We start from the raw sequence: 226011 nt of genomic DNA, 5'->3' as shown, positions 1-226011 counted from the left end.
GGACCCCTCGGGCGCGCTCCAGCTGGTCGGCACGCTGAACAACCCCATCGCGGGCCTGTAGAACGGACAAGACCTTCACCCTGGTCTGCCAGGACAAGCCCGCCATCGCCGTGGGGATCACGAACGGCGAGATCCGCATGCTGCCGGCCGGGACCTCCGGCGCGGCGACCCGCTTCGCCCTCGACGACGTCCTGGACAAGGCGCTGGGCAACTGAGCCCCGAATGCCAGAATTTCCCCATGGCGGAAATCCTCCAGAAGGACGGCACATGGGTCTTCGACGGCGACGCTCTGCGGCTGACTCCGGGACGAGACAAGAACGTCGGGCTGCTGCGCAGAGAACTGGGTGAACTCGTCGTCCCGCTCGGCGCGTTGGCGGGCGTCTCCTTCGAACAGGGCAAGAAGACTGGCCGGTTGAGGCTGCGGATGCGCGACGGCGCCGATCCCCTGCTGCACGCGACCGGCGGCCGGCTGACCGAGCCGCACGACCCCTACCAGCTGACCGTGGAGTCGGACCGCTACGGCGTGGCCGAGTACTTCGTGGACGAGGTCCGAAGCGCACTGCTCCTGGACCAGGTCCCCGCCGACCCCGTGGACGGGTATCTGCTCCCGGGCCCGGCCGTCCCCCTCGCCGTGTCCGCGGGTGACGGCACCGCCGCCTTCGACGGCGAGCACATCCGGCTGGAGTGGAACTGGAAGACGGAGGACGCCAAGGCCTCCGCGGGGCCCCGCACCCTCGCCCTGACCGACGTCGTCGCCGTGGAGTGGCAGCCCGCGGCCGGCCTGGAGAACGGCCACCTGCGCTTCACCGTGCGGCACGCCCCGACGAAGGCCCCGCCGAAGTACGACCCCAACGCGGTGGAGCTGTGGGGCTTCAAGAAGGACCCGCTGATGGCGTTGGTCGCGGCGGCGGTCCAGGCCAGGCTTCCGCACCCGGCCCGGGCCGCCGCCATCGACGTACGAAAATCACGGGACGTACGACCGGAAACGCCTTCTTCTCCGGTCGGCTCCGCCGAGGACGGTCACGATGCCCTCCTGCGCCGGCTGCGCGAGCTCGGTGAGCTGCACCGCACGGGTGTCCTGACGGACGAGGAGTTCACGATGGCCAAGCAGGCGATCCTCAAGCGGATTTGAATCCTCCCCCAGCTGAAGCAGGGGGATTCCTGGCTCACGCTGCCTGCGGGTCAGCGACCCGACAGGTCTTCCGCGATCAACACCAGCCGGGTTGAAACCAGCCCGGTTTGATACGGCAAAGCTTGCTTGCGCATGTGCTGTCTTGGCTCTCGATCAGCACGGTGTACGCGCTTGGTTCTCGCAACGCACGGCGTGCATTTTACCCGATCAGGTGGACGGTGTTTCGCGCAGGCGGGTTACTTCGCCTTGCGCGCCACCGTGAAGTGGTCGATGCGGTCACCGGTCTCGGCGATGCCCGACACCTTCAGCTTGGCGTAGTGGCCCCGCGCGGCTGGTTCCACGTCCACGCGCAGGAAGGAGTAGTTGAGGTAGCGCACCCGGGACCAGGCGACGGTCTCATTGACCTTGCCGTCCTTGGTGTTGATGAAGGAGGCGACCGAGTCCTGCTCGTTGAGGTGGCCCTCGTACGAGTCCGGCGCGCTGAACGCGTACAGGCTGCGGCCCGCCGCGCCCGCCGTCACGTAGACGACCCCCTCGGTCTCGGAGTACGCCGTCTCACCGATCGGGAGCTTCTTGGCGACCTTGTCGCCCTTGATGACGTCGGTGCGCTCGTACTGGTGGTTGTGGCCGTTGATGACCAGGTCCACCGTGTACTTCTCGAACAGCGGCACCCACTCCTGGCGCACGCCTCCCTCCGAGGCGTGCGCGGTGGAGGTGCAGTAGGCGCAGTGGTGGAAGAACACGATGACGAAGTCGATGTCCTTCGCGGCCCGGTACTTCTTCAGCTGCCCCTCGAACCAGGTGGTCTGGGTGCCGCCGGAGATGCCGAGGTTGGCCGGGATCTCGAAGGAGACGTCGTTCGGGTCCAGCGAGATGATCGCCGTGTTGCCGTAGACGAAGGAGTACACGCCCGGCAGGTGCGCCTTGTCCGGCCCGTTGTCGGGGAGCGTGAAGCGGGCCTCCTCGCCGCCGTAGCCGTTGGGCGAGTACCAGGCCTCCATGTCGTGGTTGCCGAAACTCACCATCCACGGCACGGACTTGGCGACCGACTCGGTCTGGGCGAGGAACTGGTCCCAGGTGCGCGAGTCGAAGACCGTGTCGGAGGTCTTGCCCTGCCCGGCCGGGTCGGCGTAGGCGATGTCGCCGGCGTGCAGATGGAAGGCCGGGTTCTGGCCGAGGAGCAGGCTGTCGTTGGCCAGCGCGTGGTAGCTGACGCCCTGGTCGCCGAAGGCCGTGAAGGTGAACGGCTTCTTCTGGGCGGGCGCGGTGGTGAAGGTGCCCAGGGTGCCGGCCAGGTGCGGCTCGGCGGGGTCGAAGCCCTGGTGGCCGACACCGTAGTAGTAGGTCTGGCCGGGGCGCAGCCGGCTCAGCTCGGCGTGCACGTAGTACTGCGTGTGATCGCCGCTGGCGCCGACGCCGGCCGGGGTGTACAGGGTGCGCACCTCGGCCTCGATCTTGCGGGAGAGGTCCCAGGGGCGGGCGCCGATCCGGATGAACGGCTTCTTGACCGCGACCGGCACCTGCCAGGAGACGGTCATCTCGGTGCGCGGGTCGCTGCCGTAGGCGAGGTGACGGCCGAAGGGAGCGACGAAGGCGCCGTCGACGCTCTCGGCACTGGCGAAGGTCTGGGTCGGCGCGGCGGCCTGCGCGACGGCGCCCGGCACAAACGCGCCACCCGCGACGGCGCCCAGCGTGACGGCGCCGCCCCTGATCATGGTGCGCCGGGAGAATCTGGCGCGCAGGTACTCGTGCTGCTCGGCCATGCTCATGCGCTCGGCGAGCTGGTCGGGTACGCCCATACGAGGAATGTCCATGACGTCTGAAACTCGTCGCCATGAGCAACGAGGTGTAAGACGCAGCATGGACAGCTTGCGAACAGACGTCCATAAGAACATCAACAGCACCTTGCCCGATACCGGGCAGGATTCTTGCGAAACGGCTCCCGGTACCCCAGGATCTACCGGGTGCACGACGACCTGGTTGATCATCTGATGCGGTCCACGCCCCTGAGCCGGGGCGAGGCGCTGCGGGTGATCCAGGACGTGCTCGCCTACTTCGACGAGACGACCGTGGAGTTCGTCCGTCGCCGCCACCGCGAGCTCCAGGCACAGGGCCTGGTGAACACGGAGATCTTCGGACGGATCGAGGCGGATCTGAAATACCGAGCGGTGGCACCGCCCGAGCTCACGCTCAGGCAGCTACGGCGCATCGTCTACGGCTAGGAATACATACATATGTGCGGAATCGTCGGTTACATCGGGAAGCGTGATGTCGCCCCCCTGCTCCTGGAGGGCCTGCAGCGCCTGGAGTACCGCGGCTACGACTCGGCCGGCATAGTCGTCACCTCGCCGAAGACGGCCGGCCTGAAGATGGTCAAGGCCAAGGGCCGGGTGCGTGACCTGGAGGCCAGGGTCCCGGCCCGCTTCAAGGGCACGACCGGCATCGCCCACACCCGCTGGGCCACCCACGGCGCCCCCTCCGACGTGAACGCCCACCCGCACCTGGACGCCGAGGGCAAGGTCGCCGTCGTCCACAACGGCATCATCGACAACGCCTCCGACCTGCGCCGCAAGCTGGAGGCGGACGGTGTCGAGTTCCTCTCCGAGACCGACACCGAGGTCCTCGTCCACCTCATCGCGCGCTCCCAGGCGGAGAAGCTGGAGGACAAGGTCCGCGACACCCTGCGGGTGATCGAGGGCACCTACGGCATCGCCGTGATGCACGCCGACTTCAGCGACCGCATCGTGGTGGCCCGCAACGGCTCCCCGGTCGTCCTCGGCATCGGCGAGAAGGAGATGTTCGTCGCCTCGGACATCGCCGCACTGGTCGCCCACACGCGGCAGATAGTGACACTGGACGACGGCGAGATGGCCACCCTCAAGGCCGACGACTTCCGCACCTACACGACGGAGGGCACCCGCACCACGGCCGAGCCCACCACCGTCGAGTGGGAGGCCGCCTCCTACGACATGGGCGGCCACGACACCTACATGCACAAGGAGATCCACGAGCAGGCCGACGCCGTGGACCGCGTCCTGCGCGGCCGCATCGACGACCGCTTCTCCACCGTGCACCTGGGCGGCCTCAACCTGGACGCCCGCGAGGCCCGTCAGATCCGCCGCGTGAAGATCCTCGGCTGCGGCACCTCGTACCACGCGGGCATGATCGGTGCCCAGATGATCGAGGAGCTGGCCCGCATCCCCGCGGACGCGGAGCCCGCCTCGGAGTTCCGTTACCGCAACGCGGTCGTGGACCCGGACACCCTCTACATCGCGGTCTCGCAGTCCGGTGAGACCTACGACGTCCTCGCGGCCGTCCAGGAGCTCAAGCGCAAGGGCGCGCGCGTCCTGGGCGTGGTGAACGTGGTCGGTTCGGCGATCGCCCGGGAGGCGGACGGCGGCATCTACGTGCACGCGGGCCCGGAGGTCTGCGTCGTCTCCACGAAGTGCTTCACCAACACCACGGTGGCCTTCGCCCTCCTCGCCCTCCACCTGGGCCGCACCCGTGACCTCTCGGTCCGCGACGGCAAGCGGATCATCGAGGGCCTGCGCAAGCTCCCGGCGCAGATCACCGAGATGCTGGAGCAGGAGGAGCACATCAGGAAGCTGGCCGAGCAGTACGCCGAGGCCCGCTCGATGCTCTTCATCGGCCGTGTGCGGGGCTATCCGGTGGCCCGCGAGGCCTCCCTGAAGCTCAAGGAGGTCTCCTACATCCACGCCGAGGCCTACCCCGCCTCGGAGTTGAAGCACGGCCCCCTGGCCCTGATCGAGCCGGCCCTGCCGACGGTGGCGATCGTCCCCGACGACGACCTCCTGGAGAAGAACCGCGCCGCCCTGGAGGAGATCAAGGCCCGCAGCGGCAGGATCCTGGCGGTCGCCCACCAGCACCAGGAGAAGGCCGACGAGACGATCGTGGTCCCGAAGAACGAGGACGAACTGGACCCCATCCTGATGGGCATCCCCCTCCAACTCCTCGCGTACCACACGGCCTTGGCGCTGGGCCGGGACATCGACAAGCCCAGGAACCTCGCCAAGTCGGTAACGGTCGAGTAGGACCCCGAAGAGGGACGGACCCCACGTGATGCCACCTTCACGGGGGTCCGTCTCATCGCCGGGAAGCCGCCCGACTCCCGGCCCGCGCAGCTGACCGGTGGCCGTCACGCCCCGGCCCGCAGCACGCTTCGGTGTGCAGCGGTGCAGTGACCGCTATATGCCCTTCACAAGGGCACAAACACCTCTACGCGCGAGTAGATTTCCCCATCTCACCTGGGAGAAGGGCGAGTTACGGAATGACGATGACGGGCCGCTTCGCCCGCTTGGCGAGCCGCCCAGCGACGGAGCCGAAGATCCGCCCCACGATGCCGTGGGTGGAGCCGACGACGATCGCGTCCGCCTCGTACTCCCGCCCTACCTCCTCGAGCTCGTGGCAGATGTCTCCGCCGCGCTCGACGAGGATCCAGGGCACCTCGGCCAGGTAGTCGGCACAGGCGAGCTCGAGGCCGAGCACCTCGGTGCGGTGATCCGGCACGTCGACGAAGACCGGTGGCTCACAGCCGGCCCACACGGTGGTGGGCAGCCGGTTGGCGACATGCACGATGATCAGGCCCGAGCCGGAGCGATGGGCCATGCCGATCGCGTACGCGAGGGCGCGCTCGCTGGATGTGGAGCCGTCGAAGCCGACCACGACGCCGTGCTTGAAGGCGGGGTCGCAGGAGTGGCGTGGCTCTTCCGCCGCCAGGGGCTCGGCCGCCGTGGGATCGGCGACGGGCCGCTTGCGGTCCGCTGGTTCGAAGAATTCGTGACCGGCCATGGCTGTCTCGGCGTTGTGATCCTTGTGTGGGAGGGACGACAGTGTGCGGCGGAGCTGTGTCCGGGAAACATCTTCCCAACCCCATACCCCCAAGGGTACGGCGGCAAGCCTCCTTATCCCAGAGCCCGCCCACCGTCCGTGGGGGTTCCAGGGAGCATGCACGAGGGGCGCCCGTAACGCAATGGTTGCTGCGCTGTACAGGCGGTTTGCACAGGATGCGTGTGGCCGTCCCCGGCCTGGACCCACCGGACGGCCCCTCGATACAGTGACCGACCGGTCGAACGCGCGTTGACCTCCGTGAGCCACCCCCGCAGGGAGACGCCACAGGGAGCACGCGATGACCGGACACCGACCGCCCTCCGAGGACTCCACCACCGACGTGGTCCGCTGGGCGGCCTTCAGCTGCGTCCTCGTCCCCGTGGTTCTCGTCTGCTACGGCACCTCGCTGGCCGGCGCGGCGGGCACGGCCCTCGGTCTCGCCGCCGTCACGGCCGTCTGCCGTATCCTCCTGCGCCAGTCGGAGCGCGGCGCGGCCCGCCTGCGGGCGGAGGAGCGGGCACCCCGTCGTGGCCGTCATCACAGGAGCGGCGCCGGGGCCCATCGAGGCGGTCGTCACACCGGGGGAAATACACCGGTCGGCTGACCGGTTTCCATGCACGGGGACGATTCTTTTCAGCCAACTTCCGCACTGGGCGTGTCCCTTGGCCCGACCACCCCTCAACCCCCGTTCCACCTGCACGGATAGGGTCTCCGGGGCCCTGCGCACCCTACGTGGATTAGCCACTGCCACAAGGCGCACTTCCCTGCACGGCCCACGAGTGCAACGCTTCGTGATCGAATGCTTTACGCCAAGTTGCCATGTCGACAATGTGCCGGATGACGAACTGGTCACGCCGACACCACGGGACACAGTAGATTCGATCTTGACGTCTTACGGCGGGGGACTCGTGCAGGACCGAGGGGAAACGTGCAGGAGCGACACAACCGAGGAGCCGCGACCACCGAGGGGGGCTTAGCAGTATGAGCCACGACTCCACTGCCGCGCCGGAAGCCGCGGCCCGGAAGCTTTCCGGGCGACGCCGCAAGGAGATCGTCGCGGTGCTGCTGTTCAGCGGCGGCCCCATCTTCGAGAGTTCCATACCGTTGTCGGTGTTCGGGATTGACCGCCAGGACGCCGGCGTACCGCGCTACCGCCTTTTGGTGTGCGGTGGCGAAGAGGGCCCACTGCGGACCACAGGGGGCCTGGAACTCACCGCACCGCATGGCCTGGAAGCGATCTCACGCGCGGGCACGGTCGTCGTACCGGCCTGGCGCTCGATCACTTCACCGCCGCCGGAGGAGGCGCTCGACGCTCTGCGCCGGGCGCACGAGGAGGGCGCCCGCATCGTCGGGCTGTGCACGGGCGCCTTCGTTCTGGCCGCGGCGGGCCTGCTGGACGGCCGCCCCGCGACAACACACTGGATGTACGCACCGACGCTGGCCAAGCGCTACCCGTCGGTGCACGTCGATCCACGAGAACTCTTCGTGGACGACGGCGACGTACTGACCTCGGCCGGTACCGCGGCCGGAATCGACCTCTGTCTCCACATCGTGCGGACGGACCACGGCAACGAGGCGGCCGGCGCGCTGGCCCGCCGACTGGTGGTCCCGCCGCGCCGCTCGGGCGGTCAGGAGCGCTACCTCGACAGGTCTTTACCAGAGGAGATCGGCGCCGACCCGCTCGCCGAGGTCGTCGCCTGGGCGCTGGAGCACCTCCACGAGCAGTTCGACGTGGAGACGCTGGCGGCGCGGGCGTACATGAGCCGTCGTACGTTCGACCGCCGGTTCCGCTCGCTGACGGGTTCGGCACCGCTGCAGTGGCTCATCACGCAGCGGGTGCTGCAGGCGCAGCGGTTGCTGGAGACGTCCGACTACTCGGTGGACGAGGTCGCGGGCCGCTGCGGCTTCCGCTCGCCGGTGGCGCTGCGCGGGCACTTCCGGCGGCAGCTGGGCTCGTCCCCGGCCGCCTACCGGGCCGCGTACCGGGCCCGCCGTCCGCAGGGCGACAAGCCGGTGGACAGCGACGGCTCGGTGGGCCCGACCGGTCCCGCGCCCAGCCCGCCGGTGCAGCTGCACCCGGACAGCGGTCCGGTTCCGATCCAGAGCCGCCGCACCCCGGCCCCCGTGGGCCCGCCCTCCGAGAACGGCCGCGAGCTGTACGTCGGAGGCCGGGCGAGCCTGCCGGGGCAGCGCAGCGGCACGTGACGTCCCGACACCGGGCGGGCCACCGGGCCCGCCCGGTGTCACAGGTGGTCGCGCCGACGCGGGGCACCACAAAAGCGGACGTCAGCCGTAGGGTGTTCGCATGAACGATCGCATGGTGTGGATCGACTGCGAGATGACCGGCCTCTCGCTGTCCGACGACGCGCTCATCGAGGTTGCCGCCCTCGTCACCGACTCCGAGCTCAACGTGCTCGGCGACGGTGTGGACATCGTCATCCGCCCGCCGGACCAGGCGCTGGAGACGATGCCGGAGGTGGTGCGTCAGATGCACACCGCGTCCGGACTGCTCACCGAGCTGTCCGGCGGCACGACGCTCGCCGACGCCGAGGACCAGGTCCTCTCCTACGTCCGCGAGCACGTCAAGGAACCCGGCAAGGCCCCGCTGTGCGGCAACTCCGTCGGCACCGACCGCGGTTTCCTGCTCCGGGACATGCCCACCCTGGAGGACTACCTCCACTACCGGATCGTGGACGTCAGCTCCGTCAAGGAGCTCGCCCGGCGCTGGTACCCGCGGGCCTACTTCAACAGCCCGGAGAAGAACGGCAACCACCGCGCCCTCGCCGACATCCGCGAATCCATCGCGGAGCTGCGCTACTACCGCGAGGCGATCTTCGTCCCGCAGCCCGGACCCGACTCCGACACCGCGAAGACGATCGCCGCGAAGCACGTCCTGCCCGGGCGGTAAAAGCCGGGCGCGAGCACCCCTTCAGACCCTGTACACTTTTTCTCGGCCGGTCGGGGAAACCCAAGACAGCCGAACATGGTGGGTGTAGCTCAGTTGGTAGAGCACCTGGTTGTGGTCCAGGTGGCCGCGGGTTCAAGTCCCGTCACTCACCCCACTCACCTCAGCCGGTGATCCTGGAGACAGGGTCACCGGCTGAGGTCGTTTCAGGAGTCGGACGCCCTGAGAAAGACGCGCGCGGCCTTGCGGAAGGCCGCGACCAGCCGGCTCCGCTCCTCGGCGCGGGTCGCGAGGACCACATGGGCCGGCTCGACACCGTGCAGCGGGACCGCGGTGACATCGGGGCGGAGCGCACCGGCCCGGGGCAAGGCCGTGATGGCCAGGGCCTGTCCTGAGGCGACGAGTTCGAACTTGTCCTCCAGGGCGTCGGCCAGAGGACCGTCGGGTGCCCGTCGGCCGTCCGGTCGGGGGTCGATGCGCCAGTACGCGTTCCAGACCGGGTCGGCCACCCGGACCAGCGGCTCGTGGGCGATGTCGTCGAGGGTGACGGACTCCTTGCCGGCGAGGCGGTGACCGACCGGGAGCACCAGGACCCGGGGCTCGTCGTAGAGGACCGTCACCTGCGCCCCGTCGGTCGGGAAGGGCAGCCGGGTCACCAGTACGTCGACCTTCAGCTCGGGCAGGGCCGTGGCCCGCTCGCCCCAGTCGACGTGCGCGGTCCTGACGTCGGCGTCCGGAAAGCGCTCGCGCAGTGCGCGCACCGCCGGGGTGACGATGATCCCCGCCGTGTACCCCACGGTGATCCGGCTCGGCTCGGCGGCCGCCCGGGCAAGGCTCGCCGCCTGGGCCGCCGAGCGCAGCAGCGCCTTGGCCCGGGGCAGGAAGACCTCCCCCGCCTCGGTGAGGCTGCTCCCCTGCGGGGTCCGCTCCAGCAGTCGCGCGCCCAGCTGCTGCTCCAGCCGCATGATCTGCCGGCTCAGCGACGGCTGGGTGATGTGCAGCGCTTCGGCGGCCCGGCCGAAGTGCCGGTGCTCGGCGACGGCCGTGAAGTACCGGACCAGCCGGAGGTCGAGGTCGGTCATGCCCGAAGCGTACGCCGGGGTTCGCGGCCGCCTCCCGTGGAGAACGGCCGTCACCTGCCGTCATGCCTGATGCGTATTGCGCAATACGGAACAAGCTTTGGACTCGCCCGGTCTCTCCTTCGCACGCTGGGACCCTCACTCGTCACAGCGAAGGATCACCATGCGTGTATTCGTCACCGGTGCGACCGGCTTCGTCGGTTCCGCCGTCACCCGTGAACTCCTCGACGCCGGGCACGAGGTCCTGGGCCTGGCCCGTTCGGACCGGTCCGCGGAAGCACTGAAGTCGGCGGGAGCGGAGGTGCACCGCGGGGACCTGAACGACCTCGACAGTCTGCGCCGGGGTGCCGAGGCGGCCTTCGGGGTCGCCCACCTGGCGTTCATCCACGACTTCAGCAATCTGACCACCTCCGGCGAGGCCGACCTGCGGGCGATCGAGGCCATCGGGTCCGTCCTCGAAGGCACCGGCAAGCCCTTCGTGGTCACCTCGGGGCTGCTGACCGCACCGGGACGCCTCGGCACCGAGGAGGACCCGGCCGATCCGGACTCCCCCGCCAAGCACCGGCACGCCTCGGAGTTCGCGACGCTCGCGCTCGCCGAGCGCGGGGTGCGCTCGTCGGTGCTGCGACTTCCCCCGAGCGTGCACGGCGAGGGCGACATCGGCTTCGTGCCCATGTTCATCGACTTCGCGCGCCAGAAGGGCGTCTCGGTCATGGTGGGCGACGGCTCCAACCACTGGGCGGCCGTGCACCGGCTCGACGTGGCCCGGCTGTTCCGGCTGGCCCTGGAGGCGGCACCGGCGGGCGTACGGCTGCACGCGATCGGGGACGAGGGGGTGCCGTTCCGCGAGATCGCCGAGACCGTCGGGCGGGGTCTGGGGGTCCCGGTCGCGAGCGTGGCCCCCGAGGAGGCCACGGACCACTTCGGCTGGCTCGGCCGCTTCGCCGCCATCGACATGCGGGCGTCCGGCACGCTCACCCGGAAGCTGCTGGACTGGCAGCCGGAACACCCCGCGCTGATCCCGGACCTGGAGGCGGGCCACTACTTCACGACCGCCTGAGCCGCCCGGCTACGACACCGCCCGCCACGCCTCGACCAACTCCCGTACGCCGTCGAACCGTTCGCCCGGCTCCGGACGCGTGGCCCGTTCGACGACCGCCAACTGCTCGGCCGTACCGCGAAAGGCGTCCTCGCCGGGGCCGGCGTCCAGGAGGAGGCGGGCGGTGCGCCCGAGGAGGTGCACGGTGGTGCGGAGGCCGATGGTGGCGCCGCGTCGCCACTCTTCGGGGGCCATGAAGCGGGTGGAGCCCGGGAGGCGGTCCTCGGTCAGGACGAACGGGCCCGGGCGGTACTCGTCCAGGTCGATCAGGTGGAGCTCGTGGGCGCCGAAGTCGTAGAGGAAGGCGCCGTCGTAGAGATCCACGGCGACCTGACCCGCGGCCTCGACGGCGAGGTGGGCGTCCAGGACGCGGTCCAGGGCGTCGTGGACGCGGGCGAGGGGCAGGGCGCGGAAGCGGGCGCGGGCGGTGCGGTCGTAGAGGATCTCGCCGTCGTGCCACGGCATGACGACGGCCGTACGGCGGCCTCCCACGGTGATCCGGCGCAGTTGCGGGACGATCGCCGGATGCCGGACCGTGCGGTGGAAGGACCAGGCGCGGTCGAGCGAGCGTTGTGCGCGGTCGGTCGTGGCCTCCTTCACGAACCAGCGGGTGCCGTCGGGGAGACGGACTCCGTGGGAGAGGCAGCCGGAGTCCTGTTCGCGGAAGGAACGGAACACCTGACCCACGGTCCGCAGGTACGGCTCGGTCCCGGGGATCTCGTCGACCTCCAGCAGGGGATGGGCAGTCATGACCTCACCGGGGTGATCCTTGCGTTCAACCTCTTGATGCTGCTGTGGCTCGTGGTCGCCCTCGCCGAGGTCAGGACGACGCCCGCGCCACCAGCTCCGTGGCCAGTACCACCTGTCTGCGCTCCAGGCCCCGGGAGACCGCCGGGCGGCGGTCGGCGATCTCCGAGAGGAGGAGGTCGATCATGTGGCGGCCCATCTCCTCGATGGGCTGGCGGACGCTGGTGAGGGGCGGGTCCATGTGGCGCGCTATGGCCGAGTCGTCATAGCCGATCAGGGCCACGTCGGAGGGGATGCTCCGGCCCTCCTCGCGCAGGACCTGGCGGGCGCCGGCCGCCATGACGTCCGAGCCGGCGAAGACCGCGTCCAGGTCGGGGCGGCGGGCCAGCAGATTCGTCATCGCCCGGCGGCCGCCCTCCTCCGTGAAGTCGCCGGGTTCGATCAGTCGCTCGTCCACGTCGTGGCCCGCGTCGCGCAGCGCGTCCCGGTAGCCGTCGACGCGGCGCTGGGCGCCGTACACGTCGAGGCGGCCGGTGATGTGCGCGATCGCACTGCGGCCGCCGGCCAGGAGGTGCTCCACGGCCGAGCGGCCACCGCCGTAGTTGTCGGAGTCCACGGAGGGCAGGGTTTCCGCCGCCGAGCGCGGGCCGCTGATCACCGCCGGGATCTCCAGCTGGGACAGCAGGTCGGGAAGCGGGTCGTCGGCGTGGACCGACACCAGCAGGACGCCGTCGACCCGGTGCGCCGCCAGGTACTGGGCCAGGCGCCGGCGTTCGCGGTCGCTGCCCGCGAAGATCAGCAGGAGCTGCATCTCGGTGTCCGAGATCTCCGCGCCCACGCCCTTCAACATGTCCGAGAAGTACGGCTCCGCGAAGAACCGCGTCTCCGGTTCGGGCACGACCAGCGCGATCGCGTCCGTGCGGTTGGCCGCCAGGGCCCGCGCCGCCGTGTTCGGGACGTACCCGAGCTCCGCCACCGCCGCCTCGACCGCCGCGCGGGTGGCGTCGCTGACCCGGGGGGAGCCGTTGATCACCCGGGAAACGGTCCCCCGGCCGACGCCGGCGCGCGCGGCGACCTCTTCGAGGGTGGGCCGGCCACCGCTTCGGCTCCGCGCTCCGTGGCTTGCCATGGGCTCCGCCTTCCCACCGTGTCTCTAAGCTGGCCTGGAATTTAACAGTCCCGCGTGTGGACGTGACGGTCACGGGGACCGGCACCCCCGCACCCCACAGCTTCGTGCGCGAGCGCCGGGGCGGTCCGAGTGGGTCCAGTTAACAGGCTGATAACTGAAGGCATCTCCCCCCGCGCACTCCCTTGACACCCTCGCTCCAACCCGCGAACCTTCAACACATCACTTGTGGGAGCGCTCCCACGGTACCTGACACATAAATTTCCCGCACGTTCCCCGCCCGAGCCGCAGCAAGAACTAACGGGTCCAACAACGCAGTTGGCCGGGGGGTCGGCACGTCAGGCAACAGGAGGACGCAATGCGCACGACTACCCGCCGGTCCCACCGGCTGTTGGCCCTGGCGGCCGTCGCCGCACTGACTACGGGAGTGCTGGCCGGCTGCGCCGGCGACTCGGACGACGGCGACTCGTCGGGCTCGGGCAACAACTCCGGCGGCGGCAAGACCACGCTGACCGTCGGCACCTTCGGAGTCTTCGGCTACAAGCAGGCCGGTCTCTACGACGAGTACACGAAGCTGCACCCGGACATCACCATCAAGGAGAACGTCACCACCCGGACCGACGTCTACTGGCCGAAGGTCCTCACCCGGCTGCAGGCCGGCTCCGGCACCGACGACATCCAGGCCATCGAGGTCGGCAACATCACCGAGGCCGTGCAGACGCAGGGCTCCAAGTTCGTCGACCTCGGCAAGGACGTCGACAAGTCGCAGTGGCTGGACTGGAAGAACGCCCAGGCCACGACCACGGACGGCAAGCTCATCGGGCTCGGCACCGACATCGGCCCGATGGCGATCTGCTATCGCAAGGACCTGTTCGAGAAGGCCGGTCTGGAGACCGACCGCACCAAGCTCGCCGCGCAGTGGAAGGGCGACTGGAACAAGTACGTCGACCTCGGCAAGCAGTACATGAAGAAGGCGCCGAGCGGCACCAAGTTCGTGGACTCGGCCTCCTCCGTCTACAACGCGGTGCTCAACGGTGAGAGCGAGCGCTACTACGACAAGAGCGGCAAGGTCGTCTGGGACAAGTCCAGCGGCGTGAAGAACGCCTGGGACGTCGCGATGTCCGTGGCGACCAGCAACATGTCGGCGAAGCTCAAGCAGTTCGACAAGCCGTGGGACCAGGGCTACGCGAACGCCTCCTTCGCCACCGTGGCCTGCCCCGCCTGGATGATCGGCTACATCCAGGAGAAGTCCGGTGAGGCGGGCAAGGGCAAGTGGGACGTGGCGGCCGCGCCGACCGCGGGCAACTGGGGCGGCGCGTTCATCGGCGTGCCGACGGCGGGCAAGCACCAGAAGGAGGCCATCGCGCTGGCGAAGTGGCTGACCGCGCCCGAGCAGCAGGCGAAGGTCTTCGCCAAGCAGGCCAGCTTCCCCTCGGCCCCGTCGGCGTACTCGACCCTGAAGCCGGCTCCCGCCACCACGGAGTTCTTCAGCAACGCGCCGATCACACAGATCTTCTCCGACTCGGCGAAGACGATCCCGGCGCAGATCTTCGGCATCAAGGACCAGCCGATCAACACCGCGCTGACCGACATCGGCATCCTCCAGGTCGAGCAGAAGGGCAAGTCGCCCGAGCAGGGCTGGGACGCGGCCACGAACGAGATCAAGGACGTGCTCGGCCAGTGACAAGCCCCAAGCAGGCACTCGCGCATCCCGCGTCGAGCGCCGAGGCCGCGCCCGGCTCCCAGCCGGGCGCGGCCCGGGGCGCTCACGGTCGCGGTACGCCGCCCGAGGGCAAGAGCCCCTGGCGCAGCCGGCTGTACCGCTGGGACATGAAGGCGTCTCCGTACGTGTTCATCGCCCCCTTCTTCGTCATCTTCGGGGCGTTCTCGCTGATCCCGCTGATGTACACGGCCTGGTACTCGCTGCACGACGTGCAGTTGTCCTCGCTGGACACCCAGACCTGGGCGGGCCTGGACAACTACCAGAACCTGCTGTCCTCCGACTTCTTCTGGAACGCCCTCAAGAACACCTTCACCATCGGTGTGATCTCGACCGTGCCGCAGCTGATGGCGGCGATCGGACTCGCGCACCTGCTCAACTACCGGCTGCGCGGCTCGACCATCTGGCGGGTCGTGATGCTGACCCCGTACGCCACCTCGGTGGCGGCGGCGACCCTCGTCTTCACGCTGCTGTACTCGTGGGACGGCGGCATGGTCAACTGGCTCCTCGACTTCGTGGGCATCGACCCCATCAACTGGCGTGAGTCCGACTGGGGTTCGCAGTTCGCGGTGTCGTCGATCGTGATCTGGCGGTGGACCGGCTACAACGCGCTGATCTACCTCGCGGCGATGCAGGCCATCCCGGCCGACCTGTACGAGTCGGCGGCGATCGACGGGGCCAACCGCTGGCAGCAGTTCATCCACGTGACGGTCCCGCAGCTTCGGCCGACCATCCTGTTCACGGTGGTGGTCTCCACCATCGGCGCGACCCAGCTCTTCGGTGAGCCCCTGCTGTTCGGCGGGGTCAGCGGCTCCAAGGGCGGCTCCGAGCACCAGTACCAGACGCTCGGCCTGTACATGTACGACCAGGGCTGGATCATCGGCAACCTCGGCAAGGCGTCCGCGATCGCCTGGTCCATGTTCCTGATCCTGTTGATCGTCGCCGCGATCAACCTGCTGGTCACCCGACGTCTGAGGAAGTCCCAATGACCACCAGTGAACTGACGCTGCCTCAGGCAGATCCTCAGGCGGGGAAGAAGCGGGGCGCCTCCCGTCGGGTGATGGGCGCGGGCAAGCAGCTGCACGCGGGCCCGGTGACCTACCTGGTCCTGGCGGTCTTCGCGCTCGTCTCGCTGGCGCCCCTGGTGTGGACGGCGATCGCGGCCTCGCGTACCGACCACCGGCTCGCCGAGACGCCGCCGCCGCTGTGGTTCGGCGGGAACCTGTTCAAGAACATGCAGACCGCGTGGGACGAGGCCGGCCTCGGCACCGCCATGCTCAACAGCGTGATCGTCGCGGGCGCCATCACGATCAGCACGGTGCTGTTCTCCACGCTCGCCGGATTCGCCTTCGCCAAGCTGCGGTTCAGGTTCTCGGGCTTTCTGCTGCTGCTGACGATCGGCACGATGATGATCCCGCCGCAGCTGGCGGTCGTACCGCTGTATCTGTGGATGGCCGACCTCGGGTGGTCGAACCAGCTCCAGACGGTCATCCTGCCCACTCTGGTGACGGCCTTCGGCACCTTCTTCATGCGGCAGTACCTCGTGCAGGCGCTGCCGAGCGAGCTGATCGAGGCGGCCCGGGTGGACGGGGCGAGCAGCATCCGGGTGGTGTGGCACGTGGTCTTCCCGGCCGCGCGGCCTGCGATGGCCGTGCTCGGGCTGCTGACCTTCGTGTTCGCCTGGAACGACTTCCTGTGGCCGATCATCGCCCTGAACCAGCAGAACCCGACCGTGCAGGTCGCCCTGAACTCGCTCGGCACCGGCTATGTCCCCGACCAGGCCGTGATCATGGCGGGCGCGTTCCTCGGCACGCTGCCGCTGCTGATCGCCTTCATCCTGTTCGGCAAGCAGATCGTGGGCGGCATCATGCAGGGTGCGATCAAGGGCTGACACCCGTCACACGGTTTTCCACCCTCTCCCCTGGGGCCGGGCCGGCGCCGCCTCGGCCCCTTCCTCTCCCCTCCCCCCTCCATCAGTCGCTCTGACGACCTCCAATGGGAGCGCTTCCATGCCTGAGTCCGAAACGCCGGCGAGCCCGGTGACCTTTCCCCCCGCCTTCCTGTGGGGCGCCGCGACCTCCGCCTACCAGATCGAGGGGGCGGTGCGGGAGGACGGCCGTACGCCCTCCATCTGGGACACCTTCAGTCATACCCCGGGCAAGACGGCCGGCGGCGAGCACGGTGACATCGCTGTCGACCACTACCACCGCTACCGCGACGACGTGGCGCTCATGGCCGACCTGGGCCTGACGGCGTACCGTTTCTCGATCTCCTGGTCCCGGGTGCAGCCGACCGGCCGCGGCCCCGCGGTCCAGCGGGGTCTGGACTTCTACCGCCGGCTGGTGGACGAGCTCCTCGCGCACGGCATCAAGCCCGCCGTGACGCTCTACCACTGGGACCTGCCCCAGGAGCTGGAGGACGCGGGCGGCTGGCCGGAGCGCGACACGGCCTACCGCTTCGCGGAGTACGCGCAGATCGTCGGTGAGGCGCTCGGCGACCGGGTGGAGCAGTGGATCACCCTCAACGAGCCGTGGTGCGCGGCCTTCCTGGGCTACGCGTCCGGGGTGCACGCGCCGGGCCGTACGGACCCCGCGGCCTCGCTGAAGGCGGCGCACACGCTGAACCTGGCGCACGGACTGGGCACTTCGGCGCTGCGCGCGTCGATGCCGGCCCGCAACTCGGTGGCGCTCAGCCTCAACTCCTCGGTGGTCAGGCCCTTCTCGCAGGACGCGGCGGACCTGGCGGCGGCGCAGAAGATCGACGACCTGGCCAACGGTGTCTTCCACGGGCCGATCCTGCACGGGGCGTATCCGCAGACGCTGTTCACGGCGACGGAGCTGATCACGGACTGGTCGTTCGTCGAGGACGGCGATCTCGCCCTGATCAACCAGCCACTGGACGCGCTGGGCCTCAACTACTACACGCCGGCACTGGTGTCGTCCGCCGACGCGGACACCAGCGGGCCGCGCGCCGACGGTCACGGCAGCAGCACGCACTCCCCGTGGCCCGGGGCGGACGACGTCACGTTCCACCAGACGCCCGGTGAGCGCACCGAGATGGGCTGGACGATCGACCCGACGGGCCTGCACGACCTGATCATGCGCTACACGCGCGAAGCTCCGGGGCTGCCGCTGTACATCACCGAGAACGGCGCGGCCTACGACGACAAGCCCGACCCCGACGGCCGCGTCCACGACCCCGAGCGGATCGCCTACCTGCAGGGCCACCTCGCCGCGGTCCGCCGCGCGATCGCCGACGGCGCGGACGTCCGGGGCTACTACCTGTGGTCCCTGCTGGACAACTTCGAGTGGGCGTACGGCTACGAGAAGCGTTTCGGCGCGGTCTACGTGGACTACGCGACGCTGGAACGGACACCCAAGTCCAGCGCCCTCTGGTACGGCCAGGCAGCCCGCACGGGCACGCTCCCGGAGGTCCAGAGCATCCAGTAACCACCGCGAAGACGGGGGTCGGGGGAACGGGGCGCGGCAGCCGAGGGGGGTGCCGCGCCCCGCCGGTCTCACCGCAGCAGCGCCACCGCGAGCGCCGCGACGAGGGCCACCAGGGTCAGCGAGGCGCCCGCGATCGCGGCGAAGTAGCGGACGCGTTCCGTCGTGGGGCGGGAGGTGACCTCGATGCCGGTGTGGGAGGGGAAGGCGAAGTAGTCGCGGTGCGGGTCGGCGGGGACGCGGACGTGGGCCATGGGGAGGCGGCGGAGGGTGGCGCGGCGGGCCACCTCGTCCTTGCGCGGGGCCAGATGCGGGGCGATCAGGGCTTCGTCGGAGTCGTCCAGGTCGTCCGGGAGTTTGTCGGTGGTCTTGCGCAGGACGGTCTCGTGCCAGTGGCCGGTGTTGCCCGTCGCGCGTCTGAGGTCCACTCGGCCGAGCCTGCGTTCCTTGGCCCGGTGGGGGTTCTGGTGGATCCAGCCCTCGGTCCACACCGAGAAGCGGCCGGTGCCCTGGCACTCCTGGTGGGTGACGCGTTTCGTGCCCGCGCAGGCGGTGCACTGCACCTTGCCGCTCTTCTTGCAGTCGGGGCAGTCGAGTTGGCGGCGGCCCCGGCACTTCGGGCAGGCCACGTCGTCGATACGGCAGCGCTCGCAGCGGACCCGGGCCGCCCGGTCCGCCGGGCTCGTCCCGGCCCGCCGGTGCGGGGGCCTTCGGGAGCGCGAGCGGCCGGTGCCCTCACACTCCCAGCAGGCGTCCGGGCCGCCCTCGCAGACGGGGCAGTCGAGGAAGCGGGGGCAGTCACGGACACCGCGCCCACCGCAGGCTCCGCACTTGTTGGTACCGCCGTCGCAGTCCGCGCACCGCTCCTCGCCGAGCGACCCGCCGCGCACCAGCAGCCAGGTGCGGGACAGCTCCGGATCGTCGGGCGGCGGAACCCGGTGCGAGCCGATAGCGGTGTACGTCGGGCGGCTCGCGAGGTCGTCCCGGCTGCCCGGCTCCCGCATCGGACGCTCACCCCGCGTCTCGACGGACCGGACGATACGGAAGTCCAGCAGGACCTGCCAGGTCAGGGCCTCGGCGCCGGGACCGGTCGGGCGGTCGGCTACTCCGCGCCGACGGGCGTACGCCTCGACCGCATCGAGGATCTCCGCGTCGGACGGTCTTCGGTCCATGGCCGCTCCCCCTGTCGACGACCGGACGGTCGGACGATCAGGGTAGGAGCGGCCTGCCCGGCCAGCAAGGTCGTGTCAGCGTGATTCCCGTACCACCACCACGTCGCCCGGCGTCACCGTCACCCGGCCGCCGTCGACGCGCTTCCCGCTCAGCAACTCGGTTGCCTGCGCGGCCACTTGTACCTCGGCGTTCCGCTCACCATGGTTGGTCAGGAAGAGATAGTCCGCGTCCTCTCCCCTGCGGAGCACCGTCTCCACGCCCGCCGGTGTCTCCCGTACCGGCGCCACGCCCGCCTCGGCGCGGATGCGGTTCAGCAGACCTGTGAGCGTCGAGGGGTCCGGGTGGGTTGCCAGATACCAGGCGACGCCCTCGCCGTAGGTGTGCCGGGTCACCGCGGGGACGCCGGCCAGGGGGCCTTCGGCGTACGACGTGACGGCGTCCGCGCCGGCCAGGCGTACCCGCTCCGACCACAGGGACGCCGTACCGCCGCCCTCCAGGGCCACCGTCTGGTCGGGCAGCAGCGGGAACAGTTCGTCCGTGCTGACGCCGAGTACCTCGCGGAAGGCGCCCGGGTAACCGCCCAGGCGGACATGGCAGTTGGTGTCGACGGCCCCGCTGTGGAAGCCGACGACCAGGGTGCCGCCGCCCGACGCGAAGCCGGTCAGGTTCTCCGCGCCCTCGTCGTCGACCAGGTAGAGGGCGGGGGCGAGGACGAGGCGGTACCGCGACAGGTCCGCCGACGGGTGGACGAAGTCCACGGCCACGCCGGAGCGCCACAGCGGCTCGTACCAGGCGCGGACCAGGTCGAGGTAGCGCACCGACTCGCTGGGCTGGGAGGGGAGTTCCAGGGCCCAGCGGGCGTTCCAGTCCCAGACGACGGCGACCGAGGCGGGGCTGGTGCTGCCCCGCACCTCCGCCAGCGCCTTCAGATCCGCGCCCAGCGCCACCACGTCACGCCAGATCTGGCTGTCGGTGCCGGCGTGCGGGAGCATCGCCGAGTGCCACTGTTCGGCGCCCGCCTTCGCGGCCCGCCACTGGAAGTAGGCGATGCCGTCGGCACCTCGGGCGACGTGCCCCAGCGCGTTTCGGCGCAACTCACCTGGATTCTTGGCCCGGTTGACGGGCTGCCAGTTCACCGCGCCCGTCGAGTGCTCCATCAGCAGCCACGGGCCGCCCGCCAGCGAGCGGACCAGGTCGCCGCTGAGAGCGATGTCGATCTCCGACTCGGGGTCGGTGGACCGCAGGTAGTGGTCGTTGGAGACGACGTCCAGCTCCGGTGCCCAGCGCCAGTAGTCCAGCGCGTCGAAGTTGTACATCACCATGAAGTTGGTGGTGGCCGGCACCGCGGGGGCGGCCACCCGCAGCACCTCCCGCTCCGCCTTGTACAGCGACAGCAGTGCGTCGCTGCAGAAGCGGCGCCAGTCCAGCTGGTGGGTCGGGTTGGGCACGGCACCGGTGGCGCGGGGCGGGATGATCTCGTCCCAGTCGTAGTACCACTGGCTCCAGAAGGCCGTACCCCAGGCGTTGTTCAGGGCTTCCAGATCGCCGTACCGCGACCGCAGCCACACCCGGAACGCCTCCGCGCTCGTGTCGCAGTAGCACTCCGCGTTGTGACAGCCGTACTCGTTGTGGACGTGCCACATCACGACGGCCGGGTGGTCGGCGTACCGCTCCGCGAGCACCCGGGTGATCCGCAGGGCCGCCTCCCGGTAGGCGGGGCTCGACGGGCAGAACGTCTGGCGGCTGCCGTACGACAGTCTCCTGCCGTCCCGGTCGACCGGGAGCGCCTGCGGGTGCTGGCGGAAGAACCAGGCCGGCGGGGCCGCCGTCGGTGTCGCCAGGTCGGCGGCGATGCCGTTCTCGTGGAGCAGGGCGAGGATCGTGTCGAGCCGCGCGAAGTCGTACTCGCCCTCGCGGGGTTCGAGGAGCGCCCACGCGAAGATGTTGACGCTGACCATGTTGACGCCCGCCTCGCGCATGAGGCGTACGTCCTCGGCCCAGACCTCCTCGGGCCACTGCTCGGGGTTGTAGTCGCCGCCGTAGGCGATGCCCTCCGGGATCATCGGGCGTCTCCCGAGAGCAGTCGCCGGGTCGTCTCCACGCCCCACTGGTCCAGCGACAGCAGACGGTCGCTGGACGCCATCAGGCCGCCCGTGGCCTCCACATGGGCCGCCCAGCGCTCGCGGGTCTCCACGGCGGGGCGGGCCATCAGGCAGTCGGGGTCGTTGACCCAGAGCCGGCCGTGCTGCCACTGGCGGCCGACGCCGGTGAACTCGGCCGGGTCCTGGCCGGGCTGGCTGTAGTCGTCGGCCTCGGGGCCCCGGTGCGGGGCCGTGTCGGGGCTGACCCGCATCGCGTCGAACAGGCCGATGGAGGGCAGGACGGGCGCGCCGCAGCCGAGCAGATAGGCGTCCTCCCCGATGGCCCCGCGGATCAGCTCGATCCCTGAGCGGTACGCCGTGAGCGCGTCCGCGGAGGAATGCCGTACGCCTTCCAGCGCCCCCGCGTACAGGAAGTCGACCTTGAAGTAGTCGTAGCCCTCGGACACCAGGGTCCTGAAGACCGACGCCAGATACTCGGCCGCTTCGGGGTGGGTCGTGTCCAGGACGCACAGGTCGTGGCCCCAGTTGCGGCCGGCGTGCAGAAAGCCTCCGTCGAGGTCCTCGACCAGCCAGTCGGGGTGCTCGGCGGCCAGGTCACTGGCCGGGTCGACCAGGAAGGGGGCCGTCCAGATGCCGGCGCGACGGCCCCGGGCCCGGATCGCGTCGGCGATGCCCGCGCGGGAGCGGAAGCGGCCGGAGAGGGTGAGCCAGTCGCCGAGGGCCTTCTGGTAGCCGTCGTCGATCTGGACGACGTCGATGGGCAGGTCGAGGGTGTCCATCGCACGGAGGTTCTCGTGGATGTCGTCCTCGGTGACGCGGGTGAAGTACTCGTACCAGGAGCACCAGACGGTGGGCGCCGGACGGGGGGCCTCGACCCCGAGTCCGGCGGCCCACTCGGCCAGCGCCGACTGGATGTCCGTACCCGTGAACTCCTTCACCGGGCCGTCGGCGCAGACCTCCGCCACGGAGCCTTCGGCGACCATGCGGATCGACGGGACCTCGTGCAGCGGGTCCGTCGCCGCCCACAGCCGTACCGGCGATCCGTCGCCCGGGTCGAGCGCCAGCAGCCCCTCGCCCTGGAAGGTGCCTTCGGGGACGGTGACACCCGGGCGGTAGCAGACCGTCGCCCAGTTGTCGTTCGTCGGGCGGTACGGCTCGTCGCCGAGGGCGTAGGCGCCGCTGGGGCTCCAGGACTGCCAGCCCTCCTCGTGGACGCGGGCCTTTCGGGGATCCACGGGCACGGAGGCGAGCGGGGTGAAGGGGTGGGGCACGGTGGTTCTCTCTCAGGTGAGGGCGGTCAGCCCTTGTTGGCGCCGAGGGTCAGTCCGCTGACGAACTGGCGCTGGAGCACGAAGTACACGATGAGGGTGGGGATCGCGGTCAGCAGGGCGCCGGCGGCGACCAGGTTGGGGTCGGTGAAGTACTGGCCGGAGAGGTTGTTGAGAGCCGAGGTGATCGGCATGTTCTCGCCGGTGGAGATCAGCACGATGGCCCAGAAGAAGTCGTTGTAGATCCAGATGGACAGCAGGGTGCCCAGGGCGGCCATCGCGGGCTTGCACAGCGGCAGCACGATCTGCCAGTACATCCGCCACACGGAGGCGCCGTCGACCAGGGCGGCCTCGGTCAGCTCGTGGGGCAGCATGCGCATGTAGTTGGACAGTACGAAGGCGCAGAACCCGGACTGGAACGCCACGTGGATCAGGACCAGGCCGAGGGCGGAGTCGTACAGCTTGCCGCTCATGGTGATGCCGGGCAGGTCGATGAGCAGGTACATGCGGTACAGCGGGGTGATGATGACCTGTTGCGGCAGCAGGTTGCCGGCGGTGAACACCAGCAGCAGGAAGATGTTCAGGCGGAAGTCGAAGCGGCTGACGTAGAAGGCGACCATCGACGACAGCAGCAGGGTGACCAGTACGGCCGGGACCGCGATGAGCAGCGTGTTCCCGAAGTAGTGGAGCATGTCGGACTGGGTGAAGGCGTTCTTGAAGTTGTCGAAGTTGAGGGTGTCCGGCCAGGAGACATAGCCCTTCTCGCTGGTCTCGCCGTAGGGGCGCAGGGCCGCGAAGACGGCCCACAGCAGCGGGGCGAGCCAGGCCAGTGCGGTGCCGGCGAGGAAGACGTGGAGCAGGATCCGGGCCGGGCGCAGGGGGGTGCGCTGTTTGGCGCCGAGCGCGACGGTGGGGGTGCTCATGCGCTGCGCTCCTTCCGGAAGGTCGAGATCAGGTACGGGATGATCACGACGAGGGAGATGACCAGCAGGACCACCGCGATCGCCGAGCCGTAGCCGATGCGGCTGGACTCGCCGATGATGTTGTTGGTGATCAGGATCGACAGCAGCTCGGTGCCCTGGGCGCCCTTGTTGAAGACGAAGACCAGGTCGAAGGCGCGCAGTGCCTCGATGATCGTGACGACCAGGACGACGGTGTTGGTCGGGCGCAGGGTGGGGAAGATGACGTTCTTGAACGTCTGCCACTCGTTGGCGCCGTCCAGCGAGGACGCTTCCCGCAGCGAGGGGTCCACGCCCTTGAGGCCGGCCAGATAGAGGATCATCATGTAGCCGGTGTGCCGCCAGGACGCGGCGATCAGCACCGCCCACAGGTTGAGGTCCGGGTCGCCGATCCAGTCGATGTAGTGGCCTGGCTTGTTGGCCCCGATCAGGCTGTTGATCAGGCCCGTGTCGGGGTTGTAGACCAGCTGCCACACGAAGCCCGTCACGGCCAGCGAGACGACGACGGGCAGGAAGAACGCGGTCTGGTAGACCCGGGAGAAACGGATCTTCTTGTCCAGCTGGACGGCCAGGAACAGGCCGAACGGCGTCGGGACCAGGATGAGCACGACGAACCAGATGACGTTGTGCTGGACGGCGGGCCAGAACTGCGGGTTGTCGCTGAACAGCTGCTGGAAGTTGTCCAGCCCGACCCACTTGATGGAGTCGAAGCCGATGCCGTCCCAGCTGGTGAAGGCCAGGGCGATCGACGCGAGGGCGGTGACCCAGACCAGGGCCACGTGCAGGACGGTGGGCACGCCGGCCATGAAGCCGAGCGTGATGCGGTCGCGGCGGGTCAGCAGGCGCCGGTGGCCCCGCCGGACCCGCTTGACAGGGGCAGATGCGGGCCCCGGAGGCGGCACGGCGGCCGCCCCCGGGGTCTTCGTGGGGGTCTGGGAGCTCATGAGGACGCGAAGATCGTCTTCTTCTGGCGCTCGATCGAGGACAGCAGACTGTCGACGCCCTTGGGGTTCTGGAGGAACTTCTGCAGCGAGGGCTGCATCACCGTCGAGGTGAAGTCAGGACGGGAGTCACGGTCCATGAACTGGGTCAGGCTCTTGGCGCCGGTGATCATCTCGTACGCCTTCTTCTGCAGCGGCGTGTACGAGGAGGTGTCGGCCTTGTTGGAGGCGGCCACCACACTGGTGTCGGACTTGAGGTAGATCTGCTCCGCCGCCGGGGTGCCGAGGTACTCCAGGAGCTTGGTGACGCCCGCCTTGTTCTTCGGCGACTTGCTCACCATGAAGCCGTCGGCCGGCGCCTCGACGGTGTCCTGCCCGTACGCGGAGTTGATCTCCGGGAAGGCGAAGAAGTCGAGGTCGTCCAGGTCGGCCTTGTTGCTGAACTGCTGCGCCACGAAGGTGCCCAGCACGTACATGCCGGCCTTCTTGGCCACCAGGGTCTGCGCCGCGTCCTGCCAGGTGCGGCCCATGAAGCCGTCCTGGTGGTAGGGCAGTATCTCGGCCCAGTGGTCGAAGACGGTCTTGACCTTGGCGTCGGTCCAGGAGGCCTTGCCCGCCATCAGGTCGACGTGGAAGTCGTAGCCGTTGGTGCGGAAGTTGAGCTGGTCGAAGGTGCCCATCGCCGGCCAGGCGTCCTTGTCGCCGAACGCGATCGGCACCAGGCCGTCCTTCTTCATCTGCTTGCACAGGGCGACGAAGGCGTCCCACGTGGTGGGCACCTCGTAGCCGTGCTGCGCGAAGACGCTCTTGCGGTAGAAGATCGCCCACGGGTACGTGACCAGCGGCACGAAGTAGTACTTGCCGTCCGCGCCCTTGCTGAGCTTCTTCATCGCGTCGGGGAAGTTGTCGCCGATCTTCTCCCACACGTCGTCGATCGGGGAGGCGAGGCCCTTGGCCGCGAAGAACTGCATGCGGTACCCGGCGAACCAGTTGAACACGTCGTCCGGGGTGCCCTGGAGGTAGGAGTTGATCTGCTCCTGGAACGTGTTGTGGTCCTTGGTGTTGACCTTGACCGAGATCCCGGACTGCTTCGTGAACGCCGTGTAGATCTCCCCGTACGCCTTCTTCGGCACCGCGTCCGACTGGTTCGAACCCAGCGAGACGGTCTTGGGGTCCGACGAGCCGCCACTGCTGCCGCAGGCGCTCAGAAGGGGGATGCCCGCCCCGAGCAGGGCGGCGCCGCCCACGCCTTTGAGCAGACCGCGGCGGCTGGGCGAGGGGAGGGAAGACGAGAGGTCACGCATGTACGGCTCCTGAAGGCAGGGGTTCGATCATGGAGGGTTTGGAGACCGGTCGTAATCAACCAGAAATCAACTTGACCGAACACGGTGGCGCAATGACAGCGTTATGTCAGGTCATGCGTCAATAGCTATCGACCCGATTTGTCGAAACGTGACCGACATCCCTGCCTACCGGTGACACGAGAGCCCCGTCGGCGACGGGTTCAGTTGTAGGCGGCGAAGGCCTTCGAGAAGGCGAACGCGTCCTGGACGATCGAGCTGCAGGTCGCGTCGGCCGAGGGCTTCGCACCGCCGGAGCACTGCTTGTCCCGGGTGGCGGACCACATCGACAGCCCGCCCAGGCCCTTCGCCTTGGCGAAGGTGACGAGCTGGGAGGCGTCGTCGACCTTGAAGATCTCCGAGGCCACGTCGTTGACCCCGATCATGGGCGTCACGGCGACCGCGTTCCAGGCCGCGCTGTCGGACAGCCCGAGAACGCCCTTGACCTGTGCCTGGGTGGCGGCGGCGGCCTGCTCGGCGTAGGTGCCCATGTCTCCGCTGTACGCGGGCCCGTAGTCCATCGCCATGATGTTGACGGTGTCGATCTCGACGCCGTTCGACTTGGCGTTCGCGAGCAGGTCCACGCCGTCCTGGGTGAGGCCCTCGGGCATGACGGGGAGGGTGTAGGAGACATCCAGTCCGGGGTGCCCCGACTGGAGCTTCGCGATCGCCTGCGCCCGCCGGGTGTTCGCGGCCGTGTTCGGCAGCGCCCCGCCCTCCACGTCGAAGTCGACCTTGGTGAGGCCGTACGCGTCCACGACCTTCCCGTACGCCGCCGCCAGCGCGTCCGCCGAGGAGCAGGTCGTGGCCAGCTCGGAACCGGAGGCACCGCCGAACGAGACCCGGACGTCCCCGCCCTTCGCCCGCAGCGCGCCGATCTGCTGGGCCACGGCGTCGCTCGCCAGGTCGGTGACCCCGCCCCACTTGGGGGTGCAGCCGCCACCGTCGGTGACGAAGGCGAGGTTGTAGTTCTTGACGCCGGTGGACTCGGCGCTCGCGAGGAGGTCGAAGGCGGGGTGGAGGGAGGTGTCGACGTAGGGGGCGAAGCCGGTGCTCACCGAGGGGGATGCGGTGGAGGTGGGCGTGGGCGTGGAGGTGGGCTCGGGTGTGGGTGCGGGTGTGTCGTTGCCGTCGGTGGCGCAGTCGGCGTCGTCCATGCGACAACCTGTGGGATCGCCCGTGCCGTTGACCACGAACCCGACCGTGACCGACTCACCGGCGGCCAGACCGTCGGTGTCCCACCGGGGCGGCTTCACCGTGACGTGCCGCCCGCTCACACCGGACTCCCCGTTCCACAGGGAACCGAGCGTGGATCCGCTCGGCAGGTCGAACTCCAGCGTCCAGTCCTTGTCCGCCGCACCGCTGTTGTTGGTGACGACGTACTGCGCGCCGTAACCCGTCGACCAGTCACTGGTCCTGGTGTACGCGACGCCGACCCCGGCCGCCTGGGCGGTACCCGTGACGAGGACCGCGCCACCCCCGACCACGGCGGCGGCCACCGCCCCGCCGATCAGCTTGTTCCTGCCACTCACCTTGCGCCGATGCATGCTCATGACGCGGCACGCTAGCGAGCCGTAATCGGGCAAATGGCCTGATCAGGACGGGGGTTGAGGATCTTAGGGCGCCCTTAAGGAAGGGATCGGGGTCGGTTAAAGGTCGAGACCAATCTGCCCGTTCGGCGCCGGCGCACCCGGTGTCCCCGGCGCACCGGTTCCCGTCCGTCCAGCTGGATCCAGATCCGCACCTCGGTGCCGCCAAGGACCGACGACCCGATCCGTACGTCCCCGCCCGTCGACTCGGCGAGCCGGCGCACGATGTCGAGCCCGAGCCCGGTCGACCCGGCGCTGCCCGAACCCCGCCCGCGCGCCATCGCGGCCTCGGGGTCGCGGATGCCGGGCCCGGCGTCGGAGACGAGCACGATCACCGCGTCCTCGCCGTTGTGCACGTCGACCGCGAAGGCGGTGCCCTCCGGGGTGTGCCGGAAGACGTTGCCGAGCAGGGCGTCCAGCGCGGCGGCGAGATCCGCCCGGGCCACGGGTATCCGCACCGGCCGCTCGGTGCCGGCCACCCGCCACTTGCGGCCCTCGTCCTCCGCGAGCGCGGACCAGAATCCCATCCGCTCCCGGACCACCGCGGCCGCGTCGCACCCGGCGCCGGGCCCGGCGGCCGCCGTCTGCGGCTTGGCCTCCCGGGCGGTACGGATGATGGTGTCGACCTCACGCTCCAGCTGTGCGACCGCGGCCCGGGTCTGCTCCGCGGCGGGCCCGTCCCCGAGCGAGGCGGCGTTGAGCCGCAGCACGGTCAGCGGGGTGCGCAGCCGGTGGGACAGGTCGGCGGCCAACTCCCGCTCGTTCGCCAGCAGTTGTACGACCTGGTCGGCCATGGAGTTGAACGCGACCGCCGCCAGCCGCAGTTCGGTCGGCCCCTCCTCCGGCACCCTCGACCCCAGCTTCCCCTCCCCCAGTTCATGGGCGCCCTCGACGAGTTTCTGAGCGGGCTGCACCATCCGGACGCCGAGCCGGTCGGCGACCGCGACCGAGCCGACGACGAGCGCGATACCGACGCCCGCGAGCACCGCCCAGGCGGTCGCGACGCCGTTGCTCACCTCGGACTCGGGGACGTACACCTCGACGACGGCTATCTCGCCGGAGCTGAGCGCGACCGGCTGGAGCAGGGTGGAGCCGCCGGGGACCTCGGTGGTGGAGGCGCGGCCCAGTTTCCGCACGGTCGCGATGTCGTCGTCGGCGGCCCGCTGCCGTCCGATGTCGACGGACTTCTGATCGCTTTTCCGGTCACCGTCGGCCCGGTATGTGGACGGCCATCCCGGAGTCCGAGCCCGCGGAGGCGACGACCCGCTCCAGCTGGTCGCGGTCGGTGGTGATGGACAGCGCCGGGGCGACGGCGGCGGCCTGCCGCTCGGCGTTGGAGAACGCGCGGTCCCGGGCCATCTCCTTGATGACCAGGCCGAGCGGGATGGCGAAGGCGACCACGACCATGGTGGTGACCGCCAGGCAGACCTTGACCAGGGCCCATCTCACAGCGGCAGCCCCCCGCCCGGTGGTTCCAGCTTCACTCCGACGCCCCGCAAGGTGTGCAGATAGCGGGGCTGCGCGGCCGTCTCCCCCAACTTGCGCCTGAGCCACGACAGATGGACGTCGATGGTCTGGTCGTCGCCGTAGGACTGCTGCCAGACCTCCGCGAGGAGTTCCTTGCGGGGCACGACCACCCCGGGGCGGGCGGCCAGGAAGGCGAGCAGGTCGAACTCGCGGCGGGTGAGGTCGAGTCGGGCGCCGTCCAGCTCGGCCTGGCGGCGCAGCGGGTCGACGCTCAGGCCGCCGACGCGCAGCACGGTCTCCGGCGGTCCGTCACCGCCGGCGGCACGGGACCGCCGTAGGACGGCGGCCATGCGGGCGGAGAGGTGCTCGACCGAGAAGGGCTTGGTGAGGTAGTCGTCCGCCCCGGCGTTCAGCAGTCGGACGATCTCCGTCTCGTCGTCCCGCGCGGTGGCGATGATGACCGGGACGTCGGTGATCCCGCGCAGCATCTTCAGGGCCTCGGACCCGTCCAGATCGGGCAGTCCGAGGTCCAGGATCACCACGTCGAAACGGAAATGGGCGACCTCGCGCAGCGCCTCCAGTGCCGTGCCGACACTGCGCACGGTGTGTGCCGCGTCGGTCAGGTGCCGGATGAGCGCCGAACGAACGAACTGGTCGTCCTCGACCACGAGCACACTTGCCATGCGCCGCACCGTACGCCATGCGGGGGACCTGTTTCCGGCGCCTGTGGACAACTCAGTCCGGGTGCGCTCTGTGAGGTGCCTGAGGCAGTATGGCCCGCGATGCGCAGAGGACTCGTACACGTACTGGCTTGGACGCTCGCCACGGGCGCGGCGGTCACGCTGTCGTGGTGGGGCGTCCACACGGTCATGGCGGGCACGGCCTACGATCCGCCGCGCGCCCTGCCCATCACGGCGGCCGAGGCGACGACACAGGAGTCGAAGCCGCTGGCCTCACCGAGCCCGGCGAGGCGGCCGGCCCCGTCGAAGAGCCCGACACCGGCGCCGAGTGTCCCGTCCGCGACGCCGGCTCCCGCGAAGAGCCCGTCTCCCACGGCTTCCGGTCGGGTCAGGAGCTACGACACCGACGGCGGCCGCGCGGTCTTCGACCTCGGCGAGAAGTCGGCGGCCCTGGTGTCCGCGACGCCGGGCACGGGCTGGTCGATGCAGGTGTGGAAGACGGAGTCGTGGATCCGGGTGGAGTTCGCCTCGGGCGCGGACCGGGTGTCGGTGTTCTGCACCTGGCACGACGGTCCGCCGCGGGTGGAGATCGGCACGTACTGAGTCACCGGGTCATCTGAAGACGGAGGCCGGCGGTGCGGGTGAGGCCACCGCTCCGGCGTCCGTCACGGCCGCGGCCCCTCCGGTGAAGTCGAGGAGCGCCTTGCCGTGTTCGACGCGGCCTGGGTGCGGGTCGGAGGCGGCGCGGCGGGTCAGTTCCGCGAGCGGCAGGGCGGTGTCGGAGGCGACCAGGACGGCGTTGCCGAAGCGTTTGCCGCGCAGGACCGTCGGGTCGGCCACGAGGGCGAGTTCGGGGAAGCGGGCGGCTGCGGTGGCGATCTGGCCGCGGAGATGGGCGAGCGGCGGTCCGTCGGCGAGGTTGGCGGCGTAGTACCCGCCCGGCTTGAGGGTCCGGCGGACCTCGTCGAGGAACTCGGTGGAGGTGAGATGGGCCGGGGTCCTGGCTCCGCTGAACACATCGGCGATCACGAGGTCGGCCCACCCGTCGGCCACCTTGGCGAGGCCCTCGCGCGCGTCGACGGACCGCACCCGTATTCGCGCGTTCTGCTCCAACGGGAGCTTTTGCCGGACCAGTTGGACCAGAGCGGCGTCCCGCTCGACGACCTGCTGGGTGGAGCGGGGGCGGGTGGCGGCGAGATACCGGGCGAGGGTGAAGGCGCCTCCGCCGAGGTGCACGGCGTGCACGGGCTTGCCGGGGGGCGCGACGAGGTCGATGACGTGGCCGAGGCGGCGCTGGTACTCGAAGGAGAGGTGGGTCGGGTCGTCCAGGTCGACGTGGGACTGCGGGGCGCCGTCGATGAGCAGCGTCCATGCGTGTGTGCGCTCGCGGTCGGGGATGAGCTCGGCGAGGCCGCCGTCCACGGGTTCTACAACGGCTTCGACGGACCTTCTGGACTTTCCCACTCCACCATTATCCGCAGCAGCGGGCAGTCATGCGTCTGCGGGCCGGTGGGGCCCCTCGGACCGGCGAACTCACTGGCAGTTGTCCGCGGCCTCGATCAGTCGCGCCGCCTCGCCCAGTGCTGCCCGCAGCACCGCCGGGTCCGTCGCCAGGTCGGCGTCTCCCGGTGGCAGCAGCCAGTCCGATCCCGCCACCGGAGGCTCCGGGGTCAGCCGCAGACCCCGTCCGTCCGTCTCCGTGCACGTACTCCCCGGCATGTCCCAGCCTGCCGCGGTCCCAGGCGGCACCAGGAACCCCAACGTCTGGCCGCCGTCGTCGTGCAGTACCGGCCCGACCCCGTCCCCCACCCCCCGCCGCAGGATGTCGACGGCCTCCAAGCCGTGTCGCGTCGGCACCGTGACCACGTCACAGGACACCGGCGTACAAGGATCGACGCTCTGGCTGATCTCCATCGCGGCCTCCATCAAGGAACCCTCGTCCGACTCCGAGGATTTCAACGCGCTCCCGCGTCAACGGCTACGGCAGAAGTCCGCCGCAAAGGATGGCAGTTCATGGCAGATCTCGGATGAGATATCCGGTTTGTAGCCAAACCCCGCATGGCGACCCGGACACAGCAGGTACGTTCTTGCCCGCCGGAAACAGGGCGTCACACTGACAAACCAGTCAACTCGTCCCACCCCCGGCATGGTTCGACGGTTCGCACGAGAGGACCCGGCCATGGCGTCGTCAATGGTGACCTCGTCCCAGTCCCCCACCCCACCGCAGCCGAACCTCGCGTTCCGGCGCCTGCGCGGACAGCGCTCGCCGGCCGAGTTCGCCGCGGCGGTTCGACGGGCCGCGCGCGAGATCGGCGAGCGGGTCAGCTGCGACGCACGCTATGTGGGCCGCGTCGAGGCGGGCGAGATCCGCTGCCCCAACTACGCGTACGAACGGGTGTTCCTGCACATGTTCCCCGGCCGCACGCTCACCGACCTGGGCTTCGCGCCCCGCGCTTCCGTACGCGGACGCCGGGCGCGTCCGGCGAGTGAGACAGAGGGGACGTACGAGCCGTATGACACGCAAGACACGCAAGACCCTGACGAGACGTACGACAACTACGAGGAGAGCGACGTGCTGCGTCGCGCATTCATGACCGGCGGGGGCGCCACCGTGGCCGCCGCCTCACTGGGCCCGCTCGGGCTCGCCGCCGACGCCACGGCCGCCGGACGGCCGGTCCGCCGCGCCGGGACGGGCGAGGCGGGGGCTCTGGAAGAGGCCGTGCGCAGGATCCGGTTGCTCGACGACCGGCACGGCGCGGACGGCCTGTACCGGCGCGCGGCGGCTCCACTGCGCGCCGCCTACGCGCTGCTGGACGCCGGCGCGACCCGGCAGACGACCGCGGACCGGCTGCACTCGGGCGCGGGCGAACTCGCCATCTCGGTGGGCTGGCTGGCGCACGACTCGGGACGCTTCGACGACGCCCGCTCGCACTACGCGGAGGCGCTCGCGACGGCCCGGGTGACCGGTGACGACGCCCTGGAGGCGCACGCCTTCTGCAACACGGCCTTCCTCGCGCGCGACGCGGGTCGGCCGCGTGAGGCGGTGCGGGCCGCGCAGGCCGCGCAGCGGGTGGCCCGGTCCCTGGGCTCGCCCCGCCTGATGTCGCTGCTCGCGCTGCGCGAGGCGGGCGGCTGGGCGGGGCTCGCCGACCGCACCGGGTGCGAGCAGGCGCTCGCCCGCGCGCAGGCCTTCTTCGAACGAGGTCTCTCGGACGCCGACCCCGAGTGGATGAGTTTCTACGGCGAGGCCGAGCTGGAGGGTCTGGAGGCGCAGTGCTGGTCGACGCTGGGCGACTGGCGCCGGGCCGCCCGGCACGCGGGCCGGGCGGCGGACCTGCAGGATCCGCACTTCACCCGCAACATCGCGCTGTACACGGCCGAACTGGCCGACGACCTGGCCCGCGGCGGCCACCCCGACGAGAGTGCGGCGGCGGGGCTGCGGGTCCTGGAGCTGCTGGGCGAGGTCCAGTCGTCGCGGATCCAGACGATGCTGGCGGGAACGGCGAGGGTGCTGCTGCCGCACCGGCGCGCTTCGGGGGTGTCGGCCTTTCTGGAACGCCATGCGTCGACGCCGAGGACTGCGTGAGCGGGTCGTTGTTCGGCTGCGACCGGCCACGACGGACCCGCACCCGACTACGAACCCAGATGCCCCAGGTCGTTCCAGCTCTCGATCGCCGGCTCGTCATAGGCCCAGCCCAGCACCGAAAGGGACGTCGGATTCAGCCGCACCCGCGCCGCGAAGTCGATCGGCAACCCCAGCCACCGCGCCCCGATGGACCGCAGGATGTGTCCATGGGCGAACACCAGCACATCCCGGTCGGCGGAACGCGCCCAGGCGACGACCTCGTCCGCGCGCGCGGTGACCTCCGCCAGGGACTCCCCCTGCGGCACGCCGTCCCGCCAGATCAGCCACCCCGGCCGGACGGCCTGGATCTCCTCCGGGGTCATGCCCTCGTACGCGCCGTAGTCCCACTCCATGAGCGTGTCCCAGGTGGCCGCCCGCTCCGCGAACCCGGCGAGTTCGCAGGTCTCCCGCGCGCGTGCCAGCGGGCTCGTGCGTATCTCCACCCCGGGGAGACCGTCGTGGGGAGCCCGGTGCAGCCGCTCGCCGAGCAGCTTGGCGCCCCGCCGTCCCTCCTCCAGGAGCGGCACGTCGGTCCTGCCGGTGTGCTTGCCGGACAGCGACCACTCGGTCTGTCCGTGCCGGGCCAGCAGGATGCGCGGAGCCATGAAGAGACCTTTCCGGTGGAAAGCGGAGGCGGAACCCCTCCATCATCGCGCACGCTGTGCAGGGGCAACCCGACGGGCGATCTCAGCGTCTTTGAGGGCCGAAGGCGCTGCGTGGGGGCACTCCACACGGGCCCGCACATACGCCGTAAAGTGGCACGACCGGCCAAGGACCGCCGGACGCCGCGCGAAACGAAGGGGGACAGGATCGGATGCCGCTGACCGAGACACCAGGCACCGAGGCAGTCCCGGAGACGCGGCTGCGCTGGTGGACCGAGCTGCCCCTGATCCTGTTGGTGTACGCCTGCTACAGCGCCGGCCGGCTCCTCGCCAGGGGCGATGTCACGGGCGCCGTCGACCACGGCCTGGCGATCCTCAAGGTGGAGAAGTTCCTCTACCTCAACGCCGAGCACCCGCTCAACAGGCTCTTCACCAGCCAGACGTGGATCGGCGTACCGGCCGACTTCTGGTACGCCTCGCTGCACTACCTGGTCACGCCCGCCATCCTGGTCTGGCTCTTCCGCTCCCGCGCCCTGCACTACCGCGCGGCCCGCACCTGGCTGATGACGTCCACGTTCATGGGTCTGATCGGCTTCACCCTGCTGCCGACCTGCCCGCCCCGCCTCCTCTCCGCGAGCCATGGCTTCGTCGACACGATGGCCCAGTACAGCTCGTACGGCTGGTGGGGCGGCGAGGCGAGCGCCCCGCGGGGTATGGGCGGCATGACGAACCAGTACGCGGCCATGCCGAGCCTGCATGTCGGCTGGGCCCTGTGGTGCGGAGTGATGCTGTGGCGGTACGGCAGGACGCGTACGACGAAGGTCGCGGCCGTCGCCTACCCGCTGATCACCACGATCGTGGTCATGGGCACCGCGAACCACTACTTCCTCGACGCGGTCGCGGGCGCGGCCGTGATGGGCGCCGGGTTCCTGCTCGCCCCGTACGTCACGCGGGCCGCGGAGCGGGCCACGGCGGGTATCCGGGCCCGGATAGCTCCTGTCACCGCCGTCTCGCTCGACGCAGAGCCCTCAATTGTCAGTGACGGATGCCAGACTTCCACGGGTGAGCACATTCCACGGCAGCGCGAGTCACGCTTCGGAAGCGGAGCCGAGCCGAGTACCTCTCCCGCGGAAGCGGGGGACGGCGCTCCGGCAGCGGCTCGCTGAGCTGCGCGGGCCCGAGGTACCGGCCAAGGCACTGGACGCGCGCGCTCTCGCGGCCCTCGCCGCGAATCCCGGGTGCAAGCGGCGCGCGATCCTCGACGGCGCCGGGGTGAACAAGACGGCGGTGGCGAGCGCGCTGGGTGCGCCATCCGCCTTCGGGCAGTCGCAGTTCGCCCTGACGCGGGGCAACGCCTTCGAGGCGAAGGTCAAGGCGGACGGCGGCGCGGAGTTGCTGCGGCTGGTGCACGAGCGACTGGACCGCACCGCGCAGCCCCCCGCCGACGCCCAGGTCCCCGACCTCACCGCGATCGGCCCCGAGGGCCGTACCGCGCGTACGGCACTGGCCCTGCGCGAGGCCACGGAGGCAGCAGGCACCTGGACGCTGCTCGACCACCCGATGCTCGCGCTCGACGTCGCCGGCTCCCCCGCCTTCCTGGAGCCGGACGCGGTGGTCGTGCACCCGGACGGCAGCTGGACGGTCGTGGAGATCAAGTCCTTCCCGATGCTGGACGGTTCGGCGGACCCCTCGAAGGTGGGCGCGGCCGCCCGCCAGGCCGCGGTGTACGTCCTGGCGCTGGAGGAGGTCGCCGCCCGCCTTGAACCGGCTCCGAAGGTCCGCCACCGGGTCCTGCTGGTCTGCCCCAAGGACTTCTCCAACCTGCCCACCGCCTCGGCCGTCGACATCCGCAAGCAGCGCGCGGTCACCGCCCGCCAGCTGGCCCGTCTCACCCGCATCCAGGACATCGCCGACGCCCTCCCCGACGGCACCTGCTTCGCCCCCGACCAGCCCGCCGACGAACTCACCGCCGCGGTCGAGTCGGTCCCGGCGACCTACGCCCCCGAGTGCCTGTCCGCGTGCGAACTGGCCTTCCACTGCCGGGACCGCTCCCGCGCGGCCGGCGCGGTGACCTCCCTGGGCCGCTCGGTACGCGCGGAACTGGGCGGCCTGACGACGGTCGAGGAGGTCCTGTCCGCGGCCCGCGGCGAGGCCGGCGATCCGGACGATCCGGCGGTGGCGGCCCTGCGCAGGGCGGCCGAACTGCGCGCGGAGGCGCTGGGGGTGACCGCATGTCGCTGATCGCCACCCTCGCCCGCCTCGAAGCCGTCAGCACCGGTCGCGCCCAGCCCGCCGCGACCGTCCTGCACCGGCACCTCTCCGACCGCCCCCTCGTCCTCGTCCCGCTCACCACCGCGGGCGAGGCCGGTGCCCCGCTGGGCGCGCTCGTGGGCACCGACCGGGATGCGCCGCACCTTCTGGTCGTACCGCAGCCGCGGGACCGGGACCTCAGGTTCGCGTTCCTGGCCGAGCTGGCGGACGTCGTGCTGCCGTACGTCGACGGATACGCCGAATCGGTGGAGGCCGCCGAGCGCAATGAGACCGATCCGGAGACCGGCAAGCGGGTCAAGGTCGAGGTCGAGCTGTGCGCGGACGCCCCGCAGCTGATCCTGCCGAGCCGGGCGGGTGTCGATTTCGTACGGCTGCTGGGGCGCTCCATGCGTTTCCGGCGTACGGCGGAGCAGGACCCGGAGACCCCGTATCCGGCCCCGCCCCGGGTGCCGTTGCTGGGCCGGTGGCTGACCCACTTCGGGGAGCGGGCCCGGGTGCCCGGCTCCTCGCTGCTGCTGGCTATGACGGACGTCCTGGGCCGGCACTGGTCCACCGGCCAGTCCACGCTGGAGGACCAGCACCTGGGCGCGCTGCTCGCGTGGATCGATCCGCCGCCGGGCCGCTCGGGCGCCGAGGCCGCGCTGGAGGCCGAACTCGCCCGCGACGACCACGGCCAGCTGCTGCACCCGCCCGCGGGGCCCGCCACCGACCCGGCGTTCGACAACAAGCTGCTCGCCCCGGCCCTCCTGCGCTACGACCGCGCGCGTACCGCCCTCGCCGCCGCCGAGGACGGCCTTGAGGCCGACGACCGGCTGGGCGCGCTCACCGCCGCCGAGCAGGAGATCCGCGCCTTGGTCGCGACTCGTACCCGTCCGACCTGGGACGCGGTGTGGCGGGGCATCGACCTGCTGCGGACGCTGCCCGAGGGGGCGCACGCCGAGGAGCGGTGGACGCGCGACCGCTGGTCCTTCACGAGCCACCGCGACCGGGTCGTGGCCGGCGAGCCCCCGCAGCCGCGCCGCGACGACGCGGTCACCGCCGCCAACAAGCTCGCCGCGCGCGAGCGCGAACAGGCCCGTCTGGAGGCGCAGGAGGCGCTCGACGACCCGCTGGTGATGGCGGGGCGGCGGCTGGCCGGGGAGGCGTTCGCCGGGGAGGTCACGGACGTCGTGATGACGTACAGCGAGGGCAAGCGGCCGAGCCCGCGCCCGCTGGTGACCGTACGGACCGACGACCGGCCGCATCTGGGCGAGCGGGCCAAGGTGTACCGCGCGCTGGGCGGGAAGCCGCAGTCGGCCGAGTTCGTGGGGTACGAGGAGGAGGGCGCCCTCGTCGTCCTCAAGATCCTCGACAAGATGGGCCGCGGCAAGGAGCCCGAGACCGGGTCCGTGCCCGAGAAGGGCGACCGGGTGTGCTTCACGCTCTTCGAGCACGAGCAGCGCGGCGGCGCGAAGCTGCCCGACCCGGAGGACACGCCGTGGACGCACGGCGGGCCGCCCGGTGAGGCGGCCGCCGTGCCCGAAAACGCCGACTCCATGACCCCGGAGGACGTCCTTTGAACCCTCCCCTTCGCGAACGAGAGGGATTCCTGGCTCACGCCGCTCGACCGCTCAGCGAGCGCCCAAGTCTTCCGCGATCAACACCAGCCGGGTTGGAACCAGCCCGGTTTCCCCAAAGAATGGAGGTTGCTGTGCTGGCTTGGTTCTCGCTCAGCACGCGACGGCGTTACCATCTGTCACCCGAATGGCACAAATAGTGACGCCTCAAGGAGTGCCGCTTGCTCCCGGCACAGCCGCGGCCCGCGCCACCGACGCGATCCTCCACGACACCCTGCACGGCACCCATCGCGGTGTCGTCGTCGACTCCCCGCCCGGCGCCGGCAAGTCCACCCTCGTCGTCCGTGCCGCGCTGGAACTGGCCGACGCGGGGCGCTCGCTGATGGTCGTGGCGCAGACGAACGCCCAGGTGGACGACCTGGTCCTGCGGCTCGCCGAGAAGAACCCCGACCTGCCGGTCGGGCGGCTGCACAGCAGTGACGCCGACCCGTACGACAAAGCGCTGGACGCGCTGGCGAACGTACGGAAGTCGGCGAAGGCGGGTGATCTGACCGGGCTGCCCGTGGTGATTTCGACGGCCGCCAAGTGGGGGCATGTGAAGGTCGACGAGCCGTGGGCGCACGCGATCGTGGACGAGGCGTACCAGATGCGCTCGGACGCGCTGCTCGCGGTGGCGGGTCTGTTCGAGCGGGCGCTGTTCGTGGGCGACCCCGGACAGCTGGACCCGTTCGCGATCGTGGGCAGCGAGCAGTGGGCGGGGCTGTCGTACGACCCCTCGGCCTCGGCGGTGACGACCCTGCTGGCCCACAACCCGGAACTGCCCCAGCACCGCCTGCCGGTGTCCTGGCGGCTGCCCGCCTCGGCCGCGCCCCTGGTCTCGGACGCCTTCTACCCGTACACGCCCTTCCGCAGCGGCACGGACCACGGCGATCGCCGGCTCACCTTCGGCGTCCCCTCTGACGGCTCGGGCCCCGACCGGGTGATCGACGCGGCGGCGGAGTCCGGCTGGGGCCTGCTGGAGCTGCCCGCGAGGCACACTCCGCGCACGGACCCCGAGGCGGTACGGGCCGTCGCGACCGTCGTACGGCGGCTGCTGGACCGGGGCGGGGCGGCCATGTCGGAACGCTCACCGGACCCCGCGCCGCTCACCGCCGACCGCATCGCCGTGGGCACGGCCCACCGCGACCAGGCGGCGGCCGTCCGCGCGGCGCTCGCCGACCTCGGCGTCCTGGACGTCACCGTCGACACCGCGAACCGTCTTCAGGGCCGCGAGTACGACGTCACGGTCGTCCTCCACCCGCTCTCCGGCCGCCCCGACGCCACCGCCTTCCACCTGGAGACGGGCCGCCTGTGCGTCCTGGCCTCCCGGCACCGCCAAGCGTGCGTCGTGGTGTGCCGCGCGGGCGTGAGCGAGCTCCTGGACGACTACCCGTCGACCGAACCGGTCCAGCTGGGGACGCTGGTGAAGTTTCCGGACGGCTGGGAGGCGAACCACGCGGTACTGGCACGGCTGGCGGAACACCGGGTGGCCTGGCGACCGTGATCGACACACCGGGCACCTGGTCGGCGGGCATCCGGCTTCAGCGCCGCCCCTGGCCGGACGGAGTCCGGACGCCGCCGGAGGCGGCCGATGCAAACAGCCCGGACGGCTGGGAGGCGAACCACGCGGTACTGGCACGGCTGGCGGAACACCGGGTGGCCTGGCGACCGTGAGCGGGAACATCGCGCGGGCCGTAGACCTCGGTACCGCAGGCGCCCCGCCCTCTTGCACGGGCGCGGGACAATGGACGGTGGCCCATGCACAGACGGGCCATCGCCACGGACGACGTACGAGGAGGATGAAGACATGGCGGAGCCCACGCCGCGTCGGAACGAACCGCGGCTGCGCCCCGCGCCTTTGCTGTTCGAGCCCGCACAGGTGGCCGACGACCCGGAGCACTTCTTCGACCTCGAGTCGATGGACGACCCGCGCGCGCTGCTGAGCCGGTCCACCGAGCTGGCGCACGCCTTCCGTGCGGCGGCGGACCGTGCCGTGGAGTTCCAGGCGATGGCGGCGGCCCAGCTGGCCGACCCCAGGCGCTTCGACCGGCTCACGACGGCCGACATCGCCGAGCGCGCCGAGTGGACCGAGGACTACGCCAAGAAGATGGTCGAGTTCGGCCGGGATCTGCTGCGTGGCGCGGAGGACGGAGCGGGGCACGCCGACCCCGTGTGAGCCCGTAAACGATCCCTGGCATATGCCAAGCGGGCAAGATACCCCTCCTCGCCCCCTCCTGTCCCGGTTTCCCGCAACTCTGCGGAACGGCCTGCTCACGCCCGGTAGATGTAGTCGGCATGAGCACTCGCGACGAACCGTTCTCCGACACACGCTTCGACGTCTCGGGCGTCACCGCGGACGGAGCCGCCTGGCTCGCCTCGGCGGGGACGTACCCGCGCAGCACCCTGGCGCTCTGGGAGGAGCGCCCCGCGGCCCCGGTCGTACTGCCCTGCGGCACCGCCTTCGACGTGGTCAGCGCCCCAGCGATCTTCGGGCGCCGGATGCTCGACCGGCTGTGGGAGGAGGGGCCGGGCTCGGGACCCGTGGCGATGCTCCGGGCCCGGATGCTGCTGTTCGCGGCGCCGGGCACGGCGCAGCGGCTGCCGTCGCTGCTGCGGTGGGAGGAGATCGGCCGTACGGCCGCGATCCCGCCGCTGCTGTGCCACGGCATCGGCGACGCGGTCACCGTCCCGGCCCCGCTGAGCACCCCGAAATCCGCGTCGGCCTCCCGCTGGCTGGTCGCCCCCGACACCCGCCACCCCTGGCTGCCGGGCCCGGAAATCCTGCTCTGGGCGGCGGTACGGGCGGCTCGCGCCGCGGTGCGGATATCGATTTTTCCCCCCGCCGATCAGGATGCTAAGGTCTACGACGTCAGCAGGCGCCGCTAGCTCAGTTGGTTAGAGCAGCTGACTCTTAATCAGCGGGTCCGGGGTTCGAGTCCCTGGCGGCGCACGTTGTCGATGGCGAGGCGTGTTCGCGGAAAGCGCGAACCGGCCTCGCCATCGTCGTTTCTGCGCGGCTGCGCCGCGCGTTGTGGGGGCTCCGCCACCCACACCCCCTCGCCCACCGAGCCGTCGGTCCGTGAGTCACCCGAGCGCGAACCGGCCTCGCCATCGTCGTTTCTGCGCGGCTGCGCCGCGCGTTGTGGGGGCTCCGCCACCCACACCCCCTCGCCCACCGAGCCGTCGGCCGGGACGTCACCCGAGCGCGATCTCCACGTTCCACGCCCCCGAGGCCGTTCGTCCGGTCACCTTCACGCTGACCTGCTCGCCCGGGACCGTGAAGCTCTCGCCGGTGTCGACGGGGGCGTCCGCGAGGGGTGGGTAGACGGAGTTCTCCCAGCAGGCCTCGGTGCGGGGATGGGCGTCGATCACCTGGATCGGGCCGCCGCCGGACGCGGCGCCGCTGTGGACGCGGTAGATCAGCACGCCCTGTCGGCAGACCGCCTCGTCGTCGCCCATCGCCGCGCGGGCCTCGAAGGCCAGCGCGCTGTCGACCCCGGTGCGCACGACCGCGAGCTTGGTGCCGCGACCGGGTCCGAAGATCCCGGCGTTGCCGGGACCGGCCTCCAGCGGCTCCAGCGTCAGCCGCGTCGGTTTCGGCCCCCGTACGCACGTCACCTGCCGGCGCTCCAGCCAGCCCAGCTTCCACTTGTGCCAGGCGAACAGATCGGGGGCGAGTCCGAACTGGCTGCCCATCAGGTCCCAGTCGCCGACATAGGTGTCCCAGTCCCCCTTGCCGTCCATCGGCCGGTGGTAGAGGTCCGGCAGGTCGAACACGTGCCCCGTCTCATGGGCCAGGACCAGCCGGTCCGGCGGGTGCTTCTCGAAGACGGTGACCACCCGGCGGATGTCGGTGCCGTCGGCGCGCAGCGGTACGTCCAGGTTGACGACCTTCGTGGCGTCCGAGTCGACGCCGGGCGCGTCGGGGTCGGCGACGAAGTAGACGACGTCGTAGCGCGAGAAGTCGACCTGCCCGTCGGCCGCGGCGAGCGCGTCGCGCAGATAGGCTTCCCGGTCCGCGGCGCTCCAGTCGCGCTGTATGGCGTAGGCCGTCGACGGGCGCGGCATCCGGATCCAGTGCCGCAACGGGTGCGGGCGCAGGGTGAAGCGGCCGTAGGAGGCGTGCTGGAAGAAGCGGGTGGTGGCCGGGAAGTGATCGGCGGCCAGTTGGGCGGGGGCGGTCAGCGGCCGGGCGTCCGGGAAGGACAGGAAGACCATGACGGCGTCGAGGGCTCGGGCCGGGCGCGGATAGGCGGTGTTCCAGGTGTCGAGGCCCTCCGAGTGGTGGGCCTCGGTGCGTTCCAGGGTGCAGGGCGCCGACGAGAAGGGTTCGGCGACCGAGGGGCCGGTGACGAGGGAGGTGGAGGCCAGGGCCGCCATGGTGGTGAACACGGCGGCGGAGCTGCGCAGTCGGGGGCGCGGCAAGGTGCGCGGAAACGGGCGCGGCAACGGGACCTCCGGGAGCGGTTTCACGGGATACCGCACCCAGCCTGTGTGCTTTTGTAGTACTACGCCCTGTTTATCTGCACCGGACGAGTGAGATGGCGTGACCTGACGGACCGGCCGACACCCCCGAATCACTCACGGAACGTCACAACCGGTCCCAGGCCCCAAGAACCCGTCCAGCTGCGGGCAGAAACGATCTGCCAGAAGGGGTTGCCGGTCCTCCAGACTGGGCAATGGCTGGAAGGGCCCGGGGGCAGCCTCTATGATCGGCACACTTTCCTGCGCGGACAGCGATCGAGTGCACTGCGGGAGCTAGCGGTGAACGGAACGTCCGAAGGGCCGGCGCCCGCGGCAGACCCCGACGGGTCGGTCGTAACAGAGAGTGATATCACGACACCTGCTCGTACGGAGCCCCCGACGCACCGTGCCGCCTTCGCGGCAGCGCCGCTGGCCATGGCCGTGGTGGACCGCGAGGGCACGGTCGTCGACGCCAACCCCGCCTTCGGCGAGCTGCTCGGCGCCGTACCGGAGGAGTTGGCCGGGGCCCAGGCCGCCGACCTGGTGGATCTGGCCTCGGACGCCCGCACCTGGCACTCCTACCGCGAGGTGCTGCGCGGCCGGCAGGCGAAGCTGCGCTGCAAGCGGCGGCTCAAGCATCCCGACGGACACTCGATGTGGGCGCAGATCACGATCACGCCGCTGGCCGAGGGCTCCCAGGGGTCCCCCGGCGTCCTGCTGTCCGTCGCCGACATCACGGCCCGTCGTGAACTCCAGGCCCGGCTGCGGCACTTGCAGATGCACGACCCGGTGACGCGGCTGCCCAACCGCACGCTGTTCTTCGAGCGGCTGACGGCCGCGCTGGAGCCGGAGTCGTACGAGCAGGGCGGCACGGGCCGGATCGGGTTGTGCTATCTGGACCTCGACGGGTTCCAGGCCGTCAACGACACTCTCGGCCACCGGGTCGGCGACCGGTTGCTGGCCGCCGTCGCCGAGCGGCTCACGCGCTGCGCGGACGAGGCCGGCCACGGGCGGGCGACCGCTCCCCTGGTGGCGAGGCTGGGCGGCGACGAGTTCGCGCTACTCGTCGAGGACTCCACCGGCACCGAACAGCTCGCCGACCTCGCCGAGTCCCTGCTGAAGGCCGTCCAGGCGCCCTTCGACGTCTCCGGAAACCGGATGTCGGTGTCGGCGTCGATCGGGGTCGTCGAGCGGCAGGCGGAGGGCACCTCGGCGACGGGTCTGATGCAGGCCGCCGACACCACGCTGTACTGGGCCAAGGCGGACGGCCGGGACCGCTGGACGCTCTTCGACCCCGAGCGCAACGCCCACCGCATGACCCGGCAGGCCCTCGCCTCCACGCTCCGCCCGGCCATCGAGCGCGGCGAGTTCCAGCTGGAGTACCAGCCGCTGGTGGGCATGGAGGACGGCCGGCTGCGCGGGGTAGAGGCGCTGGTGCGCTGGAACCACCCGCAGTTCGGGATGCTGACGCCGAATCGGTTCATCGCACTGGCCGAGGAGGACGGCTCGATCGTCCCGCTCGGCCGCTGGATCCTCGTCACCGCCTGCCGCCAGGCCCGTCAGTGGCAACTCGACCACCCCGACGAGCCGCCGATCTTCGTCAGCGTCAATGTGGCGGTCCGTCAGGTCTGGGACTCCGACCTGGTCGCGGACGTGGCGAAGACCCTCGCGGAGACCGGCCTGGCGCCCCATCTCCTCCAGCTCGAACTCACCGAGTCGGCCGTGATGGGTTCGGCGGGCCGCCCGCTCCAGGCCCTCCAGGCGCTGAGCGACATGGGCGTCGGCATCGCGATCGACGACTTCGGCACGGGCTACTCGAACCTCGCCTACCTCAGCCGCCTGCCGGTCTCCGTCCTGAAACTGGACGGCTCCTTCGTGCGCGGCTTCCAGTACGAGGGCGAGGGCGTCGCCCCCAACCCGGCCGACGAGGTCGTCGTCGAGGCGATGATCCAGCTCGCCCACCGCCTCGGCCTCACTGTCACCGCGGAGTGCGTCGAGACCTCGGCCCAGGCCAGCCGCCTGCGCCGGATCGGCTGCGACACCGGCCAGGGCTGGCTGTACTCGCGGCCGGTGTCGCCGGATCGTATCTCCGGGCTGATGGGCGTGAAGGCCTAAGGGGTCGTGGGGAGTCCGTAGGCGTCCGCGACGAGTTCGTAGGAGCGCAGGCGTACGTCACCGCTGTGCGCGTTGCCCGTGAGCATCAACTCGTCGGCGCCGGTGCGCTTGTGGAGGTCGTCGAGGCCGGAGCGGACCTCGTCGGCGGTGCCGTGGATGACGTTGGCGTTCCAGGAGCGCGCGAACTCCTCCTCCATCGGGCTGAATTCGTGGGCCTCCGCCTCCTCGGGGGTGGGGACCAGGCCGGGGCGGCCGGTGCGCAGCCGGATCATGCTGAGCGCGGCGGCGCGGACCTGGCGGCGGGCCTCCTTCTCGTCGTCGGTGGCGAGGGCGGAGACGCCGATGAGGGCGTACGGCTCGTCGAGGACCGCGGAGGGCCGGAAGGACTCGCGGTACAGGTCCAGGGCCGGGATGGTGTTCTGCGCCGAGAAGTGGTGCGCGAAGGCGAAGGGCAGGCCGAGGGAGCCGGCCAGCTGAGCGCTGAAGCCGGAGGAGCCGAGCAGCCAGACCGGCGGGCGGTGCGGGGACTGGACGCCACCGGGTGAGGTCGCCTGGACGGGACCGGGTACGGCGTGGATACGGCGGTAGGGGTGGCCGTCGGGGAAGTCGTCGTCCAGGAAGCGGGTGAGCTCGGCGAGCTGCTCGGGGAAGTCGTCGGCGCCCTCGTGCAGCCGGTCGGCGCGGCGCAGGGCCGCGGCGGTGGCGCCGTCGGTGCCGGGCGCCCGTCCGAGGCCCAGGTCGATCCGTCCCGGCGCCATCGCCTCCAGCGTGCCGAACTGCTCCGCGATCACCAGTGGGGCGTGGTTGGGGAGCATGACGCCGCCCGAGCCGAGCCGGATGCGGGTCGTGTGGGCGGCGAGGTGGGCGAGGATCACCGCGGGGGACGAGGACGCCACGCCCGGCATGGAGTGGTGCTCGGCGATCCAGTAGCGGTGGAAACCGCGGGACTCGGTGAGCTTGGCGATGGCGACGCTGGTGCGCAGGGCGTCGGTGGCCGTGCGTCCCGCGCCGACGGTGACCAGGTCGAGTACCGAGAGAGGTACGGGGGCGGTGCCCTGTGCAGTACCTCGGATCTCGTCTTCCGCCACGGTGGGGTGCCTCCTGCTCATGAGCCGTGCGCTGTCAGTCCGGTATTAACAGGAGAGTGTCCCCGTTTATTCCCGGGGCCGGGTCCAGGATTCCTGGAGCGCCGGCTTCCGCATCCCGACCTGCGTCGACTGCTTGTCGCACCCGCCCCCGGGTACTCAAAGCGCACAATTCCACAATCCGGAGGGATCGCCATGACGCGAGAGAACCCGTCGCGGCCGTCGGAACTCGGACCGCTCGAACCCGGCACCAGACAGCGCGCCCAGTTGTCCATCCGTATCGCCGACATCGCGTGGACCGCGCTGAGTGTCGTCGCCGCCCTGTGGGTGGTCCTGGCCGCCGTTGACGCCGTCCGCGGCAGCGGCTCGTGGGCCTACTGCGCGGTGGCCCTGGTGCTGCTGGCCATCGGCCTGACGATGCGGTTGCGCTCGGTCCGGCGCCGCGACCGGATGTGAGGGGAGGCAGTCCGTGGAACGCGTCAACGCCTTTCTCGGCAAGCACGTGTGGGTCCAGGTCGTCCTGTCCCTCCTGGTCGCGTGCGTCGTGGTCCTGCTGCTGTCCCCGGAGCGCTCGGTCGCCTCGGCCCTGCTGTACGTGGTGTTCGCCTCGGTCGGCGGGGTCGGCGTCATGCTCGCCGTGCGGCGCCGGGAGAAGCGGGCCGCGGGAGGTTCCGTGGACCGCCTGGTGTCGCTGGACCGGAAGCTGCGCCGGGGCGAGGTCCCCACCGCGCCGCAGGAGCGGCAGGCCATGCGCGACCTGGTCGAACAGCGTCTGCACCGCTCACGCCACCGGGTCGCGGCCCAGGTCCTCCTCGCCGTCCTGTTCTGCGCGGGCGTGGTGCTGACGGCCCTGACCGCGAGCCTGCCGCAGACCCTCGGCATGGGCGTGTTCGCCGGGGTCTTCCTGGGCTGGCTCGTCCTGTACGGAAACCGTCAGCACCGGCTACTGCGCGCCATGCGCACGGAACTCACCGCCGAGGCCGTCCAGGACCTTCAGCGGTGAGCCCCTGAGCGGGCGCGTCTCACACCTGGACGATCGGCTCCCTGGTGAACAGCGCCCCCATGGCCGGGGCGTTCACCCGGCGGTCCGTCAGCCGCAGAGCCTCCCAGACCGTGACCTGGTTCGCGGTGAGGACCGGCTTGCCGAGCTCCTTCTCCAGGGCCGGGATGTGGGTGGCCGTGTGGAGGGCCGTGTCCGGGAGGAGCACCGCCTCAGCGTCCGGCGAGTCGGCCTCCCGGGCCAGCGCGAAGACCTCCTCCTCGCCCCAGGTGCCGACCTCCGCGGCGGTGATGATCCCGGCGCCGCGGACCTGGAGGACCTCGACTCCGCCCGCCCGCAGGAACTCCGCGAACAGGCCCGCGACATCGTCCGGGTAGGTCGCCGCGACCGCCACCCGCCCGGCCCCGATCTCCTGGGCCGCGTGCACGAAGGCGAACGACGTCGAGGACGCGGGCATGCCGGCCGCGACGGCGAGATTGCGCACCTGCTCGTGGGCGCCTTCCCAGCCGTAGACGAAACTGCCGCTGGTGCAGGCCCAGACGACGGACTCGGCGCCCGACATGCGCAGTTCCTCGACGCCCGCGGCGAGCCGTTCCGCCGAGCCCATCTCCAGGAGGGCGTCCACGCGGTGCGCGTCGGTGCCGATGTCGGTGTGGACGACGTCCAGGCGGATGTCGCTGCCCAGGAGCTGTTCGATGCGCGGATAGTCGTCCTCGGCGGAGTGGCCCGGGTAGAGGAATCCGAGAGCGGTCATGTCCAGCCTTCCTGCTGCTGCTCTTCGTCCGGCAGGCCCCGGACTTCCGGCAGTCCCGGAATCTCCGGGGGCACGGGCCCGTACCTCGCCGCCGGATCGATCAGCGCCTGGTACGGTCCCACGGCTCGGGTACCCAGTCGGCGCAGCGCCGCCCACATCGTCACCTGGTTGGCCGAGATCACCGGGATGCGCAGTTCCGCTTCCAGTTGCGGGATGACGTCGTACGTCGGCAGGTTGGTGCAGCTGATGAACAGGGCCTGGGCGTCGTCCCGTACGGCCTTGTGGGCCATCTCGGAGACCTGACGGTAGGGCACCTTCCAGATGTGCCGGGTCAGGCCCATGTAGGCGCATCCGGTGACCGAGACGCCCGCTTCGGCGACGTACTCCTCCAGCGACCTGGTCACCGACACCGTGTACGGCGTCACCAGTGCCACCCGGCGGACGTCGAGTTCGGCGAGGGCGTCCAGGAGGGCTCCGGACGTGGTCAGGGACGGGACCGCGCCCGCCACCGTCATGGCCGCGCACATGGCGCGTTCCCCGGCGATCCCGCCGACGAAGCTGCCGGAGGTGCAGGCGTAGGCGACGACCTCGGGGGCGATCGCGTTGAGCGTGCGCACCGCCTCGTGCAGGGTCTCGTGTTCGCTCACCAGACGGGCCAGGTCGAGGCTGACCTCGACGGGGACGTAGGGGGTGCGGGTCAGATGGAGCGAGATCTCGTCGGGGACCCACCGCCACAGCTCGCGATCCAGCGCGAAGTCGAAGGGGGCGACGACACCGACACCGCGCTGGGGGCGCGGACCACCTAGAAAGGAAACGTCCATGGCAGAGACCGGCCTCACGGTGAGAGACGGGGGGACAGCGGAACGTGCACAACGCCCGTGTTGACGAAGGTAGGTTCGGGTGCGAGCGTGGTCAATCCGCCCATGTCACGCTCACGTCACACCGGTGTCACCGCCGGCGTTCCCGCCCATGTCAGACGCCTGGCAGCCACCGCGATAATCCGTAGAAACGGTGCCTCGATGTCCGTCCCCACCCTTCTGGTCCTTGACGCCGACCCCCCGCCCCGGCTCGGAAAGCTCACCGGGCGGGCCCGGATCGAGCACGCGGACCAGGCCACGCTCGCCGAGCGGCTGCCGTCCGCCGACGTGCTGCTGGTCTGGGACTTCACCTCGACCGCGGTGCGTGACGCGTGGCCGGGCGAGGGCCCGCGGCCGCGCTGGGTGCACACGGCGAGCGCGGGCGTGGACCATCTGATGTGCCCCGAACTCGCCGTCTCCGACACGGTGGTGACCAACGCCCGCGGGGTCTTCGACCAGCCGATCGCCGAGTACGTCGCCGCGCTGGTCCTGACGATGGCGAAGGACCTGCCCCGGACCCTGGACCTGCAGCGGGAGGGTGTGTGGCGGCACCGGGAGTCCCAGCGGGTGACCGGGACCCGCGCCTGTGTGGTCGGTTCCGGGCCCATCGGGCGGGCGATCGTGAGCACCCTCAAGGCGCTCGGCATCACCACCGCACTCGTCGGCCGCCGTTCCCGCACCGGGATCCACGGCCCCGACGACCTCGACCGTCTGATGGCCCGCGCCGACTGGGTGATCGCGGCCGCCCCGCTCACCGCGGACACGCACGGCATGTTCGACGCCCACCGCTTCGGGATGATGCAGCCCTCCGCGCGGTTCATCAACATCGGCCGGGGTCAGCTGGTCGTCGAGGACGCGCTGGTGGAGGCGGTGTCCAAGCGGTGGATCGCCGGGGCCGCCCTCGATGTGTTCGACACCGAACCGCTGCCGCCCGAAAGCCCGTTGTGGCAGGTGCCCGGCCTGATCGTGTCCCCGCACATGAGCGGTGACACGGTCGGCTGGCGCGATGAACTCGGCACGCAGTTCCTGCAGTTGTACGACCGCTGGGAGGCGGGCAGATCACTGCCGAACGTGGTCGACAAGCAACGCGGGTACGTGCCAGGGCACTGAACGTCGAGCGGAGGGGCACATGCAGGACCTCACCGAACTGACCGCCGTACAACTCGTGGAGGGCTACCGCAAGGGCGAGTTCAGCCCTGTGGAGGCGACCCGGGCGGCTCTGGACCGGGCCGAACGGATCCAGCCGGAGGTGAACGCCTTCGTGCGGCTGACCGGCGAGGAGGCCCTGGCGCAGGCCCGCGCCTCGGCCGACCGCTGGCGACGGGGGGAGCCGTCCGGCGCGGTGGACGGCGTCCCGGTCACGGTGAAGGACATCCTGCTGCTGCGCGGCGCCCCGACGCTGAAGGGCTCAAGGACGATCCCGGAGAGCGGCACCTGGGACGAGGACGCCCCGTCCGTCGCCCGGCTGCGCGAGCAGGGCGCGGTCTTCCTCGGCAAGACCACGACCCCCGAGTTCGGCTGGAAGGGCGTCACGGACTCGCCGCTGTCGGGCGTGACGCGCAATCCCTACGGCCCGACACGCACCGCGGGCGGCTCCAGCGGGGGCGCCGCGGCGGCCGTGGCGCTCGGCGCGGGGCCGCTCGCGCTCGGCACGGACGGCGGGGGCAGCGTCCGTATCCCGGCCGCGTTCTGCGGGATCTTCGCCCTCAAGCCGACGTACGGCCGCGTGCCGCTCTACCCGGCGAGCGCCTTCGGCACCCTCGCCCACGTGGGCCCGATGACCCGCGACGCGGCCGACGCGGCACTGCTCCTCGACGTCATCGGGGTGCCGGACTCCCGTGACTGGTCGGCGCTGGGCCCGGCGGCCGGCCCGTACACGGCGGCCCTGTCGGGCGGGGTGCGCGGGCTGCGGGTCGCGTACTCGCCGTCCCTCGGCGGCCAGGTGGCCGTACAGCCCGAGGTCGCCGCGGCGGTACGGCGGGCCGTGGAACGCCTGGCCGGACTCGGCGCGTACGTCACCGAGACCGATCCCGACTTCGCCGACCCGGTGGACGCCTTCCACACCCTGTGGTTCAGCGGGGCGGCCCGGGTGACCCAGCATCTCGGCCCGCACCAGCGGGAGTTGCTGGACCCGGGGCTCCGGGCGATCTGCGGCCTGGGGTCGCGCATGAGCGCGCTCGACTACCTGGCCGCGGTGGACGTCCGGATGGAACTCGGGCGCCGGATGGGCCGCTTCCACGACTCCTACGACCTGTTGGTCACCCCGGCCCTCCCGATCACCGCGTTCGAGGCGGGCACAGAGGTCCCGAAGGGCTCGGGGCACCACCGCTGGACGGGGTGGACGCCCTTCACGTACCCCTTCAACATGACCCAGCAGCCCGCCGCGTCCGTCCCGGTGGGGACCGACGCCGACGGGCTGCCGGTGGGACTCCAGATCGTGGCGGCCCGGCACCGGGACGACCTGGTGCTGCGGGCGGCCCACGCACTCTACGAGGCGGAAACGGCGGGCATCCGGCCACCCGACCCGGCTCGCGCGAGGAGCGTCACGCCCGGCTGAACCGGAGGCTCTCGCCGAGGGCGCCCGCGCGCCAGAGGTCGTTGCAGCCCTCGGCCAGGGCGTCCAGCCCGTCCACCACCTGACCCCAGACGATTCCGGGGACCCAGCCCACATCGGCGTTCAGGAGGAGGTTGTTGCGTTCGTAGAACAGGGCCAGGTCGACGACGGTCGTGCCCGCGCGGACCTCGCGGTCGTAGCCGTAGGACTTGGTGCCGAGCTCGGTGCCGGCGAAGGAGAAATAGCAGAGATCTCCGGGAATCGGGGTAACTGTCGGATTTTCCAGGGGTGGTTCGGTTTCCGCGAAAGGCGGGAAAAGGGCGTAGATCTCATTGCGTGCGTACTTCGCGTGGTAGACGTCGCCGGCGAGCGGGAGGGCATCCCAGACGGCCGCGCAGGTGATCGGCGCCCGATCGTCCAGGAGCTTTGCCGTGGCGGTGATTCCCCGCTTGACCAGCGAGACTTCGATGTAGCGGTCAGCCATGCATTCCATGGTCCCCCGCCGGTCAAGAGGGCCTCAGTCCGGAACGGGGCTCAAATCGATCTGCATAAGTCGCATCCGGTCGGGTAGCCGCGCCGCCATGGCTCCACCACTGGAACATGGCGAACACATATCCGGGACCACCCGCCGGTCGCTGCTCGCGGGGGTGGCGGCGCTCGGTGCACTGGGCGCGGCGGGCTGCTCACGCGTGGCCACCGCCTCGACCGAGGGAGGCGGTGAACTGCTCGACCGGCTCAGGGCGGCAGGTGTCGTACGGCTGGGAATCGCGGGTGAGATCCCTTTCGGATACATCGACAAGAACGGCGACCTCACCGGTGAGGCACCAGAACTCGCGAGGGTCATATTCAAGCGGCTCGGGGTGGACAAGGTGCAGCCCGTGCCCACCGAGTTCGGCTCACTCATTCCCGGGCTGAATTCCCAGCAGTTCGATGTCGTGGCGGCCGGGATGTACGTCACCCCGGAACGCTGCGAGCAGGTGATCTTCGCCGATCCCGACTACCAGATGCTCGATTCCTTCATCGTGCGCAAGGGAAATCCCAAAGGTCTTCACAACTACAAGGACGTCGTCGCGAAGAAGGCGAAGTTCGCCACCGGGACCGGCTACGCGGAGATCGGGTACGCCGTCGAGGCGGGATACAAGGAAAGCGACATCCTGATCGTGCCGGACCAGGTCGCGGGGCTGAACGCCGTGGAGGCGGGACGCGTCGACGTGTTCGCCGGGACCGCGCTCACCACCCGCGAGGTGGTGAAGAAATCGGCCAAGGCGGAGGCCACCAAGGCCTTCACCCCGACCGTCGGCGGCAAACCGCACGTCGACGGGGGCGCCTTCGCGTTCCGCCGGACCGAGACGAACCTGCGGGACGCCTTCAACGCCGAGCTGCGGAAGCTGAAGAAGAGCGGGGAGCTGTTCCGGGTCCTCAAGCCCTTCGGGTTCACGCAGGCCGAGATGACGGACCTGACCGCGAAGGAGCTCTGCGGCGGATGACCTCCGGACTCTGGGAACTGGTGCTCAAAGGCATCTGGACGACGGTCCAGCTGCTGTTCTTCAGCGCGATCCTCGCCGCCGCCGTGTCCTTCGTGGTCGGCGTCCTGCGCACCCACCGGCTGTGGATCGTCCGCTTCCTCGCGGGCCTCTACACCGAGGTGTTCCGCGGGACCTCGGCGCTGGTGATGATCTTCTGGGTGTTCTTCGTGCTGCCCCCGGCCTTCGGCTGGCAGCTGGTGCCGATGTGGGCGGGCACGCTCGCACTCGGACTGACCTACGGGGCGTACGGCTCCGAGATCGTGCGCGGGGCGCTCAAGGCGGTCGACCCGGCGCAGCAGGAGGGCGGGATCGCGCTGAGCTTCACGCCCTGGCAGCGGCTGAGGCTGATCCTGCTGCCGCAGGCGGTGCCGGAGATGATCCCGCCGTTCTCCAACCTGCTGATCGAGCTGCTCAAGGGCACCGCGCTGGTGTCCGTGATGGGCATGGGCGATCTGGCGTTCAGCGGCAACCTGGTGCGGCTGGCGCTCCAGGAGAGCGCCGGGATCTACACGTATCTGCTGCTCATCTACTTCGTGATCGCCTTCCTGCTCACGCGGTTGATGCGCGGCCTCGAGAAGAAGCTCAAGGCGGGGGTCGGCAAGGAACCCACGCGTGAGGTCCAGGTGCCCCAGCCGGTCGGAGGGAGTGTCGGATGACATGGGACTGGAGTGCCGTCAGCGACTTCATGCCGCAGTTCTGGGACGGGCTGCTGGTCACCCTGCAGGCCCTCGCGCTCGGCTCGCTGATCTCCTTCGCGCTGGGCCTGGTGTGGGCGCTGCTGATGCGCGCGCCCTCACGGTTCGTGCGCTGGCCGGTCGGGGTGGTCACGGAGTTCGTGCGCAACACCCCGCTGCTGGTCCAGCTGTTCTTCCTCTTCTATGTGCTGCCCGAGTGGGGCGTGACCCTCTCGGCGCTGGCCACCGGTGTCATCGGGATCGGGCTGCACTACTCGACGTACACCATGCAGGTCTACCGGGCCGGTATCGAGGCGGTGCCGACCGGCCAGTGGGAGGCGGCGACGGCGCTGAACCTGCCGCGGGTGCGGACCTGGCAGGTGGTGATCCTGCCGCAGGCGATCCGCCGGGTCGTACCCGCTCTCGGCAACTACGTGATCTCGATGCTCAAGGACACACCGATGCTGATGGTCATCACGGTGCTGGAGATGCTCGGCGAGGCGCGGCTGTTCGCCCAGGAGCACTTCCAGTTCACCGAGCCGCTGACCGTGATCGGCGTGGCCTTCATCGTCATCTCCTATCTGGCCTCCCTTCTTCTGCGATCCCTGGAGCGACGTCTTGTCCGCTGACACTCCCCTGATGAAAGAGCCCGACGCAGGCGCCAACCCGCCGGTGGACGGCAGCGAGCTGATCCGCTTCGAGAACGTGACCAAGCGCTTCGGGTCGAACACCGTCCTGGACCGGCTGAACTTCTCCGTGGACTCCGGCAAGCACGTCACGCTGATCGGCCCCTCCGGATCCGGCAAGACCACGATCCTGCGGATGCTGATGACGCTGACCAAGCCCGACGAGGGCACGGTCACGGTCGACGACCAGACCCTGTTCCCGGCGCCGGAGAAGCAGCTGCGCGAGGTGCGGAAGAAGATCGGGATGGTCTTCCAGCAGTTCAACCTGTTCCCGAACATGACGGTCCTGCGCAACATCACCGAGGCGCCCGTCACCGTGCTCGGCATGTCCAAGGACGAGGCGGAGGCACGCGCGCGTGAGCTGCTCGACCTGGTGGGCCTCTCCGACAAGGCCGGCGCCCGGCCGACCCAGCTCTCCGGCGGCCAGCAGCAGCGGGTCGCGATCGCGCGGGCGCTGGCCATGCGGCCGCGGGTGCTGCTGCTCGACGAGGTGACGTCGGCGCTCGACCCTGAGCTGGTCGCCGGTGTCCTCGACGTGCTGCGGGACATCGCCCGCACCACCGACATCACGATGCTCTGCGTGACCCACGAGATGAACTTCGCCCGGGACATCTCCGACCAGGTCCTGATGTTCGACTCGGGCCGCATCATCGAGTCGGGCGCACCGGAGAAGATCTTCAGCGACCCCGAGCAGGACCGCACCCGGGAATTTCTCAGCGCGGTTCTCTGACTACAAGAGGTGAACAGCGTTCAACCTACGAGGTCCCGGACCCGGGTCATGTCTCTGGCATATGCCAGAGTGCCAGCGCCCCTGCTGAGAGGCCCGGCCCGGGGACGGAATCTCGTCAACAGCCGCTCACTACAAGCCTTTTGCCGGTTATCGTGGAGGGGATCGCTGTCTGGATTACGGCCCAGTAGTAGTGCGACCGAGCGAGCGCAGGGGGAAAACCGTGGCGCTGAAGCACGAGCCGACCGCGCCGTACCACTCGGCCCAGGACGCACTGCGCGTCCTGGAGACGGTGGCGCGGCACACCGCCGGAGTCACCGACGTCGAACTCGCCCGTACCACCGGCCTCGCCCCGGAGCGGCTGACCACGCTCCTGAGGATGCTGCGTCGCGAGGGGTACGTCGAGCAGGTCGCCGACGGCGCGTATGTGACGGGAGCCGCCCTGACCAGGCTGAGCTCCGCGCACGACCGTGACGAGGCCCTGCGCGACAAGCTCCAGCACACCCTCGACGAGCTGCGCGACTCGATCGGCGCGGCGGTCTACATCAGCCGGTACGTCGACGGCGAGGTCACCATCGCCCAGTACGCCGACGGCCCCGCGACCCCGGCGGTCAACGAGTGGGTGGACTTCCGCTCCTCCGCCCACGCCACCGCGCTCGGCAAGAGCCTGCTCAGCCAGCTCGACCACAACGGCCGCCGCGACCACCTCTCCCGGCACCGCATGACCCGGCTCACCTCGCGCACCATCACCAACGACAAGCTGCTGCTCTCCCGCCTGGAGACCCAGCCGCCGACGGTCCCCCACCTCGACCTTCAGGAGTACGCGGTGGGCACGGTGTGCGCGGCGGTGCCGATCACAGCGGGCTCCGCGGTGGGCTGCCTGGCGCTGTCCCTCCCGATCGACCAGGCCCACCGCCTGCGCCAGGCCACGGACCGCTTGAACAGGGGAGCGGCACCGGTCCTCCTGTCACTGGCGATCTAGGAGCGGGGCAGGAAGGCCGCCCGTCGCACCTGGGGGCCGGTCGCGCACCCCTGGGTGGGTCCACTCGAGCGTGGTCGGAAGCACCCTCTGAGACCGGGTAGTATTTTCTCTGTCGCCAGCCGCCGAAGGCGGACGGCGAGAGTCATGCGCCGCTAGCTCAGTTGGTTAGAGCAGCTGACTCTTAATCAGCGGGTCCGGGGTTCGAGTCCCTGGCGGCGCACCGGTGAAGGGCCTCTCGTGGGAGCGAGGGGCCCTTCGGCGTTTCCCACGGTGCCGCGAGGACGGCTGGGGGTCTGGGGGTCGCCCCCCAGAAGACGCAGCATCAGCGGGTCCGGGGTTCGAGTCCCTGGCGGCGCACCGGTGAAGGGCCTCTCGTGGGAGCGAGGGGCCCTTCGGCGTATTCCAGTCTCCGGTACGTCCGCGTGCCGGGGGGCCGCCACCACACCGGGTCCGCGCACCGTACGCCCTCTTTCCTGAGCCGCGCTCGGTGGATCTTGTTCGTGGCGGTGACCGGCATCCGCTCCACCACCCGCACGAACCGGGGCGCCATCTTCGTCCCGAGGTCGGGCTGGGCCTCCAGGAAGTCCGCGAAGGACTCCGGCTCGAAGGCCCCCGCGATGGTCGCCATCACCTGGTCCCCGGTCACCGGATCCGGCACCGCGTACACGGCGACGGCCACCGCCCCGTCGTAGCGCGCGAGGATGTTCTCGATCATCGCCGCGGCCAGGTTCTCGCTGTCGACGCGCAGCCGGTCGTCGGTGCGGCCCGCGAAGTAGAGATAGCCGTCGGCGTCCCGGTAGAAGAGGTCACCGGTCCAGTACCAGCCGCCCCGGCGGCGCTCGGCCTCCGCCTCCGCGTTGCGCCAGTACCCCTCGAAGGGGTTCGGCGCCCGGTTCACCAGCTCGCCTATCGCCTCGTCCCCGTTCAGCAGCCGCCCGGCCGTGTCGAATCGTGCGCGGGGACACTCCTGCCCCGTCTCCTGATCGAGTACGACGAGCCCGGTCCCCGCCCGCCCGACCGCACCCTCCGGCGTGCCGGGCGCCCACTGGATCGCCGCGCCGCCCTCGGAGGACCCGTACCCCTCCACCAGCCGGACCCCGAACCGCCGCTGGAAGGCCGCCGCGTCCACCGCCCCCGCCTCGGTGCCGAAGCCAAGCCGCAGCGGGTTGTCCCCGTCGTCCTCGCGGGGCTCGGTGGCCAGGACGTACTGGATCGCCCGGCCGACATAGGTGAAGTACGTCGCCCCGTACGCGCGTACGTCCGCCAGGAACCCCGACGCCGAGAACCGCCGCCTCAGCGCCACCCCCGCCCCGCTCGCCAGCGCGGGCGCCCAGTCGGCGATCACCGCGTTGCCGTGGAACATCGGCATGCAGACGTAGTGCACGCCGTCGGGACCGAGCCGGAACTGGTCGGCCAGCGAGCTCCCCGCCGCGGCCAGGCGGCCCTGGGAGCAGAGCGCGGCCTTGGGGGCGCCGGTCGAGCCGGAGGTGAAGTAGAGGAGCAGCCGGTCGCCGGGCGCGGCGCGGGAGGCGTCCGGTTCGGCGTCGGCGTAGGGCGCGAGCAGGGAGTCGTACTCCTCGGTGCCGGTCACCAGCAGACGGACGCCGGGGAGGTCGAGGCCCCGCAGCAACGGCAGGTGGGACGCCTCGGTGATCAGCAGGCGGCACTCGGTGTGCAGGATGTCGCGGGCGAGTTCGGGACCCCGGCGGGTGGGGTTGATGCCGGCGACGGCGGCACGGGCCAGCGCGGCGGCGCTCAGCCAGAGCGGGTACTCGGGGGTGTTGTCGAGCAGCACACCGATGTGGGCCCCGGGGCCCGGCAGCAGGTCGGTGAGCAGCGCCGCCCGGGCGGCGGCGCCGGCGGCGACCTCGTGATGGGTGAGCACCCGCCCCTCGAACCACAGCCCGGGCCGGTGGTCCCCCCACCGGCCGGCGACGAGCTCGGCGACCGTACGCCTCCTGGAGTCCATGGCGGCGTACGGTAGTTGACGGGCCGTCAGATGTGGAGGCCTAGGACGTCGCGGTGAGGGCGACCATGACGACCGCGCAGACGAGCACGACCACGCAGGCCATGGCGAGCACCGCGCAGGCGGCGCACCCGTGCCCGCCACGGCCGGGGCGGGCCGTCGCCACGACGTCCGGGCCGTCGGCGTAGTGGACGGTGACGATGTCGCCCTCGAGTATCGTCCCCGGACCGCCCTCCTCCTCGAAACGGACGACCCGGCCGTCACGGGCCCTGAACTCGTACACATGGCGCAGCGCGGTGCGCACCCGTGTGTCGCCGCCCCCGTGGGCCATCGCGTACACCCGCAGGCACCGCCCCTCGGCGGTCAGCCCGCTCCGCCAGGCGCTGCGCATCCGCAGCCAGCGCCGCACCATGACATACGCGGCCAAAAGAACCACGGCCATGATCTGGACGGGAATGACGTAGAAGAAGGCGTCCATGGCAGATCCCCCGAGGTCAGGCACCGATCGCGTGATCGTGTGGGGAACCTACCCCGGGGGACACCTGGACTGTCTCAAGCGATGCTCAGAACGTGACGTCCGAGCAGGCGTAGAACGCGTTCGTCGTGTCGGCGATCGTCCACACCGCGACGATCACATGCCGTCCGCTGAGCCCGGACGGCAGGGTGCCGCTGTGGGAGAGGGTCGAGGGGGGTCGCTGGCCGTTGTAGGGGACGGTCAGGAACGGGGTGAGGTTGAGGTCGGAGCGGGCCAGGTTGTGGTTCTGGTTCCAGCCCGCCTTGGTGACGTAGTACTTGAAGTCGGTCGTGGCATGCATGGCGGTGAACTGCCAGCGGAAGGTGTAGCTCTGGCCGCCCGTCACCTTGGTCGCCGGCCAGGCGCTGCCCGACGGGGTCTTCGGCGCGCTGAGCTGGCCGAACTGGCTCAGGCCGGCGTTGCATATCTGCCCGTCGGCAGGGCCTGAGGCCGGGAACCCCTTCGGGCCCTCGACGCTCTGCGGCTCCCACTGGATCGAGCCGCAGTTCGCCACCGTGCCGTTCTGGCAGAGCTTCTGCCTGCTGATGGGGAGGTCGGTGTAGCCGTGGCTGCTTGCGCCGCCGGAGGAGAGCACGACGGCTCCGGTGGTGGCGAGGCCCACCACGGCGGCGTACCACTTGGTCTTTTTGCGCATGCTGCCGCTCCTGGAGAACGTGGGGGAAGTTCAGTGAGCTTGCAGGTCTAGACCAAGTCCCAGATTATTACCGTGCGTTGACCATGTCCATACCATTCACGCGCCCTGTTCTCCACGCCCCGCGCAGAACGCCACCGTCAAGTCCTTCACCAGCGCCTTGCGTTCGTAGTCGTCCAGTTCCACCAGGCCCCGCATGGTCAGCCGGGTCACGGTGTCCTCCACCGAGTCCACGACCGAGGTGAGCATCGTGGCCCGGTGCTGGGCGTCCAGCGCGGCGATGCGGCGGCGGTGCATCGCGGCGGCGACCTCGGGGGCGTACTCGACGCGCAGCGGCTGGACCGAGAAGACCTCGACGCCGACGGGCGCGGTCTCCGCGGCCACCAACCGGGTCAGCGCCTCCCCCGCCGCGTCGACCGAGCCGCGGCCGGAGCCCGGCGCCTCCACCGGGACCCGGGCGAGCGCGGCCTCGACGCACTCGCGCAGAAACGTCTCGTGGTCGTCGACGCCCAGCGTGGCCCGCGCGGTGTCCCGCACCCGCCACACCACGAGGACGACGACCCGCAGCGCGACCCCGCTCGCGTCGGCGGCCGGCATCGGCTCGCCGCGCCAGTGCCGCAGCCGTACGTCGACCCGGCGGCGCAGCAGCAGCGGGTTGACCCACATCAGGCCCGTGCGCCGGACGGTCCCCCGGTAGCGGCCGAACAGCCCGAGCACCCAGGCGCGTCCCGTACGGCCGCGGGCCAGTCCGCCGAAGCCGAACAGGCCGAGAACACCGGCTCCGGCGTACGCCGCCCACTGCGCCGGGCCGAGGCCCGCACCCGCGAACTCCGGGACCCTGAGAGCCTTCAGGGCGAGCGGCGGCAGCACCCCCACCCACCACGAGGTGACCGCGCACCCGGCCAGCCCGCAGGCGCCGGCGAGGACGCCCGCCGAACCCGGCAGCACCCGGGCGGGGCGCTCGGCCAGCTCGGGATCGACGTCGGGGGCGGGGCGCGGGGTGACCTGGCCGGTTCTGCGCAGGCGGGGCTGCTCCCCGGTGCCCTGCCGGCGTGCCACCACCGCGGGCCTCAGCGCGACCGACACCGGGTCCGGTTCGTCACGGAAGAGCAGATGGACGGGGATCTCGGTGGTCGCCTCGTTCTGGATGAGCCGGGCGGGCCGTGACGGCCCCTCGGACTCGGGGGTGTGTGAAGTGGTCGTGCTCATGAGTGCCTCCAGCCTCCGCGCCAGATGCGTCACAACAGGTGATGACGAGCCAGGGATGACGAGCCGGGTGATGACGAGATGGCGCGCCGGGTGATGGCGCGCCGGGTGGTTACGAGAAGAGCCGCCGCCAGGTCTCGGGCCCCGGGTAGCCGTCCGCCGCGCCGCCCCGCCAGCCCTGGGCACGCTGGAAGGCCTCGACGCCCCGCCGGTCCGGCTCGCCCCAGCGCGGCCCCGGCCCGGTCGTGTAGTACTTGCCGAACCCTTTCTTCACCAGCTGTCCGCCGAGCTGGGTGACGTACTCGTTGGTCGCGCCGGGGCGGAACATCGCGCGCCCCGGGTATCCGGGGACCCCGTGCGAGGAGGGCGCCGGCGGCCCCGCCGCCCCCGTCCGACCGCCCGCCTCGATGTCCTTGCCGCCGCCGGTCACCAGCAGCGCCCAGGTCTGCGCCCTGGGCAGCCCGTCCGCGTCCTTGCCCCGCCACCCCTGCGCCTGCTGGAACGCCTGGGTGGCCCTGCGGTCCGCGTCCGTCCAGCGGGGGCCGGGGCCGGAGGTGTAGTAGCGCCCGGCGCCGCGTGCGACGAGCATCCGGCCGAGCTGGGTGACGTACTTGTTGTGGGCCCCGGGCCCGAAGTAGGCACGCCCCGGGTAGGGCGTCACGGCCGGTGTGCCCGGCTTGGCGTTGTCGGGCTCGGCGGGGTCCGACCCGGCGTCCGCGGTGCCGCCCGCGAGGCCCTTGTACCGGTAGGCGACGTACCGGTCCGAGTTGCTCCAGTAGGCGTACGGGGTGGCCAGCTCGCGGGCGTGCGGGCGGGTCTCCTCGTAGGCGACGTAGTAGGTGTGCGTGTAGTCCGTCCAGCCGCCGAAGATGACGACGTGGGAGCCCTGCTCGGGGTTGGCCGGGTTGTGGAAGAGCAGGATGTCGCCGGGCTGCAGGTCGTCCTTGGCGATCTTGATCCCGTACTGGCCGAGGCTGCCGGTCCACTCGTTGCCCGGCAGGCTCCAGGCCATGGACACGAAGCCCGAGCAGTCCTGCCGGTAGCCGTCGCTCCAGTACTCGGACATGTTGTACGGCACCTTCGCGGCGACCCACTGCTTGGCCCGCCTGATGATGTCGGCGCGGGTGGTGGTCGGCGCCTTGGCGACCTCCGGTCTGCCGCCGGGGCCGTGCAGCGGGGCCCTGCCGCCCTGCGGGGTGTCGGGCTCGTCACCCGCGGGAACCCCGGGGATGCCGGGAACGCCGGGACGGGCGGGGGCTTGGGGGGCGGCGTGGGCCGGGGCCGCGTGGACCGCGCCGAGGGCGGTGGAGACCGCGGCGGCTGCGGCCAGGATCACGACCCGGGTGGCCGCCGGGTGACCTCCGGTCGATCGTGGGAGAACGCGACGCCAGTGGACGCATCCGGGGCAGTCGCAGTCGCTCGCGGGATCGATTTCCTCGAACACCGGAGTCTCCATGCGACGCCCCTCACACTCCAGGTAGATATGTCCGCAACTGTGCACAATCGTCAGTTTCTCAACTGTCGCCCGACTGCGCATGCTGACGGTCCGAATGATGTACGCCGCTCCCCCGGGAGCGTTCCGGAGCACCCTCCGGCATCCGGTAGAGTCGTGCAGGTCAGCAGGCGCCGCTAGCTCAGTTGGTTAGAGCAGCTGACTCTTAATCAGCGGGTCCGGGGTTCGAGTCCCTGGCGGCGCACAGACGACCGAAGGCCTCCCACGACACTGGGGGGCCTTCACTGTTGAAACATGGAAGGTCCCTGGCTCGGGCGAGGGGCCTTCTTGCATGACAGGCGCCACATTGAACGCGTATGACCGGTAAACACCGCGTTTCGCATCTTGCGATCATGATGAGCACCGTAGAACCCTGGTTTTTCAAGATGCTGCGGATACGCGGCAGTTGGGGGGCAAGGATCCGGTTGCCGGAGTTGCGGGGAAAGGGGCCCCGCTTCGGAGGATGCCGAGGGGGGCGTCTGCAACCGGAAGGTCGCTGTTACCTGTCTAATGCTGTGAAGATTGTGGTGACTGCGGCCCACCACTGATACGCCTGTGAAGGTCGAGGGGGACCAGAGCAGTCGTAAGGAACCGACGACACGCGGCTCGTTCGCGTGTGGGGGGATGACTCATGACGTCGACGCCGACGGGCGCCCGGCAGAACTTCGACCCGTCCGACACCACTCAGCTCAGGCTGCCTTCGCATCGGACCGGCACTCTGCGCCGGATAAAGAAGACGCTTCCGAAATACGACTACGAGCACTACAGCAGACTGGCCGGTCCCCTCACGCAGCCCGATCCGGGCCAGCCCTACAAGGTGCAGTACCGCTCGCTGATCTCGCAGGAGCCGCACCGCATCCGGGTCGCCCTGATGCTGGCCGCGGCACCGCTGCTCTCGCTGGTCCTGCTGGGCTGGCTGCTGCAGCCCGAGCACTGGACCGAGCGGGACTACCCGGCCTTCTCCTGGCTGCCTGCCCTGGACATCGTCATGCTCGTCTCGATCGGCCTGATCGAGTTCTTCCGCTGCATGAACGTCCTGTCCAACGCGCACGCCACCCTGGTCGCCCGCGACCCGATCCCGGTGGTACCCGAGACCGGCACCAGAGTCGCCTTCCTCACCTCCTTCGTGCCCGGCAAGGAGCCGCTGGAGATGGTGACGAAGACCCTGGAAGCCGCGGTGAAGATCCGCCACCGCGGCCTCATGCATGTCTGGCTCCTGGACGAGGGCGACGACCCGGCGGTCAAAGAGGTGTGCGCCCGGCTCGGCGTGCACCACTTCTCCCGCAAGGGCGTCGAGAAGTGGAACCAGGCCAAGGGCCCGCACCGCGCCAAGACCAAGCACGGCAACTACAACGCCTGGCTGGACGCGCACGGCGACCAGTACGACTTCTTCGCCTCCGTGGACACCGACCACGTGCCGCTGCCCAACTACCTGGAGCGGATGCTCGGCTTCTTCCGCGACCCGGACATCGGCTTCGTGATCGGCCCGCAGGTCTACGGCAACTACGACAACTTCGTCACCAAGGCCGCCGAGTCCCAGCAGTTCCTCTTCCACGCGCTGATCCAGCGCGCCGGCAACAAGTACGGCGCCCCGATGTTCGTGGGCACCTCCAACGCCGTACGGATCAAGGCGCTGAAGCAGATCGGCGGGCTGTACGACTCGATCACCGAGGACATGGCCACCGGCTTCGAGATCCACCGCGCCAAGAACCCGGCGACCGGCAGGAAGTGGCGCTCGGTCTACACCCCGGACGTGCTCGCGGTCGGTGAGGGCCCCAGCGCCTGGACCGACTTCTTCACCCAGCAGATGCGCTGGTCGCGGGGGACGTACGAGACCATCCTCAAGCAGTACTGGAAGGGCTGGTACTCGCTGCCGCCGAGCAAGCTCTTCAACTACACGATGATGATCATCTTCTACCCGATGTCCGCCCTCAACTGGATCCTCGCGGCCCTGAGTTGCGCGCTGTTCCTGGGCCTGGGCGCCTCGGGTGTGAACATCGACCCGACCGTGTGGCTGATGCTCTACGGCAACGCCTCCGCGCTCCAGATCGGCCTGTACATCTGGAACCGCCGCCACAACGTCTCCCCGCACGAGCCCGAGGGCTCCGGCGGGGTCGCGGGCATGGTGATGTCGGCGCTGTCCGCCCCGCTGTACGCGAAGGCGCTGGTGGACTCGCTGCTGCGGCGCAAGAGCAAGTTCGTGGTGACGCCCAAGGGCGACTCGGCCAGCCCCGACCGGTGGTTCGCGACCTTCCGCTATCACTGGTACTTCATCCTGATCTTCGGTGGCTCGATCGGTGCCGGTGTCGCCCTGGGGCACTCGCATCCCGCGATGATCATCTGGGCGACCTTCGCCATGCTGATCACCGCGACACCGATCTTCACCTGGCGGCACATGCTGCGACAGGCGAAGAAGAAGCCCGCCGCGGCCGCCGAGGCGCCCCAGGGGCCGGTGGTCCCGGCTCAGATCCCGGCGCAGTACCAGCCGCAGCCGCTGCCTGCCCAGCACGCCCCGGCCCCGCACGCCCCGGCCCACAAGCCGACCTGGGCCGCCGCCTCGAACCCGGAGGGGGGCGACGGGGGCAACGACCAGACCATGCAAATCGCCCTTGGTGGACTTGGGGGACGTAAGGAATGAACGACCGTGCAGGCCGCCGCCGCGCCCGTCGACTCGCGATCGGTACGGCGGTGGTGCTCGCGCTGGCCGGGATGAACGGCCCGTGGCTGTACCGCTTCGGGACGGAGAAATACCACCAGTACCAGATCAACAAGCCCGAGTACAAAGCCGAGAACGGCAAGTGGGAGATCCTCGACTTCCCCGAGAAGTACCGGCAGAACACCATCCACGCGGCGCTGCTGCGCACCGGGAAGGTGCTGCTGGTGGCGGGCTCGGGCAACAACCAGGACAACTTCGACGCCAAGAAGTTCGACACTCGGATCTGGGACCCGGTCAAGGGCACGATCAAGAAGGTGCCGACACCCAGCGACCTGTTCTGCACCGGGCACACGCAGCTCGCGAACGGCAATCTGCTGATCGCCGGCGGTACCAAGCGGTACGAGAAGCTCAAGGGCGACGTCACCAAGGCCGGCGGCCTGATGATCGTCCACAACGAGAACCCGGACCAGCCGATCACCCTGCCGGCGGGCACCAAGTTCACCGGCAAGGAGAACGGCCGGACCTTCGTCTCCAAGGACCCGGTCGTCGTGGAGCGGGCCACGAAGGTCTTCGACAAGCAGACCGGGAAGTTCCTGCGCAACGACCCCGGCCTCGGGCGTATCTATGTCGAGGCGCAGAAGAGCGGCGCCAAGTACGAGACGGGCACGCAGGACAACTACCGGATCCAGGGTCTGACCGGCACCGATGCCCGTAACACCTACGGCATCGCGCAGAAGCTCGCGCTCGACAAGAAGGACTTCCAGGGGATCCGGGACGCCTTCGAGTTCGACCCGGTCGCCGAGAAGTACATCAAGGTCGACCCGATGAAGGAGGCCCGCTGGTATCCCACGCTCACGACCCTGAGCGACGGGAAGATCCTCAGTGTCTCCGGGCTCGACGACATCGGGCAGCTGGTACCGGGCAAGAACGAGGTCTTCGACCCGAAGACCAAGAAGTGGACGTACCTGCCGAAGGTCCGGCAGTTCCCGACGTACCCGGCGCTGTTCCTCATGCAGAACGGCAAGGTCTTCTACTCGGGGTCGAACGCGGGGTACGGGCCGGACAACGTGGGCCGGGTGCCGGGCATCTGGGACGTGGACACCAACAAGTTCACGAAGATCCCGGGGCTCAGCGACGCCAACGCGATGGAGACCTCCGGGACCGTGCTGCTGCCGCCGGCGCAGGACGAGAAGTACATGGTGATCGGGGGCGGCGGGGTCGGCGAGTCCAAGCTGTCCAGCAACAGGACGCGGCTCGTGGACATGAAGGCGGACAGCCCGAAGTTCGTGGACGGGCCGACGCTGGAGAAGGGGACCCGCTATCCGCAGGCGTCGATCCTTCCCGACGACAGCGTGCTGGTGTCCGGGGGGTCGGAGGACTATCGCGGGCGCGGTGACTCCAACATCCTCCAGGCCCGGCTGTACCACCCCGACACGAACACGTTCGAGTCGGTGGCCGATCCTCTCGTGGGGCGCAACTACCACTCCGGGTCGCTGCTGTTGCCGGACGGGCGGGTGATGTTCTTCGGGTCGGACTCGCTGTACGGGGACAAGGCGAACACGAAGCCGGGTGTCTTCGAGCAGCGGATCGAGATCTATACGCCGCCCTATCTGTACCGGGATTCCCGGCCGTCACTGTCCGGGGGGCCGCAGACGATCGCCCGGGGGGCTTCGGGGACGTTCACGTCTCCGCAGGCTTCTGTGATCAAGAAGGTGCGGTTGATCCGGCCCAGTGCGTCCACGCATGTGACCGATGTGGATCAGCGGTCCATCGAGCTGAAGTTCACGGTCTCCGGGGACAAGGTGAAGGTGACTGTGCCGGCGAACAAGAATCTGGTGCAGTCGGGGTGGTACATGCTGTTCGTCGACGATGACCAAGGGACGCCGTCGAAGGCGCAGTGGGTTCGAGTGCCGTAATACCAAAAACGCTCCCGCACCTTTGCTTTCGGGTGCGGGAGCGTTGTGGCTGGTCGCGCCCCTAGGGAGTTGAAGCCCCTGCCAGCTTCAAGGCGTAGGTCGGCCACCACTGACCCGCCTTCGGGCCGCCCTTGCACTCGCCGTCCGACTCACCCGGGCGTTTGACCCACAGGTAGGCGTCCACCAGCGGATCCGCCGTCTTTATCGTCGGCGTCTCCCCCAGCGCCCTGCCCGGTGGGTTGCACCAGCGTTCGCTCTCGTCGCCGCCCTTGTACGGGCCGTTGCCGTTGCGGCTGGTGTCGATGACGAAGTGTTTGTTGCCGACCTTGGCGGAGAGCTGCTTGCCGTAGGCGATGGAGTCCTTGGTGGAGTAGAAGTTGGAGACGTTCACCGAGAAGCCGTCGGCCTTGGCGATACCGGCCCACTTCAGGGGCTCGAAGATCTGGTCGGGGTGGCCCCAGCCCGCGTTGCCCGCGTCCAGGTAGACCTTCGTGTTCTTCAGGGACTTGAGCTTCTCGATGGCGCCGGTGAGCAGGTCGTAGCGCTCCTCGTGGAACTCGTCCTTGGTGCAGCCGTCGACCAGGTGCAGAACCGCGTCCGGTTCGAGGATCACCGTCGCCGAGCGGTCACCGATGCCCGCCGCCACACCGTCGATCCAGGTCCGGTAGGCGTTGCCGTCGGCGGCGCCGCCCTGGGAGTACTGGCCGCAGTCGCGGTGCGGGATGTTGTAGAGGACCAGAAGGGCCGTACGGCCGGCCTTGTCCGCGGCCTCGGTGAAGCCGCGTGCCTCCTGCTCCGGGTTCTCCGGGCCGATCCACTCGCCGGTCGGCTGCTGGGCGATCTTGCGGATCTGTTCGGCCTCGTCGTCCTTGCCGCTCTTCACATACGAGGCGACCTGCTTGGCCGCGTTGCCGTCCGGGTTGACCCAGAACGGGTCGGCCTCCTTGGGCTGCTGGGTGATCCCGGCACCGGCCTTGTCTCCTTCACCCTCCTTGTTTCCGTCTCCCGAGGACGAACACGCGGCGAGCAGCAGTGCCGCCCCCAGCACCGCCGCGGAAACCCGTGCGCGGGTCGCCCTCCTGGCCCCCCTGCTGACGTACATCCAATTCCCCCCTGGGTGCACCGTGGCAAGTCTCAATCGTGACACACCCGTCGCGCCGCCCACGAGCTCGCCGGAGCCTTGTCCACGAGCCGTTACAGCCCCGAAGGTCGGGGTAGGTGCGCGCCGTACGGGGCGCTCGTCGACGAAGGGGAGTGCTCAGCGATGCGGTACGCCACCAGGTAGATCCGGCCGGCCTCGGCACTGGTGGAGGCGGCGGACACCCTCGTCGAGGGCTTCGAGGCCACCCGGTACTTACAACGGCTCTCCGATCACTGCGTGGAACTGCTCGACGCCCGGGCGGCCGGGGTGATGCTCATCGACGGGGGCCGGTCGGTGTCGCAGGCCGCCGGCAGCCGGGACGAACAGGTGGCGCTGGACCTGCTGGAGGCGCAGCACGGCGGCGGCCCTGTCCGGACAGCTACGGCTCGGGAGAGCCCGTACCGCCGGTCTCCATTCGGATCGCCCACGCGGACGCCCGCTGGCCCGACTTCACCGAACGGGCCCTCAGGCACGACATCGTGACAACGTTCGCAGTCCCGCTGCGCCCGCCGCGAGAAGCTGCTGGGCGCCCTCAACGTGTTCGTGCCCACGCTGCCCGACACCACTGCGGCCGACGACGTCACCTCCGAGGTCCATGTCGCCCAGGCCCTCGCCGACGCCGCCGCCCTCGGCCTGCAGAACCGCAGCACCTACGCCCGGTACCGCGACCTGTCGGGGCAGTTGCAGGAAGCCCTCTCCAGCAGAGTCCGCATCGAGCAGGCCAATGGGATGCTCGCCGAGCGCTGGAGCGTCCGCGCCGACCGGGCGTTCATGGCGCTACGGCAGTACGCGCGACGGCACCGGTTGCCCCTGGACCAGGTGGCGAGCGCGGTCATCGAGGGCGTCGAGGATGACGCCGAGCTGCACCGGGAGAGCGGCGGAGGCGCCGACTCACCCGCGTAGGACCAGGTACCACCAGGTCGTATGACGGAGAGCCACGAGCACGGGACTTGGCGTCAGTCAGCCTCTAGGCCCGGGCGCTCATACGTTCTAGAGTCTCCTCATAGGGATACGACCCCAGCCCCTGGCCGCAGTCAGCACCCACCGTGCCTCCCAGGCCTCCCGCGCCGTCGCCGGGTTACTCCCGCAGCCCGAGCGTGCGTGGTCGAGGACCAGCCCGGTCGGCGACTTCGGGGGGAGCGGGTCGCCGACCGGGCCGGGTGACGCCTGCCGGGTCCTACAGGCCCGTGCCCGTCAGATACGCCGAGACGATCACGTTCGCCGAGTAGCTGCGGGTCGCCCGGTCGAAGGTGCCGCCGCAGGTGATCAGGCGCAGTTCGGCGCGGCCCGACTCGCGTGGGCCGTAGGCCTGGTGGGCGTCGAAGCTCTCACGGCTGACGACCCGTACGTCGTCGACGGTGAACTCGGCGACCCTGCCGTCGTCGCGGATCACCCGGACCGTCTCGCCCGGCTTCAGGGCGCTGATCCTGTGGAACACCGCGGGCCGGGTCTCGGTGTCGACGTGTCCCACCATCAGCGCGGTCCCGGCGGCCCCCGGTTTCGCGCCGGCCGCGTACCAGCCGACGATTCCGGGCTGGCCGAAGGGCGGCGGGTCGAGGGCGCCCCGCGCGTCCAGGCCGCGGGCCACCACGGGCGCCTGCACCCCGAGGTCCGGGATGTCGAGGCGCTGCGGCCGCGCCCCCTTCAAGGGCCGTGCGGCGGGCGGCAGTTCGACGGCCTCGGGCGGGCGCCCGACCGCGGCCACGTCACCGGTGGTCGGCGCGGACATGGCGTGCCGTACGCCGGTCACCTCGCGGCCCCACAGCCACAGCCCGAGCAGCAGCACCGCCCAGGTCACGCCGGCCACCAGCCGTCCGGTCCCGGAGACGTGTGCGCGGTGGGCGGGACCGCCTTCCTGGTCGGAGAAACGGTCGGACATCTGGGGTCAGCCCGTCCCGCGACTCCGGCGGCTGCGACGCAGCACTACGGCCACCGCCGCGACCCCGGCGAGTACCAGCCCGGTCACCGCGTGCCCGGTGCCGGGTCCGGTGGGGTGGGGCTCCATGGCGGAGAGGTGGGTGGCGGTCCAGCCGCCGCCCGCGTTCACCGGGGCGGCGGGGGTCGCGGGGGCGGGGGCGTGGGCGGTGATGCCCTGTGCCGTGACGACCGTGATCCGGCCCTTCACCTGGAAGTCGGCGCAGGTGATCTGCACGTCGTAGGGGCCGGGTTCGGCCGAGGAGCGGACGCGGGTCTCGCCGGTGAGGCTGCCGTCGGCCCCGGTCAGCCGGGCGTCCGCGACGAACGCGGCCGAGGTGGCGGTGGCCGTCTTCCCCGCGCAGCCGGTCACCCGCAGCGTGAGATCGGCGCCGGCGGCGGGGGACGACGGGGTCACCGAGACGCTTCCGCCGTCCGCCGCCTGCGCGGCCGGGGCGAGGGCGGCGACAGCCAGGGCCGCGGTACAGAGAGTGAGGCGTACTGAACCCATCGTGAACCTCCAGATACCAGGAGGGTCTCCCGGGGGGCCGGGGCCCGCATCCCGAGGAGGAGCCGCGTTGCTCCGTTCGGGTCGCCTCAGATCCGGTCGACGAGGTCCGCGATGGAGTCCACGACCTTCGAGGGCCGGTACGGGAAATCCTCGACCTGCTCGGGGCGGGTCAGGCCGGTGAGCACCAGGAAGGTCTGCATGCCGGCCTCCATGCCGGCCAGGACGTCGGTGTCCATGCGGTCGCCGATCATCGCGCTGGTCTCGGAGTGCGCGCCGATGGTGTTGAGTCCGGTGCGCATCATCAGCGGGTTGGGCTTGCCCGCGAAGTACGGCTGCTTGCCGGTCGCCTTGGTGATCAGGGCGGCGACGGCGCCGGTGGCCGGCAGCGCGCCCTCCGCGGAGGGGCCGGTCTCGTCGGGGTTGGTGCAGATGAAACGGGCACCGTCGTTGATGAGCCGGACCGCCTTGGTCATGGCCTCGAAGGAGTAGGTGCGGGTCTCCCCGAGGACGACGTAGTCGGGCTCGTGGTCGGTGAGGATGTAGCCGATGTCGTGCAGCGCGGTGGTCAGACCCGCCTCGCCGATGACGTACGCCGTGCCCTCGGGCCGCTGGTCGTCCAGGAACTGGGCGGTGGCCAGGGCGGAGGTCCAGATGTTCTCGATCGGGACGTCCAGGCCCATGCGGCGCAGGCGGGCGTGCAGGTCGCGCGGGGTGTAGATGGAGTTGTTGGTCAGCACCAGGAAGGGCTTGCCGGACTCGCGGAGCTTCTTCAGGAAGGCGTCGGCGCCGGGGATCGGCACGCCCTCGTGGATGAGCACACCGTCCATGTCGGTGAGCCACGAATCGATGGGCTTGCGGTCTGCCATGTGCGGGGTCTCCTGCCGTACGCGTGTACGCCGTGCTGCGTCGGCCCCAGCCTAGACAGTGGCCGGATCTTGGGGGAATGGCCGGTTCGGGACAGGTCTCGGAAGGTTTGGTGTCAACGGCGGCCGCGAGATCGCAGGATCGCGCCCACTGTGACCAGGAGGAGGGAGACGGTCGCGAGGACGGCGGCGGCCACGCCGGAGCCGGTGCTGGCGAGTTCCTCGACCGCGTCCGTGAAGGGGTGGCCTTCCGGGGTGGCTGTGTCGGGGCGCGGGCTCGGATCGGAACGTGGGCTCGGATCGGGGCGCGGGCTGCTATCGGTGTCGATGCCGAAGAGGTAGTCGTTGGACTGCCCCACCCAGTCGCCGTCCTCTCCGTGCCGCTGGACGACGGCCGCGTTGACGGTGACCTTGTTCGGCACGGCGTCCGGGGTGAGCGCGAGCCGTACCCTCACGCTGAGGGTCTTTCCGGGGCCGACGGTGAACCCGGCTCCTCCGAAAGCCCCGACGAGTTCATCCTCGGTGGTGCTCTCGAGACGGACGGCGCGGGTGCGGGGGCCGTCGTAGAACTCGAGGCGGGCCTGGGAGGGCTTCAGGACGTGCCGCTCGTCGACGAGGACGACGACGGGGTGGACGGCGGCGCAGGTACGCCGGGTCGTGTTGGTGAGGTCCAGGTACCAGACGCTGTAGCCACCACCGGCGTCGTAGACGGCGGGGCCACCGTGGATGCGGGTGGTGAGGGGGAAGGTGCGACCGGTGGGGGCGCAGGAGTCACCGACGCGGGCCGTGGGGGTGGGGGTGGCGGGATCGGCGGGGGCTCGGAAGGCCGCCGCCGGGGGTGCGGGGGCTCGGACGGCCGCTACCGAGATGGCGGGGGCCGGGAGGGCCGCCGCCGGGAGCGCGGGGAACAGCGCGGGCGCAGGCGCGGCTGCCGCCGGAGTCGCGGGGAACAGCGCGGCAGCCGCCGAGGGTGCAGGAAACATGGCCGCCGCCGGGGGTGCCGGGGCTCGGAAGACCGCTGCCGGGGTGGCGGGGGCCGGGAGGGCCGCCGCCGGGAGTGCGGGGAACAGGGCGGCTGCCGCCGCGAGGCCGAGGAGGGCTGGCGTGTAGGCGTGCACATACCGTCGCATAAACACATGACCCTGGCGGGCGCGGGCGGTCGGCCGGGGATGCCGCTCCGTGAGGCCCGGGAAGTCCCCTCGATCAGCGGACGTCAGGCGTCGGCGCGTCCGAACAGCGGGCCCAGCACGAGCTGTGCGGCCCCGTCGGCGACCTCGCCGGGCGCGGCTCGTACGGGGACCGGCTGCTCGCCCGCGCGCCGGGCGCGTTCGTCGAGGACGGCTGCTACCCCTCGTAGGAAAGCGTCCGGGGCGGTGGCGACGGTACGGCCGCCCAGCAGGAGCAGGTCGATGTCGAGCAGGGCGATGAGGTTGCCGGCCGCGATGCCGAGGACCCGTGCCGCCTCGGCGAGGTCGCCGCGGGCCACCGCCGCCAGGCAGAGCGCCTCGACGCAGCCCCTGTCACCGCAGCCGCAGGGCGGTCCGTCGAGCTGGACGACCTGGTGTCCGAACTCCCCGGCCCCGGTCCGCGCGCCCCGGTGCACGGCCCCGTCGATGACGAGCCCGGCGCCGAGCCCCGTACCGAGGTGCAGATAAGCGAACGACCCGCGCTCCCCCGCGACCGCGAGCCCCAGCGCGGCCGCGTTGGTGTCCTTGTCGACCACCACAGGCACCCCGAGCCGCCGCGCGAGCGCGTCCCGCAGCGGAAAGCCGTCCCACTCGGGGAAGCCGGTGACGCGGTGCAGTACACCCCGGGTGTGATCGAGGGGGCCGGGGAGGGCGACGCCGACGCCGAGGAGCTCCGCGGCGCCGGGGAGGGGGCCGGAGGCCGGTGGCGAACCGACGGCGGTCTGCGGGGCGGAGACCGGATGCGAGACCGCACCCGGCTCCGGCGCAGAGCCCGGAGACAGAGAGGGGGCCTTCGAGTCGGGCCCCGGGGCCGCGAGCGCCGGGGTGCCGGTGAACGAACCTGCGCCCGCACCGGCCGCCCCCATCCCGGCCTGCCCCCGCAGCTCCGCGGCGCCGGTGGACGGCCCTGTGTCCGGACCCGGACAGGTCCCCGCCCCGCCCCCTTCCCGCACCCCCTTCGCCAGCGCCTCCACCTCCCCCGCGACCACCGCCACCACCGCCTCCGCCCCCGCGCCCAGGTCCAGCGCGGCGCCACGCGCACCGCTCGGCCACCGCCGTCCCCGCCAGGTCCACCAGCACGGCCCGCAGCGAGTCGCGGTCCAGGTGGACGCCCACCGCGTGGCCCGCCCCCGGCACCAGTCGCAGTACGGTCCGCCGCTTGCCGCCCGTCGAGGCGCGGTGCCCCGCCTCCACCGCGAGGCCCTCCTCCCGGAGCCGGGCGGTGATCTTGCTGACGGCCTGGGGGGTGAGACCCGTGCGCTCGGCGAGTTCCAGCCGGCTGATTCCCCCGGCGCCCGCGCCCCGCAGCAGGTCGAGCACGAGCGCGGTGTTGTGGCTGCGCAGGGCCAGGAGGTTGGCGCCGCCGTTCGTCCTGTTCACGTCTGCCATTGTCCGCCACGCTTGCACTTTGGCAACAGCGTTGCGAAAGTGGGAGCCATGACTGCTGCTGACCTCCGCGTGGGCCTCGTCGGCTACGGCCTCGCGGGCTCCGTCTTCCACGCCCCGCTGATCGCCGCCACCGAGGGCCTCACCCTCGACACGGTGGTCACCTCGAACCCCGAGCGGCAGGAACAGGCCCGCGCCGAGTTCCCGGACGTGCGTACGGTCGCGGGCGCCGACGAGCTGTTCGCCCGCGCCGCCGACCTGGACCTGATCGTCATCGCGTCCCCCAACAAGACGCACGTCCCGCTCGCCACCACCGCCCTGAAGGCGGGCCTGCCGGTCGTGGTCGACAAGCCGATCGCGGGAACCGCGGCCGAGGCGCGCGGGCTGGCGGCGCTGGCCGAGGAGCGCGGACTGCTCCTCTCCGTCTTCCAGAACCGGCGCTGGGACAACGACTTCCTGACCCTCCGCAAGCTCCTCGACGAGGGCGAACTGGGCGACGTATGGCGCTTCGAGTCCCGCTTCGAGCGGTGGCGGCCGCAGCCCAAGGGCGGCTGGCGCGAGTCCGGTGACCCCGCAGAGGTCGGAGGTCTGCTCTACGACCTCGGCAGTCACGTCGTCGACCAGGCCCTGACCCTCTTCGGGCCCGCCGCCTCCGTATACGCCGAGGCGGACGTCCGCCGCCCGGGCGCCGAGATCGACGACGACACGTTCATCGCGATCACCCACGCGAGCGGCGTCCGCTCCCACCTCTACGTCTCCGCCACCACCGCCCAACTCGGCCCCCGTTTCCGGGTGCTGGGCTCCAAGGCGGGCTATGTGAAGTACGGCCTCGACCCGCAGGAGACCGCCCTGCGCGAGGGCGAGCGCCCCGGGACCGCGGCCGGCTGGGGCCGGGAGCCGGAGTCGCTGTGGGGCCGGCTCGGCTCGGGCGAGTCCCCCGTGACGGGAGGCGGCAGCCCCGTCCCCACCCTTTCCGGCGACTACCCCGCTTACTATGCGGCCGTGGCCAGGGCCCTTTCCGGCGGCGGCACCAACCCGGTGACCGCGCTGGAGGCGGCCGCCGCCCTCGACGTACTGGAGGCGGCGCGCCGTTCGGCCCACGACGGAGTGGCGGTGGAGCTGTGACGCACAACACCGAGCTGACCCCGAAGTTCCATCCGGAACTGACCCCGCCGCTGGAGGAGCTGGAGGCGCAGGAACGCCGCCTGGTCTTCCGGCAGTTCACGTACGAGGACGCGTGGGCGCTGGGCTCCCTGCTGGTCGAGCTGGCCCGGGAGCGGCAGGCGCCGGTGGCCATCGACATCCGCCGCGGCGGCCAGCAGCTCTTCCACGCCGCCCTGCCGGGTTCCACCCCGGACAACGACGCCTGGATCGACCGCAAGCGCCGGGTCGTGGAGCGCTACGGCTCCGCCTCCTACCTGGTCGGTGCCCGCTTCCGCGCCAAGGGCAGCACCTTCGAGGAGTCCTCGCGCCTGGACCCGGACGAGTACGCGGCCCACGGCGGCTCCTTCCCCATCACGGTGGAGGGCGTGGGCGTCGTCGGCACGGTGACGGTCTCCGGTCTGCCCCAGCTCCAGGACCACCGTTTCGTGGTCGAGGTGCTGGAGGAGTTCCTGAGCAAGGACCGTTAGCCCGGGACCGGAATTATCGCCGGGGCCTGGCACGTTGCCACCTGCCATGAAGGAGACCATCGGAAAGTACGGCATCTGGAACGGCGGCGGCCTGCGTTCGGAGGACCCGTCCCAGCGGGGCGAACGCGCCGAGGCCGCCGCCGAGTTGGCGGAACTCGGGTTCGGCGCGATCTGGCTGGGCGGCAGCAGTTCGGCCGCGAACGCCGCCCCGCTGCTCGAGGCGACCCCCCGGATCGCCGTCGGCACCAGCATCCAGAGCATCTGGGACCACGAACCCGAGGCCGCCGCCGCGAGCTTCGCCGATCTGAACGCCGCCCACCCCGGCCGTTTCGTCCTGGGCCTGGGCGTCAGCCACGCCAAGCTCGCGGATCAGTACCGCCGCCCGTACTCGGCCCTGGTGGCCTACCTGGACGCCCTGGACGAGGCCGGAGTCCCTGCCGAAAGCCGCGTGCTGGCCGCGCTGGGCCCCAAGACCATCGCGCTGGCCCGGGACCGCTCGGCCGGCTCGATCCCGTATCTGATCACCACGGAGCAGACGGCACGGTCCCGCGAACTCCTGGGCGAGGCACCCCTGTTGGCTCCGGAGCTGAAGGTCGTCCTCGAATCCGACCCCGCGAAGGCCCGGAGCGTGGCCCGCGGCTACCTCGCCATGTACCTGGGCCTGCCCAACTACACCAACAACTTCCTCCGCAACGGCTTCACCGAGGACGACCTGAAGGACGGCGGCAGCGACCGCCTGGTCGACGCGGTCTACGCCTGGGGCACGGACGAGAGGATCCGCGCCCGCATCGACGAGTTCATCGAGGCGGGCGCGGACCACGTGGCCCTGCAGATCGTGGACGGAGGCCCGCGCTACGACCTCCCGAGGGAGGCCTGGCGCAGGCTGGCGTCGCTGCTGGGGTGAGTGAACTGCCCTGAGCGTCCTGCCCTACGCATCCTTGAACTCCTGGCGCTGACGCCCGAGCCCCGAGATCTCCAGCTCCACCACATCCCCGGAGCGGAGATAGGGCTTGGGCTCGGGCTCTCCCATGGCGACCCCGGCCGGCGTACCGGTGTTGATGACATCTCCGGGGTACAGGGTCATGAACTGGCTGACGTACCGCACCACTTCGCCGACGGGGAAGATCTGCTCGGCGGTCGTGCCGTTCTGCTTCTGCTCTCCGTTGACCCACAGCTTCAGGGACAGATCCTGCGGATCGGGAACCTCGTCCGCCGTCACCAGCCAGGGGCCCAGGGGATTGAACGTCTCGCAGTTCTTCCCCTTGTCCCACGTCCCCCCGCGCTCGATCTGGAACTCCCGCTCGGACACGTCGTGCGCCACCGCGTACCCGGCGACATGAGCGAGCGCCTCCTCCACGGACTCCAGGTAGCGGGCCGTACGCCCGATGACGACCGCCAGCTCGACCTCCCAGTCGGTCTTCACCGACCGCCGGGGCACCAGCACGGTGTCGTAGGGGCCCACCACCGTGTCCGCGGCCTTGAAGAAGATCACCGGCTCGGCGGGCGGCTCGGCCCCCGTCTCGCGCGCGTGGTCGTGGTAGTTGAGACCGATGCAGACGATCTTCCCGATCCGGGCGATCGGCGGGCCGACGCGGAGCCCCGTGGCGTCCAGCGCCGGCAGTTCCCCGGCCTCCGCGGCCGCGCGGACCCGGCCGAGTGCCGCGTCGTCGGCGAGCAGCGTCCCGTCGATGTCGTCCACGACACCGGACAGGTCCCGCAGGACCCCGTCGGCGTCGAGCAGCGCGGGCGTCTCCGTTCCCGCCGTACCGACTCGCAGCAGCTTCATGATCACTATCTCCCTCGATTGCGGGGCGCCCGCCGACGGGTGCAGCCATCGGATGACTGGTCGATCCTCCAAGCTGAGTGTCCAGTCCGCAATACCCGGTTCACGGACTGGACCGGTCAGCGGTACAGGGCCGCCCTCTCGACCGCGGCCCACGTCGAACTGGTCACCACGTACAGCGCGGCCGCCAGGGGCACCACCGCCACGGTGAAGAGGGTGAAGAAGGACATGAACGGCATCACCTTGCTCATCGCGCCCGCCCCGGGCACCGGCTGCCCGTCCGTCACCGGTATGACCGGGTTCGCGGCCATCATCCGCTTCGTGCGGCGGTAGTTGAAGGTCGCCACCACGATCACGAACGCGAACAGGCAGACGTACACGAGGCCCGCTCCCTGGAACATCCCGCCGTCCCCGAGCGCGTCCGCCCACCGCCCGCCGAGCGGCGCGGCGAACAGCTCGTGGCCGAGCAGTTCATTCGTCTTCCCGCCGATCGTCGTGTTCGAGAAGAGGTGGTAGAGCAGGAAGAACGCCGGCATCTGGAACATCACGGGCAGGCAGCCGGTCAGCGGTGAGACCTTCTCCTCGGCGTGCAGTTCCAGGATCGCCTTCTGGAGCTTGTCGGGGCTGCCCTTGTGCTCGGTGCGCAGCTCGGCGATCTTCGGCTGGAGCCTGGTGCGGGCCTTCTGGCCGCGGGCGGCGGCGCGGGACAGGGGGTGCACGAGCAGTCGTACGAAAGCGGTGAACAGGACGATCGCGGCGGCGGCCGCGGTGGCGCCGAAGAGGGGGTGGAGCAGGTCGGCGAGATGCTGGACCAGATCAGCGAAGACGGACATGGGTGAGCCCTCCGGGGGTCTCGTCGTGCCGGGAGTGGTGCGAGGCGGCATGACGACCCGCGCGGGGTGTCCTTGCAGGAGTGGGTCCCTACGCGACGGTCGCCAGGAGGGCGTGACCGGGCGCTCGGGGGCGGGGGCGACCCTTGGCGTCGGGGTCGCGTTGCGGGAGGAAGGCCGTGCGGCGGGCGCGGTCGCGGATGGCCGTACGGACCCGGGTGGGCGGTACGGCGGGCGCGCAGCGCGAGGCGATCAGCGAGCAGGCGGCGAAGGCGGAGCCGGCCGCGGCGGTCGCGGCGAGCGCGACGGCGGCGGAGAGGCTGCCGGTGTCGAGCAGGACGACGTCGAGGACGAGGAGCAGGAGCACGGCGGCGGGCCGCACGCCGGTCCAGTTGCGGATCACGGCACTCCCCCTCTCCCTGCTGTCGGTCCTCTCCCGGTTATACCTGATCGACCACGACCGGCTGCAAGAGCGGCTTCGGCTTGAGCAGGGCCCGGCTGACCGGATCCGCCGGGTGCGGATCGAGTCCGGGACCCGGCAGCATCAGCACCTCCTCGAGCGGTACGACCCTGGCGCAGGCGGGGCATTCGCCGTAGGAGCCGATCTCGGTGCCGCACTCGGTGTGCTGGAAGGTGCGCAGCACGGTCTCGCCGTAGTGCTCGCGGCCCCAGCGGCCGAGGGCGCGCAGGGCGGGCCACAGGGCGATGGCGCGGTCGGTGACGACGTACTCGTCGCGCGGCGGGGACTCCTGGTACCGGCGCTTTACGAGGATCCCCTCCTCGGTGAGCATCTGGAGGCGGGCGGCGAGGACCGCGCGCGGGATGCCGAGGTGGACGAGGAAGTCGTTGTAGCGCCGGACGCCGTAGAGGGCGTCGCGGACGACGAGCAGGGTCCAGCGTTCGCCGACGATCTCCAGCGCGCGGGCGATCGAGCATTCCTGTGTCGCGTAGTCCTTACCCAGTGCCATGGCGCCACTGTAACCATTTTCCGGCAGTAGGTTCAATGACCGAACCTACTCTGCTACGGTTCTCGGCATGACAAGGTTCAGTGAACGAACTCTCAGGGAGACGAAGGTGCCGGCCGCCCCGGCCCCAGCGTCCCCACGCCCTACCGCGACCCTGGCCCTGACCAGCGCCGCCACCGCCGTGGCCCTGATGACGTACACCGCCCCGATGGTCACGCTCCCCGAGGTCGCCGCCGACCTGCACACCCCGCTGTCCGCCCAGGCCTGGCTCCTGAACGGCACCCCGCTCGGCCTCGCCGCCCTCCTCCTGGTCGCCGGCAGCCTCGCCGACGACTACGGCCGCCGCCGGATCTTCGTCGCCGGCACCCTGGCGCTGGGCCTCACCACGGCCCTCGGCGCGCTGACCTCGTCCACCTGGCTGTTCACCCTGGCCCGGATCACCCAGGGCGCGGCCAGCGCGGCCCTCCTCGCGAGCAGCCTGGGCCTGATCGTCCACGCGTTCCCCTCACCGAGGGGGCGCCTGCACGCGACCGGCGTGTGGGGCGCGTTCGTGAGCGGCGGCATCGCGGTCGGTCCTCTGCTGAGCGGCGCGCTGCCGAGCTGGCGGGTGTCCTACGGCGTTCTCGGCGCCGCCGCCGTGCTCGTGGCCGCCCTGTCCGCACGGCTCCTGACGGAGTCCCGGGCCCCGCGCGGCGGCCGCCCCGACCTCGCCGGAGCCGTGACCTTCGGGCTCGCCCTGGTCGCCCTGGTGGCAGCGCTGACCCTGGGCCGGGATGGCTGGCTGCGGACGCCGGTCGAGCTGTTGCTGCTGGCGTTCGTGGTCCTGCTGGCCGTGTTCGTCGCGGTGGAGCGGCGCTCCCGGACCCCCATGATCGACCTGGGCCTGCTGCGCCACCGCCGGTTCCTCGCGTCCTCCTCCAGCGGCCTGTTCACGGGTCTCGCGGTGATCGGCCTGTTCAGCTTCCTCCCGGCCCTCCTCCAGCAGACCGTCGGCCTGTCCGCGATGGACACCGCCTGGCTCTTCCTCCTCTGGTCCGGCCTGTCCTTCGCGGTGGCCCTCCAGGCCAGGCGCCTCGCGGGCCGGGTGCCGCCGCGATGGCAGCTCGCGATCGGCTTCCTGCTGCACGCGGCGGGCGTCCTCACCATGCTGGGCTCGCTGGACGCCGGTTCCTGGGTACGGCTGCTCCCCGGCCTCGTGGTGGCCGGCATCGGCAGCGGCCTGCTGAACGCGGCACTCCCACTGCTCGCGGTGGAGTCCGTCCCGGCCGCGCGGGCCGCGATGGGATCGGGCGCCCAGCAGACCTTCCGCTACATCGGCTCATGCGCCGGAGTCGCCCTGACCATCGCCATCGCCACCTCCTCCGGAAGCGGCCTCGCCCACGGCGCGGACATCGCCATGCTGGTCTCGGCGGGCCTGGCGCTGGTGGCGGCGGCGAGCGTGGTGGCACTGCGGGAGCAGTGAGCCCCGCTGCTCGCCGTGGAGTCCGTCCCGGGGGCGCGGGCGGCGATGGGATCGGGCACCCAACAGACCTTCCGCTACATCGGCTCATGCGCCGGAGTCGCCCTGACCATCGCCATCGCCACCTCCTCCGGCAGGCTGCGGGAGCACTGAGGCCCATCAACGCGGCCGCATCGACACCAGCTTGCCCCACACCACCAGCCGGTACCGGGACGTGTACTCCGGGGTGCACGTGGTGAGGGTGAGGTAGTAACCGGGCGCGGTGTAGCCGTAGGTGGGGTGGACCGTCGAGCGCGGTACCGGGCGAAGCACTCCCGAGTCGCGGGCCGAGGTCTGGCGGAGGGTCCTGTCCACGGCGTACGTGTAGACCGCGCTCCGCGTCTCCACCCGGACGGTGTCCCCTGGCGCGAGCCGGTTGATGTACCGGAAGGGCTCGCCGTGGGTGTTGCGGTGCCCGGCAAGCGCGAAGTTCCCGGCCCGGCCCGGCTGTCCGGTGCCGGGGTAGTGGCCGACGTACCCCTTGTTGAGCACGCTCCGCTTGCCGACGCCCTCGGCGACGGGCACGCGGAGGTGGAGACGCGGGACGGTGAGGATGGCGTACGCCTGGGACCGGTCCGGCGTCAGGGCGGCGGGGTCCGAGGCGGCAGCGCGGAGATCCCGCTCGGCGCGCGAGCCCGGGGACGTCGTAGAAGCCGTAGAAGAGGACGCGGCCGGTGGCCCGGAGCCGGCGGCCGTATCCGAATCGGCTCCCCCGCCCCGCCCCCAATCCCGCTCCAGCGCCTCCACCCCACGCTGAGCGCCCTCCTTGGCCTCCCGGTTGGTCCACCACAGCTGGTGCACGACGAGCAGCAGCAGGACGACGCCCGCGCTGACCAGGAGTTCGCCGCCGGTCCACACCGCGCGGCGGCGACGCTCGCGCCGGCGCCGGGCTCCGTGGTGCATGACGCGCTGCCGCATACCTCACGCCTCCTCCGACGGGGCCGCCCGCACGATAAGGGCCGGGCCTCCAACTCACCAGTGCCGAACGCCTCGTAGAGCGGGCGGAGCGGGCGGCGGGGAGCCGGCCGAGCGGTCGGCGTGTCCGGCATACCGAACTTCCTCCACAGGTTTTAGGAAGGGCTGTCAGAACTCTCGACAACCCCACTGGCCACACCCGATGCTTCGTCGTGGCATGAACGGGGCAGGCCACGACGCGGGTCAGAAGGCCGCGTCGATCCATCGGAGTTCGGAGTAGCCATGATCCGACGCAGAACGCTGCTGACAGCCGCAGGAGGCACCCTCCTCGGCAGCGCGCTGGCCACCGGTACCGCCCGTGCGGACGCAACGATCGCGGTCAGCCCGGGGACGTCGTACGGCACCTGGGAGGGCTGGGGCACCTCCCTGGCCTGGTGGGCCAACGTGTTCGGCGCCCGGGACGACTTCGCCGACATCTTCTTCACCACCAAGTCGACGTCCTACAACGGCACTTCACTCCCCGGCCTCGGCCTCAACATCGCCCGCTACAACCTGGGCGCGTCCAGCTGGAACTCCGTGGGCGGCACGTCGATGACCGCCTCGCCGAACATCCCCGCCTTCAAGCAGATCGAGGGCTTCTGGCAGGACTGGAACAACGAGGACCCGACGTCCTCGGCGTGGGACTGGACGGCGGACGCGAACCAGCGGGCGATGCTGGTGAAGGCCACGCAACGAGGGGCCGTCAGCGAGCTGTTCGCCAACTCCCCCATGTGGTGGATGTGCCTGAACCACAACCCCTCCGGCGCCTCCGACGGCGGCAACAACCTCCAGTCCTGGAACTACCGCCAGCACGCCTCCCACCTGGCGGCCACGGCGCTGTACGCCAAGAACAACTGGGGCGTGAACTTCTCGACGGTCGACGCCTTCAACGAGCCCTCCTCGTCCTGGTGGACGGCGACCGGCACGCAGGAGGGCTGCCACATGGACGCGACGGTCCAGTCGGCCGTACTGCCGTACCTGCGCAGCGAGTTGAACAACCGCGGGCTGACCGGCGTGAAGATCTCGGCCTCCGACGAGACGAGTTACGACCTCGCCCGCACCACCTGGAACTCCTTCAGCTCGACCACGAAGGGGTACGTCAACCAGGTCAACGTGCACGGCTACCAGGGCTCGGGCGGCCGCAGGGACCTCCTGTACACGGACGTCGTGACCACGGCCGGCAAGAAGCTGTGGAACTCCGAGACCGGCGACAGCGACGGCACCGGCTACACCATGGCCTTCAACCTCCTCTACGACTTCCGCTGGCTGCACCCCACGGCCTGGGTCTACTGGCAGGTCATGGACCCGTCGACAGGCTGGGCGATGATCGCGTACGACCAGAACACCCTCCAGCCGACCTCGGTCCAGACGAAGTACTACGTCATGGCCCAGTTCGCCCGGCACATCCGCCCCGGGATGAAGATCATCGACACGGGCGTGAGCAACGCCGTCGCGGCCTACGACTCCTCGGCCAAGCGCCTGGTCATCGTGGCCCTGAACACCTCCACGTCGGCCCAGACCCTGACCTTCGACCTGTCCCGCTTCACGACGGTCACGGGCGGCTCGGGCGGCCTGGTCCCGCGCTGGAACACGGTGACGACGGGCGGCGACAAGTACGTGTCGTACTCCAACACCTTCCTGAGCGGAAAGTCGGTGGCCGTGCCCTTCGCGGCGAAGGCGGTACAGACGCTGCAGATCGACGGCGTGACGATCTGAGACGGGGCGTGCGGGCCGGGACCCGGGCTCTTCTCCTGTTAACCGGGCCCTGGCCTGCACCTCCCTCTTCTTTGTCACTGATCGGCAGTACGGTGTCACCCATGCGCCCCGACACGCCTGCCGAGAACGTCGACCACAACGCCGAAGCGGCGCGCCTGGAGCGGACCGCCGACCGGTATCCCGAGGACGCCGAAGCCCTGCTCCTGCAGGCCGCGGCCCATCTGGAACTGGCCGGCGACCGCCCCTCCGCGTCCTCCCTCTACGACCGGTTGCTGTCCTCGTCCCAGGACCTGGAGAACCCCCATCTGGTACGAGCCCTCAAGGCCGCGAACCTCTGGGAGTACGGCCATGAGGCCGAGGCCCGCGCGATCATCGAGGGCGTCCGCGTGGCGGCCCCCCGGGACCCGGCCCCCTGGGTGATCGTCGCGGAGGCCCTGGAGTCCCACGACGAGCTGGAGCAGGCGCAGGAGACGTTCACGGAGGGCGCGAGGGTGCTCCTCACGGACGTACCGGAACCCCCGTACTCCACGCATCCTCTGCTGTTCGGCCGTCACCGCGTCCGCCGCATGCTGGGCCTGGCCCACGACGACTGGGACGTCCTGGCCGACACTCTCCACACCTCCCCGATCTCCCTGGACGAGCTGCACGACCCGAAGCGCGTCTGGTCGCTCGGCTCGGAGAACCCGGCGGAACTGGAGGCGGAGATCTCCCGCCTGCGCGCGGAACTGGGCACGTTCCGGGAGGCGCTGTCCCGCCCGTTCCCGGTGGCGGTCCTGCACTGGCCCGCCTCCGAACTCACGGAACTGGTGGACGCCTACCCCTCCCTCTCCTCGGAGTACCCCTCCCACGAGGAGCACCTGGCGACGATAGAAGCCTCCCTGCGCGAACTGTCCGCCTCCGGCACGGCGAACCTCGGCATCGTGACGGGCACGGTCCCGTCGTACGAGGCCTTCGCGGCATCGGAGCTCATGTCCCCGGCGGAGGCGGCACTGCTCCCCCAGTACGCGACGACCCTGGCGGCCCGGGGCCGCGCGGTGGAGTGGCCGCCGCAGCGGGGGACGGCTTGCTGGTGCGGGTCGGGGCGGGTTTATGGGGAGTGCCACGGCGAGTGAGCGACGGGGTGGGGCGGGCCCGAAGAGCCGCTGGCCGGCGCCGGGGCCCGCCCCTCCTTCTTGTACGGACCGTCCTACAGATCCGCCACCGGACTGCCCGTCAGGTACGGCGATTCTCCCGTGACCAGCCAATACTGAAGGTCTCGCAACCTCGTGAGAGCCGCCCTCGTAGTAGGCCGACGGTTCAGGCCTGGGAAACCGCGGATGCTCCGTCTGGCTCGGAAGCCAGTCAGCACACAGCCAGAACCCTTCCACCAGCCATCGCGGCAAGTCCTGTTGCCCGCGCTCCTCGAACACCTCGCACACACCGCGCATCGCCCGCTCCAGACGGGAGAAGGCCCCCTTGTCCCACCGGTGATCCCTGATCAAGATCACAAGAAACGCGTCCTCATCCCCCGAGAACTCCTGCCGCAGCACAGCGAGATCATCCACCGGGCCATCATGCCGACGCCCACTGACAATCCGCCCTTCCGGCCGCAAGCCGCCGAACCAACCCGGCGTGCAGGCGAGACGCGACCGCGCACCCCCAACCCCGGCCGACATGACGACCGACCCGACCCTGAACTCACCTGGGCCACCCGCCCTTTCGGGCCGCCCGCTCGCTTCTCCCCCGTGCTGGAGCGGACTGGGTCAAGGGGCAGCCGAAGGCCGATCGCCGCAGGCGACGCGACCGCAGGGAGCGCCCTTGAGGCAGGCCGCGGACGCACGACACTGACCAAGAAGCGGGCGGCCCGACGGCACCTATGAAGTGAGCGGTGCCGCTGGACGATTCAACCCCGTTGGATCAGCCGCACCGGATGTCCGGGGTGCTGAGGGTGTACCTCACCCCGCCCCGGATCAGTGACCCGCTCAGGTGGATGCACTCATTGGTCGCGTCGAACCAGGTGTAGAGCGGCCCGGCGTAGTAGTGGTAGTTCGCCGGGTGCTCCGGCGGCGGGTCGGCGACGTAGTCACCGCTCTCGTCGTGGAGGTACAGCGTGATGTTGGACGCCAGACCGTCGTACGGGCTGGAGAAGAACTTCGCGCAGTTCCGCTTGGTCGAGGCGTTCCAGTAGGTGCGCGCGTACCCGCCCCCGTTGCTCCCCGAAGGGCTCTTGGCCCAGTACGACTTGCCGTCCCAGCTGCCGCTGCACTCAACGGCCGTGGGAGCGGCGGCAGTTGCTACCCCGGCCGGTGCCGCCTGCGCGGTCGGCGCGGCGACCAGACCGAGCATCAGCGCCATGACACCGAGGCCGAGCAGCTGTGTTCTCCGTAAACGCTTCATCCGCAACTCCTGTGGTGAGATGTCGCTAATCCGGTACATGACAGATGGCACTCGGAATGCTCTGCTTGTCGCGGGGTCAACACCCGGCTTTTCACGAAATCTCCGCCGTATTGCACCGACGAACGGGTTCCAGCGACCTCGACCTCGTCCTTCTGCCGACCGCTCGGGGCGCCGCGCCATCAACCGTCTGAAGGACCGACAGCGCATCGTCCGCGCCCCGCAAGCCAGACGGCGATCCGCTCCTTGAACTCGCGATTGACGTAGGGACTGTCGTGAACCGCTATCCGTTCCAGGTGCCTCAGGACGTTCTCCGAGCGGTCCGGGTGGCGCACCGCGAGCACGTCGACGCCGATCTCGCCCGTTGAGGCGTGGACGTACACGCTGCTGTCGAGAGCCATCATGGCGAAGCCCGGGTGACCCGCGTGAACGCCGAGGAACGCCGATGCCGCAGCCCGGCCCATGATGTCCCAGCGCTCCAGGAGCCGGCCCCGGGTCCAGACCGCCGGCGCGGTGCAACTGTCGCTGTGCAGGTGCCGCAGGGCAGCCTGGTGCGACCTGGTGCCTTGCGGGAGCTGCACGAGAAACTCGCGCCGGTGGTCGAGAAGGCCCGAGGAGACAGCGAGGTCGTACCAGTCCGCATTGAGTCGCTCGACAAGCCGCGGGGTGTCGTACGGGTGGGAGAAGCCGCCGACCACATCTTCGGCGTCGTATCCGACGACGAACGGCATCACACCGTCCGGCACGGCATTCAGAATCACCTCGATCCCGGCCCGCCACAGCGGCCGGTACACCTTACGGACACGCTCCCGGGCACCCAACGATCACTGCTCCTGTCAACCGGCCTTCATCGCATCGGAGATGGACTTGACACCACCGTGCACGGTAAGGCCCCCGTCCACAGGAATCTCCGCACCGGTAATGAACGAGGACTCGTCGCTCAGCAGAAACACCACAAGCGGAGCGATGTCAGCAACGGTCCCACTCCGCCCCAACGGCGTCTCCCCGATGGTTGCGTCCCGAAAGGCCTCCGTAGCCCCGGCGGTCATCTCCGTCTCGATGTACCCGGGATGCACGGTATTGACCCGAATCCCCCGAGGCCCCAACTCCATGGCGGCAACCTTCGACACCCCACGCAGAGCCCACTTACTGGCGGTGTAGGCAACGGGGTAGTACCCGGTGAGCGCAGCGGAAGACCCGACATTCACGATGGACGCCCCACTCGTCATCAGCGGAGAGAGGTACTGAATCCCGAGCAACGGCCCAACGGTATTCACGGCCTGCACCTGCGCGAAGTCCTCAGCCCGAACACTGTCGATCCGATCCCGCTGAATGATCCTCGCGTTGTTGACCAGCCCATGCACCTGGCCGTAGGTCTCCTTGAGCTCGGCGGCCAACTCAGCCCAGTCGCCCTCACGACTGACATCCAGCCGCCGACACTCACTGCCCTCCGGCCGCGCATCGGTCCCGATCACGGTGGCCCCCGCCAGGGCCAAGGCGGCAGCCTCGGCAGCCCCCTGCCCCCGGGCTGCTCCGGTAACGACGACGACCTTGCCGACCAGCCGCTGGGCCGGTTGATCACTTTTGGAGATCCGAGTCATGGCGGAAAACATAGCCGCAGCAGGTGAGCAGCCCCTTCCCGCGAGCCTCTTGCCCTTACTCGGCGATCTGCCAGCCACCCACCTGTGCCGCGAACGGCTCGGCATGCGTCGGCACTGACGCCACCAACGCGATCCACGACCCGTCAGCGAACAGCAGCTCGAAGCGGCCGCGCTGGAGCACACCCTTGGGGTTGGCCCGGACTCCGAGGGCAGTGGAGCGCGGAGCCTCCCACTGCGGCTCGAACACCTGACTGGTCTGCCAGAGTTTTGCGCGGTCCGCCAGTACGAGCACCCGGCGGTCGGTGAATGCGACCACCAGCGTCGAGGCGGGCGCGGCGCTGTAGTGCGTCACCAGGAACTGCCCGGCCTGGCTCTCCCATCCGCCATGCATGCCCTTGCCGTGAGCTGCCTGTGTGAAAGCGTTGTCGACAGCCAGCTCGGCACCTTCCATCCTCCGTTCCACCCGCCCGACGGGCTTCGGTTCACTCGGCCGCAGGAATCTTTGTACCGCCCGGGGGAGGCGGGACTTGATCCGTCGCTCCAGTTCCGACTCCTGCGGTAGCTGTCTCAACCAGACCGGCCGCTCGGGTACCCCTGGAGCCATGTAGCACTTGCAGCCTGCGATCAGCCGCTCCGCGGCCTGGAGGTGCGGCTGGACCTGGTCGCGGCAATCGTCGTTCATTCCCGTGTCTCTCTGATCGGACGAGTGGTCAGCCGAATGGATTGTCCCGGAACCGGGGTTCCACCGTCTGATGATCGTGATCTGACGGGTTGGCGATTCCGAGATCCTCACGAGCCGCCGTACTGGGATTGCGGTTCCCCGCCAGCCGGTCGTCGGCTTCGTCGGCGCCGATGCCCATGGCGCCTTGCATGCCTTCCTGATTTGTCTGTCCGACAGGGTCACCTGTGAGGCCGACCGCGCCGAGTGCCGCCTTTCCCGTGGTCTTCACGACCCGCTGAGCGACGAAGGCTCGCAGCCCGTCGGGGGTCTGCAAGTCGCCGACGTGCTTCCAGGTCCACGGCTTGGCCGTACTGAACCTGTTCGTCTTGGCGAGCACGCTGAGCGCCCTCATGCGCTCCGCGATCTTCTCCAAGGCTCTGGCGAGCCGTGCCACCAGGCTCGCGATCCGGGTGGCGGCCAAGGAGCCCTCAGCGGCGGCCGCGGCGGCACCGGCGGCCGCGGAAACACCCGCGGTCAGCGCGGCGAAGGCGGCGGAAGCAGCGAGAGTGATCAGCGCCCATTCAATCAGCTCGCGGATGACCGTCTCGACCATCTCCTGGATCATGCGGCACTCTTCGGCCGCTTCCCGGAGCAGCTCGGCCGTTCCCTCCATGTCCGCGGCCTCGGCATCGAACTCCGCTTCCAGGTCGATGAGTTCGTTGAAGAAGGCGTCAGCTGCCCCGCCGGACCATTCATGAGCGAGATCTGCGCGGTCACGCCGTTGGTCGGCTAGGAGATCACGGAGCGCACCAGCCTGCTTGGCCCACAGATCAGCAGCGTCCTGGAGGCCTTCGGGATCGCCGGTGACGAATTCGAGCTGCTCGGCCAGCGGTTCCACCACCGGGCGCATCAGCTCGTCGAGCAGCCCGCTGAGCGGGCTCATCCAGTCGTTGACCTTGCCGTAGGCATCGACCACCGCACCTGCCGGCCCGCTCACATCGCCCCCCGAGACTGGGCCGCGATGCTACGGACCTGGTCCACCGTGTGGTCCTCGACCTCCTGGTACGAGCGACCAGTCCGCTCGATGAACTCGGCGATCTGCTCCTGCTGTCCTGCCGCGAAGTCGAGGTTCTCCAATGTGGCGTCGACACGCTCGCGGTAGTCCTGACCGGTCTCCTGGGACTCCGGGAGCTTGCCGAAAGCGTTCGCACCGGGAGAGTGCGCACCCAGCGCCTCCCGGATCCGCCGCAGCCGCTCAGCGCGCTCCTGCGCAGTCCTTGAGAATCGAGTCAGTGCGTCCTGCGTGACTGCATACTGTGACGCCATGCATCCCCCGTGCGGCATGTTGTGTCAGGCAAGTTCCTCAACGTTCCTAACACAAGGCCGCATCAGTTTGCAGGTCGCACGAACCAGTTCTAGCCGCGCCTTGAGTCCCTACCTGGGAGCGCGGCAACAACCGACGATCGACGGACGTGGAGCAGGAGGACTGCCCCTGCTCCACGTCCGCCCGCCTTCAGGACGTCAGCCGCAGCGCCTTGAGCACGCCCGCGCTCAGGGCAACGTCGTTGTCATGAGCGCGGGACCGCGTGTTCGCCCTCAACTTCGTACACGCCCTGCGTAGTGTTCACCAGGCGAAGCGGTTGCCGTCCACTGTCGATCCGATCCCGCTGAATGATCCCCGCGTTGTTGACCAGCCCATGCACCTGGCCGTGGGTCTCCTTGAGCTCGGCGGCCAACTCAGCCCAGTCGGCCTCACGACTGACATCGATTCGCCGACACTCACTGCCCTCCGGCTGCGCATCGGTCCCGATCACGGTGGCCCCAGCCTGCTGCAAGGCGGCAGCCTCGGCGGCGCCCTGTCCTTTGGCCGCTCCGGTAACGACGACGACCTTGCCGACCAGGCGACGAGGGTACTGATCGCTTCCAGAGATCTGAGTCATGGCGGTCAAGGTATCCACGACGGGTAAGGGGCCGAGGGCTCCATCTCATCCCTGCCAACTGCTCGACGAGCCCATGCGGAACCCGGCTAACCGCCGCTTCCCACCAGTACTACGCTCAGCGATGTGCCCGAAGATCTCGAATGGACAGCGCCAGAGGGCTCCTGGGCTTCCTCCGCAGCCCGGCGCCGCAACATGCAGGCGATCCGCAGCCGTGACACAAAGCCTGAGAAGTTGATCCGTCGACTAGTGCACGCACAAGGACTGCGATACCGCGTCGACGCGCGTCCTCTGCCAGACCTCCGCCGAACTGCGGACATGGTGTTCGGCCCAGCAAAGGTGGCAGTCTTCATCGATGGCTGCTACTGGCACGGATGCCCAGAGCATTACGTTCCACCAAAGACGAACTCTGGCTATTGGTCAGAGAAGGTTGTCGGCAACGTTAAGCGTGACCGCGATACTGATCAACGTCTTGAAGAAGCTGGGTGGCTCGTGCTCCGTTTCTGGGAGCACGAGCCGTCAGACGCTTGTGCGGACAAGATCGCCGCTGCGGTTAACCGACGGCGGACTGTTGGTAATCGACCGACCTGATACAGGGAGGGTCATCTGTTCGGCCTGCTGAGCATCTGCGGATGAGCCGTCGACGTCCAGTTCATACTCGCGGAGAAGCTCATCGCGGTGCTCCGGACGGAGTACGGCAGCAATAGCACGGCCAACCGCCTCAGCAACCGGAGGGGGAAAAGCGTTTCCGACTTGCCGGTATTGAGCTGTCTTCCTTCCCTGGAACTTCCAGTCAGTGGGGAATCCCTGGATGATTGCAGCTTGCTCAACAGTCAGCATGGGGCCAGCAGGCCGGAAGAGATCCCGCTCCGGGTCGCATTTATCGAGATCGTTGGCAACACCCATCCCGTCCACACCTAGCGCCGCCCAAGCTCGCTTGGCCCTGGTCGGCCCGAGGTCCGCACCGCCATGCTTCTTCGACCCTCCTACCAGGGTCGGAGCCACACCGCGGCCAATCTCAGCCGCCCTGGAAGCCTTGCGCAGCCATTCCTGGTAAACGTGCCTTCCAGTGCGGTCTCCTGCCGTCGCGCGCTCCCCACGCTCGTTCTTCGACCAATACTTTCGGCAGCGCGTCTCCATAGTGGCAGCAAGTTCATCGACTACAGTCGCTCGCTTACCCTTGATTTCAGACGGCCACACGAAATCGAAATCTGCAGTCTTCAGCACATCTTCATGAATAACAACCAAAATGGCCCGCGGGCGGAGTTGCGGGACACCAAAATGAGCCGCATCGATCCGACGCCACACCTTTCGCATGGCGCGATCCTGCTCTGCAGCAGTCCAACTCTCCTTGACTTCTGGAACTACGTAACCGAAATCACGAAGATCCTTGAGGATCCTTCTACGGTAATCAATAAATACTTCCGGAGGTTCCAGGATTCCGCGAACATTTTCAATCATGACCGCTCTCGGCCTGAGATCTTCAATGATTTCAAGAGCCGCCGGAAAGAGGTCCCGCTCATCATCCTCCCCCAACTGCTTCCCTGCTAGGGAAAAAGGAGGGCACGGGACTCCGCCAGCCAGGAGATCCAGCCTTTCCTTACTGACATCAAGAACACTTCGAAGATTCTCGTAAATCTCGGAGGTAAGGAAATCGTTCACATCCATGGGCTTTAGGCTGTCAGTCCGCTCCTTCCCCCACCCTGGCCAGCCACCGACATTCGCCCGGAGCGTGTCCACCGCATGTGCATCCCACTCCACGAGACCCAGATGGTCGAACCCTGCATGGTGCAACCCCACGGCTTGTCCGCCCGCACCGGCACAGATCTCCAGCGAGGTCAGGGGCCGGGTGAACTGCGGACGTTCGCGACCGCTGGGGCTCATGGCGCTCCTTCCAGGAGTGACTCAAACTGGTCCCAAGTGTTGCAGAGACCATGATCACTTGCTGGCCCTTGAGCACTCGACACCCACTCAACACCACGAGTGTGCCATTGCCTCAGCCATGATCCTTGCCTGGGGCAGAGCAAGGATCACAAGCGCTGCTCTCCGATGTGACATTCCACACCGGACCCCGTCGAGCACAGCCCTACAGCTCACCTGCCGCCAATATGCCGTAGCAGCGCCTCAACGTCACCAGGCGCGAGCCCGGCGGCTACGGATGGCTCCTCCTCCAGATCCGCGAGCTGCTGGACTGTCGGGTCGTCAAGGATCTTCCCCATGAATTCGAGCTTCTGGTCCATCCTCACCTCGACCACCTCGTCGATCGTCCCGCGCGCCGCGATCACCGTGACCCGCGTCGCCGTATCGGGGGCGAGGCCCAGGCGGTGGATACGGTCAAGGCTCTGGAGATAGCGGCCGGCCATGAAGTCCCGGTCCACGTAGACAGCGTCGTGGCATACGTGGTGAAGACTGATCCCCTCACCCAGGGTGGCTGGGTTGGAGATCAGCACCATGCAGCTGGGATCTTCTCGAAAGCGGCGGAGCTGCTCATCTCGGTCTGGCGTCCCGCCGTACACGACCGCCGGGCTGTACTTCTCCAGCATCTGAGCCAAGGTCGTCAGGCTGCGTACGAAGGTCGTCCAGACCAGTGTCTTACGCCCCTGGGCGGCGTTCTCGGCCACGATCGCCAACGCCTCCTTGTACTTCGGAGACAGCTCGTAGTCGGGAAGATTCTGCATCAGCGAGTACAACGAGCTGCCGACCGGGATTTGCAGTGGGGGCAGTTGATAGGCAAGGGGCTCGTGTTTGGTGGCGCCTTCCAGCAGCAGTGCCGGACTGGTCGCAGCCATCAGCAGACGCAAGGCGGTCTTGCCGAGCGCGCTGAGATCGTCGCGTGCTGTGCCGGTGGACATTCCGCCCACCAATGAGCTGTAGATCTCGGCATGCAGCGCCGGCATATCCACGTACCGCATCCGCAGGGTCATCGGTGGCAGCCCGAGCTCCTGCTTAGTGGTACGGGTGAACAGCGGCCGCAGGACCGTACTCGCGTAGGCGAGGTCGCCGCCGGCTACTGCCCGGGTCACCGTCCGCTGGCCATGCCCAGGCCAAACGAAGCCCAGAAGATTCTCCAAATCCTTGGATCCGTTCGGAGCTGGTGTTCCAGTCAAGATGAGCCGCCGTTCCGCGAGCGGCCCCAATGCCATGCACGCGGCGCCGTATGTCCCCCGGGCGCCAAGCTTCATCCGGTGGGCCTCGTCGAGGACGATCATTGAGGGGGCGGACTTCAGCCAGTTCGCGAGCCGAGGCAGTGAGCGGTCCAGCCGCTCGTAGTTGACTATCAGCACCTCCGCCCACTGATCCAGCGATCCGTCCAGCACATGCGTGCGCAATGGGTAGTTGAAACAGACGGCAGTCTCATAACGCCAGGACTCATAAGCCGACTTGGGGCAGACAACCAGCAGTCTGCTGACGTGCCTCTGGATCCGCTGGGCCGCGTATAGCGCAAGGGCCACACGCGTCTTGCCGGCGCCAGGCACGCTGAAGTTCGCCCCATGTCCCAGAGACAGGAGCTTGGCGATGTCCCGGCGCTGGAACGTGTTGAGGTCAGCCCCCCAGGTATCGCCGAGCCGGCTCAGCACTTCGTCTGCAGCGACTTCCGAAGCCGCACCAACACCAGCCAGCCGGTCTTCGACCAGCCTGGCGTCCTTGACCACCCCAGACACGAGATTCAGGAGTTCCGGGGCCCACACGACACCGGCGTGATCGGGCCAACCGCTCAGCGCGCTTAGCTCCGCGAGGAGTTCATCCAGCGCTACCGAGGCGGAGAGGGGGCCCAGCTGGCCGCCGGTACGAAACCGGGCGACCAGCTGAACGAGGTTCTGCCGGTACGTGTCGTTGGTCCGCAGGACCACTCGGGTACGCGTGTCGTCGAACCTCAGGTGCAGGGACGTTTCCGTCACCGGGAGCCCTCCGCGGTGGCAGCGGCAAGGAGCCACGAGACCCCATCGCCGGGGTTCGGGATGCCCCGTCCGGCCTGCTGGGCAAGCTTGCGGAGACTGCCCTGGAGCTTGAGTACAGCTTCGTCGAAGGCCTCTTCGTCCAAGCTGTTTGAGGTACGGGCCTGGACCAGCTCGATGACGCACTGGTCGATGTTGGCGCACGCGTCCGCGAGCCGGGCCGGCGCAAGCTGCTTCCGCTTGCGGACCCGGGCGTCCCGGCCATGACTGTCGATCGCCTGGTCGAAAGCACCCTTGGCCCCGTCGAGGAGCGCCTGCGCGGAAGCCTTCTCGCTGTCGGGCAGTCCCGCCGTCGTGTTGCGGACGGTGGCAGCCGCCCGGAGGATGCGGTCGTTCAAGGCCCGGGCCGCGGAGACGGCCGACGAAGCAGCCGGCACATCCAGGCCGAGTCCGGGGATGGAGACGGACGTGACCGGCTCGGCCATCCCGCTGTCCGCCAGCTCCGCCGGCAACGCCTTCCCCAAGTACCCCTCTTCCAGGAACACCTCGTCGATATGACGTACGTCCGTCTTCGAGAAGTCCAGCAGGATCGCCGCCAGGCGCCACTCCTTCAGGATTTCGGCCTGGTCCCGGTCCAGGTTCTCAAGCTTCTTGTACAGCCGCTCCAGCTCCTTGAGCCGTTCCTGGGCCCCTTCCCAGTCGACCAGGCGCAGCGCTACACCCCCGCCGCTCGCGCTGCGGTCGTTCAGCTCCCTAATGACGCTGAGGATCCATCGCTCCTGGTGATAGGTCGCCGTCCGGATCCGGAACTCCTTGGAGATCTGTTCAGGCGTCCGTCCCAACGTCGCCTGCTCTTCCATGGCGAGCAGCCGGTTGATGTAAGAGTAGTCGCGCCGCTGATCCTGACGGAGCTGGAGCGCCAGTTCTACGGCGTCGATGTCGGCCTGAGTAAATGACGGGGGAAGCACGCCCACCCGCATCGACTGCGCGCCGAGTTCCCGCAGGGCAACAGCACGGGTGTTGCCGTTCACCAGCACCCCGTGGTGGGTGACCAGCCCAGGGTCGTTCTGCCCGAACTGGCGCAGGTCCTCCTTGAGCTTGTCGAAGTCGGGGTCCCGCAGCTCCGGGTTGGACGGCCGAGCCTGGAGGAGAACGCGCAGATACTCCTGGCCAGCCTCTCCGAAGGGATCCTTGTCCAGGTTCTGGTCCTGGTCCGGCTTGTGGGTGCGCTGGGCGCGAATCCGGTGCGTCCCGGGGTTGAGGTAGAGATCTCCCAGCGGAAGGTCAACCACGTCGACGTGGATCTGTTGTCCGTTCCACTCGACGGTGACGGTTTCCCGAGTTCCTCCGGCGGCCCTCACCTCCTCAACCCTCTTCTTGATCAGCTCACTGAACTGCTCCGCGCGCGGCGGCGGCGGGAACTCCCGCAGCATGATCCTTACCGTCCTTCCCTGTAGCTGAATTACTGTGGCCGGTCCGTCTTTTCCTGCTGCCGCTCTTCGTCAGCTGGTCATGTCGTCGATGGCCTTACCCACCGCGGCACGCGACTCCTGGGGAAGGGCCCGGTAAATGCCCCAGATCTTTTCAATCGGGCTGAACGTCCGCTGGTCAGCGGCAATCCACTTAGCGAAGAGCCGCTGCTCCAACGGGGCAAGCGCCTCTACGAGTTCCAGCAGCGCATCAAGGTCGACCTCACGGTCAGCCCCTCCCCCGGTCCCGCACCGCTTGCACTCGGTGATGAGCTGGTACTCAGCCACCGCGTTCTCGCCCTCGCCGGAGTGCAGGACCTTGCGCCTGGAGACGTTGAGCTTGGCAAGCTCGACTCCGCCGCTGTCCTCGTACGCCTCGCCGGCACCGACACCACACGACTGGCACAAATGGTTGTCGTCGTGGAGAACCTTCGCGCGCTGGGCAGCGGTCAGGCTGGACTTATGCTTCGGCGCCTTCGACCTGCCCGGGATCCAGACGTCAGCGCCCCTGGTCACGAACCGCTGCTCCTGCTGGAGCAGGGAGGGGTCGTCGCGGCTCGTGTCGATCCGCCAGCCGTGGTCGCGCAAATCACGGAGCCTGCGGTCAATCTGCGCGACCTCCGGGAACGCCTCGCGCAGCTGTGTCTTGGTGAAGACGCTGCCCTCCCCCACCTCGGTGACCAGCCAGAGCGCGGCCCTCACCATGGTTCCGAACGTCTTGTCCTGGTAAGACGGAATTCCCTCCATATACCCCTCCTTGAATCCGCGAACTTGCGCAACCTGGCCCGTCGCCAGTTTCAGAGCGTGCAGGAACCGCCACTGGGCGGTATGCACTTCAATTGCCGCAGCCCACCCGCTCCTCGGTAGCCCTTCCAGCAGCTCACACCATGAGGCGAGGAAAAGTCCAGCCCATTCACGCTTGCTCGGAAGAAAGCAAGTAGGGGTATTAACTTGCTCGGGAAATAGCAAGCTTGCCTGGCAGAAGGCAAGAAAAGGCAGGTGTAACGGCGAGTGCAATCGGGCACAATTGCCGGATCGCAGACCGGCCTTGGGGTGACATCCCTCAGGGCACCTGAGCAGCTCTGGAAGGCAGAACCGCATGACGTCACCCGTGGGAGACCGTCCGCCCAGGCGCGGCTGGCTGGAGAGGGACCTGCACGACAGCTGTCCGCCACGCAAGCGGGAACTCGCCTTAGCCCTCCGCGCCTTGTGTCGCTTACTGAGACGAAATGATCAAGGTTTGGGCGCATCAGATGAGTCAGCAGCTAGGCCGCTGACTCAGGACGAGGTCGCGACTCGCCTGCTCAGCAACGCGACTTCCCTGTCACGTTTCCTGAACCACGACCCTGACAACCCCAGGGTTCCCGACGAGGGTTTCGTTGAACGCCTGTACAAGGAGGCCTGCTCAGACGCCGCCACGCGCGGTCAGGATGTCGGCATCACACGTGAGGTCTTACTTGACCTTCGCACTAGCGCCGAGGGGGAACGACGAGGCTGCAGGCAGTGCGTCGAACTGGGGAAGAGAATCGATTCGCTCACCCAGGGCTTCAACATCGCTTGCCCTTCATGTACCGCACGTCAACAGCGACAACAGGCTGCGGACTCCGTTCAGGTGACATCCCTGAAGAACCAAGTTGCGGCCCTTCGAGCCACAGTGCGGGAAATGAGAACCACCGAGGCCGGCCTGCAAGCACGTCTTGCGGCGGAGCAAGCAGCCAGAACTCCGCTGCCGGTCCCCCGTCAGAAGAGGGACCGGCAGCGGAGCAAAAAAGAGGAGGCCGTAGCACAGCAGCTCGCAAGACAGGCGGGGGAACTGGACAGCACCGGGAAGCCCAACTTGGCCCTCACCCTCCTCCGCCAGGGCACGACAGAGCTGTTGACCCCGGCCGAGACCGCACACGTCATGGTCGAGCTGAGGCGACACGAGCGGGATCACCTTGCCGACAACCTGATCCACGTCTACGGGCGTGATCAAGGAGACCGGCACATCATGGCCGTAGCTCTGGAGTTGCATGAGGAAGGAGCTATAGAGGACGCCGGCGCCATACTGAGAGCGGCCTTGCGGTAGTGGGCCGGCGCGTGAGCTCGTTGGACGGTCGTTGGCGACACCTGTTTGGGTTCCTGGTACAGGCGCACCAGTCAAGGCGACGGCCGGACCGCGTCATCTCGGCCGGTGACTCAGCTCAACACAACAGCGCTGGCGGGAGATACAGCTACCACCGGTCTGCTGGAACGGCTAACACAATGAGGTGTATCGCTCCTGATGGCCGTGCTTGACAGGTCAGTTGGACGTTGTCCGGGCCATGGGTACTTCGCCGTGGATCGTGTCGGATGACCAGCCCTGAACGGTCGGTGATCGGCAGACGTCCGAGGTGTCGGACCGCCGCTGTTTTCTCGGTCGCAGTGGCTCTATCCGGTCCTAGACTTTCCCCTGCGCACCCAGCCGGGGAGGGCTGATGCGCCTTACGATTCCAGGGGAGCGTTTCATGGCAGCAGCGCACGCCACATCCGACCAGCCGCAAGTCCGGGGCGTCTTCGACTGCGACGAGGCCCATCGCAGCCCACTCCGCTCCGACTACAAGCGGATCTTCGATTCCGGTCTGGTCGTGCTTGACACCAATGTGCTGCTCAACCTCTACCGCTCGAACGAGAGCACCCGCCGGGACACCCTTGCCGCCCTCGCCAGACTTCGCGAGCGCCTGTGGATTCCACACCAGGTGCTCACGGAGTTCTGGCGTAACCGCGAGTCGCCGACCGTACGCCATCACCACGCGACCAAGGCCAATGAGGCGAGCGCCGCGCTCGATAAGGCGGTCAACGCGGCCCGGACAGTGGTGACCACTTGGCTGACCGCCGTCCAACTCAAGGACAACGAAGAGGCTGTAGAGCGGACTGACCGAGACCTGACCGAGCTTGCCAAAGCAGCTGGCAGCCTACAAAAGTTCATCCGGGCGCAGGCCGAGTGCGACGCACTCAGGGAGACTGCCACCACTCACACTGACCCGGTGCTCAACGCCCTCGAACCGCTTCTGCACGGCCGGGTCGGCGAGCCGCTGCCGTCGGACGAATACGACAACGCCGTGAAAGAGGCGCAGGAGCGCGCCGACGAGGGGATACCGCCCGGGCACGAGGACTTCCGCACCAAGGAACCCGAGCTAGCTGCCGGTGACTACCTCGTGTGGGTACAGCTCATGGCGGAGGCCCGGCACCGCGGATGCGACGTTCTACTGGTCACGGGGGACATGAAGAAGGACTGGTGGACCAACCGCGGATACGACATCCCGCCTCGTCCCCGTGCCGAACTCCTCCAGGAACTACGGGAGCAGGCCGGGGTGGGACTCTACATGCTCACTCCAAGCGAACTGCTCCGCTGGGCCAAAGAACTCCTCGAACTGAATGTGGACGAGGGCTCGGTCCGCGACCTGGAGCAGCTGGGCGAGGCATCGGCCGACAAAGGCTCCGAAGATGAAGCCTGGACGGCGGAGTCACTGGCGGCATTCATGGACGAGCTGATGAGGCGCTACCCATCCCGAGTCAAAGCAATCGTTGCAGCTGCGGCAAACGGCGGGTTCGTGGACCGGGAGACGGTGTACGAGCTTGCCGGCTACGACGAGACACGCAGACTCCGCGGCTTCACCCAACCGATCGGCACCCTGTCGAGGGATCTGCAAGCGATAGGTGTCCTAACAGGAGGGGAGCCTTTCCTGCTCACCACCGTCTACGGCCACGCCACCGACCCTTCCTGGGCGAAGGGGTTCCGCATTCCCAGCGGGGTGATTCCCCTGCTCCGGAGCAAGTACGAGGGAGGCGACCTGTGGCAAACCCGAGACAGCGGAGAAGTTGGGAGCGAACTTTCCGACAGGGGCCAAGAAGGGCTAACGCGATGACTGGAGTTGCCGGTGGGTGATGAGGCAGCAGGCCAGTTTGAGGAAGGCTTCGTGGATGCCGGGTCGGCGTTCCCAGCTGACGCGGAGTCGTCGTAAGCCGTGGAGCCAGGCAAAGGTCCGCTCCACCACCCACCGGTATAGGCCAAGCCCGCTGCCATGGCGGGTGCTTCGGCGAGCGATGGCAGGGATGATGCCGCGGGCGCGGACCTGGTCGCGGTAGATGTCGTGGTCGTAGCCGCGGTCGGCGAACAGCGAGTCCGGCCTGTGCCGTGGGTGGCCGACCCGGCGCGGACGGGCGGGATGGCATCCAGCAGCGGGAACGGCTGGGTGATGTCGTTGCGGTTGCCGCCGGTGAGAATGACGGCGAGCGGGGTGCCGGGGCCGTCGGTGATCAGGTGATGCTTCAATCCTGCCCGGCCCCTGTCGACGGGTGAGGGGCCCGTGTGGAGCCCTCTTTTAGGACCCTGACGTGGGAGGAGTCGACTACGCAGCGGTACCAGTTGAGCCGTGCTGCGGCGTTCAGTTCGGCCAGTAGGACCTCGTGGAGTCGTTGCCAGACGTCGGCCTTGTTCCAGTCCCGTAGTCGGCGCCAGCACGTTATTCCGGAGCCGAAGCCGAGCTCCTGGGGAGGTCTTCCCACTGGATATCGGTGTGCAGTCACAGCACCTGACGGTCGGGGATCGGCAGACGCCCAGGGTGCTGCGAGCAAGATGTCCGTTTCGATTCTCCAGGTTGGTGCAGATCCTCCGGTCAGTTCGCGGGACATTTTGTTAGTCCTGGCACAGTGGATCAGCGTCCGGGATCTTTGCGGAAGGGCTTCGTAGCCCCGTGCCAAGCGGCGATGCTGCATCAGCCAGCGGAAGGCTGCTCGATAACCCACCACTTGGGCAGCGGCTCGTCACGCACTGGGCTTCCACCACGGCCGCAGTGGGCTCCACTCGGCGGCCATGGAATTGGCAGGCCTTGTCGCCTAAGGGGTCCTTGCAGAATGATCCTTTTGTGGCACGTTGGAGATGCATGTGATTCCGTGTTTTGTGGGGTGTGACCATGGCGCGGCGGAAGCCGTGGGAGGTCAGTGACGAGTTGTGGGCGGTGATCGAGCCGCTGTTGCCGCAGCATGAGCGTCGTTACAGGCATCCGGGCCGCAAGCGGATCGATGACCGCAAGACGCTCCAAGGGGTGCTGTTCGTCCTGTACACCGGTGTCCAGTGGGAGTTCCTGCCGCAGGAGTTGGGGTTCGGTTCGGGTCCCGTGTGCTGGCGGCGGCTGGCCGAGTGGCAGGAGGCCGGGGTGTGGGAGGAACTCCAGCGGGTGCTGCCGGACGGGTTGCGGGCGGCCGACCGCCTCGACTTCTCCCGCGCCACCATTGATGCGTCCCACGTGCAGGCCAAGCGGGGGCGAAGCAGCCCAAAAGTCGGTCCGCGCCCGGTTGACCGTGCACGGCCGGGCTCGAAGCATCACGTGCTGACCGAGGCGCACGGCATCCCCCTGCGGGTGTCCCTGACCGGCGGTCACCGCAACGACGTCACCCAGCTCCTGCCCCTGGTCGACAGCCTTGGGCCGGTGCGGGGCAAGCCGGGCCCGCCCCGGCGCAAGCCACGCACGTTGTATGCCGACCGCGGCTACGACCACGACATCTACCGCCGCCGACTGCGCGAGCGCGGCATCACACCGAGGATCGCCCGACGCGGCCGGCCGCACGGCTCGGGACTGGGCAAGGTCCGATGGATCGCCGAGTCCGCCATCGCCTGGCTCCACGGCCCCCGCCGCTTACGAATCCGCTGGGAAGTACGCGACGACATGCACGGCGCCTTCCTCCAACTCGCCCACTGCATGACACTCGCCCGCAAGCACCCGGCTTTCTGAAGGCACCCCTAACAGGTCGTGCACCCGGGCTACCGTTTCAGGTTCGGTCCGTCTCGCCCGCCAGGCGCTGAAGACCGGTTCGATCAAGGCCCAGCGGGCGTCGGACACGTCACTGCGGTGCGGAGAACGAACACCCACCCCTTATGCACCGACCGTCAACAGCGCCAGTCACAAAGACGCCCCAGAACACCAACTACCCAGGGAAGATGTCTCTAAGCCGCATCCGCTTCAGCCTCGTAGTGCATCTGAGCACGGTCGAGGATGTCATCCGGATCATGTCCACGGGCAGCACTCCAATGGAGCAGGTTGGCGATCAGCTCAACGGCTGAATCTGTGAGGACAGTCTCCCGCTGCCTGCCCAGCAAGGGCATTGCACCACTCACTACCTGGTACCTCTCAAGCGCCTCAACGGCCCGCTCGATGCGTCGGCACGCCCGTTCCGAGCTGATGGCGATCTCACACCAGACCGCCTTGCCGACGGCGGTCAGGACAGTTCCCCAGTCCACCGCCAGCGCCGCGAGAAGGTGCAGACCGCGGCCGCACTCCTCGTCACAGCCTGCCGTCTTGGACGTCGGCACCGCCTGACTCTTGTCGTGGACTTCCAGCCTCAGTCGCTCTCCCCTCCGTTCAAGGATCAGAGTCGCTGAAACACCTTCGCCGACATGTTTGAAGACGTTCGTCGCCAGCTCCGTGACGAGCAGCTCTGCCTCATCCGTTGCTGTCGACACGCCCCACAAGTTCAGCTGCTTGGCAGCGGCCTTCCGGAGAAGGCGCACTTCCGCTGGTACTGCCTCGAAGGGTAGGACACAGCGGAGTTGGGGCTCGGACATCTCGTAGCCGGGCATGGCTACTCCTCCCTCCCAAGCCACACAGATGCTGCGCCTGCCGTGTTCACACGACTGCACTGTGTAGCGGTCTGAGAGCGAGCATGGCATAGAGAAGTCTCACTGTGTAATTTCTCACGAGAACCTATCGAGTGAATCTGATGGTGGGTCCGGCTGCCCCCTGCCTAGCCTGATGGGATCTCCGGGCCTGACGACCCGGTACTCGGCGGAGGAGCCACATGCCCGAACGCACCACAACCCGGCGTCGTCAACTAGGCGCGACAATGCGCAAGTTGCGCGCCCGCAAGGGCCTGACGCTTGAGGAGGCCGGGCAACTCGTCGGCGTTTCCAAGGCAACGGTGAGCAGGTACGAAACCCAGGCCGGACCGGTCAAGTGGATCGTCGTCGACGCACTTTGCCGCGAGTACGGGGCAACCGACGCCGAGCGGGCGGCCATTGTCAGGCTCGCCAAGGACGCCAAGCAGCAAGGCTGGTGGAGTTCCTTCGCCGACTCCATCCCCGAGAGCATGAACCTGCTGCTCACCCTGGAAGATGAGGCAGTACACGAGAGCCACTTCGCGTGTGTCTACGTCCCCGGCCTTCTGCAAACCCGCGCCTACAGTACGGCTCTGCAGAAGGCCAACGAGGTGCCGTTGGAACCCGCGGAGATCGAGCGGCTGGTCGACATCCGCATGAAGCGGCAGGACATCCTCTCCCGCCCGAAGCCGCCGCGCCTGTGGGCCATCCTCGACGAGTCCGTGATCCGCCGTCTCGTCGGATCGCCGGCGACCATGAGGGAACAGCTCGACCGGCTGCTCGAAGCCAACGAGTCGCCTCACACAACGCTCCAGGTTTTGCCCTTCTCCAAAGGAGCCCACGCTGCTGCTCTGGGAAGCTTCGTCGTCATCGGCGGTGCCGAACCAGGTCTGGATGTCGTGTATGTCGACTTCCACACAGGCTCCCTCTTCCTGGAGAAGGACGAGGAATTGGATCGATACAGACTTGCGTTCGAGTACCTACGCGCACAAGCGTTGGACATGGAAGCCTCCTCCGCCATGATCCATCGCGTCCGCAAGGAGTTGTGATGTCCGTCGGCCCTCAAACCACCTCCGAACCTGCATGGTTCAAGTCGTCGTACAGCGGCGGCAACGCGACCGAATGCGTCGAAGCCGCGTTCGTCCCCTCCGGGGTACTCATACGGGACTCGAAGCGCCCCCAGCATCAGCACCTCACCGTGTCAGCACTGTCCTGGACCGAGTTCCTGGCAAGCGGCATCTTGCAGCAACGAATGATCAACTCCGGCCTAACCTGATCACCTGTTGGCAACTCCCGTCATCCCTGCAAGAGTTGAGCACCACCAGTGAGGCTCAGGGGACACGGAGCGACAGTGCAGGTATGGAGACAGATCTGGCTGTTCCTGTGCGCCGTGGGCCTCGCGTTCGTCGCTCTCGCCTATCCCCGTAGTCATGACGACGTCGTCGACGCGACCCAGTTCAGCATCGCCTTCTTCGCGACGCTGCTGACGGGTGAAGCGGTCATCTTCGCGCTGACCTTCTCCGCCGCCAGCTCCTGGCCGTCGTTACGGGCGATCGACGGGCACATCGCGTTCCGGGAGTGGGTGCTCATCGGGTGGTTCGCGGCACTGTTCACCGGCTGCGGGCTGCTCGGCGACAACGCCACCAGTGCCACCTACGGCGCGCTGCTGTTCCTGCTGGCGAACATCTACGGAGTCTTCTCCTTCGTACGGCTCTTCGGGCTTGCCAGCATCGGTGGCCGCAATCAGCTGCTACGCCACACCCTTGCCGACGCGCTGGCTCGGCAGGGAGGCAGCAGCGGGGGCAGAAGCCGACGAGGGAGCAGCCGTCCCGGCTCGTCCTCCCCTGGCCTTGAGCACGATCCCATCGTCAACTCCTACCTGGGGACCGTCAGTCAGGCCGCGACCGGCAACGACCCGACCGCTATCCGGCATCTCGTCGACCAGTTGGTAGAGGCGGAGGTGCCGGTCGAGGCCGTCGACGATGCCATCACCGTTCATCTCGATGTGCTGCACCGCCTCGTGCGGGCCACTCTCGCCGGCGGTGCCGACCCGATCCAGGTCGTCTCCTGCGCCCACGCGCTCATCGACTCCGTGATCGGCCACTGCCGACGGCTGTCCGACCCCGCTCCGCCGCTCGGCGCTCTCAGCCGCTACCTGGCGTGGCTCGCCAACACCGCCCTGCTGATGTCCGTACGTGGCGTCGCCTCCAGCCGGGCCGCCCGTGAGCTGGCCGCCCTCACCACCGACGCCCGGCTGAAGATCCTGCGCTGCGTCGACCCCGACCCCAAGTCCGCCGCCAACCATGACGAACTCGGTTCCATTCTCACCAGCCCGCTCCAAGTACTCTTGTGGACCGGCGACTTCACCGAGTTCCACGGCGCCCATCAGGCCAGCGCGCTGTACGGGACGTACGAGATCCTCACCGGCACCAAGTTCATGGGGAACTACTGGGACGGGGCCTCCATCCTCACCCAGCTGCGTCATTCCCTGTACGGCGATCAAGGCCGCGTCTCCACGCCCGAGGCCGACGCCGCCCGACGGGCTCTCGGTTCGGTCGGGGACTACGACCACTTCTGGGCCCTCGTCTCCGTGACGGCACTCGCGACCCTGCGCGATGCCCGGCTGCCTCATCCACCAGAACTGATACGGCCCGAATTCACGCCCGACCACCAGTTGTTGGGTGCCTACCTGCGGACCTTCGCCACCCACCGTTACTTCACCACGGCAGCCGAGGCCCGCGAGGCCCTCCTGAGTCTTGTCTGCCGCGCCGACCCTCCCGGTTCGGCCACCGCGGAGATACGGCGAGCCCGAGGCGGCCGCACCTACCGGCTCCCCGTTCCGCTGGTCGAGCCCCAGCGGCGGCCCTCCGCGATGATTCTCGCCGTCGCTTCTCGCCTGGCCCCGCTCGCTCCCGCCGAGAGTGACTCCGAGTTGCGTGACTTTCTCGCCGTACTCCCCGCTCCTGCCCTGCAGGCGACCGCCCGCCTTGCCACGCGGGTTCTGCCCGGGGCCGCCGGGGAGAACGACCCCGTCGAGGCCGTCGTCACCGGCCTGGCCGTCCTGCAACTGGTCGGCGCCCACACCCGGGAGGGATCGTGACCGAACCCGTCATAGACCCGGCTTCCTGGCGCGAACGCCTCGCCGGGCTCGAAGCACCGGACGTGACCGCGGCGGTGGTCGTGCAGTGTGACCAGGTCTGGCTCCAGCCCGAGTTCACCGCCTTCCGTAACGAGGTGGACCAAGCCCTGATGACCGCTCAGCTGCGACGCGGCGAGCGTCTCACCCTCACCCGTGTCATCCTGCACAACCTCCCCCTCACCCCCGAGACCATCTCCCGACCGCCCTCCGTCGACCGGGCTTTCGCCGAGTGGCACGAGCGGCTGTCCGCCACGGGCGTTCTGCTCTGCCCGGCAGGCTCGTCCGCCGCTCCGCGCATCCACCGGCTCATACTCCGCGGCGACCAGTCGGGCGCAGACATCCCGGATATGGTCGAACTGTTGAAAAACGGGGACTGGACCGATCCCCACAAGGCCGAACTGGCGTTGCACACCGTCACCACCGCCAGAGCGACCACGCCCCTCACCGGCTACGACATGGATTTCGACGGCCCCTTCGGCGACGCCGATCCCTCTATTTACATGTAAGTGCACCCGCAACCGGCTCGACGGAACACTTGGAGAACAGGTGCCCTACGCTCCCGAGACCCCTCAGGACCACGTCTTCCTCACCCAGGCCATCGAACTGTCCCGCCACGCCCTCGAGGACGAGGGCAAGACCCCGTTCGGCGCGATCGTCGTCATCGACGGCGAAGTCGTGGCCACCGGTACCAGTTCGGTCGTCGAGCTCCGCGATCCCACGGCACACGCCGAGGTCATGGCCCTGCGTGCCGCCGGTACGAAGCTCGGGCGCCATCTGATGGAAGACGCCGTGATGTACTCGAGCAGCGAGCCGTGCCCCATGTGCCTGACCGCCTGCTACTGGGCGCGCATCCCTCGTCTCGTGTACGCCGCCACCAGTCACGACGTCGCCGTAAACGGCTTCGAGGACCTCCAGTTCTACCGCGAGCTCGCTCTCCCCAACGCCGAACGGACCCTCCTCACTGAGACCTCCGCAGGCGGCGAGGCCCGCGAGATCGCGGCCTCGGCTCTTGCCGGCTGGGCGGACAAACTTCCCTTCCCCGTTGAGCCGAAGCTCTGAGGTCCACGTCGCAGTAGGCATGGGCCGACTTCACTCCTCGTAAGGCGAAGCGGTGTCATCGTGGCGTGATGACCGAGCCGATCACCCCGACCAGGAGAGCATCGCGTGACCACCGTCAACGGCATCGACGTCCGCGCCACACACCACTGCGAGACATCAACCCTCGGCGTACTCCTCCGCCACCAAGGACTCGATCTCTCCGAACCCATGCTCTTCGGCCTCGGCCGCGGGCTGTCCTTCGTGTACTGGGACAGCAAGAGCATGGGGTTTCCCTTTCTCGGGGGGCGGGTCAAACCGTTCGAGCTCACCCGGAATCTCGCCGAGGCGCTCGGGCTGGATCTCGTGGTGCAGGAGACCTCCTCGGCCCGGAAGGGCTGGGCGAACGTGGTGGAGGTCATTGATGGTGGCCGGCCCGTGGGGCTGCAGCTCGACAGTTACTACCTGGACTACTTCGGGTCGAAGGTGCACTTCGGTGGTCATGTCGTCGCCATGTACGGCTACGACGACCAGGTCGCCTACCTGGTGGACACCGAGCAGCAGGGCGGAGCGGTGTCCACGAGTCTCAGCGGTCTTGCTCAGGCTCGGGCCGCGCGTGGGCCCATGACCGCCAGGCACCGGTCCTTCAGCCTCACCGCTCCCCAGGACCTGCCTGCTGCTCACGAGAGGATCATTCCCGCCATCACCGCCTGCGCGGACGCCTTTCTCAACCCGCCCATCGCGAATCTCGGTCACCGTGGCATCGAGAAGAGCGGCAAGCTGGTACGCACCTGGCTGCGGCGGACCAACGATCCGCAGCGGGACCTGCCGCAGGCCGCGCTTCTGATGGAGAAGGCCGGTACCGGCGGTGCCCTGTTCCGCAATCTCTACCGCGACTTCCTCGCCGAGTGCTCCCAAGTGCTGGAGCCGAGTCCCCAGTTGCGCACCGGCCTCGGGCTGTACACCGAGGCCGCCGCGCTGTGGACGGAGGTCGCCGCGCTGATTACCCGAGCCGGGGAGGCGGGCGATGAGCGGTACCTCGTACGGGCGGGCACCGCCCTCCACGAGCTGTCACGCATCGAACGCGACGCCATGGAGGCGCTGAGCCGTCTGGAGTCGTCAACTACCCAGCGCTAAAGCGCCGGGCTTGCACAACGGGCATCACTGGCGGTGATGCTGGGTTTGCGTCCAGTCCCGCCCCGAGGTGTCCGGGGCGGGGCAAGGGCCGTTGACTGGGCCCCGCGTCGCCACAATCCCTGCGCGAGCAGCACCCCGACGAATACAGCGCGTTGCTCCGAGAGTTGTCCGAGCAGCGGCCAGCCTGAGGGCCGGGGCCGGGCTCGGCACACATCCCGTCGCTACGTGAGCTCCTCGGCGGTGTAGTAGCCGTCCCTGACCAGTACTTCGTAGTTGGTCTTGTCGATGCTCTGCGGCTGGAGCAGGTAGGCGGGCACGTCCTTGACGCCGTCGTTGTAGCTGAACCGGTCGTTGATCCGCGTCGCCCGGCCCCTGAGGATGTCGTCGACCATCCACGCGGCGGCGCCGGCGAGGACGCGTACGTCCTTGTAGACGGTCTGCGACTGCCGGCCCGCGATGATCGACTTAACCGAGGGCAGCTCGGCGTCCTGGCCGGTGACGATCGGGAGGGGCTTGCCGGCGGAGCCGTAGCCCTGCGCCTCCAGCGCGGACAGGACACCCCGGGAGATGCCGTCGTATGGCGACAGGACCGCGTCGAGCGTCCTGCCGACGTACCACCGGGTGAGCAGGCCGCTCATGCGCTTCTGCGCGGTGGGTCCGTCCCAGCGCGGGGTGGTGAGCTGGCCCAGCCCGGTCTGACGGGACGGGACGACCAACTGCTTGCTGTCCAGGAACGGTTGCAGGAGCGCCATGGAGCCCTTGAAGAAGTACTTGGTGTTGTTGTCGTCGGGGGAACCGGCGAAGAGCTCGATGTTGAACGGGCCCTTGCCCTTCTCCAGGCCGAGCTTCTCGATGATGTAGTTGGCTTCTATCCGGCCGACCATCTCGTTGTCGAAGGAGACGTAGTAGTCGACGTTCCCAGTGCCGAGGATGAGCCGGTCGTAGGAGATCACCGGGATGCGCGCGTCGGAGGCCCGCTTAAGCACGCCGTTCAGCGACTTGGCGTCGATGGCCGCGATGATCAGCGCGTCGACGCCCTGCTCGATCAGGGTCCCGATCTGTGACAACTGGGCTTTCGGGTCGTCGTCGCCGTAGACCAGCTTGGTCTTGTACCCCCGTCTCTTCAGACCCTCGACGACGCTCTTGCCGTCGGCGAGCCAGCGCTCGGAGGACTGGGTGGGCATGGCGATGCCGACGGTACCGCCCTCGGAGCGACTCTGGGAGCTGCCCTCCCTCTCCTTGCCGCAGGCGGACACGGTAAGGGCGAGGGAGGCGGTTCCGGCGAGGGCGGCGAGGGTGGCTCTTCGGGTGAGCATCGTGAATGGGTCCTTGTTCTTCTCGTCGTTGACACGATGACGGCGCATCAGACGTGCAGGCACCCGGACGGGTGCCGTGCGGGTGGAGCGGGTGGATACCCGAATGCCCTGAACGGGCCGAACGTCAGGGGGTCGGCGGTCCTGCCGTACAGGCCTGCTCCCGCTGTTCCGGGCGTGCACAGGGAACCGCCTTACAGATGTCCGAAATTTCGTCACGCGTTCTATATGCCGGCGCGACGGTAAAGGCGGGTGAGGGAGATGTCAACGCTGTGAACAGGATCAGTTACAGAGAGCGTGTGCGGGACGGGAACGCCGGACCGGACGTGGGCCAAGGTGTGGGAGTCCGAGATCCATGACAAGGGTTTCCGGCTGCACTGGTGGACCCCGGCGAGGCGAGTGCCGTGCGCTGGGTCACAGCAGAAGAGTTCGCCGGGCTGCATCCTGTCTTCGCGGAGGACCTGGTCTTCTTCGACCGCGTACTGCCGCAGCTCTGAGCGGTCGGACGCCGGCCGCGGGGATACTGCCTATCAAGCACCGACCCTGGAAGGCGACGACATCATGCTCATCCTCTTTGGCACCAAGGGATACCTGTACCAGCTCGCGATACTCACCCTGGTGTGCGGGCGCTGCGGGAACCCGGCCGCGCACACCCTGCGCAAGCGCGTCACGAAGTTCACGCTGTTCTTCGTGCCGCTGTTCCCGATCTCCACCAAGTACGCGACGCAGTGCACGTTCTGCGGCGCGGAGAGCAAGGTGAGCGCGGAGGAGGCGGAGCAGCTGCAGACGCAGGCCAACGCCGGTGGCCAGACCGGGGGTCAGGTGCACGGCGGACAGGCCCCGCAGCAGCCGTACCACCAGTAAGGGCTCAGATGAGTTTGCGGGCCACCCCGCCGTAGAAGCCGATCTCCTCGGAGCGGGGCGGCGGGGGTGTGTCCGGACGCCAGAACGGGACCTGGGCCACGCCCGGGTCGAGCAGCTCGAAGCCGTCGAAGAAGCGCTCGATCTCGGTACGGGTGCGGAGGTTCATGGAGGCCGTCGCCTTGCTGTAGACGGCCGCCGCCCCGCTGCGGTCGGCGAAGTCTCCCGTGGCGTGGGAGAGGATCAGGTGGCTGCCGGGCGCGAGGGCGTCGCGGAGGGTGGCGATGATCTCCTCGGGCTTGTCCGCTTCCGTGAGGAAGTGGATCACGGCGACCAGGAGCAGGGCCACCGGCTCGTCGAAGTCGATGACGGCGTGTACGTCGGGGTCGTCCAGGATCGCCCGCGGGTCGCGCAGGTCGGCCAGGACGATGCCGGTCGTGCCGGCCGCGCTGAGCAGGGCGCCGGCGTGGGTGTGCACGATCGGGTCGTTGTCGACGTAGACGACGCGGATGTCCGGTGCCACCTCCAGGGCCGTCTCGTGGACGTTCGGTGAGGTGGGCAGGCCGGTGCCGATGTCGAGGATCTGGCGGACGCCGGTGCCGACGACGTGACGGACGGCCCGGCGCAGGAAGGCCCGGTTGGCCCGTACGCCGATCCGTGCCTCCGGGGCCGCGGCGATGAGCTGCTCGCCGGCCCGGCGGTCGACCTCGTAGTTGTCCTTGCCGCCCAGCAGGTAGTCGTAGATCCGTGCGGGGTGCGGCTTGGTGGTGTCGATCTCGTCGGCACGGAAGCCGTTCTCTCTCACGGGGGCTCCTCTCGGGCGGCCTCGGGGGCCTGACCGGCGGGGGTCGCGTCAGTTATACATGCTTCGGTTCAACTCCCTTGTCGGGGGCGGAAGTTCCGTGAGTGGATTCCCGGGTGGGCTCGGGGGTGGGCTGCCGGCCGCAGTCGTCGCCGGTGGTGGGTGGCTCCGGGGTCTCTGGTGCGGGCGGCTCCGACGGATCTGATGGTTCGGGCGACTCCGGAGCGGTCGGCGGTTCCGAGTACGTCGGGGGCTCCGGTGTCTCACCAACGGGGTCGGGATCGGCGGGAGTTGGGGGGCTCGGCTCCGGTACGGGGGGCTCCTCCCCCGGTGTGCCGGGCTTCGGCTGCTCGGGCTTCGGCTGCTGTTCCTTCGGCGGCGTCGGTGTCGGCTCCGGCGCCACGGGCGGCTTCGGCTCCTCATCCCCCGGTACGGGCTCCACCGGGCTGGGGCCCGGGTCGGGCACCTCCGGTGCGGGTTGCTCCGGCGCCGTCGGGTCGCCCTCAGCACCCCCGCCGTCCGAACTGCCCGAACTGCCCGAACCGGCCGAATCACCCGAACCGCTCCCGGAATCCCCGGAGTTCACCGTCCCCCCGACATCCACGGTTACGACCGCCCCCACCCCGTCACCCCGAGTCCGGTCCCGATCCCGATCCCGCTCAACCTGCCGGGTCGCACTCCCCGGCGTCTCCTCCGCCGCCCCCGCGGACGGCCCTGTCACCGGCGCCTGGGCCACCGGCCCCTGCGCCACCGGCACCTTCCCCGGCGAAGTCACCGTCGCGGGCGAGTCGTTCACGCCGAGGGCAAGGACGACCGCGATGGCCGCGGCGGCCGCCGTACCGGAGGCGAGGGCGGCCTTGGCCTTCGGGCCCGCCGCACGGGCCGTATGAAGAAGACCCTGCCCAGCACCCTGCCCGGTCACCGAGGCCGCCCCCGCGGACCCGGCCGTGAGCGAGGCCAGGAACTTCCCCGTGCCGCCGCCCACCACGAAGACCAGCAACGCGGGGCCCACGAGCGCGGGCAGCCGGTCGTTGGCGCGGATCAGGACGGCGAGGCGGCCCCGGCACCCGTCGCAGGATTCGACGTGGGCGAGGAGGCGCTCGGACTGGCGCGGGGTCGCGTTGCCGCGGACGTAGGCCGGCATACGGACCCAGTGGACCTCGCACGCGGGATCGTCGGGGGCCTCGGTCTGCGAGCGCAGGAACGCCTGGCGCATGCCCTCGCGGGCGCGGTGCAGCAGTACGGCCGTGGCGCCCTGCTTGGCGCCGATCTGCCGGCCGACCGTCTCCAGCGGCTGGCCCTCGGCGTCGGCGAGCCAGAGGGCCTGCACCCAGCGTTCGGGGAGTTCGCCGAGGACGCGCACCAACAGGTCGGTGGAGGAGACCTGTTCGGCCGGGTCGTCCACGTGCCCGGCGGGCGCCTGCTCGGGGATCTGCGGGTCCCGCGGGGTCTCGTGGGTCGCGCTGGCGACGGAGGACGCGAGGTGCCGGACGGTCGTCATGAGGTACGCCGGGACGTTGTCGATCTCGTGCCCGGCGGACAGCCGCCGCCACACGCGGAAGTGCGCCTCGGCGACGAGGTCTTCGGCCGCCCAGGTGTTGCGGGTGAGCGAGCGGGCGTAGGCGACGAGGCGCGGCTGTTCCTCCTCGTAGATCCGCACGTACGCGGCGGTCGCGGAGGGGGATGCCTGAGCGGGCACTCTGGCGGGTTGGTCGGTCATGCGGGGACGCTCCAGTTCCCGGCGGCGGGGCGCTTGAGAGGTTTGTCAGCGTAGATGACAAAACTTTCAACCATTCAGTTCCGGGGGTGATTCAGGTCACACGAACGAACTCCGGCCCCCGCGTAATCAAGGGGCACTCCTGTGGCTCGACATGGCAACCGACCCACGCTCCACACCGAGACGGAGACCGCCGCTCATGCGCCTCACCACCCTGGAACAGACCGTCCGCGCCCGCCTGGTCACCTCCGACCACCCGGAACTCCTGGTGCGCCCCACGCTGCGTTACAGCTCCGCCGAGCCGTTCGCCGTGCACATCGACTTCCCCGCGCACGTCTCGGCCGACGGCGAGGGCGTGACGTGGATGTTCGGGCGGGCGCTGCTGGAGGAGGGGCTCGGGAGACCGGCCGGGCAGGGGGACGTACGGATACGTCCGTACGGCTGGGCCCGGACCGTCGTCGAGTTCCACTCACCGTTGGGCCTCGCCGTGATCCGCTTCGGCACGGCCGCCCTCCGCCGCTTCCTGCTGCGCTCCTACGACGTCGTCGAGCCGGGCACGGAGGATTTGGGCCCGGAACTCGACCAGGGGCTGGCGGCGTTGCTCGATGAGGTGTGAGACGGCGGTCTCGTGATGGCAGGTGGATCAGGGTCGAAAGCCCGTCACCTGGATCATGCTCCCGTGCCCGTGTCTGTCTGGTTCCTCGACCTCGAACCCTGCTGAGGCGAGAATTCCCATCAGGGCAGCCTGCATGTGCTTGAGCACCGCGTTGTAGTGGCGCAGGAGCGGAGGTGGGTGCGAGTAGTCGATGCCTTGCGCGAAGAGGTCGAGGGCGGGATCCCTCAGCTCCGCGTCCGTGCTCCAGTTCACGTACACCCCGCCGTCGATGAACGGCGTCACATGCACGTCCACGCCAGGCCGGCTGCGCGGACCGAAGCCGAGGTCGGCTCGGTGCACGGGGAGACCGGCATGTCGCAGTTCTCGACACACCCGTTCCGCCAGCGCCTGGCGCTCCGCGACGGCCTCCGGTGAGGCTTTCGGGTGCAGGTCGCGCAGGTCGAATTCGGGTTCAGTCACGGGTCCCCCCTGGTCTCGCATCTCCCTCACCGGCACTCACCGGATCGCGGCGCCCGCCCCCAGCCGCTGCCCACGCCCATCACACCCCCCGCGCAAAGTCCGCCACCACCTCGAAGTCCCGTTCCCGCAGCCCCGCCCGGGGATCGACCCAATGCAGCAGAGCCGGGCCGTCATGATAGGCCGCCACGAAATCCCGGTCCCGGTCGTCGAGTTCGTCGTCCAGCCAGACGAAGGGGCGGCCCTCGGCGTGGTTGACGAGGTGGCGGGTCTTCCAGAAGGTGCCGTTGGGGCCGGGGGCGAGGGTCGTGGGCCAGTCGACGACCGGGAGGGGCGGGAGGCCTAGGACGGGGGCGATGAAGGTGTTTGCTTCCTCGCGCCAAGTGGTCGCCCAGACCAGGTCGTAGCGGTCCGTCAGCTTCAGCAGGGCCTGGCCGTGGGACGGGTTGAGCCAGACCCGCAGGGGCCTGACGCGGGACGGGGGCAGGCCGGGGTGCTGGGCCAGCCAGCCCTCGGGCTTCATGCGGTGGGTGGTGTAGCCCTCGGGGCGGCGGTGGGGCTTGGCGGCGTAGGGGTTGAGGGGGCCGTCGACGTCGAGGTAGAGGAACGGGCGGGCGGTGTTCATGATTGCTCGCGTCGGCGTTGTTCCCAGACGGGGCGGAGGAGTTCGTACTCCACCTCGCCCTGCTCGGAGCCCTCGATCGCCTCCGGCCAGTCGCCGAAGAAGGTGCGCAGGAAGGTCAGGCCGGACTTCTCCATCACGCGGCGCGAGCCCTTGTTGACGGTCATGGTGTTGGCGGTGACGCGTTCGACGCCGAGGTCGGTGAAGCCCTTGTCGATGAGGGCGCGGGAGCCCTCGGTGGCGAAACCGCGGCCCCAGGCCGCCTGGTTGAGGCGGTAGCCGAGTTCCACGACGGCCGGGCTGTCGTCGTCGAGGGGGCGGAACTCGAACCAGCCGAGGAAGGTGCCGGTGGACTTCTCCTCGGCCGCCCAGTAGCCGCGGGTGCCGAGGCCGGCGTGGTCGTGGAGGAGGCGGGGCAGGGTGCGGGTGCGGATCGTCTCGGGGGGCGTGGGCGCGCCGCCGGTGAGGAAGCGCATCACCTCGGGGTCGCCGTCCAGGGCGACGAGATGCTCGGCGTCGGCCTCGGTGAACGCCCGCAGCCGCAGCCTTTCGGTCTCCAGGAAGACGTACGTCACGGGCTTCTCCTCATCGGCTCATCGGCTCGTCGGCTCGTCGGCCAGGAACTTCTCGATCTCCCGGTGGAGCGGTTCCGGCTGGTCCAGGTGTACGTCGTGGGCGGCGCCCGGGACGACGGCCGTACGGGTGTCCGGGCGACGGGTCAGCATCTCGGCCGCCTCTACGGGCTTGATGGTGCCGGACGCGCCGCGCACGAGGAGCGTGGGGCAGCGGATCCGCGACCACTGCGGCCAGTAGCCGTCGACGGCCAGTTCCGTCATCGTCCGGACCAGCGTGTCACGGTCGAAGCGTGGACGAAGGCCGTCCGCCCGCTCCTCGAGCCCCCGCGCCCATGCCTCGTGGCCGAGGAAGGCCGTCGCCTCCTCCAGGGACGCGAAGGGAAGGGGCCAGCTGTCCAGCCATCCCGCGATCTCACCGGGCAGCTCCGGGCTCCGGCCCGCCGGACCTGCCTCGACCAGGACCAGGGAGTGGACCAGTCCGGGATGGTCCGCCGCGAGCAGCATCGCCGTATGGCCGCCCAGGGACTGGCCGACGAGGATCGCGGGGGCGACATCCAGTTCCCGCAGCAGGGTCACGGCGTCCTCGACATGGGCGGCGCGGCTCACCGACGGCGGGCGGCGCGTGCTCTCACCGTGGCCACGGGCGTCGTACGACACCACGCGGTGGCCGGAACCCAATCGCCGCGCCAGGTCGTCCCATTCGCCCAGATGGCCCGCGAGTCCGTGCAGGAGCAGCACGGGCGGGCCGGGGCTGGGGCTGAGGCTGGGACGGTCACGGTAGGCGATGCGGGTGCCGTCGCCGACGGTGAGGCGCGCGGTCCGGTGCTTCAACTTCCCTCCCCCTCGCCTGGGTTGCGTACGTGAGGGAAGACTCGCCCGCCCACGCGCCGCGCGCCAGCCGTTTTTCCCTGTCCCGTCTGTGACAGCCCTGTTGCCGGAACTGTGGGCTCCACCACAGCCGTTCGCGTTGCGTGCTGCTGGACTCGGCGGACCCGGAAACAAGTGGTCAGGGGGCCGGGATGCCGTCGGTGATTCGTGGTCTGCGGGGGTTCGCCACGCTGGCGGGGCTTGTGGCGCTCGTCGTGTACACCTGGGGGCTGTTGCATCTCGCCGGCTCGGTCCTGGAGGCGGAGGACGGCGGCGCGGACTCCGCGCCGCTGCCGCCGTGCCGTGGGAACGTGCAGGTCGTCCATGTCATCGACTATTCGGTGAGCTTCTTCCCCCTCTCCTTCGATTGCGAGATGAAGGGCGGCGGCAGCTACTCGGCCGAGGTGATCCCCGGCTACGTCAATCCCGTCGCCGTGGGCTCCGCCCTCGCCGCCGTCGGCTGCGTCATCGCCTCCGCCTATGTGGCGGAGCTGCGGCTGCGGGCCGGGGCACGCAAGGGCGGGGCCGCCTAGGCACGGCGGGCGGATGCTCAGCCCATGGGAACCAGCTCCGCCTTGCCGAACAGCAGGGCGTAACCGGAGGGCAGTTGGGCCAGGACACGGTCCACGAGCTCGTCGCCCACCAGATCCGGCAGCACGCTCAGCACCGAGCTGACGTGCCAGCGGGCCGTCGCCGGGGTCGCGCCCTCGATGCGGGCGGCCACCGTGTCCACGAACTCCGGTGCCGACAAGGGCCTGTTGAGCGGGATGCGGGAGGCGATGATCCTGGCCGCCTCCTCGGGCAGGGCCCGGGCGAGGTCGACGCGTTCCTCGCCGGTGACGTGGTCGCCGAGGGCGGACAGGACGACGCGCAGGACGTGTTCCGCCTCTGTCGTGCTCACGTACTGTCCGGCGTCCTGCACCGCCTCGGCGAGGTCGGTCCAGCTGGGTCGGTTCGCGCTCATGTACGGGTCTCCTGGGGGTTGTCGCGCCGGGCGCCCCGCGGACGGACACACCGGCCCGCGGGACGCCGCTGTCTGTTGCGAGGGCTGGTGGGCAGCCCCTGTCTGTGGCGAGGGCGGGGGTCAGCCGCTGATCTGCCTGCGGCCGCTGTCGCCGCCCGTGATCTGGATACGGCGTGGCTTGGCCTGCTCGGCCACCGGGATGCGCAGCGTGAGGACGCCGACGTCGTACGAGGCGTCGATGCGTTCCGTGTCGAGGGTGTCGCCGAGGAAGAGCTGACGGGTGAAGGAGCCCGTCGGGCGCTCGGCGACGATCATCTCCGCGCCCTCGGGGGCGGGGACGCGGCGCTCGGCGCGGACGTTCAGGACGTTGCGTTCGACATCCAGTTCGATCGTCTCGGGGTCGACACCGGGAAGGTCGAAGTGGACGACGAAGTCGTCCCCGGACCGGTACGCGTCCATCGCCATCGCGGCGGGACGGGCGGTGGAACCGAAAACCTGCTGCGCGAGCCGGTCGAACTCACGGAAGGGGTCGGTACGCATGAGCATCACAGTCCATCTCCTTTCCACAGACTCTGCGGTGCGATGCCCTACGCCTTCTTATATAGCTCGGAGCCAGGAAACTTGACAAGCCCCGACTCAGGTTCGGATGCCGGTATCGGCCCGGAGTTAGCCTCGGCCTCGTCGGCGGTGTCGATCGTGACCGCGCCGATCATGATCGTTCAGGAGGCAGACATGGCGAAGGTTCCGAGTGCGGTGGTCGCGGCGGGCGGGATCGTCGGCGGGTACGGCGTGGCCCGCTGGACGAAGAAGCGGCAGCTGGGCGGGGCGGTGCTGGCCGTCGCCGGGGCCGCGGCGGCCCAGCAGTGGCGGGAGCGGGCCGGCGGGAAGGCGGCCGGAGCGCTGACGGCCGCGTATGTCGCCGCCTTCGCCGGGTCCCACCCGCTGGCCAAGAAGGTGGGCGCGTGGCCGGCGGTGTTCAGTGTGGCGGGAGCGGTGGCCCTGGCGTCGTGGGCGGTGGCGGACCGCAACGCCTGAGGGGTCACCGGCCTCCCCCGGCCCGGTGGGTCAGCACATTGACCACCTGGCCGTTCGGGTCCCGGACGAAGAAGCGCCGTACGCCCCACTCCTCGTCCCGCAGCTCCCGTACGACCTCGGCGCCCGACGCCACGACCTGCGCGTACACGGCGTCGACGTCCTCGACCTCCACGCTCAGGTCGGGGACGACGGGGGCGGTGCGCTCCTCGGTGAAGAAGCTGATCTGTGCGGTCGGGTTGGCGGGCGACGCCAGCGTGACGACCCACCCCATGTCCATGACCTCCTCGAAGCCGAGCAGGCCGTAGAAGGCGCGGTTGGCCGTCAGGGCCTCCCCGGACTCGACATGGATGTCGGGCATGATCCTGCGGATACTCATGGGCACGGCTCCTTTGCCGTCATCGGCGGCCTGCTGCGTCTTTTTGTTATCGCCTCCCCACCCTCGCGTCTCCTGAGTGTCCCCAGCCACCGGCACGCGAGGAATGACGTTCGTGACTTCACAGATCAGCCGTCGCAGCATGCTCAAGGCGGCGGGAGCCGCGGGTGTCGCGGTGACCGCCGCGACGGCCCTGCCCGCCACCGCAGCCGCCGACTCCGCCTTCGCGCACCCGGGTCTGCTGCACACGCAGGCCGACCTCGCCCGCATGGCCGCGAAGGTGAAGGCGGGCGCCGCGCCCTACACGGCCGGTTTCGCCAAGCTGACCGCCAACCGCCATGCGCAGAGCGGCTGGACGCCCAACCCGCAGGCGACGGTGTACCGGGGCGCGGGCAGCCCGCAGAACTACGCGACGCTCTACAACGACATCCACGCCGCGTACCAGAACGGCCTCCGCCACCACGTCAGCGGCGACAGCGCGTACGCCGACACGGCCGTGGCGATCCTCAACGCCTGGTCGGCGAAGCTGACTTCCATCGAAGGCAGCGCGGACCGTTTCCTCGCCGCCGGGCTGTACGGCTACCAGTTCGCCAACGCCGCCGAACTCGTCCGGGACCACCCGGACTTCGACCTCTCCCGCTTCCAGGAGATGCTCACCAAGGTCTTCGCCCCGCTCAGCGACGACTTCCTGGTCCGGCACAACGGTGCCGTCATCACCAACTACTGGACCAACTGGGACCTGTGCGCCATGGCCTGCGTCCTGGCCACGGGCATCTTCTGCGACGACGCCTCCCAAGTCGCCCGGGCCGTCGATTACTTCAAGCACGGAGAGGGCCTCGGTTCCGTCAAGAACGCCATCCCCGTCGTGTACGACGACGGCCTCGCCGAGTGGCTGGAGGCGGGCCGGGACCAGGGGCACGCGCTCCTCGGCGTCGGCCTGATGGGCACGTTCTGCGAGATGGCGTGGAACCAGGGGTACGACCTGTACGGCTACGACGACAGCCGGTTCCTCAAGGGCGCCCAGTATGTGGCGAAGTGGGGCATGGGAGGGGAGGTGTCCTACACCGCGAACACCCGCGCGAAGGGGGCGATCGGGGGGTGGTCGGGGAGGGAGACGGCGTCTGCGGCGGCCGGCGTCGACCCCGCGATGACGCGTCCCATCTGGGCGATGATCGCCAACCACTATACGAAGCGGCGGGGGCTTTCGGCGTCGTACGTCACACGGATCGCGGCGAAGTCCTCGCCGGAGGGTGGGGGCGGGGACTACGGCCCCAACAGCGGGGGTTATGACCAACTGGGCTTCGGCACGCTGGCGTTCACGCGGGACCGGGTTTCGGATACGGCGGCTTCTCCTGTTCCGGCGGCCACGGCGAGCACTTCCCCGGCCTCCGGCACACGGCCCCAGACGGGAGGTACGGCGTCCCCCGCCGCCGGCCAGGACCTCGCGGCCACCGGTTCCAACGACATCGCCGGGTGGTCGGCGGCCGCGGGGATCACTGCGGTGGCGGGAGGCCTGCTTCTGCTGCGTCGGCGGGATCGGGTGCGGCGTGGGGGTGCGGAGTAGGGAGTGCCGGGTCGGGTTGTCGGGCGGCTGCGGGTCCGTTGTGGCTGGTCGCGCAGTTCCCCGCGCCCCTGGGGAGTTGCAGTCACCCACGCCGGGATGGACCGGTCCCCACCTCACGCGCCTCGACGTACCGTTCCCCACCTGGCGCGCCCCGGCGGACCGTTCGCCGCACCGCGCGCCACGACGGGCCGGTAGCCGCGTACGGCGCGCAGGGGACGGGGTGGGGGGTGTCCGCCCGCAGCGGCCGGCGTCCGTCACCGAGCCCTGCTCAAGGGACCGAGCCGCCGGACCGAGGACGGACACCCCCCACCCCGGCCCCGACCCACCCACCGAACCCCACGCGCTACACCCGCCCCCACCGAGGCCGAAACGGGCCGCCGCAGGCATCCAGGGGCGCGGGGAACTGCGCAAAACGCCCGCCCCCACCGAACCCGCACCCGAAACCGAACCCGCACCCGCACCCGCACCCGCACCCGCCCAACCGCCGGAGGCTCACGCCGAGGCCGTCAGCGGCTTCGCGATGTCCTCCAGCGACCGCCGCTCCGCCCGCACCGCCAGGAACGCCGCCACCAGACCCGCCGCACACATCAGACCCGCGCCGATCTGGAAGGCAAGCACCGTGTCCCCGACCTTGCCCGTGCTCGTCAGGTCGGCGAACAGCAGCGGTCCGCTGATGCCACCCGCCGCCGTACCCAGCGCGTAGAAGAACGCGATCGACATCGCCCGCGTCTCCATCGGGAACACCTCAGACACCGTGAGATAGGCACTCGACGCCCCGGCCGACGCGAAGAACAGCACCGCACACCAGCACGCCGTCAGCGTGCCCGCACTCAACGACCCCTGGTCGAACAACCACGCCGTCCCGAACAGCAGCAGCCCCGACAGCAGATACGTCGACGAGATCATCACCCGCCGCCCCACCGTGTCGAACAGCTTCCCCAGCAACAGCGGCCCGCAGAAGTTACCGATCGCGATGACCGCGAAGTAGTACCCGGTGTCCCCCGTCGGCACGTCGAAGAACGTCGTGAGGATCGCCCCGAACCCGAACGTGATCGCGTTGTAGAGGAAGGCCTGGCCTATGAAGAGCGAGAACCCCAGCACCGAACGACGCCGGTAGTCCGAGAACACCGTCCGCGCGATCTCCACGAACGTCACACTGCGCCGCTGACGGATCGTGAGCTCACCCTCGGGCCGCGGCAGCGGCTCGCCGCCCCGCTCCGCCTCCACCCGCTCCTCGATCGACGAGACGATCCGCTCCGCCTCCTCGTCCCGCCCATGGATCAGCAACCACCGCGGACTCTCCGGCACATGCCGCCGTACGAGAAGGATCACGAACGCCAGCACCGCCCCGAGCGCGAACGTCAGCCGCCACCCCACGTCCTTCGCGAAGATGTCCGTGTTCAGCGCGACGATCGACAGCAGCGAGCCGCCCACCGCTCCCAGCCAGAAACTCCCGTTGATCATCAGGTCGACCCGGCCCCGGTACTGCGCCGGAATCAGCTCGTCGATCGCGGAGTTGATCGCCGCGTACTCCCCGCCGATCCCGAAACCGGTCAGAAAGCGGAACAGGAAGAACCACCAGGAGTCGAAGGCGACCGACGTGAGCGCCGTGGCGGCGAGATACACAGCCAGCGTGATCATGAAGAGCTTTTTACGGCCCCACTTGTCCGTCAGCCGCCCCCAGAACAGCGCTCCTAAGCACGCCCCGGCCACATACAGCGCCGCCGCGATCCCGGTGACCTGCCCGGAGGAGATGGACAGCCCGCTCCCCGGCTCCGAGAGCCGGCTCGCGATGTTGCCGACGACCGTGACCTCCAGGCCGTCGAGGATCCACACGGTGCCGAGTCCGATGACGATCGTCCAGTGCCAGCGCGACCAGGGAAGCCGGTCGAGCCGGGCGGGGATGTTCGTCGTCACGGTACGGCCGGTATCGGCCTGGGCTGTGGTCACGGAAGGGCTCCCTCCCCATCGAGCGACCCTCGAGCGATCCTCGAGCGAACCCCACCCGGGTGCCCTCGACCAGGCCGCCTACGCCCCCAGCGCCCGCGACACCGTGTAGATCAACAGCCCCGCGAGCGAGCCCACCACCGTGCCGTTGATCCGAATGAACTGAAGGTCACGGCCGATGTTCGCCTCGATCTTCTTCGTCGTGTGCTCGGCGTCCCAGCCGGCCACCGTGTCCGTGATCAGGGAGGTGATCTCCCGCCGGTAGGTGGTGACCACGTACACCGCGGCCCCCTCCACCCACCCGTCGACCTTCGCCTGCACCTTCGGGTCCACCGCCATCCGCGCCCCCAGCGACAGCAGCGACGCCCGAACCCGCAGCCGCAGCTCACTGCGCTCGTCCTCGGCGGCAGAGACGATCATCGACCGTACGGCGGTCCAGGCGGACGCGATCAGGTCCTGGACCTCGCCGCGCCCCAGCACCTCGCCCTTGAGCCGCTCGACACGCGCGCGTGTGTCCGTGTCGGACTGGAGGTCGGAGGCGAAGTCCGTCAGGAACCGGTCCAGCGCGCCCCGCGCCGGATGGGACGGCATGTCCCGCATCTCGGTCACGAAGCGCAGCAGCTCCTTGTAGACCCGCTCGCCGACCTTCTTGTCGACGAAACGCGGGGTCCAGCCGGGCGCGCCCCCCTGCACCGCGTCCATGACCTGCTCGTCATGGAGCACGAGCCAGTCGTGGGCCCGGGCCACCACCAGGTCGACGACCCTCCGGTGCCCGCCGTCGGCGACGACCTTCTCCAGCATCTTCCCGATGCCGGGCGCGATCTCCTGGGCATCGGCCCGCCGGGTGATCGCCTCCCCGACCACGGCCTGGACGTCGGAGTCCCGCAGGACGGTCAAGGCACCCCTGAGCGCGGCCGACAGCTCCGCCGTGACCCGGTCGGCGTGCTCGGGGTCGGCCAGCCACGCCCCCAGCCGGCTGCCGATCCCCACGGCACGCAGCCGCTGTCGTACGACGTCCTCCGAGAGGAAGTTCTCGCCGACGAACTCGCCCAGCGACACCCCCAACTGGTCCTTCTTGGTGGGGATGATCGCGGTGTGCGGGATGGGCAGGCCGAGCGGGTGGCGGAAGAGGGCGGTGACCGCGAACCAGTCGGCGAGCGCGCCCACCATGCCGGCCTCGGCTGCCGCGGCGACATAGCCGGCCCAGGCACCGGCGCCCTCATGGGACGCCCACGTGGCCAGCACGTACACCAGCGCCACGAAGAGCAGCAGCCCGGCCGCGATGAGCTTCATCTGGCGCACACCGCGCTGTTTCTCCTGGTCGGCCGCGCTGAAGGTGTTCATCGCACGTACGGCCGAAGCGGGGACGGCACGGTTCACGGCCCCGTCCGGCCGGGCATGCTGATCCACGTCAGATGGTCCCGTTTCCTGAGCTTTCGTGCGTTCCATCCGCTCCACCCGTTCGGTGATCCCTCACACATTGTCCCTTCCTGAGCGACTCCCGGAACGGAACAAGAGTTCCCGGCGTCATTCCGGACGAGCGAACCGGAGGGGCTCTCGTCCCTTGCTCTCAGGTTCATGCCTCATCATGAGGTGATCAGATCGGAGCCCCGGGCTCCCATCGCCCTAGGAGAACAGCACCACATGACTCGGCGTCATGGTTACGCCCTGCTTGCCGCGATCATCGCCGTGATCGTGGCCATGTCCACCGCCATCTATGTCGGAGTGGCGGCCGACAGCGGCACCAGGGACCGCACCTCGCTGTCCGGCTCCCGGCCCGCACGCCCCTCCGCCGCACCCGCCTCCGCCGGAGTCTGGGTCGGCAGCTGGTCCGCGTCCCCGGTCGGCGCCGAGCCCGGCACCCGGACCGAGGGTCTGACCGGCCGCTCCGTCCGCAACGTCGTGCACGCCGCCGTCGGCGGTACGAGTGCCCGCGTCACGCTGTCCAATCTCTACGGCCGGACCGCGCTGACCATCACGCACGCCTCGATCGCCCTCGCCGCCGGCACGGAGACCGCCGCGGCGAGCGCGGGAACGATGCGGCCGCTCACGTTCGCCGGCAGCACCACGGTCGTCATCGCGGCGGGCGGGCAGGCGCTCAGCGACGCCGTCGCCCTGGCCGTCCCGGCGGGCAGCGACGTCCTCGTCACCACCTACTCCCCCACCCTGTCCGGGCCGGTCACCTACCACCCGACGGCACGGCAGACGTCGTACGCCGGCGAGGGCGACCTCACCCAGGACGAGACCGGGACGGCGTACACCGAACAGGTCGACCGCTGGCGGTATCTCACCGCGCTGGACGTCCTCAGCGGCGAGGCCGACGGCACGGTGGTCGCCTTCGGCGACTCGCTGACCGACGGCAAGAACTCCACCGCCAACGCGAACGCCCGCTGGCCGGACTACCTGAACCTGCGCCTGCGCACCGCGCTCGCCGCCGGCCGGGATCTGCCCCGCTACAGCGTCGTCAACGCGGGGATCGGCGGCAACCAGGTCCTCTCGGACGCCCGTGGCCGCCCGCTGGAGAACCAGGCGGGCATCCGCCGCTTCCGACGGGACGTGCTCGACCGCCCCAACGTCAAGATCGTGGTCATCGACCTCGGCATCAACGACATCCTCCGCACGCCGGGCACCGTCGACCCCCAGAAGATCCTCACCGGCCTGCGCGTCCTGGTCCGCCAGGCCCACGCGCGCGGCATCAAGGTCGTCGGCGCGACCCTCATGCCCGTCGGCAGGCGCACCACCATGACCGAGGCCCGCGAGGGCGTCCGCCAGACCATCAACGCGGAGATCCGTTCGGGCAGGGTCTACGACGCGGTGGTCGACTTCGACAAGGCGCTGAGGGATCCCTACGACCCCCGCAGGCTCCGCGCGATGTACGACTCGGGCGACCGGCTCCACCCGAACGACAAGGGGTACGAGCGGATGGCTGACACCTTCGATCTGGACTACCTGAAGGGGTCCACGGCGGCACGGCTGTAGCAGCGGGTCGGTGGGGGCCGGTCGCCCCCACCGACCGCTCAGTCCTCACGCCGTCGGCGCCGGTCGCGCATCATGTCGTGGTGTCCCCCGATCATCCGCCGATGCGCGTCGCGGGCATCGTCCCGGACGGACTCCCTCAGCTCCCGGACGGCCTCCCGGCGATCGAGCCGCTGCTGCCGCCGCTCCTCGCGGAGCGCCCGCCGCTCGGCCCTCGTCGGCTTCCGCTCGATCCCGACCCCGCCCCAGAACGCGAACCCGGTCACGACCACCCGAGGCGCCCCAGGCTCCCCCGGGACACCCTGCTCACGGTGGTCGAACCCGCCCATGATCCCGATCCCCCGCACCACGACCTCAACCCCCGGCGGCACGATCACCTGCATCCCGCCCATGATCGCGACACAGTTGATCTCGACCTCGCCGTCGGTGAAGTTCGCCTCGCGCAGATCGAGCTCCCCACCTCCCCAGAAGGCGAAGCAGTTGAACCGCCGGGGCACGGTCCACCGCCCCTTGCGCTGGAACCCGGACATCACGGCGACGGCCCACGTGGACGAGCCCTCGCCGCCGACGATCCGGGACGCCCAACTCCCGTCCGGCTCGGGCCGCTTCAGCATGTCGACCTTGGGAGCGACCACCTGGCCGACCGGAAGATCCCGGGTGATCGGCGCGAGCTCGCCGTACGTCCTCGCCTTGTACGTCGCGTCCAGGCGTTCCTCGAACTCCTCCATGTCGAGCCGCCCCTCCGCGAGGGCGTCCCGCAGGACGTCGGAGACTCGCTCACGATCGGCGTCGGAGGCACGCAGCTCCGGGCCGGGGGGCCTGGGGGGTGTCCCCCCAGAAGACACAGCGTCCGTCATGGGATCAGCCTACGAGCAACGCCTCCCCACGGCTACGACACCGCTTTCTCCGCTTCTCCCGACGGGGGTTTGGGGGCATCCCCCAATGAATGCAGCATCTTCGCGATCACCGCCTCGATGTCCGGCTCCCGCACCGACAGATCCACCAGCGGATACTCCGCCGCGACCCGCGCCACCAGCGCCGCCGCCGACTCGGACGCCGGGAAGGCCAGCCACTGCCGCGGCCCTTCCACCCTCACCACGCGCGCGGGCGCCGCCTCGATCGGCGGCAACTCCCGCTCCAGGTCCACCACGAGGGTGCGCTCGCTCTCGCCCACCTCATGGAGACCGGCGAGGGGACCGTCGTACATCAGACGCCCGTGGTCGATGACCATCACCCGCGAGCAGAGCTGCTCGATGTCCTGGAGATCGTGGGTGGTCAGCAGGACCGTCGTGCCGCGCTCGGTGTTCAACTCCCGCAGGAAACCACGCACCTTGGCCTTGGAGATGACGTCGAGTCCGATGGTCGGCTCGTCGAGGTACAGCACCTCGGGGTCGTGCAGCAGGGCCGCCGCGATGTCGCCCCGCATCCGCTGGCCCAGCGACAGCTGTCGTACCGGGACGTCCAACAGGTCGGCCAGTTCGAGGAGTTCGACGCAGCGGTCGAGGTTCTCGCGGTAACGGGCGTCCGGGATGCGGTACATGCGGTGCATCAGCCTGTACGAGTCGATCAGCGGGAGGTCCCACCACAGGGTCGTGCGCTGGCCGAAGACCACACCGATGCGGTGGGCGAGCTTCGTCCTTTCCCGGGACGGGTCGATCCCCGCCACCCGCAGGCGACCACCGCTCGGCGTCAGGATGCCCGTGAGCATCTTGATCGTCGTCGACTTGCCGGCGCCGTTCGGGCCGATGTACCCGACCATCTCGCCGCGCGCCACGGTGAAGGAGATCGAGTCGACCGCCCGCACCTGGCGCCGCTCCCGTTTCAGGAAACCCGTCTTCCTGCGCACGTCGAAGACCTTCTCGACGCGGTCGAGTTCGATGAAGGCGTCCACCGCCACGTCCACCACCAGGCCCACCCCTAACTTCCCGTACTCCGATAGGACCCGAGTCCAGCCCGCCACGCGAGCCCGGCCAGCGCACCGCACGCCACCGCCACCAGCGGCGGCGCGAAGGCCGCCCACTGCGGCAGATCCAGCGGGTACGGCCGGTCCAACACATAAGAGGCCGGTACCCAGTTGACGAAGGCGAGGGGCAGCATGAACGTCACCCCGCGCACGAAGTCCTTCCCGAACACCGTCGGCGGATACTGAAGCAGGGTCGTACCGCCGTACGTGAACGCGTTCTGCACCTCGGAGGCGTCCTGCGCGAAGATCTGGAAGGCCGCGCCCGCCACGAACACCGCGCAGAAGATCGCCGCACCGCTGACCACCATCACCGGCACCAGCAGCACCTTGGCCGCACTCCAGTCGACGTCGACCGAAGCCAGCGCCCAAACCAGCACCACTGTGCCCTGGGTGATCCGGCCCAGGCGGCGCACCGCGAAACGGTCCGCGCCGATCTGGGCGAGCACCGGAGCCGGCCGCACCAGCAGGATGTCGAAGGAACCGTCACGGATCCGGGCGCCCAGCACGTCCATCGAGCCGAGCACCAGGTCGGCGATCCCGAAAGAGGTGACCGAGAGGCCGTAGAGGAAGGCGATCTCGGGCAGGCCCCAGCCGCCCAGCGAGTCGACCTGCGAGAACATCAGCAGAATCCCGACGAAGTCCAGGCCGGTCATCAGCAGGTTGCCGAACATGGTGACGACGAAGGACGTGCGGTAGGTCATGGAGGAGCGGACCCACATGCCCGCGATCAACCAGTAGGCCCGCACACCCTCACCCAGGCGGGACGTCTCAGCCACCCTGCACCACCACCCGCCGCGTCGCCGCCGACTGCAGCAGCCGCCCGGCCGCCAGCAGCACCACCGCCCACGTCGCCTGGAAGGCGTACGCCCCGAGCGGATCGGCCTCCCCCATCAGCACGTCCGCCGGCATCTGGAGCTGCGCCGCCCACGGCAGCGCCCGCACGATGTCGCCCAGCACCCCCGGGAAGGCGTTGAGCGGGAACACGATGCCCGAGCAGAAGACGCCCGTGATCATCACGGCCTGCATGATGCCCATGCCGTCCATCAGCCAGAACACGCTCAGCGCCGCCAGATAGCGGATCCCGAAGCTGACGACCATCGCGAGCAGCAGCGCCACGAACAGGGCCGCCCACGAGGTGACGTCCGTGGGCAGCGCCATCGGGAAGAACAGCGCGCCGAAGACGAAGGGGATCACCCCGCGTCCCAGCAGCTGGAACAGCGAGCGGCCCAGATCGCTCGCCAGCCACCACAGCTGGAGGTCGGCCGGCCGGTACAGATCGACCGCGATCTCACCCGTTCGGATCCGCTCGATCACGTCCTTCTCGGCGCCGCCGCCCTGGATGGCCAGCGTCGAGTACAGGCACTGCCCCAGCCATACGTAGGTGACCGCCTGCGCCTGGTCGTAGCCCCCGAGATGGGGCTTCTCGTCCCACAGCGCGAGATAGGTGTAGACGAGGATCACACCGAAGACGGTGTTGGTGAACACCCCGGCGAGCGTGGCCGCGCGATATGTCGCGTATCGTCTGAATCCCCCCGCCGCGACGGCCGCGTACAACCGCCAGGAACCCACATCCACAGCCCTCCTCGGCCCGCCGACACCAAAGCGCAGGAGCCTAGTGCGCAGGTGACGAGGCGGGCCACCCATTTTCCGGGCGAGACGCGCGCCATATCCGGGAACGGAACGCAGGGTGCGAGAGTCTTCAAGAGGGGACGCAGAAGGCGTACGAGGGCGTACGGGAACGTACGAGGCGAAACAGGAGTCCGTGCACGACATGAGCGACCAGCCGCAGCAGCCGACCGAGAGCTGGGCACCGAGAGACCCACAAGCGGCTGAAGAGCCCGACGGGAAGAAGAAGGCCAAGCGGCCCCGGCGTACGGGCTGGCGACGGCTGATCCCGACGTGGCGCATGGTGCTGGGCACCTTCGTCCTCGGGCTGATCGTCCTGGCCGGCCTGTTCTTCCTCGGCTACTCCATGGTCAAGATCCCGCCGGCCAACGCGCTCGCCACCAAGCAGTCCAACGTCTACCTCTACGCCGACGGCAGCCAGCTCGCCCGCGACGGCGAGGTCAACCGCGAGAACGTCTCCCTCGCACAGATCTCCAAGGACGCCCAGCACGCCGTACTGGCCGCCGAGGACCGCGACTTCTACTCCGAGTCCGCGATCGACCCCAAGGCCATGCTCCGCGCCGGCTGGAACACCGCCACCGGCAAGGGCAAGCAGTCCGGCTCGACGATCACCCAGCAGTACGTGAAGAACTACTACCTGGCCCAGGAGCAGACCGTCACCCGCAAGGCCAGGGAGTTCTTCATCTCGATCAAGCTGGACCGCACCCAGTCCAAGGACCAGATCCTCGAGGGCTACCTCAACACCAGCTACTTCGGCCGCAACGCCTACGGCATCCAGTCCGCCGCCCAGGCCTACTACGGCGTCGACGCCGTCGCCCTCGACCCGGCCCACGCCGCCTACCTCGCCGCGCTGGTCAACGCGCCGAGCGAGTACGACGTCGTCGCGCACCCCGAGAACAAGGCGGCGGCCGAGGCCCGCTGGAACTACGTCCTGGACGGCATGGTCAAGAAGGGCTGGCTGGCCCAGTCCGACCGCACCGGCCTGAAGTTCCCCATGCCCAAGGAGCAGACCGTCTCCACCGGCCTGTCCGGGCAGCGCGGCTACGTCGTGCAGGCGATCAAGGACTACCTCACCACCAACAAGATCGTCACCGCGGAGCAGCTGGAGGCCGGCGGCTACCGCATCACCACCACCCTGGACAAGTCCAAGCAGGACGCCTTCGTGAAGGCCGTCAACGACCAGGTGATGAAGAAGCTCGACAAGAAGGACAACAAGGTCGACAACTACGTCCGCGCGGGCGGCGCCTCCGTCGACCCGAAGACCGGCAAGGTCGTCGCGATGTACGGCGGCATCGACTACGTCAAGCAGTACACGAACGGCGCGACCCGCGGCGACTTCCAGGTCGGCTCCATCTTCAAGCCCATCGTGTTCGCCTCGGCCGTCCAGAACGACTCCGAGACGCAGGACGGCCAGACCATCACCCCCAACACCTACTACGACGGCACGAACAAGCGCCCGGTCGTGGGGTGGAACGGCGGCACCTACGCCCCCGAGAACGAGGACCAGGGCACCTACGGCGAGATCACCGTCCGCGAGGCCACCGACAAGTCCGTCAACTCGGTGTACGCGCAGATGGCCGTCGACGTCGGCTCCGACAAGGTCAAGCAGACCGCGATCGACCTGGGCATCCCCTCCGACACCCCGGACCTGACGGCCTCCCCGTCCATCGCGCTCGGCGTGAACACCGCGAGCGTCCTCGACATGGCGGAGGCCTACGCCACCCTCGCCAACCACGGCCGGCACGGCACGTACACGATGATCGACAAGATCACCAAGGACGGCGCGGAGACCGTCGAACTGCCCAAGCAGCGCACCAGCCAGGCCGTCAGCCGCCAGGCCGCCGACACCACCACCTCGATACTGCAGAGCGTCGTCGAGAACGGCACCGCCACCGCCGCCCAGGCCGCCGGCCGTCCCGCCGCCGGCAAGACCGGCACCGCCGAGGAGGACACCGCGGCCTGGTTCGCCGGCTACACCCCCGAACTCGCCACGGTCGTCTCGGTCATGGGTCAGGATCCGGTGACCGCCGCCCACAAGTCGCTGTACGGCGCGATCGGCCTGGAGCGCGTCAACGGCGGCGGGCCGCCCGCCGAGATCTGGGCGCAGTACACCAAGGCCGCCCTCAAGGGGAAGCCGGTCACCGACTTCGACCTCGAGCTCCAGCCGGGCGCCGAGATCCAGGCCCCGAGCAGCCAGGCACCGGTCGACCCGACCACCGGCGGCGAGGACAACGGCGGCACCACCGGCGACACCACCGGCGGCGAGGAGACCCCGGGCCAGACCGAGGGGCAGACCCAGGGCCAGGACAACGGCGGCACGACCACGACCGGCGGCGACACCACGACGGGCGGCACGACCGACGGCACGACCGACGGCGGCACCACCACCGACGGCGGCACGACGACCGGCGGGACCACGGGGGGCACCACGAACGGCGGGACCACGACCGACGGCGGCACGACGGGTGACGCGACCGGTGGAACCACCGGAGACTCACCGAGCGGCGGGGCGACGACGGAGGGCGCGGGCCTGGTGCCCACGTCCAGATGGGACTGACCGTCCCGCGGCACGGCGAAAGGGGCCGGTGACGACGGTCACCGGCCCCTTTCGGACCGCTGTCTACAGGTACAGGCCCGTCGAGTCCTCGGAGCCCTCGAACCGGTCGGCCGCCACCGCGTGCAGATCACGCTCACGCATGAGGACGTAACCGGTCCCGCGCACCTCGACCTCGGCCCGGTCCTCGGGGTCGTACAGCACCCGGTCACCGGGCTCCACGGTCCGTACGTTCTGCCCCACGGCGACCACCTCGGCCCAGGCCAGCCGGCGTCCGACGGCCGCGGTGGCGGGAATGAGGATGCCGCCGCCCGACCGCCGCTCGCCCTCACCGTTCTCCTGCCGCACGAGTACGCGGTCGTGCAGCATCCGGATGGGCAGCTTGTCGTGCGGGGTGTCGTTTCTCTTCGCGCTCACGCCACTGAACCTACCTGTCTTCGGCGCCCGTGTACGCGGCCGGGTCAGCCCTTGCGGCGCCGGGTTCCCAGGGCGAGCAGCCCCACGAGTCCCACGGCGACGAGGGCGACGGGCACGACGCGCTCCAGCCGGGGCGCACCCTCCTCGTCCACGAACTGGGCCTTCACATCCGTGACGGCCTTGTTGACGGAGACGTACGCCCGCCCGAGCGTGTGGTCGATGTTGGAGACGACTTTGGCCTTGGCGTCGCCGACGATCGTCTTCGGGTGCACCCGCACCCCGATCTCGTCGAGCGTATCGGCCAGCAACTCGCGGCGGCGCTTGATGTCCGCCTCGATCTGCGCCGGGGTTCTGATGTCCGACGTGTCCGCCACGGTGGGGCCTCCGGGGTCGCTGCTACGTGTCGTGGACAGTCTGTCAGTTCCGGCCGCGACCGCACTGTCAGGACCCCCGGTTACGCTGACCCAATGAGCGAGCGACTCCAGCCCGGGGACGTGGCCCCCGCCTTCACCCTGCCCGACGCCGACGGCAACGACATCTCTTTGTCGGACCACAAGGGCCGCAAGGTCATCGTCTACTTCTACCCGGCCGCCCTGACCCCGGGCTGCACGAAGCAGGCCTGCGACTTCACCGACAACCTGGAGGTGCTGGCCGGCGCGGGGTACGACGTCCTCGGCATCTCCCCGGACGCCCCGGAGAAACTGGCGAAGTTCCGCGAGAAGGAGTCCCTGAAGGTCACGCTGCTGGCCGACCCGGAGAAGGCCGTGACCGAGGCATACGGCGCGTACGGCGAGAAGAAGAACTACGGCAAGACCTACATGGGCGTCATCCGCTCCACGATCATCGTGGACGAGGAGGGCAAGGTCGAACGGGCGCTGTACAACGTCCGGGCGACGGGCCACGTGGCGAAGATCATCAAGGACCTGGGTATCTGAGCTTCCGCGTCTCCCCCACCGAAGCGGCTCGCACCGGCATGCCCGGGCGCGAGCCGCTTTACGTTTCGGGCGTGACTGTCCGATAAGCGGTTCGTTACTCCGTACGAGGCCACGAACGGGTGGTCGAGATCGGAGGGGAAAATGGCAGTCAGCGCATATCCGAAGGAGTGGCTGGAAGAGGCGGCTCGGGGGGCTCGGACGCTGTCGGAGGCACTGGAGAGGCTGGGGATTGATCCTAAGAGCTCAACGCGGCACTACATCCGGGAGCGGATGAAGAAGCTGGGGGTGGACACCTCGCACTTCGAACGCGAGGGGGGTCGGTGGACGAGAGAGGCCCTGGAAGCCGCGGTTTCGGCATCAACGAACATGTGCGAGGTACTGCGCCGTCTCGGGGTTGAGGTCGTCGGCGGGCAGCACACACACATCAGCCGCCGGATCAAGGCGTACGGCATCGACACCTCGCACTTCCAGGTCCCGACTCATCGGGGCAAGGCGTTGCGTCGCCGAACTCCGGGCGAACTACTCATCGAGCAGCCCGCAGACAATGCCCGGCGCATCCAGAGCGATCGTCTCAGGCGGGCGATGACGAGCGTAGGCGTAGCCGAGCGGTGCGCCCTATGCGGTATCGAAGGAATCTGGCGGGGCTGTCCACTACCCCTTGAGGTCGACCATATCGACGGCAACTGGGGGGACAACCGCGTCGAGAACCTGCGGTTCCTCTGTCCCAACTGCCACTCGACAACGGACAGTTATCGTGGGCGCGGCAAGGGGCGCGCTTGATGGGTAGCGGCGTGCAGTACACCCGGGAGCAGTTGACCGAGGCCGCAGCAAGGTGCTCCGACATCGAAGAGGTCATCGCATTCTTCGGCACCCAGCCGTACGCCACACTCCGCCGCTATCTGATCCGGCGGTTCGTTCACTTCGGCATCGACATCTCACACTTCAGCCCCTATGGCAGATGCCGCCGTCCCACCTCCGACGAGTTGCGAGCCGCAGTCGCCGGGTCCGAATCCATGGCGGAGGCTCTCCGACACCTGGAACGCCCGGACAACGGCAGGCAGCGCGCGCTGTTGCGTGAGTGGGTCGCCCAAGAAGGTCTCACGACTGCGCACTTCTTGGGACAGGCTCATCAGCGAGGGAAGACTCGCCCTGACATCCTCAAGCGCCCGGAGGACGTCCTGGTACAGCACGACGGCAAGCGCCGAACCAGGACTTACCTGCTACGCCGGGCTCTATTGGAAGTCGGAGTCCCCGAAACGTGCGGAGACTGCGGGATCGGCTCCGAGTGGCTAGGCAAGCCCATGACCCTGGCGGTCGACCACGTCAACGGCGACTGGAGCGACGACCGGCGGGAGAACCTGCGGTTGCTCTGTCCCAACTGCCACGCAGTCACCAGTACCTGGTGCAGGGGAGGCAGAAGACCGCGAACAACTGCCGGTACGATGGCAGACAGCTAGCGGCGGTGGTGCAATGGCGACACAGCAGACTTAGGATCTGTGGCCCTTGATCGGGCTTGAGGGTTCGAATCCCTTCCGCCGCACACAGACGGCCTGCGAATCGAAGCAACGATGCGCAGGCCGTTCTCGTGTGCACCTCAGCCCAACAACTCCCGCACCACCGGCACCAACGCCCGAAACGCCTTCCCCCGATGGCTGATCGCGTTCTTCTCGTCCGGGGACAGTTCGGCGCAGGTCCGTGTCTCGCCCTCGGGCTGGAGGATCGGGTCGTAGCCGAAGCCGTTCGTGCCGACAGGGGTGTGGCGGAGGGCGCCCCTCAACTGACCCTCGACCACCCTCTCCGTGCCGTCCGGCAGTGCCAGGGCCGCCGCGCAGGCGAAGTGGGCGCCGCGGTGTTCGTCGGCGATGTCCGACAGTTGGGCCAGGAGCAGGTTCAGGTTCGCGCCGTCGTCTCCGTGGGTGCCCGACCAGCGGGCCGAGAAGATACCCGGGGCGCCGTTCAGGACGTCGACGCACAGGCCCGAGTCGTCGGCGATCGCCGGCAGGCCCGTTGCCCGGGCGAGGGCGTGGGCCTTCAGGAGTGCGTTCTCCGCGAAGGTGACGCCGGTTTCCTTGACGTCGGGGATCTCGGGGTACGCGTCCGCGCCGACGAGGTCGAACGGCAGACCTGCGTCGGCGAGGATCGCGTGGAGTTCGGTGATTTTGCCGGCGTTGCGCGTGGCGAGGATCAGGCGGGTCATGCCCACCAGTATTACGGCGTGCAGACCTTCGTCAGTTCGCCGGCCGCGTCGGTGATGGGGCTCAGGTCCGGCGTCTCGTCGCCGTTCTTGACCGCCGTACGGACGTTGGTCACGGCCTCGCTGAGGTTGTCGACCGCCTTGTTGACGTCGGCGTTGTCGGTCTTGTCGCCGATCTCGTCGAGGTTCTGGTCGATGGAGGTGAGGGCCTCGTCGATCTGGGTCGGGTCGTTCGACGCGTTCTCCACGGCCTGCTGGAGGTCGGTGACGCTGTCGGCGACCGCCTCGGCGGTCTGGACGCAGTCCAGTGCCTTGCTGACGGCGTCGCAGCCGGTGGTGAGGCCGACCGTGAGTCCTACGGCGGCCACTGCGGCGGCGATGGTGATATGGCGACTACGGCGGCGTCGGCTCGCGGCCATGGATCTGTTCCCTCCCTGTGGCAGGCCTCAGGAGGCCCCCGTTGACTGGCCGGGCGCCCGTTGTGCACAGCGGGCGCCCGTACTCCCGAAGACGCCGGGGCGGCCGGTCGGGTTGCGCGCGCCGACCCACCGTTCTTGGCGGTCCCTTTACTTTTCGAGGACCGTATCAAGCGCCTTGCTCTGCAGGACAGCGAGTTCCGAGCAGCCCGACACCGCGAGGTCGAGGAGGGAGTTGAGCTCGTCGCGGGCGAAGGGCTCGGCCTCGGCGGTGCCCTGGACCTCGACGAAGCGGCCGTCGCCGGTGCAGACGACGTTCATGTCGGTGTCGGCGCGCACGTCCTCCTCGTAGCAGAGGTCGAGGAGGGGTACTCCGCCGACGATGCCGACGGAGACCGCGCTCACGGTTCCGGTCAGCGGCTGGCGGCCGGCCTTGACCAGCTTCTTGCCCTGGGCCCAGGCGACGGCGTCGGCGAGAGCGACGTAGGCGCCGGTGATGGCCGCGGTGCGGGTGCCGCCGTCGGCCTGGAGGACGTCGCAGTCGAGGACGATGGTGTTCTCGCCGAGCGCCTTGTAGTCGATGACCGCGCGCAGGGAGCGGCCGATGAGGCGGCTGATCTCGTGCGTGCGGCCGCCGATCTTGCCGCGGACGGATTCGCGGTCGCCGCGGGTGTTGGTGGCGCGGGGCAGCATGGAGTACTCGGCGGTGACCCAGCCCTCGCCGCTGCCCTTGCGCCAGCGGGGGACGCCTTCGCTGACGGTGGCGGTGCAGAAGACCTTCGTGTCGCCGAAGGAGACGAGGACGGAGCCCTCGGCGTGCTTGCTCCAGCCGCGTTCGATGGTGATCGGGCGGAGTTGTTCGGGGGTGCGGCCGTCGATTCGAGACATGGCGTTGAGCCTAGCGGGAGACGGGGATGCGGAAGGGGCCCCTCCCGTGAGGGGAGGGGCCCCTGGCCGGAACGAGCTGCAGTCCTTACATCATGTCTTCGATTTCCGCGGCGATGGGGTCGGCGTCGGTGCCGATGACGACCTGGATGGCGGTGCCCATCTTGACGACGCCGTGGGCGCCGGCGGCCTTGAGGGCGGCTTCGTCGACCTTGCCGGGGTCGATGACCTCGGTGCGGAGGCGGGTGATGCAGCCTTCGATCTCTTCGATGTTGTCGATACCGCCGAGTCCGGCGACGATCTTCTCTGCCTTGGTGGCCATGTCGGTCTCCTCACGCACGGTGGGCCCAGTTTCGCGAGCGATTGCGCCGTACGTGCCGAAAATGACGTCACAGCAACCCAATCGTCCGTAACTGGTCTACACCACCTGGTGGTTGGTCGCCAACCCCGGAGGGGCGGTAGGGAGGGTGTCCTCCGGTTGCGGAATTGACGGGTTCCTTATAACGCCCTCATCGTGTACAACAGGTCTACACCACTGAGTGGTGTAGACCACCACCCGATGGAGGAGTTATGAGCACCGCCACCGACACGGCGGCCCCCGCAGCGAAGAAGCGGGGTTCCGGTCTGTTCCAGGGCCTGCAGAAGGTCGGCCGCAGCCTGCAGTTGCCCATTGCCGTGTTGCCGGCGGCGGGAATTCTGCTGCGGCTCGGCCAAGCGGACTCCCAGGAGCGCTTCCACATACCGGCTGACGTGGCGAAGGTGTTCGCCGGTGCCGGCGGCGCGCTGCTGGACAGCTCCTTCGGGCTGCCCCTGCTGTTCTGCATAGGCGTGGCCATCGGCTTCGCGAAGAAGTCCGACGGTTCCACGGCGCTGGCCGCGGTGGTCGGCTTCCTCGCCTACTACGCGGTGATCCACCAGTACCCGATCAAGGACGGCCACGAGGGCGCCACCTATACGGCGACCGGACTCGGCGGCGGCTTCTGGCAGAAGGGCACCGAGGCCGCGCAGACCGCGAGCTTCCAGAACCCGGGCGTGCTCGGTGGCATCATCCTCGGTCTTCTGACCGCCGTGCTGTGGCAGCGCTACCACCGCAAGCGGCTCGTCGACTGGCTCGGCTTCTTCAACGGCCGCCGCCTGGTCCCGATCATCACGGCCGCCGTCGGCACGGTTCTCGGTGTCCTGGTCGTCCTGGGCTGGGAGCCCATCGGCAACGTGATCACCAACTTCGGTGAGTGGATGACCGGCCTCGGCTCCTTCGGCGCGGCCCTCTTCGGTCTGATCAACCGCGCGCTGATCCCGATCGGCATGCACCAGTTCGTCAACTCCGTGGCTTGGTTCCAGATCGGCGACTACACCAACTCCGCCGGCACCGTCTTCCACGGCGACCTGCCGCGCTTCTTCGGCGGCGACCCCACCGCCGGTATGTTCATGACCGGCTTCTTCCCGATCATGATGTTCGGTCTGCCCGCCGCCGCCCTCGCGATCGCGCACTCCGCCCGGCCCGAGCGCCGCAAGGCCGTGCTGGGCATGATGATGTCGATGGCCCTGACCTCGTTCTTCACGGGTGTCACCGAGCCGATCGAGTTCACGTTCATGTTCATCGCCCCCGTGCTCTACGCCATCCACGCGGTCCTCACCGCGGTCTCGATGGCGGTGACGTGGGCGCTCGGCATGCACATGGGCTTCAGCTTCTCGGCCGGCTTCATCGACGTCTTCATCAACTGGGGCATCTCGACCAAGCCGTGGCTGCTGATCCCGGTCGGCCTGGTCTTCGGCGCGGTCTACTACGCCGTCTTCCGCTTCGCCATCATCAAGTGGAACCTCCCCACCCCGGGCCGCGAGCCCGAGGAGGAGGTCGAGGACCTCACGAAGGCCTGACAGCAGGCTGGAGCGTGACGAAGGCCCCCGGAGTCCTGAACCTCTCCGGGGGCCTTCGTCATGCCGTTGGGGCTAGATGTCGTACGACAGTCTTGGCACCGCCAGGGAGACCGGACCGTCGAACACCGCTTGTGCGTCGGCGAGGTTGACCTGCGGGTCGGTCCACGGGGGGATGTGGGTGAGGACCAGGCGGCGGGCTCCTGCTCGGGTCGCCGTCTCACCCGCCTCGCGGCCGTTGAGGTGCAGGTCGGGGATGTTCTCCTTGCCGTGCGTGAAGGCCGCCTCGCACAGGAACAGGTCGGTGTCGCGGGCGAGTTCGGTCAGGGCGGGGCTGAGACCCGTGTCGCCGGAGTACGTCAGGGACTTCCCGCCGTGCTCGACGCGGATGCCGTACGCCTCCACCGGGTGCGCCACTCGCTCCGTGTGGACCGTGAACGGGCCGATGTCGAAGGTGGACGGCTTGACCGTGTGGAAGTCGAAGACCTCGCTCATGGAGGAGGCGGTGGGGGTGTCGGCGTAGGCCGTGGTGAGGCGGTGTTCGGTGCCCTCGGGGCCGTAGACCGGGATGGGGTCGCAGCGGCCGCCGTCGTGGCGGTAGTAGCGCGCGACGAAGTACGCGCACATGTCGATGCAGTGGTCGGCGTGCAGATGGCTGAGGAAGATCGCGTCGAGGTCGTAGAGACCGCAGTGGCGCTGCAGCTCGCCAAGGGCACCGTTGCCCATGTCGAGAAGCAGCCGGAAGCCGTCGGCCTCGACGAGGTAGCTCGAGCAGGCCGATTCCGCGGACGGGAACGACCCCGAGCAGCCGACGACGGTGAGCTTCATAAAGCAGAAACCTCCGCTGGCGGGAACTTTTCTGGGATGGAGACGGGGGTCGTGCGGTCCGTCGAGCGTAAGGCGCAAAACCTCCGGTCGCTCCTCCGCCAAGGGCTGTTGTGGGCGAACTCACCTGTGGTGTCACCGGTTCGGAGGGACCGGGGGCGTGTGGGGAGTGTGAGCGCGCTTACGGCTTGCGCAGAGGGCGCGCGGGCCTGATCGCGCGCCGGTAACGTCGTCCTCATGGACACGTCCTGGTGGCTCGCGCTCGCGGCGGTGGTACTGCTCGCGCTGGTCGCCACGCTCGTGGACGGCTGGGGCCGGGGGCGTCGGCCGAAGGGGCGCGCGGACCGGGTCGGCCGTCCGTCCGGGCGGACCGTGGTCCGGCCGCGGCCCGCGGAGATCTGGTGGGCGAACGTGCCGTACGAGGACGGGCCCGGGGGCAAGGACCGGCCCTGTCTGGTGCTCGCGGTGCACGGGAAGCGGGCGACCGTCGCGAAGATCACCAGCAAGTACCACGACGAGCGGGCCGGGGTCATCCCGCTGCCGCCCGGTGCCGTCGGGGACGCGCAGGGGCGCGCGAGCTTCCTGGAGACCGACGAGCTGCGGGCGGTGCCGGTGTGGGACTTCCGGCGGAAGGTGGGGGTGGTGGACCCGGTCCTGTGGGACCAGATCCGTCACCTGGCGACGTAGTACGTCACGCCCAGAGCTGGCCCTGCAGCGTCTCGATCGCTTCCTCCGTCGTGGCCGCCGTGTAGACGCCCGTCGAGAGGTACTTCCAGCCGCCGTCGGCCACGACGAAGACGATGTCGGCGCTCTCGCCGGCCTTCACGGCCTTGTTGCCGACGCCGATCGCCGCGTGCAGGGCGGCGCCCGTGGAGACGCCCGCGAAGATGCCCTCCTGCTGGAGGAGCTCGCGAGTGCGGGTGACCGCGTCGGCGGAGCCGACGGAGAAGCGGGTGGTCAGCACCGACGCGTCGTACAGCTCCGGTACGAAGCCCTCGTCCAGGTTCCTGAGCCCGTACACCAGGTCGTCGTAGCGCGGTTCGGCGGCGACGATCTTCACGTCGGGCCGGTGTTCACGCAGGTAGCGGCCGACGCCCATCAGGGTGCCGGTGGTGCCGAGGCCCGCGACGAAGTGGGTGACCGAGGGGAGGTCGGCGAGGATCTCCGGGCCGGTGGTCGCGTAGTGGGCGCCCGCGTTGTCGGGGTTGCCGTACTGATAGAGCATCACCCAGTCGGGGTGCTCGGCGGACAGCTCCTTGGCGACCCGTACGGCGGTGTTGGAGCCGCCCGCGGCGGGGGACGAGATGATCTCGGCGCCCCACATGGCGAGCAGGTCCCGGCGCTCCTGCGAGGTGTTCTCGGGCATCACGCACACGATCCGGTAGCCCTTGAGCTTGGCGGCCATCGCGAGGGAGATGCCGGTGTTGCCGGAGGTGGGCTCCAGGATGGTGCAGCCGGGCGTGAGGCGGCCGTCCTTCTCCGCCTGCTCGATCATGTGCAGGGCGGGGCGGTCCTTGACCGAGCCGGTCGGGTTGCGGTCCTCGAGCTTCGCCCAGATGCGTACGTCGGCGGACGGCGAGAGCCGCGGCAGGCGCACCAGAGGGGTGTTGCCCACCGCGGCCAGCGGGGAGTCGTAACGCATCGACGATCAGGCCATACCGCCGGCCACGGCCGGCAGGATCGTGACGTTGTCGCCGTCGGTGAGCTTGGTGTTGATGCCGTCGAGGAAGCGGACGTCCTCGTCGTTCAGGTAGACGTTGACGAAGCGGCGCAGCTCGCCGCCGTCCACGATGCGGGCCTGGACGCCCGCATGCCGGGTCTCGAGGTCGGCGAAGAGCTCGGCGAGGGTGTTCCCGTTGCCCTCCACCGCCTTCTGCCCGTCGGTGTAGGTGCGGAGGATGGTCGGGATGCGGACCTCGATGGCCATGGTGGCGGGCTCCTGTCGGAAAGTGGTCTGGTCGGTGGGCGCACGGCGAACGCGCGCCGCGGCTCACGGCCGTACGGCGGCAGGGAAGGTCAACAGATGGCGCTGTTCAGCCTGCACAGGTCGACGTGCAGCCGCGCCACGAGCAGGATGCCCGGCGTCTTCTCGCTCACGTCGTTCAGAACCATGGGCTCATCGTATCGATTCCCGGTCCGGATCCCGGAGTGTGATCTCGCATACTGGATACTTCCCGACCGGATCGCGAGATCAGTATGCCTCGACGACCGTGACCTCCTCCTCGGTGACCTCGCCGTCGACGATCCGGTAGGAGCGGAACTGGAAGTCGCCGAGGCCGTCGGTGTCCGCCGTCGAGACCAGGACGTAGTGGGCGCCGGGTTCGTTGGCGTAGGAGATGTCCGTGCGGGACGGGTAGGCCTCGGTCGCGGTGTGGGAGTGGTAGATGACCACCGGCTCCTCGTCGCGGTCGTCCATCTCGCGGTAGAGCTTGAGCAGGTCGCCGGAGTCGAACTCGTAGAACGTGGGCGACATGGCCGCGTTCAGCATCGGGATGAACCGCTCGGGCCGGTTCGATCCGGCCGGCCCGGCGACGACTCCGCACGCCTCGTCGGGGTGGTCCTTGCGCGCGTGCGCGACGATCTGGTCGACGAGGGCCTGGGTGATGGTCAGCATGTCGGAAAGGATAAGCAGAGGGCCGCTGCGTACCGAGGATCGGTACGCAGCGGCCCACATGCCGGACGTGTGCCGGACGTGTGCCGGGCTTCCTAGCCTGCGGCCTTCTCGAACTCCGGCTCCCGCCGGTCCGTGATCCGCGGGTTCCGGGTCTTCAGTACGGCCCAGCCGATCCCCAGCGCGGCGGCCCATCCGGCCATCACGTACAGACAGACGCGGGAGTCGGGGTCGTACGCGATCAGGCAGGTCACGAAGAGCAGGAACACGATGGCGATCCAGCTGCCGACCGAGCCGCCCGGCGCCGGGAAGGAGGAGGCGGGCAGCCGGCCGGCCACGACCTCGCGGCGGTAGCGCACATGGCTGATCAGGATCATCAGCCAGGTCCAGATGCCCGCCGCGGTCGCGACCGAGACGACGTATCCGAAGGCCTTCTCCGGCACGACGTAGTTCAGCACCACGCCGATGCCCATGAAGAGCACGGAGACCGTGATGGCCAGTGCCGGCGTCCGCGTCGCGGAGAGCTTGTTGAAGGCCTGGGGTGCCTCGCCGCTGTCGGCCAGGGTGCGCAGCATGCGGCCCGTGGAGTACATGCCGGAGTTGCAGGAGGACAGCGCGGCGGTGAGGACGACGAAGTTCACGATGCCGGCGCCCGCCGGGATGCCGATCACGGCGAAGGCCTTGACGAAGGGGCTGACGCCGGCCGCGAACTCGGTCCACTTCACCACGCACAGGATGACGGTGAGGGCACCGACGTAGAAGAGACCGATGCGCCAGGGCAGGGTGTTGATCGCCTTGGGGAGGGTCTTCTCGGGGTTCTCGGACTCACCGGCGGTCACGCCGACCAGTTCGACGGCGAGGTAGGCGAACATCACGCCCTGCAGGGTCATCAGGGACGAGCCGATGCCCTTGGGGAAGAAGCCGTCGAAGGCCCAGAGGTTGGAGACCGCGGCGGTGTCGCCGGCCGCGCTGAAGCCGAAGGTGAGGACGCCGAGACCGATCACGATCATGCCGATGAGGGCGGTGACCTTGATCATCGAGAACCAGAACTCGATCTCGCCGAACAGCTTCACCGAGATCAGGTTGGCCACGAACAGGACGACCAGGAAGACCAGGGCCGTCGTCCACTGCGGGACGGCCGGGAACCAGTAGTTGACGTAGATCGCGGCGGCGGTGAGTTCGGCCATACCGGTGACGACCCACAGCAGCCAGTACGTCCAGCCGGTGAAGTAGCCGAAGAACGGGCCGAGGAATTCGCGGGAGTACTCCGCGAAGGAACCGGAGACCGGGCGGTAGAGCAGCAGCTCGCCGAGTGCCCGCATGATGAAGAAGATGATCACGCCGGCGACGGCGTACATCAGGATGAGGCTCGGACCGGCCTTGGCGATGTTCGCCCCGGCGTTGAGGAAGAGGCCGACGCCGATGGCGCCGCCGATCGCGATCATCTGGACCTGGCGGCTGCCGAGTCCGCGCTCGTACCCCTCTTCGGAGCTCTTCTCCGAGCCTGACGAGCCTGTGTCGACCTGAGCGGAGGTCATGTCTGTGGTGCGCCTTTCTCCATACCGCCCCGGGCCTTCGTCGGCCGCGGACCGGATCTCGATCCCCCCGGATTGATGGAGTGGTGCCTGGCCGGCGGTTGCCGGCTCGGTGGCGCACCCGGCGGAACATACGGGTGGTGTTCGCCGGGCGGTCGTGAAGATTTATCACGGCCGCAACGTTGATCACCTGTGCGACATATGGCACAGGTCACAGGAAGAAGCGGACAAACGACGCCCGGAACACGCGAAAGCCGTCAGCGCGGTGACGTGATCGTTATCCGGATTTGAGCGTCCTCTGAGCGAACACATCACCCTCAAAAACGGGCACGAAACCGTCACATCTCACGGCATAAGGGTGGTCACGAGGGTCTCCTGGAGACCGCCCAGCCACAGATACGCCATCACCATCGGCTTACGGGGGTCCTCGTCCGGCAGCCGGTAGAGGAGGTCGGTGTCCTCCTCGTCGGTGATGTCGAGGCGGGAGCCGATCGCGAGCCGCAGGTCGTTGAGGGCGCCGAGCCACTGCTGGGACTCACCGGTCGACAGCTTGAGGACCGCTCCGCCCTCGCCCGCGGAGTTCAGCGCGTCCAGGGAGCGGACCACCGCGAGGGCGTTCTCGCGCTTGCCGGTCCGCAGGTCGTTCTCGGTGTAACGGCGGAACTCCGAGGAGTACGCCCGCTGCTCCTCGGCCTCCTTGGCCTGGGGAGTGCCCTCGGGGTCGCTGTAGGCGTCCGGGAACAGCCGTTTGAGCACCGGGTCGGACGGCGGCTCGCTCGGGCCGTCCGCGAAGAGCTCGGCGAGGGGGTCGTCGGGGGCGTCCTCGGCGGGGCCAGGGCCGATGAGTTCCAGGAGCTGGACGGCCAGCGACCGGATGATGGAGATCTCGACGTCGTCGAGGGCGACGGCCGCGCCGCCGCCGGGGAGCGGTTCGAAGGTTCCTGGCATCAGGGGTTATCGCTACTTCCGGTCCTGCGGGCGGGGGCGGGCCACTTCCGGTCCTGCGAGCGGGGTCGGGTCATTTCCGGTCCTGCTGGAGCGTGGCCCACAGACCGTAGCCGTGCATGGCCTGCACATCGCGCTCCATCTCCTCGCGGGATCCGCTGGAGACGACCGCCCGGCCCTTGTGGTGGACGTCGAGCATCAGCTTCGTGGCCTTGTCCTTCGAGTAGCCGAAGTACGACTGGAAGACGTAGGTCACGTAGCTCATGAGGTTGACCGGGTCGTTGTGGACGATCGTGACCCAGGGGACGTCCGGCTCGGGGACGGCGAAGACCTCTTCCGCCGACTCGGTGCGTTCGATCTCTACGGGAGCGGGTGACGTCACACGGCCCATGCTGCCACGCACAGCATAAATCGTCACACTGACGCGAATGGGGGTACCATCCTCGTCATGAACACAGCGGACCTTGGGCTGCCGGTGGACGTTCCCTCGACGGCGCTCTTCACGGACCAGTACGAGCTGACGATGCTGCAGGCCGCGCTGAAGGCGGGTACCGCCGAGCGGCGCAGCGTCTTCGAGGTCTTCACCCGGCGGCTGCCGGAGGGGCGGCGCTACGGCGTCGTCGCGGGCACCGGCCGGGTGCTGGACGCGGTGGAGAACTTCCGTTTCGACGCGGACGTCCTCGGCTTCCTGCGGGAGCGGGACATCGTGGACGAGGAGACCCTGGACTGGCTCGCCTCCTATCGCTTCGGCGGCGACATCTGGGGCTACCCGGAGGGCGAGGTGTACTTCCCGGGCTCGCCGATCATGCGGGTGGAGGGCTCGTTCGCCGAGTGTGTGCTCCTGGAGACCGTGATCCTGTCGATCCTCAACCACGACTCCGCGATAGCCGCGGCCGCCTCCCGGATGTCCTCGGCCGCGGGCGACCGGCCGCTGATCGAGATGGGTGCCCGCCGCACCCACGAGCTGTCCGCCGTGGCAGCCTCGCGGGCCGCCTATGTCGGCGGCTTCGCCACCACCTCCGACCTCGCGGCCGGCTTCCGCTACGGCATCCCCACGGTGGGCACCTCCGCCCACGCCTTCACCCTGCTGCACGACCACGAGCGGGACGCCTTCCAGGCCCAGGTGGACTCGCTGGGCCGGGGCACCACCCTGCTCGTCGACACCTACGACGTCACCGAGGCCGTCCGTACGGCCGTCGAGGTCGCCGGGCCCGAGCTGGGGGCCGTGCGCATCGACTCGGGCGACCTGCTCCTCGTCGCGCACCGGGTGCGCCAGCAGCTGGACGAGCTGGGCGCGAAGAGGACCCGGATCATCGTCACCTCCGACCTCGACGAGTACGCCATCGCCTCGCTGGCCGTGGCCCCGGTGGACGCGTACGGCGTGGGCACCCAGCTGGTGACCGGGTCAGGGCATCCGACCGCCTCGATGGTCTACAAGCTGGTCGCGCGCGCCGAGTCGGACGATCCGAAGGCGCCGCTGATCCCGGTCGCGAAGAAGTCGTCCGGGGGCAAGAGCTCGGTCGGCGGGCGCAAATGGGCGGCGCGGCGGCTGGACGCGGAGGGGATCGCGGAGGCCGAGGTCGTGGGCACGGGGGCGGTTCCGCCCGCGCTCGCCGAGCGGCAGCTGCTGGTGGAGCTGGTCAAGGGCGGCGAGGTCGTCGCGCGGGAGGCGCTGGACGTCGTACGGGACCGGCATGCCGCTGCCCGGGCCAACCTGCCGCTGTCGGCGACCCAGCTCTCGCGCGGAGAACCGGTCCTTCCGACGGAGTATGTCCAGGGGCGCTCGGGTAGCTAATGCGGGTGCGCCCTCCCGCAGTGCCGTCGAAGTCTCTAGGCTCGTAAGTTCACCCAACAGTCGAAGGACACCCACATGCGCCGCGCCTTGATCGTCGTTGACGTGCAGAACGACTTCTGCGAGGGAGGCAGCCTCGCGGTGGCCGGCGGTGCCGATGTGGCCGCCGCCGTCACCGAGCTGGTCGGGCAGGCGGCGGGCTCCGGCTACCAGCATGTGGTGGCCACCCGCGACCACCACATCGCACCCGGCGGCCACTTCGCGGACAACCCCGACTTCGTGCACTCCTGGCCCGCGCACTGCGTCGCCGGGACCGAGGGGGTGGGGTTCCACCCGAACTTCGCGCCTGCCGTCGCCTCCGGGGCGATCGACGCGGTCTTCGACAAGGGGGCGTACGCGGCGGCGTACAGCGGGTTCGAGGGCGCCGACGAGAACGGCGTGACACTGGCCGACTGGCTGCGGGCGCGGGAGGTCTCCGAAGTCGACGTGGTCGGGATCGCCACGGACCACTGCGTACGGGCCACCGCGCTGGACGCGGCCCGGGAGGGCTTCCGTACGCACGTCCTCCTCGACCTCACCGCCGGGGTCGCCGAGGCGACGACCGAGCGGGCGATCGAGGAGATGCGGGAGGCGGGCGTGGAGCTGTCCGGGAAGCCGGTCGTCTAGGAAACCGGCGCTCAGGCCGGTGCCGTCGGCCTCCTCAGCAGTGATCTGATCGGATGCCACAGCTCCTGGACCAGCTCGGGACCGCCCACGACAGCGTTGTCAGGGGCGGTACGCCATATCAGCCCGTCCGGATGGTGGAGTACGGCCGTGATCTCGTCCGGGGTCGGGGGCGCGCCGTTGCCGCGCAGGTACACCGCGCGCAGACCCAGGTTGCGCAGCCTGGTCAGGGCACGCGCCCGGTTCTGGGCGTGGACGAGTACCCGCACGCTGCCGCAGCCGTCGGTGGGCGGGCGGGGCAGGTTCAGCGCCACCACCACCCTGCCGTTCGGCAGCTTGCAGAAACCTCCTGCGGCCATGCGGTCACACCCCCGTGTGCGTCGGTGTCAATAAGGGAGCCACAGCACGCACCTAAACACGATCGGCGGCAACCCGCCAGGGGTTGCCGCCGATACGCTTCTGACCTGCGGTTTTACTTCTTCTTGGCCGAAGGTCCGACCTGGAGCGTGATCGTCGAGCCGTTCAGGGGCTCCTTGACGATCTTGATCCGGGTGTCGGTGTCAGTGATGTTGACACCTGCGAACGGGTTCGACGCGTCGTAGTAGCTCGACGTGCCGTCGTCGAAGACCGGGACGCCCGGCTTGGACTTGATCTTCGTCGGGACGTCGGCGCTGTGGAGCGTGATCGAGTCCGTCGGGTACCAGCTGAAGGTGGAGTCGTAGGCCTGGATGCGGTTGCGCATCAGCGTGCCGTCGGACCACTTCAGCGCGGTCGGGTGGGAGTCGACCGGAAGGATCAGGCCCTCACCGGGGTGCTGGCTGGTGTTGTCGTCCGCCTGCGAGGTGTCCCACTTCCAGATCAACAGGCCGTTCTGGTAGGCGTAGTGCTCCACCCAGTCCGGACGGGTCGTCGAGAAGCCGTAGTTGTACGGGCCGACCTTCAACACCTTGTCGTACGACACGTATTGGCGGTTCTCGGCGATGTAGTACTGGGCGTAGTCGTCCGTGATCGAGGCGCCGATGCGGGAGAAGCCGTTCGCGGTCCAGGCGGTGTCCGCCGTCTCGGCGTTGTCGGAGAAGAGGGTCGCGCCGTCGGCGGTCACCGTGATCTCGTCGGCCGTGAAGCCCTTCTGGGCCACTCCGCCGTCGGTCTGGTAGCGGAAGCGCAGCTGGATGTTCTTGCCCGCGTAGGCGTCCAGCGGGAAGGTCAGCTTCTGGTGGGCGTCGACCGTGCCGGTGAGGGCGGGCTTGCCGCTGCCGTCCTTCGGGATGGCGGTGCCGTCGGCCAGAGTGCCGTCGACCGGCGTCCAGTTGGCGCCGTCGGTGGACACCTCGGTGTAGAGGTAGTCGAAGTCCTGCTCGATGTCCCACCAGCCGTCGAGGGTCAGCGCCGCCGAGGACTTCCCGGTCAGGTCGAGCGGGCGGGTCAGGGTGTTGCGCAGGTCGTCACCGCTGCCGCTCCACCACTGGGTGGCGCCCTGCGCCGGGGTGACCACCTCGGTGGTGACCGTCTTCTCCGGCAGCTGGACCACGAGCGCCTGCGCGTCCTTGGTGTTGTACTCCGCGACGCCCAGCTTGTGGGTGGACCTCTTGCCCGCGTTGGCCACGTCGTAGTCGAGCCAGCCCAGTTGGAGCTTGTCCCAGGCGTTCATGTCGCCGGGCAGGTCTCCGATGGAGTCCTTGCCGGTGCCGAGCCAGGAGCCGGACGACATCAGGGTCCAGAAGCCGGTGGAGTTCTCGCCGCCGCCGGAGGTGTCGTACTCGTCGGGCAGGCCGAGGTCGTGGCCGTACTCGTGGGCGAAGACGCCCAGGCCGCCGTTCTCCGGCTGGATGGTGTAGTCGCCGACCCAGATGCCGGTGTCGCCGATCTGGGTGCCGCCGAGCTTGTTGCCGGCCGGGCCGGTGGCGCCGGAGTCGCTGGCGAAGGCGTACCAGCGGTGGGCCCAGATGGCGTCCGCGCCCTGGGCGCCGCCACCCGCGGACTCGTCCTCGCCGGCGTGCACGATCTGGAAGTGGTCGATGTAGCCGTCGGGCTCGTTGAAGTTGCCGTCGCCGTCGAAGTCGTAGCGGTCCCACTGGTCGAACTCGGCCAGTTCCGCGCTGATTTCGGCGGCCGAGTCACCGGCGGCCTCGCGCTCGGCGACCCAGGCGTTGACGCCGTCCTGCACCGCGTACCAGGCGCCGGTGGGGGCGTCGTTGGAGCCGTAACGGGCCTCGTTGTAGGGGACCTTGACCCAGTCGGTCACTTCGCCCTCGACCGAGTAGCGGCCCGAGGACTGCTTCTCGTAGTACTTCTTCAGCGACTCGGACTTCTTGCCGGTGCCGAAGTAGAGGTCCTGGAAGTGCGCCTGGTTGTAGTCCGCCTGCCAGGCCGTGCTGTTGTCGACCGCGCGGTCGGGCTGGGCTATCCGGTTGTGCAGCGGGCCGGGCGTGCCGCCGTAGCGGGGGTCGACCTGGTCGCCGAACTCCACCAGGATGGTGAAGATCTTGTCGGTCTTCTCGCGGCCGAGTTCGACGTACTTGCTGTCGCCCTTGCGGCTCTTGAGCTCGACCACCTGGGAGCCGTTGCGGTTCTTGACCGTGGCGTTCCCGGATATGACCTGGTCGAGCGCCTCCTGGCGCTGCGCCTCCTTGGTCTTGGTCAGCGGGCCGTCGAAGTCGTGCTCCCTGGCCTTCGCCGGCTGCGGGTCGTTCCGGTCGACCGCGGAGGCCTTCGTGGACGTGGTGTCCGCGGCCTGTGCCACGGCGAACGTCGAGAACGTGGCCGAGGCGGCCGCGAGGGCGACGATCGTCGCCGCCGTCCTGAACGTCCAGGATCTGTCAGTCACTTGTGCCCCTCCCCTATCAAGGCAAGTGAGCGGTATTTGACTAAAGGTTGGGAAGAAAAGACAGATCTTGACTTGGACCCGTCAATTGCATTATTGGGAGCCGGTGTTCGCATTGCGGACACGTGACGGCAACACGACAGGCGCGCACAGACGTCCACTTGATGGACGCCATGACTCCGTGCGCCCCCTGTGCTCCGGCACTGTTGGTTAGGTCACGCTTACTGTTCGTTCCACTCGGGCACACAGGCGATTAGAGTCGATTGGCGGAACGCCCGGGTGTCGGCGGAAAGCCAGGCCGACGCCCCCCGTGGACCCCCAATTCCGAGGACACGATTGACATGCCGCGTCCGACCGCCGCACAGATCGCCTACGGTTCGATCACCGTCATCTTCTCGACGCTCGCCATGCTGCTGCTGTCACAGACGAGTTCGGCCGTGGGGACCGCGGTCATCGCCGTCTCGGCGCTCGCCCTCGGCCTGCTGGTCGCCATGACGGTGCCGCAGCCCAAGCCCCGCGTGGTGGCGGTGAGCAGGCCCGCCGAGCATCCAGCGGAAGAGCCCGTGCCCGCCGTGGCCACAAGTTCCAAGACCGCCGCCTGAACACCGGCTTCGCCGAGCCGGGCGCGCCGGGTCGTCCCCGGGTTCGCCGGGACGAGCCGGGACGCCCTCGCATTCGCCGACGGTCGCCGGCGGCTCGCGGGAGGCTCAGCGGTGCGGGCCGTGTACCGGTCCCGAGTCACCGCTCAGGCACCGCCGTCACAGTCCCGGCACGGCCGCGCCGATTCGTCCCCGGGTTCGCCGGGGACCAGCCGGAGCGGGCCCGTCGCATTCGCCACCGATCGCCCGCAGTTGACCGACGGCTCGGCGATCCAGGCCCTGCCGCTCCCGAAGCCACGACTCAGGCCCCGCCGTCACCATCCCGGCACGGGCCGCCGAGTCGCCCCCCAGGTTCGCCAGGGGCGAGCCGGAGCGGGCCCGCCGCACTCGCCATCGGCCGCCCGCAACTCGCGGGAGGCTCGGCGGTCCAGGCCCTGCCGCTCCCGAACCCACGACTCCGGCACCGCCGTTACGGCCCCGGCACGGCCGAGCCGAGTCGGCCCCGGGTTCGCCGGGGGCCGAGCCGGAGCGGGCCCGTCTCACTCGCCACCGATCGCCCGCAGTCGCCGACGGCCCGCCGGTCCACAGGCCCTGCCCGTCCCGGAGACACGGCTCAGACCCCGCCGTCACGCTCCCGGCACGGCCGAGCTGGAGCGGGCCTGTCGCATTCGCCATCGGTCGCCCGCAGCTCGCCGACGGCTCGACGGTCCAGGCCGTGCCGGTCCCGAAGGATCGGCTCCGGTCCCGGCCGCTCGGCCCGCGTGCTCCCCGGGACGACCTCCGAGCCCGCCCGGGTCAGGTGGTGCTGACCACCACCGTCTTCGCCGCCTTGTCGTGCAGGCCCTGCTTGTAGGGCTTGTCGAAGTAGCTCCAGCCGCCCGAGATGGCGGTCCAGATGCAGGCGCAGCAGAACGCGAACGGGATCCACAGCACCGCCGACCGGACCAACGTGGTCTGCGTGGAGGGCGTGGAGCCGTTGTCGAGGTTCGCCACCCGCATACCGAGCCACTTCTTGCCGAGCGTCTGCCCGGAGCGGGAGATCATGACGGTGTCGTAGGCGATGTAGAGCACCGCGGCGAGCGCCGACTGGGCGAGCGACTTGCCGTACTGCATGTCGTCGCTGTCGACGTTGTACTCGCTGACCCCGACACCCCAGGTGATCAGCCAGACGACGACGCCCACCATGATCATGTCGATGATCCGGGCGAGCGTGCGCCGGCCGCTGGGTGCCAGTGGTGGCATGCCGGCCAGCGGGTCGGCGGGGCCGCCGCCGTACGGGGCCCCGCCGTACGGGTCACCGCCGCCGGGACTTCCGCCGTACGGCGGCGGCGTGCTGTACGGCGATCCCGAGCCCTCGGCAGGCGGGGGCTGCTTCCTGAACGGGTCGTCATCCGGCGGCTGCTGTCCGGAGCCGGGAGGCGGTTCACTGCTCATGGCCCGAGTCGACCGCGAACCCCCCGGTTCCGCATCCGGCGAGCGGCCGTCCGGAGTACCGAATCCCGTACGCCGTTCGCGGGACCGGCTCAGCCCGCCACGAACGTATGCGCCGCCTTGTCGTGCCAGCACTGGCGCCACGGCCGGTCGAACAGACACCACGCGACGCCCACGAGGCCGATACCGAGCAGGCCCGGCACGCTGTAGACCAGCCAGCGGCGCAGGGCACCGGCGAAGGACGGGGGCTCGTGGCCCTCGATGTCCCGCACCTCCAGGCCGAGCAGCTTCTTGCCGAGGGTGCGGCCCCACTTGGCGGTGGGCAGCGCCTCGTACAGGGCACCGGCGACGAGGAGCACGGCGACCACGATGCCGAGGTACACCGACGTGGTGCCGTCCAGCAGCCAGACCGTCACGGTCTCGCCGGACAGCTTGGCCGCGTCGACCTTCTCGTTGATGTGGTCGGCCGCCTTGGTGCCGAGGGGGACGGCGGCGACGGCGGTCACGGCGCCGACGACGAGGGTGTCGAGGAGGCGTGCCGCCAGGCGCTTGCCGAGGCCGGCGGGCCTGGCGGAGGCCTGGCGGCGGGCGGCCGCCTGGAAGATGTCCTCGACCGGCGGCTTCCAGGGGGCGGGCTGCTCCTCGTCGGGCCCGGCCAGGCGGTGCACCTGCTGGGCCCAGGAGGGCTGACCGCCACCGGGGCCCGGACTCATGGGAGTGGCGGGGGGCTGGGCGCCGGGGAGTTGGACTCCGGCGGCCTGCTGAGGGCCGTTCTGCTGGGGCGCGCCTTGCTGGGGCATGCCCTGCTGTCCGGTGCCTTGCTGGGGCACGCCCGGAGGGGCCGTCTGCGGGCCGGAGGCGGGAGCGGACTGCTGGGGGCCGGAGAGGGGGGCGGCAGCGGCGGAGGCGGGGCCCTGGGGGCCTGCGGCACCGGTCGCCGCGGCGCGCTCGGCGGCGGCCTTGCCGGCACCGAAGCCGGGGCCCTGAGGGCCGGTGGGGGCGACGGCACCGCCTGCAGGCCCGCCCTGTGCCGTGGGGCCCGAGTACGCGGGCCCCGGTGCGCTTCCGTTCTGCGCCGTGTGCGGGGAGACCGCGCGGAACTTCATGGTCCCGTCGTCGGACTGCTGGGCGGCTCCCGCTCCCCCGGGCCCGGCCGTGGGCCTGCGGAAGACACGCGTGCCGCCGTCCTCGTCCGGCTCGGCGGGCGGGATCGTCGCGGCGCCGTCGGTACGGGCGGCCTGCCCGTCCGGCCGGCCCGGGGAGGAACCGTCGGCGGGCCGGCCGGCACCGGCCACCCTCGGGTCGACGCCCCGCGGACCACCCTGCTGCGGTACGCCGGGCCGAGCACCCTGAGGCCCGCCTGTCCCGCCCTGCTGAGCGCCGCCGTGTGCGGCCCCCTGGGACTGACCTCCCTGCGGCGGTACCTGCTGGGCACCCTGCTGAGCCTGCGCGGGGTCCTGCGGGGACCCCCACGACACCCTGCGGTCCTGGTCGCCGCCGAAGCCCCCCTGGTGGGCCCGGTCGGCGCCCCACGCGGACGCGGGTTCGGGGCGGCTGCCGTGCTGGGTGTCGGGGTGCGGGGCTTCCTCGGCCGGGTCCTCGTCGAAGAAGTGCGGGCCCGTCTCCTCCACCGGGGCGGGGCCGCCGCCCGCAGGTGGCGCGAGCGGTTCGCCGTCCGCAGGGGCGGGACGGCTGGTGCCCGGCACCCAGGAGGAACCGTTCCAGTAACGGACATATCCAGGAATGGACGGGTCCGGGTAATAGCCCTCGCGGGGCCTGTCGTCACCGGGTGCCGGGGTTGGGGCGCTCATGTCCGTCGTCCCGTATCTGCTCGGGGGTCAATAGAGGGGGCTACACATCTATCAGACCGGCGCAAGACCCACCGCCAGTCCCACCGGACCCACCCCTTTTGAGCACGACCTGACACCGGCCGTGCTACCGGTCCCGACGCCGACCGTGACGCCGACCGCGATACGGCCGGAAAAAAGTTCGCCGAACTCGCGTAATGATCCCGCCCCCTCCCCCCTCTCCACTCGTACGGGCCCACCGCAGGACCCGGACGCGAGCCGAGAGAGGAACGAACGCCATGCACCGCACAGTGGTAGAGCGCGAACTGGAGCTCAAACTCATCCTGTCGCCCGAGCGCAGCATCCCGGTCCCGGCCCGGCTGGACTACCGCAGCGACGACCCCTTCGCCGTCCACGTCACCTTCCACATCGGTTCGGACCACCCCGTCCACTGGACCTTCGCCCGCGAACTCCTCGTGGAGGGGGTGTTCCGCCCGTGCGGGCACGGGGACGTGCGGGTGTGGCCGACGAAGGTCGCGGGCCGCGGCGTCGTCCTGATGGCCCTGAGCTCCCCCGACGGCGACGCCCTTCTGGAGGCCCCGGCCGCGCAGGTCTCGTCCTGGCTGGAGCGCACGCTGAGGGTGGTGCCGCCGGGCTCCGAGGCGGAGCAGCTCGGTATCGACGACGGTCTCGCCGAGCTGCTGGCCCCGACCCCGGCCGACGACCTCTGGCTGGGCGACCCCTGGCCGAGCGACGAATCGGCGGACGGGGAGTGACCCCCGGCGGGACAGGTGTCAGAACAGCTTGCCCGGGTTCAGGATCCCCAGCGGGTCGAAGACCCCTTTCACCGCCCGCTGCATCTCCACCCCCACCGGGCCGATCTCACGCGCCAGCCACTCCTTCTTCAGTACGCCCACGCCGTGCTCCCCGGTGATCGTGCCGCCGAGTTCCAGGCCGAGGGCCATGATCTCGTCGAAGGACTCGCGGGCGCGCCGGGACTCGTCGGGGTCGGCCGCGTCGAAGCAGACCGTGGGGTGGGTGTTGCCGTCGCCCGCGTGGGCGACGACACCGATGGTGAGCTGGTGTTTCTCAGCGATCCGCTCGGTCCCCTCGAACAGCTCGCCGAGCCGGGAGCGGGGCACGCACACGTCGTCGATCATCGTGGTGCCCTTGACGGCCTCGAGTGCGGTGAGGGAGAGCCTGCGGGCCTGGAGCAGCAGTTCCGACTCGGCGGCGTCGTCGGCCGGGACGACCTGCGAGGCGCCCGCCGCCTCGCACAGCGCGCCGACCGCCGCGAGGTCGGCCGCCGGGTCCGTGGTGTCGAAGGCGGCGAGGAGGAGGGCCTCGGTGGTCTCCGGAAGTCCCATGTGCGCCAGGTCGTTGACGGCCTTGACCGTCGTACGGTCCATCAGTTCGAGGAGGGACGGCACGTGTCCGCCCTCCATGATCCGGCACACCGCGTCGCAGGCGGCGGCCCCGGACGCGAACTCGGCGGCCAGCACCAGCTGCTCGGGCGGCTTCGGCCTGAGCGCCAGGGTCGCCTGCACGACGATGCCGAGTGAGCCCTCGGAGCCGACGAAGAGGCGGGTCATGTCGTATCCGGCGACCCCCTTGGCGGTACGGCGGCCCGTGGACATGAGCCGCCCGTCGGCGAGGACGACGTCCAGTCCGAGGACGTACTCCGCCGTCACCCCGTACTTCACACAGCACAGCCCGCCGGACGCGGTGCCGATGTTGCCGCCGATCGTGCACATCTCCCAGCTGGAGGGGTCCGGCGGGTAGTAGAGGCCGAGTTCGTTCACTGCGCGGGACAGGGTCGCGTTGACGACGCCGGGTTCGACGACGGCGATGCGGTCGACCGGATTGATCTCCAGGATCCGGTCCATCTTCGTCAGGGACAGCACGATGCAGCCGTCGGAGGCGTTGGCCGCGCCCGACAGGCCCGTGCGGGCGCCCTGGGGAACGACCGGGACGCGCAGTTCGGTGGCGACGCGCATGACGTGCTGGACCTGCTCGACCGTGCGCGGCAGGACGACCACGGCGGGGGTGCCGGCCGGGCAGAAGCTCGCCATGTCGTTGGCGTAGGAGACCGTGACGTCCGGGTCGGCGAGAACGGCCTCGGCGGGCAGAGCGCTCAGCAGACGGTCGACGAGGTTGCCGGTGACCTCGTCGCGGGGGGCTTCGATACGGCTCATGATCACAGCGTCGCACCGGGGGCCATCGGTGTGAACCCCACCAGCGCCGACTGCCGAGCGCCGGGGTGTGCTCGTCGTATTGACGCACAGTGAGCGCCATGGAGAACCAAGCCACGGAGAACCGGCGGGCCCGGCTGCACGGGCGCGTGGTGCTGGCCGCGGTCGCGGGCTGCGCGGTGCTCGGTACGGCGCTGATGCTGCTGCCCCCGGAGCGGACGGCGACCCGCTCGCCCGCCCCGGCCCCGGGTGCCCAGGCGCTGTCGGCGGTCGCCGCCGGGGTGCCGGCCGCGCTGCCCGACCTGGCGGCGCTGATCGGCGAGCGGGAGAGCCATCTGCGCCGGCATCCCGAGGACGCCGAGTCGTGGGCGGTGCTCGGCACGGCGTACGTCGAACAGGCGCGGCGGACGGCCGACCCGGCGTTCTACGCGAAGGCCGACGACACGCTGCGGACGTCCCTGCAGGTACGCAGGAACGCGGCGGCCCTCGGTGGTCTGGCCGTCCTCGCGAACGCGCGCCGGGACTTCCGGACCGCGCTGACCTGGGCTGAGGCGGCGCGGAACCTGGAGCCGAAGCGGTGGACGACGTATCCGGCGCTGATCGACGCGTACACGGGGCTCGGGGACTACAAGGCGGCCCATGCGGCGCTGGAGCGGCTGATGGATCTGCGGTCGGGGCCTGCGGTGCGGGCGCGGGCGGCGGCCGTGTACCGGGACCGGGGCTGGCGCGAGGACGCGGCGGCCCAGCTGGCCGACGCGGCGGCGGGGGCGCGAACGCCGGCCGAGCGGGCCGAGTATCTGGAGCGGGCCGGGCAGCTCGCCTGGGAGCGCGGCGACCGCGAGGACGCGCTGCGGCACTTCCAGGAGGCGGTCCGTATCGACCCCGACCAGCGGGCCGCGCAGGCCGGGCAGGGGCGGGTCCTTGCGGCACTGGGCCGCACGACGGAGGCCCTGAACGCCTACCGGATGGCCCTCGCGATGCAGCCGCTGCCGCAATACGCCCTGGAGCTGGGCGAGTTGTACGAGTCGCTGGGGCTCGGGCAGGCGGCCCGGGTGCAGTACGACCTGCTGCTGGCGAGGGTGCGGACCGCTTCTGTGTCCGGGGCCGACGAGGAGCTGGTTCTCGGGCAGTTCGAGGCGGACCACGGTGACCCGGCTGATGCCGTACGGCGGCTCAGGGCGGAGTGGCGACGGCAGCCGGCGATCGCGGTGGCGGACGCGCTGGGGTGGGCGCTGCACCGGGCGGGCCAGGACCGGGAAGCCCTGCGGTACGCCCGGATCGCGACGGACAAGGCGCACGGGGGCGGGGTGCGCAGCGCGCTGTACGCGTATCACCTGGGCATGATCGAGCGGGAGCTGGAGCAGCACGCCCCCGCGCGCCGGCATCTCCAGGAGGCCCTGCGGATCAACCCCTACTTCTCGCCCTCGCGGGTGCGGGCGGCGCGGGAGGCGCTGGCGGCGCTGGGAGACGTGCCGGACCAGGGCCTGCCGGTGAGGGACGCGAAGGCGGTCACACCGCGGCCGTACCGATGAGGGCGTTCCTCGTCACCAGCGCCGCCAGCTCCTCCTCGCCCAGTCCTTCCGTGTCCTGAGGCCTGCGCGGCAGGACCATGTAGCGGGTCTCCGCGCTGGAGTCCCACACCACGATGTCCACGGAGTCGGGAAGGGTGAGACCGAACTCCCGTAGGACGGCACGGGGTTCGCGGACCACGCGGGAACGGTAGGCCTCGGACTTGTACCAGCTGGGGGAGGGGCCGAGGAGGCGGAGCGGGTAGCAGGAGCACAGGGTGCAGACGATGACGTTGTGGACGGACTCGGTGTTCTCCACGACTCTCAGGCGCTGGTACGAGCCCTCCATGTGGCCGAGTTCCCGAACCGCCGCCGTGCCGTCCGCGAGCAGCCGGGCCCGGTAGGCGTCGTCGGTCCAGGCGCGCGCCACGACCCGTGCCCCGTTCGCCGGCGAGGACTCCGCGAGGAACGCGTCGATCGCCTCGTCCAGCCGCTCGCCGGTGATCAGCCCCTTCTCCTCCAGGAGGGTCTCCAGGCGCCGTACCCGCCGGGCGATCGTCGCGTCGGTGTGGTGGTCACCGCTCATCTTGGCGGTCCTCCTCCAAGTAGCTCTCCCACAGATCCAGTACGACGTGGTGGTCGCCCTCGCCCCAGAGGTCACGGGCCGCGAAGCGGACGGCGTAGATCTGCTCGACGGGGACGTCGCCGCGGCCCTGCGCGCTGATGTCGGGCAGTTCGTCCGGGCCCTCCGGCTCGACGACCACGCCCCGCTTGCCGCGTGCGTACCGGGGCAGACGGGTGTGGTGCGGCGGGTCGTGGCGGAAGGTGCGGACCCGGGTGCCGGGCGGGAAGCGGTCGGGGGGCGTGTCAGTCATCGAGCTCACCCGGCTCGATCACGCCCTTGCGCTCCAGCAGCGCGCAGATCGCCAGGAACCAGCGTTCGTAGTACGAGGTCGCCAGATAGTCCGCCGGTGGCATGGACTCGATCGCGTCCCGGAACTCGTTCGTGTTGAAGATCCCTTGCGCGCGCAGGGTGTTGTAGAGCCCGACCACCCGCGCCTCCCAGTCCGCGTGGAAGGGCTCGGTGTCGTCGGTGGTGTCGATCGCGCCGAAGCCCTGGGTGCCGCCCACGTCGTTGATCCTGGCCATGGGGCCAGCCTACGAGCGTTACGCGGAAAGGGGGTGCTCGCTAGAGGTTGCCCCGCTTCTCCTGCTCTCGTTCGATGGCCTCGAACAGTGCCTTGAAGTTGCCCTTTCCGAAGCCCATCGAGCCGTGCCGTTCGATGATCTCGAAGAACACGGTCGGCTTGTCCTGGACCGGCTTGGTGAAGATCTGCAGCAGATAGCCGTCCTCGTCGCGGTCGGCGAGGATCTTCAGCTCGCGCAGGGTCTCGACGGGGACGCGGGTGTCGCCGACCCACTCGCCGAGGGTGTCGTAGTAGGAGTCGGGGGTGTCGAGGAACTGGACCCCCGCCGCGCGCATGGTCCTCACGGTCTGCACGATGTCGTTGGTGTTCAGCGCGATGTGCTGGACGCCCGCGCCGCCGTAGAACTCCAGGTACTCGTCGATCTGGGACTTCTTCTTGGCGATGGCGGGCTCGTTGATCGGGAACTTCACCTTGAGCGTGCCGTCGGCCACGACCTTCGACATCAGCGCGCTGTACTCGGTGGCGATGTCGTCGCCCACGAACTCCTTCATGTTCGTGAAGCCCATGACCTTGTTGTAGAAGCCGACCCACTCGTTCATCCGGCCGAGCTCGACGTTGCCGACGCAGTGGTCGACGGCCTGGAAGGTGCGGTGGGCGGGCGGTTCGACGATCGGGGCGGCCGCGGCGAAGCCCGGGAGATAGGGGCCGTCGTAGCCCGTGCGCTCGACCAGGGTGTGGCGGGTCTCGCCGTAGGTGGCGATCGCGGCGAGGACGACCGTGCCGTGCTCGTCCTTCAGCTCGTACGGCTCGGCCACCGAGCGGGCGCCGTGCTCGAGGGCGTAGGTGTAGGCGCGGCGGGCGTCCGGGACCTCGATGGCGAGGTCGATCACGCCGTCGCCGTGCTCGGCCACGTGCTGGGCGAGGAAGTGGCCCCAGGGAGTGGCGGGCTTGATGACCGAGGTGAACACGAACCGGGCGGAGCCGTTCTCCAGCACGTACGAGGCGGTCTCGCGGCTGCCGTTCTCCGGTCCGGAGTAGGCCACGAGCCGCATGCCGAACGCGGTCGAGTAGTAGTGCGCCGCCTGCTTGGCGTTGCCGACGGCGAAGACGACCGCGTCCATTCCCTTGACCGGGAAGGGGTCGGCCTGCCGGGCGGTGTCGGGAGTGTGGTGTGTGGTCTGTGTCATGTCCGAAGCCTGGCTCCGGTCTGCAAGGTGCGCAATAGTTGGCGTAATCACTGGACAATCTGTTCAGCGATGCGGCCGCACCGGCGGCCTTTCTGTACAGGATGACCACTGGTCCGGGAGGCCTGCGTGGGGATCGACGAGCTGGACGGACGGATCATCGTGCTCCTCGCGCGCGAGCCGCGGATCGGGGTGCTGGAGATGTCCCGGCGGCTGGGGGTGGCCCGGGGGACCGTGCAGGCGCGGCTCGACCGGCTTCAGTCGAACGGAGTCATCCGGGGATTCGGTCCGCAGGTCGATCCGGCGGCGCTCGGCTACCCGGTGACCGCGTTCGCCACGCTCCAGATCCGGCAGGGGCAAGGGGCCGACGTACGGGCTCACTTGGCGACCGTGCCGGAGGTCCTCGAGCTGCACACCACCACCGGCAGCGGGGACATGCTGTGCCGCCTCGTGGCCCGCTCCAACGCCGATCTCCAACGTGTGATCGACCGCGTTGTCGGTTTCGATGGGATCGTCCGGGCCGCCACCGCGATCGTCATGGAGAACCCCGTTCCGCTGCGGATCATCCCGTTGGTGGAGCAGGCGGCGGAGGACTCGGCGAGGACCTGACCGCGATCGTGGGGTGAGCCGTGTGAGCTTCTGGGAGTACCTCGGCAACCGCCACCAGCAGCTGCTCACGGACGCCTACCAGCACGCGAGCGTCGTCTTCCAGTGCATGGTCATGGCGACGGCGATCGGGGTGCTGATCGGGGTCGTGGCCTACCGGAGCGAGTGGGGAGGCAACCTCGCCACCACGGCCACCTCGACGATTCTGACCATCCCCTCGCTCGCCATGATCGGTCTGCTCATCCCGGCCGTGGGCCTGGGCGTACCGCCCACGGTGATCGCCCTGACGCTGTACGGGCTGCTGCCGATCGTGCGCAACGCGATCGTCGGGCTGCGCGGGGTCGATCCCTCGTTGGTGGACGCGGCCAAGGGCATCGGGATGTCCCGGGCGATGCGGCTGGTACGGGTGGAGCTGCCGCTCGCCTGGCCGCCGATCCTGACCGGGATCCGGGTCTCGACCCAGATGCTGATGGGCATCGCCGCGATCGCCGCCTACGCCTCCGGGCCCGGCCTCGGCAACGAGATCTTCCGCGGCATCGCCTCGCTGGGCAGCAAGAACGCGCTCAACCAGGTGCTCGCCGGCACGCTCGGGATCATCGTCCTCGCCCTGTTGTTCGATGCCGCGTACGTCCTCATCGGACGGCTGACCATTGCGAGGGGGATCCGTGCCTGAGACGTCCGGCACCTCAGGTGCGTCCATCGAGCTGGAGAACCTGACCAAGAGGTATCCCGGCAACCCGCGGCCCGCCGTCGACAACGTCACCATGGAGATCAAGGCGGGCGAGCTCGTCGTCTTCGTCGGGCCGTCCGGATGCGGCAAGTCGACGACACTCAAGATGATCAACAGGTTGATCGAGCCGACCGGTGGACGCATCCGGATCAACGGTGAGGACGTGACCGACATCGATCCGGTCAAGCTGCGCCGCAAGGTGGGCTATGCGATCCAGTCGGCCGGTCTCTTCCCGCACATGACGGTCGCGCAGAACATCGCGCTCGTACCGAAGATGATCGGCTGGGGAAAGGGCCGGATCCAGGACCGCGTGGAGGAGCTGCTCGACCTCGTCGGGCTCGACCCCGGGGAGTTCCAGGGCCGCTATCCACGCGGGCTCTCCGGTGGCCAGCAGCAGCGGGTGGGCGTGGCGAGGGCATTGGCGGCCGATCCCCCGGTCCTGCTGATGGACGAGCCGTTCGGCGCGGTCGACCCGATCACCCGCGATCATCTCCAGGACGAGCTGATCAGGCTCCAGCACGAGCTGCACAAGACGATCGTCTTCGTCACCCATGACTTCGACGAGGCGATCAAGCTCGGTGACCGGATCGCCGTCCTGCGCGAACGGTCCCACATCGCCCAGTTCGACACCCCCGAGGCCATCCTGACCAACCCGGCGGACGACTTCGTGTCCGGTTTCGTCGGAGCCGGGGCGGCGCTGAAGCGGCTGAACCTCACCCGCGTACGGGATGTGGAGATCACCGACTATCCGACGGTGACCGTCGACGACCCCGTCCAGGAGATCTTCAACAAGCTCCGGGGCAGCGGCACGAACGAGATCCTGCTGCTCGACAAGCGCGGCCGGCCGTACAAGTGGCTCCGGCGCGGGGACATGATGCGCGCCAAGGGGGCGCTGGCCCGGGCCGGGACGCTGGTGAGCGACACGGTGACCAGGGACGCGACGCTGCGGGACGCGCTGGAGGCCGTGCTGACCGACAACGCGGGGCGGGTCGCGGTGACCGGGCGGCGCGGTGAGTACACGGGGGTCGTCGACATGGAGACGCTCATGAACTCCGTGCACGAACTGCTGGAGGCCGACCGGCTGGAGGCGAGGGAGCACCAGCACGCGCTGGAGGAGATCCGGGCCGCCCAGACGCACGCCGAGCAGGAGGGGGCGTGACGAGCCCCGGGCTGGAGACGCCGGAGACCCTCGATCCGGAGGAGACGGTCGCCCCGGAGGGGACGGCAGACCCGGAGGAGACCGAGGCCCCTCCCCCGCCGGACCCGCCAAGCAGGCGGGTGACCTGGCGGAAGCTGACCTTTCTGCCCGCGTTCCTCATCGCGGTCCTGCTCGCGACCTGGCTGTGGTTCGCGCAGGCCGACCTGGATCCGATCTCCGAGAACGCGCTGTCGAACGGGCAGGTGTCCAAGGCCCTGTGGCAGCAGGTGGAGCTGACGGCGATCTCGACGTTCTTCGTGCTGATCATCGCGATCCCGCTGGGGATCGTGCTGACCCGAAGGGCCTTCCGGAAGGCGAGCCCGGTGGCGATGGCGTTCGCCAACATGGGCCAGGCGACCCCGGCGATCGGCCTGCTGGCCCTGCTGGTGATCTGGCTGGGCACGGGCATGAAGGCGGCCCTGATCGGCATGGTCGCCTACGCCGTCCTGCCGGTCCTGTCGAACACGATCGCGGGCCTGAAGGCGAACGACCCGACCCTGCTGGAAGCGGCACGGGGCATCGGAATGTCGCCCATGGGGGTGCTGTCACGCGTCGAACTCCCGCTGGCCGTCCCGCTGATCCTCGCGGGTGTCCGCACGGCCCTGGTCCTCAACGTCGGTACGGCGACCCTCGCGACCTTCGGCGGGGGCGGCGGGCTGGGCGTCCTGATCACGACCGGCATCACCAACCAGCGGATGCCGGTGCTGATGCTCGGCTCGATCCTCACGGTGACGCTGGCCCTGCTGGTCGACTGGCTGGCCTCGTTGGCCGAACTGCTGCTCAGGCCACGCGGGTTGGAGGCAGGGACATGAGGCGGACGCGCCTGCCGAGAGCCAGGACCCTGACTGCTCAGACCCGAGGGGCCGGAGGTGGGCACGTGAGACGGGCACGTCTGACGCTGGCCGGGATCCTCGTGGTGCTGTCCGGCTGTGGGCTGACCAGTGGCTCTCCCATGGTCGACGACGTGAAGCCCGGTTCGATCGGGCGGGGTGAGCCGCTCGAGGGGGCGGATCTGACGGTCACGTCGAAGGAGTTCACCGAGCAGTTGGTCCTCGGCGCGATCATGGGGATCGCGTTCCAGGCGGCCGGGGCGGATGTGCTCGACCGCACCGGGATCCAGGGGTCGGTCGGGTCGCGGGAGGCGGTCAAGTCCGGTGACGCGGACGGGATGTACGAGTACACGGGCACCGCGTGGATCACGTACCAGGGCAACGGTGAGCCGATCGCCGATCCGCAGGAGCAGTGGGCGGCGGTGCGCAAGGCCGACCTGCAGAACGGGCTGACGTGGCTGCCGAAGGCGGCCCTGAACAACACCTACGCCCTCGCCATGAACCAGGCCGGCTTCAGGAAGTACGGCACGAGGACGCTCTCCGACGTGGCCGCGCTGGCGAAGAAGGACTCCGGTGCGGTGACGCTGTGCGTGGAGGGCGAGTTCGCCAACCGCGCGGACGGGCTGCCGGGCATGGAGAAGGCGTACGGGATGAGCGTCCCGGCGAAGAACATCACGCAGATGGACACCGGGATCATCTACACCCAGGTGGCGAAGGGCAGTTGCCGGTACGGGGAGGTCTTCACCACCGACGGGCGCATCACGTCCATGAACCTGGTGGTGATGCGGGACGACCGGAAGTTCTTCCCCAACTACAACGCGGCTCCCGTGATCAACTCCAAGGCTCTGAAGAGGTGGCCGGCCATCGCGGAGGTCCTGAACCCGGTCACGAAGAAGCTGGACAACACGGTGGCGCGGGAGTTGAACGCGAAGGTGGATGTCGCCGGGGAGGATCCGCATCAGGTCGCGCTGGACTGGATGAAGGCGCAGGGGTTCGTGAAGTAGGGGCCGGCCGTCGCCGGGACGGGTTACAAAGAACCCGTTGCAAAGAACTCTTTGCAACGCTATCTTTGTACGCATGCCGGAAGAGCCCAACGTACGGAAACTCGACGCCCGTTCACTGCGCGGGCTGGCCCATCCCCTGCGGATGCAGCTGCTGGACGCCCTGCGCCACGGCGGTCCCGCCACCGCGTCCCAACTCGCCGGGAAACTGGGCGAGTCGAGCGGCGCCACCAGCTACCACCTGCGCCAGCTGGCCGCACACGGCTTCGTGGAGGACGCCCCGGAGCGCGGCAAGGGGCGGGAGCGCTGGTGGAAGGCGGTCCACAAGGGGCTGACCTTCGACGACGCCCTGCTCACCGATAGCGATCCGGCCGTGCGCGGTGCCGCCGACATGTACCTCCACGAGGTCGCCACCGCCCAGATCCAGAACCTCTCCAACTGGCTGGGCGAGCGCGTCACCTGGCCCGAGGAGTGGAACCGCGTCTGGGACATGAGCAGCGCGACGCTACGGCTGACCCCCGAGCTGACCAAGGAACTCATCGAGAAGATGCACGCCCTGGTCGACACCTACCGCGATCTGCCGACCGAGGACAACGCGGCCCAGGTACGCATCCACACGCACGCCTTCCCGATCACCACGGACTGAAAGGGCCCCGCCATGCACCCCGAGACCCACCTCGCCCGGCATCACCTCGCCCTGCACCACCTCCGCGCCGCAGACCTCCGTGCCGAGGCCGACGCCCACCGCCTCGCCGTCCAGGCCAAGCGGCCGTACGCCATCAGGACCCTGCTCGGCTGGACCCTGGTGGAGGTCGGACTCCGGCTGGCCTCTCCCAGGCCGGTCCTCGCGCACTAGCAGGCGGGGACGGACCCCTTACCCGACTCCAGTACGGTCAGCGCACTCACCGCCCCCTTCAGGGACGTCACCGGGATGAGCCGCAGCCCCTTCGGCAGTTCTTCCTTCGCGTCGGAGCACTCCTCCTCGGGGACCAGGAACACCGTCGCCCCGTCCCGCTGCGCGGCCTGCGTCTTCAGTGCCACGCCGCCCACCGCGCCGACCGTCCCGTCCGCGTCGATCGTCCCCGTCCCGGCGATGGTGCGGCCGCCCGTGAGGTCGCCCCCGGCGCCGTCACCGTTCAGCTTGTCGATGATCCCCAGGGTGAACAGCAGCCCCGCGCTGGGCCCGCCGACGTCCGCGAGCTTCAGCGTGACCTTGACCTTGTCGTCCCCGAGCTTCAGGTAGTTCAGCGCCGCCTCGGTCGCCGCGTCCTGGGACTCCTTCATCTGCGCGGTGTTGTGCTTCTCGATCTCCTTGACGCTCTGCCCGCTCGGGTAGACCGCGTCGTGGGGCATGACCGCCCGGTCGGTGCGGAACCAGCTGTCGAAGACGTCACCGAGCGAGACATGGGTGTCGGGCCCGGTCGCCTCGATGGTCGTCATCCGCAGCTGCCCGCTCGTCGTACGCGTCTTCGCCCCGGAGATCGTGATCACCTCCGCGCCCTTGTTCTCGCCGAGGACGTTCGCCGTCATCCCGGGCTGCGCCAGAGCGAACGGCAGCGGCGCGAAGAGGGCCGTGGCGACCAGTGCCACGACAGGCAGGGCACAGACGGCGACGGCCTGGGGGCGCGTGAGGCGAGAGAGCACGGGATCAATCTAACGCGGCGGTCACTTCCGGCCACGAGCCGGTCAGGCCCCGTACAGGTCCCGCCTCGCGCGCGTGAAGCGCCGTAGGACGTCCGGCAGCGGTTCGACGCCGATGCCGGGCGTCCGCGGAACCGGCAGGTGGCCGTCCACCAGGACGAACGGCTCGGTGATGTCCTCGGCGAAATAGCGGGCGGAGGCCGAGGTGTCGCCGGGGAGCGTGAAGCCGGGCAGGGCGGCCAGGGCGAGGTTCGGGGCGCGGCCGATTCCCGTCTCCAGCATGCCGCCGCACCACACCGGCACGCCGTGCGCGCGGGCCACGTCGTGGATGCGGCGGGCCTCCAGATAGCCGCCCACGCGCGCGGGCTTGATGTTCACGACCCGGCACGCGTCCATCGCGATCGCGGCGGCGGCGTCCCGGGCGTTGTGCAGGGACTCGTCGAGGCAGACAGGAGTGGCGATACGGCTCTGCAGGCGCGCGTGGCCGTACAGGTTGTTCTCGTCCAGCGGCTCCTCGATCAGCAGCAGCCCGAACTCGTCGAGCCGCCGCAGGTGTTCCGCGTCCGCGAGGGTGTACGCGGTGTTGGCGTCGACCTGGAGGGGCAGTGCGGCGCCGAAGCGCTCGCGCACGGCCCGTACCGGCTCGACGTCCCAGCCGGGTTCGATCTTCAGCTTGATCCGGACGTACCCCTCGGCGAGATACCGCTCGACGTCGTCCAGCAGCTCCGGCACGGAGTCCTTGATCCCCACCGACACCCCCGCGGGCACCCGCTCGCGCACCGCGCCGAGATACACCGCCAGCGGCATGCCGTACGAGCGCAGCTCCGCGTCGAGGACGGCCGTCTCCAGGGCCGCCTTCGCCAGCTCGTGCCCCTTGATCCCGCTGACGGCGGGCCCCACCAGCGCTGCCGTGAGCGTGGGCAGTGCCGCCACCCTCGGCACCAGGAAGTCCCGCAGCACGAGCTCCGCGCCCGCCACGAACTCCGAGCAGTACCGCGGCTGCGGGTCGGCGGCGAACTCCGACCAGCCCTCGGCGGTGTCCGTGACGACGTGCAGCAGGAAGGTGTCCTTCGTCGTCATCGTGCCGAAGGAGGTGCGGAAGGGGCTGACGAGCGGGATCGCCACATGGACGACCTCGACGCGTTCGAGTTTCATACGGTGCCTTCCTCGTCGTTCTCGCGGGTGAGCGTGTACCAGCCGTCGCGGGACATCCCGGTCGCCCGGAACCCCTGGCCGAAGGCCTCCGTGAACACCTCGCGCACGGCCCGCCGCCAGCGCAGCGCGAGCGCCGGGTCGGCGGCCCGCAGCTTGACGACGTCGTCCGGGACCCGGCACCAGACGTGCAGGTCGGCGAGGTCGCGGCGGGCGAGGGTCGCTCCGTCGGGGGCACGGTGGGTGGCGGGCGCGGCCCCGCGCTCCCCCGGGTCGTACGGCCCAACGAGGGCGCCTGGCGACACCAGATCCCAGGTCACCGTCAGCCGGTCGCTCTCGTCACCGTCGTTCACGCCGTCCCTCATGGGGCCGTAGAAGTCGACGACGTACTCGGTGCCCACCGCGCCCAGCTTGGCCAGGTTGAAGCGGGCGTTGCGGGCGACCAGCGGGTCGAAGGTCCAGCGCATGGTGCGGGCGCCGAGGCCGAGCGCCCAGTCCCGCTGCGCCTGCTTCACCAGCGGCCCGAGCCCGGGCTCCGCGGCGGCGACCAGGGAGTAGACCTCCCCCGAGCCAGGCGGCCCGAACACGGCGACACAGGCCCCGGCGAGGCGCTCCCCGTCGTACGCGGCGTGCACCGCGCCGCCCGCGTGGACCAGGCTGTGCAGCACCTCGGCCGGATAGGGCGGGGCCGTGCGCGGGGTCCGCCACACCTCGCCGAAGTACGCGCTGACGGCACCGAGGCCGGCGACGTCCTGGACGGTACGGATACTCACTGCGGTCATGTGCCGAGTCTCCGGCGCGGGCGGCCGACTCGGGTTGTGCGGGCCCACAATGTGTACATACGTTTCTTTGCGGTTCGGCCAAACCACCTGGGAGCACCCATGGACGCCTGCACTCTCGGGGACCTTCTGGACGCCGTCGGCGGTACGTCCGTACGTCTGCACACCGCACCCGCCGGGCTCGCCGTCCCGGTCACGGAGGCGCTCCTCCACGACGCCCACGCCCCGCTCCCCCAGGTGCCTGGCGCGCTGCTGCTGGCGGTCGGTGTGCGGGCGGCCGCGGCCGGACCGCTGGTGAGGGCGGCCGCGGAGGCCGGGATGACCGGCCTGGTGGTGCGCGGTCCGGACGGGCCGACGGCCGAGGCGGAGACGTACGGCGTGGCGCTGCTGTCCGTCGCCGAGGACACGGCCTGGCACCGGGCGCATCTGCTGCTGGCCTCGGCGATCGGTGCGCGGCCGGTTCCGGCCACGGGCGGCCACGGCGACCTCTTCGCGCTCGCCGACGCCATCGCGGCGGCGACCGGCGGGGCGACGGCCGTGGAGGACCCGCGGCAGCGGATCCTCGCCTACTCCACGGTCCCCGGCCAACCGGTCGACGAGGACCGCCGCCAGGGCATCCTGGGCCTCCAGGTACCGGCAGACGTGGAGAACACCGAGCAGTACCGGATGCTGTTCGCGGCCGACGGCCCGTTGCGACTGCCCGCGGTGGGCGACGGCACCCTGCCGCGCCTCGCGGTCGCCGTCCGGGCCGGCGGGGAGACTCTCGGCTCGGTGTGGGTCGTCGACGACGGCACGCTCGCGGCGGACGCGGAGGAGACGCTCGTCCAGGGGGCGTCGACGGCCGCACTGCTGCTCCTGCGGGCGCGGGCGGCACAGGAGTTGGCCCGGCACCAGAACAGCGATCTGCTGCGGCGGGTGCTGGAGGGGACGGCGGACGCGGCGACGTCCGCCGTGGGGCTGGGAGTCGAGGGCCCGGTACGGGTGGCCGCCTTCGTCCTGGACGCGGCCGGCCTTCCGGACGCCGAACAGACCGGGCTACGGCTGCTGGACGTCGTACGGCTGCAGTGCGCAGCGCGGTACGGGCGGCATGCGTGTGTGCTGCTCGACGGGGTGGTGTACGCGCTGTTGCCGGCGCCCGGGGCTCGCCACCGGCGGCTGGCGGAGGACATCGTCGCGCGAGCGGGGCAGTCGCTGCGGGTGCCGGTGCGGGCGGGGCTGGGTGAGGTGGTGGCGGGGCTCGGGGAGGTGACCGGGTCGCGGGCGGACGCCGATCTCGTGTTGCGGGTGCTCGGGCCCTCGCTGCCGGTGGCGACGATCGACGAGGTGCGGCCGCGGGGGACGCTGCTGCGGCTTGCCGAAGTACTCGGTGAGAAGCGGGAGTTGACCGCCGGATCCTGGCGGCGGGTACTGGCGTACGACGGCGAGCACGGCACCGACTACGCCCGCACGCTGGTCTGTTGGTTCGACGCGGGGTGCGACATGGCGGAGGCGGCGAGGCTGCTGGCCGTGCATCCGAACACGTGCCGCTATCGGCTGAAGCAGGTACGGAAGCAGGTCGGGATCGACCTGGACGATCCCGACGAACGGCTGGTGCTGTGGCTGCAGTTGAGGGTGCTGGCGGGTCTCGGGCCGACGGCGGCTGCCGGTTGAGCACGTGGAAATGTCGGCCGACGGCCGTCGGCTCAGCGCGTGGGCATGTCGACCGGCGGCAACCGTCGGCTCAGCACGTGGGCATGTCGACCGGCGGCAACCGCACCCACCCAGGGGCGCGGGGCTGTATCGATGTGCGGCTACCGCCGCGCGGGCGCGACCAGCCCCCACCGGGCCCGCGGTCGAAGATCTTCCCGGCGATACACGAACCCGCACCGCTCAGCTCAGCGCAGCGCCTCCGCGACCTCCCGTGCCGCGTCCACCACACGCGGCCCCACCCGCTCCGGCACCGCGTCGGCCAGCATCACGACCCCCACACTGCCCTCGACCCCGGTGACCCCGAGCAGAGGAGCGGCCGCCCCACTGGCCCCGGCCTCCAGCTCGCCGTGCGTCAGCATGTACCCCGGCTCCCCGAACCCCTGCTGCCGAGCCGCGAGAATCGCCCGCCCCGCAGCCCCACGGTCCAGCGGATGCCGGAACCCCGCCCGATACGCCACGTGATAGTCCGTCCACGTGGGCTCCACGACGGCCACGGCCAGCGCGTCGGTTCCGTCCACCAAGGTGAGGTGTGCCGTCGCCCCGATGTCCTCCGCGAGCGAACGCAGTGCGGGCAGCGCGGCCTCCCGTACCAGTGGATGCACCTGCCGCCCGAGTCGCAGCACTCCCAGCCCCACCCGGGCACGCCCGCCCAGATCACGCCGAACGAGGGCGTGCTGCTCCAGCGTGGCCAGCAACCGGTACACCACGGTCCGGTTCACACCCAGTTTGCTGGAAAGCTCGGTGACGGTGAGCCCGTGGTCCGTGTCGGCCAGGAGCTTGAGGACACGCAGTCCCCGGTCAAGCGTCTGAGAGGTCTCCGCGGTCACGACGCCCACTCCTCCAAGTGGTGAGGTCGGCGGGCCTCTCACGGCGGATGCGTCACCGAGTCCCGTCGGTGACGCGCTTCAGAGGCCGCCGATCGGCCGGCGGCCCGGTCTGTTCCGGGCCGCGTCGCTTCACGGCTGCGCTCCGCGGCGGCGCTGCCACGGGGCGTGTGCGTAGCGGGACAGTAGCGAAGCGGGTTCGCTCAGCGGAAGCCTCCGTCCAGAATCCGGGCATTAGCCGGTACGGACCACTCCGTTTGTCCTGATACGTACGGTCCCGCGCCGCGAGAGGACAGACGCCCCGCGTCACCTCATCCGGGTGGCCCACTCCTGCACCTTGGCGATCCGCTGCCGCAGCTGCCCGGCCGTGGCCTCGGCGCTCGGCGGTCCACCGCACACCCGACGCAGCTCGGTGTGGATCACCCCGTGCGGCTTGCCGCTCTGGTGGACGTAGGCACTCACCATCGTGTTGAGCTGCTTGCGCAGCTCCATCATCTCCTTGTGCGAGACGACGGGCCGCCGCTCGGCGGGCAGCTCGAGGAGGTCCGCCTCGGCGTCCGGCTTCTTACGGCTGTGCGCGATCTGCCGGGCCTGCCGCTTCTGGAGCAGCAGTTGCACCTGGTCCGGCTCCAGGAGCCCGGGGATCCCGAGGTAGTCCTGCTCCTCCTCGCTGCCCGGGTGCGCCTGCATGCCGAACTCGGCACCGTCGTAGAGGACGCGGTCGAAGACGGCCTCGGACTCCAGCGCCTCGAAGGCGAACTGCTCCTGCTCGCCGGTGTCCTCGTCCTCCTCCTTGTTCGCCTCCTCCATCTCCTTCTCGGACTCGGCGTAGGGGTCCTCCTCGCCCTCCTTCTTCGGCTTGTCGAGGGCGTGGTCCCGTTCCACCTCCATCTCGTTGGCGAAGGTCAGGAGGTCCGGGACGGTCGGGAGGAAGACGGAGGCGGTCTCGCCGCGCCGCCGGGACCGTACGAAACGGCCGACGGCCTGGGCGAAGAAGAGCGGCGTGGAGATGGTGGTGGCGTAGACGCCCACGGCGAGCCGGGGCACGTCGACGCCCTCGGACACCATGCGGACGGCGACCATCCACCGGTCGTTGCTCGCACTGAAGTCGTCGATCCGCTTGGACGCGCCGGCGTCGTCGGACAGGACGAGGGTCGCCTTGTTGCCCGTGATCTCGCGGATCAGCTTGGCGTACGCGCGCGCGGAGTCCTGGTCGGAGGCGATGACGAGGGCACCGGCGTCCGGGATGCCCTTCCTGACCTCGGTGAGCCGCTGGTCGGCGGCGCGCAGCACGCTCGGCATCCACTCGCCGCGCGGATCCAGCGCCGTACGCCAGGCCTGGCTGATCGCGTCCTTGGTCATGGGTTCGCCGAGCCGGGCGGCGATCTCGTCGCCCGCCTTGGTCCGCCAGCGCATGTTGCCGCTGTAGGAGAGGAAGATGACGGGCCGCACGACATGGTCGGCCAGGGCGTTCCCGTACCCGTAGGTGTAGTCGGCGGCCGACCGCCGGATGCCGTCGTTGCCCTCCTCGTACGCCACGAAGGGGATGGGGTTGGTGTCGGACCTGAAGGGCGTACCGGTGAGCGCGAGCCGGCGGGTGGCGGGCTCGAAGGCCTCCAGGCACGCCTCGCCCCAGGACTTGGAGTCACCGGCGTGGTGGATCTCGTCGAGGATGACGAGGGTCTTGCGCTGCTCGACCCGGTTGCGATGGAGCATGGGCCGTACGCCCACGCCCGCATAGGTGACGGCGACGCCGTGGTAGTCCTTGCCGAGCGGTCCGGCGCTGTACTCGGGATCGAGCTTGATCCCTATCCGCGCCGCCGCCTCGGCCCACTGCTTCTTCAGATGCTCGGTCGGCGCGACGACCGTCACCTGCTGCACGACATGGTGGTGCAGCAGCCAGGAGGCGAGGGTGAGGGCGAAGGTCGTCTTGCCCGCGCCGGGCGTCGCGACGGCCAGGAAGTCACGCGGCTGCTCCTGGACGTACTTGTCCAACGCCCCTTGCTGCCAGGCACGCAGTTTGCTGGCGGTACCCCAGGGGGCGCGGCCGGGGAAGGCGGGGGAAAGGTGGTGGGAGGAGGCGGCGGTGGTAGTCACGGTCTCCGTCGGGGTCGAGCGGCTCGGCGTGTCTTCGGCGGTGTCTTCGTCTTCGGCTGTGTATGACGACCGGGTCACCTTACCGGCGGGCGGATGCCGTCAACGCGCGGACGGGGCCGGGGCGGCCGTGGGTGGGACCGAGGTCACAGTCGGCGTGCGAAGCGCGCAGGTGGGCCGCGATCTTGGGTACGTCCAGGTGGCCGGGACGGTGGACCTGCGTTTCAGCGCATCAGTCGAGCCTCAACCGGGTCGTCACCCACGCCCCTACCAACGCCACCCCCGCCATCGGCAGGAACACCACGGCGAACGCGGCCGGATGGGAGCCGGACGCCTCCGTCGCCGTATGGCTCACCGTGCCGCCGCCCAGCGCCGCGAAGGCCGCGCCCCCCGCCGCCAGCAGGACGGCGTTGGAGAGGCCGTCGGAGATCTGGAGGGAGGCGGAGTTGGTGCCGGCCTCCTCGGGGGCGGAGAGATGCAGCAGAAGCACACTGGTGGAGGAGATCACCAGCCCCATGCCGAAGCAGCCGAAGCCCCAGGCGGCGGCGACGGTCCAGACGGGCACGGAGTGGATCAGCACACTCGGCGCGGCGGCGATCGCGGCCGCGACCAGCACCATCCCCCCGGTCATCAGCCGTTCCCGGTACGGCTCCACCCGTGCCCGCGACTGCACCCACGACCCCAGCGCCCACGTGCCGCCGCCCGCCGCGAGCGAGAACCCGGCCAGCGTCGGCGACAACCCCCGCTGGGTGACCAGCATCAACGGCACGAAGGACTCGGCGGCGACGAAGGACCCCGCGGCGACCCCGCGCAACAGCACGACGGAGGGCAGCCCGCGCGCCGCCCGGTACGTCCCGCGCGGGAGCAGCCCGAGCACGGCCGGCACGAGCAGCGCGGCGCCCGCGAGGCCGGGGAGCAGGGAGAGCGGACGCAGATCCTGGGCGGCGTACTGGAGGAGCCCGGCGCCGAGGGAGATCCCAAGGGCGAGCCGGATGCGGCGACGGTCGAAGGCGGCCTGCCCTTTGTCGTCGTCGACCGGCCCGGACGCCCGCCGCCGTATCTGCGGCAGGGCGAGCACCAGCGGAAAGACCACCAGCACCGGAATCCCGACGAACACCCACCGCCACCCGAGGTGCTCGGTCACGGCCCCGGCCGCGAGCGGCCCCACGATCGAGGGCACGACCCAGCCCGCCGCGAACGCCGCCATGATCGCGGGCCGCAGCCGCTCCGGATAGGCCCGCCCGACGACGACATACAGCGCAACGATGACCAGCCCGCCCCCGAACCCCTGCACGGCCCGCCCGAGAATGAACTGCCACATCGCGCCGGCCGTCCCGGACAACAGCAGCCCGGCACCGAAGCCGGCGATCCCGGCGGCCAACGCCCCGAGCGGCCCCCGCCGATCCGCCCACTGCCCGGCCAGCACCATCCCGAACAGGCTGGTCGTGAAGTACCCGGAGAACGCGAACGCATAGAGCGCGACCCCGTCCAACTCCCGCGCGGCAACCGGCATGGCGGTCCCGACAGCGGTGGCCTCGAACGCGATGAGCAGCACGACGGACACGATGCCGATACTCAGCGCCCGGTACGAACGCCCCAGCACCCCCTCCCCCACCTCGTCGACGGACAGGACCTCAGGGTCGTCGGTGACACCGGCGTCACGCGGTTCCAGAACTGCCATGCCCGCCAGAGTAAGGTCCACAGCCCCCATTGACCCCTGTCAAAAGCTCCACCTCGGCCTGAGACCTTGGTCGTACGACCACGGCCGGCCGGAGCCCGTTCATGAACGGCGTATGGCAGTCCCGTTGCTGGCCTCACCATCCCCTTGAGCGCCACCGACCCGGCCGTGTGCCCGAGTGGTTCAGGGACTCGCCTGCACTGCATCCATCAGCGAGCTCCGCTCGCGGGGAGTTACGCGGGTTCGATTCCCGCCACGGCCTCTTCCGCGAGCGCCCACTTTCCCCCGTGATGAGCCGCGCACCGCTGAGCGGTGTGCACAGCGCAGCCTCCACGATGTCCCAGCCGCGTCGCGCCGCACCGTGGGCATGGCGCACGGCTTTCATGAACGGCGTATGGCAGTCCCATTGCAGCACCCAGGAAGCCCTTGAGCCTCCCCACACCCTCGCCATACGGTCGCATCACGGAGTTCGGAACAAGCACCTCGCTCAACCCGACCCGGCCGTGTGCCCGAGTGGTTCAGGGACTCGCCTGCAAAGCGAGTTACGCGGGTTCGATTCCCGCCACGGCCTCTGTCGCCTCCCCTGATGGTCACAGGGGCGGGGTCGCGGCTCTCCGCCAGGAGGGTGCGCAGGTGCTCGATGCGTCGGGCCAGTTCGGGATGTTCCTCGTCCAGCCGACGCATCTCGTCGTCTCTCCGAAGGGACTGTGCCAGGAGCACGCCCCGGCCCTTCTCCAGAACATCGACTGCCTTCTCGGGGCGATCGGTCGCCAGACACGCCGCGGCAGCGTCCGTGGCGAGGCCGCTGAAGTCCGCCAGGCTGCGTTCCTGGTCGACGCGGGAGACTCGCGGCCCGAGATGGTCCGCGAGGAGTCCGATGGCCTCGGTGAGCGCCCGCGCCGCCTCGGGCCAGTCACCTGCGCCCGCCGCTTCGTTGCCCCACAGGCGTCGGAAGGTGACCAGGTCGGCGGTCCGTGGCGGCACGGAGCGGGAGGCCTCGCGAAAAAGGGCGCGCGCACGGCCGTCGAGACCGGCGTCGTCCGCGTCGGTTCCACGGAGCCGCTGGAAGGCCTGAGCCAGGTGGATGCAGACCATGCCGTAAGCCGGGTCCGAGGCGTTCGCCGGATCGGCGCCGGGCGCGAGCAGGGTGACGGCCTCCTCCACCAGCCGGAGGTCGTCGTCCTGACCGCCGAGCAGCAGGAGCAGGCCGCCCAGGTTCGAGAGGTGGCCCAGGCGGTCCGGGTGATCCTGCGGTGTGGCGCCGACCGCTCGCCGGGCGAGTCGAAGTCCGTCCACCAGCCAGGCACGCTCCCTGGTCACCTGCCACATCAAGCCGTGTGCCGCGCTGTGGTTGTGCAGATACATCGGCAGACCCGGATCACCGTCGGGTGCCACGGAGACCGCCTCCCGCGACAGTTCGACAGCCCGCGCGATCTCCTCGCGGTCCCTGCTGAGCGTTCCGGCCCGGAGGAGCACCGATGCCAGGTTGTTCAGATACATCGCTTTCCCCGCCGATCCGGCGGGGGCACGTTCGACAGCGAGGGACAGAAGCGCGGTGGCATGCTCGATCGCCACGCTGTCACCGCTGCTCTCCCATCGTGCACGCATGGCCCGGGCGAGCAGGTTGAGAGCCTCGGGGTCACCGAGTTCCATGCCCGAGAGCTGCGAGCCGAGGGCGCCGATGATCTCGTCGATGTCGGAGAGGTCGCGGTTGTGGGACCAACGTGCCCAAAGAACGTCCCCGAGGCGCCGGCTCTGCTCCTCCGCGGATACGCCCCGTTCGGAGTCGCCGACCTGTTTCAACAGGTCGATCACGGTGTCGAGCAGCACCGAGTCCTTGAACCGGATCCAGGCCAGGTACCAGCTGTTGGCGAGCATCGCGAGCGACGAGGGGCGGATGCCCGGTCCGATCTCGCTCATCTCTCGCAGGACCGCGAGCACCTGTTCCTTGTCCGCGCTGCTCACCTCCGCCATCAGCGCGTTGGCCAGGAAACCCATGCGCCTCACACGGAACGGATGGTCGGCGTCGGTGATCCGCACGCATGCGAGGAGCACGGACACCGCCTCGGCATGGTCGGCGGGGTTCCGCGACACGAACCAGCGGTTCAGGTGCGCCCGCCCTAGGTTCTCGACGAATCCCGCCCTGCCGTCCGCTCCGTCGGGCATGGCGGCGAGGGCTTCTCGCAGGGTGTTGATCGCCTCGTCGAAGGTGCCGAGATCGCCGGTTCGTGTTGCCTTCTCCATCAGCACACCGCCGACCAACGCCTTCCGCATCGCCGCGCGTTCCCCGTCCCCGTGGCCCGCCTCCTCCTGCTGGAGTTCCGCCAGGACCTTCGCGGCTTCTCCTTCCTCCGCCGGTTTCGTGTCATGCACTCCACCCCAACTCAAGGCGCCCAGATAGTTGTTCAGGATGTCCCTGCGATAAGGGTGGCCGGGCGGGCACGCGGCGATCGCGCGCCGGTAGAGCGCCAGTGCCACGGGCAACCCCGTCTCGTCATCGGTCGCCATGGCGTACGCCAGTACCGTGGACGCCACGTTGCTGAGATCGTCGGGCTCGTCTCCCGTGTCGGGCTCCCGCCCGTCGAGCGCAGCGAAGATCCATCGGATCTGGATCGGCTGCTCGACTTCGGGCACCTTCGCGAGCAGCTTGTAGAGGCCTACGGCGGCGACGAGTTCGTTCGTGGGGTCGTACGGAGTGGCCGAGTGGCGCGCGAGATACAGCTTCCCGGCAGCCTCCAACGCAGCTATCGCGAGGGGCAACGAGAGGCCCAGGCGTTCTCCGAGATCCGGCACGAGGATCCGGCCGAGTGCCGCGTTCACCTCTGCCGTGTGCAGGTGGGCGTAGTCCCGACGGACGGCCGCCTGATGGATCGCCTCGCGCAACACCACGACGGATTCCGCGACTTCGGCGCGGAAACTCTCTTGGTCGTTCTCGCTCATCCACCCCGTCCGTCCCGGCTAGTCTTGCCCCAGTGTCCAGGTCTTCTTTCGATCCCGTGGGGAAAATGGAGCTGTCGCTCCAACTGGAATCGGCGTTGGCCGAGGCGCGTGCCCTCCCGGGGTTCGAGGACTTCCTCTCGCATCCGGAACCCGAAGCACTCATCGGAGTGGCGGACCGCGGGCCCGTGGTCGTGATCAATGTCAGCGGCTGGCGCTGCGACGCGCTCCTGCTCCGGCCGGAGGGCGTTGTCGTCCGCGAATTGCCGGAACTGACCGAGTCGGATGTGGCTCGCCACGTCGGCGAATACCTCGAAGTGCTCAGTGGGCTCGACGCGCCGATGCACCACCTCCATCAGGCAGAACTCCGGTTCGACGCGGGCGAGCGGTCCCCTGAGGTGTTCCGTGAAGTCACCGACGCCCGCAATGCCTGCGTCCGAGCACTGCACGCGATCGAGAGCATGCTCCTCTCCCTGACCGAGTGGATGTGGGACGTGATCGCCGAACCGGTGCTGTCGGCCCTCGGCCTCGGTGCCGCCACGCCGGGCGACAACGATCCTCCCCGTCTGTGGTGGTGTCCCACGGGGCTTCTCGGGCTGCTGCCGCTGCACGCCGCGGGCCGAGCCGGGGACGGAGTGCTCGACCGGGTCGTCTCCTCTTTCACGCCCACGCTGCGCGCCCTGGCCGAGGCACGCCGGCAACCGGCGGACGGGTCCGACGCCAGGCTGCTGCTCGTCACGGCGAGCGAAGTCCCGGACGCTCCCGCACTGCTGGACGTGCACCGCGAACGCGCCTTTCTCACCGATCTGTTCACCGGACGCCACACGCTCCTCGACGCCGAGGAGGCCGTCGTGGAACGTGTCAGGGCCGAACTCCCCCGGCATCGATGGGTCCACTTCAGCTGCCACGGAGCCCAGGACCTGCTCCAGCCCTCGCAGGGTGGACTGCTGCTCACCGACGGACGTCTCACCGTCGGTGACATCGGCACGGGACACTTCCGGAGCGAGTTCGCGTTCCTCTCCGCGTGCCAGACAGCGACCGGCGGGCTGTTCCTGCCCGACGAGGCCATCACCCTGACCGCCGCACTGCACTACGCCGGCTACCGCCACGTCATCGGTACTCTCTGGTCAGTCCACGACCAGGTCGCCGCCGAGGTGACCGAGGCGGTGTACGCCGACCTGACCGCCGCAGGCGTCTTCGATCCGGCACGATCGGCACGGGCTCTTCATCGTGCGACCACCGAACTGCGCGCCAGGACCGCATTGAGCGCGTGGGTGCCGTTCATCCACACCGGACCATGACCGAGGGCCAGGAGATCCCCATGCCGGACACCGCAGCCGAGATTCCCTACGAGGAGATCACCTCCCCGGACTACGGCCCTTTCGCGGCCACGACCTTCGTCCGGCAGGACGCCGGATTGATCGGCAGCCTACTCAGCGGCCCGTGTCCGCGCTGCGGTCACCATTGCGACGTTCCCGTCGTCGACAGCGTCTTCAAGGGCAAACCGGGCCTTCCCGGCCTTCGCCGCAAGAAAGGACGTCAGCCCGCCGGAGACCGCGCCGAGCCGATGCTCTGCGCGTGCGTCGAGGAGCACGCCGGCCGCCCCGCGGAACGAACCGGTTGCGGGGCCTATTGGATGCTGGTCATCAAGGACGGACCGAGGTGACCGGATCGCTGGAGCCGGGCCCGCCGGCCTCCGTCGTCGATCTCCAACGTGCGCAGGAACGCCGCCGCCTGCTCAGCACCGAACTGCCTCGGGTGCGGGAGGCCGCTCTCGCGTGGCGCAATGGCCTGGGCGCGCTGTTGGCAGGGCTTGTCGGATTCAGCCTCATCAAGGGGCGGTCCGATGTGAGCCAACTCGCCGGCACCTGGGCCGTGGTCGTCGGCTGCGTTCTCCTCCTGGCTCTCCTCCTTGGCGGCTTCGGTGCGTTCCGGCTGATTCGGGCCGCGCACGGACGCCCGGCGCTCACGGATGTCCGCGATCTGGTCCCGGGCCCTTTGGCGGAGCACTCCGAAGCCCTGGATTCGCTCAAGGCTCTCTCCTGGGGTGTGCGCCTCACCGCAACTTGTGCCCTGCTCCTGGTGACGGCCGTCGGCATGACCTGGTACGGACCGGAGAAGGAGGCACCGGGTCTGCAGATCACCACTCCTTCGGGTCAAGTCTGCGGCACCACGGTCCGCGCGGACGCCGGACGGCTCGTCCTCAAGACCTCCGGGGGTGAGATCACTGTCGATCTCACCCAAGTGACCGCGTTGGAGGCCGTAGCCGCATGTCCTCCTTGAGAGGCGGAGTCCGCCCAGGAACCCCACCCACCTCTTCTTGGAAGGTCTCCGCGCATTACCGCCAGTCGCGTCCGTCGTGCCGGTCGGTGCGCCGTCGAGCACCAGCCTGCCTTCGTCCTCGGTGAGACCTCCGGGGACGTCCTGGTCGACGCGCGGAAGGGGACGCCGTTCTCCGGCAGCCCCCTCTCCCGCACCGTCCCCACCGTCATCAGCCGTTCCCGGTACGGCTCCACCCACGGCCCCCAGCGCCCAGGTCCCGCCGACCGGCCGGCAGCCATCGGCGAGAACCCGGCCGGCGTCGGCGACAGCCGCTGGCGGAACGGCATCAGCGGTACCAAGGACTCGGCGGCGATGAACGACCCCGCCCCGCCGCCTACGCTTGCGGTCGGCAGGGGTGCGAGCAAGGAGTGCAAACGTGTTTGAGTCCGCGGCGGAGCCTCCCTTTCCCGAGAGCGACCGGGTGGACCGGGAACCGGCTCCGCACCCGCTGCTCGAGCCCGTGCTCGGGTTTCTGGGTGTGTGGCGGGGGCGGGGCCGAGGTGGGTATCCGACGCTCGACGGCGACTTCGCGTACGCGCAGGAGGTCAGCTTTGGTCACGACGGGCGTCCCTTCCTCCGGTACGAGGCCCGGGCCTGGCTGCTCGACGGTGACGGGGTGCCGTTGCGGCCCGCGGCCCGGGAGAGCGGGTGGTGGCGGCTTCAGCCGGACGGCCGGGTGGAGGCACTGGTCACCCAGCCCACCGGCATCACCGAGATCCTGGTCGGGCATGCGGGAGAGGGCGCGGTCGATCTCTCCACGCACTCCGTGGCCCTGACCCCCACCGCCAAGGACGTGACCGCCACCCGTCGCCGCTACACCCTGGCCGACGGCGACAGCGACACCTTCACGTTCGTCCACGACCTCGCGGCGGTCGGGCAGCCCCTGCAGCATCACCTCTCGGCGACCCTGCGCCGCGCGGTCGGTCAGAGCACCCCGCCCACCTCGTCCTGGAACAGCTCCGTCCAGTAGTGCCAGTCGGCGTCCGTCGTCGTGCCCGTCGGGTCGATGGTGGACAGGGCCCGGACCATCGTCTTGGCGACCTGGACGTACAGCGTGTTCGTCAGCTCGTGGGCGAGCGACTCGTCTATCTGGCGCTCCCGGTGCAGGAGCCAGAGGGTGAAGGCGAGGGTGGAGATGTCGGTGTTGAGGGGGTGGAGGGTCGCTTCCCGCTCGCTCCAGTTCAGGACCGCGCCCGTCTCGCCGTCGACGACCAGGGTGTTGTCCTCGATCAGGTGGCCGAGGACGATCAGGTGTTCGGCGCGGGGCGGGAGGGCGACCAGCTGGTCGGCCCGGTGCTCCGCGAGGGTCGGCAGCGGGGCGTCCGGGTCGGTGTGGAAGAGGACGCCGTCCTCGGGCAGGCCCGTCTCCGCCAGGAAGCGACGGGTCGGAGCGTGCGTGAGCGTGGACGGGAAGTCGATGTCCTCGAAGCGGACGACGTGGCTGCGGCCGAACTCCTGGTCCAAAAGGCGCGGCGGGAGGTCCAGGGCCAGGCCGGACGCCGTGCCCGGGCCCGCCACCAGGGCCAGCGGACGGATCAGGGCCGCGATCTTCCAGAACGTCGGCACCTCGCCGCCCGTGCCCTCCTCGAACACCGTCAGCAGCTGACGCGTCGCCTCCTCCACGGCCGTAGGACCGAAGCGTCCGGCGTACGCCGCGAACTGGCCGCGTACCTCCGTCAGTTCGTCCGTAGCGGTCGCGAAGCGGACCAGGGTGGGGAGGGAGGGGGCCAGCGGGGTGCGGTCCATCAGGTCCGGGCGTGCGGGAAAGAACGCCGTGGTCGAGACCTCGCCCGTGACTCCGTCGAGCAGGACCGACTCCCTCTCCCTGCCGTGCAGATCCGTCAGTCCGCCTATCACCAGCTGGTCGCACAGCTCCTGGCTGAGCCGGCCGCCGGACTCGGCCGTCGCGTCCGCGACCGTCCGCAGGCCCTCCCGGCGCAGCTCCTCGAAGGTGAACAGGTCGCTGTCGACGGGCAGTCCGGGCCCGCTGAGCCAGCGGCGGGTCGACACATGTGAGATGTACGGATGCAGTTCGTCCTCGGTCAGTCTGATCGCCGCTACGGCGGCATCGGTCGTGCTCATGGCTCCCCCGTGTGCTTCGTACGCAGTCCCCTGGCCGGGCACGGCACGGCGAACCCGTCGGGCCTGCGCTCGTCCCCCACTGCTCGAAACACTACGCGCCACCACTGACAACGCCCCCGTACCAAGGAGACGTCAGAGCACCCTCGCGCGTTCCCGCCCCGCGAGAATCGCCTCCACCGTCTGCGTCGGGGTCAGTGCGGAGGTGTCCAGCCACAGGCCGATCCGCGGAGTCGACGTCCGCAGCGCCTCGTCCAGCTCGGGGATCGTCCAGGCCTCGCCGTCGTAGCCCGTCTTCGCCCGGCCGGCCTCCCGGGCGGCCACCGTCCCGGCGTCCGGTGCCAGGACGACGACGTACAGCGGCCGGGTCCGGACCAGTCCGACGTACGCCGTCAGGTCCTCGCCCAGCACCACGTCCTGTACGACGGCCGTGAATCCGGCCTCGACGTACGCGTCCGCCGTCGCGGCCGACAACCGGTACCGCAGACGGAGTTGAGCCGAGGCCTCTCCGGAGGCGCCGGGCAGGTACTCCGCACGCCCCGACACGATCATCCGCCGGAACACGTCCCCCCGGACATGCGCCGCCCTCGGCAACAGCTCGGCCAGCGCTTGCGCCACCGTCGACTTCCCGGCCGCCATCACACCGGTGACCAGCACGACCCCGCGCATCACGCGAAGTACACGCCGCCCACCACGACCACGATCGCCGCCACCACGAACAGCAGGATCCACAGTGCCAACTTGCCCAGGCCGGGCGGCGGTTCGTACTCGCGGGACTCCTGACCGGGCGAACTCATCGGTCCGTCACCACCGCGGCCTGCGGACGGATCGGGAGCCGGTTCACGGGACGGCCCGTCGCGGCCCGTACGGCCGACGCGACGGCCGCCGGGGAGGTGACCACCGGCACCGCGCTGGCCGCCTTCGCCCCGAACGGCGCGACGACGTCCCGCTCCTCGACGAGCTTGACGATCCGGATCTCCGGCGCGTCCAGGGCCGTCGGCAGCGCGTACCCGGTGAGGTCAGGGTGGCGGATCAGCCCGCGCGCGCTGCGCAGGTTCTCCGTGAGCGCTATCCCGACGCCCTGGGTGACGCCCGCTTCGATACGGGCCTCCAGCTGCGCGGGGTTGAGGATCCGGCCGACGTCCTGGGCGAGCGCCAGCTCGACCACGCGGACGGAGCCGAGTTCGATGTCGACGTCGACCACCGCGCGGATCGCGCAGAACGCCATGCCGACGAAGGCGTCGCCCTGGCCGGCCTCGTTGAGGGGTTCCGTCGGGTGCGGCCGGCACTGGGCGGTGGCCCATAGTTCCTTGCCGTCCATGGCCTCGGTGACGGTCGTCGACAGGACTCCGTCGTACGAGGTGATCTTGCCGTCGGTGATCTGGAGCAGTTCGGTGGACATGCCGAACTTGTGCGCCAGGGGCTGGAGCAGCTGGGTGCGGACCATCTTGGCCGCGCGCTCCACCGCGCCGCCCGAGACCCAGGTGTGACGGCCGCGGCAGCCGGGGCCCGCCGGGGGCTGGTCCGTGTCGACCGGGGCGACGTGCACCTCGTCGATGCCGAGGGTCTCCTGGACGATCTGGCGGGCCAGGGTGGTGAATCCCTGGCCGGTCTCGACGGCCGCGCAGAGCACCGTGGCGACGCCGTCCTGGACCCGTACGGTCGCCGTGGAGACCTCGTCCGCGCCCTCCGCGCCGAGCATGTGCACCATGCCGAGGCCGTAGCCGACGCCCCTGCGGATCGCGCCCGGTTCGCCCGCGCCCTCGGGGCCGCCGGGCAGCAGCCACTCGTCCTCGGGGGTGTCCTTGGGGAGGGCGGGCAGCGGGAAGTCCCGTACCGCCTGGAGCAGTTCGGCGACCGGAGCGGGGCAGGTGACCGTCTGGCCGGTCGGGAGTATGTCACCGGTGGCGAGGGCGTTGCGCAGACGCAGTTCGGCCGGGTCGACGCCCAGCTTCTTGGCCAGCTTGTCCATCTGTGCCTCGTAGGCGGCGCACACCTGCATCGCGCCCTCGCCGCGGACATGGCCGGAGGGCGGGTTGTTGGTGCGGACGGCCCAGCCCTCGATGAAGGCGTTCGGGACGACGTACGGCCCGCAGGCGAAGCCCACGGCGGCGGCCAGGGCCTCCGAGGAGGTGTCGGCGTAGGCACCCGCGTCGAGCAGGATCTGCGCCTCGACCTTGACCAGCTTGCCCTCGGCGTCGGCGTGGTGGCGGTATCTCAGCAGGGTGGGGTGCCGGTGCACATGGCCGAGGAAGGACTCCTCGCGCGTGGCCGTCAGCTTGACCGGGCAGCCGGTTTTGAGTGCGAGCAGGCCGAGCGGGAGCTGGAAGCCCTGGTCCTCGCGGTCGGCGGTGGCGCCGGGGACGCCGGTGACGACGACCTTGACGCGCTCGGGCTCGAGTCCGTAGCAGGCGGCGGCCGTGTCGCGGTCGGCGTGCGGGTCGGTGGAGGCCAGGTAGAGCTCGACACCGCCGTCGGGGCGGGGCACGGCGAGGCCGGCCTCGGCTCCGATGGGGGCGGGGTCCTGGCGGCCGATGCGGTACTGGCCCTCGACGACGATCTCACCGGTCGCGGAAGGGTCGCCGTGCTGCAGCGGGATGTGCCGGACCAGGTTGCCGTCGGGGTGCAGGGGCTCGGCCTCGAAGGCCTGCTCCGGGTCGGTGACCGGGTCGAGGACCTCGTACTCGACGATGACGGCGGCCGCGGCCATGCGCGCGGTGTCGGGGTGGTCGGCGGCGACGGCCGCGATGGGCTCGCCGTGATGGCGTACGACCTCGGAGGCGAAGACCGGACGGTCGGCCTTGCCGCGGCCGTGCACCGGGCTGCCGGGCACGTCCTCGTGGGTGACAACCGCGCGGACTCCGGGCATCTCACGCGCGTGGGAGGTGTCGATGGACACGATGCGCGCGTGCGCGTGCGGGGAGCGCAGGACGGCCGCCCACAGCAGGCCCTCGGCCCACAGGTCGGCCGCGTACGGGAAGGTGCCCTCGGTCTTCGCGCGGGCGTCGGCGGGCGGCAGAGAGACGCCGATGCCGTGCGGAATCGGCTCGGGGGCCGGTGCTGCCTCCGCGGCGGTGGTCGCGGTGGCGGCTTCGTTGCTCACGCCTGGCCTCCGTCCTGTCCGTGTCCGTATGCCTGCTCATGCGGTCCGGCGGTGCCCGGGAACCCCGGGGAGTCGAACGCCGACGGGTGGACGCTTCCGCCCCCGGGGCCCGCCTGATGCGGGATACGTGCCTCGTCGCCGTCCGTCTCACCGTCGCCCGTCGCATGTGCCTCGCGCTCGGCGACGACCTCCTTGACGGCGTCGACGACGCCCCGGTAGCCGGAGCAGCGGCAGAGGTTGCCGCACAGCGCCTGGCGGGTCTCCAGCTCGGTGGGTGCGGGGTTGCCCTCGAGCAGGTCGTGCACGGTCATCGCCATGCCGGGTACACAGAACCCGCACTGCACGGCGCCGCACCGGGCGAGCGCCCGCTGCACGTCGGAGGGCCGGCCGTCCTCGGCGAGACCCTCGACGGTACGGACCTCGCTGCCGGCGGCGGTCACGGCGGGCACCAGGCAGGAGGCGACGAGCCGCCCGTCGACCTGGACGTTGCAGGCCCCGCACTCGCCCTGCGAGCAGCCGTCCTTGGCGCCGGCGAGTCCGAGCCGCTCGCGCAGCACGTAGAGCAGCGACTCGCCGATCCAGGCGTCGGTGACGGGGCGGTCGACGCCGTTGACGCGCAGGACGTAGGAAGCGAGGGGGTGTTCCTCGCCGGGGGGCGCGGGGGCCTGGTCGTCGGGGTTCTCGTCGGAGTCGCTCGCGTGCTCCTCCGCGGCCTCCGGCCCCGGTTCGTCGATGCCGTCCGCCGGGGCGTGCTCCGCACCGGGCTCGGCGGGGCCGTCAGCGGCTTCCACGGCCTCTTCGGCGCCTTCGGAGACCCTTGAGGGCGCCGATGCCTCTCCGGGACCGGGAGAGAGCCGTGAGGCGATTGCGGAGGGGCTGTCCCCGTAGGGCTCGGCGGGGTGGTGGGGCTCGGCGGGAGAGATGCCGTGGCCGTTGCTGTCGGCGTGCGGCTGTGCGGAGTCCTGGGCGGCCTCGCGGGACGCCTCGTCCGGCTCGGGGCGATGCGGCGCGTCGGCGACCGCGTGACTTCCGGGGTGTGCGGCGGACGGCAGGTGCGTGTCGTCCGTCGTGACGGCGTGCGCGTCACCGGCCGGGCCACCGTGCCGCTCGTCGACCTCACCGGCCGGCCCGTCACCGGCGGGCACGTGCGCGTGGCCGTCGCCCACCGGACCGGGGTGACCGTCGCCCACCGCCCCACCGTGTCCGTTGCCGAAACCGCCACCGTGCTCGGGTCCCGCTCCCGGGTCGCCCTGGGGCTGGTCCCCCCACGGCTGCGCCGGCTGCGTCGCCCAGGGCGCGGCCGCGCCGCCCGGCAGGGTCGCCGGAGGGGTGCCGCCCCACTGCTCGACCAGGGACGACGTGGTGAACTCGCCCGATTCGTCCGGGAGGTCGCCGCCGGCGACGGGGATCGACCATTGTCCGGTGACGTCGTGGCCCGGCGCGGGCGCGGCCGCGGTGTCCTCGACGTTCCACTGCTGGGTGGTCGCGGGGTTGTACGTGAACTGCCCGGTCTGGCCCTGCGGCAGGGTGCTCGGGTCGGGCCACTGCGCGCCCTCGGTCGGCACGGACCAGTTGCCCGTGGCCGCCGGGTCGGTCCCGTCTCCCGGCGCGGCCGTTATCTGCGGCGGCACATAGCCGTGACCGGGCGCGGCGAGCGGGCTGTCGGCGGAGGCCAGGAGGGCGTCGATGCCCCCTTCGGGGAGCTTCACGAAGGCGGTCGCGCCGTCGTCGTAGTCACCCTGGGGCAGCGGGTCCCAGCGGCCGGCGGCCCGGGGCGTGCCCTCTCCGTGCTGGTCGTCGGTCACGAAAGTGCCCTCCCCAGTGCTCGTCGGGCCAGCGCGGCGACAGTGCGCCGCAGATGCAGTACTGCGGGCGGATGCTGCGGCACGGAGCCGTCCGCGGCCGGTGCCGGGTCGGGGATGCAGGCCGCGGAGACGTACTCGCCGAAGGCCTCCAGGGCCTCCGGGACGATCGCGCGGTTGTTGTCCCAGTCGATGAGCCGGGCGACCCACTGCTCGGCGTCCAGGGGCCGCAGCGGCATCGGCGCTATGGCACCGACGGCGCACCTGACCCCGCGCCGGGCCGGGTCGAGGACCAGCGCGACGGAGGCCATCGCGCGGCCCGGGCCGGTGCGGCCGGTGACCTTGAGGAAGACCTGCGGGGCGTGCAGCAGCGGCACGCGCACGTAGCCGATGAGTTCGCCCGCGCGCAGCATCTCCATGCCGGCCAGCAGGTGCGAGACCGGCATCTCCCGGCGGGCTCCGTCCGGGCCCGCGATGATCAGCGTGGCTTCGAGGGCGGCGAGGACGGGCAGCGCGTCGCCCGTGGGTGCCGCAGAGGCGATGTTGCCGCCCAGGGTGCCCGCGTTGCGGATCTGCGGCGGGCCGGCGGCGCGGGCGGCGGCCGCGAGCGCGGGGATGAGGGCGGCGAAGTCGGGGCGGCCCATACGCGCGTGTGTGAGTCCGGCGCCGAGGAGCGCGTGGCCGTCCTGGTACTGCCAGCCGCGGATCTCGCTGATGCGGCCGAGGCCGACGAGGGCGGCGGGCCTGAGCTGTCCGGAGTTGACGGCGGCCATCAGGTCGGTGCCGCCGGCGACGGGCACGGCGGCGGGCATGGCGGTGAGGGCCGCCACGGCCTCGTCCAGCGTCGTGGGCAGCGTGACGGCCTGCGCCGCCTGCGGTGTGTGCGTGGTCAAACCGGCTGCCCCTTCCCGCTGCCCCACCTGGTCCTGCTGGTCCCGCCTGCTTGCTGCCGTACGGTACGTGCTGACAGGGCGGACGTGGCAACTCTGGCACATCTTCGCAACACCCGAAGACAGGGGTCCGCTAGGAGGCGTTCGGCGGCATTCGCCCGCCCCATCAGGGAGATGGTCCGTTTTCACACGGGATCACCTACACATACCGATTGACACTCTTCGGTGACCCTTAGGGCTCTTTTTCCCTTACCTGTTCGGAGGCGCTCCCTCGATGGGCCGTCCGAGCACACCGGGCCGCTTCTGCCACGGCCGCGGCCCCGTGGGCGGCCGGTAGCCGACGCCCAGGGCGTCGAGCAGCCCGTAGTGGGCGGCCATCCGCCGCTCGAAGTCGGCGAAGTCCCGTTCCGCGGGGGCGGGCAGAGGACTCCAGGCCACTTCGGCGAAGGCCGCCAGCCGGGGGAAGGTCTGGTAGTCGACGCGGCCCTGGTCCTCCATCACCTCGGTCCACACGTTGGCCTGCGCGCCGAGGACGTGCGCGGCCTCCTCGGGCGTCAACTCCGGTGGAACGGGCTCGAACCGATAGACGTCCTCCAGGGTGCGGACGTAGGCGATGGGGACCGGCTCGTCCGCGCCCGCGTCCTGCCGGTAGTCCAGGTACACCTGCTGCTCGGGGCACATGACGACGTCGTGGCCCGCGCGGGCGGCCGCGATGCCGCCCGCGTAGCCGCGCCAGGACGAGACCGCCGCGCCTTCGGCCAGCCCGCCCTCCAGGATCTCGTCCCAGCCGATGAGCCTGCGCCCGCGCGCGGAGAGCCACTTGTCGAAGTGTCCGATGAACCAGGACTGCAACTCGTCCTCGTCCGCGAGGCCGAGTTCCTCGATCCGGGCCTGGACGAGGGGCGACTCCCGCCACTGCTCCTTGGCGCATTCGTCGCCGCCGATGTGAATGAACTCGGATGGGAACAGCTCCAGCAGTTCCTCGAACACGCCCTCGTAGAAGCGCAGGGTGTTGTCAGTGGGGGCGAGTACGTTCAGAGAGATGCCCCAGCTGTCCCAGACCGTGAGGGAGGTCGTGTCGATGACGTCGGTGTTGCCGAGTTCCGGGTACGCGGTGATGGCGGCCTGCGAGTGTCCGGGTACGTCGATTTCGGGGACGACGGTGATATGCCGCTCGGCGGCGTAGGCGACGATCTCCCGGATGTCGTCCTGGGTGTAGAAGCCACCGTGCGGCTTCTCCTCCCACAGCGGTGAGGCCCCGTGGCCGAATTTGGTACGCGCCCGCCATGAGCCCACCTCGGTGAGCCGGGGGTACCTCTTGATCTCGACCCGCCAGCCCTGGTCGTCCGTCAAGTGGAAGTGGAAGACGTTGAGTTTGTGCGCGGCCATCAGATCGAGGTAGCGCAGGACTCCGTCCTTGGACATGAAGTGCCGGGCCACGTCGAGCATGAGGCCGCGCCAGCGGAATCGGGGAGCGTCGCCGATGGTGACCGGGGGCACCTCCCAGGCGCGCCCGGAGGTGACGGGGGCGCGCCGGAAGGCGGCGGGGCCGAGCAGCTGACGGAAGGTCTGGGCGCCGTAGAACAAGCCCTCCGGACCGGCCCCGTCGATGACGACGGCGTGCTCGTCCACGGTGAGGCGGTACGCCTCCGGGCTGCCGAGTTCTTCGGCGAGAGGCGGCACGATCCGCAGCAGGATGCGGCTCCCGCCGGAGGCGTACGGCTCCAGCGGGAGGCCCGTCGCCGCGCCGACCGTCGTGCGCAGCCAGCGGGCCACGCCTCCGGCGCCCCGGCCGGCCTCGATCTCGGTGTCCTCGTCGAGGACGAACGGCCGCCCGCCGGCGCCGCCGACGCTCGACGGAGCCGGAATCAGTGAAGTCACGTCAGTCCTTAACCGCTCCGCCCAGCCCCGAGACCAGGCGTCGCTGTACGAGTACGAAGAACACCAGCACCGGAATCGTCATCACCGTCGACGCGGCCATGACCCCGCCCCAGTCCGGCTCGTCCGGCTTGTAGAAGACCAGCAGGGCCATCGGCAGGGTCGACTGCGAAGTGTCGCTGATGATGAACGACTTGGCGAAGAGGAAATCGTTCCAGGCCGAGATGAAGGAGAACACGCTCGTGGCCACCAGGCCGGGGAGGACGAGGGGGAAGAGAATCTGCCACAGGAATCGCGCGCGGCTCGCCCCGTCGATGTACGCGGCCTCCTCCAAAGCCTCCGGTACGGCCTTCACGAACCCCCTCAGCATCCAGATCGCGAAGGGCAGCGAGAAGGCGATGTGGGGCAGGATCAGCGAGCCCAGTGTGTTCAGCAGACCGAAGTCCCGCATCTGGAAGAACAAGGGGATGGTGAGGGCCTCCACGGGCACCATCTGGGCCACCAGAAACATGATCAGCAAGGTGGTCCGGAAGCGGAAGCGGAATCGTGTCACGGCGGTCGCCGCGAGAAACGCGATCAACGCCGAGACGATCACGACACTGCACGCGACGACAAGGCTGTTGACGAAATACCGACCGAAATCCTGCTGCCCGAACACGCGCCGGAAGGAATCCAGCGAGGGGGCGAGCGTCCAGGGCCGGGGCTCGGTGGACTCGATCTCTCCGGCCGGTTTGAAGGCGCTGAGCACCATCCAGTAGAGGGGGAAGGCGACCACCAGGGCGATGAGCAACGCCGAGGCCTCCGCGGCCAGCCTCCAGGGACGCCGTAGAAGGTTCACAGTTCCTCCCCCTGGCGGTGGAGCAGCCGCAGGTACACGAGCGTCACGGCGAGCAGGATCAGCAGCATCACGACTCCGATCGCCGAGCCGAGGCTGTACTGCGAGGAGGCGAACGCCTGCTGGTAGGCGTAGACGTTCAGGACCAGGTTCTGGCCCGCGATGCCGCCGCCGTTGGTCATGACGTAGATCTGTGTGAAGACCTTGAAGTCCCAGATGACCGACTGGATGGTGACGACGGTCAGGATCGGCCGCAGCATCGGCGCGAGCACCGACCGCCAGATACGCCACTGCGAGGCGCCGTCCAGCGCGGCGGCCTCCAGCACCTCGGCCGGTACGGCGCGGATCCCGGCGTAGACCGTGACCATGACGAACGGGAAGGAGCACCAGACGACTTCGAGCAGGACGAGGAAGAAGGCGCTGAGCCGCCCGTACGTCCAGGAGTGGTCGCCGAGCCCCAGGATCCGGTTCACCGGGCCGAAGTCGGGGTCGAAGAGGAACAGCCAGACCGTCGACCCGGTCACGGCGGGTGTCGCCCACGCTCCGAGCGCGGCCAGCATCAACGCCAGCCGCGGCACGGCACGCACGCGCGTGAGCAGCACCGCCAGCGCGCACCCGACGGCGAGCGTCGACACCACACAGCCCGCCGCGAACAGCACGGTGGCCAGCAGCACCTGCCAGAACTCGGGGTCGGAGAACAGCGCCGAGTAGTTCCCGAACCCCTGGAAGGTGGTCGGTTCACCGCCGCTGACCTGAGCCTGGGTGTACTGGAAGAAGGAGATCAGGCCGAGCTGGTAGATGGGGTAGACGAGCAGTCCGCCGAGGACGACCAGGGCGGGGGCGAGATAGAGCCAGGGCGCCCGGGTGGCACGGTGGGTCGCCGAGGTCACCCGACGGATCCGAACGCGTCGTTCATCTTCTTCGCCGCTTCCCCGGAGGCCGCGGCCACACTCTTCTTGCCGCTGATGACCTCCTGGAACATCGTCGGCAGCACCAGCGAGGAGTCGATCTGCGACCACGCGGGCGACGCGGGCACGAACTTCGTCCCGGCCGCGAGGGTCTGCGCGAACGGCTTCACGTACGGCTGCTCGGCCGCGACCTGCTGCCGGACGTCCGCGAACGTCGGCAGGAATCCCATCGCGTCGAACATCGACGCCTGCGTCTTCTTCGACGTGAGCTGCTCCATCAGCTCGACCGCCAGCGTCCGGTGGGACGTGCTCTTCAGCACCCCGATGTTGTTGCCACCGGCGAACGCGGGAGCGATCGACCCCGCCGAGACCCCGGGCAGCGGCACCACCGCGTACTTGCCCTTGACCTTGCCGGCCTCCACCGCCGTATGGCTGAAGTCACCACCGATCGCCATTCCGGCCTTGCCCGCCGCGAACGCGGTGATCGTGTCGTTGCCGCCCATGCCGGCGCACTTCGCGGCGGGGCAGTTGTCGTCGGTGAAGAGGGAGGTGTACTCCTTGATGCCCTTCTGGGCGGCCGCACCGGAGATCGCGGAGGCGTACGAGCCGCCCTTGCCGGTGGCGAGTTCGCCGCCGTTGGCCCAGATGAAGGGCATCGCGCCGTACGTGTAGGCGCCGCCGACGACCAGGCCGTACAACTCGGGCTCGGCGGCGCGGATCTTGCGGGCGGTCACGGCCAACTCGGCCATGGTCCTGGGTGCTTGCAGACCGAGTTTGTCGAAGACGTCGGTCCGGTAGTACAGCGCGCGGACGCCGACGTAGAAGGGCGAGCCGTACATCTTCCCGTCCACGGTGACCGACGTCTTCGCGGTGGGGTCGGTGTCCTTGGCCTCGTTCCAGGCGCCGAACTCCTTGGTGACGTCGAGGAGTCCGCCGTCCTTCACATAGCCGGCGGTGTCGGTGTTGCCGTACTCCATCACGTCGGGCGCGGAGGACGGGTCGTTGAAGGCGGCCTTGACGCGCTGGGCGCGGGTCTCGATCGGGATGTACTCGACGTCGACCTTGGTGCCCTCGTGGGCCTTCTCGAAGGCGGCGACGGCGGTGTCGACGACCTTCTTCTTCGGTTCGTTGCCGACCTCCTGGAAGAGCCAGACGCGCAGAGTGCCCGTCTTCTCGTCCTTGCCGGAAGAGGAGTTGGAGGAGATCTGGGGGGCGCAGGCCGTGACGACCAGGGCCGTCAAAAGCAGGGCGGGCAAGCGGGGGGAGAGCTTCATGGAGTGATCCTCCGGACGTGCGTTGCAACATATGCAATGACGGTTTCGCTCAACGCAACGGAGGCTATGGCTTGCATGAACACGCCCACAAGAGGTCTCAACCAATTCGTGACACGCAAAAGGCCCCTGGGGCGCGGCGGAACGCGCCTCAGGGGCCTCGTGAAGCTCAGCCGGGCAGCGGGCCTACTTGTCGCCGCCCTTGTCGTCGTCCCCGGAGCCCATGGACTCGTAGATCTCCTTGCACATGGGGCACACGGGGTACTTCTTGGGATCGCGGCCGGGCACCCACACCTTGCCGCACAGCGCCACGACGGGGGTCCCGTCGAGGGCGCTCGCCATGATCTTGTCCTTCTGGACGTAGTGGGCGAAGCGCTCGTGGTCGCCGTCGCCGTGGGACACCTGCGGCGTCGGCTCTACGAGGGTCCCCGTACCAGTCCCGCGCTCGGGCTCGAGAGTGCTCATACGGCCAAGAGTAATCAACCGCCGGGAACTATGGATCCCTGGCTGGTACAACGAGCGCCGCGGGTCGTGATGCCGCGATGACGCCCGGCCACGCCTCGCTCGCGCGGCGATGAGGCAGCGGCCGCCGGTGGAGCCTCGCGACGCCACAACTCCCCGCACGGGCGGTTGGTTGCGGGGCAGCCGGGGCGGGTGGTTCGTCGGGGCCTTGGAAGCAGGGCGAGCCCCGTTCCAGGCACTCGCACGAGAGATCCACCATTGCTCGATCAGTTGAGCGAAGGGTCGTCCGCGTATGTGGCCACCATCGCCAGCTCACTGCGCTGGCGGCGCAGCACCTCGCGCCAGAGGCGCTCGGGGGACGGGGAGGAGACGTCACCGGGTTCCGACTCGACGACGTACCAGGCGCCCTCCACCAGCTCGTCCTCCAGCTGGCCCGGGCCCCAGCCGGCGTAACCGGCGAAGATGCGCAGGCTGCCGAGGGCCGAGGCGAGCAGTTCCGGCGGGGCCTCCAGGTCGACCAGTCCGATCGCGCCGTGCACTCTGCGCCAGCCCAGCGGGGCCCCGTCGACGGCCCCGCCACCGGGGATGACGGCGACCCCCAGGGCCGAGTCGAGAGAGACCGGGCCGCCCTGGAAGACGACACCGGGTTCGCCGGCGAGGTCGGCCCAGCCCTCCAGGATGTCGCCGACGTCCACCGGGGTGGGCCGGTTGAGGACGACACCGAGGGAGCCCTCCTCGTCGTGGTCGAGAAGGAGCACCACCGCGCGGTCGAAGTTCGGGTCCGCCAGGGCGGGCGTTGCCACGAGCAACCGCCCTGTGAGCGAGGACACCTCGGTCATGCCAGACATGATCCCGCATCTTCCCTCCGCGTGGGGAGGCAATGCCTCTACGGCAGTGGATGCAGCTCAGAGCGCAACGATGCGCCCCTGGCGCACAACGTGACCCGTGACCGCTTGTGCCCGACCGGGAACCGTTCGTGTTGTGACACAGCTATGACGTGTCTGGGCGGTACTTGGGCTTACTGAAGGGGGGTGGGCGGCGATTACCCTTTCCCTTCTGCCCCCTGCCCGACTCATCGGAACGCGAGATACATGACCGTCAACGGCTCTGACGACGTACTGATTGTCCACGGCGGAACCCCGCTGGAGGGCGAGATCCGGGTCCGCGGTGCGAAGAACCTCGTACCGAAGGCCATGGTCGCCGCCCTGCTGGGCAGCGAGCCGAGTCGACTGCGCAACGTTCCGGACATCCGTGACGTGCGGGTCGTACGCGGACTGCTGCAACTGCACGGGGTGACGGTCCGTCCGGGTGAGGAACCGGGCGAGCTGGTGATGGACCCGACGCACGTCGAGAGCGCGAACGTCGCTGACATCGATGCCCACGCGGGTTCCAGCCGCATCCCGATCCTGCTGTGCGGTCCGCTGCTGCACCGCCTCGGTCACGCCTTCATCCCCGGCCTGGGCGGCTGTGACATCGGTGGCCGGCCCATCGACTTCCACTTCGAGGTGCTGCGGCAGTTCGGAGCGACGATCGAGAAGCGCGCGGACGGGCAGTTCCTGGAGGCGCCGCGGCGGCTTCGGGGTACGAAGATCACGCTGCCGTACCCGTCCGTCGGCGCGACCGAGCAGGTCCTGCTGACGGCCGTCCTCGCCGAAGGTGTCACCGAGCTCTCGAACGCCGCGGTGGAACCGGAGATCGAGGACCTGATCTGCGTCCTGCAGAAGATGGGCGCCATCATCGCGATGGACACCGACCGGACCATCCGCGTCACGGGTGTGGACCGGCTCGGCGGCTACAACCACCGCGCCCTGCCGGACCGCCTGGAGGCCGCCTCCTGGGCGTCCGCCGCGCTGGCGACCGAGGGCAACATCTACGTCCGCGGCGCCCAGCAGCGCTCGATGATGACGTTCCTGAACACCTACCGGAAGGTGGGCGGCGCCTTCCAGATCGACGACGAGGGCATCCGCTTCTGGCACCCGGGCGGCCAGTTGAAGTCCATCGCCCTCGAAACGGACGTGCACCCCGGCTTTCAGACGGACTGGCAGCAGCCGCTGGTGGTGGCCCTTACACAGGCCACGGGCCTGTCCATCGTCCACGAGACGGTCTACGAGTCCCGCCTGGGCTTCACCTCGGCGCTGAACCAGATGGGTGCTCACATCCAGCTCTACCGCGAGTGCCTGGGCGGCTCGAACTGCCGCTTCGGCCAGCGCAACTTCCTGCACTCGGCGGTCGTCTCCGGCCCCACCAGGCTCCAGGGCGCCGATCTGGTCATCCCCGACCTCCGCGGCGGCTTCTCGTACCTGATCGCGGCGCTGGCGGCCCAGGGCACGTCCCGGGTCCACGGCATCGACCTCATCAACCGCGGCTACGAGAACTTCATGGAGAAGCTCGTGGAACTGGGCGCGAAGGTCGAGCTGCCGGGCAAGGCGCTCGGCTGACCCCCGCCCCGCCTCTCCGTCCCCGGGCCGCGTCCGGTCTCTGCTGGGGGTCCGGGGGTCATCCCCCGGATGGACACAGCATGGAGAAACTCGTGGAACTGGGCGCGAAGGTCGAGCTGCCGGGCAAGGCGCTCGGCTGAGCCTCTCTTCCGGTACGACGATGGGGCGGCCGCCCGGTTCCGGGTGGCCGCCCCATTGGCGTTACTGAGACGGGTACGTCGTCCCGAGACGCACCGTCGGACCTACTTGCCCTTGGCGGCTTCCTTGAGCTTGGAGCCCGCCGAAACCTTGACGCTGTAGCCGGCCGGGATCTGGATCGGGTCACCGGTCTGCGGGTTGCGCGCGGTACGAGCGGCACGGTGGGTGCGCTCGAAGGTCAGGAAGCCGGGGATGGTGACCTTCTCGTCACCCTTGGCGACGATCTCGCCGACAGTCTCGGCGAACGCGGCCAGAACGGCGTCGGCGTCCTTGCGGGTCACCTCGGCGCGGTCGGCCAGCGCGGCCACCAGCTCACTGCGGTTCATGTTGTTACTCCCGTGTTCTTCTTGCCGTTGGGGTGTGCCACGCGGCGGGGCCGCACACGAGGCACAGCGAAGCCGATGCGCTCGCGCCCAGGGACGCATCCTGCCCCTACCTGCTGCGGGAAAGCCAATCCGGCACCCGTAGGACTCGTATGAACACCCTAGGGGGTCACACGAACAGAGGCCTGGGCGTGGCGCCACCCTAGAGGGTGCCGTGAAGCGCCCGGTTCCGCGACGCGCCGGGCCGGAGGACCGCCGTGGCAATCCTCACAGCCGAACAGCCGACGCTCACTCACTGTAGACGCAAGCCCTACGCCGTCGCCCCGGCGGCCTTCGCCGCGTCCCGCACCGCACCCGCGACCGCGCCCGCGACCTTGTCGTTGAAGACGCTGGGGATGATGTAGTTCGGGTTGAGCTCGTCCTCGGTGACGACGTCCGCGAGCGCCTTCGCGGCCGCGAGCATCATGTCCGTGTTGACCGTGCGGGACTGGGCGTCCAGCAGACCGCGGAAGACACCCGGGAAGACCAGCACGTTGTTGATCTGGTTCGGGAAGTCGGAACGGCCGGTGGCCACGACGGCCGCCGTCTGACGGGCGACCGCCGGGTCGACCTCGGGGTCGGGGTTCGCGAGCGCGAACACAATCGCACCCTCGGCCATGGCGGCGACGTCGGTGCCGTCCAGGACGTTCGGGGCGGAGACGCCGATGAAGACGTCCGCGCCACGCACGGCCTCCTTCAACGTCCCGGTCAGGCCCTCGGGGTTGGTGTTGTCGGCGATCCAGCGCAGTGCCGAGCCCGGAGCGGCGTCGACGAGGTCCTCACGGCCGGCGTGCACGACGCCGTGGATGTCGGCGACGACGGCGTTCTTGAGGCCCGCGGCGAGCAGCAGCTTGAGGATGGCCGTACCGGCCGCGCCGGCGCCGGACATGACGACGCGGATGTTCTCAATTGCCTTGCCGGTGACGCGAAGTGCGTTCGTCAGGGCGGCGAGGACGACGATCGCGGTGCCGTGCTGGTCGTCGTGGAAGACGGGGATGTCGAGGGCCTCGCGCAGCCGGGCCTCGATCTCGAAGCAGCGCGGCGCGGAGATGTCCTCGAGGTTGATGCCGGCGAAGCCGGGGGCGATCGCCTTGACGATCGCGACGATCTCGTCGGTGTCCTGGGTGTCGAGGCACAGCGGCCAGGCGTCGATGTCGGCGAAGCGCTTGAAGAGGGCCGCCTTGCCCTCCATGACCGGCATGGCGGCCATCGGGCCGATGTTGCCGAGGCCCAGGACCGCCGAGCCGTCCGTCACGACCGCAACGGTGTTGCGCTTGATGGTGAGGCGGCGGGCGTCCTCGGGGTTCTCGGCGATGGCCATGCAGACGCGGGCGACACCCGGCGTGTAGATCATCGACAGGTCGTCACGGTTGCGGATCGGATGCTTGGACTGCATCTCGATCTTGCCGCCGAGGTGCATGAGGAACGTACGGTCCGAGACCTTGCCGAGCGTGACGCCCTCGATGCCGCGCAACTGCTGGACGATCTCGTCGGCGTGGGCCGTGGAGCTCGCCGCGATGGTGACGTCCATCCGGAGCTTCTCGTGGCCTGAGGCGGTCACGTCGAGGCCGGTCACCGAGCCTCCGTGGGACTCTACGGCCGTGGTGATCTGGGAGACCGCGGTACCACCCGCGGGTACCTCCAGCCGGACCGTAATCGAGTAGGAGACGCTGGGCGCCGTTGCCATGGCCGACTTCCTCTGCTTTCACCTGTGACGCTGATGCCGTCCGATGGTCGCACCTACTGATGAGTAGGCGTTAGCCGCTCGGGATTGCGGACTTTTTGTTCATAACGAGAGAGGCCCACGTCACATGGACGTGGGCCTCTCTCAGGTCAATGACACCGACCCGCCATGCTCGCCTCGCGGCAAGTGGTCGCTCGTAGCGACGAAGGTTGGGCCCGGGGGCTTGGATCGGGCCGGTGTCACATCCAGGCTAACAAACGGATCCCGAAAGACCATTCCCGTACCGAGAGTTCAATCTCTCAGCAGATCGGGCACCCCGTCCCGGTCCGGCTGGTCGCGCTCCGCCGACACCACCGTCAACTGCTGGGTGGCCCGGGTGAGGGCGACGTAGAGCACCCGCAGTCCGGCCGGCGACTCGTCGGCGATCTCGGCCGGGGAGACGACGACCGTCGCGTCGTACTCCAGGCCCTTGGCCTCCAGGCTGCCGAGCGCCACCACCCGGTCGCCGAGTCCGGTCAGCCAGCGGGCGGCTTCCTCGCGGCGGTTCATGGCGACCACGACGCCCACCGTCCCGTCGACGAGGTCGAGGAGGCGGGCCGCCTCCTCTCGGACGGTCTCTCCCAGCGACTTCCGTGCGACCGTGCCGCGTCCATTGCTTGTTGTCACAAAACGCGGTCGGACGCCGGTGGACCGTACGGCCGAAGGGGCCGTGGAGCCGGGCATGGCGAGGGCCAGCACCTTGGCCGCGAGGTCGGCGATCTCGGAGGGGTTGCGGTAGTTCACGGTGAGCTGGAAGCGGCGGCGCGGACGCGTGCCGAGAGCCTCGTCGCGGGCCTCGGCTGCCTCGTCCGGGTCGGACCAGGAGGACTGCGCCGGGTCTCCTACGACCGTCCAGGTGGCGTGCCGGCCACGGCGGCCGACCATGCGCCACTGCATCGGCGTGAGGTCCTGGGCCTCGTCGACGATGACGTGGGCGTACTCGACGCGTTCCTGGGCGAGCCGCTCGGCCCGCTCGCGCTGCGACTCCTCGCGGACCGGCATCAGCTCCTCGAGGCCGGTGAGGTGGTCGAGCGGGTCCAGTTCGCGCCGCTTCTTCGGGCGGGCCGGGGTGCCGAGGACCGACTGGAGCTCGTCGAGCATGGCGATGTCGTGGACGGAGAGGCCGTCACGTCTGAGTGAGCGGGCGACCCTGCGGATCTCGCCGGGGTTGAGGATGCGGCGGGCCCAGCGGCCGAGGCGCCGCTCGTCGGCCATGGCGGCGAGGACGGCCTTCGGGGTGAGCTCCGGCCACCAGGCGTCGAGGAACTCGATGAAGCTGTCCTCGGAGGTGATGTCCTCGTCGAACGACGACCGCAGCTCGGCCGCCAGTTCGGGATCGGTGTGCCGGGTGCCCGCCCCGGACCGCGCCCACAGGGCGTCCAGGAGCAGCTTGCGGGCCCGGGGCCGCAGCAGGTTGACGGGCGCGGTGCCGCTGAGGGCGTTCCGGCGGACACTTTCCAGCTCGTCCCCCTCCAGTTCGAGCCGGCGCCCGAAGGCGACGACGCGCAGGCGGGTGGGGGGTGCGGTGGGAGATGCGGTGGAGGTGTCCTCCTCGCCGAAGGCGAGCTGCTGCCCGGAACCGCTCCCCCGGCTGTGGCTCCCCAGCTCCAGCGCCCCCCGCGCCGCCTTCCGCAGCACCTTCAGCATCCGGTACGACCCCTTGGCGCGGGCCACCGCCGGGGAGTCGTACAGGGTGGCCTCGACGCCGTCGACCAGGGAGCCGATCGCGCGGATGGCGACCTGGCCCTCCTCGCCGAGGGACGGCAGGACACCCTCGGTGTACGCCACGAGCAGCGGGGTGGGCGAGACGATGAGGATGCCGCCCGCGTAGCGGCGCCGGTCCTGGTAGAGCAGGTACGCGGCCCGGTGCAGGGCCACGGCGGTCTTGCCGGTGCCGGGGCCGCCCTCGACGTAGGTCACGGACGCGGCGGGGGCACGGATGACCATGTCCTGCTCGGCCTGGATCGAGGCGACGATGTCCCGCATGGTGTGGCTGCGGGCCTGTCCCAGCGCGGCCATCAGGGCGCCGTCGCCGATGACGGGCAGCTCGTGGCCGTCGAGGAAGGCCTTGAGCTCGGGGCGCATCAGGTCGTCCTCGACACCGAGGACCTTGCGGCCCTTGGAGCGGATCACCCGGCGTCGTACGACACGCCCGGGGTCCACCGGAGTGGACCTGTAGAAGGGGGCTGCGGCCGGCGCCCGCCAGTCGATGACCAGCGGCGCGTACTCGGAGTCCAGGACTCCGATCCGGCCGATGTGCAGGGTCTCCGCGATGTCGGCGGTGCTGTCCTCACGGACTGCACCATCGGCGGGCTCCACGGCGGTGTAGGCGCCGTCGGGACCCTTCTTGCCGTCCTTGCCGAGGAGCAGGTCGATCCGGCCGAACAGGAAGTCCTCGAACTCGTTGTTGAGCCGGTTGAGGTGCACACCGGCCCGGAAAACCTGGGCGTCCCGCTCGGCGAGAGCGCCCGGTGTGCCGACCTGGCCGCGCTTGGCCGCGTCGTTCATGAGGAACTCCGCCTCGTGGATCTTCTCCTCGAGGCGCCGGTAGACCCGGTCCAGATGTTCCTGTTCGACGCCGATCTCGTGGTCCCGAACCGAGTCCTGAACCGAGCCGACCGCGGATTGTTGAGCCTGAGCGGCCACCGGGCCCCCTTCTGACGTGCTGGGCAGCCGTCAACCGTACGCGAAGGGGGCCCCGGCGGGAAGTTACGCGTCGATCTCGACGAGCTTCTTGCCGTCGGACGTGACGACCTCGAAGTGATCGATGTCGTTCTGAGCCGGTGCGACCGCGCCGCCGATGTAGAGAGGCTTCTTGGACTCCGGGGTCTTGCCGTCCGGGAGGCCGTAGCCCCACTTGCCGACGGACCAGGTGGAGGCCGTCCAGCGCTCGCCGTTGTCGGTGACGGCGATGAGGGAGCACTTGAGCTCTCCCTTGACGCCCTTGAGCTCCAGACCGAGCGAGGTGCCCCAGTCCTTCGTCTGCATGGCGACGGTCGCGCTGACGCCGGTCGAGGGGTCGGTCCCCGACACCTTGTCGTTCATGGACTCGAAGAGTTCCTTCGCGGTGCTCGCGAGGACTCTCGGCTGCTCGGTGTCGCCACCGGAGTCGCCGCCGCCCGCCGCCATCGCGGCGAACGGACCACCGATGATCAGCGCGGCCGCGGCCGCGACCATGTAGAAGCTGCGGCGCCGCTTCTGCGCACGGCGCTCCGCGACCTCGTCCACCAGCTTGTTCACGATCCGCGGGCTGGGCTTGGCGGAGAGCGACTCACCGATCGCGGGGGTGCCGGAGCCCGGCAGGTCCGCGAGGGCGGCGAGCATCGGTTCCATGCCGGCGAGCTCGTCGAGTTGCTGGGCGCACCATTCGCAGGTCGCGAGATGGGCCTCGAAGGCGGTCGCCTCGGCGTCGTCGAGGATCCCTAGGGCGTAGGCGCCGACGGTCTCATGCTCGTTCGGCACCGGAGATCCCATCATGGAACCTGACATACCCGACCCACCTGCGCCGAACCCCTGGTTGCCCCCGTACACACTCATCACGCCGTCACCCCCCGCTCCTCCAGTGCGAGCTTCATCGACCGCAGGGCGTAGAAGACCCTGGAACGGACGGTTCCGCTGGGAATGCCCAGGGTCTCGGCCGCCTCGTTGACGGTACGCCCCTTGAAGTACGTCTCGACGAGCACCTCCCGGTGAGCCGGGGTCAGGTCGTCGAGCGCGTCCGACAGCGTCATCAACCACAGCGCCTTGTCGATCTCGTCCTCCGCGGGGATGACCTCCAGCGGCGACGGGTCGACCTCCTGCGGCCGGGCCTGCCGGCTGCGGTGACCGTCGATGACGATGCGCCGGGCGACCGTCACCAGCCAGGGGCGTACCGAACCGGTCGCTCGATTGAGCTGTCCGGCGTTCTTCCAGGCACGGATGAGCGTCTCCTGCACCACGTCCTCGGCTCTCTGGCGGTCACCCGCAACCAACCGGAGGACATACGCAAGGAGAGGCCCGGCGTGCTCTCTGTACAGGGCACGCATCAGCTCCTCATCAGGTTCCGAGGGCTGGGACATGCGATGTCGGGCCCTCGATCCACGTTCATTGGCCACGACGGAATCCTTGCGCACGCCCACCTCCGATGTCCCGGGTTCCCCCAGTCGGTCGCTCGACTACGGGTACGGACGTGAGGTGTTGGGTGTTCAAAGTGCGACGACAGTTTTCTTCTGAGTGACGTGACGAGACAGGACATGCGCGCACATTCCCGCCGCGCGATCTTTACATTTCCACCACACAGGCAAGATCACGATCACGGCCCGTGAGGTTGAGCGAGTAAACGACATGTAATCGAAATCACTTCGACAGGCCCTCCACAGAAGGGACATAACAACCAGTCAGGTGCGCGAGAGAGCCGCGCGCCTCCGATGCCGGGCCACTCTTTCGCGGTTCCCACAGACCTCACTGGAGCACCAGCGCCTCCTGCGCCCCCGTGACGTATCCAGATAGACGATGGGGCAGTTGTCCCCTTCGCACTCTCTGATCGCCGCCCGCGCGACCGGGTCCGTCAGCAGCCCTACCGCGTCCCTGGCGACGGCCCCGAGCAGTGCCGCACAGCCGGGCGGACCGTCCAACTCGCGCACCAGCGCGCCGTCCTCGTCCCGGACCGCGCGCGGGGCCGGAGGTGCGGCCCGGGCGACGTCGTTGACGTGGGCGAGCGCGAGGTCGTAGGCGTGTCCAGGCGCTCCGCGCACCAACTGCCCGATCCGGCCGCGCAGTTCCCGGAAGCCGACCAGCCACGAGGGGTCCGCGTGCGTCAGGTCGGTCCCGTCCGGCACCAGTCCCGAACCGACGATCCAGGCGCACAGCACCTCCGTCGAGTCGAGGCGTTCCTCGGGGTGGGTGGTCGCGAGGAGGTCGAGGCTGATCCGTCCGGCGTCGAACCGCAGCTCGTACGCGACCGTGGCCATACCCAGTGCCATGTGCCTGTCACCGCCTAGGGGTGCCCCGGTCGTAAGGGGTCGGTGAGGTGCTTCGCGGCTGTTCCGGGGCTCCCTCTTACAGTGCCCTCCCGCTCTCGCCGCCGGAACCCCCCGTACCGGGAGCGATGCCTGGACGCGCACGTATGCGGCGGCGCGTCTCGGCCATGTCGGCGCGATGGGCGGGGCCCTTGACTGGAGACATGACACAGAGCAGCGGGAGCAGCCGATCCGTAGTCAGCCGATGCGTACTGGGCGCGGCCACGGTCGCCACGGGCCTGATCGCCGGGGCCTTCTACGTCTTCGCGTGCGCCGTCATGCCGGGCCTGGCGCGCAGCGACGACCGCGTCTACGTCACCGTGATGCGCGACATCAACGAGGTCATCCAGAACCCGGTGTTCTTCCTGAGCTTCCTGGGCGCACCGGCCCTCACGGCGGTGGCGGCCTGGCAGGCCCGGGGCAGCCGCAACCGGTGGTGGGTGTGGGCGGCCCTGGCGGCCTCCGCCCTGGCGTTCCTGGTCACCGTCGTCTTCAACGTCCCCCTCAACGACCACCTCGCGGGCAGCGGCGACCCCCGCGCTCTGCGTGAGGAGTTCGAGGATCCCTGGGTGGCGTGGAACGTGGTGCGGGCGGTGCTGCTGACGGTGGCGCTGGGCCTTCTGGTGAAGGCCACGGGCAGCCGTGCCGCGAGGGTCGACTAGCCGGCGCTTCCGCAGGCGGCGTCCGCCTCGTCGCGACGCCCGGACACCCTCTCGCCGCACGGGGAGCCCGCTCGGCTGGGCTCGCGGGGGGGGACCCCCAAGACGCCGCTCCCGACCGGGCGAACGTTGCCTGCCGAGGCGCCGGCTAGACGTCCGCGTACTTGGTGTCGGCGGCCGGGTCCAGTGCCAGCCGGTACCCCCGCTTCACCACCGTCTGGATCAGCTTCGGCGCCCCCAGGGCCGTACGGAGACGGGCCATCGCCGTCTCCACCGCGTGCTCGTCCCGCCCGGCGCCCGGCAGCGCACGCAGCAGCTCCGCCCGCGAGACCACCCAGCCCGGCCGCCGGGACAGCGCCCGCAGCAAGGACATCCCCGCCGGCGGCACCGGCCGCAGCATCCCGTCGACCAGCACCGCGTGTCCCCGGATCTCCACCCGGTGGCCGGCGATGGGCAACGACCGGGCCCGCCCGGGAAGCTCCTGGCACAGCAACTGCACCAGCGGCCCGAGCCGGAAGCGCTCGGGCGACACCGTGTCCACCCCCCGCGCCTGCAACGGCAAGGCGGTCACCGGCCCGACACACGCCGGCAGCACATCGTGGTGGAGAGCGGCGAGCAGCTCCGGAAGCAGACTCCGGTCCTCGGCCCGGGAGAGAAGGGAAGCCGCGGCGGGCGCGCTCGTGAAGGTCACCGCGTCCAGCCCCCGCGAGACAGCCGCATCCAGCAGCCGGTCCATCGGCGCGAGGTCCTCCGGTGGCATCCACCGGTACACGGGCACCCCCACGACCTCCGCTCCCGCGGCCCGCAGAGCCTCCACGAACCCGGGCAACGGCTCCCCGTGCAGCTGAATGGCGACCCGGCGCCCCTCGACACCCTCCTCCAGCAGCCGGTCCAGCACCTCGGCCATGGACTCGGACGACGGCGACCAGTCCTCCGTCAGCCCGGCGGCCCTTATGGACCCCTTGACCTTCGGCCCGCGCGCGAGCAGCTCCACCTCGCGCAGCCGGTCGAGGAGCGCCTCACCGAGGCCCCACCCGTCGGCGGCCTCGACCCACCCCCGGAAACCGATGGCGGTCGTGGCGATCACGACATCGGGCGCCTGGTCGATCAGATCCTTCGTCGCCGCCAGCAGTTCACTGTCGTCGGAGAGAGGCACGATCCGCAGGGCCGGCGCGTGCAGTACGGCGGCCCCGCGGCGCTGGAGCAGCGCACCGAGCTCGTCTGCTCGGCGCGCGGCGGTGACTCCCACGGTGAACCCCGCGAGGGGGCCGTGTTGCTCTGCTGCCTGCTGTTCGTCGTACATGGCTGTCGTCCCGCAGTCTGTCGTCTGACCTACATGCCGACCGAGCCTGTCAACGGCTCGTGACAGGCTCGGTTCCGCTTTATGTCGCCAGTGTTACGTCACACCTCCGCGTAGCTGAGCTGCGGCTTCGCCTCGGAGGCGGTCGTGGCCTGGCCCTTGGCGGCCGAGCGGCGAAGGTATACGGCCCAGGTGACCACGAAGCAGGCGGCGTAGAAGGCGAGGAAGGCGACGAACGCGCCGGTTCCGGAGCCGTAGGAGAGGAAGGACTGACGGAAGGCGAGGTTGATGCCGACGCCGCCGAGTGCGCCGACCGCGCCGATCAGGCCCATGGAGGCGCCGGAGAGACGGCGTCCGTAAGCGGCGGCCGCTTCACCCTCCAGGCCCTTGGCCAGCGCCTTGGTCTGGAAGATGCCGGGGATCATCTTGAACGTCGAGCCGTTGCCGAGGCCGGTGAGGACGAACAGCACCACGAACGCGACGGTGAACAGGGCCAGCGACTTCTCCATGCTGGCGGCGATGAGGACCGCGGTCGCCACGCCCATGCCGACGTAGTTGTACAGCGTGATCTTCGCGCCACCGTACTTGTCGGCCAGCCAGCCGCCCAGGGGACGGATCAGGGAGCCGAGCAGCGGGCCGATGAAGGTGACGTACGCCGCCTCCAGCGGGGTCCGGCCGAACTGGTTGGTCAGCACCTGCCCGAAGGCGAAGCTGTAGCCGATGAAGGAGCCGAAGGTGCCGATGTAGAGGAAGGACATGATCCAGGTGTGCGCGTCCTTCACGGCGTCCTTGGCGGCGCCGGTGTCGTTCTTCACGTTCTCGATGTTGTCCATGAAGAGCGCGGCGAGAACGGCGGCGACGACGATGAACGGGATGTAGATCCCGAGCAGCACCCGGGGACCACCGCTGGCGCCGATGATCGCGAGGGCGACCAGCTGGATGACCGGGACGCCGATGTTGCCGCCGCCGGCGTTGAGCCCGAGGGCCCACCCCTTCTTACGGAGGGGGAAGAACGCGTTGATGTTGGTCATGGACGAGGCGAAGTTGCCGCCGCCGATACCGGCCAGCAGGCCGACCAACAGGAAGGTGTTGAACGAGGTCCCCGGCTCGATCACCGCGAACGCGGCGACGGTGGGGACGAGCAGGAGGCCGGCCGAGATGATCGTCCAGTTCCGTCCGCCGAAGATCGCGACGGCGAAGGTGTAGGGGACGCGGACGACGGCTCCGACCAGGGTGACCATCGACGTCAGCAGGAACTTGTCCGCCGGCGTGAGCCCGTACTCCGGGCCCATGAAGAGCACCAGCACGGACCACATGGTCCAGATCGAGAACCCGATGTGCTCGGAGAGAACCGAGAAGAGCAGGTTCCGCTTGGCGACCTTCTCTCCGGTCTCCTTCCAGAAGGTCTCGTCCTCCGGATCCCACTGCTGGATCCAGCGGCCGCCCCTGCTCGGGGGTGCGGGGGCTGTACTAGGGGCTGTCATGACGCCTCCACGGTGCGACGGGGCTCAGGTCCTGCTACGAGTGGCTGATCCCGAAGGTAGGGAGGACGCGTTTCCTGCCTGTGGCACCGGGTGACCGGAAAGGAACTTTGCTCTCACCCCGGCGGGGGGCGGGATGAGAGGTCCTGGGGTCTTTGTGTTACGAACAGCTCCGCTCCGGGGGGACCGCAGTGTGAGAGCCGGTCCACGCCGCAGGGTACCGCTTCAGTCGTCGGCGTCCTCGGGGTCGTCGTAGTCCTCGAGGATCCGCAGTCCGAGGTCGGACTCCCACTCCAGGGCCCATCGCCGCAGCTCAGCGACGTCTTCGTGGGTGAGCCCATACGCCGCGAACTCCTCATCACTGACCCATACGACGCTCTCCAGCCGGTCGCGCAGCTCGACGAGATCGAACTTGCCCAGCTGCTCGAGCTCGATCACGGAGTAGTACCGACAGGCCACGTGGACGTCGATCACATCCTGGGGCAGGCCGCGGTCGACGAGGGCGCGCATCGCCATGGAGAACGTGCTCGCGCTTCCGTCCGTCTCTGTAGTGGGCGGGGCGGCATCCACTGCTGACCTCGGTTCCGTCAAGCTCGCCTCCCGCTCCGGTGAATGGCCACGCCGCGTGCCATGATCCGGGGTCCTGAGCGCGCCGGCCCGACGGGGCGGGGTTCGTGATCGACGGTGGACCGGGGTGCCTGTGGTCCCGGCGGCGCCCCCACCCGCCTCGAATGACCGGGACGGAGCCCGGAGCCGTCAGGACGCGTGTCGCACGGTCTCCGCGGGCGCCACCCGGCCCCGCCGTGACCCGTTCGGCCACAGCCTCGGCCTGCGCTTCGCCGCCAGGTCCTCGATCCAGCCGAACGCCAGGATCGCGAGTCCGATCAACGGCCACACCAGGAAGAACATCCAGAGCATGTCCGTCGCGTCGAGCGCGGCGACCGCGCGGTCGCTCTGCATGAAGGGGAGGCGGTAGGCCAGGTCGATGATCGGGACCGTGGCCATGATCAGCAGATTGTGCCAGAGGTAGATCGTGACGGCCCGGTTGTTGGAGAGGGTCACCAGCTTGTCCCAGCGGGCCAGCCGGCCCGGCAGCTCCTGCCAGGACGGCGAGTACTGGAGCAGGATCACCACGAAACCGAAGGACCAGGCCGCCTGGGCCAGCGGGATGTCGTTCAGGTCCCAGCCCTCGGGGCCCAGATGGCCGGACGCCCACCACAGGGCGAAGGCCATCACCATCACCGAACCGGAGACGGCGAGGTAGCGCGGGACCTTCGCCAGCACCCCTTCGTGGTGCGCGAAACCCAGGACCCAGCAGCTGCCGTAGACCGCGAAGTCGGTGACCGCGTTGCCCAGCTCGCCAGGGATCGTCACCAGTCCCGTGCCCACCACGGCCGTCAGGGCCAGCGGTGCCAGCAGGGTCGCCCACGGCACCCTGCGGAACGCCCACAGCAGCAGCGGGGAGGCCAGCACGAACCACAGATACGCGCGGAGGTACCACAGCGGGCCCACCGCCTGATCCGCCCACGTGCTCTCCAGCAGGTCCTTCGGGAAGCCGACCTCCCAGGGGTACGGCGGCGCCCCGATCGGGATGACGTAGTTGATCATCTCCAGCAGGCCCCAGGTGCCGCTGTGGTCCGGGTCCTCGGAGAGCTTCCAGCCGCCTATGAACATCAGCGGCAGCACCACCGCGCCGAACGCCCAGAGGGGCGGCAGGAGTCGGCGGACACGGCCCCTGATCACGCTCAGGGCCGGCCTGTTCAGCGAACGCGCCATCAGTGAGCCCGCCAGCGCGAACATCACGCCCATCGACGGGAACAGGACGGTCAGCCACGCCCAGCCGAAGAGGTGGTAGAGGACGACTCGGACCAGGGCCAGGGAGCGGAGAAGGTCCAGATAGCGGTCCCGGCCGGGCGCCTTGGGCGCAGGAACCACCTGGTGCTGCTCCCGTTGCCCCGCCGTGTACTCCTGCGTCATCCGACCGGCCTCCGCTCGTCACTGCCATCGCGCGTCCGCTGCCTCGCCACCGGTCCGCCCGGTGCCTCGACGACCCCCGTGCGGCGCAGCTTCTGCCAGCGCAGGCGGCCTCCGGTGAGGGCCGTGATCCAGGACTGGAGCAGCACGACGTACATGAGCTGGCGGTAGAGGATCTGCTGCAACGGCAGCGAGATCAGGTGCGTCATGCGTTCCCGGTCCAGCCGGAACGCGTAGGCGGCGCAGACCAGCTGGATCGCGAGGACGCCCAGCCAGGCCACGATCGTCTTCTCGGTCGGGCCGAACACGACGCCGTACAAAAGGAATACGTCGATCAGCGGGGCCAGCAGCGGGGCCACCACCATGAACAGGGAGACCAGGGGCAGGCCGACGCGGCCGAAGCGGCCCGACGGGCCCCGGTCCACCAGTGCCTTCCGGTGCTTCCAGATCGCCTGCATGGTGCCGTACGACCACCGGTAGCGCTGGGACCAGAGCTGTTGCACCGATTCCGGTGCCTCTGTCCAGGCGCGCGCCTTCTCCGCGTAGACCACACGCCAGCCGTCCCGGTGCATGGCCATCGTGATGTCGGTGTCCTCGGCGAGCGTGTCGTCGCTCATGCCGCCGACGCGTTCCAGAGCGGAGCGGCGGAAAGCCCCGACCGCGCCGGGAATCGTCGGCATGCAGCGCAGGACGTCGTACATCCGGCGGTCGAGGTTGAAGCCCATCACGTACTCGATGTGCTGCCAGGCGCCGATCAGGGAGTCCCGGTTGCCGACCTTGGCGTTGCCGGCCACGGCTCCCACGCCCGGGTCGCCGAAGGGCTGCACGAGCTCGCGGACCGTGGACGGTTCGAAGACGGTGTCGCCGTCCATCATCACGATGATGTCGTGACGGGCGTTCGCCAGACCGCGGTTCAGCGCCGCGGGCTTGCCCGCGTTCAGCTGGCGTACGACCCGGACGTTCGGCAGGCCCATCGCCTCGACGATCCGGGCGGTGCCGTCGCTCGAACCGTCGTCGATGACGAGCACCTCGATGGGGTGCTCGCTCGCCATCAGTGAACGGACGGTGCTCTCGATGCACTTGGCCTCGTTGTACGCCGGGACCAGCACCGACACCGGCCGGGTGACCGGTTCTCCCCAGCGGAAGTCCTTGCGGCGCACCCGGCGGGCGTGGATGCCCGAGAGCAGCAGCATGAGGACGAAGCGGCCGATGACCAGGGAGCCGATGATCGAGAGACCGACGACGAGGACGTCGGTGATGTGCTCGGAGGCCTGGACCAGGAAGATCCACGCCTTGCCCTTCCACAGCTCGGGGCCGGCGACGGCGGTGTGCGCGGTGGGCGCGTCGAGTGCCTCGGTGAGGTTGTCGAACTCGTAGCCCTTGTCCTGCATGTCGGGCAGAAGCCGGTCGAGCGCCTGGACCGTCTGGTGGCGGTCACCGCCGGAGTCGTGCATCAGCACGATCGCGCCCTTGCCGTTCTTCGGCGTGGCGTTGCGCAGGATCTGCTGGACGCCGGGCTTGCGCCAGTCCTCGCTGTCGGTGTTGTTGACGACGGTGATGTAGCCGCGGGTGCCGATGTACTCGGTGACCGGCCAGGACTTGTTGTCCATGGCGTCGGCGAAGGAGGAGTACGGCGGGCGGAAGAGCGAGGTGCGGATACCGGCCGCGCCGGCGAGGGCGAGCTGGTTCTGGGACAGCTCCCAGTCGATGCGCTTCTTGGACTGGAAGGTCAGGTCGGGGTGGTTGAAGGTGTGCAGCCCGATCTCGTGGCCCTCGTCGACGATGCGCTTGACCAGGTCCGGATAGCGGGAGGCCATGGTGCCGGTGACGAAGAAGACCGCGTGCGCGTGGTGCTTCTTGAGGACGTCCAGGACCTTGGGGGTCCAGATCGGGTCGGGACCGTCGTCGAAGGTGAGGACGAGCCGGTGGTCCGGCATCTTCAGGCTGGTGGTGCGGCCGCTGCGGGTGTCGATCACCGGGCCGCCGTCGAGGATCTTCTCCGGCACCTTGTCGGTGGAGGCCTCGGACTGGATGCGGTGGTCGGCGAGGATCTCGCTGTGGACGTAGCCGCGCAGCATCAGCATCGCCATCAGGGCGACGAGGACGAGCACGGGCAGCAGCAGGCGCATGGGCAGGCGACGGCGCCTGGAGCCGTCGGGGGCTCCTGGTGCGGCCCCCGGGCGGCGGGTTCGGGATGCCATTAGAGGACGTACTCCGGGGACGGGGAGGAGAGCGGGGCGCCGGAAGGCGCGGGAGCCGAGGTGCCGGAGGTCTCCGACGCGACGGCCGAGGAGGCGGCCGAGGGCGGGCCGGCGAAGACCCCCGCGCGGCGATTGCGGGCGGGCATCACAGAAGGTGCTCCGGAGACGGGGACGACAGCGGGGCGCCGGAAGGCTCGGGGTCCGTCGTACCGGAAATCTCCGACACGACGGCCGAGGACGCCGCCGAGGGCGGGCCGGCGAAGGCCCCAGACGCGGCCCCTGCGCGGCGACTGCGGAAGGGCATCACAGAACTTGCTCCGGAGACGAGGAGGACAGCGGGACGCCGGAAGGCGCGGAAGCCAGCGCACCGGAAATCTCCGACACGACAGGCGATAAAGCGGCCGAGCCAGCGAAGGCCCCAGATACGGCCCCTGCGCGGCGACTGCGGAAGGGCATCACAGAACTTGCTCCGGAGACGGGGACGACAGCGGGGCGCCGGATGGCGCGGGAGCCGGCGTACCGGGGGTCTCCGATGCCACGGGCGCGGGTGAGGGCGGGCCGTCGGCCACCGTGCCGGGGCCGGCGCTGCCGCCGCCCGTGGTCTCGGTCGGGGCGACCGAGGGGTCGGGGCTGGTGGTGACGGGCGGCGTGACCGAGGGGCTGGGCGGCGGGGTGACCGACTGGGTCGGCTGCGTCGAGGGATCGGCGCCGCCCGACGGGTTGCCGCCGGGCTGGGTTGCGGTCGCCGACGGACCGACGGACGTCCCCGGCTTGCCCGGGCTCGCGGTGGCGCCGGGCGCGGTGCCACTGGCCCCGGGAGACGGTGTCACCCCGCCGCTGACCGTCGGGGTGGCCCCCGGGATCACCCCCGCGGTGGCGGAGGGCAGGGCGGACTCCGCGGGCATCGGACTGGTGTCGACCTTGCCGGCCGGGACGTCGTCCTTCGGGCCGGTCACCGGGAGCCAGGGCGCGTTGGAGTTGCCGGACAGCAGGGTGACGACGATGACGACGGCGTAGACCGCGCAGGCCAGGCCCACGGCGATGCCGATACGGCGGAAGCGGCGGCTGCGCCGGCCCGACTCGTCGACGAACACCGGGCCGTCGGAGCTCTCGGACCCGCCCTCGCCTCCGGGGCGGCCCTCGATGCGCTCGTCGCCGTTCAGGCCGATCCCGTCGAGCTGGATGGTCACCTCGTGCGGGTCGTGTGTCTGACCGGCACCGCTGCCGGACTCGTCCCACGGATCGCGCACGACGGCTCTGCGGCCGGCCGGCTCCGGGACACCCTGGCCACGGTCCGCTCTCGGGGCCCCGGGGAAGTCCCGGTTCCCGTCGTCGGCCGTGACTCCGGTTGTGCCGGTTTCGCCGGTTTCTGAAAACGTCTGGGCAGTGCCCCCAGCTGTCGGTATGTCCTGGGTGCCTGATGCAGCCTCGGGCCATTCCGGTTGGGCGTCTTCCCGCCACTTTTTTACGTTCTTCACGCGCACGCACATCCCCCCACGGGCTGATCTGGGCGCGCTGTCGACCTTGAGCACACGTCGGCTGAACCGGGCCCCCACCCGGTCCGAGCGCCCCCCTTACCACACCGTGCTCAGGACACGAATGTAGCGCACACGGAGGAAGTGTGTTTGCCACGTGTCATTTGTGGATGTTCATATCGAGCTCATCGGTGGCTGGAACCCATCCATCGGCGGGCCGGCGAAGCCAGTCATGTTCGACGGAAATTTCGATTGCGGCGCGCCGGAGGGCGTCGAAAGCGGGATGCGCCAGACCCCTGCGCCACACCAGCGACACGGGCGACAGCGGTACCGGGTCGACCAGCGGACGCAGCACGGTGGCGGGCATGGCCGGAAAATCCACGACCGCGAGAATCGGATTCCGGGTCTTCGCCATGATCCGCTGGAACTCCTCGTCGCCGACCGCGAGCGGGGCCGGCGGGGCGATGTCGATACCCCGCCCTTCGAACAGCCGACGAGCGAGATCGGTCCATTCCGGAGTACGCGGATTTCCGGCCCCCGCGTACACGGTCTCGCCCTCCAGGGCGGCGAGCGGCACCCGATCCAGGGAGGCCAGCGGGTGGTCCTCGGGCAGGACGACGGCCATGGGCTCGAGGCGCACGGGCTGGTGGTCCAGGCCTGCCCGCAGCGCCGGGTCGAGACCGGCGAACCGGCCGAAGGACGCGTCCAGGCGACCAGCCAGCAGCTCCCCCGCGGCGCCGGTCAGCCCGCTCTCGTAGCGGGCCATCAGCTCCTGGTCGGGGGCGAGTTCCCGGGCCCGCAGCAGCACGGCGCGGGCGGTGGCCTGGTCGGGGAAGTTCAGGTCCACGAGCAGCGGGCGGGCCTGCGCGAAGGCGGCGAGCAGCTCGTCCTGGGCGTCCAGGGCCCGGCGGGCGTACGGCACCAGCCGCTCGCCGTCGCCGGTCAGCGTCACCTGCCGGGTCGTACGCACGAACAGCTCCGCACCCAACTCCCTTTCCAGGCGCCGCACATCGCGACTGAGGGCTTGTTGGGCGACGTAGAGGCGGGCCGCCGCGCGCGTGAAGTGGAGCTCCTCGGCGACGGTGAGGAAGGCGCGCAGGAGACGCGGGTCGAGGTGGTGGGAGCGGGGGCCGGGGCTCGGGCTGGGCGCGGACACCGGGCGAACTTACAACACAGGTGCGTGAATCGGTACGGAGAAGGTGTTGGACCCCTTGATCGTCTCCGCGCGACGGTAGGCGCATGCCGCAACCGGACCGACCGATGTTCACCACGACCGCCGACGCCCTCGTCATCGCCGACTTCAGTCCACGAAGACCGCGAAACACACGAAACCCACGAAGCACTCGAAGTCCACGGGCCCCGCGCGACCCCGGTCCCTACCGCCGTCTTCTCGCCACCCCCGGAGCCCGCGCCTTCACCATCGGGAATCTTTTCGCCCGCCTGCCCATGGGCATGTTCAGCGTCAGCGCGGTCGTCATGATCGCCGGGACGCGTGGGTCGTACGCCCTCGCCGGCGCCGTCACCGCGACGGGGCTCGCGGCGACGGCGGGGGTCGCCCCGTGGACCGCGCGGCTCGTAGACCGACATGGACAAGCCAAGATCGCCGTACCGGCCACGGCCCTCGCCGCGCTGGGTTCGCTGGCGCTGGTGCTGTGCGTCCGCCTCGGCGCACCGGCGTGGACGCTCTTCGTGTCGTACGCCGCCACCGCCACCACTCCCAACCTCGGGGGCATGTCCCGTGCCCGTTGGGCCCACCTCCTCGGCGGCGACGAGGAGTCCCTCCATGTCGCGAACTCCTTCGAGCAGGCCGTGGACGAGGCGTGCTTCATGCTGGGCCCGGTCCTCGCGGCCTTCCTGTGCACGGCGTTCTTCCCGGAGGCGGGCACGCTGGTTGGAGTGGTGCTGCTGGTGACGGGCGTGCTGGTGTTCGCCGCGCAGCGTTCGACGGAACCGCCGGTGCGGAAGCGCGGCCTTTCGAAGGCGCCCTTCCGCGCCCCCGGCATCCCGCCCCTGCTCGCCGTCTGCCTGGCCATGGGTGCCGTCTTCGGCTCCATGGAGGTCGTCACCATCGCCTTCGCCGACGCCCAGGGACACCGCTCGGCGGCCGGGGTCGTGCTCGCGCTGCAGGCGGCCGGGTCGTGCGCGGCGGGGCTGGTCTACGGGGCGATACGACGGACCGGATCCGCAGAGGACCGGTACGTGTGGTGCATCGCCGCCATGACGACCCTGCTGACGCTCCCCCTGCTGGCCGCCTCCGTCACCGGTTCCCTGCTCGCCCTGGCGGCCGCGCTGCTGATCGCCGGGATGGCGACCGCGCCGACGATGGTCACCGGGATGACCCTGATCCAACGGCGCACCCCGCCCGGCCGCCTCAACGAGGGCATGACCCTCGCGGTGACCGGCCTGCTCGGCGGAATCGCCTGCGGCAGCGCGGCCGGCGGCTGGACAGCGGAACACATCTCGCCGACGGCGGCCTACGGCGTCCCGATCACAGCGGCGGCCGCGGCCTTGATGACCGCGCTCGTGTCGGCCGGACGGTCGAGCACTTCTCGCACTCGCCTCACTACAGCGCCCCGATCAGGGCCGCGGCCCTGATGATCACCCTCGCGCCAACCGGACAGCCGACCACGTCTCGCCCCCCGGCCGACCACGGCACCACGATCACCACCGCGACGATGCCCCCGGCCACCCGCAGCAGTAACCCCGACGGCCAGACGATCGAGCCCCCTCGCCCACGACCCACCACGCCCCAGCCCTGACAAGCACCCCTATTCCGACCGAACCACCCACACCAGCCCACCCGACGACCGGACGGACGAGCACCCTCGCCCCCGGCCGACTACGGCACCACGATCACCATCGCCGCGACAATGCCCCCCAGGCAGCACACCCAACGGCCAGATGATCGAGCTTTCCCGCCCACGGCCCGCCGCAGCACCCCGACCACCAGCCGCAACGGCCCTGACGACCACCCTCGCGCCGACCCTGCCACCCACACCAGCACTCCCAACACCCGAACACCCGACCACCTCCCACCCCCGCCCCACCCCAGCACCCCCGACCACCCCTCACCCCACCCCAGATCGTCGAATCGCTTCACCTGATCCTGCATAACCCATTGACGACCTTCAAAGGCGCCACATACGTTCCTTCGTCGAAGCGCTTCGACAGGGGTCGTCGAATCGAGTCGAATCGACGACCCCTGCGTGGCGCCCGGCCCGAAGCACCATCCGACTCCCCGGAGGTACGGGATGTTGACGGTACGAAGGCGTGTGGTGGGGGCGGCGGTGATCCTGAGCGGATCGCTGCTGCTGACAGCCTGCGGGGACTCGGACGGCGGGTCCTCCGACGGCAAGACACTCAGGCTCTGGCACTACGAGGGTCCGACCAGCGCGATGGGCATCGCCTGGAAGGAGGCGATCAAGGAGTTCGAGGCGACGCACCCCGGTGTGAAGGTGGAGTTCGAGGAGAAGAGCTTCGACCAGATCCAGAAGACCGCCCCGATGGTCCTCAACTCCTCGGACGCGCCCGACCTCATGGAGTACAACAAGGGCAACGCGACCGCTGGCCTGCTCTCCAAGCAAGGCCTGCTCACCGACCTCACGGAAGAGGCGGCCAAGCGCGGCTGGGACAAGAAGCTCAGCCCGAGCGTGCGCACGACGAGCCTCTACGACACCAACGGCGTGATGGGCACCGGCAAGTGGTACGGCGTCCCCAACTACGCCGAGTACACGCTGGTCTACTACAACAAGGACCTCTTCAAGAAGTACGGCATCGCCGAGCCGAAGACGTTCGACGAACTGACCGCCGCGATGGACACGTTCGTCGAGAACAAGGTCACCCCCCTCGCCAACGGCGGCGCCGCCTACCCGGCCCAGCAGTACCTCTACCAGCTGGCGCTGTCGAAGGCCGACCGCTCGTGGGTCGACGCCTACCAGCTCTACAAGGGCAGGACGGACTTCCACGACGCGGCCTGGACGTACGGCGCCGAGACCTTCGCCGACTGGGTGAAGAAGGGCTACTTCAGCAAGTCCTCCAGCGGCCAGAACGAAGAGGCCGCCGGTGTCTCCTTCACCTCCGGCAAGGCGCCGATCCTGTTCTCCGGCAGTTGGTGGTACGGCCGCTTCAAGACGGACAACAAGTTCGACTGGGGCACCTTCCGGTGGCCCGACTCGAAGCTCACCCTCGGCTCCGGCGGCAACCTCTGGGTCGTACCGAAGGGTTCGAAGAACAAGGACCTCGCCTACGACTTCATCGACATCACCATGTCGAAGAAGATCCAGAACCTGCTCGGCAACTCCGGCGGCGTCCCGGTCGCGGCCGACGCCTCCGCCATCACCGACCCCCAGTCGAAGACCCTGATCGACGACTTCAACACCCTCTCCAAGAACGACGGCCTGGCCTTCTACCCCGACTGGCCGGTACCCGGCTTCTACGACGTCCTCGTCTCCGGGACCCAGAAGCTGATCACGGGCAGCGAGAAGCCCGACGGCTACCTCAGCGATCTCCAGGAGGCCTACGACAAGGGCGCGCCGAAGCAATGACGGTGACCGTCGAGCGGAGTGCGCGGGCGGCCGGCAAGGGCGCCGCCGTACGGCCCCCGCGCCGCCCCCGCGACTCCTACGCCCTCTTCCTCCTACCGGGCGCCCTCGCCTTCCTCGCGGTCATCGTCCTGCCGTTCGTGATGAACACGTACGTGAGCTTCACGGACTGGCAGGGCGTGGGCTCCCCCGAGTGGTCGGGGCTCGCCAACTACCGCGAGCTGATGGACGATTCCGAGTTCTGGGCGTCCTTCCGGCACAGCCTGTTCATGGTCGTGGCGATGGCGGCGATCCCCACGGCCCTCGGACTGGTCCTCGCCGCCGCCCTGTTCGACTACGTCGGCAAGCACTTCGGATCCAGAACGGCCGCCGTTCTCCGCGCCTGCTTCTACCTCCCCCAGGTGCTGCCGATCGCGGTCGCCGGCATCGTCTGGAGCTGGATCCTCGCCCCGGACGACGGCTCGCTCAACGCGCTCCTGAAGGCGATCGGCCTCGGCTCCTGGCAGCAGGACTGGCTGGGCGATCCCGATCTCGCGCTCTACAGCGTCATGGGCGTCATGGTCTGGGTCCAACTGGGCTTCCCGCTGGTCGTCTTCATGGCGGGTCTGCAGCGCGTCGACCCCCAGCTGTACGAGGCGGCCGAACTGGACGGCGCCGGCTGGTGGCGCCGCTTCTGGCACATCACGCTGCCCCAGATCCGGCCGGAGATCTACGTCGTCCTCACCTGGTGCTCGATCGCCGCGCTCAAGGTGTTCGGCGCGGTGTACGTGCTCACGAAGGGCGGGCCCGGCGGCGCCACCGACGTGCCCTCCTACTTCTCCTTCACCACGTTCTTCGAGAAGACGCAGGTCGGCTACGGCGCCGCGATCTCCACCGTGCTGACGGTGCTCATCCTCGCGCTCTCCCTGATCGGTCTGAGGCTCCAGGAGAGGACGGACTCATGACCACCGCCCTGCGCCGCTACCCGGTCCTGATCGCCCTGTGCCTCGCGGCCCTGTTCATGGTCGTGCCGTTCCTGATCGTCACGGTCAACGCCTTCAAGTCCCCCGCGGAGTACGCCCAGAACGGCCCCCTCAGCCTCCCCGACGGCCTGTACACGACCGGCATCAAGGACTTCTGGGAACGCGTCGACTTCGGACAGAAACTGGTCAACTCGGTCCTGATCAGCGGCTCGGTGGCGGTACTGGCCGTGGTCCTGTCCGTCCTGAACGCCTACGCGATCGGCATCGGCCGCATCAAGGGCCGCACCTGGGTCCTCGCCTTCTTCGTCCTCGCGAACATGCTGCCGCAGGAGGCGCTGGTCTACCCGGTCTACTACCTGAGCAAGGAAGTCGGCCTCTACGACACGAGGTTGAGCGTGATCATCGTGTTCACGGTGATCCAGGCGGCCTTCGGCACGTATCTGCTCTCCGCGGTCCTCGGCCAGTTCCCCCGCGAGATCCTGGAGGCGGCCCGCATCGACGGCGCGAACAGGTGGCAGGTCCTGTGGCGGATCGTCGTCCCCGTCAGCCGCCCCACCCTCGGTGTGCTGATGGTCTTCTTCTTCATCTGGACCTGGAACGAGTTCCTGCTCCCCCTGGTCATGCTGATCTCGAACGACAACCAGACGGTGTCGGTGGCCCTCGGCGTCCTCCAGGGCCAGCGTCTGATGGACGCCACGATGACCAACGCCGCCGCCCTGCTCGGGGTGCTCCCCGCGATCGTGTTCTTCCTCGTCTTCCAGCGAACCCTCACCCGCGGTATCGCCGTGGGTGCCGTCAAGTAAGGACCCCCACGTGAAGTTCACCGACGGCTACTGGTTGCTGCGCGAGGGCGTCACCGCGGCGCATCCGGCCCAGGTCCACGAGGTCGCCGCGTCGGACGGCCGGCTGGACATCCTCGCGCCGACCCAGCCCATCCGCCGCCGCGGCGACCTGTTGAAGGGACCGGTCGTGACGATCAGCGCCCATGCCCCGCTGCCCGACGTCATCGGCGTCACCTTCACCCACTTCGAGGGCGAGCAACCGCAGGGGCCGCAATTCGAGGTCCGCAAGGAGGACTTCACGGCTCACACGGAGTACGACGAGGAGCACGCCACCCTCACCTCCGGTGCGCTGTCGGTCCGGGTGGCCCGCACGGACACCTGGCAGGTCGACTTCCTCGCGGGCGGCCGGCTGCTGACCGGCAGCGGCCCGAAGGGCATGGGCATCATGCGGGACGCGTCGGGCGCCCACTACCTGCGCGAGCAGCTGGGCCTCGGCGTGGGCACCTCGGTGTACGGCCTCGGCGAACGCTTCGGGCCGCTGGTGAAGAACGGCCAGGTCGTCGACATCTGGAACGCCGACGGCGGCACGGCCACCGAACAGGCCTACAAGAACGTCCCGTTCTACCTCACGGACGCGGGCTACGGCGTCTTCGTCGACCACCCGGGCAAAGTCTCCTTCGAGGTGGGCTCGGAAGCGGTCTCGCGGGTGCAGTTCAGCGCCGAGACCCAGGAGTTGACGTACTACGTCATCTACGGCCCGAGCCCGAAGGAGATCATCCGCAAGTACACGGCCCTCACCGGCCGCCCGGCCCTCCCGCCCGCCTGGTCCTTCGGTCTGTGGCTGTCGACGTCCTTCACGACGTCGTACGACGAGGAGACCGTGACGTCCTTCATCGAGGGCATGCGGGAGCGCGAACTCCCCCTCTCCGTCTTCCACTTCGACTGCTTCTGGATGCGCGAGTTCAACTGGTGCGACTTCCAGTGGGACCCGCGGGTCTTCCCCGACCCGGAGGGCATGCTCGCGCGCCTGCACGCCCGGGGCCTCAGGGTCTCCGCATGGATCAATCCGTACATCGCCCAGAGGTCGCCCCTGTTCGCGGAGGGCAAGGCGCTCGGCCATCTCCTCAGGCGCCCCGACGGCAGCGTGTGGCAGTGGGACCTGTGGCAGCCCGGCATGGCCCTGGTCGACTTCACCAGCCCGGCCGCCCGCGACTGGTACGCCGCCAAGCTGGAGGCGCTCCTCGCACAGGGCGTCGACTGCTTCAAGACCGACTTCGGCGAGCGGGTGCCGCTGGACGTGGAGTGGTCCGACGGCTCCGACCCGGAGCGGATGCACAACTACTACACCTACCTCTACAACCGGACCGTCTTCGACGTGCTGCGCAAGCACCGCGGCGAGGAGGAGGCGGTGGTCTTCGCCCGCTCGGCGACCGCGGGCAGCCAGCAGTTCCCGGTGCACTGGGGCGGCGACTGCGAGGCGACCTACGAGTCGATGGCCGAGTCACTGCGCGGCGGGCTGTCGTTGGGCCTGTCCGGCTTCGGCTTCTGGAGCCACGACATCGGCGGCTTCGAGGGCACCCCGACACCGGCGCTGTTCAAGCGTTGGCTGGCCTTCGGACTCCTCTCCTCCCACAGCCGTCTGCACGGCAGCTCCTCCTACCGGGTGCCGTGGCTGTTCGACGAGGAGTCCGTGGACGTCCTACGGCACTTCACCCACCTCAAGCTGAAGCTCATGCCGTACCTCTACGAGGCCGCGCGCACCGCCCACGCCGAGGGCGTGCCGGTGATGCGGGCGATGGTCCTGGAGTTCCCGGACGATCCCGGGTGCGCGCATCTGGAGCGGCAGTACATGCTCGGCCCCGACCTGATGGTCGCGCCGGTGTTCAACGACGAGGGCGAGGTCTCCTACTACGTCCCCGAGGGCACGTGGACCCACTTCGTGACCGGCGAGACGGTGACCGGACCGCGCTGGGTGCGCGAGAAGCACGACTTCCTGAGCGTGCCGCTGCTGGTGCGGCCGGGCGCCGTGCTCCCGGTCGGCGCGGTGGACGACCGGCCCGACTACGACCACGCCGACGGGGTGACCCTGCGGGCGTACGAGCTCGGGCGGGGCGAGCAGGTCACGGTGCGGGTCGGCGAGGTCGCCTTCACCGTCGTACGCGAAGGGGACACGCTGCGGGCGTCCTGCGGTGACCCGTCGGCGCCCTGGGTGCTGGCCGCGGGCGGGCGCGCGGCGCGGGCGCGGGCCGGGACCGGCTTTCTCTCCCTGGAGCTGGGCTGATGGCGAAGATCACCGATGTGGCACGGCGGGCCGGGGTCTCCCCCAGCACCGTCTCCTACGCCCTCAGCGGCAAGCGCCCGATCTCCGAGGAGACCCGGCAGCGGGTCGAGGACGCCATCCGCGAGCTGGGCTACCGACCGCACGCGGGCGCCCGAGCTCTGGCCGGCCGACGGTCGAACGTGCTGGCGCTGGTCGTACCCTTGCGGGCCGGGATCCACGTCCCGACCGTGATGCAGTTCGCGGTGTCGGTGGTGACGACTGCCCGGCGGTACGACCACGATGTGCTGCTGCTGACCCAGGAGGAGGGCGAGGACGGACTGACGCGGGTCGCGGACACGGCCATGGTGGACGCGCTGATCGTGATGGACGTCCAGCTGGAGGATCCCCGGCTGCCGTTGCTGCGCGCACTGGACCTGCCGTCGGTGCTGATCGGTTTCCCGGCCTCCTCGGAGGGTCTGACCTGCATCGACCTCGACTTCAGGGCGGCGGGCGAGGCGTGCGTGGAGCATCTGGCGCGGCTGGGCCACCGGGTGGTGGCCCTCGTCGGTTCCCCGCCGGAGGTCTACGTCCGGCAGACCGCCTTCGCGCAGAGCGTGGTCCAGGGCTTCACGGCCGCCGCGGACCGCTGCGGGATGTCGTCGACGGTCCACCCCTGCGAGCCGGGTGCCGCCCGCGAGGTGGCCGAACAACTCCTGCGCGAGCAACCTGCGTTGACGGGAGTGGTCGTCCACAACGAACCCCTGCTGCAACCCCTGGTCGACGCCTTCGGGCAACTGGGCCTGCGCGTCCCGGCCGACCTGTCGGTCACCGCGATCTGCCCCGACGAACTGGCCGAGTCGGTCCGCGTCCCGATCACCTCGGTGGCCCTGCCGTCGGCGGAGGTGGGCGCGCGAGCGGTCGAGCTCCTGATGAAGAAGCTGGACGGGACGGCCGTACCGGAGTCGACACTGCTGCCGCCGAGGATGACGGAACGGGCGAGCACGGGGCGGCGGACGGTTTCCTGACGCGTCGGCGAAGGGCGTACGGTGAGGGCCCGTAATCGGTCGAGTACGGGTCCTCACCAGGCGGGTCGCCCATAGGTGACGGTCCTGGCCGGTGGGGGATCACCCCTCCCGGAGCGAGTCGACGAGATCCGCGATGTGGCGGCGGCCGTAGCCGAACTCCCTGCCGAGTGCCAGATACCTCATGAGGCGTTCGTCTGTCACCGGTACCGAGTAGGTCCGCACGGTCCTGAGCAGGAGGCGGAAACCGAGATCGGGATCGACCTGGGTGACGATCTGTTCCAGGACAGGCGCCGCCTGTTCCGACAGTTCGAACCACGGGCTGGTGTCTGCGCCGAACCATGGGCTGTCGTGCACCGCCTTCGTCAACGCCGGGGCCGTATCGCGCAGTTCGCGCAGTACCACGTCCCGGTGGGACATGTCGGCGAGCTCGGGGGTGCCGGCGGTGAAGCCGGGGTCGATCTCGCGAAGACGTTCCGTGCAGATGTCCGTGATGTGGTGCAGCCACTGCCTGACGTTCAGCCCGTCGAGGTCGTATCCCCGGCCCGTAGTCACCTGCCAGAGCAGGGTGAGGGTGTCATCGGGAAGGGGGGAGCGCTGCAGTCGCGAGGTGTCCTGGAGCAGAGCGAACGCGGACGCACCCGGTACGGCACCCACCTCGTCGGCGACGACGCCGCGGACTCCCTCCTCGACCGTGTACGAGTGCTGCCACAGATCCCCGTGGAAGCGGCCGGCGATGAAGGAGAATCCGAAGTCCCGCCCGAACCGCCGCCGGACCGAGGCATCGTCGAAGCGTGGCCACCGCACGGCGAGTCCGTGGTGGACCAGTGGCGCCGGGTAGCCGAATCCGTCACCGATCTCCCGGTACCGGTCATAGCGTTCCAGGTCGACTGGAACCGTGTACGCCTTCAGCACCCGCAGAAACAGCCGGAAGCCCAGATCGGCGTCGACGTCGGCCACGACCCGTGCCAGCGCGGACGCGACCTGCGGTCCGGCGGGCAGGCCGGAGACCGCCGGCACTTCGGCCAGCACCTTCTCCTTCATGGCACTCTCGTCCACGACGACCGTCGGGCCGCCGGGCTCGGGTTCGGGCACGCCGACGGAGATCTCCTCCTCGCACTTCTCGACGATGCGCCGCAATGCGCTGCGGGGATCCGTACCGGGATCCCGATGGCCCGCCGACGCGGCGCGCCACACGGTGCGCAGGACCTCGTCGGGGAGGGAGGAGTCCAGCAGTAGCCGCGCGTCGTCTCTGAGGGCACGTGCCTCGTCGACGTCACCGGTCGGCGCGTCTACGGGGTCTGTGGCGATCAGGAGACTGATCCCGAAGTCGCCGTCGAAGTTCCAGAAGCGTGCCTCGCGTTGTTCCGGCATGGGTTCCCTCACGAAGGCGCCGAGGGCGACAGGGAGTCGCCCTCGGCGGTCGGACAGGTGATGGTGCAGTGATCAGCCGGCCAGGTAGGCCGTGTAGACGACGTAACCCGGGGGGTGGTCGCGTCCCACGTACTTCAGCTGGATGATCACCTTGGTCCCGGCGTCAACCTTCTGGTCGCCGCCGCGCACCCACTTGAGGCCGAGGTTCTTGGCATCCTTGAGGGTCCACGTGATCGGCTTGAGATCTGTCTGGGGATCAAAGTACCCCCGGTCATTCTTCCTGCCGAACTTGTCCCGCATACGGCTCATCCAGCCGTCCAGGCCCTTCGGGTTGCGGGCGATCCACTGCTGGAACGCAGTATTGACCGAGTCCTGGGCGATTTCCTCGCTCGTCCAGCGCGTGGCGACACCGGAGCGGTTGCGCGAATCGACGGCCTTCGCGGCCATCTCCTCATCGCTGGGCCGGACATGGTCCCTCAGCGTGTGTGCGCCGCTGAGGCCCTCGTCATCGATGATCTTCAGGCAGTTGTGGACAAGGACGTCCCGCGGAGCCCGTCCCTGCGTACGCACGAAAAAGGTGTGCAGGTCGTCGACCGTCAGGTCGAAAACCTCCGCCCGACCCGACCGGTCCATGAGCGCCGTCACGGCGCTCGTGGTTCCGTCCGGAGTACGCAGCCGGTCGCCCACGGCGAGGTTCGCGACCGTGGTCCAGCCGCGTCCCTCGACATAGAAGCGGTGACCGCGGGTGCTGGTGAGGAGACCACCGCTGACGGCGATGTCCGTCATCCGGCTGGTGTCGTGACGGTACGTGTCCGTCACCGGCTCCGCGCGCAGACCGCCGGTGACAGGGTCGCCGGCCAGGACCAGCTCGCCCTTGCGAACGTCCCGGATCGCCTTGCGGGAGCCGTCCGCCATCAGCACCTCGGTGGAGCCGGGGAAACTGTTGACCGGGCAGACCGACAACGCGTCGTCGTACAGACGGACGGAGTCCTCGATCCGGGCCAATGTCGCCGGATTCACGCCGTCCAGGGCCTTCAGCGCCTTGAACGCATCCGCGACCCCGATACCGGTCTTCATGGCGACATCGAGCGCGCGGATCGCGTCGGCGACCTTCGTGAACGCCTTGCCCGGGATGAAGTTGGACGCGAACCAGGCGCAGGCTCCCTTGTCGCCGTGGTAGCAGCGGGCGGCATCGCCGAGGACGATCTCGTACAGGACCGCGCCGACCGTCTCCCCGAAGAGGGTCTGCCAGCCGATCCGGGTGATGTCGCCGAAGCTGAAGTGGTGGGTCCACTCCCGCTTCTGGTTCGGGAGCGTGTCCGTCTTGAGGAAAACGGTGTCCGACTGCGGGCAGCCGGCCTCCGTGGCCGGAACATCGGGGTTGACGCAGAAGTAGTAGCTGACCGTGATGTTCACGTACAGCTCGTACGTCACCGTGCAGCCCTGCGGCACGTAGTCGCACGTGTTGAGAGGCTTGGCCGGTGCCGCCTCGGTCATCTTCTCAATGACGTAGAAGACACCGCCCACACCGGTCCCGGCGCCGTCCTGGACGGTCTTGTTGGCCTCCTTGCGTGCCGCCGACTCGGCGGCCTCCTGCGCCGACTCCGCGTACTTCTGCGCGTCCTTCGCCGCCTCCTCCGCCGCCGTCGCCTCCGCGTCCGCCCGGTCGGCCGCCGCGCGGGCGTCCTTCGCGGACTGCTCGGCCTGCGCCGCCGCCGTGCGGGCGGCCTCGGCGTCCAGGGCGGCCTGGTCGGCGGAGGAGCGGGCGTCGACCGCGTAGCTCTCGGCCTGGTCGGCGGCCCGGTCGGCGGCCTCGGCGTCCACGGTGGCCTGGCGGTCGTACTCCTTCGCACGGGCCAGTGAGGCCTGCGCGTCCGCCGCGTACTGGGCCGCCTCGGCGGCGTAACCCAGCGCCTCCTTCGCCGACCTGCGGGCGTCCGCGGCGAATCCGGCGGCCTCCGCGGCCAGCGTGTACGCCGCCTTGGCGTCACCGGTCGCCGCCGCCGCGAGGCTCGCCGCCTGGGTCGCGTTCTTCTGCGCGTTGGCCGCGTGTGCCTCGGCGACCGCCTGCTGCTGCTCGGCGATCGTCTTCGACGACTGGCCCGACAGCACGGCCAGGCCGGCCGCCGAGTCGGTGGTGACGTACGGCGCGCCCAGCTGGATCGCGTCGTTCGCCGGCGCGGCGACCTGCTGTGCCGCGTTGCCGGCGTCCTCCGCCGCCTGGGCGGTGGTGTAGGCGTGCCCGGCCGCGTCCGCCGCGCCCGCGACCGCCTTGGCGGCCTCGGCCTTCGCCGCGTCGGCCTGCTTCATGGCGTCGGCGGCGTGCTTCTCGGCCTCGTCGGCCAGCTTGACGGCGGTCCGCGCGGCGGAGGCCGAGGCCTCGGAGGCCTTGATGGCGTCGGCGGCGGCGCTGGTCGCGGTGCGGACGGCCGCGTCCGCCCGCAGCTTGGCGGCCTGGGCCGCGTCCGCGTCGGAGCGGGCCCGCTGGGCGGCCGCCTCCGCGCGCGTGGCGGCGGCGTCCGCGTCGGCGGCGGCCTGGGTGGCCGCGTCCGCCTCGGAACGGGCCGAGCGCGCGGCCGACTCGGCGTCGTCGGCGGCCTTGTCCGCCTCGTCCGCGGCGGCCCGGGAGTCCTTGGCGTCGGAGTCCGCGTCGTGGGCCTCGGCGTAGGCGTCCTTGGCGTCGGCCTTGGCACGGGCGGCGTTCGCCTGGCTCTCGGCGTCCCACGCGTCGTCCCGCTTGCCCTTGGCCCGGTCCCGGGCCGCCTCGGCGTCCTGGCGCTTGGCGCGGGCTGTGGACTCGGCGTTCTCCGCCCGGCCCTTGGCCTCGTCGGCGGTCCTCGCGTACCCCTGCGCGTTCTCCTTGTGCTGCGCGGCCTCGGCCTGCTTGGCGGCGGCGGTCTCCTTCTCCGCCTTCGCCGTCGCCGCCTCGGCCTCCGCGGCGAGCCGCTTGGCGTGCGCGTCGGCGGCGGCCGCCTTCGCGTCGGCCTCGGCCTTCAGCGTCTCGGCGAGCTTCGTCTTCGCGAGGTCCCGCGCCGCCTTGGCGGTCTGCGCCTGTACGGCGGCGGCGTCGGCGGCTGCCTTCGCCTGCGCCCTGGCCTCGTTCGCGGCGGCGGTACGGAAGGCGGCCTTCGACTGCGCGGCCTGCGTCAGGGCTCGCGCGGCGACAGTGGCGCTGTCCCCGGCGGCGGCGCGGGTGGCCGCGTAGGCGGTGTCACCGGCCTTGGCCAGGGCGTCCAGCGCGGCGGCCGAGGCCTTGGTGACCTGGGCCTTCTGCTGCCCGACGAGCAGACCCCGGCCCCGCGGCGCACCCGCCTTGTCGGCGATGCCGTACGCCGTCGTCAGCGCGGTGTCCGACGTGGCGGCGGCCGTCTTCGCCGCCGTGGCCTGGGCCTTGAGCAGGTCGAGCTGCGTCTTCGCCGCGGTCTGGGCGTCCGTGACGCCCTTCTTCGCCTTGTCGAACTGGGCCTTGGTCGGGTAGTCGAGGTCGTCGTCGGCGCCCTGATGCCCGGACGGAACGACGTCGAACTGCTGCGGGGCCTTGCCGGTGCAGTCCCACATGCGGCCGTCGCGGCTGTTGGTGTAGTCCGCGAGGTCGAGGCAGTTGCCGGTGCCCGGGTTGTAGAGCCGCGAGGTGCCGTGGGTGCCGTACTGCCACTTCTGCGAGGCCCCGGTGCCACAGGTGGAGATCTGCACCGGCGTGCCGTTGGCGCTCGCGCCTCCCTTGACCGTCAGGCACTTGCCCGAGTTGGGGTTGACCAGACGGTCGCCGTCGATCTGCCACTTCTGCCCGGCGCTGCCGTTGCAGGTGTAGATCTGCACGGGCGTGCCGTTGTCCTTCTTGCCGCCCGCCACGTCCAGGCACTTGTCGGTGGCCCCGTGGGCGTGCACGACGAAGGGACTGGTGCCGATCCAGCCGGGCCCACCGGCCGACCAGTAGTCCTGCCAGCGGACCAGGTGGTCCGCGCGCCAGGAGAGCCCGAGCAGCTCACCGAGTGCCTTGGAGCCGGCCGCGAGGGCCTTGGTGGCGGTCTTGTTGGCGGTCAGGAGCTGGTTGCGCGGGGTGGCCTGCGCGGCGATCTCCTGCTGCCACTCGGCGGACGCGGCGGCGACCTCCTTGCCGAGCACCTTGTTCGGGTCGACCGGGGTGCGCCAGGCGCAGGAGGCGAACCGGCTCTTCAGGTCCTCCACGGCGATGCGGTACTCGACGCTGCCCGGTTCGGGCGCGGTGCGCGGGAAGCCGCCGTACGACAGGAAGAGCCGCGCGTTGTCGGCGGCCGTCGGCTCCATGGACCAGTTCACCAGACCGTCGTAGGCCTGGTGTTCCTCGTACCTCTGGTTCCAGTTGGGCAGCGTCGGGTCGAGGTCGCCGCCGTACAGCGGGTCACCCAGGTCCTTGACCGCCTTGACGGTGGCCTCGTCGGCCGTCGGAGTCAGGTCACGGTAGAAGTCGCCCTCGGACTTCCAGAACTGCTCCCAGATCCACTTGGAGATGCCGGTCTGCTGGAAGAAGTTGGGGCGGTCGTCACCACTCGTCCCGGGCGGCCACTCGAAGTCGGCCTTCGACTTGAAGCCGCCCGGCTGGGGCAGACCGGAGATCTGGAAGTCCCGGATGTGGTCGTAGAGGGCGGAGCCCTCCGTGTTGGCGGCGTCCCTGTCCTGCTGGAACGCCGTCGACAGCGGAGTGCTCTCCCAGTACTCCCGGTTGGCCGCGGTGTGCAGCTTGTCCGGCGTCTGGTTCAGCCCGTCCTGCGCGACCCCGAACATGGCGGGCCCGCCCATCCGCAGCGCCTCGCCCAGCAGGCACTGGTCCTGCCGGAGCTGTTCGGCGGCCTTGGCGTCGAAGCCGTCGTAGCTGTCGCCGACGTCCGCCACGGAAGCCATGTCGTCGGCCGCGTACCGGCTGATCAGGTCCGGCTGTACGGCTACCGAGCCGATCAGGGCCACGGCGACGACGGACGTCAGCACAGGCGTCAGGAGCCCGGATGGCGGGCGGGCATGCGTGAAGAGCCGATATCTCGGCATGGTGGTTGTCCTCCCCGTGGCGACGTGGTTCCCCCGGTCGCCGGTGTACGCGCCCTGTGGCGGAGTGGTCGGCTCCGTCCGGCGCGGCGCTTACCTTAGACATACATGTCGGGTGCAGGACAAGAGTGTTCTGCGTTACATGTGGGAAACATGTGAAGCCTCAGGGCATGACTAAGGCCCCGCAGCCGTGAAGCTGCGGGGCCTTCGCCCACATGGGGTTGTCCCCGGAGGGACGAGTGGAGATGGCGGGAATCGAACCCGCGTCCAACGGTGCAGAATCAGGGCTTCTCCGTGTGCAGTTCGCTGCGATTTTCTCGGCCCCGGCGATCACGCGAACAAGTCGCCGACGGGCCCAGTCACTGTTTGATTTCCCATCGAGCCCCGTGACCGGGCTCGATGGTTTAGTCCCCTAGATTATGCCAGGGTCCGGGTCGGGAACACCCCCGGGCTGACACCCGTTAGGGCCTTCACTCACTGCTTATTAGGCAGCGAGGGCGAAGGCGCGGGAATCGCTCTTGGAATTGGCGATTATTGGTTGCGACATATGGTTAACGAGATCATTGCCGCTTCCTCGACACGCTTCCCCTGCTTCAACAGCCGCTGTCGAAACCGATCATCCCCATGTTGTTTTTTCAATGCTCCGAAGAGGAGCGCGCACCCTCGGTGAGGTGCAGGACCCATCGTACGTGACCAACGCACGACGGTGCCAGCCTATTCCTACTGGGCCGCCCGCTGCTTCCGCTTCGCCGCGGCGATCGCGCGGTCGGACTCCCGCCGGTCCTGCTTCTCCCGCAGCGTCTGCCGCTTGTCGTACTCCTTCTTGCCTCGCGCGAGGGCGATCTCGGCCTTGGCCCGGCCGTTGATGAAGTACAGGGCGAGGGGCACGATCGTGTGACCCGTCTCCTGGGCCTTCGACTCCAGCTTGTCGATCTCCTCGCGGTGCAGCAGCAGCTTGCGCTTGCGACGCGCGGAGTGGTTGGTCCAGCTGCCCTGGTGATACTCCGGGATATGGGCGTTGTGCAGCCACGCCTCACCCCCGTCGATCTGGACGAAGCCGTCGGTCAGCGAGGTCCGGCCCTCGCGCAGCGACTTGACCTCGGTGCCCATGAGGACCAGCCCGGCCTCGAAGGTGTCGATGATCGCGTAGTCGTGCCGGGCCTTCTTGTTCTGGGCGACGATCTTGCGCTTGCCGCCCTTCTCCCCGTCCTGGGCCTTGCCGCCCCCGCCACCCTGCTTCGGCTGGGACTCCTTCGGTACGTACATTCCCTTGCTCATAGTGCTGCCCATTTTCGCACTAGTAGGGGGCATGGAGACCAGTGCTTATCGGCGGGCGGACAACCTCTAGGCGCCCAGCCCTCCCAGCACCGTCTCCGCCTGCCGAAGAGCCCCCTCGTCGGCCTCGAGGTCGGGCGTGATCCCCTGTCCGTCGACACCCCGCCCCGACGGGGTCCGGTAGTGCCCCACGGTCAGCTCGGCCACCGCCCCGTCCGGCAGCCGGCTGGGCATCTGCACCGACCCCTTGCCGAAGGTACGGGACCCCACGACGACCGCCCGCCCCCGGTCCTGCAGCGCCCCGGTGAGGAGCTCCGCCGCACTCATCGTCCCGCCGTCGACGAGAGCGACCAGCGCCCGGGTCGTATCCCCACCGGGCTCCGCGTGCAGCGCCTGCTGCGACCCGTCGACGTCGTACGTCGCGACCAGCCCCCCGTCGAGAAAGACGGACGCCGTGGTCACGGCCTCGGTGACCAGCCCACCGGAGTTCCCGCGCAGGTCGAGAACGATCCCGCCGTCGGCCGGGGCCTCCCGCACGGCGTCCCGGACCCGGTCCCCGACACCCTTCGTGAACGAGTCGATCTTGATGACGGTGATCCCGCCTGCGAGCTCTCGAACGGTGACCGAGTCCGTGGACAGACGGGCACGCCGTACGGTCTTCGTCCACGCGCGCGTGCCGCGCTCGAGGCCCAGCCGGACCGTCGTACCGGCGGCCGCGTCCGTGGCGTCACCGCGCAGCAGGGAGACCACCTCGGTGACCGGATGCCCGTCGACCTTCTCCCCGTCGACGCTGCGCAGCCGGTCGCCCTTGCGGATCCCGGCGGACGCCGCGGGCGAGTCCGAGCTCACCCTGGTCACTTCGATACGGCCGTCCCGCTCGCG

General features: G+C 69.8%; 211 protein-coding genes, 7 tRNA genes, 1 other RNA gene and 5 pseudogenes (2 of these 224 only partly in view). 96 read left to right on the top strand and 128 right to left on the bottom strand.

The annotated features are described in order from the left end of the window. Both M2157_RS30340 and M2157_RS30335 read left to right on the top strand, forming a co-directional pair. Positions 1-61, top strand: partial view of an IucA/IucC family siderophore biosynthesis protein gene (locus M2157_RS30340; RefSeq protein WP_280866758.1) — the final stretch only. It extends 1712 nt beyond the left edge of the window; only the last 61 of its 1773 coding nucleotides appear in the window; its start codon lies off the left edge, out of view; its stop codon occupies positions 59-61. 177 nt (positions 62-238) lie between these two features. Then, on the top strand, positions 239-1132 hold the full coding sequence (locus M2157_RS30335) for a DUF4429 domain-containing protein (protein WP_280857798.1): 894 nt from the start codon (positions 239-241) through the stop codon (positions 1130-1132). 236 nt (positions 1133-1368) lie between these two features. Here the strand turns inward: M2157_RS30335 and M2157_RS30330 are convergent, their stop codons facing one another. Beyond that, complete coding sequence (locus tag M2157_RS30330) at positions 1369-2931, bottom strand: metallophosphoesterase family protein (protein WP_280866757.1); 1563 nt, start codon at positions 2929-2931, stop codon at positions 1369-1371. A gap of 165 nt (positions 2932-3096) precedes the next feature. Here M2157_RS30330 and M2157_RS30325 point away from each other — a divergent pair, with 165 nt between their 5' ends. Both M2157_RS30325 and glmS read left to right on the top strand, forming a co-directional pair. Next, positions 3097-3354: a hypothetical protein gene (locus tag M2157_RS30325; protein WP_266528077.1), complete on the top strand. Its 258-nt coding sequence runs from the start codon at positions 3097-3099 to the stop codon at positions 3352-3354. Between the two features lie 12 nt (positions 3355-3366). Beyond that, on the top strand, positions 3367-5184 hold the full coding sequence (gene glmS / locus M2157_RS30320; protein ID WP_280857800.1) for a glutamine--fructose-6-phosphate transaminase (isomerizing): 1818 nt from the start codon (positions 3367-3369) through the stop codon (positions 5182-5184). Positions 5185-5413: 229 nt separating this feature from the next. On the opposite strand, the gene M2157_RS30315 is transcribed toward glmS, so the two are convergent. Then, positions 5414-5941, bottom strand: coding sequence for a universal stress protein (locus M2157_RS30315; protein ID WP_020123262.1), 528 nt, complete (start codon positions 5939-5941; stop codon positions 5414-5416). Positions 5942-6278: 337 nt separating this feature from the next. Between M2157_RS30315 and M2157_RS30310 the strand changes: the two genes are divergently transcribed. The 4 genes from M2157_RS30310 to M2157_RS30295 all read left to right on the top strand — a co-directional run bounded on the left by M2157_RS30310 (position 6279) and on the right by M2157_RS30295 (position 9042). Beyond that, positions 6279-6584 carry a hypothetical protein gene (locus M2157_RS30310; RefSeq protein WP_057609679.1) on the top strand — a complete coding sequence of 102 codons (306 nt, stop codon included), beginning with the start codon at positions 6279-6281 and terminating at the stop codon, positions 6582-6584. 377 nt (positions 6585-6961) lie between these two features. Further along, entirely contained in the window at positions 6962-8185 is a 1224-nt protein-coding gene (locus tag M2157_RS30305; protein ID WP_057609680.1) for a helix-turn-helix domain-containing protein, read from the top strand. A gap of 100 nt (positions 8186-8285) precedes the next feature. Continuing rightward, a complete protein-coding gene (orn, locus tag M2157_RS30300; protein WP_057609681.1) occupies positions 8286-8888 on the top strand; it encodes an oligoribonuclease in 603 nt (200 codons plus the stop codon). A 78-nt stretch (positions 8889-8966) separates the two neighbouring features. After that, positions 8967-9042: transfer RNA gene (locus M2157_RS30295), tRNA-His, on the top strand. A 49-nt stretch (positions 9043-9091) separates the two neighbouring features. Here the strand turns inward: M2157_RS30295 and M2157_RS30290 are convergent. Continuing rightward, on the bottom strand, positions 9092-9967 hold the full coding sequence (locus tag M2157_RS30290; protein WP_280866755.1) for a LysR family transcriptional regulator: 876 nt from the start codon (positions 9965-9967) through the stop codon (positions 9092-9094). Between the two features lie 160 nt (positions 9968-10127). Here M2157_RS30290 and M2157_RS30285 point away from each other — a divergent pair, with 160 nt between their 5' ends. Further along, positions 10128-11024 (top strand): SDR family oxidoreductase, encoded by an 897-nt coding sequence (locus M2157_RS30285; RefSeq protein WP_280866754.1) that lies wholly within the window; start codon positions 10128-10130, stop codon positions 11022-11024. Between the two features lie 9 nt (positions 11025-11033). Here the strand turns inward: M2157_RS30285 and M2157_RS30280 are convergent, their stop codons facing one another. Both M2157_RS30280 and M2157_RS30275 read right to left on the bottom strand, forming a co-directional pair. Then, positions 11034-11813, bottom strand: a complete 780-nt coding sequence (locus M2157_RS30280; RefSeq protein WP_280857803.1) for a serine/threonine protein kinase — start codon at positions 11811-11813, stop codon at positions 11034-11036. Positions 11814-11883: 70 nt separating this feature from the next. Then, entirely contained in the window at positions 11884-12939 is a 1056-nt protein-coding gene (locus M2157_RS30275) for a LacI family DNA-binding transcriptional regulator (RefSeq protein WP_280866753.1), read from the bottom strand. A gap of 355 nt (positions 12940-13294) precedes the next feature. Between M2157_RS30275 and M2157_RS30270 the strand changes: the two genes are divergently transcribed. The 4 genes from M2157_RS30270 (at position 13295) to M2157_RS30255 (ending at position 18105) form a co-directional block, all read left to right on the top strand. Beyond that, entirely contained in the window at positions 13295-14620 is a 1326-nt protein-coding gene (locus M2157_RS30270; RefSeq protein ID WP_280857805.1) for an ABC transporter substrate-binding protein, read from the top strand. Next, a complete protein-coding gene (locus tag M2157_RS30265) occupies positions 14617-15645 on the top strand; it encodes a sugar ABC transporter permease (protein WP_280857806.1) in 1029 nt (342 codons plus the stop codon). Before M2157_RS30270 ends, M2157_RS30265 begins: the two co-directional genes overlap by 4 nt. Continuing rightward, positions 15642-16547: a carbohydrate ABC transporter permease gene (locus M2157_RS30260; RefSeq protein WP_280857807.1), complete on the top strand. Its 906-nt coding sequence runs from the start codon at positions 15642-15644 to the stop codon at positions 16545-16547. Before M2157_RS30265 ends, M2157_RS30260 begins: the two co-directional genes overlap by 4 nt. Before the next feature lie 118 nt (positions 16548-16665). Continuing rightward, entirely contained in the window at positions 16666-18105 is a 1440-nt protein-coding gene (locus M2157_RS30255; RefSeq protein ID WP_280857808.1) for a GH1 family beta-glucosidase, read from the top strand. Positions 18106-18173: 68 nt separating this feature from the next. Here the strand turns inward: M2157_RS30255 and M2157_RS30250 are convergent, their stop codons facing one another. The 9 genes and pseudogenes from M2157_RS30250 to M2157_RS30210 form a co-directional block, all read right to left on the bottom strand. Next, positions 18174-19274, bottom strand: coding sequence for a hypothetical protein (locus M2157_RS30250; protein WP_280857809.1), 1101 nt, complete (start codon positions 19272-19274; stop codon positions 18174-18176). Between the two features lie 75 nt (positions 19275-19349). Continuing rightward, the gene (locus M2157_RS30245) at positions 19350-21338 is read right to left on the bottom strand and encodes a beta-galactosidase (RefSeq protein WP_280866752.1); all 1989 of its coding nucleotides are present in this window, start codon (positions 21336-21338) and stop codon (positions 19350-19352) included. Next, the gene (locus tag M2157_RS30240; protein ID WP_280866751.1) at positions 21335-22648 is read right to left on the bottom strand and encodes an alpha-galactosidase; all 1314 of its coding nucleotides are present in this window, start codon (positions 22646-22648) and stop codon (positions 21335-21337) included. Before M2157_RS30240 ends, M2157_RS30245 begins: the two co-directional genes overlap by 4 nt. A 26-nt stretch (positions 22649-22674) precedes the next feature. Continuing rightward, entirely contained in the window at positions 22675-23568 is an 894-nt protein-coding gene (locus tag M2157_RS30235; protein ID WP_280857812.1) for a carbohydrate ABC transporter permease, read from the bottom strand. Continuing rightward, positions 23565-24548, bottom strand: a complete 984-nt coding sequence (locus tag M2157_RS30230) for a sugar ABC transporter permease (RefSeq protein ID WP_280857813.1) — start codon at positions 24546-24548, stop codon at positions 23565-23567. Before M2157_RS30230 ends, M2157_RS30235 begins: the two co-directional genes overlap by 4 nt. Beyond that, on the bottom strand, positions 24545-25849 hold the full coding sequence (locus M2157_RS30225; RefSeq protein WP_280857814.1) for an extracellular solute-binding protein: 1305 nt from the start codon (positions 25847-25849) through the stop codon (positions 24545-24547). Before M2157_RS30225 ends, M2157_RS30230 begins: the two co-directional genes overlap by 4 nt. A 200-nt stretch (positions 25850-26049) precedes the next feature. Beyond that, positions 26050-27438: a cellulose binding domain-containing protein gene (locus M2157_RS30220; protein WP_280866750.1), complete on the bottom strand. Its 1389-nt coding sequence runs from the start codon at positions 27436-27438 to the stop codon at positions 26050-26052. Positions 27439-27512: 74 nt separating this feature from the next. Further along, positions 27513-28923: pseudogene (locus M2157_RS30215) on the bottom strand (HAMP domain-containing sensor histidine kinase). Further along, the gene (locus tag M2157_RS30210; protein ID WP_266564300.1) at positions 28920-29624 is read right to left on the bottom strand and encodes a response regulator transcription factor; all 705 of its coding nucleotides are present in this window, start codon (positions 29622-29624) and stop codon (positions 28920-28922) included. Before M2157_RS30210 ends, M2157_RS30215 begins: the two are co-directional and overlap by 4 nt. A gap of 99 nt (positions 29625-29723) precedes the next feature. Here M2157_RS30210 and M2157_RS30205 point away from each other — a divergent pair, with 99 nt between their 5' ends. Next, the gene (locus M2157_RS30205) at positions 29724-30224 is read left to right on the top strand and encodes a hypothetical protein (protein ID WP_280857817.1); all 501 of its coding nucleotides are present in this window, start codon (positions 29724-29726) and stop codon (positions 30222-30224) included. A gap of 9 nt (positions 30225-30233) precedes the next feature. On the opposite strand, the gene M2157_RS30200 is transcribed toward M2157_RS30205, so the two are convergent. Both M2157_RS30200 and M2157_RS30195 read right to left on the bottom strand, forming a co-directional pair. Further along, positions 30234-31085, bottom strand: a complete 852-nt coding sequence (locus M2157_RS30200) for a fused MFS/spermidine synthase (RefSeq protein ID WP_280857818.1) — start codon at positions 31083-31085, stop codon at positions 30234-30236. Positions 31086-31154: 69 nt separating this feature from the next. Further along, entirely contained in the window at positions 31155-31535 is a 381-nt protein-coding gene (locus M2157_RS30195; protein WP_280857819.1) for a hypothetical protein, read from the bottom strand. Between the two features lie 265 nt (positions 31536-31800). Here M2157_RS30195 and M2157_RS30190 point away from each other — a divergent pair, with 265 nt between their 5' ends. Continuing rightward, the gene (locus M2157_RS30190) at positions 31801-33207 is read left to right on the top strand and encodes a tetratricopeptide repeat protein (protein ID WP_280857820.1); all 1407 of its coding nucleotides are present in this window, start codon (positions 31801-31803) and stop codon (positions 33205-33207) included. A 47-nt stretch (positions 33208-33254) separates the two neighbouring features. Here M2157_RS30190 and M2157_RS30185 read toward each other — a convergent pair whose 3' ends face one another. Then, positions 33255-33851, bottom strand: a complete 597-nt coding sequence (locus M2157_RS30185; protein WP_280857821.1) for a histidine phosphatase family protein — start codon at positions 33849-33851, stop codon at positions 33255-33257. A 209-nt stretch (positions 33852-34060) separates the two neighbouring features. Between M2157_RS30185 and M2157_RS30180 the strand changes: the two genes are divergently transcribed. From M2157_RS30180 to M2157_RS30145, 8 genes are all read left to right on the top strand, one after another. Next, positions 34061-35014, top strand: coding sequence for a phosphatase PAP2 family protein (locus tag M2157_RS30180; protein WP_280857822.1), 954 nt, complete (start codon positions 34061-34063; stop codon positions 35012-35014). Next, complete coding sequence (locus M2157_RS30175) at positions 34911-36089, top strand: hypothetical protein (protein ID WP_280866748.1); 1179 nt, start codon at positions 34911-34913, stop codon at positions 36087-36089. The genes M2157_RS30180 and M2157_RS30175 overlap by 104 nt, the downstream gene beginning before the upstream one ends. After that, the gene (locus tag M2157_RS30170) at positions 36080-37678 is read left to right on the top strand and encodes a hypothetical protein (RefSeq protein WP_280866746.1); all 1599 of its coding nucleotides are present in this window, start codon (positions 36080-36082) and stop codon (positions 37676-37678) included. Before M2157_RS30175 ends, M2157_RS30170 begins: the two co-directional genes overlap by 10 nt. A gap of 184 nt (positions 37679-37862) precedes the next feature. Beyond that, a complete protein-coding gene (locus tag M2157_RS30165; RefSeq protein ID WP_280866745.1) occupies positions 37863-39218 on the top strand; it encodes an AAA domain-containing protein in 1356 nt (451 codons plus the stop codon). Continuing rightward, positions 39215-39388, top strand: coding sequence for a hypothetical protein (locus tag M2157_RS30160; protein WP_280866744.1), 174 nt, complete (start codon positions 39215-39217; stop codon positions 39386-39388). Before M2157_RS30165 ends, M2157_RS30160 begins: the two co-directional genes overlap by 4 nt. A gap of 133 nt (positions 39389-39521) precedes the next feature. After that, positions 39522-39890 (top strand): hypothetical protein, encoded by a 369-nt coding sequence (locus M2157_RS30155; protein ID WP_280857826.1) that lies wholly within the window; start codon positions 39522-39524, stop codon positions 39888-39890. Positions 39891-40009: 119 nt separating this feature from the next. Then, positions 40010-40600, top strand: coding sequence for a bifunctional DNA primase/polymerase (locus tag M2157_RS30150; protein WP_280857827.1), 591 nt, complete (start codon positions 40010-40012; stop codon positions 40598-40600). Then, positions 40591-40664: transfer RNA gene (locus M2157_RS30145), tRNA-Lys, on the top strand. The genes M2157_RS30150 and M2157_RS30145 overlap by 10 nt, the downstream gene beginning before the upstream one ends. A 245-nt stretch (positions 40665-40909) precedes the next feature. Here M2157_RS30145 and M2157_RS30140 read toward each other — a convergent pair. Further along, positions 40910-42163, bottom strand: a complete 1254-nt coding sequence (locus M2157_RS30140; protein WP_280868296.1) for a M6 family metalloprotease domain-containing protein — start codon at positions 42161-42163, stop codon at positions 40910-40912. Between the two features lie 315 nt (positions 42164-42478). On the opposite strand from M2157_RS30140, the gene M2157_RS30135 reads away from it, so the two are divergent. Beyond that, entirely contained in the window at positions 42479-44293 is a 1815-nt protein-coding gene (locus tag M2157_RS30135; protein WP_280857829.1) for an EAL domain-containing protein, read from the top strand. Here the strand turns inward: M2157_RS30135 and M2157_RS30130 are convergent. Then, positions 44290-45402 carry an LLM class flavin-dependent oxidoreductase gene (locus M2157_RS30130; RefSeq protein ID WP_280866743.1) on the bottom strand — a complete coding sequence of 371 codons (1113 nt, stop codon included), beginning with the start codon at positions 45400-45402 and terminating at the stop codon, positions 44290-44292. The genes M2157_RS30135 and M2157_RS30130 overlap by 4 nt on opposite strands. Before the next feature lie 171 nt (positions 45403-45573). Between M2157_RS30130 and M2157_RS30125 the strand changes: the two genes are divergently transcribed. Next, the gene (locus M2157_RS30125; RefSeq protein ID WP_266528154.1) at positions 45574-45834 is read left to right on the top strand and encodes a hypothetical protein; all 261 of its coding nucleotides are present in this window, start codon (positions 45574-45576) and stop codon (positions 45832-45834) included. Positions 45835-45847: 13 nt separating this feature from the next. Then, positions 45848-46381 carry a hypothetical protein gene (locus M2157_RS30120; RefSeq protein ID WP_280857832.1) on the top strand — a complete coding sequence of 178 codons (534 nt, stop codon included), beginning with the start codon at positions 45848-45850 and terminating at the stop codon, positions 46379-46381. Between the two features lie 19 nt (positions 46382-46400). On the opposite strand, the gene M2157_RS30115 is transcribed toward M2157_RS30120, so the two are convergent. Together M2157_RS30115 and M2157_RS30110 are read right to left on the bottom strand one after the other, a co-directional pair. Then, positions 46401-47132, bottom strand: coding sequence for a decarboxylase (locus M2157_RS30115; RefSeq protein WP_280857833.1), 732 nt, complete (start codon positions 47130-47132; stop codon positions 46401-46403). Then, positions 47129-47953: an aspartate/glutamate racemase family protein gene (locus tag M2157_RS30110; RefSeq protein ID WP_280857834.1), complete on the bottom strand. Its 825-nt coding sequence runs from the start codon at positions 47951-47953 to the stop codon at positions 47129-47131. The genes M2157_RS30115 and M2157_RS30110 overlap by 4 nt, the downstream gene beginning before the upstream one ends. A 198-nt stretch (positions 47954-48151) precedes the next feature. Here M2157_RS30110 and M2157_RS30105 point away from each other — a divergent pair, with 198 nt between their 5' ends. After that, positions 48152-49099, top strand: a complete 948-nt coding sequence (locus M2157_RS30105) for a D-2-hydroxyacid dehydrogenase (RefSeq protein WP_280866742.1) — start codon at positions 48152-48154, stop codon at positions 49097-49099. A 19-nt stretch (positions 49100-49118) separates the two neighbouring features. Then, positions 49119-50546 (top strand): amidase, encoded by a 1428-nt coding sequence (locus M2157_RS30100; protein ID WP_280866741.1) that lies wholly within the window; start codon positions 49119-49121, stop codon positions 50544-50546. On the opposite strand, the gene M2157_RS30095 is transcribed toward M2157_RS30100, so the two are convergent. Further along, positions 50533-51027 (bottom strand): DUF3830 family protein, encoded by a 495-nt coding sequence (locus M2157_RS30095; RefSeq protein ID WP_266528170.1) that lies wholly within the window; start codon positions 51025-51027, stop codon positions 50533-50535. The two genes, M2157_RS30100 and M2157_RS30095, sit on opposite strands and share 14 nt — an antisense overlap. Before the next feature lie 97 nt (positions 51028-51124). Here M2157_RS30095 and ehuB point away from each other — a divergent pair, with 97 nt between their 5' ends. The 6 genes from ehuB to M2157_RS30065 all read left to right on the top strand — a co-directional run bounded on the left by ehuB (position 51125) and on the right by M2157_RS30065 (position 55358). Further along, on the top strand, positions 51125-52030 hold the full coding sequence (gene ehuB / locus M2157_RS30090; RefSeq protein WP_280857837.1) for an ectoine/hydroxyectoine ABC transporter substrate-binding protein EhuB: 906 nt from the start codon (positions 51125-51127) through the stop codon (positions 52028-52030). Beyond that, positions 52027-52725, top strand: a complete 699-nt coding sequence (gene ehuC / locus M2157_RS30085; RefSeq protein WP_280857838.1) for an ectoine/hydroxyectoine ABC transporter permease subunit EhuC — start codon at positions 52027-52029, stop codon at positions 52723-52725. Before ehuB ends, ehuC begins: the two co-directional genes overlap by 4 nt. After that, complete coding sequence (ehuD, locus tag M2157_RS30080) at positions 52722-53372, top strand: ectoine/hydroxyectoine ABC transporter permease subunit EhuD (protein ID WP_057610923.1); 651 nt, start codon at positions 52722-52724, stop codon at positions 53370-53372. The genes ehuC and ehuD overlap by 4 nt, the downstream gene beginning before the upstream one ends. Before the next feature lie 10 nt (positions 53373-53382). After that, positions 53383-54159, top strand: a complete 777-nt coding sequence (gene ehuA, locus M2157_RS30075) for an ectoine/hydroxyectoine ABC transporter ATP-binding protein EhuA (RefSeq protein WP_280866740.1) — start codon at positions 53383-53385, stop codon at positions 54157-54159. 220 nt (positions 54160-54379) lie between these two features. Next, on the top strand, positions 54380-55138 hold the full coding sequence (locus M2157_RS30070; protein ID WP_280866739.1) for an IclR family transcriptional regulator C-terminal domain-containing protein: 759 nt from the start codon (positions 54380-54382) through the stop codon (positions 55136-55138). Positions 55139-55284: 146 nt separating this feature from the next. Next, positions 55285-55358 (top strand) — tRNA-Lys (locus tag M2157_RS30065). Positions 55359-55460: 102 nt separating this feature from the next. Here the strand turns inward: M2157_RS30065 and M2157_RS30060 are convergent. The 5 genes from M2157_RS30060 to M2157_RS30040 form a co-directional block, all read right to left on the bottom strand. Continuing rightward, entirely contained in the window at positions 55461-57107 is a 1647-nt protein-coding gene (locus M2157_RS30060) for an AMP-binding protein (protein ID WP_280866738.1), read from the bottom strand. Between the two features lie 40 nt (positions 57108-57147). Next, the gene (locus M2157_RS30055; RefSeq protein ID WP_280866737.1) at positions 57148-57582 is read right to left on the bottom strand and encodes a hypothetical protein; all 435 of its coding nucleotides are present in this window, start codon (positions 57580-57582) and stop codon (positions 57148-57150) included. Between the two features lie 85 nt (positions 57583-57667). Then, positions 57668-58273, bottom strand: a complete 606-nt coding sequence (locus M2157_RS30050; RefSeq protein ID WP_280857844.1) for a lytic polysaccharide monooxygenase — start codon at positions 58271-58273, stop codon at positions 57668-57670. 96 nt (positions 58274-58369) lie between these two features. Next, positions 58370-59479, bottom strand: coding sequence for an SPFH domain-containing protein (locus M2157_RS30045; RefSeq protein ID WP_280866736.1), 1110 nt, complete (start codon positions 59477-59479; stop codon positions 58370-58372). Positions 59480-59588: 109 nt separating this feature from the next. Further along, positions 59589-60932 carry a peptidoglycan-binding protein gene (locus M2157_RS30040; protein ID WP_280857846.1) on the bottom strand — a complete coding sequence of 448 codons (1344 nt, stop codon included), beginning with the start codon at positions 60930-60932 and terminating at the stop codon, positions 59589-59591. Positions 60933-61099: 167 nt separating this feature from the next. On the opposite strand from M2157_RS30040, the gene M2157_RS30035 reads away from it, so the two are divergent. The 3 genes from M2157_RS30035 (at position 61100) to M2157_RS30025 (ending at position 65540) form a co-directional block, all read left to right on the top strand. Next, positions 61100-61173, top strand: a tRNA-Lys gene (locus M2157_RS30035). A gap of 426 nt (positions 61174-61599) precedes the next feature. Continuing rightward, positions 61600-63606 (top strand): glycosyltransferase family 2 protein, encoded by a 2007-nt coding sequence (locus M2157_RS30030; protein ID WP_280857847.1) that lies wholly within the window; start codon positions 61600-61602, stop codon positions 63604-63606. Next, entirely contained in the window at positions 63603-65540 is a 1938-nt protein-coding gene (locus tag M2157_RS30025) for a kelch motif-containing protein (protein WP_280866735.1), read from the top strand. Before M2157_RS30030 ends, M2157_RS30025 begins: the two co-directional genes overlap by 4 nt. 61 nt (positions 65541-65601) lie before the next feature. Here the strand turns inward: M2157_RS30025 and M2157_RS30020 are convergent, their stop codons facing one another. Continuing rightward, complete coding sequence (locus M2157_RS30020) at positions 65602-66642, bottom strand: glycoside hydrolase family 6 protein (RefSeq protein ID WP_280857849.1); 1041 nt, start codon at positions 66640-66642, stop codon at positions 65602-65604. 582 nt (positions 66643-67224) lie between these two features. Here M2157_RS30020 and M2157_RS30015 point away from each other — a divergent pair. Further along, positions 67225-67584, top strand: a complete 360-nt coding sequence (locus tag M2157_RS30015; RefSeq protein ID WP_280866734.1) for an ANTAR domain-containing protein — start codon at positions 67225-67227, stop codon at positions 67582-67584. Positions 67585-67858: 274 nt separating this feature from the next. On the opposite strand, the gene M2157_RS30010 is transcribed toward M2157_RS30015, so the two are convergent. The 5 genes and pseudogenes from M2157_RS30010 to M2157_RS29990 all read right to left on the bottom strand — a co-directional run bounded on the left by M2157_RS30010 (position 67859) and on the right by M2157_RS29990 (position 72545). Further along, a complete protein-coding gene (locus tag M2157_RS30010; protein ID WP_280866733.1) occupies positions 67859-68560 on the bottom strand; it encodes a class F sortase in 702 nt (233 codons plus the stop codon). A 6-nt stretch (positions 68561-68566) separates the two neighbouring features. Continuing rightward, on the bottom strand, positions 68567-69106 hold the full coding sequence (locus tag M2157_RS30005) for a hypothetical protein (protein WP_280866732.1): 540 nt from the start codon (positions 69104-69106) through the stop codon (positions 68567-68569). 86 nt (positions 69107-69192) lie between these two features. Next, positions 69193-69972 carry an HAD-IIA family hydrolase gene (locus M2157_RS30000; RefSeq protein WP_007382293.1) on the bottom strand — a complete coding sequence of 260 codons (780 nt, stop codon included), beginning with the start codon at positions 69970-69972 and terminating at the stop codon, positions 69193-69195. Positions 69973-70085: 113 nt separating this feature from the next. Continuing rightward, a complete protein-coding gene (locus tag M2157_RS29995; protein WP_280868295.1) occupies positions 70086-70952 on the bottom strand; it encodes a hypothetical protein in 867 nt (288 codons plus the stop codon). A 230-nt stretch (positions 70953-71182) separates the two neighbouring features. After that, positions 71183-72545, bottom strand: a pseudogene (locus M2157_RS29990) (ROK family protein). Between the two features lie 48 nt (positions 72546-72593). Between M2157_RS29990 and M2157_RS29980 the strand changes: the two are divergent. Genes M2157_RS29980 through M2157_RS29970 form a run of 3 tightly spaced genes read left to right on the top strand, consistent with a single transcriptional unit; the run spans position 72594 to position 75077 of the window. After that, a complete protein-coding gene (locus M2157_RS29980) occupies positions 72594-73667 on the top strand; it encodes a Gfo/Idh/MocA family oxidoreductase (protein WP_280866730.1) in 1074 nt (357 codons plus the stop codon). After that, entirely contained in the window at positions 73664-74173 is a 510-nt protein-coding gene (locus tag M2157_RS29975; protein WP_280866729.1) for a heme-degrading domain-containing protein, read from the top strand. Before M2157_RS29980 ends, M2157_RS29975 begins: the two co-directional genes overlap by 4 nt. A 46-nt stretch (positions 74174-74219) precedes the next feature. Beyond that, positions 74220-75077 carry an LLM class F420-dependent oxidoreductase gene (locus tag M2157_RS29970; protein WP_280866728.1) on the top strand — a complete coding sequence of 286 codons (858 nt, stop codon included), beginning with the start codon at positions 74220-74222 and terminating at the stop codon, positions 75075-75077. A 24-nt stretch (positions 75078-75101) separates the two neighbouring features. On the opposite strand, the gene M2157_RS29965 is transcribed toward M2157_RS29970, so the two are convergent. The 4 genes from M2157_RS29965 to M2157_RS29950 form a co-directional block, all read right to left on the bottom strand. Continuing rightward, positions 75102-75959 (bottom strand): fumarylacetoacetate hydrolase family protein, encoded by an 858-nt coding sequence (locus tag M2157_RS29965; RefSeq protein ID WP_057610904.1) that lies wholly within the window; start codon positions 75957-75959, stop codon positions 75102-75104. A 116-nt stretch (positions 75960-76075) separates the two neighbouring features. Beyond that, on the bottom strand, positions 76076-76789 hold the full coding sequence (locus tag M2157_RS29960; RefSeq protein ID WP_280866727.1) for a YidC/Oxa1 family membrane protein insertase: 714 nt from the start codon (positions 76787-76789) through the stop codon (positions 76076-76078). An 88-nt stretch (positions 76790-76877) separates the two neighbouring features. Beyond that, positions 76878-77189 carry a DUF6412 domain-containing protein gene (locus M2157_RS29955; protein ID WP_266528230.1) on the bottom strand — a complete coding sequence of 104 codons (312 nt, stop codon included), beginning with the start codon at positions 77187-77189 and terminating at the stop codon, positions 76878-76880. Between the two features lie 37 nt (positions 77190-77226). Next, positions 77227-77754, bottom strand: a complete 528-nt coding sequence (locus tag M2157_RS29950) for a helix-turn-helix domain-containing protein (protein ID WP_280857860.1) — start codon at positions 77752-77754, stop codon at positions 77227-77229. A 67-nt stretch (positions 77755-77821) separates the two neighbouring features. Here M2157_RS29950 and M2157_RS29945 point away from each other — a divergent pair, with 67 nt between their 5' ends. Together M2157_RS29945 and M2157_RS29940 are read left to right on the top strand one after the other, a co-directional pair. Next, positions 77822-79213 (top strand): MFS transporter, encoded by a 1392-nt coding sequence (locus M2157_RS29945; RefSeq protein WP_280866725.1) that lies wholly within the window; start codon positions 77822-77824, stop codon positions 79211-79213. A 15-nt stretch (positions 79214-79228) separates the two neighbouring features. Continuing rightward, entirely contained in the window at positions 79229-79363 is a 135-nt protein-coding gene (locus tag M2157_RS29940) for a hypothetical protein (protein ID WP_280866724.1), read from the top strand. A gap of 6 nt (positions 79364-79369) precedes the next feature. Here the strand turns inward: M2157_RS29940 and M2157_RS29935 are convergent, their stop codons facing one another. Beyond that, a complete protein-coding gene (locus M2157_RS29935; protein WP_280866723.1) occupies positions 79370-80167 on the bottom strand; it encodes a class E sortase in 798 nt (265 codons plus the stop codon). A gap of 279 nt (positions 80168-80446) precedes the next feature. Here M2157_RS29935 and M2157_RS29930 point away from each other — a divergent pair, with 279 nt between their 5' ends. Further along, complete coding sequence (locus M2157_RS29930; protein WP_280857863.1) at positions 80447-81919, top strand: beta-1,6-galactanase; 1473 nt, start codon at positions 80447-80449, stop codon at positions 81917-81919. 101 nt (positions 81920-82020) lie between these two features. Then, a complete protein-coding gene (locus tag M2157_RS29925; RefSeq protein ID WP_280866722.1) occupies positions 82021-83031 on the top strand; it encodes an SEC-C domain-containing protein in 1011 nt (336 codons plus the stop codon). A 784-nt stretch (positions 83032-83815) separates the two neighbouring features. Here M2157_RS29925 and M2157_RS29920 read toward each other — a convergent pair. The 7 genes and pseudogenes from M2157_RS29920 to M2157_RS29890 all read right to left on the bottom strand — a co-directional run. Beyond that, the gene (locus tag M2157_RS29920; protein ID WP_280866721.1) at positions 83816-84295 is read right to left on the bottom strand and encodes a hypothetical protein; all 480 of its coding nucleotides are present in this window, start codon (positions 84293-84295) and stop codon (positions 83816-83818) included. A 179-nt stretch (positions 84296-84474) separates the two neighbouring features. Beyond that, complete coding sequence (locus tag M2157_RS29915) at positions 84475-85086, bottom strand: hypothetical protein (protein WP_280866720.1); 612 nt, start codon at positions 85084-85086, stop codon at positions 84475-84477. Between the two features lie 42 nt (positions 85087-85128). Then, a complete protein-coding gene (locus M2157_RS29910) occupies positions 85129-85893 on the bottom strand; it encodes an SDR family oxidoreductase (RefSeq protein ID WP_280866719.1) in 765 nt (254 codons plus the stop codon). 55 nt (positions 85894-85948) lie between these two features. Further along, a complete protein-coding gene (locus M2157_RS29905; protein ID WP_280866718.1) occupies positions 85949-86344 on the bottom strand; it encodes a hypothetical protein in 396 nt (131 codons plus the stop codon). Positions 86345-86603: 259 nt separating this feature from the next. Beyond that, a complete protein-coding gene (locus M2157_RS29900) occupies positions 86604-87530 on the bottom strand; it encodes a WXG100 family type VII secretion target (protein WP_280866717.1) in 927 nt (308 codons plus the stop codon). Between the two features lie 17 nt (positions 87531-87547). Beyond that, positions 87548-87880 carry a hypothetical protein gene (locus tag M2157_RS29895; protein WP_280866716.1) on the bottom strand — a complete coding sequence of 111 codons (333 nt, stop codon included), beginning with the start codon at positions 87878-87880 and terminating at the stop codon, positions 87548-87550. A gap of 326 nt (positions 87881-88206) precedes the next feature. Beyond that, positions 88207-88494: pseudogene (locus M2157_RS29890) on the bottom strand (SDR family NAD(P)-dependent oxidoreductase); the annotation flags it as partial. Positions 88495-88617: 123 nt separating this feature from the next. Here M2157_RS29890 and M2157_RS29885 point away from each other — a divergent pair. Next, positions 88618-89082 carry a very short patch repair endonuclease gene (locus M2157_RS29885; RefSeq protein ID WP_280866715.1) on the top strand — a complete coding sequence of 155 codons (465 nt, stop codon included), beginning with the start codon at positions 88618-88620 and terminating at the stop codon, positions 89080-89082. Here the strand turns inward: M2157_RS29885 and dcm are convergent. The 4 genes from dcm to M2157_RS29865 form a co-directional block, all read right to left on the bottom strand. After that, positions 89011-90375 (bottom strand): DNA (cytosine-5-)-methyltransferase, encoded by a 1365-nt coding sequence (gene dcm, locus M2157_RS29880; RefSeq protein WP_280866714.1) that lies wholly within the window; start codon positions 90373-90375, stop codon positions 89011-89013. The genes M2157_RS29885 and dcm overlap by 72 nt on opposite strands. Positions 90376-90584: 209 nt before the next feature. After that, entirely contained in the window at positions 90585-92390 is a 1806-nt protein-coding gene (locus tag M2157_RS29875) for a DEAD/DEAH box helicase (RefSeq protein ID WP_280866713.1), read from the bottom strand. Further along, the gene (locus M2157_RS29870) at positions 92387-93820 is read right to left on the bottom strand and encodes a hypothetical protein (RefSeq protein ID WP_280866712.1); all 1434 of its coding nucleotides are present in this window, start codon (positions 93818-93820) and stop codon (positions 92387-92389) included. Before M2157_RS29870 ends, M2157_RS29875 begins: the two co-directional genes overlap by 4 nt. Positions 93821-93889: 69 nt before the next feature. Beyond that, entirely contained in the window at positions 93890-94603 is a 714-nt protein-coding gene (locus M2157_RS29865; protein WP_280866711.1) for a hypothetical protein, read from the bottom strand. 916 nt (positions 94604-95519) lie between these two features. Here M2157_RS29865 and M2157_RS29860 point away from each other — a divergent pair. Both M2157_RS29860 and M2157_RS29855 read left to right on the top strand, forming a co-directional pair. Beyond that, on the top strand, positions 95520-95924 hold the full coding sequence (locus M2157_RS29860) for a hypothetical protein (RefSeq protein WP_280866710.1): 405 nt from the start codon (positions 95520-95522) through the stop codon (positions 95922-95924). Positions 95925-96342: 418 nt separating this feature from the next. Continuing rightward, positions 96343-97743 carry a PIN-like domain-containing protein gene (locus tag M2157_RS29855; protein ID WP_280866709.1) on the top strand — a complete coding sequence of 467 codons (1401 nt, stop codon included), beginning with the start codon at positions 96343-96345 and terminating at the stop codon, positions 97741-97743. On the opposite strand, the pseudogene M2157_RS29850 reads toward M2157_RS29855, so the two are convergent. Then, positions 97732-98350: pseudogene (locus M2157_RS29850) on the bottom strand (IS5 family transposase); the annotation flags it as partial. The gene M2157_RS29855 and the pseudogene M2157_RS29850 sit on opposite strands and share 12 nt — an antisense overlap. Positions 98351-98790: 440 nt before the next feature. Here M2157_RS29850 and M2157_RS29845 point away from each other — a divergent pair. After that, on the top strand, positions 98791-99609 hold the full coding sequence (locus tag M2157_RS29845) for an IS5 family transposase (protein ID WP_280866708.1): 819 nt from the start codon (positions 98791-98793) through the stop codon (positions 99607-99609). A gap of 212 nt (positions 99610-99821) precedes the next feature. Here the strand turns inward: M2157_RS29845 and M2157_RS29840 are convergent, their stop codons facing one another. Next, positions 99822-100454: an ATP-binding protein gene (locus M2157_RS29840; RefSeq protein ID WP_280866707.1), complete on the bottom strand. Its 633-nt coding sequence runs from the start codon at positions 100452-100454 to the stop codon at positions 99822-99824. Between the two features lie 218 nt (positions 100455-100672). Between M2157_RS29840 and M2157_RS29835 the strand changes: the two genes are divergently transcribed. From M2157_RS29835 to M2157_RS29810, 6 genes are all read left to right on the top strand, one after another. After that, positions 100673-101518, top strand: coding sequence for a helix-turn-helix transcriptional regulator (locus M2157_RS29835; RefSeq protein WP_280866706.1), 846 nt, complete (start codon positions 100673-100675; stop codon positions 101516-101518). After that, on the top strand, positions 101518-101745 hold the full coding sequence (locus tag M2157_RS29830) for a DUF397 domain-containing protein (RefSeq protein WP_280866705.1): 228 nt from the start codon (positions 101518-101520) through the stop codon (positions 101743-101745). The genes M2157_RS29835 and M2157_RS29830 overlap by 1 nt, the downstream gene beginning before the upstream one ends. A gap of 75 nt (positions 101746-101820) precedes the next feature. Further along, complete coding sequence (locus M2157_RS29825; protein ID WP_280866704.1) at positions 101821-103569, top strand: hypothetical protein; 1749 nt, start codon at positions 101821-101823, stop codon at positions 103567-103569. Further along, a complete protein-coding gene (locus M2157_RS29820; RefSeq protein WP_280866703.1) occupies positions 103566-104114 on the top strand; it encodes a hypothetical protein in 549 nt (182 codons plus the stop codon). Before M2157_RS29825 ends, M2157_RS29820 begins: the two co-directional genes overlap by 4 nt. 40 nt (positions 104115-104154) lie before the next feature. After that, the gene (locus M2157_RS29815; protein WP_280866702.1) at positions 104155-104667 is read left to right on the top strand and encodes a nucleoside deaminase; all 513 of its coding nucleotides are present in this window, start codon (positions 104155-104157) and stop codon (positions 104665-104667) included. 105 nt (positions 104668-104772) lie between these two features. Next, positions 104773-105780 carry a BtrH N-terminal domain-containing protein gene (locus M2157_RS29810; protein WP_280866701.1) on the top strand — a complete coding sequence of 336 codons (1008 nt, stop codon included), beginning with the start codon at positions 104773-104775 and terminating at the stop codon, positions 105778-105780. 221 nt (positions 105781-106001) lie between these two features. On the opposite strand, the gene M2157_RS29805 is transcribed toward M2157_RS29810, so the two are convergent. Next, entirely contained in the window at positions 106002-107096 is a 1095-nt protein-coding gene (locus M2157_RS29805; RefSeq protein WP_280857879.1) for a sugar-binding protein, read from the bottom strand. A gap of 558 nt (positions 107097-107654) precedes the next feature. On the opposite strand from M2157_RS29805, the gene M2157_RS29800 reads away from it, so the two are divergent. After that, positions 107655-107957, top strand: coding sequence for a zinc-ribbon domain-containing protein (locus M2157_RS29800; protein WP_280857880.1), 303 nt, complete (start codon positions 107655-107657; stop codon positions 107955-107957). Positions 107958-107961: 4 nt separating this feature from the next. On the opposite strand, the gene M2157_RS29795 is transcribed toward M2157_RS29800, so the two are convergent. Together M2157_RS29795 and M2157_RS29790 are read right to left on the bottom strand one after the other, a co-directional pair. After that, entirely contained in the window at positions 107962-108759 is a 798-nt protein-coding gene (locus M2157_RS29795) for an SAM-dependent methyltransferase (RefSeq protein ID WP_280857881.1), read from the bottom strand. Between the two features lie 52 nt (positions 108760-108811). Continuing rightward, positions 108812-110476 (bottom strand): sigma-70 family RNA polymerase sigma factor, encoded by a 1665-nt coding sequence (locus M2157_RS29790; RefSeq protein WP_280866700.1) that lies wholly within the window; start codon positions 110474-110476, stop codon positions 108812-108814. Between the two features lie 196 nt (positions 110477-110672). Between M2157_RS29790 and M2157_RS29785 the strand changes: the two genes are divergently transcribed. Then, positions 110673-111089, top strand: a complete 417-nt coding sequence (locus M2157_RS29785) for an SsgA family sporulation/cell division regulator (protein ID WP_280857883.1) — start codon at positions 110673-110675, stop codon at positions 111087-111089. Positions 111090-111116: 27 nt separating this feature from the next. Here M2157_RS29785 and M2157_RS29780 read toward each other — a convergent pair whose 3' ends face one another. The 4 genes from M2157_RS29780 to M2157_RS29765 form a co-directional block, all read right to left on the bottom strand. Then, positions 111117-111548 carry a hypothetical protein gene (locus M2157_RS29780; RefSeq protein WP_280857884.1) on the bottom strand — a complete coding sequence of 144 codons (432 nt, stop codon included), beginning with the start codon at positions 111546-111548 and terminating at the stop codon, positions 111117-111119. Between the two features lie 79 nt (positions 111549-111627). After that, positions 111628-112170: an HAD domain-containing protein gene (locus tag M2157_RS29775; RefSeq protein ID WP_280866698.1), complete on the bottom strand. Its 543-nt coding sequence runs from the start codon at positions 112168-112170 to the stop codon at positions 111628-111630. Further along, positions 112167-112742 carry a GNAT family N-acetyltransferase gene (locus M2157_RS29770; protein ID WP_280866697.1) on the bottom strand — a complete coding sequence of 192 codons (576 nt, stop codon included), beginning with the start codon at positions 112740-112742 and terminating at the stop codon, positions 112167-112169. The genes M2157_RS29775 and M2157_RS29770 overlap by 4 nt, the downstream gene beginning before the upstream one ends. Before the next feature lie 18 nt (positions 112743-112760). Next, complete coding sequence (locus M2157_RS29765; protein ID WP_280866696.1) at positions 112761-113573, bottom strand: alpha/beta hydrolase; 813 nt, start codon at positions 113571-113573, stop codon at positions 112761-112763. Between the two features lie 188 nt (positions 113574-113761). On the opposite strand from M2157_RS29765, the gene M2157_RS29760 reads away from it, so the two are divergent. Then, entirely contained in the window at positions 113762-114142 is a 381-nt protein-coding gene (locus tag M2157_RS29760; RefSeq protein WP_280866695.1) for a hypothetical protein, read from the top strand. Positions 114143-114159: 17 nt separating this feature from the next. Here the strand turns inward: M2157_RS29760 and M2157_RS29755 are convergent, their stop codons facing one another. Together M2157_RS29755 and M2157_RS29750 are read right to left on the bottom strand one after the other, a co-directional pair. Beyond that, on the bottom strand, positions 114160-114573 hold the full coding sequence (locus M2157_RS29755) for a DUF2267 domain-containing protein (RefSeq protein WP_280857888.1): 414 nt from the start codon (positions 114571-114573) through the stop codon (positions 114160-114162). Positions 114574-114693: 120 nt separating this feature from the next. Next, complete coding sequence (locus M2157_RS29750; protein WP_280857889.1) at positions 114694-115119, bottom strand: Hsp20/alpha crystallin family protein; 426 nt, start codon at positions 115117-115119, stop codon at positions 114694-114696. Positions 115120-115305: 186 nt separating this feature from the next. Here M2157_RS29750 and M2157_RS29745 point away from each other — a divergent pair, with 186 nt between their 5' ends. Then, positions 115306-115608 carry a hypothetical protein gene (locus tag M2157_RS29745; protein WP_280866694.1) on the top strand — a complete coding sequence of 101 codons (303 nt, stop codon included), beginning with the start codon at positions 115306-115308 and terminating at the stop codon, positions 115606-115608. A gap of 4 nt (positions 115609-115612) precedes the next feature. Here the strand turns inward: M2157_RS29745 and M2157_RS29740 are convergent, their stop codons facing one another. Continuing rightward, complete coding sequence (locus tag M2157_RS29740) at positions 115613-115984, bottom strand: VOC family protein (protein ID WP_280857891.1); 372 nt, start codon at positions 115982-115984, stop codon at positions 115613-115615. Between the two features lie 139 nt (positions 115985-116123). On the opposite strand from M2157_RS29740, the gene M2157_RS29735 reads away from it, so the two are divergent. Further along, entirely contained in the window at positions 116124-117545 is a 1422-nt protein-coding gene (locus tag M2157_RS29735) for an alginate lyase family protein (RefSeq protein ID WP_280868293.1), read from the top strand. A gap of 492 nt (positions 117546-118037) precedes the next feature. Here the strand turns inward: M2157_RS29735 and M2157_RS29730 are convergent, their stop codons facing one another. Then, positions 118038-119495 (bottom strand): MFS transporter, encoded by a 1458-nt coding sequence (locus tag M2157_RS29730; protein WP_280866693.1) that lies wholly within the window; start codon positions 119493-119495, stop codon positions 118038-118040. Positions 119496-119573: 78 nt separating this feature from the next. Continuing rightward, a complete protein-coding gene (locus tag M2157_RS29725) occupies positions 119574-120941 on the bottom strand; it encodes a DUF445 domain-containing protein (RefSeq protein WP_280866692.1) in 1368 nt (455 codons plus the stop codon). A gap of 195 nt (positions 120942-121136) precedes the next feature. On the opposite strand from M2157_RS29725, the gene M2157_RS29720 reads away from it, so the two are divergent. Then, complete coding sequence (locus tag M2157_RS29720; RefSeq protein WP_280866691.1) at positions 121137-122471, top strand: SGNH/GDSL hydrolase family protein; 1335 nt, start codon at positions 121137-121139, stop codon at positions 122469-122471. A 38-nt stretch (positions 122472-122509) separates the two neighbouring features. Here the strand turns inward: M2157_RS29720 and M2157_RS29715 are convergent, their stop codons facing one another. Genes M2157_RS29715 through M2157_RS29700 form a run of 4 tightly spaced genes read right to left on the bottom strand, consistent with a single transcriptional unit; the run spans position 122510 to position 126000 of the window. Next, positions 122510-123325, bottom strand: a complete 816-nt coding sequence (locus M2157_RS29715; protein ID WP_280866690.1) for a DUF1707 domain-containing protein — start codon at positions 123323-123325, stop codon at positions 122510-122512. A gap of 32 nt (positions 123326-123357) precedes the next feature. Further along, complete coding sequence (locus M2157_RS29710) at positions 123358-124383, bottom strand: ATP-binding cassette domain-containing protein (protein ID WP_280866689.1); 1026 nt, start codon at positions 124381-124383, stop codon at positions 123358-123360. A gap of 2 nt (positions 124384-124385) precedes the next feature. Beyond that, on the bottom strand, positions 124386-125207 hold the full coding sequence (locus M2157_RS29705) for an ABC transporter permease (protein WP_280866688.1): 822 nt from the start codon (positions 125205-125207) through the stop codon (positions 124386-124388). Next, a complete protein-coding gene (locus M2157_RS29700) occupies positions 125200-126000 on the bottom strand; it encodes an ABC-2 family transporter protein (RefSeq protein ID WP_059210056.1) in 801 nt (266 codons plus the stop codon). Before M2157_RS29700 ends, M2157_RS29705 begins: the two co-directional genes overlap by 8 nt. A gap of 202 nt (positions 126001-126202) precedes the next feature. Between M2157_RS29700 and M2157_RS29695 the strand changes: the two genes are divergently transcribed. Next, on the top strand, positions 126203-128614 hold the full coding sequence (locus tag M2157_RS29695) for a transglycosylase domain-containing protein (protein ID WP_280866687.1): 2412 nt from the start codon (positions 126203-126205) through the stop codon (positions 128612-128614). A 63-nt stretch (positions 128615-128677) separates the two neighbouring features. On the opposite strand, the gene M2157_RS29690 is transcribed toward M2157_RS29695, so the two are convergent. Together M2157_RS29690 and M2157_RS29685 are read right to left on the bottom strand one after the other, a co-directional pair. Next, entirely contained in the window at positions 128678-129028 is a 351-nt protein-coding gene (locus M2157_RS29690) for a co-chaperone GroES (RefSeq protein WP_123761009.1), read from the bottom strand. Between the two features lie 44 nt (positions 129029-129072). Further along, a complete protein-coding gene (locus M2157_RS29685) occupies positions 129073-129402 on the bottom strand; it encodes a DUF3618 domain-containing protein (RefSeq protein ID WP_069765268.1) in 330 nt (109 codons plus the stop codon). A 93-nt stretch (positions 129403-129495) separates the two neighbouring features. Here M2157_RS29685 and bcp point away from each other — a divergent pair, with 93 nt between their 5' ends. The 4 genes from bcp (at position 129496) to M2157_RS29665 (ending at position 131503) form a co-directional block, all read left to right on the top strand. Next, a complete protein-coding gene (gene bcp, locus M2157_RS29680) occupies positions 129496-129963 on the top strand; it encodes a thioredoxin-dependent thiol peroxidase (protein ID WP_280857902.1) in 468 nt (155 codons plus the stop codon). A gap of 141 nt (positions 129964-130104) precedes the next feature. Next, the gene (locus tag M2157_RS29675) at positions 130105-130743 is read left to right on the top strand and encodes an HNH endonuclease (RefSeq protein WP_280857903.1); all 639 of its coding nucleotides are present in this window, start codon (positions 130105-130107) and stop codon (positions 130741-130743) included. Next, positions 130743-131420, top strand: coding sequence for an HNH endonuclease (locus M2157_RS29670; protein ID WP_280857904.1), 678 nt, complete (start codon positions 130743-130745; stop codon positions 131418-131420). The genes M2157_RS29675 and M2157_RS29670 overlap by 1 nt, the downstream gene beginning before the upstream one ends. Beyond that, a tRNA-Leu gene (locus tag M2157_RS29665) sits at positions 131420-131503 on the top strand. Before M2157_RS29670 ends, M2157_RS29665 begins: the two co-directional genes overlap by 1 nt. Positions 131504-131557: 54 nt before the next feature. Here the strand turns inward: M2157_RS29665 and rdgB are convergent. The 4 genes from rdgB to M2157_RS29645 all read right to left on the bottom strand — a co-directional run bounded on the left by rdgB (position 131558) and on the right by M2157_RS29645 (position 133780). After that, complete coding sequence (gene rdgB, locus M2157_RS29660) at positions 131558-132160, bottom strand: RdgB/HAM1 family non-canonical purine NTP pyrophosphatase (RefSeq protein ID WP_280857905.1); 603 nt, start codon at positions 132158-132160, stop codon at positions 131558-131560. A gap of 11 nt (positions 132161-132171) precedes the next feature. Beyond that, positions 132172-132576 carry a hypothetical protein gene (locus M2157_RS29655; RefSeq protein WP_266528332.1) on the bottom strand — a complete coding sequence of 135 codons (405 nt, stop codon included), beginning with the start codon at positions 132574-132576 and terminating at the stop codon, positions 132172-132174. 147 nt (positions 132577-132723) lie between these two features. Further along, on the bottom strand, positions 132724-133461 hold the full coding sequence (gene rph / locus M2157_RS29650; RefSeq protein ID WP_280857907.1) for a ribonuclease PH: 738 nt from the start codon (positions 133459-133461) through the stop codon (positions 132724-132726). An 85-nt stretch (positions 133462-133546) separates the two neighbouring features. Next, the gene (locus M2157_RS29645) at positions 133547-133780 is read right to left on the bottom strand and encodes a PTS glucose/sucrose transporter subunit IIB (RefSeq protein ID WP_280857908.1); all 234 of its coding nucleotides are present in this window, start codon (positions 133778-133780) and stop codon (positions 133547-133549) included. A gap of 248 nt (positions 133781-134028) precedes the next feature. On the opposite strand from M2157_RS29645, the gene M2157_RS29640 reads away from it, so the two are divergent. After that, entirely contained in the window at positions 134029-135336 is a 1308-nt protein-coding gene (locus M2157_RS29640) for a PTS transporter subunit EIIC (protein ID WP_280857909.1), read from the top strand. A gap of 72 nt (positions 135337-135408) precedes the next feature. Here M2157_RS29640 and M2157_RS29635 read toward each other — a convergent pair whose 3' ends face one another. Further along, positions 135409-136161: an MBL fold metallo-hydrolase gene (locus M2157_RS29635; RefSeq protein ID WP_280857910.1), complete on the bottom strand. Its 753-nt coding sequence runs from the start codon at positions 136159-136161 to the stop codon at positions 135409-135411. 234 nt (positions 136162-136395) lie between these two features. Between M2157_RS29635 and M2157_RS29630 the strand changes: the two genes are divergently transcribed. After that, on the top strand, positions 136396-136845 hold the full coding sequence (locus tag M2157_RS29630) for a type II toxin-antitoxin system PemK/MazF family toxin (protein ID WP_280866686.1): 450 nt from the start codon (positions 136396-136398) through the stop codon (positions 136843-136845). A gap of 4 nt (positions 136846-136849) precedes the next feature. Here the strand turns inward: M2157_RS29630 and M2157_RS29625 are convergent, their stop codons facing one another. From M2157_RS29625 to clpS, 7 genes are all read right to left on the bottom strand, one after another. Further along, a complete protein-coding gene (locus tag M2157_RS29625; RefSeq protein ID WP_037710629.1) occupies positions 136850-137800 on the bottom strand; it encodes a cysteine synthase in 951 nt (316 codons plus the stop codon). Positions 137801-137806: 6 nt separating this feature from the next. Continuing rightward, on the bottom strand, positions 137807-138085 hold the full coding sequence (locus M2157_RS29620; protein ID WP_007382355.1) for a MoaD/ThiS family protein: 279 nt from the start codon (positions 138083-138085) through the stop codon (positions 137807-137809). Positions 138086-138174: 89 nt separating this feature from the next. Then, on the bottom strand, positions 138175-138270 hold the full coding sequence (locus M2157_RS49170; RefSeq protein WP_020940333.1) for a putative leader peptide: 96 nt from the start codon (positions 138268-138270) through the stop codon (positions 138175-138177). Between the two features lie 79 nt (positions 138271-138349). Then, positions 138350-138772, bottom strand: a complete 423-nt coding sequence (locus M2157_RS29615) for a M67 family metallopeptidase (protein WP_280857912.1) — start codon at positions 138770-138772, stop codon at positions 138350-138352. A 92-nt stretch (positions 138773-138864) separates the two neighbouring features. Next, positions 138865-140307, bottom strand: coding sequence for an amino acid permease (locus tag M2157_RS29610; RefSeq protein ID WP_280866685.1), 1443 nt, complete (start codon positions 140305-140307; stop codon positions 138865-138867). A 342-nt stretch (positions 140308-140649) separates the two neighbouring features. After that, the gene (locus M2157_RS29605; protein WP_280857913.1) at positions 140650-141252 is read right to left on the bottom strand and encodes a DUF2017 domain-containing protein; all 603 of its coding nucleotides are present in this window, start codon (positions 141250-141252) and stop codon (positions 140650-140652) included. Positions 141253-141322: 70 nt separating this feature from the next. Beyond that, complete coding sequence (clpS, locus tag M2157_RS29600; protein WP_037710635.1) at positions 141323-141640, bottom strand: ATP-dependent Clp protease adapter ClpS; 318 nt, start codon at positions 141638-141640, stop codon at positions 141323-141325. A 57-nt stretch (positions 141641-141697) separates the two neighbouring features. Between clpS and M2157_RS29595 the strand changes: the two genes are divergently transcribed. Next, positions 141698-143044 carry a nicotinate phosphoribosyltransferase gene (locus tag M2157_RS29595; protein ID WP_280857914.1) on the top strand — a complete coding sequence of 449 codons (1347 nt, stop codon included), beginning with the start codon at positions 141698-141700 and terminating at the stop codon, positions 143042-143044. A gap of 75 nt (positions 143045-143119) precedes the next feature. Further along, positions 143120-143707, top strand: a complete 588-nt coding sequence (locus M2157_RS29590) for an isochorismatase family protein (protein WP_280857915.1) — start codon at positions 143120-143122, stop codon at positions 143705-143707. 11 nt (positions 143708-143718) lie between these two features. Here M2157_RS29590 and M2157_RS29585 read toward each other — a convergent pair whose 3' ends face one another. After that, the gene (locus M2157_RS29585) at positions 143719-144063 is read right to left on the bottom strand and encodes a hypothetical protein (RefSeq protein WP_062050903.1); all 345 of its coding nucleotides are present in this window, start codon (positions 144061-144063) and stop codon (positions 143719-143721) included. A gap of 113 nt (positions 144064-144176) precedes the next feature. Then, positions 144177-146531: an immune inhibitor A domain-containing protein gene (locus M2157_RS29580; protein WP_280857916.1), complete on the bottom strand. Its 2355-nt coding sequence runs from the start codon at positions 146529-146531 to the stop codon at positions 144177-144179. Between the two features lie 338 nt (positions 146532-146869). On the opposite strand from M2157_RS29580, the gene M2157_RS29575 reads away from it, so the two are divergent. Then, positions 146870-147130 carry a hypothetical protein gene (locus M2157_RS29575; protein WP_280857917.1) on the top strand — a complete coding sequence of 87 codons (261 nt, stop codon included), beginning with the start codon at positions 146870-146872 and terminating at the stop codon, positions 147128-147130. A gap of 792 nt (positions 147131-147922) precedes the next feature. Here the strand turns inward: M2157_RS29575 and M2157_RS29570 are convergent. Next, positions 147923-148561, bottom strand: coding sequence for an RDD family protein (locus M2157_RS29570; protein WP_280857918.1), 639 nt, complete (start codon positions 148559-148561; stop codon positions 147923-147925). Positions 148562-148650: 89 nt separating this feature from the next. After that, the gene (locus M2157_RS29565; protein WP_280866684.1) at positions 148651-150369 is read right to left on the bottom strand and encodes an RDD family protein; all 1719 of its coding nucleotides are present in this window, start codon (positions 150367-150369) and stop codon (positions 148651-148653) included. 275 nt (positions 150370-150644) lie between these two features. Here M2157_RS29565 and M2157_RS29560 point away from each other — a divergent pair, with 275 nt between their 5' ends. Then, complete coding sequence (locus M2157_RS29560; protein WP_280866683.1) at positions 150645-151121, top strand: SsgA family sporulation/cell division regulator; 477 nt, start codon at positions 150645-150647, stop codon at positions 151119-151121. An 18-nt stretch (positions 151122-151139) separates the two neighbouring features. Here M2157_RS29560 and M2157_RS29555 read toward each other — a convergent pair whose 3' ends face one another. After that, a complete protein-coding gene (locus M2157_RS29555; RefSeq protein ID WP_280866682.1) occupies positions 151140-152546 on the bottom strand; it encodes an FAD-linked oxidase C-terminal domain-containing protein in 1407 nt (468 codons plus the stop codon). Between the two features lie 92 nt (positions 152547-152638). On the opposite strand from M2157_RS29555, the gene M2157_RS29550 reads away from it, so the two are divergent. Then, the gene (locus tag M2157_RS29550) at positions 152639-154069 is read left to right on the top strand and encodes a tetratricopeptide repeat protein (RefSeq protein ID WP_280866681.1); all 1431 of its coding nucleotides are present in this window, start codon (positions 152639-152641) and stop codon (positions 154067-154069) included. Here the strand turns inward: M2157_RS29550 and nthA are convergent. From nthA to hppD, 4 genes are read right to left on the bottom strand one after another with little or no spacing between them, the layout of a single operon-like run. Next, complete coding sequence (gene nthA / locus M2157_RS29545) at positions 154047-154631, bottom strand: nitrile hydratase subunit alpha (protein WP_280866680.1); 585 nt, start codon at positions 154629-154631, stop codon at positions 154047-154049. The two genes, M2157_RS29550 and nthA, sit on opposite strands and share 23 nt — an antisense overlap. Then, positions 154621-154920 carry an SH3-like domain-containing protein gene (locus tag M2157_RS29540; protein WP_280857924.1) on the bottom strand — a complete coding sequence of 100 codons (300 nt, stop codon included), beginning with the start codon at positions 154918-154920 and terminating at the stop codon, positions 154621-154623. Before M2157_RS29540 ends, nthA begins: the two co-directional genes overlap by 11 nt. Beyond that, entirely contained in the window at positions 154913-155194 is a 282-nt protein-coding gene (locus M2157_RS29535) for an SH3-like domain-containing protein (protein ID WP_266528394.1), read from the bottom strand. Before M2157_RS29535 ends, M2157_RS29540 begins: the two co-directional genes overlap by 8 nt. 40 nt (positions 155195-155234) lie before the next feature. Next, the gene (gene hppD / locus M2157_RS29530; protein WP_280857925.1) at positions 155235-156380 is read right to left on the bottom strand and encodes a 4-hydroxyphenylpyruvate dioxygenase; all 1146 of its coding nucleotides are present in this window, start codon (positions 156378-156380) and stop codon (positions 155235-155237) included. 126 nt (positions 156381-156506) lie between these two features. Between hppD and M2157_RS29525 the strand changes: the two genes are divergently transcribed. The 7 genes from M2157_RS29525 to M2157_RS29495 all read left to right on the top strand — a co-directional run bounded on the left by M2157_RS29525 (position 156507) and on the right by M2157_RS29495 (position 161598). Then, a complete protein-coding gene (locus tag M2157_RS29525; RefSeq protein ID WP_057610843.1) occupies positions 156507-156986 on the top strand; it encodes an Lrp/AsnC family transcriptional regulator in 480 nt (159 codons plus the stop codon). Positions 156987-157008: 22 nt separating this feature from the next. Beyond that, the gene (locus tag M2157_RS29520; protein WP_280857926.1) at positions 157009-157656 is read left to right on the top strand and encodes an ABC transporter permease; all 648 of its coding nucleotides are present in this window, start codon (positions 157009-157011) and stop codon (positions 157654-157656) included. Further along, the gene (locus M2157_RS29515; protein WP_280857927.1) at positions 157649-158872 is read left to right on the top strand and encodes a betaine/proline/choline family ABC transporter ATP-binding protein; all 1224 of its coding nucleotides are present in this window, start codon (positions 157649-157651) and stop codon (positions 158870-158872) included. The genes M2157_RS29520 and M2157_RS29515 overlap by 8 nt, the downstream gene beginning before the upstream one ends. After that, a complete protein-coding gene (locus M2157_RS29510) occupies positions 158869-159723 on the top strand; it encodes an ABC transporter permease (RefSeq protein WP_280857928.1) in 855 nt (284 codons plus the stop codon). The genes M2157_RS29515 and M2157_RS29510 overlap by 4 nt, the downstream gene beginning before the upstream one ends. A 65-nt stretch (positions 159724-159788) precedes the next feature. Next, positions 159789-160745: a glycine betaine ABC transporter substrate-binding protein gene (locus tag M2157_RS29505; protein WP_280857929.1), complete on the top strand. Its 957-nt coding sequence runs from the start codon at positions 159789-159791 to the stop codon at positions 160743-160745. Between the two features lie 73 nt (positions 160746-160818). Continuing rightward, positions 160819-161388 (top strand): helix-turn-helix domain-containing protein, encoded by a 570-nt coding sequence (locus M2157_RS29500; protein ID WP_280866679.1) that lies wholly within the window; start codon positions 160819-160821, stop codon positions 161386-161388. Between the two features lie 12 nt (positions 161389-161400). Continuing rightward, positions 161401-161598 carry a hypothetical protein gene (locus M2157_RS29495; protein WP_280866678.1) on the top strand — a complete coding sequence of 66 codons (198 nt, stop codon included), beginning with the start codon at positions 161401-161403 and terminating at the stop codon, positions 161596-161598. Here the strand turns inward: M2157_RS29495 and M2157_RS29490 are convergent. From M2157_RS29490 to M2157_RS29480, 3 genes are read right to left on the bottom strand one after another with little or no spacing between them, the layout of a single operon-like run. Next, entirely contained in the window at positions 161595-162386 is a 792-nt protein-coding gene (locus M2157_RS29490; protein WP_280866677.1) for a S16 family serine protease, read from the bottom strand. The two genes, M2157_RS29495 and M2157_RS29490, sit on opposite strands and share 4 nt — an antisense overlap. A 42-nt stretch (positions 162387-162428) precedes the next feature. Continuing rightward, positions 162429-163538, bottom strand: a complete 1110-nt coding sequence (gene menC / locus M2157_RS29485; protein WP_280857933.1) for an o-succinylbenzoate synthase — start codon at positions 163536-163538, stop codon at positions 162429-162431. Next, entirely contained in the window at positions 163535-164317 is a 783-nt protein-coding gene (locus tag M2157_RS29480; protein WP_280866676.1) for a chorismate synthase, read from the bottom strand. The genes menC and M2157_RS29480 overlap by 4 nt, the downstream gene beginning before the upstream one ends. Positions 164318-164416: 99 nt before the next feature. Here M2157_RS29480 and M2157_RS29475 point away from each other — a divergent pair, with 99 nt between their 5' ends. Continuing rightward, on the top strand, positions 164417-165964 hold the full coding sequence (locus tag M2157_RS29475) for a helix-turn-helix domain-containing protein (protein ID WP_280866675.1): 1548 nt from the start codon (positions 164417-164419) through the stop codon (positions 165962-165964). 224 nt (positions 165965-166188) lie between these two features. Here the strand turns inward: M2157_RS29475 and M2157_RS29470 are convergent, their stop codons facing one another. From M2157_RS29470 to M2157_RS29460, 3 genes are all read right to left on the bottom strand, one after another. Further along, positions 166189-166830, bottom strand: coding sequence for a helix-turn-helix domain-containing protein (locus M2157_RS29470; protein ID WP_280857936.1), 642 nt, complete (start codon positions 166828-166830; stop codon positions 166189-166191). A gap of 303 nt (positions 166831-167133) precedes the next feature. Then, positions 167134-168924 (bottom strand): DEAD/DEAH box helicase, encoded by a 1791-nt coding sequence (locus tag M2157_RS29465; protein WP_057610958.1) that lies wholly within the window; start codon positions 168922-168924, stop codon positions 167134-167136. A gap of 229 nt (positions 168925-169153) precedes the next feature. Continuing rightward, on the bottom strand, positions 169154-170602 hold the full coding sequence (locus M2157_RS29460; protein WP_280857937.1) for an MFS transporter: 1449 nt from the start codon (positions 170600-170602) through the stop codon (positions 169154-169156). A 161-nt stretch (positions 170603-170763) separates the two neighbouring features. On the opposite strand from M2157_RS29460, the gene M2157_RS29455 reads away from it, so the two are divergent. The 6 genes from M2157_RS29455 (at position 170764) to M2157_RS29430 (ending at position 175819) form a co-directional block, all read left to right on the top strand. Continuing rightward, positions 170764-170861 (top strand) — tRNA-OTHER (locus M2157_RS29455). Positions 170862-171098: 237 nt separating this feature from the next. Beyond that, positions 171099-171170: transfer RNA gene (locus M2157_RS29450), tRNA-Cys, on the top strand. Positions 171171-171232: 62 nt separating this feature from the next. Continuing rightward, positions 171233-172723 carry a hypothetical protein gene (locus tag M2157_RS29445; protein ID WP_280866674.1) on the top strand — a complete coding sequence of 497 codons (1491 nt, stop codon included), beginning with the start codon at positions 171233-171235 and terminating at the stop codon, positions 172721-172723. A gap of 881 nt (positions 172724-173604) precedes the next feature. After that, positions 173605-174837 carry a CHAT domain-containing protein gene (locus M2157_RS29440; RefSeq protein ID WP_280866673.1) on the top strand — a complete coding sequence of 411 codons (1233 nt, stop codon included), beginning with the start codon at positions 173605-173607 and terminating at the stop codon, positions 174835-174837. Between the two features lie 20 nt (positions 174838-174857). Beyond that, complete coding sequence (locus M2157_RS29435; RefSeq protein ID WP_280857962.1) at positions 174858-175202, top strand: hypothetical protein; 345 nt, start codon at positions 174858-174860, stop codon at positions 175200-175202. Beyond that, positions 175199-175819: a hypothetical protein gene (locus M2157_RS29430; RefSeq protein ID WP_280857963.1), complete on the top strand. Its 621-nt coding sequence runs from the start codon at positions 175199-175201 to the stop codon at positions 175817-175819. The genes M2157_RS29435 and M2157_RS29430 overlap by 4 nt, the downstream gene beginning before the upstream one ends. A gap of 191 nt (positions 175820-176010) precedes the next feature. Here M2157_RS29430 and M2157_RS29425 read toward each other — a convergent pair. Next, positions 176011-176184, bottom strand: a pseudogene (locus M2157_RS29425) (MFS transporter); the annotation flags it as partial. A gap of 50 nt (positions 176185-176234) precedes the next feature. On the opposite strand from M2157_RS29425, the gene M2157_RS29420 reads away from it, so the two are divergent. Further along, positions 176235-176828, top strand: coding sequence for an FABP family protein (locus M2157_RS29420; protein WP_280866672.1), 594 nt, complete (start codon positions 176235-176237; stop codon positions 176826-176828). Here M2157_RS29420 and M2157_RS29415 read toward each other — a convergent pair. The 12 genes from M2157_RS29415 to M2157_RS29360 form a co-directional block, all read right to left on the bottom strand. Next, the gene (locus tag M2157_RS29415) at positions 176783-177940 is read right to left on the bottom strand and encodes an SUKH-4 family immunity protein (protein WP_280857965.1); all 1158 of its coding nucleotides are present in this window, start codon (positions 177938-177940) and stop codon (positions 176783-176785) included. The two genes, M2157_RS29420 and M2157_RS29415, sit on opposite strands and share 46 nt — an antisense overlap. A 132-nt stretch (positions 177941-178072) precedes the next feature. Continuing rightward, entirely contained in the window at positions 178073-178606 is a 534-nt protein-coding gene (locus M2157_RS29410) for an AAA family ATPase (RefSeq protein WP_280866671.1), read from the bottom strand. Further along, the gene (locus tag M2157_RS29405; protein WP_280857967.1) at positions 178606-178734 is read right to left on the bottom strand and encodes a hypothetical protein; all 129 of its coding nucleotides are present in this window, start codon (positions 178732-178734) and stop codon (positions 178606-178608) included. Before M2157_RS29405 ends, M2157_RS29410 begins: the two co-directional genes overlap by 1 nt. Then, positions 178731-181040 (bottom strand): molybdopterin cofactor-binding domain-containing protein, encoded by a 2310-nt coding sequence (locus M2157_RS29400; RefSeq protein ID WP_280857968.1) that lies wholly within the window; start codon positions 181038-181040, stop codon positions 178731-178733. Before M2157_RS29400 ends, M2157_RS29405 begins: the two co-directional genes overlap by 4 nt. After that, on the bottom strand, positions 181037-182845 hold the full coding sequence (locus M2157_RS29395) for a 2Fe-2S iron-sulfur cluster-binding protein (RefSeq protein ID WP_280866670.1): 1809 nt from the start codon (positions 182843-182845) through the stop codon (positions 181037-181039). The genes M2157_RS29400 and M2157_RS29395 overlap by 4 nt, the downstream gene beginning before the upstream one ends. Next, a complete protein-coding gene (locus tag M2157_RS29390) occupies positions 182842-183735 on the bottom strand; it encodes an FAD binding domain-containing protein (protein ID WP_057610828.1) in 894 nt (297 codons plus the stop codon). The genes M2157_RS29395 and M2157_RS29390 overlap by 4 nt, the downstream gene beginning before the upstream one ends. Positions 183736-183981: 246 nt before the next feature. Continuing rightward, the gene (locus tag M2157_RS29385) at positions 183982-185613 is read right to left on the bottom strand and encodes a beta-N-acetylhexosaminidase (protein WP_280857970.1); all 1632 of its coding nucleotides are present in this window, start codon (positions 185611-185613) and stop codon (positions 183982-183984) included. 1 nt (position 185614) lies between these two features. Further along, positions 185615-186448, bottom strand: coding sequence for a carbohydrate ABC transporter permease (locus M2157_RS29380; RefSeq protein WP_280857971.1), 834 nt, complete (start codon positions 186446-186448; stop codon positions 185615-185617). Then, on the bottom strand, positions 186445-187335 hold the full coding sequence (locus M2157_RS29375; protein ID WP_280857972.1) for a sugar ABC transporter permease: 891 nt from the start codon (positions 187333-187335) through the stop codon (positions 186445-186447). The genes M2157_RS29380 and M2157_RS29375 overlap by 4 nt, the downstream gene beginning before the upstream one ends. Continuing rightward, positions 187332-188627 carry an extracellular solute-binding protein gene (locus tag M2157_RS29370; RefSeq protein ID WP_280866669.1) on the bottom strand — a complete coding sequence of 432 codons (1296 nt, stop codon included), beginning with the start codon at positions 188625-188627 and terminating at the stop codon, positions 187332-187334. The genes M2157_RS29375 and M2157_RS29370 overlap by 4 nt, the downstream gene beginning before the upstream one ends. 183 nt (positions 188628-188810) lie before the next feature. Further along, positions 188811-189089, bottom strand: coding sequence for a DUF3039 domain-containing protein (locus tag M2157_RS29365; RefSeq protein WP_057610823.1), 279 nt, complete (start codon positions 189087-189089; stop codon positions 188811-188813). 263 nt (positions 189090-189352) lie between these two features. Further along, the gene (locus M2157_RS29360; RefSeq protein WP_280857974.1) at positions 189353-189925 is read right to left on the bottom strand and encodes a YqgE/AlgH family protein; all 573 of its coding nucleotides are present in this window, start codon (positions 189923-189925) and stop codon (positions 189353-189355) included. A 252-nt stretch (positions 189926-190177) separates the two neighbouring features. Between M2157_RS29360 and murA the strand changes: the two genes are divergently transcribed. Further along, complete coding sequence (murA, locus tag M2157_RS29355) at positions 190178-191524, top strand: UDP-N-acetylglucosamine 1-carboxyvinyltransferase (protein ID WP_280866668.1); 1347 nt, start codon at positions 190178-190180, stop codon at positions 191522-191524. 242 nt (positions 191525-191766) lie between these two features. Here murA and M2157_RS29350 read toward each other — a convergent pair whose 3' ends face one another. The 6 genes from M2157_RS29350 to M2157_RS29325 all read right to left on the bottom strand — a co-directional run bounded on the left by M2157_RS29350 (position 191767) and on the right by M2157_RS29325 (position 198768). Continuing rightward, a complete protein-coding gene (locus M2157_RS29350; protein ID WP_007382399.1) occupies positions 191767-192048 on the bottom strand; it encodes an HU family DNA-binding protein in 282 nt (93 codons plus the stop codon). A 307-nt stretch (positions 192049-192355) separates the two neighbouring features. Further along, positions 192356-193771, bottom strand: a complete 1416-nt coding sequence (locus M2157_RS29345) for an NAD-dependent malic enzyme (RefSeq protein ID WP_280866667.1) — start codon at positions 193769-193771, stop codon at positions 192356-192358. A 288-nt stretch (positions 193772-194059) separates the two neighbouring features. After that, positions 194060-196453 (bottom strand): UvrD-helicase domain-containing protein, encoded by a 2394-nt coding sequence (locus M2157_RS29340; RefSeq protein ID WP_280866666.1) that lies wholly within the window; start codon positions 196451-196453, stop codon positions 194060-194062. Positions 196454-196516: 63 nt separating this feature from the next. Next, positions 196517-197296, bottom strand: a complete 780-nt coding sequence (locus tag M2157_RS29335) for a zf-HC2 domain-containing protein (protein WP_280866665.1) — start codon at positions 197294-197296, stop codon at positions 196517-196519. Between the two features lie 47 nt (positions 197297-197343). Further along, positions 197344-197865, bottom strand: coding sequence for a sigma-70 family RNA polymerase sigma factor (locus M2157_RS29330; RefSeq protein ID WP_010039908.1), 522 nt, complete (start codon positions 197863-197865; stop codon positions 197344-197346). A gap of 318 nt (positions 197866-198183) precedes the next feature. Beyond that, positions 198184-198768, bottom strand: coding sequence for an ABATE domain-containing protein (locus tag M2157_RS29325; RefSeq protein WP_280857979.1), 585 nt, complete (start codon positions 198766-198768; stop codon positions 198184-198186). Positions 198769-198968: 200 nt separating this feature from the next. Between M2157_RS29325 and M2157_RS29320 the strand changes: the two genes are divergently transcribed. Next, complete coding sequence (locus tag M2157_RS29320) at positions 198969-199466, top strand: anthrone oxygenase family protein (protein ID WP_280857980.1); 498 nt, start codon at positions 198969-198971, stop codon at positions 199464-199466. 145 nt (positions 199467-199611) lie between these two features. On the opposite strand, the gene M2157_RS29315 is transcribed toward M2157_RS29320, so the two are convergent. From M2157_RS29315 to M2157_RS29280, 8 genes are all read right to left on the bottom strand, one after another. After that, positions 199612-200766 carry a uroporphyrinogen-III synthase gene (locus M2157_RS29315; RefSeq protein WP_280857981.1) on the bottom strand — a complete coding sequence of 385 codons (1155 nt, stop codon included), beginning with the start codon at positions 200764-200766 and terminating at the stop codon, positions 199612-199614. A 98-nt stretch (positions 200767-200864) separates the two neighbouring features. Beyond that, a complete protein-coding gene (locus tag M2157_RS29310) occupies positions 200865-202247 on the bottom strand; it encodes a nitrate/nitrite transporter (RefSeq protein WP_280857982.1) in 1383 nt (460 codons plus the stop codon). A gap of 222 nt (positions 202248-202469) precedes the next feature. Next, complete coding sequence (locus M2157_RS29305) at positions 202470-202760, bottom strand: hypothetical protein (RefSeq protein ID WP_280866664.1); 291 nt, start codon at positions 202758-202760, stop codon at positions 202470-202472. A gap of 240 nt (positions 202761-203000) precedes the next feature. Then, positions 203001-204221 (bottom strand): acyltransferase, encoded by a 1221-nt coding sequence (locus M2157_RS29300; protein WP_280866663.1) that lies wholly within the window; start codon positions 204219-204221, stop codon positions 203001-203003. Continuing rightward, positions 204218-206419 carry a glycosyltransferase gene (locus tag M2157_RS29295; RefSeq protein ID WP_280858003.1) on the bottom strand — a complete coding sequence of 734 codons (2202 nt, stop codon included), beginning with the start codon at positions 206417-206419 and terminating at the stop codon, positions 204218-204220. Before M2157_RS29295 ends, M2157_RS29300 begins: the two co-directional genes overlap by 4 nt. Continuing rightward, the gene (locus tag M2157_RS29290; RefSeq protein ID WP_280858004.1) at positions 206419-206565 is read right to left on the bottom strand and encodes a hypothetical protein; all 147 of its coding nucleotides are present in this window, start codon (positions 206563-206565) and stop codon (positions 206419-206421) included. Before M2157_RS29290 ends, M2157_RS29295 begins: the two co-directional genes overlap by 1 nt. Before the next feature lie 309 nt (positions 206566-206874). After that, positions 206875-207669: a hypothetical protein gene (locus M2157_RS29285; protein ID WP_280866662.1), complete on the bottom strand. Its 795-nt coding sequence runs from the start codon at positions 207667-207669 to the stop codon at positions 206875-206877. A 385-nt stretch (positions 207670-208054) separates the two neighbouring features. After that, a complete protein-coding gene (locus M2157_RS29280; protein WP_280866661.1) occupies positions 208055-209050 on the bottom strand; it encodes a LysR family transcriptional regulator in 996 nt (331 codons plus the stop codon). Positions 209051-209133: 83 nt separating this feature from the next. On the opposite strand from M2157_RS29280, the gene M2157_RS29275 reads away from it, so the two are divergent. From M2157_RS29275 to M2157_RS29250, 6 genes are all read left to right on the top strand, one after another. Further along, positions 209134-210489, top strand: a complete 1356-nt coding sequence (locus M2157_RS29275) for an MFS transporter (RefSeq protein WP_280866660.1) — start codon at positions 209134-209136, stop codon at positions 210487-210489. A gap of 656 nt (positions 210490-211145) precedes the next feature. Continuing rightward, positions 211146-212438 carry an extracellular solute-binding protein gene (locus tag M2157_RS29270; protein ID WP_280858008.1) on the top strand — a complete coding sequence of 431 codons (1293 nt, stop codon included), beginning with the start codon at positions 211146-211148 and terminating at the stop codon, positions 212436-212438. Further along, the gene (locus M2157_RS29265; protein WP_280858009.1) at positions 212435-213379 is read left to right on the top strand and encodes a sugar ABC transporter permease; all 945 of its coding nucleotides are present in this window, start codon (positions 212435-212437) and stop codon (positions 213377-213379) included. The genes M2157_RS29270 and M2157_RS29265 overlap by 4 nt, the downstream gene beginning before the upstream one ends. Further along, positions 213376-214200: a carbohydrate ABC transporter permease gene (locus M2157_RS29260; protein ID WP_280858010.1), complete on the top strand. Its 825-nt coding sequence runs from the start codon at positions 213376-213378 to the stop codon at positions 214198-214200. Before M2157_RS29265 ends, M2157_RS29260 begins: the two co-directional genes overlap by 4 nt. A gap of 10 nt (positions 214201-214210) precedes the next feature. Next, positions 214211-216460 carry an alpha-xylosidase gene (gene yicI, locus M2157_RS29255; RefSeq protein WP_280866659.1) on the top strand — a complete coding sequence of 750 codons (2250 nt, stop codon included), beginning with the start codon at positions 214211-214213 and terminating at the stop codon, positions 216458-216460. Beyond that, the gene (locus tag M2157_RS29250) at positions 216460-217464 is read left to right on the top strand and encodes a LacI family DNA-binding transcriptional regulator (protein WP_280866658.1); all 1005 of its coding nucleotides are present in this window, start codon (positions 216460-216462) and stop codon (positions 217462-217464) included. The genes yicI and M2157_RS29250 overlap by 1 nt, the downstream gene beginning before the upstream one ends. 99 nt (positions 217465-217563) lie before the next feature. Here the strand turns inward: M2157_RS29250 and M2157_RS29245 are convergent, their stop codons facing one another. From M2157_RS29245 to M2157_RS29225, 5 genes are all read right to left on the bottom strand, one after another. Further along, positions 217564-218835 (bottom strand): hypothetical protein, encoded by a 1272-nt coding sequence (locus M2157_RS29245; RefSeq protein ID WP_280858013.1) that lies wholly within the window; start codon positions 218833-218835, stop codon positions 217564-217566. A gap of 72 nt (positions 218836-218907) precedes the next feature. Beyond that, positions 218908-223857 carry a ricin-type beta-trefoil lectin domain protein gene (locus M2157_RS29240; protein WP_280858014.1) on the bottom strand — a complete coding sequence of 1650 codons (4950 nt, stop codon included), beginning with the start codon at positions 223855-223857 and terminating at the stop codon, positions 218908-218910. Positions 223858-224091: 234 nt separating this feature from the next. Further along, positions 224092-224478: a transfer-messenger RNA gene (ssrA, locus tag M2157_RS29235) on the bottom strand. A gap of 96 nt (positions 224479-224574) precedes the next feature. After that, positions 224575-225120 carry an SsrA-binding protein SmpB gene (gene smpB, locus M2157_RS29230; protein WP_280859031.1) on the bottom strand — a complete coding sequence of 182 codons (546 nt, stop codon included), beginning with the start codon at positions 225118-225120 and terminating at the stop codon, positions 224575-224577. 78 nt (positions 225121-225198) lie between these two features. Then, a protein-coding gene (locus tag M2157_RS29225) for a S41 family peptidase (protein WP_280858015.1) crosses the window boundary here: on the bottom strand, positions 225199-226011 show its 3' portion. 360 nt of this gene lie beyond the right edge of the window; 813 of the gene's 1173 nt are visible here — the last part of the coding sequence; its start codon lies off the right edge, out of view; its stop codon occupies positions 225199-225201.

Source organism: Streptomyces sp. SAI-127, assembly GCF_029894425.1.
Classification (GTDB): domain Bacteria; phylum Actinomycetota; class Actinomycetes; order Streptomycetales; family Streptomycetaceae; genus Streptomyces.
This window is presented reverse-complemented; position numbering and strand designations above follow the sequence as displayed.

Excerpts from the sequence above, each read along its gene's own strand:
- M2157_RS30335 (WP_280857798.1), top strand. The coding sequence starts at position 239 with ATGGCGGAAATCCTCCAGAAGGACGGCACATGGGTCTTCGACGGCGAC.
- M2157_RS30330 (WP_280866757.1), bottom strand. The coding sequence starts at position 2,931 with ATGGGCGTACCCGACCAGCTCGCCGAGCGCATGAGCATGGCCGAGCAG.
- glmS (WP_280857800.1), top strand. The coding sequence starts at position 3,367 with ATGTGCGGAATCGTCGGTTACATCGGGAAGCGTGATGTCGCCCCCCTG.
- M2157_RS30315 (WP_020123262.1), bottom strand. The coding sequence starts at position 5,941 with ATGGCCGGTCACGAATTCTTCGAACCAGCGGACCGCAAGCGGCCCGTC.
- M2157_RS30310 (WP_057609679.1), top strand. The coding sequence starts at position 6,279 with ATGACCGGACACCGACCGCCCTCCGAGGACTCCACCACCGACGTGGTC.
- M2157_RS30305 (WP_057609680.1), top strand. The coding sequence starts at position 6,962 with ATGAGCCACGACTCCACTGCCGCGCCGGAAGCCGCGGCCCGGAAGCTT.
- orn (WP_057609681.1), top strand. The coding sequence starts at position 8,286 with ATGAACGATCGCATGGTGTGGATCGACTGCGAGATGACCGGCCTCTCG.
- M2157_RS30290 (WP_280866755.1), bottom strand. The coding sequence starts at position 9,967 with ATGACCGACCTCGACCTCCGGCTGGTCCGGTACTTCACGGCCGTCGCC.
- M2157_RS30285 (WP_280866754.1), top strand. The coding sequence starts at position 10,128 with ATGCGTGTATTCGTCACCGGTGCGACCGGCTTCGTCGGTTCCGCCGTC.
- M2157_RS30280 (WP_280857803.1), bottom strand. The coding sequence starts at position 11,813 with ATGACTGCCCATCCCCTGCTGGAGGTCGACGAGATCCCCGGGACCGAG.
- M2157_RS30275 (WP_280866753.1), bottom strand. The coding sequence starts at position 12,939 with ATGGCAAGCCACGGAGCGCGGAGCCGAAGCGGTGGCCGGCCCACCCTC.
- M2157_RS30270 (WP_280857805.1), top strand. The coding sequence starts at position 13,295 with ATGCGCACGACTACCCGCCGGTCCCACCGGCTGTTGGCCCTGGCGGCC.
- M2157_RS30260 (WP_280857807.1), top strand. The coding sequence starts at position 15,642 with ATGACCACCAGTGAACTGACGCTGCCTCAGGCAGATCCTCAGGCGGGG.
- M2157_RS30255 (WP_280857808.1), top strand. The coding sequence starts at position 16,666 with ATGCCTGAGTCCGAAACGCCGGCGAGCCCGGTGACCTTTCCCCCCGCC.
- M2157_RS30250 (WP_280857809.1), bottom strand. The coding sequence starts at position 19,274 with ATGGACCGAAGACCGTCCGACGCGGAGATCCTCGATGCGGTCGAGGCG.
- M2157_RS30245 (WP_280866752.1), bottom strand. The coding sequence starts at position 21,338 with ATGATCCCGGAGGGCATCGCCTACGGCGGCGACTACAACCCCGAGCAG.
- M2157_RS30235 (WP_280857812.1), bottom strand. The coding sequence starts at position 23,568 with ATGAGCACCCCCACCGTCGCGCTCGGCGCCAAACAGCGCACCCCCCTG.
- M2157_RS30230 (WP_280857813.1), bottom strand. The coding sequence starts at position 24,548 with ATGAGCTCCCAGACCCCCACGAAGACCCCGGGGGCGGCCGCCGTGCCG.
- M2157_RS30225 (WP_280857814.1), bottom strand. The coding sequence starts at position 25,849 with ATGCGTGACCTCTCGTCTTCCCTCCCCTCGCCCAGCCGCCGCGGTCTG.
- M2157_RS30220 (WP_280866750.1), bottom strand. The coding sequence starts at position 27,438 with ATGAGCATGCATCGGCGCAAGGTGAGTGGCAGGAACAAGCTGATCGGC.
- M2157_RS30210 (WP_266564300.1), bottom strand. The coding sequence starts at position 29,624 with ATGGCAAGTGTGCTCGTGGTCGAGGACGACCAGTTCGTTCGTTCGGCG.
- M2157_RS30205 (WP_280857817.1), top strand. The coding sequence starts at position 29,724 with ATGCGCAGAGGACTCGTACACGTACTGGCTTGGACGCTCGCCACGGGC.
- M2157_RS30195 (WP_280857819.1), bottom strand. The coding sequence starts at position 31,535 with ATGGAGATCAGCCAGAGCGTCGATCCTTGTACGCCGGTGTCCTGTGAC.
- M2157_RS30190 (WP_280857820.1), top strand. The coding sequence starts at position 31,801 with ATGGCGTCGTCAATGGTGACCTCGTCCCAGTCCCCCACCCCACCGCAG.
- M2157_RS30185 (WP_280857821.1), bottom strand. The coding sequence starts at position 33,851 with ATGGCTCCGCGCATCCTGCTGGCCCGGCACGGACAGACCGAGTGGTCG.
- M2157_RS30180 (WP_280857822.1), top strand. The coding sequence starts at position 34,061 with ATGCCGCTGACCGAGACACCAGGCACCGAGGCAGTCCCGGAGACGCGG.
- M2157_RS30170 (WP_280866746.1), top strand. The coding sequence starts at position 36,080 with ATGTCGCTGATCGCCACCCTCGCCCGCCTCGAAGCCGTCAGCACCGGT.
- M2157_RS30165 (WP_280866745.1), top strand. The coding sequence starts at position 37,863 with ATGGCACAAATAGTGACGCCTCAAGGAGTGCCGCTTGCTCCCGGCACA.
- M2157_RS30155 (WP_280857826.1), top strand. The coding sequence starts at position 39,522 with ATGGCGGAGCCCACGCCGCGTCGGAACGAACCGCGGCTGCGCCCCGCG.
- M2157_RS30150 (WP_280857827.1), top strand. The coding sequence starts at position 40,010 with ATGAGCACTCGCGACGAACCGTTCTCCGACACACGCTTCGACGTCTCG.
- M2157_RS30130 (WP_280866743.1), bottom strand. The coding sequence starts at position 45,402 with ATGAGCAGGAGGCACCCCACCGTGGCGGAAGACGAGATCCGAGGTACT.
- M2157_RS30125 (WP_266528154.1), top strand. The coding sequence starts at position 45,574 with ATGACGCGAGAGAACCCGTCGCGGCCGTCGGAACTCGGACCGCTCGAA.
- M2157_RS30115 (WP_280857833.1), bottom strand. The coding sequence starts at position 47,132 with ATGACCGCTCTCGGATTCCTCTACCCGGGCCACTCCGCCGAGGACGAC.
- M2157_RS30110 (WP_280857834.1), bottom strand. The coding sequence starts at position 47,953 with ATGGACGTTTCCTTTCTAGGTGGTCCGCGCCCCCAGCGCGGTGTCGGT.
- M2157_RS30105 (WP_280866742.1), top strand. The coding sequence starts at position 48,152 with ATGTCCGTCCCCACCCTTCTGGTCCTTGACGCCGACCCCCCGCCCCGG.
- M2157_RS30100 (WP_280866741.1), top strand. The coding sequence starts at position 49,119 with ATGCAGGACCTCACCGAACTGACCGCCGTACAACTCGTGGAGGGCTAC.
- M2157_RS30095 (WP_266528170.1), bottom strand. The coding sequence starts at position 51,027 with ATGGCTGACCGCTACATCGAAGTCTCGCTGGTCAAGCGGGGAATCACC.
- ehuB (WP_280857837.1), top strand. The coding sequence starts at position 51,125 with ATGGCTCCACCACTGGAACATGGCGAACACATATCCGGGACCACCCGC.
- ehuC (WP_280857838.1), top strand. The coding sequence starts at position 52,027 with ATGACCTCCGGACTCTGGGAACTGGTGCTCAAAGGCATCTGGACGACG.
- ehuD (WP_057610923.1), top strand. The coding sequence starts at position 52,722 with ATGACATGGGACTGGAGTGCCGTCAGCGACTTCATGCCGCAGTTCTGG.
- ehuA (WP_280866740.1), top strand. The coding sequence starts at position 53,383 with ATGAAAGAGCCCGACGCAGGCGCCAACCCGCCGGTGGACGGCAGCGAG.
- M2157_RS30060 (WP_280866738.1), bottom strand. The coding sequence starts at position 57,107 with ATGGACTCCAGGAGGCGTACGGTCGCCGAGCTCGTCGCCGGCCGGTGG.
- M2157_RS30055 (WP_280866737.1), bottom strand. The coding sequence starts at position 57,582 with ATGGACGCCTTCTTCTACGTCATTCCCGTCCAGATCATGGCCGTGGTT.
- M2157_RS30050 (WP_280857844.1), bottom strand. The coding sequence starts at position 58,273 with ATGCGCAAAAAGACCAAGTGGTACGCCGCCGTGGTGGGCCTCGCCACC.
- M2157_RS30045 (WP_280866736.1), bottom strand. The coding sequence starts at position 59,479 with ATGAGCACGACCACTTCACACACCCCCGAGTCCGAGGGGCCGTCACGG.
- M2157_RS30040 (WP_280857846.1), bottom strand. The coding sequence starts at position 60,932 with ATGGAGACTCCGGTGTTCGAGGAAATCGATCCCGCGAGCGACTGCGAC.
- M2157_RS30030 (WP_280857847.1), top strand. The coding sequence starts at position 61,600 with ATGACGTCGACGCCGACGGGCGCCCGGCAGAACTTCGACCCGTCCGAC.
- M2157_RS30025 (WP_280866735.1), top strand. The coding sequence starts at position 63,603 with ATGAACGACCGTGCAGGCCGCCGCCGCGCCCGTCGACTCGCGATCGGT.
- M2157_RS30020 (WP_280857849.1), bottom strand. The coding sequence starts at position 66,642 with ATGTACGTCAGCAGGGGGGCCAGGAGGGCGACCCGCGCACGGGTTTCC.
- M2157_RS30010 (WP_280866733.1), bottom strand. The coding sequence starts at position 68,560 with ATGTCCGACCGTTTCTCCGACCAGGAAGGCGGTCCCGCCCACCGCGCA.
- M2157_RS30005 (WP_280866732.1), bottom strand. The coding sequence starts at position 69,106 with ATGGGTTCAGTACGCCTCACTCTCTGTACCGCGGCCCTGGCTGTCGCC.
- M2157_RS30000 (WP_007382293.1), bottom strand. The coding sequence starts at position 69,972 with ATGGCAGACCGCAAGCCCATCGATTCGTGGCTCACCGACATGGACGGT.
- M2157_RS29995 (WP_280868295.1), bottom strand. The coding sequence starts at position 70,952 with ATGTTTCCTGCACCCTCGGCGGCTGCCGCGCTGTTCCCCGCGACTCCG.
- M2157_RS29980 (WP_280866730.1), top strand. The coding sequence starts at position 72,594 with ATGACTGCTGCTGACCTCCGCGTGGGCCTCGTCGGCTACGGCCTCGCG.
- M2157_RS29970 (WP_280866728.1), top strand. The coding sequence starts at position 74,220 with ATGAAGGAGACCATCGGAAAGTACGGCATCTGGAACGGCGGCGGCCTG.
- M2157_RS29965 (WP_057610904.1), bottom strand. The coding sequence starts at position 75,959 with ATGAAGCTGCTGCGAGTCGGTACGGCGGGAACGGAGACGCCCGCGCTG.
- M2157_RS29960 (WP_280866727.1), bottom strand. The coding sequence starts at position 76,789 with ATGTCCGTCTTCGCTGATCTGGTCCAGCATCTCGCCGACCTGCTCCAC.
- M2157_RS29950 (WP_280857860.1), bottom strand. The coding sequence starts at position 77,754 with ATGGCACTGGGTAAGGACTACGCGACACAGGAATGCTCGATCGCCCGC.
- M2157_RS29945 (WP_280866725.1), top strand. The coding sequence starts at position 77,822 with ATGACAAGGTTCAGTGAACGAACTCTCAGGGAGACGAAGGTGCCGGCC.
- M2157_RS29935 (WP_280866723.1), bottom strand. The coding sequence starts at position 80,167 with ATGCGGCAGCGCGTCATGCACCACGGAGCCCGGCGCCGGCGCGAGCGT.
- M2157_RS29930 (WP_280857863.1), top strand. The coding sequence starts at position 80,447 with ATGATCCGACGCAGAACGCTGCTGACAGCCGCAGGAGGCACCCTCCTC.
- M2157_RS29925 (WP_280866722.1), top strand. The coding sequence starts at position 82,021 with ATGCGCCCCGACACGCCTGCCGAGAACGTCGACCACAACGCCGAAGCG.
- M2157_RS29920 (WP_280866721.1), bottom strand. The coding sequence starts at position 84,295 with ATGAAGCGTTTACGGAGAACACAGCTGCTCGGCCTCGGTGTCATGGCG.
- M2157_RS29910 (WP_280866719.1), bottom strand. The coding sequence starts at position 85,893 with ATGACTCGGATCTCCAAAAGTGATCAACCGGCCCAGCGGCTGGTCGGC.
- M2157_RS29905 (WP_280866718.1), bottom strand. The coding sequence starts at position 86,344 with ATGGAAGGTGCCGAGCTGGCTGTCGACAACGCTTTCACACAGGCAGCT.
- M2157_RS29895 (WP_280866716.1), bottom strand. The coding sequence starts at position 87,880 with ATGGCGTCACAGTATGCAGTCACGCAGGACGCACTGACTCGATTCTCA.
- dcm (WP_280866714.1), bottom strand. The coding sequence starts at position 90,375 with ATGAGCCCCAGCGGTCGCGAACGTCCGCAGTTCACCCGGCCCCTGACC.
- M2157_RS29870 (WP_280866712.1), bottom strand. The coding sequence starts at position 93,820 with ATGCTGCGGGAGTTCCCGCCGCCGCCGCGCGCGGAGCAGTTCAGTGAG.
- M2157_RS29865 (WP_280866711.1), bottom strand. The coding sequence starts at position 94,603 with ATGGAGGGAATTCCGTCTTACCAGGACAAGACGTTCGGAACCATGGTG.
- M2157_RS29860 (WP_280866710.1), top strand. The coding sequence starts at position 95,520 with ATGAGAACCACCGAGGCCGGCCTGCAAGCACGTCTTGCGGCGGAGCAA.
- M2157_RS29855 (WP_280866709.1), top strand. The coding sequence starts at position 96,343 with ATGGCAGCAGCGCACGCCACATCCGACCAGCCGCAAGTCCGGGGCGTC.
- M2157_RS29845 (WP_280866708.1), top strand. The coding sequence starts at position 98,791 with ATGGCGCGGCGGAAGCCGTGGGAGGTCAGTGACGAGTTGTGGGCGGTG.
- M2157_RS29840 (WP_280866707.1), bottom strand. The coding sequence starts at position 100,454 with ATGCCCGGCTACGAGATGTCCGAGCCCCAACTCCGCTGTGTCCTACCC.
- M2157_RS29835 (WP_280866706.1), top strand. The coding sequence starts at position 100,673 with ATGCCCGAACGCACCACAACCCGGCGTCGTCAACTAGGCGCGACAATG.
- M2157_RS29830 (WP_280866705.1), top strand. The coding sequence starts at position 101,518 with ATGTCCGTCGGCCCTCAAACCACCTCCGAACCTGCATGGTTCAAGTCG.
- M2157_RS29805 (WP_280857879.1), bottom strand. The coding sequence starts at position 107,096 with ATGCTCACCCGAAGAGCCACCCTCGCCGCCCTCGCCGGAACCGCCTCC.
- M2157_RS29800 (WP_280857880.1), top strand. The coding sequence starts at position 107,655 with ATGCTCATCCTCTTTGGCACCAAGGGATACCTGTACCAGCTCGCGATA.
- M2157_RS29790 (WP_280866700.1), bottom strand. The coding sequence starts at position 110,476 with ATGACCGACCAACCCGCCAGAGTGCCCGCTCAGGCATCCCCCTCCGCG.
- M2157_RS29785 (WP_280857883.1), top strand. The coding sequence starts at position 110,673 with ATGCGCCTCACCACCCTGGAACAGACCGTCCGCGCCCGCCTGGTCACC.
- M2157_RS29775 (WP_280866698.1), bottom strand. The coding sequence starts at position 112,170 with ATGAACACCGCCCGCCCGTTCCTCTACCTCGACGTCGACGGCCCCCTC.
- M2157_RS29760 (WP_280866695.1), top strand. The coding sequence starts at position 113,762 with ATGCCGTCGGTGATTCGTGGTCTGCGGGGGTTCGCCACGCTGGCGGGG.
- M2157_RS29755 (WP_280857888.1), bottom strand. The coding sequence starts at position 114,573 with ATGAGCGCGAACCGACCCAGCTGGACCGACCTCGCCGAGGCGGTGCAG.
- M2157_RS29750 (WP_280857889.1), bottom strand. The coding sequence starts at position 115,119 with ATGCTCATGCGTACCGACCCCTTCCGTGAGTTCGACCGGCTCGCGCAG.
- M2157_RS29745 (WP_280866694.1), top strand. The coding sequence starts at position 115,306 with ATGGCGAAGGTTCCGAGTGCGGTGGTCGCGGCGGGCGGGATCGTCGGC.
- M2157_RS29740 (WP_280857891.1), bottom strand. The coding sequence starts at position 115,984 with ATGAGTATCCGCAGGATCATGCCCGACATCCATGTCGAGTCCGGGGAG.
- M2157_RS29735 (WP_280868293.1), top strand. The coding sequence starts at position 116,124 with ATGCTCAAGGCGGCGGGAGCCGCGGGTGTCGCGGTGACCGCCGCGACG.
- M2157_RS29725 (WP_280866692.1), bottom strand. The coding sequence starts at position 120,941 with ATGGAACGCACGAAAGCTCAGGAAACGGGACCATCTGACGTGGATCAG.
- M2157_RS29720 (WP_280866691.1), top strand. The coding sequence starts at position 121,137 with ATGACTCGGCGTCATGGTTACGCCCTGCTTGCCGCGATCATCGCCGTG.
- M2157_RS29715 (WP_280866690.1), bottom strand. The coding sequence starts at position 123,325 with ATGACGGACGCTGTGTCTTCTGGGGGGACACCCCCCAGGCCCCCCGGC.
- M2157_RS29695 (WP_280866687.1), top strand. The coding sequence starts at position 126,203 with ATGAGCGACCAGCCGCAGCAGCCGACCGAGAGCTGGGCACCGAGAGAC.
- bcp (WP_280857902.1), top strand. The coding sequence starts at position 129,496 with ATGAGCGAGCGACTCCAGCCCGGGGACGTGGCCCCCGCCTTCACCCTG.
- M2157_RS29675 (WP_280857903.1), top strand. The coding sequence starts at position 130,105 with ATGGCAGTCAGCGCATATCCGAAGGAGTGGCTGGAAGAGGCGGCTCGG.
- M2157_RS29670 (WP_280857904.1), top strand. The coding sequence starts at position 130,743 with ATGGGTAGCGGCGTGCAGTACACCCGGGAGCAGTTGACCGAGGCCGCA.
- rdgB (WP_280857905.1), bottom strand. The coding sequence starts at position 132,160 with ATGACCCGCCTGATCCTCGCCACGCGCAACGCCGGCAAAATCACCGAA.
- M2157_RS29655 (WP_266528332.1), bottom strand. The coding sequence starts at position 132,576 with ATGGCCGCGAGCCGACGCCGCCGTAGTCGCCATATCACCATCGCCGCC.
- rph (WP_280857907.1), bottom strand. The coding sequence starts at position 133,461 with ATGTCTCGAATCGACGGCCGCACCCCCGAACAACTCCGCCCGATCACC.
- M2157_RS29645 (WP_280857908.1), bottom strand. The coding sequence starts at position 133,780 with ATGGCCACCAAGGCAGAGAAGATCGTCGCCGGACTCGGCGGTATCGAC.
- M2157_RS29640 (WP_280857909.1), top strand. The coding sequence starts at position 134,029 with ATGAGCACCGCCACCGACACGGCGGCCCCCGCAGCGAAGAAGCGGGGT.
- M2157_RS29635 (WP_280857910.1), bottom strand. The coding sequence starts at position 136,161 with ATGAAGCTCACCGTCGTCGGCTGCTCGGGGTCGTTCCCGTCCGCGGAA.
- M2157_RS29630 (WP_280866686.1), top strand. The coding sequence starts at position 136,396 with ATGGACACGTCCTGGTGGCTCGCGCTCGCGGCGGTGGTACTGCTCGCG.
- M2157_RS29625 (WP_037710629.1), bottom strand. The coding sequence starts at position 137,800 with ATGCGTTACGACTCCCCGCTGGCCGCGGTGGGCAACACCCCTCTGGTG.
- M2157_RS29620 (WP_007382355.1), bottom strand. The coding sequence starts at position 138,085 with ATGGCCATCGAGGTCCGCATCCCGACCATCCTCCGCACCTACACCGAC.
- M2157_RS49170 (WP_020940333.1), bottom strand. The coding sequence starts at position 138,270 with ATGGTTCTGAACGACGTGAGCGAGAAGACGCCGGGCATCCTGCTCGTG.
- M2157_RS29615 (WP_280857912.1), bottom strand. The coding sequence starts at position 138,772 with ATGCTGACCATCACCCAGGCCCTCGTCGACCAGATCGTCGCGCACGCG.
- M2157_RS29610 (WP_280866685.1), bottom strand. The coding sequence starts at position 140,307 with ATGACCTCCGCTCAGGTCGACACAGGCTCGTCAGGCTCGGAGAAGAGC.
- M2157_RS29605 (WP_280857913.1), bottom strand. The coding sequence starts at position 141,252 with ATGCCAGGAACCTTCGAACCGCTCCCCGGCGGCGGCGCGGCCGTCGCC.
- clpS (WP_037710635.1), bottom strand. The coding sequence starts at position 141,640 with ATGGGCCGTGTGACGTCACCCGCTCCCGTAGAGATCGAACGCACCGAG.
- M2157_RS29595 (WP_280857914.1), top strand. The coding sequence starts at position 141,698 with ATGAACACAGCGGACCTTGGGCTGCCGGTGGACGTTCCCTCGACGGCG.
- M2157_RS29590 (WP_280857915.1), top strand. The coding sequence starts at position 143,120 with ATGCGCCGCGCCTTGATCGTCGTTGACGTGCAGAACGACTTCTGCGAG.
- M2157_RS29585 (WP_062050903.1), bottom strand. The coding sequence starts at position 144,063 with ATGGCCGCAGGAGGTTTCTGCAAGCTGCCGAACGGCAGGGTGGTGGTG.
- M2157_RS29575 (WP_280857917.1), top strand. The coding sequence starts at position 146,870 with ATGCCGCGTCCGACCGCCGCACAGATCGCCTACGGTTCGATCACCGTC.
- M2157_RS29570 (WP_280857918.1), bottom strand. The coding sequence starts at position 148,561 with ATGAGCAGTGAACCGCCTCCCGGCTCCGGACAGCAGCCGCCGGATGAC.
- M2157_RS29565 (WP_280866684.1), bottom strand. The coding sequence starts at position 150,369 with ATGAGCGCCCCAACCCCGGCACCCGGTGACGACAGGCCCCGCGAGGGC.
- M2157_RS29560 (WP_280866683.1), top strand. The coding sequence starts at position 150,645 with ATGCACCGCACAGTGGTAGAGCGCGAACTGGAGCTCAAACTCATCCTG.
- M2157_RS29550 (WP_280866681.1), top strand. The coding sequence starts at position 152,639 with ATGGAGAACCAAGCCACGGAGAACCGGCGGGCCCGGCTGCACGGGCGC.
- nthA (WP_280866680.1), bottom strand. The coding sequence starts at position 154,631 with ATGAGCGGTGACCACCACACCGACGCGACGATCGCCCGGCGGGTACGG.
- M2157_RS29540 (WP_280857924.1), bottom strand. The coding sequence starts at position 154,920 with ATGACTGACACGCCCCCCGACCGCTTCCCGCCCGGCACCCGGGTCCGC.
- M2157_RS29535 (WP_266528394.1), bottom strand. The coding sequence starts at position 155,194 with ATGGCCAGGATCAACGACGTGGGCGGCACCCAGGGCTTCGGCGCGATC.
- hppD (WP_280857925.1), bottom strand. The coding sequence starts at position 156,380 with ATGACACAGACCACACACCACACTCCCGACACCGCCCGGCAGGCCGAC.
- M2157_RS29500 (WP_280866679.1), top strand. The coding sequence starts at position 160,819 with ATGCCGGAAGAGCCCAACGTACGGAAACTCGACGCCCGTTCACTGCGC.
- M2157_RS29495 (WP_280866678.1), top strand. The coding sequence starts at position 161,401 with ATGCACCCCGAGACCCACCTCGCCCGGCATCACCTCGCCCTGCACCAC.
- menC (WP_280857933.1), bottom strand. The coding sequence starts at position 163,538 with ATGAAACTCGAACGCGTCGAGGTCGTCCATGTGGCGATCCCGCTCGTC.
- M2157_RS29480 (WP_280866676.1), bottom strand. The coding sequence starts at position 164,317 with ATGACCGCAGTGAGTATCCGTACCGTCCAGGACGTCGCCGGCCTCGGT.
- M2157_RS29475 (WP_280866675.1), top strand. The coding sequence starts at position 164,417 with ATGGACGCCTGCACTCTCGGGGACCTTCTGGACGCCGTCGGCGGTACG.
- M2157_RS29460 (WP_280857937.1), bottom strand. The coding sequence starts at position 170,602 with ATGGCAGTTCTGGAACCGCGTGACGCCGGTGTCACCGACGACCCTGAG.
- M2157_RS29440 (WP_280866673.1), top strand. The coding sequence starts at position 173,605 with ATGGAGCTGTCGCTCCAACTGGAATCGGCGTTGGCCGAGGCGCGTGCC.
- M2157_RS29435 (WP_280857962.1), top strand. The coding sequence starts at position 174,858 with ATGCCGGACACCGCAGCCGAGATTCCCTACGAGGAGATCACCTCCCCG.
- M2157_RS29415 (WP_280857965.1), bottom strand. The coding sequence starts at position 177,940 with ATGAGCACGACCGATGCCGCCGTAGCGGCGATCAGACTGACCGAGGAC.
- M2157_RS29410 (WP_280866671.1), bottom strand. The coding sequence starts at position 178,606 with ATGCGCGGGGTCGTGCTGGTCACCGGTGTGATGGCGGCCGGGAAGTCG.
- M2157_RS29405 (WP_280857967.1), bottom strand. The coding sequence starts at position 178,734 with ATGAGTTCGCCCGGTCAGGAGTCCCGCGAGTACGAACCGCCGCCCGGC.
- M2157_RS29370 (WP_280866669.1), bottom strand. The coding sequence starts at position 188,627 with ATGAAGCTCTCCCCCCGCTTGCCCGCCCTGCTTTTGACGGCCCTGGTC.
- M2157_RS29365 (WP_057610823.1), bottom strand. The coding sequence starts at position 189,089 with ATGAGCACTCTCGAGCCCGAGCGCGGGACTGGTACGGGGACCCTCGTA.
- M2157_RS29360 (WP_280857974.1), bottom strand. The coding sequence starts at position 189,925 with ATGACCGAGGTGTCCTCGCTCACAGGGCGGTTGCTCGTGGCAACGCCC.
- murA (WP_280866668.1), top strand. The coding sequence starts at position 190,178 with ATGACCGTCAACGGCTCTGACGACGTACTGATTGTCCACGGCGGAACC.
- M2157_RS29350 (WP_007382399.1), bottom strand. The coding sequence starts at position 192,048 with ATGAACCGCAGTGAGCTGGTGGCCGCGCTGGCCGACCGCGCCGAGGTG.
- M2157_RS29345 (WP_280866667.1), bottom strand. The coding sequence starts at position 193,771 with ATGGCAACGGCGCCCAGCGTCTCCTACTCGATTACGGTCCGGCTGGAG.
- M2157_RS29335 (WP_280866665.1), bottom strand. The coding sequence starts at position 197,296 with ATGTCAGGTTCCATGATGGGATCTCCGGTGCCGAACGAGCATGAGACC.
- M2157_RS29330 (WP_010039908.1), bottom strand. The coding sequence starts at position 197,865 with ATGTCCCAGCCCTCGGAACCTGATGAGGAGCTGATGCGTGCCCTGTAC.
- M2157_RS29325 (WP_280857979.1), bottom strand. The coding sequence starts at position 198,768 with ATGGCACTGGGTATGGCCACGGTCGCGTACGAGCTGCGGTTCGACGCC.
- M2157_RS29320 (WP_280857980.1), top strand. The coding sequence starts at position 198,969 with ATGACACAGAGCAGCGGGAGCAGCCGATCCGTAGTCAGCCGATGCGTA.
- M2157_RS29315 (WP_280857981.1), bottom strand. The coding sequence starts at position 200,766 with ATGTACGACGAACAGCAGGCAGCAGAGCAACACGGCCCCCTCGCGGGG.
- M2157_RS29310 (WP_280857982.1), bottom strand. The coding sequence starts at position 202,247 with ATGACAGCCCCTAGTACAGCCCCCGCACCCCCGAGCAGGGGCGGCCGC.
- M2157_RS29305 (WP_280866664.1), bottom strand. The coding sequence starts at position 202,760 with ATGGCGATGCGCGCCCTCGTCGACCGCGGCCTGCCCCAGGATGTGATC.
- M2157_RS29300 (WP_280866663.1), bottom strand. The coding sequence starts at position 204,221 with ATGACGCAGGAGTACACGGCGGGGCAACGGGAGCAGCACCAGGTGGTT.
- M2157_RS29295 (WP_280858003.1), bottom strand. The coding sequence starts at position 206,419 with ATGGCATCCCGAACCCGCCGCCCGGGGGCCGCACCAGGAGCCCCCGAC.
- M2157_RS29290 (WP_280858004.1), bottom strand. The coding sequence starts at position 206,565 with ATGCCCGCCCGCAATCGCCGCGCGGGGGTCTTCGCCGGCCCGCCCTCG.
- M2157_RS29275 (WP_280866660.1), top strand. The coding sequence starts at position 209,134 with ATGCCGCAACCGGACCGACCGATGTTCACCACGACCGCCGACGCCCTC.
- M2157_RS29270 (WP_280858008.1), top strand. The coding sequence starts at position 211,146 with ATGTTGACGGTACGAAGGCGTGTGGTGGGGGCGGCGGTGATCCTGAGC.
- M2157_RS29265 (WP_280858009.1), top strand. The coding sequence starts at position 212,435 with ATGACGGTGACCGTCGAGCGGAGTGCGCGGGCGGCCGGCAAGGGCGCC.
- M2157_RS29260 (WP_280858010.1), top strand. The coding sequence starts at position 213,376 with ATGACCACCGCCCTGCGCCGCTACCCGGTCCTGATCGCCCTGTGCCTC.
- M2157_RS29250 (WP_280866658.1), top strand. The coding sequence starts at position 216,460 with ATGGCGAAGATCACCGATGTGGCACGGCGGGCCGGGGTCTCCCCCAGC.
- M2157_RS29245 (WP_280858013.1), bottom strand. The coding sequence starts at position 218,835 with ATGCCGGAACAACGCGAGGCACGCTTCTGGAACTTCGACGGCGACTTC.
- M2157_RS29240 (WP_280858014.1), bottom strand. The coding sequence starts at position 223,857 with ATGCCGAGATATCGGCTCTTCACGCATGCCCGCCCGCCATCCGGGCTC.
- smpB (WP_280859031.1), bottom strand. The coding sequence starts at position 225,120 with ATGTACGTACCGAAGGAGTCCCAGCCGAAGCAGGGTGGCGGGGGCGGC.